This is a genomic window from Cytobacillus sp. Bac17 (assembly GCF_024519925.1).
In the GTDB taxonomy this organism is placed as follows: Bacteria; Bacillota; Bacilli; order Bacillales; family Cytobacillaceae; genus Cytobacillus; species Cytobacillus pseudoceanisediminis.
This window is the reverse complement of sequence record NZ_JALJRC010000001.1, coordinates 57,672-288,357: the sequence shown is the minus strand read 5'-3', so window position 1 is coordinate 288,357 and position 230,686 is coordinate 57,672. Positions and strand designations below refer to the sequence as shown.

Annotated in this window: 233 protein-coding genes, 2 pseudogenes and 1 riboswitch (2 of these 236 only partly in view); of the genes and pseudogenes, 177 read left to right on the top strand and 58 right to left on the bottom strand. The window is 40.1% G+C overall.

The genetic code is table 11. The features are described 5' to 3' along the window. Both NR125_RS01455 and NR125_RS01450 read right to left on the bottom strand, forming a co-directional pair. On the bottom strand, positions 1-23 hold the beginning of the coding sequence (locus NR125_RS01455; RefSeq protein WP_226280763.1) for a LuxR C-terminal-related transcriptional regulator. It extends 115 nt beyond the left edge of the window; 23 of the gene's 138 nt are visible here — the first part of the coding sequence; its start codon is at positions 21-23; its stop codon lies off the left edge, out of view. Between the two features lie 96 nt (positions 24-119). Then, entirely contained in the window at positions 120-581 is a 462-nt protein-coding gene (locus tag NR125_RS01450; protein ID WP_009330460.1) for a hypothetical protein, read from the bottom strand. Between the two features lie 17 nt (positions 582-598). Here NR125_RS01450 and NR125_RS01445 point away from each other — a divergent pair, with 17 nt between their 5' ends. Together NR125_RS01445 and NR125_RS01440 are read left to right on the top strand one after the other, a co-directional pair. Continuing rightward, the gene (locus NR125_RS01445; protein WP_082919373.1) at positions 599-790 is read left to right on the top strand and encodes an alpha/beta hydrolase; all 192 of its coding nucleotides are present in this window, start codon (positions 599-601) and stop codon (positions 788-790) included. A 789-nt stretch (positions 791-1,579) separates the two neighbouring features. Continuing rightward, positions 1,580-2,827, top strand: coding sequence for a helix-turn-helix domain-containing protein (locus NR125_RS01440; protein WP_192908530.1), 1,248 nt, complete (start codon positions 1,580-1,582; stop codon positions 2,825-2,827). Positions 2,828-2,862: 35 nt separating this feature from the next. Here the strand turns inward: NR125_RS01440 and NR125_RS01435 are convergent, their stop codons facing one another. Next, a complete protein-coding gene (locus tag NR125_RS01435; RefSeq protein WP_009330458.1) occupies positions 2,863-3,768 on the bottom strand; it encodes a DMT family transporter in 906 nt (301 codons plus the stop codon). A gap of 353 nt (positions 3,769-4,121) precedes the next feature. Here NR125_RS01435 and NR125_RS01430 point away from each other — a divergent pair, with 353 nt between their 5' ends. Next, complete coding sequence (locus NR125_RS01430) at positions 4,122-5,249, top strand: M14 family zinc carboxypeptidase (protein WP_256814657.1); 1,128 nt, start codon at positions 4,122-4,124, stop codon at positions 5,247-5,249. A 39-nt stretch (positions 5,250-5,288) separates the two neighbouring features. Here the strand turns inward: NR125_RS01430 and NR125_RS01425 are convergent, their stop codons facing one another. After that, complete coding sequence (locus NR125_RS01425) at positions 5,289-5,438, bottom strand: hypothetical protein (RefSeq protein WP_157380156.1); 150 nt, start codon at positions 5,436-5,438, stop codon at positions 5,289-5,291. A gap of 276 nt (positions 5,439-5,714) precedes the next feature. On the opposite strand from NR125_RS01425, the gene yyaC reads away from it, so the two are divergent. After that, positions 5,715-6,335 carry a spore protease YyaC gene (gene yyaC / locus NR125_RS01420; RefSeq protein WP_192908532.1) on the top strand — a complete coding sequence of 207 codons (621 nt, stop codon included), beginning with the start codon at positions 5,715-5,717 and terminating at the stop codon, positions 6,333-6,335. A gap of 92 nt (positions 6,336-6,427) precedes the next feature. Then, positions 6,428-7,102, top strand: coding sequence for a GntR family transcriptional regulator (locus NR125_RS01415; protein WP_009330455.1), 675 nt, complete (start codon positions 6,428-6,430; stop codon positions 7,100-7,102). A 29-nt stretch (positions 7,103-7,131) separates the two neighbouring features. On the opposite strand, the gene nadX is transcribed toward NR125_RS01415, so the two are convergent. Further along, on the bottom strand, positions 7,132-7,938 hold the full coding sequence (nadX, locus tag NR125_RS01410) for an aspartate dehydrogenase (RefSeq protein ID WP_256814656.1): 807 nt from the start codon (positions 7,936-7,938) through the stop codon (positions 7,132-7,134). 545 nt (positions 7,939-8,483) lie between these two features. On the opposite strand from nadX, the gene NR125_RS01405 reads away from it, so the two are divergent. Then, positions 8,484-9,929, top strand: a complete 1,446-nt coding sequence (locus NR125_RS01405; protein ID WP_256814655.1) for a hypothetical protein — start codon at positions 8,484-8,486, stop codon at positions 9,927-9,929. A 91-nt stretch (positions 9,930-10,020) separates the two neighbouring features. Next, positions 10,021-10,710 carry an NAD(P)-binding domain-containing protein gene (locus tag NR125_RS01400; protein WP_256814654.1) on the top strand — a complete coding sequence of 230 codons (690 nt, stop codon included), beginning with the start codon at positions 10,021-10,023 and terminating at the stop codon, positions 10,708-10,710. Between the two features lie 16 nt (positions 10,711-10,726). Here the strand turns inward: NR125_RS01400 and NR125_RS01395 are convergent, their stop codons facing one another. Together NR125_RS01395 and NR125_RS01390 are read right to left on the bottom strand one after the other, a co-directional pair. Then, positions 10,727-12,109, bottom strand: coding sequence for a hypothetical protein (locus NR125_RS01395; RefSeq protein ID WP_256814653.1), 1,383 nt, complete (start codon positions 12,107-12,109; stop codon positions 10,727-10,729). Positions 12,110-12,561: 452 nt separating this feature from the next. Further along, complete coding sequence (locus NR125_RS01390) at positions 12,562-12,897, bottom strand: hypothetical protein (protein ID WP_071158416.1); 336 nt, start codon at positions 12,895-12,897, stop codon at positions 12,562-12,564. A gap of 921 nt (positions 12,898-13,818) precedes the next feature. On the opposite strand from NR125_RS01390, the gene NR125_RS01385 reads away from it, so the two are divergent. The 22 genes from NR125_RS01385 (at position 13,819) to NR125_RS01280 (ending at position 33,597) form a co-directional block, all read left to right on the top strand. Further along, the gene (locus tag NR125_RS01385) at positions 13,819-14,151 is read left to right on the top strand and encodes a 2Fe-2S iron-sulfur cluster-binding protein (protein ID WP_009330449.1); all 333 of its coding nucleotides are present in this window, start codon (positions 13,819-13,821) and stop codon (positions 14,149-14,151) included. A gap of 60 nt (positions 14,152-14,211) precedes the next feature. Further along, positions 14,212-14,982: a creatininase family protein gene (locus NR125_RS01380; protein WP_009330448.1), complete on the top strand. Its 771-nt coding sequence runs from the start codon at positions 14,212-14,214 to the stop codon at positions 14,980-14,982. Between the two features lie 225 nt (positions 14,983-15,207). After that, positions 15,208-15,939, top strand: a complete 732-nt coding sequence (locus tag NR125_RS01375) for an iron-containing redox enzyme family protein (RefSeq protein WP_009330447.1) — start codon at positions 15,208-15,210, stop codon at positions 15,937-15,939. 112 nt (positions 15,940-16,051) lie between these two features. Next, on the top strand, positions 16,052-17,524 hold the full coding sequence (locus NR125_RS01370) for an aldehyde dehydrogenase family protein (protein WP_009330446.1): 1,473 nt from the start codon (positions 16,052-16,054) through the stop codon (positions 17,522-17,524). An 18-nt stretch (positions 17,525-17,542) separates the two neighbouring features. Beyond that, positions 17,543-18,022 carry a GlcG/HbpS family heme-binding protein gene (locus NR125_RS01365; RefSeq protein WP_009330445.1) on the top strand — a complete coding sequence of 160 codons (480 nt, stop codon included), beginning with the start codon at positions 17,543-17,545 and terminating at the stop codon, positions 18,020-18,022. An 84-nt stretch (positions 18,023-18,106) separates the two neighbouring features. Continuing rightward, entirely contained in the window at positions 18,107-18,703 is a 597-nt protein-coding gene (locus tag NR125_RS01360; RefSeq protein WP_009330444.1) for a chromate transporter, read from the top strand. Then, complete coding sequence (locus NR125_RS01355) at positions 18,700-19,230, top strand: chromate transporter (RefSeq protein WP_009330443.1); 531 nt, start codon at positions 18,700-18,702, stop codon at positions 19,228-19,230. The genes NR125_RS01360 and NR125_RS01355 overlap by 4 nt, the downstream gene beginning before the upstream one ends. Before the next feature lie 24 nt (positions 19,231-19,254). Continuing rightward, positions 19,255-19,962 carry a GntR family transcriptional regulator gene (locus NR125_RS01350; RefSeq protein ID WP_009330442.1) on the top strand — a complete coding sequence of 236 codons (708 nt, stop codon included), beginning with the start codon at positions 19,255-19,257 and terminating at the stop codon, positions 19,960-19,962. Between the two features lie 108 nt (positions 19,963-20,070). Then, entirely contained in the window at positions 20,071-20,241 is a 171-nt protein-coding gene (locus tag NR125_RS01345; protein ID WP_157380155.1) for a hypothetical protein, read from the top strand. 106 nt (positions 20,242-20,347) lie between these two features. Next, complete coding sequence (locus NR125_RS01340; RefSeq protein WP_009330441.1) at positions 20,348-20,698, top strand: 2Fe-2S iron-sulfur cluster-binding protein; 351 nt, start codon at positions 20,348-20,350, stop codon at positions 20,696-20,698. A gap of 302 nt (positions 20,699-21,000) precedes the next feature. Further along, positions 21,001-21,474 (top strand): RidA family protein, encoded by a 474-nt coding sequence (locus NR125_RS01335; RefSeq protein ID WP_009330440.1) that lies wholly within the window; start codon positions 21,001-21,003, stop codon positions 21,472-21,474. A 196-nt stretch (positions 21,475-21,670) separates the two neighbouring features. Next, the gene (locus NR125_RS01330; RefSeq protein ID WP_019382762.1) at positions 21,671-23,455 is read left to right on the top strand and encodes a sensor histidine kinase; all 1,785 of its coding nucleotides are present in this window, start codon (positions 21,671-21,673) and stop codon (positions 23,453-23,455) included. Beyond that, positions 23,424-24,215, top strand: a complete 792-nt coding sequence (locus NR125_RS01325) for a response regulator transcription factor (RefSeq protein WP_009330438.1) — start codon at positions 23,424-23,426, stop codon at positions 24,213-24,215. The genes NR125_RS01330 and NR125_RS01325 overlap by 32 nt, the downstream gene beginning before the upstream one ends. Positions 24,216-24,316: 101 nt before the next feature. Next, on the top strand, positions 24,317-25,630 hold the full coding sequence (locus NR125_RS01320; RefSeq protein WP_009330437.1) for an extracellular solute-binding protein: 1,314 nt from the start codon (positions 24,317-24,319) through the stop codon (positions 25,628-25,630). 77 nt (positions 25,631-25,707) lie between these two features. After that, a complete protein-coding gene (locus NR125_RS01315; RefSeq protein ID WP_009330436.1) occupies positions 25,708-26,583 on the top strand; it encodes a carbohydrate ABC transporter permease in 876 nt (291 codons plus the stop codon). Between the two features lie 18 nt (positions 26,584-26,601). Further along, positions 26,602-27,501 carry a carbohydrate ABC transporter permease gene (locus tag NR125_RS01310; protein WP_009330435.1) on the top strand — a complete coding sequence of 300 codons (900 nt, stop codon included), beginning with the start codon at positions 26,602-26,604 and terminating at the stop codon, positions 27,499-27,501. Positions 27,502-27,528: 27 nt separating this feature from the next. Then, positions 27,529-28,191: a YesL family protein gene (locus NR125_RS01305; protein ID WP_009330434.1), complete on the top strand. Its 663-nt coding sequence runs from the start codon at positions 27,529-27,531 to the stop codon at positions 28,189-28,191. A 28-nt stretch (positions 28,192-28,219) separates the two neighbouring features. Further along, a complete protein-coding gene (locus NR125_RS01300; protein WP_009330433.1) occupies positions 28,220-29,830 on the top strand; it encodes a glycoside hydrolase family 43 protein in 1,611 nt (536 codons plus the stop codon). A gap of 111 nt (positions 29,831-29,941) precedes the next feature. Then, positions 29,942-30,820, top strand: coding sequence for an MBL fold metallo-hydrolase (locus NR125_RS01295; protein WP_009330432.1), 879 nt, complete (start codon positions 29,942-29,944; stop codon positions 30,818-30,820). A gap of 201 nt (positions 30,821-31,021) precedes the next feature. Then, positions 31,022-31,783 carry a hydroxypyruvate isomerase family protein gene (locus tag NR125_RS01290; RefSeq protein ID WP_009330431.1) on the top strand — a complete coding sequence of 254 codons (762 nt, stop codon included), beginning with the start codon at positions 31,022-31,024 and terminating at the stop codon, positions 31,781-31,783. Continuing rightward, positions 31,780-32,673, top strand: a complete 894-nt coding sequence (locus NR125_RS01285; RefSeq protein WP_009330430.1) for an NAD(P)-dependent oxidoreductase — start codon at positions 31,780-31,782, stop codon at positions 32,671-32,673. The genes NR125_RS01290 and NR125_RS01285 overlap by 4 nt, the downstream gene beginning before the upstream one ends. A 249-nt stretch (positions 32,674-32,922) precedes the next feature. Then, positions 32,923-33,597 carry a lysozyme family protein gene (locus tag NR125_RS01280; protein ID WP_009330429.1) on the top strand — a complete coding sequence of 225 codons (675 nt, stop codon included), beginning with the start codon at positions 32,923-32,925 and terminating at the stop codon, positions 33,595-33,597. A 36-nt stretch (positions 33,598-33,633) separates the two neighbouring features. On the opposite strand, the gene NR125_RS01275 is transcribed toward NR125_RS01280, so the two are convergent. The 3 genes from NR125_RS01275 to NR125_RS01265 are packed head-to-tail and all read right to left on the bottom strand — an operon-like array spanning position 33,634 to position 34,968. Next, complete coding sequence (locus NR125_RS01275; RefSeq protein WP_251266757.1) at positions 33,634-33,825, bottom strand: hypothetical protein; 192 nt, start codon at positions 33,823-33,825, stop codon at positions 33,634-33,636. 13 nt (positions 33,826-33,838) lie between these two features. Then, positions 33,839-34,690, bottom strand: coding sequence for a serine hydrolase domain-containing protein (locus NR125_RS01270; protein ID WP_232292459.1), 852 nt, complete (start codon positions 34,688-34,690; stop codon positions 33,839-33,841). Positions 34,691-34,692: 2 nt separating this feature from the next. Then, positions 34,693-34,968 (bottom strand): hypothetical protein, encoded by a 276-nt coding sequence (locus NR125_RS01265; RefSeq protein ID WP_034295634.1) that lies wholly within the window; start codon positions 34,966-34,968, stop codon positions 34,693-34,695. Between the two features lie 375 nt (positions 34,969-35,343). Here NR125_RS01265 and ltaS (NR125_RS01260) point away from each other — a divergent pair, with 375 nt between their 5' ends. From ltaS (NR125_RS01260) to NR125_RS01195, 14 genes are all read left to right on the top strand, one after another. Next, positions 35,344-37,347 carry a lipoteichoic acid synthase gene (ltaS, locus tag NR125_RS01260; protein ID WP_009330426.1) on the top strand — a complete coding sequence of 668 codons (2,004 nt, stop codon included), beginning with the start codon at positions 35,344-35,346 and terminating at the stop codon, positions 37,345-37,347. A gap of 265 nt (positions 37,348-37,612) precedes the next feature. Further along, positions 37,613-38,413 (top strand): uroporphyrinogen-III synthase, encoded by an 801-nt coding sequence (locus NR125_RS01255; RefSeq protein WP_019382750.1) that lies wholly within the window; start codon positions 37,613-37,615, stop codon positions 38,411-38,413. A 220-nt stretch (positions 38,414-38,633) separates the two neighbouring features. Then, positions 38,634-39,644 (top strand): LacI family DNA-binding transcriptional regulator, encoded by a 1,011-nt coding sequence (locus NR125_RS01250; protein ID WP_009330424.1) that lies wholly within the window; start codon positions 38,634-38,636, stop codon positions 39,642-39,644. Between the two features lie 76 nt (positions 39,645-39,720). Further along, entirely contained in the window at positions 39,721-39,918 is a 198-nt protein-coding gene (locus tag NR125_RS01245) for a hypothetical protein (protein ID WP_050807779.1), read from the top strand. Between the two features lie 226 nt (positions 39,919-40,144). Next, on the top strand, positions 40,145-41,830 hold the full coding sequence (locus NR125_RS01240; RefSeq protein ID WP_009330423.1) for a glycoside hydrolase family 13 protein: 1,686 nt from the start codon (positions 40,145-40,147) through the stop codon (positions 41,828-41,830). Positions 41,831-42,043: 213 nt separating this feature from the next. Then, on the top strand, positions 42,044-42,844 hold the full coding sequence (locus tag NR125_RS01235; RefSeq protein ID WP_009330422.1) for a PP2C family serine/threonine-protein phosphatase: 801 nt from the start codon (positions 42,044-42,046) through the stop codon (positions 42,842-42,844). 499 nt (positions 42,845-43,343) lie between these two features. Further along, the gene (locus NR125_RS01230) at positions 43,344-44,228 is read left to right on the top strand and encodes a sensor domain-containing protein (protein WP_009330421.1); all 885 of its coding nucleotides are present in this window, start codon (positions 43,344-43,346) and stop codon (positions 44,226-44,228) included. 256 nt (positions 44,229-44,484) lie between these two features. Next, positions 44,485-45,030, top strand: a complete 546-nt coding sequence (locus tag NR125_RS01225; RefSeq protein WP_009330420.1) for a GNAT family N-acetyltransferase — start codon at positions 44,485-44,487, stop codon at positions 45,028-45,030. Positions 45,031-45,391: 361 nt separating this feature from the next. Then, a complete protein-coding gene (locus NR125_RS01220; RefSeq protein ID WP_009330419.1) occupies positions 45,392-46,012 on the top strand; it encodes a hypothetical protein in 621 nt (206 codons plus the stop codon). Between the two features lie 1,485 nt (positions 46,013-47,497). Continuing rightward, on the top strand, positions 47,498-48,772 hold the full coding sequence (locus tag NR125_RS01215; RefSeq protein ID WP_009336805.1) for an IS110 family RNA-guided transposase: 1,275 nt from the start codon (positions 47,498-47,500) through the stop codon (positions 48,770-48,772). 491 nt (positions 48,773-49,263) lie between these two features. Continuing rightward, entirely contained in the window at positions 49,264-49,491 is a 228-nt protein-coding gene (locus NR125_RS01210) for a hypothetical protein (protein WP_009334893.1), read from the top strand. A 438-nt stretch (positions 49,492-49,929) separates the two neighbouring features. Beyond that, positions 49,930-50,415, top strand: a complete 486-nt coding sequence (locus NR125_RS01205; protein ID WP_009334892.1) for a DinB family protein — start codon at positions 49,930-49,932, stop codon at positions 50,413-50,415. 251 nt (positions 50,416-50,666) lie between these two features. Beyond that, positions 50,667-50,954: a DUF3986 family protein gene (locus NR125_RS01200; RefSeq protein WP_009334891.1), complete on the top strand. Its 288-nt coding sequence runs from the start codon at positions 50,667-50,669 to the stop codon at positions 50,952-50,954. 388 nt (positions 50,955-51,342) lie between these two features. Next, positions 51,343-52,428, top strand: coding sequence for a nitric oxide synthase oxygenase (locus NR125_RS01195; protein WP_009334890.1), 1,086 nt, complete (start codon positions 51,343-51,345; stop codon positions 52,426-52,428). Positions 52,429-52,463: 35 nt separating this feature from the next. On the opposite strand, the gene NR125_RS01190 is transcribed toward NR125_RS01195, so the two are convergent. Beyond that, positions 52,464-52,619, bottom strand: coding sequence for a hypothetical protein (locus NR125_RS01190; protein WP_009334889.1), 156 nt, complete (start codon positions 52,617-52,619; stop codon positions 52,464-52,466). A 135-nt stretch (positions 52,620-52,754) separates the two neighbouring features. Here NR125_RS01190 and NR125_RS01185 point away from each other — a divergent pair, with 135 nt between their 5' ends. Then, the gene (locus NR125_RS01185; RefSeq protein WP_009334888.1) at positions 52,755-54,170 is read left to right on the top strand and encodes an FMN-binding glutamate synthase family protein; all 1,416 of its coding nucleotides are present in this window, start codon (positions 52,755-52,757) and stop codon (positions 54,168-54,170) included. A gap of 25 nt (positions 54,171-54,195) precedes the next feature. On the opposite strand, the gene NR125_RS01180 is transcribed toward NR125_RS01185, so the two are convergent. Both NR125_RS01180 and NR125_RS01175 read right to left on the bottom strand, forming a co-directional pair. Further along, on the bottom strand, positions 54,196-55,686 hold the full coding sequence (locus NR125_RS01180; protein WP_009334887.1) for a spore germination protein: 1,491 nt from the start codon (positions 55,684-55,686) through the stop codon (positions 54,196-54,198). Between the two features lie 121 nt (positions 55,687-55,807). Then, the gene (locus tag NR125_RS01175) at positions 55,808-56,698 is read right to left on the bottom strand and encodes a TetR/AcrR family transcriptional regulator (protein ID WP_009334886.1); all 891 of its coding nucleotides are present in this window, start codon (positions 56,696-56,698) and stop codon (positions 55,808-55,810) included. Between the two features lie 189 nt (positions 56,699-56,887). Here NR125_RS01175 and NR125_RS01170 point away from each other — a divergent pair, with 189 nt between their 5' ends. Continuing rightward, the gene (locus tag NR125_RS01170; RefSeq protein ID WP_034297134.1) at positions 56,888-58,429 is read left to right on the top strand and encodes a DHA2 family efflux MFS transporter permease subunit; all 1,542 of its coding nucleotides are present in this window, start codon (positions 56,888-56,890) and stop codon (positions 58,427-58,429) included. An 86-nt stretch (positions 58,430-58,515) separates the two neighbouring features. On the opposite strand, the gene NR125_RS01165 is transcribed toward NR125_RS01170, so the two are convergent. Further along, a complete protein-coding gene (locus NR125_RS01165; protein ID WP_009334884.1) occupies positions 58,516-58,698 on the bottom strand; it encodes a hypothetical protein in 183 nt (60 codons plus the stop codon). Between the two features lie 192 nt (positions 58,699-58,890). Between NR125_RS01165 and NR125_RS01160 the strand changes: the two genes are divergently transcribed. The 7 genes and pseudogenes from NR125_RS01160 to NR125_RS01135 all read left to right on the top strand — a co-directional run bounded on the left by NR125_RS01160 (position 58,891) and on the right by NR125_RS01135 (position 63,028). Continuing rightward, a complete protein-coding gene (locus tag NR125_RS01160) occupies positions 58,891-59,394 on the top strand; it encodes a PaaI family thioesterase (RefSeq protein ID WP_009334883.1) in 504 nt (167 codons plus the stop codon). Next, entirely contained in the window at positions 59,391-59,771 is a 381-nt protein-coding gene (gene pcaC / locus NR125_RS01155) for a 4-carboxymuconolactone decarboxylase (protein WP_009334882.1), read from the top strand. The genes NR125_RS01160 and pcaC overlap by 4 nt, the downstream gene beginning before the upstream one ends. Before the next feature lie 182 nt (positions 59,772-59,953). Next, a pseudogene (locus NR125_RS29860) lies at positions 59,954-60,097 on the top strand (winged helix-turn-helix domain-containing protein); the annotation flags it as partial. A 6-nt stretch (positions 60,098-60,103) separates the two neighbouring features. Then, the gene (locus tag NR125_RS01150) at positions 60,104-60,511 is read left to right on the top strand and encodes an FCD domain-containing protein (RefSeq protein ID WP_009334881.1); all 408 of its coding nucleotides are present in this window, start codon (positions 60,104-60,106) and stop codon (positions 60,509-60,511) included. Continuing rightward, the gene (locus NR125_RS01145; RefSeq protein ID WP_256814648.1) at positions 60,512-61,354 is read left to right on the top strand and encodes a fumarate hydratase; all 843 of its coding nucleotides are present in this window, start codon (positions 60,512-60,514) and stop codon (positions 61,352-61,354) included. A gap of 22 nt (positions 61,355-61,376) precedes the next feature. Beyond that, positions 61,377-61,958 carry a FumA C-terminus/TtdB family hydratase beta subunit gene (locus tag NR125_RS01140; protein ID WP_175502187.1) on the top strand — a complete coding sequence of 194 codons (582 nt, stop codon included), beginning with the start codon at positions 61,377-61,379 and terminating at the stop codon, positions 61,956-61,958. Positions 61,959-61,960: 2 nt separating this feature from the next. Next, complete coding sequence (locus NR125_RS01135) at positions 61,961-63,028, top strand: tartrate dehydrogenase (protein WP_034297205.1); 1,068 nt, start codon at positions 61,961-61,963, stop codon at positions 63,026-63,028. A gap of 442 nt (positions 63,029-63,470) precedes the next feature. On the opposite strand, the gene NR125_RS01130 is transcribed toward NR125_RS01135, so the two are convergent. The 3 genes from NR125_RS01130 to NR125_RS01120 are packed head-to-tail and all read right to left on the bottom strand — an operon-like array spanning position 63,471 to position 65,546. Beyond that, on the bottom strand, positions 63,471-64,508 hold the full coding sequence (locus NR125_RS01130) for a DctP family TRAP transporter solute-binding subunit (RefSeq protein WP_009334876.1): 1,038 nt from the start codon (positions 64,506-64,508) through the stop codon (positions 63,471-63,473). Next, positions 64,429-65,409 carry an NAD(P)-dependent oxidoreductase gene (locus NR125_RS01125; protein ID WP_009334874.1) on the bottom strand — a complete coding sequence of 327 codons (981 nt, stop codon included), beginning with the start codon at positions 65,407-65,409 and terminating at the stop codon, positions 64,429-64,431. The genes NR125_RS01130 and NR125_RS01125 overlap by 80 nt, the downstream gene beginning before the upstream one ends. After that, positions 65,406-65,546 (bottom strand): hypothetical protein, encoded by a 141-nt coding sequence (locus NR125_RS01120; RefSeq protein ID WP_157380247.1) that lies wholly within the window; start codon positions 65,544-65,546, stop codon positions 65,406-65,408. Before NR125_RS01120 ends, NR125_RS01125 begins: the two co-directional genes overlap by 4 nt. 215 nt (positions 65,547-65,761) lie before the next feature. On the opposite strand from NR125_RS01120, the gene NR125_RS01115 reads away from it, so the two are divergent. The 18 genes from NR125_RS01115 to NR125_RS01030 all read left to right on the top strand — a co-directional run bounded on the left by NR125_RS01115 (position 65,762) and on the right by NR125_RS01030 (position 83,103). Further along, on the top strand, positions 65,762-66,319 hold the full coding sequence (locus NR125_RS01115) for a TRAP transporter small permease (protein ID WP_009334872.1): 558 nt from the start codon (positions 65,762-65,764) through the stop codon (positions 66,317-66,319). Then, on the top strand, positions 66,316-67,584 hold the full coding sequence (locus NR125_RS01110) for a TRAP transporter large permease (RefSeq protein ID WP_009334871.1): 1,269 nt from the start codon (positions 66,316-66,318) through the stop codon (positions 67,582-67,584). Before NR125_RS01115 ends, NR125_RS01110 begins: the two co-directional genes overlap by 4 nt. Before the next feature lie 37 nt (positions 67,585-67,621). Continuing rightward, positions 67,622-68,266: a GntR family transcriptional regulator gene (locus NR125_RS01105; RefSeq protein WP_009334869.1), complete on the top strand. Its 645-nt coding sequence runs from the start codon at positions 67,622-67,624 to the stop codon at positions 68,264-68,266. Positions 68,267-68,316: 50 nt separating this feature from the next. After that, positions 68,317-69,177 carry an HpcH/HpaI aldolase/citrate lyase family protein gene (locus NR125_RS01100; RefSeq protein WP_009334867.1) on the top strand — a complete coding sequence of 287 codons (861 nt, stop codon included), beginning with the start codon at positions 68,317-68,319 and terminating at the stop codon, positions 69,175-69,177. 14 nt (positions 69,178-69,191) lie between these two features. Then, entirely contained in the window at positions 69,192-70,544 is a 1,353-nt protein-coding gene (locus tag NR125_RS01095; RefSeq protein ID WP_050807828.1) for an MmgE/PrpD family protein, read from the top strand. Between the two features lie 59 nt (positions 70,545-70,603). Then, the gene (locus NR125_RS01090; protein WP_139266853.1) at positions 70,604-72,031 is read left to right on the top strand and encodes an SLC13 family permease; all 1,428 of its coding nucleotides are present in this window, start codon (positions 70,604-70,606) and stop codon (positions 72,029-72,031) included. A 297-nt stretch (positions 72,032-72,328) separates the two neighbouring features. Further along, positions 72,329-72,991, top strand: coding sequence for a GntR family transcriptional regulator (locus NR125_RS01085; protein WP_009334862.1), 663 nt, complete (start codon positions 72,329-72,331; stop codon positions 72,989-72,991). A 51-nt stretch (positions 72,992-73,042) separates the two neighbouring features. Then, positions 73,043-74,242, top strand: coding sequence for an ATP-grasp domain-containing protein (locus NR125_RS01080; protein ID WP_009334860.1), 1,200 nt, complete (start codon positions 73,043-73,045; stop codon positions 74,240-74,242). A gap of 1 nt (position 74,243) precedes the next feature. Beyond that, the gene (locus tag NR125_RS01075) at positions 74,244-75,161 is read left to right on the top strand and encodes a succinate--CoA ligase subunit alpha (protein ID WP_009334859.1); all 918 of its coding nucleotides are present in this window, start codon (positions 74,244-74,246) and stop codon (positions 75,159-75,161) included. After that, complete coding sequence (locus NR125_RS01070; RefSeq protein WP_009334858.1) at positions 75,158-76,519, top strand: MmgE/PrpD family protein; 1,362 nt, start codon at positions 75,158-75,160, stop codon at positions 76,517-76,519. The genes NR125_RS01075 and NR125_RS01070 overlap by 4 nt, the downstream gene beginning before the upstream one ends. Continuing rightward, on the top strand, positions 76,501-77,142 hold the full coding sequence (locus tag NR125_RS01065; RefSeq protein WP_009334857.1) for a succinate dehydrogenase cytochrome b558 subunit: 642 nt from the start codon (positions 76,501-76,503) through the stop codon (positions 77,140-77,142). The genes NR125_RS01070 and NR125_RS01065 overlap by 19 nt, the downstream gene beginning before the upstream one ends. Before the next feature lie 42 nt (positions 77,143-77,184). Next, positions 77,185-78,960, top strand: a complete 1,776-nt coding sequence (gene sdhA, locus NR125_RS01060; protein ID WP_009334856.1) for a succinate dehydrogenase flavoprotein subunit — start codon at positions 77,185-77,187, stop codon at positions 78,958-78,960. A 16-nt stretch (positions 78,961-78,976) separates the two neighbouring features. Beyond that, complete coding sequence (gene sdhB / locus NR125_RS01055) at positions 78,977-79,726, top strand: succinate dehydrogenase iron-sulfur subunit (protein WP_009334855.1); 750 nt, start codon at positions 78,977-78,979, stop codon at positions 79,724-79,726. Between the two features lie 152 nt (positions 79,727-79,878). Continuing rightward, positions 79,879-80,514, top strand: coding sequence for an FAD-binding protein (locus NR125_RS01050; protein WP_198286713.1), 636 nt, complete (start codon positions 79,879-79,881; stop codon positions 80,512-80,514). Further along, positions 80,498-81,301, top strand: coding sequence for an FAD-binding protein (locus tag NR125_RS01045; protein ID WP_034297121.1), 804 nt, complete (start codon positions 80,498-80,500; stop codon positions 81,299-81,301). The genes NR125_RS01050 and NR125_RS01045 overlap by 17 nt, the downstream gene beginning before the upstream one ends. Next, the gene (locus NR125_RS01040) at positions 81,282-82,127 is read left to right on the top strand and encodes a fumarate hydratase (RefSeq protein WP_009334853.1); all 846 of its coding nucleotides are present in this window, start codon (positions 81,282-81,284) and stop codon (positions 82,125-82,127) included. The genes NR125_RS01045 and NR125_RS01040 overlap by 20 nt, the downstream gene beginning before the upstream one ends. Positions 82,128-82,138: 11 nt before the next feature. Further along, positions 82,139-82,708 (top strand): Fe-S-containing hydro-lyase, encoded by a 570-nt coding sequence (locus tag NR125_RS01035; protein ID WP_034297118.1) that lies wholly within the window; start codon positions 82,139-82,141, stop codon positions 82,706-82,708. A 74-nt stretch (positions 82,709-82,782) separates the two neighbouring features. Then, positions 82,783-83,103, top strand: coding sequence for a VOC family protein (locus NR125_RS01030; protein ID WP_009334851.1), 321 nt, complete (start codon positions 82,783-82,785; stop codon positions 83,101-83,103). A gap of 88 nt (positions 83,104-83,191) precedes the next feature. On the opposite strand, the gene NR125_RS01025 is transcribed toward NR125_RS01030, so the two are convergent. The 4 genes from NR125_RS01025 to NR125_RS01010 form a co-directional block, all read right to left on the bottom strand. Next, positions 83,192-84,634, bottom strand: coding sequence for an NAD-dependent succinate-semialdehyde dehydrogenase (locus tag NR125_RS01025; RefSeq protein ID WP_034297187.1), 1,443 nt, complete (start codon positions 84,632-84,634; stop codon positions 83,192-83,194). A gap of 24 nt (positions 84,635-84,658) precedes the next feature. Beyond that, a complete protein-coding gene (locus tag NR125_RS01020; RefSeq protein ID WP_009334849.1) occupies positions 84,659-85,765 on the bottom strand; it encodes a zinc-binding dehydrogenase in 1,107 nt (368 codons plus the stop codon). Between the two features lie 30 nt (positions 85,766-85,795). After that, positions 85,796-87,310, bottom strand: coding sequence for a sodium:solute symporter family protein (locus NR125_RS01015; protein ID WP_009334848.1), 1,515 nt, complete (start codon positions 87,308-87,310; stop codon positions 85,796-85,798). Positions 87,311-87,422: 112 nt separating this feature from the next. Next, positions 87,423-87,971, bottom strand: a complete 549-nt coding sequence (locus NR125_RS01010) for a hypothetical protein (protein WP_192908537.1) — start codon at positions 87,969-87,971, stop codon at positions 87,423-87,425. A gap of 213 nt (positions 87,972-88,184) precedes the next feature. Between NR125_RS01010 and NR125_RS01005 the strand changes: the two genes are divergently transcribed. From NR125_RS01005 to NR125_RS00980, 5 genes and pseudogenes are all read left to right on the top strand, one after another. Continuing rightward, positions 88,185-89,576 (top strand): sigma-54 interaction domain-containing protein, encoded by a 1,392-nt coding sequence (locus NR125_RS01005; protein ID WP_009334846.1) that lies wholly within the window; start codon positions 88,185-88,187, stop codon positions 89,574-89,576. Positions 89,577-89,804: 228 nt separating this feature from the next. After that, positions 89,805-90,727 (top strand): annotated as a pseudogene (locus tag NR125_RS00995) (hydroxymethylglutaryl-CoA lyase). A 33-nt stretch (positions 90,728-90,760) separates the two neighbouring features. Further along, positions 90,761-91,561 (top strand): enoyl-CoA hydratase/isomerase family protein, encoded by an 801-nt coding sequence (locus tag NR125_RS00990; RefSeq protein WP_009334845.1) that lies wholly within the window; start codon positions 90,761-90,763, stop codon positions 91,559-91,561. A 39-nt stretch (positions 91,562-91,600) separates the two neighbouring features. Next, positions 91,601-92,779 (top strand): acyl-CoA dehydrogenase family protein, encoded by a 1,179-nt coding sequence (locus tag NR125_RS00985; protein WP_009334844.1) that lies wholly within the window; start codon positions 91,601-91,603, stop codon positions 92,777-92,779. Between the two features lie 62 nt (positions 92,780-92,841). Then, positions 92,842-94,056 (top strand): CaiB/BaiF CoA transferase family protein, encoded by a 1,215-nt coding sequence (locus tag NR125_RS00980; RefSeq protein ID WP_009334843.1) that lies wholly within the window; start codon positions 92,842-92,844, stop codon positions 94,054-94,056. A 144-nt stretch (positions 94,057-94,200) separates the two neighbouring features. Here NR125_RS00980 and NR125_RS00975 read toward each other — a convergent pair whose 3' ends face one another. Beyond that, entirely contained in the window at positions 94,201-95,610 is a 1,410-nt protein-coding gene (locus NR125_RS00975) for a sigma-54 interaction domain-containing protein (protein WP_009334842.1), read from the bottom strand. 269 nt (positions 95,611-95,879) lie between these two features. On the opposite strand from NR125_RS00975, the gene NR125_RS00970 reads away from it, so the two are divergent. The 9 genes from NR125_RS00970 (at position 95,880) to NR125_RS00930 (ending at position 105,565) form a co-directional block, all read left to right on the top strand. Further along, entirely contained in the window at positions 95,880-97,268 is a 1,389-nt protein-coding gene (locus NR125_RS00970; RefSeq protein WP_034297113.1) for an aminotransferase family protein, read from the top strand. A 137-nt stretch (positions 97,269-97,405) separates the two neighbouring features. Then, entirely contained in the window at positions 97,406-98,851 is a 1,446-nt protein-coding gene (locus NR125_RS00965; protein WP_009334840.1) for an APC family permease, read from the top strand. Positions 98,852-98,966: 115 nt separating this feature from the next. Next, positions 98,967-99,113, top strand: coding sequence for a hypothetical protein (locus NR125_RS00960; RefSeq protein ID WP_157380246.1), 147 nt, complete (start codon positions 98,967-98,969; stop codon positions 99,111-99,113). A gap of 22 nt (positions 99,114-99,135) precedes the next feature. After that, the gene (locus NR125_RS00955; RefSeq protein ID WP_009334839.1) at positions 99,136-99,303 is read left to right on the top strand and encodes a hypothetical protein; all 168 of its coding nucleotides are present in this window, start codon (positions 99,136-99,138) and stop codon (positions 99,301-99,303) included. Between the two features lie 163 nt (positions 99,304-99,466). Continuing rightward, the gene (locus tag NR125_RS00950) at positions 99,467-100,465 is read left to right on the top strand and encodes a VanW family protein (protein ID WP_050807834.1); all 999 of its coding nucleotides are present in this window, start codon (positions 99,467-99,469) and stop codon (positions 100,463-100,465) included. A 309-nt stretch (positions 100,466-100,774) separates the two neighbouring features. After that, positions 100,775-101,962: a CaiB/BaiF CoA transferase family protein gene (locus tag NR125_RS00945; RefSeq protein WP_256814646.1), complete on the top strand. Its 1,188-nt coding sequence runs from the start codon at positions 100,775-100,777 to the stop codon at positions 101,960-101,962. A gap of 14 nt (positions 101,963-101,976) precedes the next feature. After that, positions 101,977-103,182 carry an acyl-CoA dehydrogenase family protein gene (locus NR125_RS00940; protein ID WP_256814760.1) on the top strand — a complete coding sequence of 402 codons (1,206 nt, stop codon included), beginning with the start codon at positions 101,977-101,979 and terminating at the stop codon, positions 103,180-103,182. A gap of 49 nt (positions 103,183-103,231) precedes the next feature. Continuing rightward, on the top strand, positions 103,232-103,543 hold the full coding sequence (locus NR125_RS00935) for a DUF3870 domain-containing protein (protein WP_009334835.1): 312 nt from the start codon (positions 103,232-103,234) through the stop codon (positions 103,541-103,543). A gap of 333 nt (positions 103,544-103,876) precedes the next feature. Next, positions 103,877-105,565 (top strand): methyl-accepting chemotaxis protein, encoded by a 1,689-nt coding sequence (locus NR125_RS00930; RefSeq protein ID WP_256814645.1) that lies wholly within the window; start codon positions 103,877-103,879, stop codon positions 105,563-105,565. A 32-nt stretch (positions 105,566-105,597) separates the two neighbouring features. Here the strand turns inward: NR125_RS00930 and NR125_RS00925 are convergent, their stop codons facing one another. Continuing rightward, a complete protein-coding gene (locus NR125_RS00925; protein ID WP_256814644.1) occupies positions 105,598-106,572 on the bottom strand; it encodes a TIGR03943 family putative permease subunit in 975 nt (324 codons plus the stop codon). 10 nt (positions 106,573-106,582) lie between these two features. Then, positions 106,583-107,575: a permease gene (locus NR125_RS00920; RefSeq protein ID WP_009334831.1), complete on the bottom strand. Its 993-nt coding sequence runs from the start codon at positions 107,573-107,575 to the stop codon at positions 106,583-106,585. Positions 107,576-107,872: 297 nt separating this feature from the next. Here NR125_RS00920 and NR125_RS00915 point away from each other — a divergent pair, with 297 nt between their 5' ends. The 4 genes from NR125_RS00915 (at position 107,873) to NR125_RS00900 (ending at position 110,783) form a co-directional block, all read left to right on the top strand. Continuing rightward, entirely contained in the window at positions 107,873-109,075 is a 1,203-nt protein-coding gene (locus NR125_RS00915) for a GTP-binding protein (RefSeq protein ID WP_071157842.1), read from the top strand. Beyond that, the gene (gene rpmG, locus NR125_RS00910) at positions 109,072-109,221 is read left to right on the top strand and encodes a 50S ribosomal protein L33 (protein ID WP_071157840.1); all 150 of its coding nucleotides are present in this window, start codon (positions 109,072-109,074) and stop codon (positions 109,219-109,221) included. Before NR125_RS00915 ends, rpmG begins: the two co-directional genes overlap by 4 nt. 351 nt (positions 109,222-109,572) lie before the next feature. After that, positions 109,573-110,328: an SDR family oxidoreductase gene (locus tag NR125_RS00905; RefSeq protein ID WP_372675450.1), complete on the top strand. Its 756-nt coding sequence runs from the start codon at positions 109,573-109,575 to the stop codon at positions 110,326-110,328. Between the two features lie 128 nt (positions 110,329-110,456). Next, on the top strand, positions 110,457-110,783 hold the full coding sequence (locus NR125_RS00900; protein WP_019382453.1) for a hypothetical protein: 327 nt from the start codon (positions 110,457-110,459) through the stop codon (positions 110,781-110,783). 52 nt (positions 110,784-110,835) lie between these two features. On the opposite strand, the gene NR125_RS00895 is transcribed toward NR125_RS00900, so the two are convergent. Next, positions 110,836-111,114 carry a phage holin family protein gene (locus NR125_RS00895; protein WP_372675447.1) on the bottom strand — a complete coding sequence of 93 codons (279 nt, stop codon included), beginning with the start codon at positions 111,112-111,114 and terminating at the stop codon, positions 110,836-110,838. A 335-nt stretch (positions 111,115-111,449) separates the two neighbouring features. Here NR125_RS00895 and NR125_RS00890 point away from each other — a divergent pair, with 335 nt between their 5' ends. The 12 genes from NR125_RS00890 to NR125_RS00835 all read left to right on the top strand — a co-directional run bounded on the left by NR125_RS00890 (position 111,450) and on the right by NR125_RS00835 (position 124,427). Further along, on the top strand, positions 111,450-111,650 hold the full coding sequence (locus NR125_RS00890) for a cold-shock protein (protein ID WP_009334826.1): 201 nt from the start codon (positions 111,450-111,452) through the stop codon (positions 111,648-111,650). 117 nt (positions 111,651-111,767) lie between these two features. Continuing rightward, entirely contained in the window at positions 111,768-112,352 is a 585-nt protein-coding gene (locus tag NR125_RS00885; RefSeq protein WP_019382452.1) for a DUF421 domain-containing protein, read from the top strand. A 161-nt stretch (positions 112,353-112,513) separates the two neighbouring features. After that, a riboswitch (SAM riboswitch) is annotated at positions 112,514-112,618 on the top strand. 86 nt (positions 112,619-112,704) lie between these two features. Continuing rightward, positions 112,705-113,988 (top strand): Na+/H+ antiporter NhaC family protein, encoded by a 1,284-nt coding sequence (locus NR125_RS00880; protein ID WP_071157838.1) that lies wholly within the window; start codon positions 112,705-112,707, stop codon positions 113,986-113,988. Between the two features lie 179 nt (positions 113,989-114,167). Then, a complete protein-coding gene (locus NR125_RS00875; RefSeq protein ID WP_019382450.1) occupies positions 114,168-115,313 on the top strand; it encodes an exonuclease SbcCD subunit D in 1,146 nt (381 codons plus the stop codon). Beyond that, the gene (locus tag NR125_RS00870) at positions 115,310-118,444 is read left to right on the top strand and encodes an AAA family ATPase (protein ID WP_256814642.1); all 3,135 of its coding nucleotides are present in this window, start codon (positions 115,310-115,312) and stop codon (positions 118,442-118,444) included. Before NR125_RS00875 ends, NR125_RS00870 begins: the two co-directional genes overlap by 4 nt. A 64-nt stretch (positions 118,445-118,508) precedes the next feature. Next, positions 118,509-119,186 carry a Dph6-related ATP pyrophosphatase gene (locus NR125_RS00865; RefSeq protein WP_019382448.1) on the top strand — a complete coding sequence of 226 codons (678 nt, stop codon included), beginning with the start codon at positions 118,509-118,511 and terminating at the stop codon, positions 119,184-119,186. Positions 119,187-119,221: 35 nt separating this feature from the next. Continuing rightward, the gene (locus tag NR125_RS00860) at positions 119,222-119,596 is read left to right on the top strand and encodes an SET domain-containing protein (RefSeq protein WP_009334820.1); all 375 of its coding nucleotides are present in this window, start codon (positions 119,222-119,224) and stop codon (positions 119,594-119,596) included. 66 nt (positions 119,597-119,662) lie between these two features. Next, a complete protein-coding gene (locus tag NR125_RS00855; protein WP_256814641.1) occupies positions 119,663-119,923 on the top strand; it encodes a hypothetical protein in 261 nt (86 codons plus the stop codon). Beyond that, positions 119,806-120,414 carry a YwaF family protein gene (locus NR125_RS00850; RefSeq protein WP_372675449.1) on the top strand — a complete coding sequence of 203 codons (609 nt, stop codon included), beginning with the start codon at positions 119,806-119,808 and terminating at the stop codon, positions 120,412-120,414. The genes NR125_RS00855 and NR125_RS00850 overlap by 118 nt, the downstream gene beginning before the upstream one ends. Next, positions 120,389-121,192 (top strand): type II pantothenate kinase, encoded by an 804-nt coding sequence (gene coaW / locus NR125_RS00845; RefSeq protein ID WP_019382446.1) that lies wholly within the window; start codon positions 120,389-120,391, stop codon positions 121,190-121,192. The genes NR125_RS00850 and coaW overlap by 26 nt, the downstream gene beginning before the upstream one ends. A 76-nt stretch (positions 121,193-121,268) precedes the next feature. Next, the gene (selB, locus tag NR125_RS00840) at positions 121,269-123,146 is read left to right on the top strand and encodes a selenocysteine-specific translation elongation factor (protein ID WP_175502183.1); all 1,878 of its coding nucleotides are present in this window, start codon (positions 121,269-121,271) and stop codon (positions 123,144-123,146) included. A gap of 294 nt (positions 123,147-123,440) precedes the next feature. After that, positions 123,441-124,427, top strand: coding sequence for a C40 family peptidase (locus tag NR125_RS00835; RefSeq protein WP_192908543.1), 987 nt, complete (start codon positions 123,441-123,443; stop codon positions 124,425-124,427). Positions 124,428-124,470: 43 nt separating this feature from the next. Here the strand turns inward: NR125_RS00835 and NR125_RS00830 are convergent, their stop codons facing one another. The 4 genes from NR125_RS00830 to NR125_RS00815 all read right to left on the bottom strand — a co-directional run bounded on the left by NR125_RS00830 (position 124,471) and on the right by NR125_RS00815 (position 127,769). After that, complete coding sequence (locus NR125_RS00830) at positions 124,471-124,662, bottom strand: CsbD family protein (RefSeq protein WP_071157831.1); 192 nt, start codon at positions 124,660-124,662, stop codon at positions 124,471-124,473. 132 nt (positions 124,663-124,794) lie between these two features. Beyond that, positions 124,795-125,472: a hypothetical protein gene (locus tag NR125_RS00825; protein ID WP_256814639.1), complete on the bottom strand. Its 678-nt coding sequence runs from the start codon at positions 125,470-125,472 to the stop codon at positions 124,795-124,797. A 115-nt stretch (positions 125,473-125,587) separates the two neighbouring features. Next, complete coding sequence (locus NR125_RS00820; protein ID WP_256814638.1) at positions 125,588-126,487, bottom strand: hypothetical protein; 900 nt, start codon at positions 126,485-126,487, stop codon at positions 125,588-125,590. A 97-nt stretch (positions 126,488-126,584) separates the two neighbouring features. Next, positions 126,585-127,769 (bottom strand): hypothetical protein, encoded by a 1,185-nt coding sequence (locus tag NR125_RS00815; protein WP_019382440.1) that lies wholly within the window; start codon positions 127,767-127,769, stop codon positions 126,585-126,587. A 163-nt stretch (positions 127,770-127,932) separates the two neighbouring features. On the opposite strand from NR125_RS00815, the gene NR125_RS00810 reads away from it, so the two are divergent. The 5 genes from NR125_RS00810 (at position 127,933) to NR125_RS00790 (ending at position 133,144) form a co-directional block, all read left to right on the top strand. Beyond that, positions 127,933-129,159 carry a BMQ_0737 family morphogenetic spore coat protein gene (locus NR125_RS00810; RefSeq protein WP_071157827.1) on the top strand — a complete coding sequence of 409 codons (1,227 nt, stop codon included), beginning with the start codon at positions 127,933-127,935 and terminating at the stop codon, positions 129,157-129,159. Positions 129,160-129,346: 187 nt separating this feature from the next. Next, positions 129,347-130,438, top strand: coding sequence for a non-hydrolyzing UDP-N-acetylglucosamine 2-epimerase (wecB, locus tag NR125_RS00805; RefSeq protein ID WP_009334810.1), 1,092 nt, complete (start codon positions 129,347-129,349; stop codon positions 130,436-130,438). Continuing rightward, positions 130,431-131,417, top strand: coding sequence for a polysaccharide biosynthesis protein (locus NR125_RS00800; RefSeq protein WP_009334809.1), 987 nt, complete (start codon positions 130,431-130,433; stop codon positions 131,415-131,417). Before wecB ends, NR125_RS00800 begins: the two co-directional genes overlap by 8 nt. Beyond that, entirely contained in the window at positions 131,418-132,245 is an 828-nt protein-coding gene (locus NR125_RS00795; protein WP_009334808.1) for a dTDP-4-dehydrorhamnose reductase family protein, read from the top strand. Then, a complete protein-coding gene (locus tag NR125_RS00790; RefSeq protein ID WP_251156604.1) occupies positions 132,242-133,144 on the top strand; it encodes an NAD-dependent epimerase/dehydratase family protein in 903 nt (300 codons plus the stop codon). The genes NR125_RS00795 and NR125_RS00790 overlap by 4 nt, the downstream gene beginning before the upstream one ends. 200 nt (positions 133,145-133,344) lie before the next feature. Here the strand turns inward: NR125_RS00790 and NR125_RS00785 are convergent, their stop codons facing one another. Then, complete coding sequence (locus NR125_RS00785) at positions 133,345-134,457, bottom strand: glycosyltransferase family 4 protein (protein WP_372675446.1); 1,113 nt, start codon at positions 134,455-134,457, stop codon at positions 133,345-133,347. Between the two features lie 160 nt (positions 134,458-134,617). Between NR125_RS00785 and NR125_RS00780 the strand changes: the two genes are divergently transcribed. The 8 genes from NR125_RS00780 (at position 134,618) to sat (ending at position 142,817) form a co-directional block, all read left to right on the top strand. Then, on the top strand, positions 134,618-135,436 hold the full coding sequence (locus NR125_RS00780; RefSeq protein ID WP_009334805.1) for a DUF4915 domain-containing protein: 819 nt from the start codon (positions 134,618-134,620) through the stop codon (positions 135,434-135,436). Between the two features lie 20 nt (positions 135,437-135,456). Then, positions 135,457-136,170, top strand: a complete 714-nt coding sequence (locus NR125_RS00775; RefSeq protein WP_071157819.1) for a glycosyltransferase — start codon at positions 135,457-135,459, stop codon at positions 136,168-136,170. Positions 136,171-136,611: 441 nt separating this feature from the next. After that, positions 136,612-137,385, top strand: a complete 774-nt coding sequence (locus NR125_RS00770) for a sulfotransferase domain-containing protein (protein ID WP_251264954.1) — start codon at positions 136,612-136,614, stop codon at positions 137,383-137,385. 152 nt (positions 137,386-137,537) lie between these two features. After that, positions 137,538-138,272: a glycosyltransferase gene (locus NR125_RS00765; protein ID WP_256814637.1), complete on the top strand. Its 735-nt coding sequence runs from the start codon at positions 137,538-137,540 to the stop codon at positions 138,270-138,272. Further along, complete coding sequence (locus NR125_RS00760; RefSeq protein ID WP_251157299.1) at positions 138,265-140,013, top strand: glycosyltransferase; 1,749 nt, start codon at positions 138,265-138,267, stop codon at positions 140,011-140,013. Before NR125_RS00765 ends, NR125_RS00760 begins: the two co-directional genes overlap by 8 nt. Positions 140,014-140,149: 136 nt before the next feature. Next, the gene (locus NR125_RS00755; protein ID WP_071157811.1) at positions 140,150-141,007 is read left to right on the top strand and encodes a sulfite exporter TauE/SafE family protein; all 858 of its coding nucleotides are present in this window, start codon (positions 140,150-140,152) and stop codon (positions 141,005-141,007) included. A 33-nt stretch (positions 141,008-141,040) separates the two neighbouring features. Then, the gene (gene cysC / locus NR125_RS00750) at positions 141,041-141,634 is read left to right on the top strand and encodes an adenylyl-sulfate kinase (RefSeq protein WP_256814636.1); all 594 of its coding nucleotides are present in this window, start codon (positions 141,041-141,043) and stop codon (positions 141,632-141,634) included. A 19-nt stretch (positions 141,635-141,653) separates the two neighbouring features. Next, a complete protein-coding gene (gene sat / locus NR125_RS00745; RefSeq protein ID WP_009334798.1) occupies positions 141,654-142,817 on the top strand; it encodes a sulfate adenylyltransferase in 1,164 nt (387 codons plus the stop codon). Positions 142,818-142,908: 91 nt separating this feature from the next. Here sat and NR125_RS00740 read toward each other — a convergent pair whose 3' ends face one another. Together NR125_RS00740 and NR125_RS00735 are read right to left on the bottom strand one after the other, a co-directional pair. Beyond that, the gene (locus tag NR125_RS00740; RefSeq protein ID WP_009334797.1) at positions 142,909-143,793 is read right to left on the bottom strand and encodes a glycosyltransferase; all 885 of its coding nucleotides are present in this window, start codon (positions 143,791-143,793) and stop codon (positions 142,909-142,911) included. Between the two features lie 21 nt (positions 143,794-143,814). Beyond that, positions 143,815-144,417 (bottom strand): hypothetical protein, encoded by a 603-nt coding sequence (locus NR125_RS00735; protein WP_009334796.1) that lies wholly within the window; start codon positions 144,415-144,417, stop codon positions 143,815-143,817. Positions 144,418-144,787: 370 nt separating this feature from the next. Here NR125_RS00735 and NR125_RS00730 point away from each other — a divergent pair, with 370 nt between their 5' ends. From NR125_RS00730 to NR125_RS00715, 4 genes are all read left to right on the top strand, one after another. Beyond that, positions 144,788-145,969, top strand: coding sequence for a hypothetical protein (locus tag NR125_RS00730; RefSeq protein WP_256814635.1), 1,182 nt, complete (start codon positions 144,788-144,790; stop codon positions 145,967-145,969). 28 nt (positions 145,970-145,997) lie between these two features. After that, a complete protein-coding gene (locus NR125_RS00725; RefSeq protein WP_009334794.1) occupies positions 145,998-146,201 on the top strand; it encodes a hypothetical protein in 204 nt (67 codons plus the stop codon). Between the two features lie 52 nt (positions 146,202-146,253). Continuing rightward, a complete protein-coding gene (locus tag NR125_RS00720; RefSeq protein ID WP_157380242.1) occupies positions 146,254-146,628 on the top strand; it encodes a M67 family metallopeptidase in 375 nt (124 codons plus the stop codon). Positions 146,629-146,756: 128 nt separating this feature from the next. After that, a complete protein-coding gene (locus NR125_RS00715; RefSeq protein WP_019382948.1) occupies positions 146,757-147,314 on the top strand; it encodes a M15 family metallopeptidase in 558 nt (185 codons plus the stop codon). Between the two features lie 44 nt (positions 147,315-147,358). Here the strand turns inward: NR125_RS00715 and NR125_RS00710 are convergent, their stop codons facing one another. Then, complete coding sequence (locus NR125_RS00710) at positions 147,359-148,408, bottom strand: M42 family metallopeptidase (RefSeq protein ID WP_071157809.1); 1,050 nt, start codon at positions 148,406-148,408, stop codon at positions 147,359-147,361. Between the two features lie 111 nt (positions 148,409-148,519). Beyond that, positions 148,520-149,605, bottom strand: coding sequence for an AI-2E family transporter (locus tag NR125_RS00705; RefSeq protein WP_071157808.1), 1,086 nt, complete (start codon positions 149,603-149,605; stop codon positions 148,520-148,522). Between the two features lie 138 nt (positions 149,606-149,743). Here NR125_RS00705 and NR125_RS00700 point away from each other — a divergent pair, with 138 nt between their 5' ends. Then, positions 149,744-150,778: a mechanosensitive ion channel family protein gene (locus NR125_RS00700; protein WP_192908548.1), complete on the top strand. Its 1,035-nt coding sequence runs from the start codon at positions 149,744-149,746 to the stop codon at positions 150,776-150,778. Between the two features lie 71 nt (positions 150,779-150,849). Here NR125_RS00700 and NR125_RS00695 read toward each other — a convergent pair whose 3' ends face one another. Both NR125_RS00695 and NR125_RS00690 read right to left on the bottom strand, forming a co-directional pair. Beyond that, complete coding sequence (locus NR125_RS00695) at positions 150,850-151,035, bottom strand: hypothetical protein (protein WP_009334788.1); 186 nt, start codon at positions 151,033-151,035, stop codon at positions 150,850-150,852. Positions 151,036-151,140: 105 nt separating this feature from the next. Then, positions 151,141-151,575 carry a hypothetical protein gene (locus NR125_RS00690; protein WP_009334787.1) on the bottom strand — a complete coding sequence of 145 codons (435 nt, stop codon included), beginning with the start codon at positions 151,573-151,575 and terminating at the stop codon, positions 151,141-151,143. A gap of 159 nt (positions 151,576-151,734) precedes the next feature. Here NR125_RS00690 and NR125_RS00685 point away from each other — a divergent pair, with 159 nt between their 5' ends. Further along, positions 151,735-154,026 (top strand): ATP-dependent DNA helicase, encoded by a 2,292-nt coding sequence (locus tag NR125_RS00685; RefSeq protein ID WP_019382951.1) that lies wholly within the window; start codon positions 151,735-151,737, stop codon positions 154,024-154,026. 34 nt (positions 154,027-154,060) lie between these two features. Here NR125_RS00685 and NR125_RS00680 read toward each other — a convergent pair whose 3' ends face one another. Continuing rightward, positions 154,061-154,687 carry a YczE/YyaS/YitT family protein gene (locus tag NR125_RS00680; RefSeq protein ID WP_009334785.1) on the bottom strand — a complete coding sequence of 209 codons (627 nt, stop codon included), beginning with the start codon at positions 154,685-154,687 and terminating at the stop codon, positions 154,061-154,063. 329 nt (positions 154,688-155,016) lie between these two features. Between NR125_RS00680 and ltaS (NR125_RS00675) the strand changes: the two genes are divergently transcribed. From ltaS (NR125_RS00675) to NR125_RS00665, 3 genes are all read left to right on the top strand, one after another. Further along, positions 155,017-156,984, top strand: coding sequence for a lipoteichoic acid synthase (gene ltaS, locus NR125_RS00675; RefSeq protein ID WP_256814631.1), 1,968 nt, complete (start codon positions 155,017-155,019; stop codon positions 156,982-156,984). A gap of 129 nt (positions 156,985-157,113) precedes the next feature. Next, positions 157,114-157,443, top strand: coding sequence for a four-helix bundle copper-binding protein (locus NR125_RS00670; protein WP_256814629.1), 330 nt, complete (start codon positions 157,114-157,116; stop codon positions 157,441-157,443). A 189-nt stretch (positions 157,444-157,632) separates the two neighbouring features. Further along, the gene (locus NR125_RS00665; RefSeq protein ID WP_071157802.1) at positions 157,633-158,232 is read left to right on the top strand and encodes a YdhK family protein; all 600 of its coding nucleotides are present in this window, start codon (positions 157,633-157,635) and stop codon (positions 158,230-158,232) included. Positions 158,233-158,272: 40 nt separating this feature from the next. On the opposite strand, the gene NR125_RS00660 is transcribed toward NR125_RS00665, so the two are convergent. From NR125_RS00660 to NR125_RS00650, 3 genes are read right to left on the bottom strand one after another with little or no spacing between them, the layout of a single operon-like run. After that, a complete protein-coding gene (locus NR125_RS00660) occupies positions 158,273-158,833 on the bottom strand; it encodes a TVP38/TMEM64 family protein (protein ID WP_256814628.1) in 561 nt (186 codons plus the stop codon). Between the two features lie 3 nt (positions 158,834-158,836). Then, entirely contained in the window at positions 158,837-159,514 is a 678-nt protein-coding gene (locus tag NR125_RS00655) for a response regulator transcription factor (RefSeq protein WP_251266525.1), read from the bottom strand. After that, entirely contained in the window at positions 159,492-160,886 is a 1,395-nt protein-coding gene (locus NR125_RS00650) for a sensor histidine kinase (protein ID WP_256814626.1), read from the bottom strand. The genes NR125_RS00655 and NR125_RS00650 overlap by 23 nt, the downstream gene beginning before the upstream one ends. A gap of 162 nt (positions 160,887-161,048) precedes the next feature. On the opposite strand from NR125_RS00650, the gene NR125_RS00645 reads away from it, so the two are divergent. From NR125_RS00645 to NR125_RS00625, 5 genes are all read left to right on the top strand, one after another. Then, a complete protein-coding gene (locus NR125_RS00645; RefSeq protein ID WP_009334778.1) occupies positions 161,049-161,282 on the top strand; it encodes a hypothetical protein in 234 nt (77 codons plus the stop codon). Between the two features lie 166 nt (positions 161,283-161,448). Then, positions 161,449-162,129: a helix-turn-helix transcriptional regulator gene (locus NR125_RS00640; protein ID WP_226280769.1), complete on the top strand. Its 681-nt coding sequence runs from the start codon at positions 161,449-161,451 to the stop codon at positions 162,127-162,129. An 85-nt stretch (positions 162,130-162,214) separates the two neighbouring features. After that, entirely contained in the window at positions 162,215-162,877 is a 663-nt protein-coding gene (gene sdaAB / locus NR125_RS00635) for an L-serine ammonia-lyase, iron-sulfur-dependent subunit beta (RefSeq protein ID WP_009334776.1), read from the top strand. A gap of 34 nt (positions 162,878-162,911) precedes the next feature. Then, positions 162,912-163,787 (top strand): L-serine ammonia-lyase, iron-sulfur-dependent, subunit alpha, encoded by an 876-nt coding sequence (gene sdaAA, locus NR125_RS00630; RefSeq protein ID WP_251175249.1) that lies wholly within the window; start codon positions 162,912-162,914, stop codon positions 163,785-163,787. A gap of 113 nt (positions 163,788-163,900) precedes the next feature. Further along, positions 163,901-165,016, top strand: coding sequence for a thermonuclease family protein (locus tag NR125_RS00625; RefSeq protein ID WP_256814625.1), 1,116 nt, complete (start codon positions 163,901-163,903; stop codon positions 165,014-165,016). A 115-nt stretch (positions 165,017-165,131) separates the two neighbouring features. Here NR125_RS00625 and cypC read toward each other — a convergent pair whose 3' ends face one another. After that, positions 165,132-166,385: a CYP152 family fatty-acid peroxygenase CypC gene (gene cypC / locus NR125_RS00620; protein WP_256814624.1), complete on the bottom strand. Its 1,254-nt coding sequence runs from the start codon at positions 166,383-166,385 to the stop codon at positions 165,132-165,134. A gap of 268 nt (positions 166,386-166,653) precedes the next feature. Then, on the bottom strand, positions 166,654-166,884 hold the full coding sequence (locus tag NR125_RS00615) for a hypothetical protein (protein ID WP_009334772.1): 231 nt from the start codon (positions 166,882-166,884) through the stop codon (positions 166,654-166,656). 168 nt (positions 166,885-167,052) lie between these two features. Here NR125_RS00615 and NR125_RS00610 point away from each other — a divergent pair, with 168 nt between their 5' ends. The 3 genes from NR125_RS00610 (at position 167,053) to NR125_RS00600 (ending at position 169,483) form a co-directional block, all read left to right on the top strand. Beyond that, positions 167,053-168,006 (top strand): Gfo/Idh/MocA family protein, encoded by a 954-nt coding sequence (locus NR125_RS00610; RefSeq protein ID WP_009334771.1) that lies wholly within the window; start codon positions 167,053-167,055, stop codon positions 168,004-168,006. A gap of 191 nt (positions 168,007-168,197) precedes the next feature. After that, positions 168,198-168,917 (top strand): YebC/PmpR family DNA-binding transcriptional regulator, encoded by a 720-nt coding sequence (locus tag NR125_RS00605; protein ID WP_256814623.1) that lies wholly within the window; start codon positions 168,198-168,200, stop codon positions 168,915-168,917. Positions 168,918-169,291: 374 nt separating this feature from the next. Further along, positions 169,292-169,483, top strand: a complete 192-nt coding sequence (locus NR125_RS00600) for a hypothetical protein (RefSeq protein WP_009334768.1) — start codon at positions 169,292-169,294, stop codon at positions 169,481-169,483. 53 nt (positions 169,484-169,536) lie between these two features. Here NR125_RS00600 and NR125_RS00595 read toward each other — a convergent pair whose 3' ends face one another. Together NR125_RS00595 and NR125_RS00590 are read right to left on the bottom strand one after the other, a co-directional pair. Then, complete coding sequence (locus NR125_RS00595; protein WP_009334767.1) at positions 169,537-170,133, bottom strand: class D sortase; 597 nt, start codon at positions 170,131-170,133, stop codon at positions 169,537-169,539. Next, entirely contained in the window at positions 170,130-171,314 is a 1,185-nt protein-coding gene (locus tag NR125_RS00590; RefSeq protein ID WP_256814622.1) for a processed acidic surface protein, read from the bottom strand. The genes NR125_RS00595 and NR125_RS00590 overlap by 4 nt, the downstream gene beginning before the upstream one ends. A gap of 360 nt (positions 171,315-171,674) precedes the next feature. Between NR125_RS00590 and NR125_RS00585 the strand changes: the two genes are divergently transcribed. The 29 genes from NR125_RS00585 (at position 171,675) to NR125_RS00445 (ending at position 201,930) form a co-directional block, all read left to right on the top strand. Beyond that, positions 171,675-175,061 carry a hypothetical protein gene (locus NR125_RS00585; RefSeq protein WP_256814621.1) on the top strand — a complete coding sequence of 1,129 codons (3,387 nt, stop codon included), beginning with the start codon at positions 171,675-171,677 and terminating at the stop codon, positions 175,059-175,061. 344 nt (positions 175,062-175,405) lie between these two features. Further along, positions 175,406-176,713 (top strand): phenylacetate--CoA ligase family protein, encoded by a 1,308-nt coding sequence (locus NR125_RS00580; protein WP_019382964.1) that lies wholly within the window; start codon positions 175,406-175,408, stop codon positions 176,711-176,713. A 34-nt stretch (positions 176,714-176,747) separates the two neighbouring features. After that, complete coding sequence (gene paaA, locus NR125_RS00575) at positions 176,748-177,707, top strand: 1,2-phenylacetyl-CoA epoxidase subunit PaaA (protein ID WP_009334763.1); 960 nt, start codon at positions 176,748-176,750, stop codon at positions 177,705-177,707. A gap of 25 nt (positions 177,708-177,732) precedes the next feature. Continuing rightward, on the top strand, positions 177,733-178,083 hold the full coding sequence (gene paaB / locus NR125_RS00570) for a 1,2-phenylacetyl-CoA epoxidase subunit PaaB (RefSeq protein ID WP_009334762.1): 351 nt from the start codon (positions 177,733-177,735) through the stop codon (positions 178,081-178,083). Continuing rightward, a complete protein-coding gene (gene paaC, locus NR125_RS00565) occupies positions 178,076-178,897 on the top strand; it encodes a 1,2-phenylacetyl-CoA epoxidase subunit PaaC (RefSeq protein ID WP_019382965.1) in 822 nt (273 codons plus the stop codon). Before paaB ends, paaC begins: the two co-directional genes overlap by 8 nt. A gap of 36 nt (positions 178,898-178,933) precedes the next feature. Beyond that, complete coding sequence (gene paaD / locus NR125_RS00560) at positions 178,934-179,416, top strand: 1,2-phenylacetyl-CoA epoxidase subunit PaaD (RefSeq protein WP_026041811.1); 483 nt, start codon at positions 178,934-178,936, stop codon at positions 179,414-179,416. A 184-nt stretch (positions 179,417-179,600) separates the two neighbouring features. Beyond that, positions 179,601-179,909, top strand: a complete 309-nt coding sequence (locus NR125_RS00555) for an EthD family reductase (RefSeq protein ID WP_009334759.1) — start codon at positions 179,601-179,603, stop codon at positions 179,907-179,909. Beyond that, positions 179,902-180,681 carry an enoyl-CoA hydratase-related protein gene (locus tag NR125_RS00550; protein ID WP_019382967.1) on the top strand — a complete coding sequence of 260 codons (780 nt, stop codon included), beginning with the start codon at positions 179,902-179,904 and terminating at the stop codon, positions 180,679-180,681. The genes NR125_RS00555 and NR125_RS00550 overlap by 8 nt, the downstream gene beginning before the upstream one ends. A gap of 18 nt (positions 180,682-180,699) precedes the next feature. Beyond that, positions 180,700-181,473: an enoyl-CoA hydratase-related protein gene (locus NR125_RS00545; protein WP_071157781.1), complete on the top strand. Its 774-nt coding sequence runs from the start codon at positions 180,700-180,702 to the stop codon at positions 181,471-181,473. 116 nt (positions 181,474-181,589) lie between these two features. Continuing rightward, the gene (locus tag NR125_RS00540; RefSeq protein WP_192908552.1) at positions 181,590-182,456 is read left to right on the top strand and encodes a 3-hydroxyacyl-CoA dehydrogenase; all 867 of its coding nucleotides are present in this window, start codon (positions 181,590-181,592) and stop codon (positions 182,454-182,456) included. Continuing rightward, a complete protein-coding gene (locus NR125_RS00535) occupies positions 182,453-183,649 on the top strand; it encodes a thiolase family protein (protein WP_071157777.1) in 1,197 nt (398 codons plus the stop codon). Before NR125_RS00540 ends, NR125_RS00535 begins: the two co-directional genes overlap by 4 nt. Before the next feature lie 189 nt (positions 183,650-183,838). Then, positions 183,839-184,714 (top strand): phenylacetic acid degradation operon negative regulatory protein PaaX, encoded by an 876-nt coding sequence (paaX, locus tag NR125_RS00530; protein WP_009334754.1) that lies wholly within the window; start codon positions 183,839-183,841, stop codon positions 184,712-184,714. A gap of 228 nt (positions 184,715-184,942) precedes the next feature. Continuing rightward, the gene (locus tag NR125_RS00525; RefSeq protein WP_256814620.1) at positions 184,943-185,326 is read left to right on the top strand and encodes a hypothetical protein; all 384 of its coding nucleotides are present in this window, start codon (positions 184,943-184,945) and stop codon (positions 185,324-185,326) included. Continuing rightward, positions 185,310-185,810, top strand: a complete 501-nt coding sequence (locus NR125_RS00520) for a hypothetical protein (protein WP_009334752.1) — start codon at positions 185,310-185,312, stop codon at positions 185,808-185,810. Before NR125_RS00525 ends, NR125_RS00520 begins: the two co-directional genes overlap by 17 nt. A gap of 144 nt (positions 185,811-185,954) precedes the next feature. Then, complete coding sequence (locus NR125_RS00515) at positions 185,955-186,905, top strand: NAD(P)H-dependent flavin oxidoreductase (RefSeq protein WP_009334751.1); 951 nt, start codon at positions 185,955-185,957, stop codon at positions 186,903-186,905. Positions 186,906-187,164: 259 nt separating this feature from the next. Next, positions 187,165-188,175, top strand: a complete 1,011-nt coding sequence (locus NR125_RS00510) for an ABC transporter substrate-binding protein (protein ID WP_009334750.1) — start codon at positions 187,165-187,167, stop codon at positions 188,173-188,175. Between the two features lie 193 nt (positions 188,176-188,368). After that, a complete protein-coding gene (locus NR125_RS00505) occupies positions 188,369-189,400 on the top strand; it encodes an ABC transporter permease (protein ID WP_009334749.1) in 1,032 nt (343 codons plus the stop codon). After that, the gene (locus NR125_RS00500; protein ID WP_009334748.1) at positions 189,375-190,169 is read left to right on the top strand and encodes an ABC transporter ATP-binding protein; all 795 of its coding nucleotides are present in this window, start codon (positions 189,375-189,377) and stop codon (positions 190,167-190,169) included. Before NR125_RS00505 ends, NR125_RS00500 begins: the two co-directional genes overlap by 26 nt. A 166-nt stretch (positions 190,170-190,335) precedes the next feature. Next, positions 190,336-190,725, top strand: coding sequence for a thioesterase family protein (locus NR125_RS00495; RefSeq protein ID WP_009334747.1), 390 nt, complete (start codon positions 190,336-190,338; stop codon positions 190,723-190,725). 87 nt (positions 190,726-190,812) lie between these two features. Further along, positions 190,813-191,922 carry a Leu/Phe/Val dehydrogenase gene (locus NR125_RS00490; RefSeq protein WP_192908554.1) on the top strand — a complete coding sequence of 370 codons (1,110 nt, stop codon included), beginning with the start codon at positions 190,813-190,815 and terminating at the stop codon, positions 191,920-191,922. A 74-nt stretch (positions 191,923-191,996) separates the two neighbouring features. Continuing rightward, on the top strand, positions 191,997-193,064 hold the full coding sequence (gene pdhA / locus NR125_RS00485; protein WP_019382973.1) for a pyruvate dehydrogenase (acetyl-transferring) E1 component subunit alpha: 1,068 nt from the start codon (positions 191,997-191,999) through the stop codon (positions 193,062-193,064). Further along, entirely contained in the window at positions 193,064-194,059 is a 996-nt protein-coding gene (locus NR125_RS00480) for an alpha-ketoacid dehydrogenase subunit beta (protein ID WP_009334744.1), read from the top strand. Before pdhA ends, NR125_RS00480 begins: the two co-directional genes overlap by 1 nt. A gap of 11 nt (positions 194,060-194,070) precedes the next feature. Next, positions 194,071-195,294 carry a dihydrolipoamide acetyltransferase family protein gene (locus NR125_RS00475; RefSeq protein ID WP_192908555.1) on the top strand — a complete coding sequence of 408 codons (1,224 nt, stop codon included), beginning with the start codon at positions 194,071-194,073 and terminating at the stop codon, positions 195,292-195,294. Beyond that, positions 195,295-196,737 carry a dihydrolipoyl dehydrogenase gene (lpdA, locus tag NR125_RS00470; RefSeq protein WP_019382975.1) on the top strand — a complete coding sequence of 481 codons (1,443 nt, stop codon included), beginning with the start codon at positions 195,295-195,297 and terminating at the stop codon, positions 196,735-196,737. A 114-nt stretch (positions 196,738-196,851) separates the two neighbouring features. Continuing rightward, positions 196,852-197,967: a 4-hydroxyphenylpyruvate dioxygenase gene (hppD, locus tag NR125_RS00465; protein WP_009334741.1), complete on the top strand. Its 1,116-nt coding sequence runs from the start codon at positions 196,852-196,854 to the stop codon at positions 197,965-197,967. Positions 197,968-198,116: 149 nt separating this feature from the next. Beyond that, positions 198,117-199,211: a histidinol-phosphate transaminase gene (gene hisC, locus NR125_RS00460; protein ID WP_019382976.1), complete on the top strand. Its 1,095-nt coding sequence runs from the start codon at positions 198,117-198,119 to the stop codon at positions 199,209-199,211. A 5-nt stretch (positions 199,212-199,216) separates the two neighbouring features. Continuing rightward, the gene (locus NR125_RS00455) at positions 199,217-199,837 is read left to right on the top strand and encodes a flavin reductase family protein (protein WP_019382977.1); all 621 of its coding nucleotides are present in this window, start codon (positions 199,217-199,219) and stop codon (positions 199,835-199,837) included. Positions 199,838-199,841: 4 nt separating this feature from the next. Then, the gene (locus NR125_RS00450) at positions 199,842-200,765 is read left to right on the top strand and encodes a fumarylacetoacetate hydrolase family protein (protein ID WP_019382978.1); all 924 of its coding nucleotides are present in this window, start codon (positions 199,842-199,844) and stop codon (positions 200,763-200,765) included. 10 nt (positions 200,766-200,775) lie between these two features. Then, entirely contained in the window at positions 200,776-201,930 is a 1,155-nt protein-coding gene (locus tag NR125_RS00445; RefSeq protein WP_251175239.1) for a homogentisate 1,2-dioxygenase, read from the top strand. Positions 201,931-201,972: 42 nt separating this feature from the next. Here NR125_RS00445 and NR125_RS00440 read toward each other — a convergent pair whose 3' ends face one another. The 5 genes from NR125_RS00440 to arcA form a co-directional block, all read right to left on the bottom strand. Further along, positions 201,973-202,827 carry a DegV family protein gene (locus tag NR125_RS00440; protein ID WP_019382980.1) on the bottom strand — a complete coding sequence of 285 codons (855 nt, stop codon included), beginning with the start codon at positions 202,825-202,827 and terminating at the stop codon, positions 201,973-201,975. 308 nt (positions 202,828-203,135) lie between these two features. After that, positions 203,136-204,689 carry an ABC-F family ATP-binding cassette domain-containing protein gene (locus tag NR125_RS00435; RefSeq protein WP_009334734.1) on the bottom strand — a complete coding sequence of 518 codons (1,554 nt, stop codon included), beginning with the start codon at positions 204,687-204,689 and terminating at the stop codon, positions 203,136-203,138. 225 nt (positions 204,690-204,914) lie between these two features. Then, the gene (locus NR125_RS00430) at positions 204,915-205,112 is read right to left on the bottom strand and encodes a hypothetical protein (protein WP_071157753.1); all 198 of its coding nucleotides are present in this window, start codon (positions 205,110-205,112) and stop codon (positions 204,915-204,917) included. Between the two features lie 204 nt (positions 205,113-205,316). Further along, positions 205,317-206,774 carry a catalase KatA gene (gene katA, locus NR125_RS00425; protein WP_071157751.1) on the bottom strand — a complete coding sequence of 486 codons (1,458 nt, stop codon included), beginning with the start codon at positions 206,772-206,774 and terminating at the stop codon, positions 205,317-205,319. Between the two features lie 295 nt (positions 206,775-207,069). Beyond that, positions 207,070-208,305, bottom strand: coding sequence for an arginine deiminase (gene arcA / locus NR125_RS00420; protein ID WP_256814617.1), 1,236 nt, complete (start codon positions 208,303-208,305; stop codon positions 207,070-207,072). A gap of 348 nt (positions 208,306-208,653) precedes the next feature. Here arcA and NR125_RS00415 point away from each other — a divergent pair, with 348 nt between their 5' ends. Together NR125_RS00415 and NR125_RS00410 are read left to right on the top strand one after the other, a co-directional pair. Then, positions 208,654-209,844 (top strand): glycine C-acetyltransferase, encoded by a 1,191-nt coding sequence (locus tag NR125_RS00415; RefSeq protein WP_071157747.1) that lies wholly within the window; start codon positions 208,654-208,656, stop codon positions 209,842-209,844. A 54-nt stretch (positions 209,845-209,898) separates the two neighbouring features. Next, complete coding sequence (locus NR125_RS00410) at positions 209,899-210,843, top strand: L-threonine 3-dehydrogenase (protein WP_009334730.1); 945 nt, start codon at positions 209,899-209,901, stop codon at positions 210,841-210,843. Between the two features lie 33 nt (positions 210,844-210,876). Here NR125_RS00410 and NR125_RS00405 read toward each other — a convergent pair whose 3' ends face one another. After that, positions 210,877-211,620, bottom strand: coding sequence for an arylamine N-acetyltransferase family protein (locus NR125_RS00405; RefSeq protein ID WP_009334729.1), 744 nt, complete (start codon positions 211,618-211,620; stop codon positions 210,877-210,879). 131 nt (positions 211,621-211,751) lie between these two features. Between NR125_RS00405 and NR125_RS00400 the strand changes: the two genes are divergently transcribed. After that, positions 211,752-211,985, top strand: coding sequence for an Rdx family protein (locus tag NR125_RS00400; protein ID WP_341002335.1), 234 nt, complete (start codon positions 211,752-211,754; stop codon positions 211,983-211,985). A 241-nt stretch (positions 211,986-212,226) separates the two neighbouring features. On the opposite strand, the gene NR125_RS00395 is transcribed toward NR125_RS00400, so the two are convergent. Continuing rightward, positions 212,227-212,628: an Hsp20/alpha crystallin family protein gene (locus NR125_RS00395; RefSeq protein ID WP_009334727.1), complete on the bottom strand. Its 402-nt coding sequence runs from the start codon at positions 212,626-212,628 to the stop codon at positions 212,227-212,229. 93 nt (positions 212,629-212,721) lie between these two features. Here NR125_RS00395 and selA point away from each other — a divergent pair, with 93 nt between their 5' ends. Next, positions 212,722-214,125 (top strand): L-seryl-tRNA(Sec) selenium transferase, encoded by a 1,404-nt coding sequence (gene selA / locus NR125_RS00390; RefSeq protein ID WP_256814612.1) that lies wholly within the window; start codon positions 212,722-212,724, stop codon positions 214,123-214,125. 46 nt (positions 214,126-214,171) lie between these two features. Here selA and NR125_RS00385 read toward each other — a convergent pair whose 3' ends face one another. Beyond that, positions 214,172-214,318, bottom strand: a complete 147-nt coding sequence (locus tag NR125_RS00385; protein WP_009334725.1) for a small acid-soluble spore protein P — start codon at positions 214,316-214,318, stop codon at positions 214,172-214,174. Between the two features lie 264 nt (positions 214,319-214,582). Between NR125_RS00385 and NR125_RS00380 the strand changes: the two genes are divergently transcribed. Further along, on the top strand, positions 214,583-214,840 hold the full coding sequence (locus NR125_RS00380) for a hypothetical protein (protein WP_009334724.1): 258 nt from the start codon (positions 214,583-214,585) through the stop codon (positions 214,838-214,840). A gap of 157 nt (positions 214,841-214,997) precedes the next feature. Here the strand turns inward: NR125_RS00380 and sspO are convergent, their stop codons facing one another. Next, positions 214,998-215,147, bottom strand: coding sequence for a small acid-soluble spore protein O (sspO, locus tag NR125_RS00375; RefSeq protein ID WP_009334723.1), 150 nt, complete (start codon positions 215,145-215,147; stop codon positions 214,998-215,000). Between the two features lie 353 nt (positions 215,148-215,500). Here sspO and acnA point away from each other — a divergent pair, with 353 nt between their 5' ends. From acnA to NR125_RS00330, 9 genes are all read left to right on the top strand, one after another. Next, on the top strand, positions 215,501-218,209 hold the full coding sequence (gene acnA / locus NR125_RS00370) for an aconitate hydratase AcnA (protein WP_009334722.1): 2,709 nt from the start codon (positions 215,501-215,503) through the stop codon (positions 218,207-218,209). Positions 218,210-218,309: 100 nt separating this feature from the next. Beyond that, positions 218,310-218,726, top strand: coding sequence for a hypothetical protein (locus NR125_RS00365; protein ID WP_252246382.1), 417 nt, complete (start codon positions 218,310-218,312; stop codon positions 218,724-218,726). A 55-nt stretch (positions 218,727-218,781) separates the two neighbouring features. Then, complete coding sequence (locus tag NR125_RS00360; protein WP_009334720.1) at positions 218,782-219,303, top strand: peroxiredoxin family protein; 522 nt, start codon at positions 218,782-218,784, stop codon at positions 219,301-219,303. Positions 219,304-219,536: 233 nt separating this feature from the next. Continuing rightward, positions 219,537-219,668 carry an FbpB family small basic protein gene (locus NR125_RS00355; RefSeq protein WP_026041570.1) on the top strand — a complete coding sequence of 44 codons (132 nt, stop codon included), beginning with the start codon at positions 219,537-219,539 and terminating at the stop codon, positions 219,666-219,668. Positions 219,669-219,730: 62 nt separating this feature from the next. Next, positions 219,731-219,874, top strand: a complete 144-nt coding sequence (locus NR125_RS00350; protein WP_009334718.1) for an acid-soluble spore protein N — start codon at positions 219,731-219,733, stop codon at positions 219,872-219,874. Positions 219,875-220,027: 153 nt separating this feature from the next. After that, entirely contained in the window at positions 220,028-220,270 is a 243-nt protein-coding gene (gene tlp, locus NR125_RS00345) for a small acid-soluble spore protein Tlp (RefSeq protein WP_256814605.1), read from the top strand. Between the two features lie 143 nt (positions 220,271-220,413). Then, positions 220,414-222,726 carry an AAA family ATPase gene (locus NR125_RS00340; RefSeq protein WP_009334716.1) on the top strand — a complete coding sequence of 771 codons (2,313 nt, stop codon included), beginning with the start codon at positions 220,414-220,416 and terminating at the stop codon, positions 222,724-222,726. Positions 222,727-222,728: 2 nt separating this feature from the next. Further along, positions 222,729-223,166 (top strand): acyl-CoA thioesterase, encoded by a 438-nt coding sequence (locus tag NR125_RS00335; protein ID WP_009334715.1) that lies wholly within the window; start codon positions 222,729-222,731, stop codon positions 223,164-223,166. Between the two features lie 33 nt (positions 223,167-223,199). Then, a complete protein-coding gene (locus tag NR125_RS00330) occupies positions 223,200-223,499 on the top strand; it encodes a hypothetical protein (RefSeq protein ID WP_256814603.1) in 300 nt (99 codons plus the stop codon). A gap of 28 nt (positions 223,500-223,527) precedes the next feature. On the opposite strand, the gene NR125_RS00325 is transcribed toward NR125_RS00330, so the two are convergent. After that, a complete protein-coding gene (locus tag NR125_RS00325; RefSeq protein ID WP_009334713.1) occupies positions 223,528-223,821 on the bottom strand; it encodes a HesB/YadR/YfhF family protein in 294 nt (97 codons plus the stop codon). A 98-nt stretch (positions 223,822-223,919) separates the two neighbouring features. On the opposite strand from NR125_RS00325, the gene NR125_RS00320 reads away from it, so the two are divergent. Beyond that, positions 223,920-224,180, top strand: coding sequence for a hypothetical protein (locus NR125_RS00320; RefSeq protein WP_071158999.1), 261 nt, complete (start codon positions 223,920-223,922; stop codon positions 224,178-224,180). Between the two features lie 95 nt (positions 224,181-224,275). Here the strand turns inward: NR125_RS00320 and NR125_RS00315 are convergent, their stop codons facing one another. From NR125_RS00315 to plsY, 4 genes are all read right to left on the bottom strand, one after another. Further along, entirely contained in the window at positions 224,276-225,088 is an 813-nt protein-coding gene (locus NR125_RS00315; protein WP_071159001.1) for a CPBP family intramembrane glutamic endopeptidase, read from the bottom strand. Between the two features lie 67 nt (positions 225,089-225,155). Beyond that, complete coding sequence (locus tag NR125_RS00310; RefSeq protein ID WP_256814601.1) at positions 225,156-226,313, bottom strand: CapA family protein; 1,158 nt, start codon at positions 226,311-226,313, stop codon at positions 225,156-225,158. 157 nt (positions 226,314-226,470) lie between these two features. After that, a complete protein-coding gene (locus NR125_RS00305) occupies positions 226,471-227,547 on the bottom strand; it encodes a sensor histidine kinase (protein WP_256814600.1) in 1,077 nt (358 codons plus the stop codon). A 273-nt stretch (positions 227,548-227,820) separates the two neighbouring features. Further along, on the bottom strand, positions 227,821-228,405 hold the full coding sequence (gene plsY / locus NR125_RS00300; RefSeq protein WP_009334708.1) for a glycerol-3-phosphate 1-O-acyltransferase PlsY: 585 nt from the start codon (positions 228,403-228,405) through the stop codon (positions 227,821-227,823). Positions 228,406-228,601: 196 nt separating this feature from the next. Between plsY and NR125_RS00295 the strand changes: the two genes are divergently transcribed. The 3 genes from NR125_RS00295 to NR125_RS00285 all read left to right on the top strand — a co-directional run. Further along, positions 228,602-228,925, top strand: a complete 324-nt coding sequence (locus NR125_RS00295; protein ID WP_009334707.1) for a DUF3243 domain-containing protein — start codon at positions 228,602-228,604, stop codon at positions 228,923-228,925. A 131-nt stretch (positions 228,926-229,056) separates the two neighbouring features. Then, the gene (locus NR125_RS00290; protein WP_009334706.1) at positions 229,057-230,499 is read left to right on the top strand and encodes a phospholipase D family protein; all 1,443 of its coding nucleotides are present in this window, start codon (positions 229,057-229,059) and stop codon (positions 230,497-230,499) included. Positions 230,500-230,628: 129 nt separating this feature from the next. Continuing rightward, positions 230,629-230,686: the start of a glycosyl hydrolase family 18 protein gene (locus tag NR125_RS00285; protein ID WP_256814598.1), read on the top strand. Its footprint extends 1,664 nt past the window's final position; the window shows 58 of its 1,722 coding nt (coding positions 1-58); the start codon lies at positions 230,629-230,631; the stop codon falls past the right edge of the window.

Here is a 230,686-nt window from a genome sequence, read left to right as displayed (position 1 = left end):
ATGGAGTCAGCCATTTCTTTGATGCTTTCCCCCCCAGGAAATCCTTTTCATGACCTCCATTTCTCTTCTGCTTAATAGCCGGGCATCTCCTTTTCCTTCCGTTTTTTCAAGGGTTTTTCCTACGGTTGACCAAATTGTGTATAAGAAGAAAGCTGCTGATCAGATATTTTTCCGTGCTCATCAAATTCGTTTGTGCAAATATAGCCGATAGGAACGGCACCAAAGCAGATGGGGATAGCCAGGAAGGAGTTGACATTGGAAGTTGTTATGTATTTGATGTTTATTTGCTTAAGGTACTCGATCCCAGAACAATATTTTGCTTTTCGTTCATAAAGGGCGGAGTAAATGAGCGGCAATGAACGAATATCATCCCTGATATCTCTGATATGAATTAATCCGTGGCACGTTATTGCGATGATTCCTTCACCAATAAAACCTAAAGGTGAATACCGGAATAAATGGGCATTCTTTACAGGGAAAACGTTCATATAAACCTCTAGAATTTTATACAGCTTTTCCTCATGACTCTCGACATCCTCTAAATTCTGGATATTATCCAAAATGGTAGATTCTAATGCCATATTAACAGTTTGACCCGCTGCGGGATGAAGGGGAAGCCTATGCTGAACGCTTAAAAGAAGCAGGCGTCCCGGTCGAAGCCAAACGGTATGACGGCATGATCCATGGCTTCTTCTGGATGCCAGGTGTACTGGAGCAGGGAAGAAAATCGATTGAGCAGGCGGCAAATGCTTTAAAGCGTGTGTTCCAGGGCAGTGTCGCTTCGAAATAATATATGCAGATTGGACACTTCTGATTGAAGGAGTGTCCTTTTTTGTGTTAGTTTTGTAAATTAATTACTTGCCAGATTTTCTGAAGAGCTCATGGCGACTAAAGGAATTAATACGGTCGCCATGGAGGGCTCATGACGACGAAAATGCAAGAGAGGGAAAGAAAACGGTCGCCAAGGAGCGTTCATGACGACGAAAGTGCAAGAGAGGAAAAGAAAATGGCCGTCATGGAGGGCTCATGACGACGAAAATACAATAGAGGAAAAGAAAATGGTCGTCATGGAGGGTTCATGACGACGAAAATGCAAGAGAGGAAAAGAAAATGGTCGTCATGGAGGGCTCATGACGACGAAAATGCAAGCGAGGGAAAGAAAACGGTCGCCAAGGAGCGTTCATGACGACGAAAGTGCAAGAGAGGAAAAGAAAATGGCCGTCATGGATGGCTCATGACGACGAAAATACAAGAGAGAAAAAGAAAACGGTCGCCATAGAGCGTTTATGAAGACGAAAATGTAAGCGAGGGAAAGAAAACTGTCGCCATAAAGCGTTTATGAAGACGAAAGCGAAATCGGGGAAAAGAAAACAGTCGTCATAAAGAACATGAGATCAAAAATATCCAGCAAACTGGCTGCCACTGCCATTGTGGGGTAATCTTTTTAAGCTTCCTCCTATCTATTAAGATACATTTCCACAGATGGCGGGAGACAGGTCTACTGCCTGTTTCTATTAACCTATAGAAAATCACTGGTGATTTCACTATAATAATAGAAACTTTAATATCGAGGTGCAGCATGATCATTGGGAAAATAATTAAGTTTTACAGGGAACGAGAAGGCCTAACTCAGGGTCAGCTGGGAGAAGGGATTTGTTCAGTAACCCATTTAAGTAAAATTGAAAGGGGGATAACCGAATACTCCGGGGAAATTACACACCTCCTGGCCAGGAGGCTCGGCATTAATCCCGAAGAAGAAATACTTCGATATCATCAGCTTGCAAAGAGGCTGGATGAATGGCATGAGAGCATGATCATGCAGCGAATACAGGAATCAAAACAGATAAAAAAGGAGCTGCAGGTTGAAAAACTGATTCATATGCCAGATTTTCAGACTCTATATGGGCTTCTGTCAGCAAGGTTCTATTTATCTGTGAGTGATTTGGAGTCAGCCTCAAAATTAATCTCGGATCTTAATAAAGCTTCCGCTGCCTTTTCGCCTCATGATGCGAATCTGTTGAAGCATATCCAGGGCATCTATTACTTTCTTACAGGTCAATACCGTGACTGTATCAGCTGTTTAGCTTCCATTGACAGAGATCAGTACAACTATGATGAATACTATTACCACTTAGCGATTGCTTACCATTCCATCCATTCAAATATAACAGCCTATTATTACGGGAAAAAGGCTCTTCAATATTTTCAAAGAACCTTAAATATTCTCCGCATTATAGACACAGAAATGCTGCTGATTGTTCAGCTAAATGCCAAAGAACTACATGATTTTAATGAAACAAAGGAAAAATATGAACAGTTAATTAAGTTATGTGATGCGTGTAATTCAGGTGACCGGAAATCCAAGCTTTATCATAATCTGGCATTCGAATATTTTCGCCGAAAGAAATACAGGGAATCAGCAGGCCTTTATGAAGAAGCACTTAAGCTTACTGCCGAAAATGCCCCTCACTATTTAACTGCTTTAGATGGTTACATTCATACCTGTTATAAAGGAAAACTTCAGGCCGGCAGTGCGCTAATAAAATTAGCTGAAGAGGGCATGGAGAGGGCAAAAGCAGCTGATTCATTTACCTGGATTTATTTTCAGCTTCATCTTCATCTATTGAAAAAAGAAGAACAGCAATACTATCAATTTATTGAGGAAACAGCTTTGCCGTACTTTAAGAATATTGGCTATGGCATTTTAATCGACCATTATGAGAAAAAGCTTTTCCATTTTTATTCAGAAATAGGTGAGGCACAAAAAGCAATTGAGCTCGCCCGTTCTTTTATACAGAAACAAAAAAGCTATTATGATCACGAGTAACCTTTTTTCGCAATGAAAAAAATGAGACTGCATTCTTATGCTGTCTCATTTTTCATTGACTGTTTATGCATTCTTCTTTTAAACATTTTCGCATTTGTTCCTATATAAACACCTGTCAGAACAAAGGCTGCCCCTATTCCATGAGCCATGGTGAATGTTTCACCCAAAAAGACCGTAGCCATGATAACGGCAGATACAGGCATCACATTAATAAAAATTGAGGCTTTGGCCGCACCGACCTCTTTAATTCCGTTATAATACATGACAAATGAAACCACGGTAACAAAAATGCTCATATGGGCTATAGCAGTCCATGTCGTCATGCTGGCTTGCTGGATATCCATCCACGATGTTTCAGCAGAAGCGAATGGCAATAGAAATAAGGTTCCATAGGCAACTGCATAAGTAGTGGACTCCACTGAGCTGAATTTTTTCAAAACCACTTTCCCCACAACACTATAGATGGCCCAGCTGACCACAGCTCCCAGCAATACGAAGTCAATGGGTTCAAAGCCATATTGGAAAAGCTTAAGCAAATGGCCATCTGTTATAATAAACACTACACCTGTCAAAGCAACGGCCATTCCAATGATATGATTTTTTGTTATCTTTTCTTTTAGAAATAACCCTGATAAAAGGACAATCAGCACCGGGTTTGAAGCAATAAATAATGAGCTTTTAATCACGGGCGCATGCTTTGTGGCCAGGAAAAAACAAATATTATATAAGGCAATTCCGGTCAGGCCCAAAAGAGCAAACAATCCATGATCTTTCAAATTCGGTCGTTTCCGGTCTTTTTCCATGATCCACATGAGCGGAAAAAGCAAAATGGCAGCTCCCAAAAACCGCAAAAAAGCAACTGTTGCAGGTTCAAAGCTTTGAACAGCAAACTTGCCGGCAATAAAAGCGCTGCCCCATGTAGCAGTAGCCAAAGTCAGCATTCCATAAATAAGCCATAATCTCTTTTTCAAACAACTCGCCTTCATTTCTGTAAAATTTTATAAATAGTATTATAACACCTTTTTCGGAAGGCGAAATAGTTAATTTTTATTAAAGACTTATCAATTTTAATTTTAGGAAAAAAGGAAGAGGGGAATATGTTGGTTTTTGTCACACTTTATCGATTTACAGCACAAAACAGTTCTTTATTCTTAGTCACCTTACCACAATTAACAAAATGATCTCCTGAATTAGCTGAAAATTCATTCTTTTTTCTCTGTCTAGGGACAAGCCCATCCCGTATCATTTCTTTAGAGTCCCGAATAAAGGGGCTAATAGAAAGGGTGAAATACATATGAAGAAACCGGCAGGGAAAATCGCATTGCTGACAGCATTTCTTGTTATGCTGTTCTCCACACTTTCCTTTGCGGCAACCGTACCAGGAGGGCCATCTACAAATGGAAACACAAGTATTAACAGCATGCTCTCCTACGAAGATGTCGTGAAAACGCTTAACGGCATTGAGCAGGCAAGCAAGGGGAAGGTGGAAGTTTTTACACTCGACCGCTTCGGCAAATCAGAGCAGGGCAGAAGCATTTATGTCGCCAAGGTTGGAACCGGGGAGAAGAAAATCTGGATTCAGGCTCAAATCCATGGAAATGAAAAGCTGGTTACAGAGGCAGCGCTTCAGCTGTTAAAAACTTATGCGGGCAACAATTCCAAAGAGGTACAGACCGTACTGGAAGAGTCCACACTATACTTCATTCCAATGTACAATCCGGATGGAGCAGAAATGAATACCCGTGGTACAAAGATTACGGAGACAGGACAATTACTGGATTTGAACCGGGATTGGTCTCCAGAAGGCGGCTTTAAAGCCAAAGAGTCTAAAGTCGTTTATTCTTATTGGGCCGAATTAAAACCTGACTTTGCAATCGATTTGCATCATCAAGGCTTAAAACAGGTTTATGGAACAAATGAAGCTACTTCATTTTCACTCGGTATTTCCCTTGCGCCGAATGGACCAACATTGCCTGCATACAAAAACTACAATGATGTGACAAGACAAATGTTGGCATATGTCTACGATGAAATGAACGGATACGGCTATACCCATATTGACCGCTACCAGATTGTTGATAGTGAAAAACAGGTAGGTTATGATATCGACATTAAAGGCGGAGTCGTTTCAGCTATGATGATGGGGTTGAATTATAGTGGTTTAAACCCGGAAAATCACAGCCATCCAGCAGTATTTTTTGAAACAAAAGGCAATTCAAGCGATGGCAGCCTGGGGCAGAAATCGAATGGATATTTAACAAAACAAAACTATTTAGCTTTAAAATCCTTGATATATGGCTATGTTACAGGTGAAGTAAATGATGTGGATCCTGAGAGTTGGAATAGTATCCCGGCCTATCCTTTAGCAGGCTACTGGACAGATTATAATGGGATTGTTCCTGCGGAATCATCAGGCTTTTAAGTTAATAAAGAAGAAGCTGGTCATGGAGCCAGCTTCTTTTTATCTGTTGCTCTTCTTCACTGTACTCTCTGCAACCATTCCTCTTACATCCTGCGCCACTTTATTAAAAGCCTGATTTACCCGATCCATCAAAATATCCTGGGAAGTGCTGTTTCGATTTTCAATTCCATCATTAATATCCTTTTTCATTCTGATCACCTCCATAAAAGATATTTTTTGTATAAGGTAATAAAATATTCTTCAAAGGAATCTAAAAAGGAGATGAACTAAAAGCTTTGGCTTCTAGTATGATTGTAGAAAGATATTAACGGGGATATATCGCCAAATGTCTGGGCAGGACATAATATATTGGTAAAAAAATTTACAATTACTGCATTCATTGTATACACTAAGAATGATTATCAATTAAAAAATAAAGACGATTTGGTATATAAATAACGATTACCGCGGAAAGGAGGGACCAAGATGTGGCCATTTTCATCCAGCAAACAGAACAAAAATGCCGTCGATGAAGCCAGTTATATTTCCATTAAAGAAACGACGGAAGAAGCAGAAATCGAAAAGATGGTATCTAAGCTGGAACAGATTTTTTTCAGCACATCCAGGGAAATCGTTATTTTGTGCATTGGTTCTGACCGCTCAACAGGAGATTCTCTTGGGCCATTGGCAGGGAAGATCCTCAAAGAAAAGAACATTCCCTATCCAGTGTATGGGACTTTGAAGGAGCCTGTTCACGCATTGAATATCAAAAAGGTTCTTAAAGAAATCAAAGAAACCCATGATGAACCGTTTATATTTGGCATAGATGCCTGCCTCGGAGACGAGCGGCAAATCGGCTATATTTTAATAAGGGAGGGGTCGTTTATTCCAGGAAATGCAGTGAATCGGGCTCTTCCGAGTGTGGGTGATTATCATTTGAAGGCCATTGTCAACACGCTTGATCCATTATCACCTGTAAATTCCTTAAATAGCACGAGATTATACCTGGTTTTAAAACTGGCTGAAATCATTGCGGAAATCATTTCACGTGTAGCGGTAAATGACCGTACTTCCAGAGGAGTGATTGAAAAAATGAATGTTCCGTAAACATAAATTGGGTAAATCAGCCAAAAAATTGCTGTACCCCGATACGTAAGATATAATGAGCGTAAGGATACCAAAGAGAAAGAGGGAAAGGGATGGGGAATAACTGGACGGAAGATAATCTGATCTCGATACGCGAGAGGGTTTATCTGCATATTAAGGATCTTATTTTGGACGGAGAATTTAAAGCGGGAGACCGTCTGGTGGAACGAGAACTTGCTGAGAGATTAAGTATCAGCAGGACACCAATTCGGGAAGCGCTGTTCCGCCTGGAATCCCAGGGGTTTGTTAAGACAGTCCCAAGAAAAGGCGTAATTGTTGCCGATATTTCCGAAAAGGAAATTATCGAAGTGTTTACCATTTTATCATCACTTGAAGTACTGGCTGCAAAATTGGCTGTTCAAAAGCTGGATAATGATATGGAAAGCAAGTTCACTGCCAGCATAAAAAAGGTCGAGGAATACTTGAACAATCCTGAAGAGGATGCTTCTGAATTACATAGGGAACTCAATCATCTCCTATACAGCTCTGCCAAGAATGTGAAGCTTTATGAGATGCTGAGCGGATTATCCGATTACATTCGCGCATTTGCCAAAATCGGGCATAAAAACCCGGGCAGGGCAAAGAAATCAATGGAGGAGCATTTGAAAATTATGGAAGCCATCGTCAATAGAGAAATGGAAATGGCTGAATATCTGACCAAAATACATATTGAAAACTCCAAAAAAGCATATATTGAAGCGGTGCAGCAGAGTGAAAAGAAAAATTAAGAAAGAGCTTCTGCTCTTTCTTAATTTTTTTACACTCCAATCACAAATGGCGAAGTTAAATTTTTTAAAACCTTTGCCACACTCATGGCGACAATCGGACTGGATTTTGGATTTTCCTCATAAGGAACATTCGATACGGATATCTCCACCTCGCCAAAATAACCCTTTGCCTTGATGGTATGTTTGTTCGATTGGATCGTTGGATCAGCATAGACTTTTACTTTAGTATCTTCGAAGCCGATTCCTGCAAGGCTAAGGGCCGCTGACACATTCACGCTCTGCGGAAACAGCTCGGATGACTCCCGTGCATTCCCTTCATAAATACAAAATGGTTCAGTCAGCGTATGTAAATCCACTTTTTCTTCCGCAATCGTACCTTTCCAGCTGCGGGGATGCTTTCTTGTAATTAAGGTAATATTTTCAATTTCCCCCAATGAACCTGCTGCAATCCGATCCAGACCGGCGATAGCAGCAGACGGGATAAAAATCTGCCGGTTATGCTGCTTGGCCGCGGTCTGCAGTTGTTCATAAAAACCGGAGTCTCCCAATGCTCCTACGGAAAGCACCACAAGATGGCTTCCATTTGCCAGCACTTTCTCCCCGAACATATGTAAAGCCTGATGACCCGCTGCTTCTATGATAATATCTAAATCCCCATTAAAAAATTCTGCTTCATCTGATGTTAGAGCAAATGTTTTTTTATCAGCAAGCTCTGCTCCCTTTTTTCTTCTAACCAGTACAGACTTTAATTCCACGTCGCCAGCATGGCCGGCTTCAATTAATTCCGAAATGGTTTTCCCCAGCGTTCCATAACCGATAATTCCAGCTTTAAGCATATTTATCACTCCTTCTTGAGAATCACCCCTAAAAATAGGAATTTATAAATCGGTATACGATATACTTTGTGCAATTTTATTCTAGATTTTAACTTAAATCCATAAAGAGAGCAATATATTTTATAGAAAATATTAAAACATCTAAATTTTCAAAATTATTTGCACAATATTTATTTTTAGTGTTATTATAGTATACAAGTTTAAAATAGTGAAAATGGGAGGTGGTCAACCAGAGGAAGAAAGGCTGATCTTTAGAACTGTATTTCTGAAGGAGCATAAGTCAATAGTATTGGATGATTCGGCTGGCGAACTCACATATCACAAACACATCGAAGATTGTCGATTTTTTGTTTTTTGCTTAGTTTGGTATACAATCCACCAAATGCAGTATGCTTTTTGGAAAATGTTTCAAAACCTCCTGAATAAGCCAAGTGTTGAGGTATTACATATTCAGCTGTAGATAAACAGATCATGCCTCCTGCAATCTGTCTTTTGCAATTTATTTATAGAGAGATATTTTTAATACGAAAAACGGAGGGGAATATATGGAGTTAACATTTGCTCATTGGGTCTATGCAATTGTTACTGTGTCTGTAATCGCAACAATGCTTTTTAGAAGAGGCGTTGTCTTGCCGGTTATCATCGGAACTTTCTTTGTGGCAGTCATCTATAAAGGAAGTCTGATCGCCGGCTTCCAGGCGGTATTTAACGCTAATCTCCTCGCAGCAAAAGAGTTGTTCAGTATATTCTTAATCATTTCCCTCATGATCGCGCTTCTTAATTCTTTGAAAGACCTGGGAGCTGATAAAAGGCTTATCGGCCCGATTGAGAAGGTAATGATCAATGGGCATGTTTCCTATTTAGTATTAATGGTTACTACCTATGTAATTTCACTCTTTTTCTGGCCGACTCCTGCTGTCCCGCTTATCTGTGCATTGCTTGTCCCGGCAGCGGTCAGGGCTGGATTGCCTGTGATGACGGCTGCCATGGTCATTGTCATTGCGGGCCAGGGAATGGCCCTTTCTTCTGATTATATCATGCAGGTAGCACCGATGCTAAGCGCCAAAGCAGCTGGAATTGATAAGGCACTGGTTGCTGATAAGACATTGGTTCTTTCCATCATTACAGGAGTATGCGCATTAGGCTATATTTATTTGGCACATAGAAAATCTATTGTTAAAAATGGCCACCATGACTTCTCGCTAAACCCTGAGGATTCAGCATTTTTTGGTGTAGCCAATGAGCTTGCGGCCACAGCTGAAGAAAGTGCTGAAACTATCCAGAGAAAAAATACATGGGGAAAGGTCTTTGCCGTAGTAGTGCCCTTATCCATGCTTGCTGTTATGCTCTATATGTTCTCAACAAAGCTGGCGGGTGGATCCGGATTTGAAGGAACAGATGGAGCTGCCTTTATCGGCGGGGTAGCGACACTTTTATTGGTGCTTGCCACCGTGGCATTTAATCGCATCCATGCCTTGGATAAAATTAGCGAGCATTTAACTGAAGGATTTGTTTTCGCCTTCAGAGCGATGGCCCCCGTTATTCCAATAGCAGGTTTCTTCTTTATGGGAAGCTCGGACTTCACCGGCACGATACTATCCCTGGATGAAAGCGCTGCCAAACCTGCGTTCTTGTTTGATATGATACAGGCAGGACAGGCTTATATTCCGGAAAATGCCTTTATTGCCGGTTTTGGTCTTTTAATCGTCGGTCTGATCACTGGTTTGGATGGTTCAGGCTTTTCGGGGCTGCCGTTAACAGGTGCCTTATCGGGTGCTTTGGCAAATGGAAGTCATATCGATCCTTCAACATTGGCAGCGATCGGGCAGATGGGTGCCATCTGGGGCGGAGGAACAATTGTTGCCTGGTCTTCCCTTGTGGCAGTAGCAGGATTCCTTCAGCTTTCACCGCTGGAACTGGCCAGGAAAAACTTTATCCCTGTTGTCGCCAGCCTTTTTATCGCCACATTAATAGCTATTTTAATCTGGTAAAACAGTAATCTTGAAAAATAAAAGGCTATCCTGCAAAGTTAGAATAAACTAACTTTGAGGATAGTCTTTTTTTCAGAATAGGAGGCATTTGATGAAAATAGGTTTAGCAGGGATTGGAAAATTGGGGACCGCCATGATGACTCACTGGCATAAATCAAATCTTCCAATCGGCATTTATCATCCCGACAGATCAAAGGCAGAAAAATTTGCTGAAAAGTTCCCTAACGGACGCCCTTTAAACGATGACGAACTGAAACAAATGGATATAATTCTGCTCGCTTTGCCGGCCGGAAAAGTGATTTCTTTCATGGAAAGCATGTTTCCTGTGGAGTCTTCAGTTGCTTTCATCAACATGGCGACTGCACTTCCAACGAAAAGCATTTCAGAAAGATTCCCTTCCTTCAAGGTATATGGATTGAAGTATATGGGGCATTCGAGAGATTTAATGGAGAATGGAAATGGACTGTTTATTTCAGAGGACCAACTGCCAGGTCCAATAGTAGACCTCATCAAGCCATTGGGGGAAATCGTAAAGGACAGTGAAGGAAGATTAGTAGAAGTTAACAAACTGGCAACATTCTTTGCCATAAAGACAGCCGTCGAAATCGAGAACGAATTTATCAGCAAAGACTATCCGCCAGCTTATATTAAAAGAGCTCTTGCCTCCCTGGCACCTGAAGTCATCCGCTCTTACAGTCAAGGCACCCTGGGGCATTTTGCACAGGAGATTGTGAAAGAAATAAAGGAATCCACTAAAAAAGCTGCTGATTATACTAGTTGATCAGCAGCTTTTTCTATTAGAGTAATCTTTCCAGTAAAAACAAATAGAACATCACACAAGCAACATAAACTGCCGCGAAGGGCATATTCCAGTTGGAGACTTTATAGGAATCGACTTTGATAATGTTTGACATGAGGCCAAGAGTGGCATTATAAGGACCCACTAAGAAGGCGGAAACAGCCCCAGACAGCATCGCAACTGTCAGAATGTGAGGTGAAATTCCGATGTCTGCCGGGTTGACGCCTTCAATCATCAATGCAAGTGAGACGGCTGGATGAAGGCCCAGAAATGCCAGCCCTAAAGGGATCAAAGGCAAGATGATCAGGAAAAATTCGACCCCGGCCACATTTATAAAGGCTGCAATCCAATCGTAAAGGACTTCATTTGCATTCGACAAGTTCATGGCTGAGATAAAAAAGCCTGTTGATAAAAAAATGAAAAATTGATCCTTCATGCTCAAGGCGAAGGTATTAAAATGCTCAGCAAGCTGTTCGCCAAATTTTTTCCCTTTTTTTAATAAAAGAGACCAGCTGAATGCGAATGGAATAACGATTAAAGAAACAAGAATTAAGAAAGGCAAAGATAGCTGCGTCTCAGCTAGAGATACAAGAACATTAAAAATTGCGATGGCTATCAGGATTTGAAAAACTTTGCCAGGCCGGCCGGCATAACCTGCTTCCAGGGCTGCAGCCGTTTCATGCACAGTTACTTCGCCGGGCTGGGGGAGTTTCATAGGCTGGGACTGACGGGAACCAATAAACCAATCCATTGCTAAACCCAATATGCTCAGCGGAATGACATAGGGGAGGATGGATACCCAGCTGACTCCTGTCATTGTAATCACAATTCCCACAATAGGCGTAACAGGCGCCCAGATTAATGGCATTGCAAACCCCCTGGAAATCGCTCTGCTCATGAATCGTTCCTTGTTACGCACCGGAAAGCTCCCGAGTGCCGGCCGGATTGAATAATACGTCATGGGAAGAGTGGCAAGATTCATGAAAATGCTAAAAAAGTAAGAGATCCCCGAAGTCATCATATATAAATGACCAGATGTTTTTACCCGATTTTGGATAATGGCCTGGATGCCTTCCCCGTATCGCCCAAGTTTAACCGGAATCCCCAGTATCGGTATTAACGTAAACATGGTAAGCAGATCAAGCATTGGTCCAAAGGCAAGAATATATTGCTGCCAGTCTGAGCCGCTTGTCCAAAGCAGCACAGCACCAAAAGCCAGGAATACGCCCCCAAGAATCTGTACAAATCTCTTCGCAAGCCTGAATGTTAAAACTACTATGATAAAACACAAGATAGACAGGAGGGGATCGATATTCCATTGCGGAAGTAAAGTGGACAGCAAATATAAACCAATCACGGTCAAAAATAAAACTCTCAGCATATCAACACCCTTTTAAATGAAATATATGGTAAAAAGTAAATTGTATACCAAATTTTCACTTTTTCTTTATTTATTCAAAAATCAGCCACATTTCTATTGTTATTTTGGTATTTGGTATACAATTTTGTTGTGAATCTCAAAAATTCATAATATAATAATGATAACAGGTTAGAGAAAAAAAGGAGGACGCCCCGATGTTCCATTTTCTATTTGGATCCAAATATGCAATTGAGAAAACAGAAAGAAAATTAGCCCGTTTGAGAAGAACTTTAAAATTCTAGTAAAGCCGCCTTATCTTTGGCGGTTTTTTCAATAGTATAAGAAAGTTAGAATTATGAACACAGAAAAATGTCAAGTGCAAGAAGCCTGCCCCCTGACAAGCCGCTTCCGCTTTTTTTTATGAACAGGAAACCCGGAAGAAGAGCGGCTTCCTCCGGGTTTAGTATTAACATTTATACTGCTACTTCATCAGATTTTACCAGTTTGGAATGTATGGAGTCTTCACTATTGCCGGATGCCTTTACTATTTCATCCAGTTCTTCTCTGGCTGCTTCCAGCGTTTCAAACCGCTCAAAAAATTTAACACCTATATGATTTACATACTCTTTTCCTTCATACTCTTCATAAAGCTGGATTTTCATATTCTCATCCAAAACTTCCGCTATTGTGTACTTAGCCTTCAGCTTATCGAAAAAATAAAAATGATATGTCTCAACCGGCTTTAGACCCTCATTTTCAAGAATGGTCTGGAAAGTATCTTTATTTGTTAATACAATATATTTACCCAATTAAAACACTCCTTTAGTTTTATTTGAACTTAGTTGCAAATGCAGAATTGCTCATATGTAGCTCGAGAGCATACCTCCTTCTATTTGGAATATTGTATACCATTTGTCTTGAGCTTATTTTATACTAAGATTTTGAAATATTCAATATTATATTCTAAATTTTTTAATAATTCAGCGAAAAGTTTATCTATTGTTTATTAAAGAGGAAAAGGGCGAGAGCCAATCTGGGAGATTAACGACCAAATTAATCACACACAAGGAAAAATGTTAGTTAATGCGGCCGAATCACGACGAAAATAATTAAACTCAAAGAAAATGGTAGTTAATCTCACAGAATAACGACCAAATCAATCGCACACAAGGAAAAACGGTAGTTAATGCGGCCGAATCACGACGAAAATAATTAAACTCAAAGAAAATGGTAGTTAATCTCACAGAATAACGACCAAATTAATCGCACACAAGGAAAAACGGTAGTTAATGCGGCCGAATCACGACGAAAATAATTAAACTCAAAGAAAATGGTAGTTAATCTCACAGAATAACGACCAAATTAATCGCACACAAGGAAAAACGGTAGTTAATGCGGCCGAATCACGACGAAAATAATTAAACTCAAAGAAAATGGTAGTTAATCTCGCTGAATAACACTAAATTAATCACACACAAGGAAAAACGGTAGTTAATGTGAGCGAATCACGACGAAATAACTAAACCCAATGAAAATGGTAGTTAATGTAGCCGAATCACGACGAAATTAATCGCACTCAAAGGAAAATCGTAGTTAATCCAGTAAGAGACACCTACCTATATCCGCCAAACACAAAAAAATAAAAAACGAGTTTGCTAATCTTCCCGAAAGATTGTATACTTTGAAAAAAAGTATCAAAATCTTTAGAATTAACTGAAAGGGGTAATATTATGCCGAAGGTAACGCTTCATGTGGATGGAGAGATTGTGGAAAAGCAGGTAAAGGATAATGCCAATTTGGTTGTCCTTGCAGGGATCCGCCAGTTTCCCGAATTAAAATATGGTTGCGGCATGGGAAGATGCACAAAATGTACGTGCATAGTATTAAATGGGGGAGATGATCTCGCTCCGCCAAATTGGAAGGAAGAAAAAATGCTTGGCGACAAAGTGAAAGAAGGGTATCGGTTAACCTGTCAAATGACGATCCAAAACGACATTGAAATATCCCAGGAAAACATCTCTGTAAAGCCCCCTAAGAAGACTACTGCAGTTATTACAAAATAGTTTTTTATTTTTATTTATTATTGGTATACAAAATACCTAAAATAAGCGGGGTATCAAGAAATGAATTGTTATGATCTTACTAAAATGACTTGGAAGGAAGTCGAGAAATCACTAGACACAGTAGAGTTTGCCATAATTCCTGTTGGAGCACATGAGCAGCATGGTCCACATATGGCAGAAAGCTGTGATGCGGTGCTTGCGGAGAGAATGGCTAATAAACTGGGGCAGAGAATGTTCCCATATGCTATTGTGACGCCGACTGTTAACATGGGGGTTTCCGAGCATCACATCCATTTTCCCGGTACAATAACACTTCAGCCTTCAACTTTGATTGCCATTCTTACAGACATGGTTTCCTCACTGAAACAGCATGGAATCAAGAAGTTTTTATTTTTGAATTCACATGGCGGAAACCAATCTACACTGAATTTGGCCGCCATGACTATCACAAAGGAATTGGAAGTAGAAGTCTACTATGCAAAGACCACGTCATCTGCAAAGGGATCTATCGGGAAATATGTAAAATCCCCTTTATTTGGCCACAGCTGCGAACGGGAAGTGTCTGAAGCCCTGTATCTTGCTCCTGAACTGGTAAGAGAGGACCTCTTGGAAAAAGGAGATATCAAGGAAGGCGGAAGATGGGAAAGGCTCCGGCCTGGGAAAGCTGTACAGGGATTTTACTTCTATGAAGAAATGACTGGAAACGGCTGTATAGGTGATGGCCGGCAAGGGAGCAGGGAAATCGGAGAGCAAATCGTTGAAGAAGCCCTGGATAATCTGTCTGCAGAACTTTCCGAGCTGCTTGATCTTAAAGAAGAGCTGCTTTATTAATTACTTATAATCTATCATTTGAGAAAAAATAATCTTTAAAAAATTCTAAAAATTATGTTTACAATTCAAAAAGAATAGGTTATGATTTCATTAAGGTATACCAAAGACCAAAAAAACAAGGGAAAATAAGGTTGTAAATTAGCAACCTATTATTTTTTAATAAGTTTTGGTATACAAAATATCAAGTGCCAATAGGCTACATAAATTTCGAGGAGGAGTTTACACATGCCAGAATTATTATCGAAAGATGAATTTCGCAAAGAACTAGAGGAAGCCATTAAAGGAAACCATAGCCAGAAAGCTCCATTCACTGTAGCTTGGGCTGAAGGAAACTTGGAAAGAAAGCATTTTGCCAGATGGGCAGAAAACCATTACCACTATGTTGGACCTTTTGCTGACTACTTAGCATACATCTATCACAACACTCCAACCGATCCAAAATTTGAAGCAGCAAAAGATTTCACACTTCAAAACATGTATGAAGAAGAAATTGCGGCTGACCGCCATACAGACTTGCTGATTCGCTTTGCGGAAGCATGTGGAACAACCCGCGAACGAGTAATCAATCCAGAAAACATGGCTCCAACAACATTAGGCCTGCAAAGCTGGTGCTACGCAGTAGCTGCCCGTGAAAACTTCGTTGTAGCAACAGCTGCTCTAGTTGTCGGCCTGGAATCCCAGGTTCCGGACATTTATCGAAAGCAGACTCCTGCTCTCCGTGCACAATACGGATTCACGGATGAAGAAATCGAATTCTTCGATCTTCATATCGTATCCGATGAAATCCATGGAGAACGCGGCTACAAAATCGTTTTGGACCATGCAGATACTCCTGAATTACAGCAGCGCTGCCTTGAAGTAGTCCGCACAGGTGCGAAAATGCGCCGTATGTACATGGATGGCTTATGGAGGGAATATCTTGAACAGGATCTTGGTTCTTTAGTAGAAGCAAAATAATATGTAATATCCAGGCCGTCACACTAAATCTTGTCCTTCGAGGTCTATGTGGCGGCTCTTTCTATAATAGGAGAAGTTGTCGCAGGAAAGAGAGAAATTAACAGAGAGTAAGGTGATAGGTTTGATTACAACAAAGGTAGAAACATTCAATAACTATATTAATGGTGAGTGGCAGGAATCCGCGAGCCAAAAGAAGTTTTATAGTGTGAACCCTGCAAATACAGAAGATGTTGTCGGCGTTTTTCAGGCATCCAATGAAACCGATGTGAAAGAGGCAATTGAAGCTGCCAGTGAAGCTTTCCCTGGCTGGGCAAAGACAGCTCCATCAAAGCGTGCTGCCATTTTAAACAAGGCCGCAGCACATCTCGAAGAAAATGCTGCCCAATATGCAGAAGAACTGACAAGGGAAGAAGGAAAGCATGTCAATGATGCGAAAAATGAAGTGCTGCGCTCCGCACAGACACTTCGCTATTATGCGGTCGAGGGACAAAGCTTCACAGGTGAAACCTTCCCGAATGATGATCCAAATATGAGAGTTTCGACGGAAAGAGAGCCGCTTGGAGTGGTAAGTGTGATCACGCCATGGAATTTTCCAATCTCCATTGCTGCGAGAAAAATTGCTCCGGCATTAATTACTGGAAACACAGTGGTGTTCAAACCTTCTTCAGATACCCCTCTGATTGCCGTGCGGCTTGTTGAAGCGCTGCACGAGGCCGGTATACCAAATGGCGTTTTGAACTTTGTTACTGGGAAGGCATCTGATGTTGGTGATTTACTGGTCACTCATCCTGCAGTCAAGGCTGTCACTTTCACTGGCTCAACAGCTGCAGGAGAGGACATCCATAGCAAATGCTCTTTCACCACCCGCACTCAAATGGAACTTGGAGGAAAGAACCCGCTTCTAGTTATGGAAGATGCTGACCTTGATCTTGCCGCTGCATTAACAGTGAATGGCGGGTTTTCTTTAACCGGGCAAGCCTGTACAGGAACAAGCAGAGTGATCGTGATGAAGGAAGTAAAAGAAGCATTTTTGGAGAAATTGATTGAAAAAACAAGCGCCCTTAAAATTGGCAGCGGGTTTGAAGAAGGAGTTAAGATCGGCCCGCTTGCAAATGAAAGACAGCTGAAAAATGTCCTGAAGTATATTGAGGTTGGCAAAGAAGACGGTGCGGAACTCGCTTATGGCGGTGAGCACCTCACATCAGGTGAATATGAAAAAGGATATTTTGTGCAGCCGGCCATTTTTACTAATGTTAAGCCAAATCACCGCATTGCCAAGGAAGAAATCTTTGGACCTGTCATTGCCGTGATCGAGGCAGATACATATGAAGAAGCCGTTGCGATTGCCAATGACGTTGACTATGGATTGTCTGCTTCCATTGTGACAAATAACTTAAAAACAGCCAGCCGGTTTACTAAAGACATTCAGGCAGGCACGGTAAAAGTGAATCGGACAACAACCGGCAACTTAATCAATGCACCTTTTGGCGGATTAAAGCAATCCAGCACCGCTACGTTCCGGGAATCGGGAAGAGTGGGCCTGGAATTTTTCACTCAAGTGAAAACCGTTTATATTGGCTATTAAATCAGAAGGAGAATGATGATGAAAACAGCTCTAAAACTTGAATTGGAAGAAGCAAAATTGATGATTGAAGCAGCAAAGGTAAAATCAGCGGAAATCAATGTCTTTGAAACTATTGCAATTGTCGATGACGGAGGAAGTGTGATTGCCCTGGAGCGCATGAATGGAGCAAGAATCACCGGGCCAGAAATTGCAATTGCCAAGGCTTACACAGCAGCCGGCCATAAACGCTCCACCCATCTATTCAATAAGGAACCGAACGGACCTGCCCTTCCAGGAAATGAGGCATTTGGGATCCAGCATATGCTTAATGGCAAATTTGCTGTGTTTGTCGGAGGGTTCCCAATTGTTGTTAATGGGGAAGTCGTTGGCGGAATCGGCATCAGCGGAGGAAATGGAGAGCAGGATACGGCTGTTGGTACCGCTGCATTAGAAGCCCTTCAATCCCACGTGGAAAAAGACGGCTATGAAGTTGTAACCGAAGCAGATATTAAAAAATAATAGAAAGGGACCTCATTCGTTATTAATAGGTAGCGGAATGAGGTCCTTCTTCAGTCAATAACACCTAAATAAGGGGAGGATCGCATGAAGCCTTATCTTGAATTGGCAATTGGATTTGCACGCACCGGCGTGACAGGGTATGGAGGAGGTCCTTCGACAATACCGCTGATTGAATTTGAAGCAGTTAAGAAATATAAATGGATGACGGAGGAGGAATTCGGGGAGATTCTGGCATTAGCCAATACGCTGCCAGGACCGATTGCAACGAAAATGGCTGCCTATATCGGCTACAAAGTCAAAGGCAGCATGGGTGCCGCAGTAGCTATCCTTACTCATATCCTTCCTTCTATTATTGCCATGCTAGCCTTGCTTGGCGTTTTATACTCTTTTCGCCAGTCCCCGATTGTCAGCGGAATGGTACAGGGAGTGACACCAGTCATTGGCTTTATGCTGGCAGAGATGGCCTATCGTTTTTACCAGAAAGGCAGCCAGGGCTTAGGGCTGCCAAAAAATCTTATGCTGGCTGCCGTATCACTGGTATTTGTTCAGTTTTTGGAATGGCATCCCGGTATTTTAATTGCGATAGTCTTAAGCACAGCATTTTATATTGCCCATCGGAAGGAGCAGGCGAATAAAAAGGCAACTGAAGAGTACATGCCAGTAAGGGAGAAAAGTTCATGATATATTGGGAGATCTTTTGGGCATTTTTTGTAGCAAATCTATTGGGTTACGGAGGGGGACCCGCAACGATCCCGCTCATTCAAATAGAAGTAGTGAACAACAATGGCTGGATGACACTCACTGAATTTGGGGATGTTCTCGCCATTGCCAATGCGCTGCCGGGTCCTATTGCAACAAAAATGGCTGGATTCATCGGCTATGAATTAGGCGGGGTTTTAGGGGCGGCAGTGGCTTTGGCAGCTACCATCCTGCCATCAGCGCTGGCAGTCATCGTCCTGTTTAAGTTTGTTAATCTATTCAAAGATTCCACTAAAGTAAAGCTAATGACCAAATCCGTGCAGCCGATCATTGCTGTCCTCCTGGCTGTCATGGCCTACCAGTTCTTTTTGACAGCCTTTGAAAACAGCGGAATGCTGCATCTTGTGCTTCTTGCAGCCGTTAGCTATTTAACATTAATTAAATTCAAGGTTCATCCTTCGCTTGTTATATTTGGAGCTTTATTTTATGGAGGAATCTTTTTATCTTAAGTTATAAAAATAGGAGGTGGAAAAATGGATAGAACATGGGAGGAAAACAACTTAATATCTATACGCGAACATGCGTATTTGTACCTGAAAAAACTCATTTTAGAAGGAGAATACCAGGCAGGAGACAGACTGGTAGAAAGAGAACTTGCAGCCAAGCTAAACATTAGCCGCACACCGATTCGGGAGGCTCTGTTCAGGCTGGAATCTCAAGGTTTCGTGAAAACAGTTCCCAGAAAAGGGGTTGTCATCTCCAATATCTCAGAGGATGAAGTATTGGAGGTATTTACGATTCTCTCTTCACTGGAAGTGCTGGCTGTAAAATTGGCAGCACAAAGAATGGATACAAGTACACAAAAAGAACTGGATCTCAAAATTAAGGAACTAATGGAGCTAAGTGAACAGGATGAAGAAAACTTCAATTCCGAACATATTCAAATGAATAGGCTGATTAATAAGGCATCTAAAAGTCCAAAACTATATGAAATCCTATCAGGCTTGATCGATTTTATTCATATGGCGGCCAATATGGGATATGAAACACCAGGAAGAAGGAAGGACTCATTAAAAGAACATATCGATATAATGAAGGCACTGCGCGATAAAGATGCCGAAATAGCTGAATACTTGATGAGGATTCATATTGAAAATTCGAAGAAAGCCTACATGGCGTATATAAACAGTGTTAAAAAGAGGGACCTGCTAAAATTTCAACAGCAAAACGTTTATGAATGAAAGTAAAAGAAAATAATGAAGCATCCTTCGGACAGGAGAGCAAGGAACCATAGGAATAATGTTCGAACTTGGGCGACCTTCGGACAGTAGAGGAAGAAACCGGAGGGCGTGAGTCCGAACTTGGGCCACCTTCGGGACAGAAGAGGAAGAAATCAGTCCGAACTGGCCATTTCTTTAGAGGGAGAAGAAACCAATGGGGATATGTTCAAAGAATGTCGACTATGGAAAATGCATAAGGGTCAAGGGCAAAGCAGTGCTGCAGTTACGGGATTAGAGTAATAACTTAAAATAAAATATTTAAAAGTTTAGTATTGTCTGAATATTATTTATATGGTATATTGTATACCAAGAACTAAGAAACGAAACCACAGGGAGGAATTCAATCATGCCAAACATCCATTTTGTCAATAGCAACAAAACTCTGGAAGTGCCTGAGGATTCTAATATATTAAGAATGTCGCTCCGCTATGATGGAGATCTGCCAAATCGCTGCGGCGGAGGAATTTGCGGTACTTGTGTTTTTAAAACTGAAGAAGGAGCAGAATACCTGGACAACGTAAAAATCCAGGAAAGAAGGAAGCTGGGAGAAGAGTGGCTGGGGAAAGGCTATCGTTTAGGCTGCCAGACATTCGTTACAGACGGGGATATCACCATTTCATGGGACGATGAAGTTACAGATCAGGTGAAAAAGAGAAAGCCGGATAAATTAAAGCAAACCGTTACAACAGGAAAATGAGATTGCGAATACTGCATTCTGTAATGGATGAAATAACGTCATTTGCCCATTACAGAATGTAATAGTATATAGAATCCCAAAAAAATAGAAGAAGGTGACATTATGTGGGTTTGCAGCACACATTTAAAAGAAGCCATGCAAATATTAAAAACTCCTCATATTCGAAAAGCTCCATATGAAATCAAATGCTCACTTTGTGAAAATCAAGCTTTCGCCAAAGTCTATTATACTCACCGCTCATTTAAATTCACTAAACAACTATATTCTTCATTAAAACAAAGTGTTTCCCAGGAGGCATAGTGATGGAAGGGGTAAAAAAGGGAATTGAAGAAAGACTGGAAGAGCTGAATATCCAGCTCCCTGTATTGGCTGATATCCGAATGCCTTTCGAACCGGGCGTTATCTCGGGCAATACAGTCTTTTTATCCGGACAAACACCCAGGGTAAATGGCGCGCAAAAATATGCAGGAATTGTCGGGGAAGATATCTCAATCGAGGAAGCAAAGGATGCAGCAAGAATTTGTACGCTGAATTTGCTGTCAGCCCTTAAAGGGATCATTGGAGATTTAAATAAAGTAAAAAGAATCATCAAAATGGATGGATACGTTGCCTCAACAAGCAGCTTTAAAAATCATCCTTTAGTCATTAATGCTGCATCAGATTTGCTTCATGACATTTTCGGCAAGGAAAATGGACATGCCCGCAAAGCTGTGGGGCTTGCCTCCCTTCCAGGCGGAGCCCCTGTAGAAATTGAAATGATCGTTGAAATAGAATAACTTCCGAACAAGGGCTGCTCAGGTATTGAGCAGTTTTTCTATTTATTCTCCATAAATAAAATGCTAGCATACTTTCAAAAAGGAGAATGGAGGATGTAAGCCCAAATAAATTAATGTAAGGGTTTTCATGTTATCCAGCTTTAAATCTGCTATATTTAAATAAATATATAAGATAACCTGAGAATAGGTGATTCATATGAAGAGTTTTCTTTCTTCTTTAAAAAAATTCAATACACTGCGAAACCAGATTTTAGCAGTGTTTTTAAGCGTCATGCTGTTTGTCCTGGCATTTGTTTCACTCGTTGTCTATGACCAATTAGGCGGCTTTTTCAGGCAAAATGCGGAACGCCAGGTTCAGCAAACCGCTGCAGAAGCCAACGGCAGAATGGAAACGCTTTATAAACAGATTGATACTCTGACTAATCAGCTCATGACCAATAGCACTGTTCAGCAAATGCTGCTAAAGATGCTTGAAGGGGAAAGCATGGATTATGGAAAATTGGAATCCCTGATAAAAATCATCAATAATACATATGCCTACTCAGATGGAATATCTTCAATTGAACTGTATAATGCAGAAGGCAAAAGGATTTATCCATTCGATGGGAAAAATATTTTTAAAGTAATCGATTCAAAGTGGGTGAAGGCCGCTGACAAGGAAAAGGGGAAGCTTGTTTGGACTGGGAAGGATAAGGGAAACACCAGCTATTCTGCAGCCATACGGAGAGTCAGTCTTATGGATCGCTGGTTCTCGAATGGCGGTTATCTTGTCGTCCGTATTTCCAACAGTTATTTTCAGGTTCAGGGCAATAGTGAAGAAAACGGACAAAACGATTATATGATGCTTCTCGATCGCGACTTAACACCCATTACTTATGATTATGGACTCGACATAAAAAGCATTATCCAGCAAGAGGAAAAATCGATTATGATCCGTGATCAGGAATATATGGCTGTTACTGAAAAGTCAGCTCTGACAGGCTGGACTTTTGTCATCCTGAAGCCGATGAGTTTTCTGCTGCAGGGCGTTACGAAAGTTCGAGCAGTAATCATTTTAGCAGTTTCCATTGGATTCTTTTTATTTGTCATTTCCTCCATAGTGCTTGCCACCATGATCACCAGACCGATTAAAAAACTGACTAATACAATGAAAAATGCCAAAATGGATGAATTAAAACTGAATCCTGAGAGTAATTCCTCACTTGAATTTATTGAATTAAATAACACCTACAATAAAATGGTTGAAAGGACCAACCACTTAATACAGGTTGTTTATGAAAAAGAATTGCTTCGGTCCCGAACGGAGCTGAAGGCACTGCAGGCCCAAATTGATCCGCATTTTCTTTACAACACTCTAAACGCACTTTACTGGTCCCTGGAGGAGAAAGAGGAAGAGGAATTGGCTGAGATTGTCATTTCAATGTCTGAACTTTTCCGATATACAATCGGGAATCGCAGATCTGCTGAATGGGTTACCATACATGATGAACTTGATCATATTGAACGGTATATGCGCCTAATGAAAATGCGGCTTGGCGAAAGACTGTTATGGAAAATTGCTGCACCGCCCAAGCTCCTTGGTGTGAAAATACCAAAACTGATTATACAGCCATTAGTTGAAAATGCTATACAGCATGGAATTGAAAATAAGAGAATACAAGGAACTGTCCTTATCAAATTAGAAGAATCAGCCGGTGGGGACTCGGTCAAAATCACGGTGCAGGATAACGGCCCGGGGATTGATCAGATAGAGCTTCATCAGTTAAACGAGGAGATAAAAAAAGAGAATGTTTCTTCATTTAAAGGGATTGGGATGGCGCTGACAAACGTAAACAAAAGGCTCAGCCTTTATTATGATGCCTATTCCCTTGGCGGTCTTCATCTGGAAAGTGAGTTGGGTTCAGGCACTAAAGTTGTGTTCGTAATACCTGCGGGGGAGGGAAATAAAGGTGAATACAAAGATAATCTTAATAGTGGATGATGAAGAGACAACAAGACAGGGGCTGAAAAAGACACTGGAAGGATGGTCAGCAGGGAGACTTGAGATTCTAAGCGCAGCTGATGGACAGGAAGCTTTAGAGTTATTCCAGAGGACCAGAGTGAACCTGCTTATTACAGATATATGCATGCCAGAAATGACTGGTTTGGCACTGCTGAAAAACATCAGAAACCAAGGATACAAGCCGGCTGTCATGATAATTTCAGGCTATCCTGATTTTGAATATGCCCAGGAAGCCATCCGGCTTGGTGTTCTCAACTATCTGGTCAAACCACTGCGGAAGGAAAGTCTTATAAAGGCAATTGAAGAAGCCCTTGAAACGGAAGAACATATGGTCAGGGCAGATTATTTGGAAAAAGTCGCAGATCAAGGCCTGCTTGAGCTGGAAGCAAAAAAAGAGTATGTAAATTCATCTGTCAAACAGGCCATTGCTTATGTGAACGAAAACCTTCCGGAACAAATTTCTCTCAAAGAAGTCGCTGATGCAGCGCATCTGAATGCCAGTTATTTTAGTGCGATGTTTAAAGAGCAGACAAGCATTACCTTTAGTGAATATTTGAAAAGAAAAAGACTGCAATTGGCGAAAAAGCTGCTCATAACCACGGATTTGCCAATAGATGAAGTGGCCCGGCAGGCCGGGTATCAAACAGCCAAGTACTTTATTAAACTTTTTAAAGACTCGGAAGGTGTGACCCCAAGCAAATACCGGAAGCTGACCGAACTTGATGAAACTCCCATCTAAAAATAGTGGAATTTTTCCCAATCGCGGTTACCTTACCGCGATTTTTTAGTGGTGTTATCATTAGAATTGTTAGAATAATTAAGAAATAGGGGGTTAGGAAAATGCTTAAGAAAGCGCATTCATTTATACTTATTGCAGTGCTGATCCTGGCAGCTGCGCTCGCAGGATGCAGCGGAAACACCGATACGGCCAGTGGTGAAAACGGTTCCAAAAAAACCATTAAATTCATGCACTTATGGCCGGCAGGAAGCTCCAAGCAGCAAAATCAGATTGTTACAGATATTATTGAACAATATGAAACCGAGCATGAAGATGTGAAAATTGAAGTCGAAGTTCTGGAAAATGAACAGTACAAAAATAAAATCAAAGTTCTTTCATCTTCTAATGAATTGCCGGATGTAGGGTTTACCTGGGCAGCCGGATATATGACCCCATTTGTGAAAGGCAATCTATTTGCAGAGCTGGATGATGTACTGAATGATGGTTTGAAGGAATCTTTTGTAAGCGGGACTACGGAAGCCTACGCTCTCGATGGAAAAACCTATGGTTTGCCTCTTGAGCTGAACATTGCACCTATTTACTACAATAAAGAAATTTTTGAGAAATATGATCTTGATGTACCCCACACTTACAGTGAGTTTGAAAATGCTGTTAAGACATTGACAGACAACGGGGTTGCCCCGATTGCACTTGGAAATAAAGACCGCTGGACAGGGTCCTTGTGGTACATGTACCTGGCAGACCGAATTGGCGGGGCTGAAGTTCTTAATAAAGCCATTGACCGCTCTGGTTCGTTCGAAGATCCGGCACTGGTATCAGCTGCTGAAGAAGTTCAAAACCTTGTCAAAGAGAACGCATTTAATAAAGGCTATAATGGACTTTCAAATGACGAAGGAAAGGCTGAGTTCCTGAACGGCAATGCTGCAATGTATCTAATGGGAACCTGGGAGCTCCCTAATTTTACGACGAATGAAGAAATTCCGCAGGATTTCAGGGAAAACGTTGGATTCTTTAAATTCCCGACCGTTGACGGAGGCAAAGGAAATATCGACAGCTGGGTGGGCGGCCCGGGAGTAGGGTTATTCGTAGCTGAGAATTCAAAGGTTAAAGATGAATCAAAAGAATTTGTAAAGTTCTTTGTTGAAAAATGGGGAGAGCAATCTGTTGAAAAAGCGGGTGTAATTCCTGCCACGAAGGTTGATACCGGTAAAGTGGATCTTCCGGAACTGTATATTGATGTTTTAAATGAGTTAAATAAAGCCAGCAGCTTAACCTTATTTGCTGATGTCCAAATGAGTGCTTCGGTTGCAGAAACACATTTAAACCTTATCCAATCACTGTTCGGCAATGAAGTAAAACCAGCTGATTATGCCAAACAGCATGAAGAGGCTCTTAAGGCTGAGGAAGGGAATTAACGGCCTTCCCGAAAAAAGGATATATCTGCTGTTAGGGTATATCCTTTCTAATTCTAACAGGAAGGAGCTGAAATGAAATGAATAAAGTGCTTTCCAATAAAAAAGTCATCGCACTGTACATCACACCTGCCCTTTTCCTGGTCCTTGCGCTGATCTATGTGCCGATTATACAGACAGGCTACTATGGTTTAATGAAATGGAATGGCATTGGAGAAATGGATTTCATCGGCCTAAAGAATTACAAGGTACTGATGAAAGATGCACTCTTTTGGAAAAGTGCATTGCATTCCTTTTCGCTGGCCCTGTTTTCTGCATTAAGTCTGATCGGTTACTTGTTCATTTCCATTATCCTCGCCAGTAAAATCAAAGGTGCAGATTTATTAAGGAAGATATACCTGATCCCCATGCTGCTGGCATCAGTCGCAATTGCACAGCTTTGGATGAAGATATACCACCCTTCAAATGGCATGCTGAACACAGTGTTAGTAGCTATCGGCATTGAAGATCCGCCTGCATGGCTAGCGGATGCCAATCTCGCACTCTATGCCATCATTATACCAATTATATGGCAATACGCCGGTTTTTACATTCTCATTTATTATGCAGCATTAAAAAATATTCCTGAATCACTTGTTGAAGCAGCAAGAATTGATGGGGCTTCTCCCTTGCAGATTGCCCTTAAAATAAAGCTCCCTTTGATTATGAATGTAATTAAAGTAACAATTGTTCTAGCAGTCGTAGGCTCGCTGAAATACTTTGACCTGATCTATGTCATGACCGGAGGCGGTCCGAATGGAGCAAGCGAAGTAATGGCGTCTTATATGTATCAGAAAGCATTTAAGGGTTTTGACTTTGGATATGCGAGTGCCATCGGATTTTTCCTGCTGGTCATTTGTCTTGTTGTTACTTACATCATCCGCAGATTTACAGCTGCTAATAAAGATATCTATTAATGGAAGGGAGGAAAATGTATGGAAACAGTAAAACCTGATGGCGCCCCGCGCATAGGAAATGGACTGGACACAAAGCTTGTCTCAAAACCGATTGTGAACCGTTTAGCATATGGCATCATGTATGTGTTCCTGGTTCTTGTCGCCATGTTTCAGATTTTCCCGATTATCTGGCTATTTCTTTTTTCCCTGAAAAGCAGCCAGGAAGTATTCAATATGTCTCCATTCTCATTGCCGGAAAACCCTAAATGGGAAAATTACGCAAAGGTTTGGACGGAAGGAAACATCAGCCTCTATTTTATAAATAGTGTAACGTACACCCTTGCAGCTGTCATTCTGACTGTTGTTTTAGCCAGCATGGTTACCTTTGCCATTACGAGAATGCATTGGAAAGGCAGCAGGCTGGTGCTGGGACTGTTTATGGTCGGTTTAATGATACCGGTCCATTCAACATTGATCCCTTTATTCAGCACTTTTACCAATATCAATCTGATTGATAATCCGCTTTCCATTATTCTAACTTACACAGCTTTCAACCTTCCAATCACCATTATGATTTTGCTGGGCTTCTATGAAGCTTTGCCAAGGGAGGTAGAAGAAGCAGCAGTCATGGATGGTGCATCCATCCATCATATTTTCTTTAAAATCACACTGCCTATGACGATGCCGGTAATGGCAACGGCTGCGATTATTAATATGATTTACAACTGGAATGAATTTGTATTTGTGAATACATTTATCAGTTCGGATAGCTTTAAGACACTTACAGTTGGAATCCAGAATTTCATTGGCCAGTATACTACGGATTGGGGTGCTATAGGTGCCACACTGGTCATCAGCATCCTGCCAATATTAATTGCCTTTCTGATATTAAGCAATCGCATCGTTGAGGGGATAGCATCTGGCTCCGTTAAAGGCTAATCATCCAAAGCAGAGGAGGTGATAAACATGCAAAGTACGCTGGGCAAGCTATTTACAATATGTGAATGGATCATGAAGCTTGCTTATGTTAACTTGCTCTGGCTGTTATTTACGATGGCGGGGCTAATCGTATTTGGCTTCATGCCTGCAACCGTATCCCTATTCACTATCGTCCGCAAGTGGCAGATGAAAGAGACAGAAGTGCCTGTTTGGGATACTTTCCTATCAATCTATAAAAAGGAATTTACTAAATCTAATTTGCTTGGTTTCATACTTGTCATCTGCGCGGGGTTCATTCTTTTGGATTTGCATTTTGTAAATGGCTTAGAAGGGGTTCTGCAGCTGATGTTTTTCGTACTGCTGCTTATTATATCAGCTCTTTATTTCATTACTCTGATGTATCTTTTTCCGGTTTATGTACATTACGATTTAAGAGTTAGCGAATATATAAAAAATTCATGTTTACTTGGGATCCTTAACCTGCATCTTACCCTGATCATAGCAGCCTCTGCCGGATCCATCATTTTTCTGCTTTTGTACAGTCCTGCATTTATTCCCTTCTTTAGCGCTGTTTCCATTACATGGATTTTGATGTATGGGGGAATGTACAGTTTTAGGAAAATTGAAGCGAGGCAAAAGCACCGGCAGCTTGAACAGTTCAGGCATTCGGGCTTAAGCAGACATATTTAAGGAATAATAAAATGAAAGGTATGGTCAAATGGCACTTATACGCAATCCGATTTTAACAGGATTTAATCCTGATCCGAGCATTTGCCGGGTGGGAGAAGATTATTATATTGCTGTTTCCACTTTTGAGTGGTTTCCCGGTGTTGGAATCTATCATTCTAAGGATCTGAAAAATTGGCGTCTGGCTGCAAGGCCATTAAACCGGATAAGCCAGCTGAATATGACAGGAAGTCCGGATTCAGGCGGGATTTGGGCACCTGCTTTATCCTATCACGATGGCCGGTTCTGGCTTATTTATACGGATGTAAAAGTGGTGGATGGCCAGTGGAAGGATTGCCATAATTACCTTTCAGTATGTGAAAGCGTAGAAGGGGAATGGTCTGATCCTGTGTATTTAAATAGTTCAGGCTTTGACCCTTCTATGTTCCATGATGAGGACGGAAAAAAATATTTGGTCAACATGGTGTGGGATCACCGTGCCGGCCATCACAACTTTTACGGAATCGCTTTGCAGGAATATGACGTACAGAAGCAAAAGCTGAAAGGGAAAGCGGAGGTCATCTTCAAGGGGACTGATATCAAACTGACAGAAGCTCCGCATTTGTATAAAATCAATGGTTATTATTATTTGCTGACTGCTGAAGGCGGAACTAAATATGATCATCAGGCCACCATTGCGAGATCAAAGAACATAAGGGGGCCATATGAAGTACACCCTGAAAATCCGCTCATTTCATCTTTCGGGTCACCGAGGAACCCTCTGCAAAAGGCAGGTCACGCTTCAATGGTAAAAACTCACACAGATGAGTGGTTTCTTGTCCATCTTACAGGACGCCCCTTAACAAGAGAGGGTCATCCTTTACTTGACCCGCGCGGTTATTGTCCTCTTGGAAGGGAGACTGCCATACAAAGGCTGGAATGGAAGAATGACTGGCCTTATGTAACTGGCGGGAACGAGCCTGCCCTTGAAATAGAAGGGCCAAAGATTAAGGAAGTAAAGTGGGGAAGAGATTTTCCGGAAAAAGACGATTTTGATAGTGAAACCCTAAACCTGCATTTCCAGAATTTAAGGATTCCGCTCGGTGAGAATATTGTTTCTTTGAAGGATAACCCTGGCCATCTTCGGTTATATGGGAAAGAAAGCTTAACATCCAAATTTACACAGGCCTTCATAGCGAGAAGATGGCAGCACTTTTCTTTTACTGCTGAAACAAAGGTGGCATTTGAGCCCGAAACCTTCCAGCAATCTGCCGGTCTCGTTAATTATTATAATACTGAAAACTGGACGTCATGCCAGGTCAGCTGGGATGAAGATAAAGGACGAATCCTGGAATTGGTGTCATGCGATAATTTTACTTTCTCCCAGCCGTTAAAAGGGAGTGAAATTGAAATCCCGGCAGAAGTGAAATATGTTTACCTTCGTGTAAATGTCCATATCCATGAATATAATTATTCTTATTCATTCGACGGTGAGAACTGGACAGAACTTGCAGTTCCTTTCCAATCCCATAAATTATCGGATGATTACATAAAGGGCGGCGGTTTTTTTACAGGTGCATTCGTCGGCATGCAATGTCAGGACACTTCCGGCCAAAATCAATTTGCCGATTTTGATTACTTTGTTTATAAAGGCGAATCTTAATCATAAAATGGGGCTGCTCAAGTATTGAGCAGTTTTTTCTATATAATAGAGAAAAAGGATTCTATTCACTTTTAACGAATTAATGTACAAAAGAATCGGAGGGAGGATTTTATGCAAACTTTAGAAAAACTTAAGCACAGGGTTTGGTATCAAACTCCTGTTTCAGAAACTGACCGTCCTATTTTAGGGGCTGTGGTCGGGGATCGAATGACTTTGATGATTGATGCAGGCAATTCTGAAGCACATGCTCAATTGTTTTTAAGCGAGCTGGAGAAACTACGAATACCTTCACCGAGGATGGTGGTCCTGACTCATTGGCACTGGGATCATATTTTCGGCCTGCCTGCACTGGATATTCCATCTATTGCTTCTAATCTCACCAAAGCTGAAATGGAAAAGCTAATCCCTTACCAATGGACAGATGAGGCATTGGATGAACGTGTGAAAAGCGGAATCGAAATAGAATTTTGCGCGAGCGCTATTAAGAACGAGTATGGTAATGATCGAAGCATTAAGGTTAAACTTCCAGATATCACTTTTGAGAATATTCTTGAAATCGATCTTGGCGGTGTGAGCTGCCAACTGCAAAGAGTCGGCGGGGACCATTCTCCAGACTCGGTGGTGGTATATATAAAAGAAGAAAAAATATTATTTCTCGGCGATGCGATTTACGCGAATCTTTACGCAAGTAAATGGAATTACACGGCAGACTGTGTCCTTCAGCTATTGGATGCACTGGAACAGTTTGATGCAGATACATATATTTTGTCCCACGGGACGGCCATCTCAAAGGCAGAGTACCAGGTGGAAACGGCCATGCTCAGGAAGGCAGCAAGACTAACAGAAGAATTCGAAGGACAAATGGAAGAAATGAAGAATGCCTATCAATCCAGTGTCAATCGTGAACTGAATGGCAATGAGCTAGAAACGATACAGTACTTTGCAAATGGCTATGAACTAAAAGGGCCTTCAACAGGATCAGATATTTAAAGTTCTGCATGTTTTAAAGGCTATTTTTGTGAAGTCTCCTTCTTTCTAAATACCTTCGTTTAATTTGCTGAGTTGATTGGAGCTGAGGTCACTTGACTCCAGCGGGAGGCTTACGTCCTCCCCGCTGATTTCAAAACCAAAAACAACAATCTATGAGAAAAGACCATTTTATTAACAATAACCCTATTCCAGGAGGCTATCATGAATAGATATTCTGTTAATCTTTCAACCGTTTTTACAGAAGTTCCTTTTTTGGAGCGGTTTAAAAAAGCCCGTGAAGCTGGTTTTGTTTATGTGGAGTGCCAGTTTCCATATACATTTACAATAGAAGAAATCAAAGCAGAGCTTAAGCAAAATCAGTTATCGATGGACTTAATTAACCTGCCGCCAGGTCAATGGGAAAAAGGGGACCGTGGCCTGGCAGCAGACCCCGTACGTATAGAGGAATTTAGAAAATCAGTTGAAAGGGGGATCCGTTATGCAAATGGCCTTGGAGTTAAAAAGATACATTGTATGGCGGGGATACACCCAGACAATAATCTGGAAGTATTTATAGAAAATCTCCTTTATGCGGGCACTGCAATGTCTAGGCATGAGATAACCCTATTAATTGAGCCTATCAACCCATTCGACATGCCTGGCTATTTCTTAAATGATATCCAGCAGGCATCAGACATAATCCATCGTGTCGCTTTGCCGAATGTGAAGCTTCAATTCGACTTTTACCATATTGAAAGAATTTATGGCCATTCTCTTTCCATGTATCAAAAATACGCTGAGCTGGTTTCGCATGTGCAAATTGCTGACCATCCGGGCAGACAGCAGCCAGGGACAGGTGAAATGAATTATACCGATATTCTTCAATATTTGAGTAAACACTATCGAGGCTTAATTGGTCTTGAATATAATCCGCAAGGCAGAAGTGAAGAGAGTTTTGCCTGGCAGAAAGGGGTGATATCATGAAGATTGGATTTATTGGAACAGGAGTAATGGGCTCGCGGATGGCCAAGCGCCTCCTGGGCAATGGCTTTCACGTCATCGTTCATAATCGGACAATTGAAAAAGCACAGCCCCTTATTGATCTGGGTGCCTTTTATTCGGAAACGATCAGCAATCTGGCCAGCCAATGTCAAGTCGTGTGTACCTGTCTTTCTATGCCAGACGATGTGCTGAACGTCTATACAGGTAAAGAGGGAATCATTCAAAGTGCCAAGCTTGGAACGATATGCGTTGACTTCACATCGGTAGGGGCAGACACGAGTAAAACTATCTTTGAGATGACAGATGCAAAAAAGATCAGTTATCTGGATTGTCCGGTTAGCGGAGGTCCTGAAGGAGCAGAAAGCGGGACATTAACGATCATGGCAGGCGGCGGAAAAGTGGCTTTTCAAAAAGTTAAGCCGGTACTGGAGATGCTCGGTGACACCATAGAATATCTGGGACCTTCGGGTTCAGGCAGCATTGCCAAGCTGATTAATCAGTATCTTGTTGCTGTTCACTCTCTGGCTGCATCAGAGGCAATGGTAGCCGGATCTGCTTATGGGCTGGATTCCGAACAGCTCTTAAAAGTGCTGGAGACAAGCTATGGCGACAGCAGAATCCTGCGCAGGCATATGGAACAATACGTATTCGATCGCCACTTCACACCAGGAGGGGCTGTGAAATATGTCCACAAGGATGTCCGGCTTGCCAACCAGCTTTTACAGGAAGCCGGCTTAAACCAATTTACCGGGCAACTGGCTGAAAAAGCATTCCAGACAGCCGCTGAGCAAGGCCATGGCGATCAGGATATGTCGGCAGTCATTAAGCCTCTTGAGGAAGAGGCCGGAATTATGGTGAAGAGGAAGAAATAATCAGCGGAGACAGGAAGGCTCAGTTACTTCATTTGGTATGTATAGCAGAAAGCCGGTGTAAGCAAACTGACCGATATAATTTAAATGCTGGGTTAAACCAAAATTCAGGCAGATAAAAACCAATGATAAAAACCGAACTTTCCGAAAAACCTTCTTCCGGTCTTCTCTAAAGGAGCTATTCCTATTAAAATATCAGTATTTTCTGCTATAATGATAATCTGAAATAATAGAGAAACCGGGAGAGCAGCAATGAAACGCAAAAAAAGCAAAAAGCGTACAAAACGCAGATCAAATGTAGCATTCCTGTTATTTTTTTTGGTTCTGATTTTTGTCTTATTTGATCAATTCAAGCAGCTTAATATTAAGGAAACAGCGGTATCCTTACTGCCTAATACGGTGTCAAGGGATGTTCAGAATTATACGCCGATCCTTCAGAAGGAATTGAAGGAAGTTAACCTTGAAGAATATACTCTCGTATTAGCCGCGATCATGCAGCAGGAAAGCAAAGGGAAGGGCGGGGACCCGATGCAGGCTTCGGAATCAGCTGGATTGCCCCCGAATTCCATTCAGGATCCGGAACAAAGCATTAAGCAGGGTGTTAAACACTTTCAGAAAGCACTAAATTATGGCAGTCAGAAAAATGTAGACTTCCCTGCCGTTATCCAGGCCTACAATATGGGAATCGGATATATTGACTTTGTTGCAGATCAGGGCGGAAAACACAGTGAAGAAATCGCGAAAGAATTCTCACTCAAACAGGCCGAAAAAAATCCGGAAATTTATAATTGCGGAGGCGACAAGAATAATTTCCGCTATCCATACTGTTATGGGGATTTTACTTATACAACAAAGGTAACCGAAAATATTGAGATACTTACAGCAAGTGACACAGGAAAATCCGGAGAATTTAAATCAGTATGGTAAAAAACATAATAATATTATGGTAAACTAAAACCGCACTTAGCTAATAAGTGCGGTTTGTTTTTTCAGTGTCTGCTTTTGCTCATATACATCCACAATCTCGAGGCATTGACCTTTCAAATCGAAAATAAAATCTTCATTTATAAAATTCGATTTGAAAAATACTTTGTCATCTGCAATGGTAATGGGTTTTACTTCATATTTATATAACGCCCCATATTTCTTTGGCATAGTCACAAATAGTTTATTTTCCCCCCCAATGGACCGCAGCATATAATTCATGCGCCCGGTATTCTCCTGTCAGCATTCTCCAGGGAACGGGATCGTTTGAGTATGCTAACCTTTGAGGCATTCGCACCTTTTCTTTTAAAGTGATGCGGTATAGATCCTCACAGATTTTGTCTGCTGGAGTGATATTCATATTACTCAAGATGACGATAGTCAGATCTTCTTTAAAGTTCATTAACAGTTCATTTGAAAAGCCATTAATATCCCCAGAGTGTCTTGCTGTCCCTTGGTCGCCGTTTATAAACCAGCCATATCCATAGCCTCCAGGGTTGGCCGTGAACATTTTTGATGTCATGCATTTGTTTAGCAGTAAACCATTCCGCAAAGCTTCTGTCCATTTAAATAAATCCTCTGCAGTGCTGTACATTCCATATGCTCCCTGAGGGATGCTCATATCGACATACTCTGGGTGAATGGCCTCTTCCCAGACAGAATGACCGGAAGCCAAGTCCGTTACAATCTTACGGCCATTATCAATTCCTGTATTTTTTAATTGCAGAGGTTTAAAAATATTCTCCAGGAGGAATTGTTCATAGGGTAAATCTGAAACTTTTTCAATTAAAGCAGTTAGCAGTAAATATCCTGCATTGCTGTATTGCATGTCCTTACCGGGCTGAAATTGCAGAGGCTTGCTCTTAATCCAATTGATGGATTTTTCCAGGCTGGAGGGCAGAAGCATGAATTTTTCCCAGTATTCAGGAGAAAAGGTAAAATCGGCTACGCCTGATGAATGGCTTAATAAGTGATGAATGGTCACACCTTTTTCAGCAGGAAAATCATTAATATAAGTATGAATCATATAGAACAGATTCAGCTTCTTTTGCTGGTGAAGCAGAAGAATAGCTGCTGCCGTAAATGACTTGTCAAAGTCCCAATGCGGAATTTGGTAATAGGAGTGTTTTCAATGGCATATTGATAGCTTGATAGTCCATATCCTTCATTCAGGATGACTTTGCCTTTATGGGAGGCAAGAACACATCCATTAAAATAATTGCCCTCAGCAAGAATGTCCATATACTCGTTAATTTGCTGTTTTTGGTCCATGGGAATTTCCGCCTTTATGTATAATTCATCTACATTCTTCATATATATTGGCTGTTGTCTGATTTTTCTCCTTCCTTGAAAAATTAAAGATTTATAAGTTTTTACATAAAAAGTGAAACCAAATTGCATTTCATTCGTCTATATAGACGTGCAGCATTTATTAATGGGCAACACCCAGCTTAGGCTGTGAAACTAGGCACTTACTCTGTTTAATAGTCATTAAAGAGCATTTTATCTGGACATGCTTGACATTTTATTAAATGCGAGTATAGTTATATTCTTGTGCAGTGCTTTTTTGCATGTTCATAGATTATTAATATTTATCAGGTAAACTAATAATTATTGGGCTGATTGCCAACATAAGATTTTTAAATTACTAGCGAAGTATGTTAGAATAATGTGCTAGAAGGCAGGTGTATGATTTTGAATACTTTACTTCATAAAAGTCAGGATATATTAAATAAATATATTGGCTTTTTCTTTTTAGCAGTAATTCTGCTCTGGATGAAAACGTATATTACTCAAATGACACAATTTAATTTAGGCATTGAAAGTGCCTTGCAGCATTTCCTTTTATTCATTAACCCGCTAGGGTCTTCATTGCTGTTTTTAGGAATTGCATTCTTTTTCAAAGGCAGAAAAAAATATATCGCCTTGATGGTAATGTATTTCTTGCTTTCGTTCCTGCTGTTTGCGAACGCAGTGTACTATCGTTTCTTTAATGATTTTATTACATTGCCGACTTTGACGCAGACACAGAACTTTGGTGACGTCAGCGGAAGCATCAGCTCATTATTACAGCCGACTGATATCTTTTTCTTCCTTGATTTCATCGTGCTTGCCGGCTTGCTTGTATTTAAAGTTGTAAAAGTGGAAACAAAGGATTTGACGCGCCGCAGATCAGCAGCATTAATTTATGCTTCTCTGGCCATTTCCTTTGCAAACCTGGGATTGGCTGAAACAGACCGCCCTGAACTTTTGACAAGAGGTTTTGACCGCAATTACATTGTTAAGTATTTAGGCATGTACAATTATACGATTTATGATGCAGTACAAAGCACGAAGGCATCCGCGCAAAGAGTTATGGCGGATAGCAGTGATACAACCGAAGTCATCAACTTTACAAAATCGAATTATGCTGAACCGAACCCGAAGTACTTCGGAAAAGCGGAAGGCATGAATGTGATCTACCTTCACCTTGAATCCATTCAGACATTCTTGATGAACTATGAACTGCACGGTGAAGAAGTAACACCATTTTTGAACTCACTGATTGAAGAAGAAAATACAACGTATTTTGATAACTTCTTCCATCAGACTGCACAAGGGAAAACAGCTGATGCTGAGTTTATCCTTGAAAACTCCCTATATGGATTGCCGCAGGGTTCTGCCTTTACAACAAAGGGCATGAATACCTACAATGCAGCACCAGCAATTCTGAAGGATAAAGGCTATACTTCTGCAGTTTTTCACGGTAACTCGGGAAGTTTCTGGAACCGTAACGAAATTTACAAATCATTTGGCTATGACAACTTTTTCGATGCAGGATATTATGATTTAAAACCAGAAAACATGGCTGACTATGGTCTAATGGATAAGCCGTTCTTTGAACAATCCATGCCGTATCTTAAGTCACTTAAACAGCCGTTCTATTCTAAATTCATTACTGTGTCCCATCACTATCCTTATCATATGGATCAGGAACTGGCGACAATTGAGCCTCATACTACTGGTGACAAATCAGTGGATAATTACTTCCAGACAGCCCGCTATGCTGATGAAGCACTTAAACAGTTCTTTGAGCAGCTTAAAGCTTCCGGCCTGTATGAGAACTCAGTGATTGTCATGTATGGTGACCATTATGGTATTTCCAAGAACCATAATAAAGCAATGGAACAAGTGCTAGGCAAGGAAATTTCAGCGTTCGATAGTGCCGGTCTGCAGCGTGTGCCTCTGTTCATCCGCGTACCTGGCATGGAAGGCGGGGTAAACCATGAATTTGGCGGTCAGATCGACTTGATGCCAACATTGATGCACTTGCTTGGCATTGATACTAAACAGTATCTGCAATTCGGTACAGACTTATTATCAGAACAGCATGATGATCTTGTTCCTTTCCGTAACGGAGATTTCATGAGTCCAACCATTTCATCTGTTGACGGAAAGTTCTATGACTCAACAACTGGTGAACTGCTGGATGAAAGCCGTTTTGAAGAAGCGAAAAAACTTCAGGAAAGTGCCGAGCAGAAATTGGCGCTATCTGATAAAGTCGTAAACGGAGATCTTCTCCGCTTCTACACACCGGAAAACTTCGAACCGGTTGATCGTTCAAAGTACGATTACAAAGCAGAAAGCAATGGGGTCAACAAGAAGAACGAAGTAACTGAAGAAATGGCTGAAGAAGAGCCAGCTGATAAATAATTCAAAAACTGTCTGCGGGAAATCCTGCGGGCAGTTTTTTTGCTGGATAACTCCTCTATTCGAAAATAAATAAGTCACATACCAAACTAAATACTTTTATAAAGCAGGTAAAATCAAATAAACAAAAGTAAGGGTGTTTACTTTGATTCAGTGTGGAATACCATTATGCATTAGCTAAATCTGGTTCAAGCCTAATATTATGTGATAAATAACCATTCAACCTTTATAATTAAAAATAAAAAGATACATTTCTAGGGGGATTAAGATGAGGAAGCTTGCTGGCAAAAGGATTGCACTTTTAGGTTCTCGGAAAATAGAAGAAATTGGCAAATTGGTGGAGAATCAGGGAGGGATTGCCTTCAGCAGGCCAGCCCAGGGGACAACACTGCTCAAAGACGATAAACTCCAGGATCATGTAAGACTGCTAATAAAGGAAAGCTTTGAATGGATTATTTTTACTACCGGAATCGGGGTCGAAACCATATATCAAACGGCTCTTGATATGAATGAGGGTGACGCCCTAATCAACAGCCTGCAAAAAGCAAATATTGCAGCAAGGGGTTATAAAACCGTTAATACTCTGAAAAAACTTGATATCACACCTTCAGTGCGGGATGATGACGGAAGTACTGCAGGCTTAATCCGAGAGTTCTCAGCTCATTCCCTAACAGGCCGGAAAGTAGCCCTGCAGCTTCACGGGGACCCGGCACCACGCCTTAAACAGTGGCTGGAAGATAACCATGCGGACTATGAAGAAATACTGCCATATACCCATATTCCTCCTGATGAAAATGTAATGAATCAGCTGCTGTCCGAGCTCCTTGACGGAAAGCTTGATTCAGTATTTTTCACCAGCACACCTCAAGTAAGGAATTTATTCACCTTCGCCCGGAAAAAGAAGGCAGATACGCAATTGAAAAGTTGTTTATCAGAACAGGTTGTGGCTTTATCAGTTGGAAAAGTAACTGCACAAGCTTTACATGAAGAAGGAATTGAAAGAGTCATTTTTCCGGAAGCCGAGAGGATCGGGAGTGCGGTTATTGAATTAGCCCGTTTTTATAATTAAGAAGTCATTTAAGGACTAATTTGTAAAAATAAATAAGCTTCTAGAGCGCAGAATATACTCTTGAAAGGGGCCCCTTTAGGCTCCTTTTTAATTAATTCATGGATATACTAATTTCAAAAAATCATAAAAAATATATTGAAAATGCATACAAGGGATGATAATGTTACAACGTAAACGTTTTCGCACCAAAAATAATACAGCAATTTTAAGCAGGTGGGATATGACTAATACCATCAAAGATGTTGCCAAAAAAGCAAATGTCTCCATTGCAACCGTTTCCAGGATTTTGAATGACCAGGGAGGCTATTCGGAAAAAACAAAATTCAAGGTTCTTAAAGTGATTGAAGAGCTGGGATACCAGCCAAACGCAGTGGCAAGAGGATTAATTAACAAAAGAACACATACGATTGGGGTGCTTTTCCCGAAGCTTTCCAGTTCTCTGGTTACCGATCTGCTGGATGGCATTGAAAAGGCTGCAAATGACAACGGTTCCAGTGTGATCGTCTGCCATACAGAATCAAATGGCGAAAAAACGATGAAATATCTCCAGCTGCTTATCGAAAAAAGGGTAGACGGGATAATTTTTGCAAGTGAAATATTAAAAGAAGAGTATTATCAATTTGTAGCTAAAACCAAGATGCCGATTATTTTGCTTTCAACCGAGTCCTATGCGTACCCCGTGCCTTTTGTAAAGGTCAACGATTTTCATGCAGCATATGCTGCAGCCAAGTATTTAATCGGCAAGGGGCATACCAAAATTGGAATGATAAGCGGAAAAAAGGATGATATCATCGCGGGGATTCCGAGGATTGAAGGCTTTAAGAAAGCTCTTTCAGATCATGGCATATCGCTGGGTTCCGAAAATGTTGTGTTCAGCAGGGGATTTGCATTTCCTGATGGGATCGAGGGCTTGAAAAAGCTAATCGGGCAGTTCCCGGATGTTACAGCGATATTTGCAGCAAGTGATGAAATGGCTATCGGGGCCTTATCAGCAGCTTATCAATTAGGAATTAAGGTCCCGGATGAGATATCTGTTATGGGGTACGATAATTTAAACCTTGCTGAGATGTCCATTCCGCCGCTGACAACAGTGGGACAGCCTCTCGCAAAAATGGGTGAGGCTGCCGCAGAAATGCTCTTTACCATAATGGAAACTGGCGAAATTCCGGAAAGCCGGATTATGCCGCATAGAATCATTGAAAGAATGAGTGTGAAAGAGAGGAAAAAATAACTCTCTTTTTCTCGGCTCAATTACGTAAACGTTTACGTAATTGAGAGCTAAATAACAAATAACAAATTTCAATTCCATGTCCATTCCTTTCCCGATCTTCATTCAGCAGCTTGTCATGCATACGAGTGCCTGGGGTATGGATGAGCTGCTTGGATTGATCATTTTGTATATCGCTTTCAATCTTTCCGATATTATTTTTATCTATATTGGCTATATTCGTGCTATTCCTGAATGCAACGGTGGCCATAATCACAAGTCTTGGTGCATGGAATGACTACATGCTGCACCTCGTTTTGATCAGCGACCGGAAAATGGCCAGACTGCCGCTACTCCTGTATATTTTCCAAGGCCCATTTCAGCACAGATCTTTCATCTGCGTCCTGCTTAATGGAACTTGCACTATGATTATTATGTATACCTTTGCCTAGAAATGGATTATAAGCGATGTAATGAAAGGTTTTATAAAATAAATATTATTCTTAGATCGGAGTTGTAATAAATTGAACAAAACATGGTGGAAAGAAAGTGTCATTTATCAAATTTATCCAAGAAGCTTTAATGACTCCAATGGGGATGGGATTGGAGATATCAACGGAATCACTGAAAAAATTCCTTATCTAAGCGAACTGGGGATCGATGTCATCTGGCTATCCCCCGTTTACCAATCGCCTAATGATGATAATGGCTATGACATCTCAGATTACCGCAATATCATGGACGAGTTCGGAAATATGAATGACTTCGACGGTATGCTGGACAAAGCCCATGAGCACGGCATCAAAATCATGATGGATCTCGTTGTCAACCACTCAAGCGATGAACACCAGTGGTTCCAGGAATCACGAAAATCCAAAGATAATCCCTACAGAGATTATTATATTTGGAAGAAAACAGACAACGGCGAACCTCCTACGAATTGGGGCGCTGCGTTTGGCGGAAGTGCATGGGAATATGATGAAGAAACACGTGAATATTACCTGCACCTTTTCAGTAAGAAACAGCCTGACTTGAATTGGGAAAATCCTGTATTAAGAAATGAAGTGTATGATATGATGCGCTTCTGGCTGGACAAAGGGATTGATGGTTTCCGCATGGATGTCGTCAATTTCATTTCAAAAGATACCAGCTATCCACAGGGGGAGATTCGTGAAGGACACAAATATGGGGACGGCAGCAAGTATTATATGAATGGACCAAGAATTCATCAATTCCTGCAGGAAATGAACAAAGAAGCCCTTAGCCCGTATGATACCATTACGGTTGGGGAGATGCCGGGTGTAACAGTAGAAGAAGGCAAGCTCTATACAGGCAAAGACAGAAATGAATTGAATATGGTTTTCCATTTTGAACATGTAGGGCTTGGCGACGGGCAATACGGCAAATGGGATCCGCGTCCTTGGAAACTGACTGAATTGAAAGAGATTTTCAGCAAGTGGCAAAAGGGTCTGGAGGAAGATGGATGGAACAGCTTGTACTGGAGCAACCATGACCAGCCTCGTGCCATCTCCAGATGGGGAAATGAATCAGAGGAATACCGCGTTATTTCTGGTAAGATGATTGCGGCATGTCTGCATATGATGCAGGGGACGCCTTATATTTACCAGGGCGAAGAAATCGGCATGACAAATGTAAAGTTCACTGATATCAATGATTACCGTGATATCGAAACGTTAAATGCATACCGTGATCTTACACCGGATTCCTTAACACATGATGAAATCTTTAAAGGCATTCATGAGAGAGGCCGGGATAATGCGAGAACGCCTGTTCAGTGGGATGCCAGCCCGAATGCAGGCTTTACCGACGGAACGCCTTGGATTAATGTGAATCCAAATTATGAGAGAATTAACGCTGAAGCAGTGTTTAAAGATGAAGATTCCATCTTCCATTTTTATAAAAAGCTCATTCAGCTTAGAAAGCAAAATGAAGTGATTGTTTATGGCACATTCGATTTAATAATGGAAGAAGATGAGCAGATCTTCGCCTTTACAAGAACTCTTGGAGATGACCAGCTGCTTGTGATCTGCAACTTCAGTGAAGAAACTCCTGACTTTAAACTTCCAGTCCATGTCCGGTACTCTTCTAAGGAACTGCTGATTTCCAACCTGAATGCAGATGAAAATGAAGAAATTGAAAATCTGCCACTCAAGCCTTATGAAGCTAGAGTGTATCGTTTGAAGAAATAAAGATAGGGCCTGTTTAGGGCCCTTATTGGTGTTAATAAACAGACATTTTCCTTTGATCGATTTACAAGCTGGAAGCTGATTCTTTCTAATTACAAGAGTGACAGGGGAAAAAATGAAGAAGTATTGCTTAGAGGACCATTGAGGTTCTCTTTTTTGTTGACATATTCTTATTAATAAATATTATTATGTTAAAACATGGAAGGGGCCATTTCAATGAATTTATTAGAATATTCCTGGGTTGGCAGTGAGGAGCCTTACCTGGATGAAATAAGCATTCAGCATATCGGTAGAATGGTATTAGGGCGTTTCGGCGGAAACAGGAATGCTGGGCAAAATAAAAATGAAGACGGCTGCCTGTTATGGACAGGTAATAACGAAGATTGGGAGTTTACTATTTTACTGGATGCCCATACTACTGCGGAAAGCGCTGAGTTAGTTATTCAAACGGTCAAATCAATGAAAACGCAAATCATTGCTTTATTAGTGCTGCCGCCCCGGGAAGTGTTTGAACAAGTTGGCGGATTACTGCTTAAACAATTTAAAAGTCAGGGTTTCAAGGAGGAATGCAGAAGGATTAAAGGTGAAACAGCTTTTTTATGTGTGATCAGAAAAGGCTCATTTCTTTGGTGGCTATCGATCGGGGATTGTATTCTGCATTTATTCCACCCTGAACTGGCTGCATTTGACGAATATCAGCAAAACCACCGAAGTTTTTATGAATGGGTGGGCAAAGTCAATACATTTGATTTGCCGGTTCCCTGTTATAGCTCGGGTACAAAGGAGCTCAGAAGAGGCATGAATCATATTTTTTTAACAACAGATGGGCTGACGGAATGTCCCAACACCAACTTTGCTGAACCAAGAGAAATATTTAATCTTTTTAGCTTATTCGGGAATGAGGATGGGGTCCGTGAGCTATTAAAGATAATAAAAGATAGGGATGTCCGGGACAGTACGACCATCATATCCTGGATAATTGATGCAGAGCATGAAGGATGCCAGCCCAGCGGCTGATTTTACTGAAACTTGGCAGTAAAAGGAGATAAAACTGGAGACAAGAGACTCAGAATGAATAACGTCGAAAAAGAAGCCTCCACTCTAAGGAAAAGGGTTCCGTTTCGGGGTGATTTATTGGATAAAGGGCATAAAAATGACGTGTGAATTGGCACAGGTCATTTTCCTATAAGGTTTTTAACTTATTTTATGTTTTCTAGACTTTATAATTTATAATGGAACGATAAATATTGTGCAAATAAAATGTAGTGCCAAGATGCTGTCAATTTCAATGTCACTTGGACTGCCGCAATTTCTTACTCATATTGAACAAACGGGGCAGGTTTATATATGATGGTGAGTAATACTCCGTACGGTTTTTGCAGCTCTTTTCTCCTTACTCCCTTTTCTGTCTGTTAAGCTAACCAGGAAAGTTGAAATTTATTGATTGCCAGTTTAGTTTGAGATAAAATAAAAAAATTGGGAATGCTTTTCAACTTTTTATAAAAAGGATATAAATATGTTTAAAAATATAGATTTATTTAATCAGGCCTTTTTTTTTGCTCCGATTGGGATGTCGATAGTCTCATTAGAGGGAAAATGGATTAGGGTAAATCATGCTTTAACTAAAATTACTGGATATACAGAGGACGAGCTCCTTACCACGAACTTTCAAACATTAACCTATCCAAAGGACTTAGATACTGATTTATCTTACACACAAGAATTAGTGGAAGGAAAAAGAGACTCTTTTGAGATGGAAAAAAGGTATGTCCATAAAAGCGGGAAGATTGTATGGGTGTTATTATCAGTATCCATAGTGCGGGAAGGGAACAAGCCATTATTCCTTATTTCTCAAATACAAGATATAACCGATCGTAAAAACTCAGAAAGAATATTGAAACAAATGGCTCATTATGACTTTCTAACCCAATTGCCTAATCGGAGATTATTTGAAGAACGACTTAATCATGCAATTGAATCAGCTAATTTCAATAAAGGGCTAGTCGCAGTACTGTATCTTGATTTAGATGGGTTTAAGCAAATAAATGATACCTTCGGTCATGACTTAGGAGATTTATTGTTAAAAGAAGTCGCGAGAAGGCTTACAGGTTGTATAGGAAATAAGGATACTGTGGCCAGGCTTGCAGGTGATGAATTCACGATTTTACTTCCGGAAACGACAATCGATAATGCAAAACATGTTGCCGAACGGATCATCGACATTCTATCTAATAAAGTGTCGGTGCAGAATGTTGTTATCTCAATAACTCCCAGTATCGGAATTGCTTTTTGCGATGATTTCAATATGGATGTCAGGAATTTGCTGAAATATGCTGATGAAGCTATGTATCAAGCAAAACAGAACGGAAAGAATAATTATCAAGTTTCACAGATCAGATAAAGCTAAATATGACTTTATTATTAGCGTTGATCCACGGAGGATTGATGCAATTTTTGTTGAATTCAACTTACGGATTCTTATGTTCAAAATCTGCTGCTAAACGCAGCTTTTTTCTTTTGAACTAAAGAGGCTGGTTAGTCAATAAGGATTTATATTATAACAATAAATGCTGAAATATGGTAAATACCTAGGTGTTAATATCATACTTTTGACTATTTAGAATAAAATGGCAGTAAAATGATATTGGAGGGGTTTTATGGAGCTAGTAGGACAACAAATTTACCTTAGACTTTACAAAACTTCTGACGCCTGCGAGTTAGCTAACTTACATACTAGAAATCGCGAATTTTTTCAACGAGTTAGTCCATTACTCCCGGAAGCCTTTTATACGGAAGAACATCAAAAATTACGCATTGAACAGGCTTTAAAAAAGACAGGCGAAGGGCAATTATATGCTTTTGGAATCTTTTTAAAAGCAACTGATAAACTTATCGGAGACATTTCATTAACTCAAATTACTATGGGAGACCAACAAAGCTGTTATACGGGATTTACTTTAGATAAGGAGTATAATGGAAAGGGTTATACAACAGAAGCTCTTCAACTTGTTGTAGATTTTGCTTTCAAAGAATTAAAACTACATAGAATTGAAGCAGGAGCTATGCCTGATAATATAGCATCTATTCGTGTATTAGAAAAAGCGGGGTTTAAAAAAGAAGGTATAGCTAAAGAAAATTTAAAGATTAATGGAAAGTGGACAGATCATCAAGTATTAGCTATCATCAACAGCTTGGATGCATAAGCTCGTTTCACTTCCGATAATTTTTCTGTAAACGAAACGTGTTCTGGAGTGAGACTGCCTGATACAAATTTTATAAATCTTACCAACTCTACTTCAAGAAAAATATTAACGTCAAAACTGTAAATCATAAGAGGGATTTGGTATTTACCTAAGGAGTTGCTTGGCAACTCACTTTTTTATAGTACTTTGTGAAGTGTTTCACTTAAACTACCGGGTGCTTCCCTTAAAGAACTGGCTGCTAAAAAATACAGCCTTTTTCTTATTTGACTAAGGGCATTATCTTTTATGATACAGCTGATAAATTATGGTATAAATAACTTTTACCAGGAGAAACTACAAAATAAAAGAAGGTGGGTTTATTTTGTTAAGTAAAGTTGTACTTTGGACAATTTTAATTGCTCCATGGTTCACATTATTCTTTTTAAAGAGAGAAGATATTAAGCGTTTTATACCTGTTGCAATATTAGCTGCATTTCTAATGGTTCTCTATAACTTGATAGCTCACAATCAAAAACACTGGATAATTAAAGAATCAATTTTACCATGGTTAAAACCTTCCTTTGCTTCAGGTATACTTGGTGCTTTTTTAATTGTAACTATATGGATTTTTTACTTCACATATGGTAAGTTTTGGATTTACTTTGTGACTAATATTGTACTGGATTTTATGTTTGCAATTTTCCCTGTCCATTTTATCCTTCAGGAAAAATTAAAAATTTATCAATTACTCCTTGGGGTCGTCTTTGTATTTTCATCACACTATCAATTGTTATTTATGGTTACCATTATTGGCTCGAGGAAGTGTTTAAGTCCACTTATAAGGATTCTGGCAGCTTATAAACTATTCAAAACAAGGGAAAAGATTCAGCTGTCATTTCTGGCGGCTTTTTTTGTTCAACTAAAGGACAGATTTGAGAAAACGGTATTAAACAAAGGGGGTTCAATAGGGTTTTGCCTTATGGTTATAGGTTTCAATTATTAAGTGATGTCCCTTAACCGCTGCAATAGTAAAGAACTAATTTTCTAAAAGTGTAACTTCTGATTGAGGAACTAATTTTGTTTGGTAATCTTTCTAGATTTCACAGAAACCACTTTCATATATCCATAATACGGTATATGTGTCAGTTTTATAAACAACTTTGGCTCCTATACTAATGGTTATACCTCCTAGAATGCATGGTTAAGGGACAATTCTAAATTAGCATATTGTAGGATTTTATTTAAAGGGGAAATTTCCTCAACAAAAGAAAAAGCCCATTAAAGGGAAAAAAGGATGTGCTGAAAAAAACGATTATCATTAAGGAGTTAATAAATCTATAAGCTTGACTAAATTTATAGTTGATTGCTTATGAGCCTAATTATAAACATTGAAAAATTCCCTTATAGAGGGACCAGGTTGGAGCAAGCTTATCAGAGGAGCCGTATACATTGTATTTACTTTAAAGGAGATAGTGCTTTTGAAACAAAGGAGTAAGGGAATTCCTAGTTAAGGCGTTACACAGAGAAAAGAGTATAAATGATTGTAAAACAATAAAAGTGACCATGGTTAGCTAATTCTTATTACGATTTGTATTTTTATTTATTCGACGTATAAGATATTCAGTTTGCAATTGTCCTACTACTGCAGCAATAATAATATTCGCTATATTAAATATCGTTAGCCATTTAATTAGCATTCGGGTATCCTTAAACACAAAAATCATGCCTTTCGCTAAAGAGGTTGTATTACTTTTTTGTTCCCAGACATTTAAAAATTATAATGTTCCTGCAAAGTTCGAAGAAGTTGTATTAATAAGCATCTTGTTTCATTAATCTTTTCTTCCCGCTATATATACCAGGGTAGTAGCTATAGCCCAAGTAAAAAAAATTATTGTTGAAATAGCTAGTAAAAACCAGGGAGTGTTTAAAATATGTTGATCTATCCAATGAAGCATGATATCACCTCATGTGCTAAGAGAAAGGGCTGAAACTTATTCAATATCAAGGAGAATATACAAAGCCCTTACTCCAGATATTATTATGCCCAGTGCTTGTGAAAATATCTAATTTAAAATACAAAAACACCCGCAGATTTGCGGCTACCCTGTGAATTGATCTGTAGTATAGGTTCATAATTGAATGAGGATGCGAGTAAGGAGCAGGGCTTAAGCGAGTAAACTGGAAAGCTTGCCTTATCTTTACTCTTCATTTTTATCTTACCCAAAGAAAAGGGATTTAAGTATATCAGATGGTCTTATTGATGTTTCATCAAGTAACCAAACTTTGCACTAAGAAAAAGGACGTTTATCAATTAATTGTGTGTATGTTAAAGATCAGCTGCCAAATTTGGTGGCTGTTTATTATTTAACTAAAAAGGCAGGTTAGCATTCCTGTAGATCGTTATTTTTGAGCTTTGAAAAAAATAGGGCTCCTCAGTAAGATATGAGTAAGACACGACTCTAACTCAAACTTAGGAGGAACCCTTACTATGAAGTTTAAAATGCAGGACAAACAAAATCAACTAATAGAAAGAATTACTGAAAAACATCTTGTGGTTGGTGTGGATATTGCTCAACAATTTCACGTAGCCAGAGCAGTGAATTTCCGTGGGATTGTAGTAGGAGATCCAATCACTTTTCCAAACAACGAAGAGGGATTTTCGTCCCTGTTAATCTGGATTAATAGCATTAAAAGTTTACATAAACTTGAGGCTGCCATAGTTGGTATGGAACCTACCGGTCATTATTGGATTAATCTTTCTAAATGGCTGATGAAACAAGATATTGAGGTAGTGACAGTTAACCCTCATTTGGTGAAAAGAAATAAAGAAAACCGTGATAATACCCAATCAAAGAGTGATAAAAAAGACGCTCTTGTAATAGCAGATATGGTGAAGAACGGTTACTATTCCTTTGTAAGAGATACTTCTGAGTCGTTTGAAAAGCTCAGGGTACTTATGTCGAATCGGGATGTCATTGTTAAGAGGCTTGTAAGCTCGATTAATCAATTGAATCGCTGGGTGGATATTGTCTTCCCCGAGCTTAGACAAGTATTTAAAGACATCACTGCTAAAGGGGCCATCGCAACACTTCGGCTTTTCCCATCTCCGATGGAACTGGGTTCCATGAAGCCTGAAGAGATCGTGGCCGGGTGGAAGTTATTGATGAAGCGACAGCCTGGATTAAAGAAAGCCTATTTACTCCTCAATGTAGCCAGGAAATCAGTTGGTACAAGGCAAGCATTAGAAGCTTATAAATTTCATCTTGAACAATTACTCGAAGAGTATGACCTTGCGATTCAACAACTTGAAAGAGTTGAGCTGGCAATCAAGGATGAACTACCTAAAATTCCTTTCGCGAATAAGTTACTTATGATTAAGGGAATTAGTGAAATTTCGTTAGCTGGTATTTTAGGGGAAGCAGGAGATTTAAGTGGTTTTTCACACGGCAACTCTTTACTTCGCCATGCAGGACTCCATCTAGCCGAAGCCAGTTCAGGGAAGTGGAAAGGGCAAATTATCATTTCAAAGCGTGGAAGATCAAGGTTAAGACGTTTCCTCTATTTAGCTACTATGAGTCTGGTAATGAACAACCCGGAATTTAAAGCCCTCCACTCGAATAATGTTAAGCTCAAGAAAATGAAAAAAATGAAATCTATAATGAAGCTGATCGGGAAGTTAGCTAGGATCTTTGTAGGGATAGCGCGAAAAAACGAAGCTTATTGTGCCAAGAAGGTCCAGCCGTTAACTGAGTTGGCAGCGTAGTCCAATTCACTTTTTCTCGAAGAGAATCATTACCCCTTATATTTTTAAAGATCGAGTGTTGGCTTATTCGCAGGATTTCAAATATGTACGGAGTACCAGGTTTGTTCAACAAAAGGGCACTGACCCATCAGGTTAGCATAACTGGCCTCCACCCCTTGGATAGGCATGACGAAGGAATGAGAGGGCAATTGACCCGTTGAGACATGGGAGGGAAAGCCTCCAAGGGCTGGCGTGGAGAAGTACATCATATGGTAGAATTTGGAGTATAATCCTACTCCTCTATTTAACTATGTCTTCATGTAGCCATTTGTCCAGAATCTACTCTTTTCAATTTAGAAATATATATCCATGGAGGATGAAATCCTGCGAATAAGCGAGCATTCGTGAGTAAACCGTATTAAACTGAGGGAGTGAAAAAAGGGATTATTTTAAAGAGAGGAGAATTATTTATTCTTGATGGATAGAAAAAATTCAATTTAAAGGGGAATAGAATGAATATTAGACCATATAAAGAGACAGATAAAGCTTTTCTTGTAAGTCTTTCAACACGGTTTGCGAAATTCGACCTTATGGCCTGGCGTGATCCTCAAAAAATGGAAGAGGCACAATTAAAAATAGCTGAAGAATCTCTTAACGATCCTTCACTTTATACAGAGATTCTTTGTGGCAGAGGAAGAGACAGGGGATTTATTAGGTTTCATAGAAGTAAAACCACATAAAGATTTTTTAAGCGGTATAGAACAAGGAACCTTGTAGCCATTGCAGTTTCATCTAAAGGTGAAGGGAAGGGTATCGGTAAGAGCCTAATGGAGAAGGCAGTAGTTGGGCTCAGCAAAAAGGATATCATCAACTCTTCCTGATGTCTTTGCCAAGAATGATCGTGCGGTAAATTTCTATAGGCATTTAAACTATGAAACTGAAGTACTAAAATGGTAAAAGAGATTTAATGCCTTGTACTAAAGAATTTTATTTCCAGAAATCGGTGCTAAATACAGGCTTCCATTCCGGTCAGCTTTTTTTATAAAAACTATAGGGCAGGTTTGTGGAACAAGGAATTCTAATAATAATTGTGAAATAGTAATAATTAACAATGTTTCGTTTTGCTTTTATACTGTTTTTTTCAAGGTCAATTATTTCCTAAATAAGGAGGGGCTTTTTTGCAAATTTTTTTTAAATATAACTGGATGGTAAGAGAAGACTGGTATCGCTGGTGTGAAGAGTTAAGTGAAGAAGAACTCCAGCAAAACCGAACGGGTGGAATGGGAAGTATTTTGTATACACTTTTCCATATAGTTGATGTCGAATGGAGCTGGATACGGCTCTTACAAGGAAAAACCGACTTTCAAGAGAGTTTCGATGGTTATAAAAGTTTGAATAAGGTTCGAAAATTGGACGCTGAATTTCATTTAGAAGTAGAAAACTTTGTGAAAAATTGGGATGCCAGTATGGAAAATCGTTTATTTTACGATACCTTACCAGATGGAAGAATAGTGACGGATACCTGGGGTGAGATTATGCGTCATACTATTGCTCATGAAATTCACCATATAGGACAATTATCAATTTGGGCAAGGGATATTGGAATAAACCCTGTTTCTGCAAACCTTATTGGTCGGGGTCTTTCCTCTCATTCCTATAAATAGTGCAAATAGAAAGCAATATAGCCGGTTTCTGTATATTCTGGGTGTGATAATTTAATTTACTTATTCTGCTGCTTATTCGGTTTTATGTAGATTATGAGTTTGTTAAGAAAGTAGCGAGTCGTTGAGTTAGGAAGCATTAACCGCTATTTTTGTTGAATACCATATTGAACAAACTTTTTTTATTGAGGAATATGAAGAAGAATTGTTGATTTTTATCTTCGAAATTTAAATGATAAAAAAAGAGGTGCTTAATGGATAATTTGTATGATGATAAATATCATCTGCATTTAGGTTATTACCAGGATGATTGTGATTATGAGTCGATAGCATTTAAAAGAAAATCAGAGGATATATGGGATATATTCTTTGACTTTAAAGCGTATGGGATTAAAAATAATACCCCAGAAAACGAATTAACACTAAACTCATACGGAACGAGAATTTTTTCAATACGCAATAAAGAAATTGATTATGATAGTGGGGTATACCAGTTTAAGCAATGGTTATCCATTAATAAGATAATCTTAATTGTTGGTTAATGAAGAAGATGACTGCTGCTGCGTTTTTTGTTGTTCTTACGGGGCAGTTTTATGAAAGGGCGAGTTTTGCTTTTTTATCCGACATAAACCTTGTCAAAAGGGCTGTCATTTCGGTGCAGATTTTTTAAAAAAGTTCTAAACGGAACCCTTTACTCTAAGGATGGCGAAAAAGAAACCTCTACTCAAAAAATGAGAGCTAATCGAAATGAATAACGACGAAAAAGAAACCCCTTTTTAATAACGGATGTTAATCAGAAAGATAATTTTGCCAAGTCCACTCTAAACCAACATCCTTAGACGATCCGGCAAACCCCAGAACATCATTTCTTTCTCCCCAACCTTCCCTATGCTATCATTAACCAATAGTCTATTCTGGGAGGATTTATTTTTGAAAAAGGACTTATTTGAAAAAGCAGCAGAATTTATAAAAATGTTTTATAGTGAACAGAATAGAAGTCCTGCTGAACTAAGCAACAGACTAAGGGAAATCGAATATTCAATTGCAGAGCACGGAGTTTATGAACATACTTATGAAGAATTGGAATTTGGTGCCAAAGCTGCCTGGCGAAATAGCAATCGCTGTATAGGGAGACTGTTCTGGGATCATCTAAAGGTTTTGGATAAGCGGGAGGCGAAAGAAGCGGATGAAGTATTTTCTGCTCTGTTTGAACATATACAATTTGCCACTAACAATGGCAGGCTTCGTCCGGCCATCACCATCTTCTCTCCTGACACTTCCGAACAGAAAATCAGAATTTGGAACCATCAGCTAATCCGGTATGCTGGCTATGAGACTGCGGATGGGATTATTGGCGATCCCCACTCCATCCCTTTTACTAAACAATGCGTGAAATTGGGCTGGGAACCGAAGTACGGCAAATTTGATGTGCTGCCATTAGTTGTTCAAATGTACAATCAGCAGCCCCGATTAAGGGAAATACCTGAAGAGCTGATTCTCGAAGTCGCGATTGTGCATCCAGAATATAATTGGTTCAGTGACCTCGGCTTGAAATGGTACGCAGTCCCGATGATATCGGATATGAAGCTGGAAATTGGGGGCATTTCCTACAAAGCAGCTCCTTTTAATGGCTGGTATATGGGTACTGAAATCGGTGCGCGAAACCTGGCAGACGATTTTCGTTATGACGTGCTCCCGCAGATTGCCTCATTATTGGGGCTGGATACCAGGTCGCATTCTTCGCTTTGGAAGGATCGGGCACTGGTGGAATTGAATGCAGCTGTATTGCATTCATTTAAAAAAGAAGGTGTCAGCATAGTAGACCATCATACTGCTGCACAGCAGTTCAAAAAATTTGAAGAAAACGAAAAGGGCCAGGGAAGGGATCTGACCGGTGACTGGACCTGGCTGATCCCGCCCGTATCCCCTGCAGCTACACACATTTTTCATAAACAGTATATTAATGAAGTAAAAACGCCTAATTACTTCTATCAGGATACTCCTTATCAAAAATGAAGGCCGGCATCGATCATGCTGGCTTTCTGCATTGGTTAATTCATCTCTTCATCACTGGTTCTCCGGTCTGTCTTCTCAGGAGGAATCTTGGAAAGCTGGTCCATAGGCTCCATCATAGATTCAAGAAGACTTCCTTTAACTTGATTCTGTTCATCCATATTATCCGGCTGAATAGTATCGCGGTTGTCCATCACTTCACCTCATTTTACTAATTTTTCATAGAATTTACTTCCCGCTTAATGATTATTCCAAAAACCGAGAAGTCATAGGTTAATTTCCCTGCCAATGGAAATAATGGAAGCTAAAAGATCTTTTGGAGAAAACGTATGACAAATATATTATTGATTGCAACTCTGGCTATGATTTTTATATTATTTATCTTTTTAATTTTAATGCTGATCGGCTGGCGCTGGATCATGAAGCGGCTCGTTAAGCAGGCAGGGAAAATAATTATGACAGACAGCTACCAGGAAAATCTCATTGAGCTGATCCCTGGTTTCAAGCATATGGGCATTCAAAATGCACTTGAAAATAACCTGCGAGCCGAAACGGGTGATGTCCTGCACCGCCCATTTGGCTCTTCGAAAAAATGGCCTCATTTCGATGAGATTACCTTTATTCCTGCACAGACTTCGCCCTTTCCTATTGACGGGGATGAAGATGTTGATGTGAAGGTGACAATCGGGCCAAAAGCGAAAAAACCAATGAAAATCAAAATCCCCCTGATGATTAGTGGAATGGCCTATGGAATAGCATTGAGTGAGCAAGTGAAAATTGCGCTGGCAACAGCTGCCAAGAATACAGGTACGGCTGTCAATTCCGGTGAAGGAGGAATCCTTCCCGAAGAGCTTGAAAGTGCAGGAAAGTATATCCTTCAGTTCTCGAAAACCGAATGGGGGAAGGAAGAAAAAACCATCAAACGTGCCGACATGATTGAAATTAAGCTGGGGCAGGGAGCTGTAATGGGGATGGGAGGAAACATATCTCCTGAAAATTTAACCGGCCGTGCAAGGGAAGTAATGGGATTAAAGGAAAATGAAACTGCGCATATAATGGAACACTTTTTTGATAAACAGACATTGAAGGATTTAAAGGAACTGGTGGATGAACTCCGCAGTATGACCGGAGGTGTTCCAATTGGTGCAAAAATAGGGGCAGGAGGAAAAATAGAAGAAGACATTGACCATTTAATCGAAATGGGCGTTGATTTTATAGCAGTGGATGGGGGCCAGGGAGCATCTGTCGGTGCGCCGCCTTTATTGTCAGATGATTTTGGGATTCCAACTTTACATGCTCTCATCCGTGCATCCAATCACCTTGAAAAACGAAAAAAGAAGGGGGAAATCAGCTTAATTGTATCAGGCGGCCTCTTCACACCAGGACACTTTTTAAAAGTCCTCGCTCTTGGCGCTGATGCTGTCTACCTTGGATCTGTTATGCTGTTTACTGTTTCCCATAAGCAGACTTTGAATTCGCTGCCTTTTGAACCGCCAACACAATCTGTCTGGAACGAAGGTAAATTCAAGGATACCTTTAAAATCGAAGATGGGACAAAATCTGCAGAAAAGTTTTTAACCGCGAGCACGGAGGAAATCAAAATGGCTTTGCGAGCCATGGGGAAAAAGACTTTAAAAGAACTGTCCAAGAAAGATCTTGTGTCCTATGATGAGATGACGGCAAAAATGATCGGGATTCCATTTTCCTTTGAACCTTGGGAAGACAAATCAAAGAAAACTGAATAACAGCCTGGCGCTTTTAGCCAGGCTGTTATTCATCAATATCTCTCTTAACTTTTGATTTCTGAGGGGGCTGAAACCGATGCGGATTCTGAGTTCTTAAATACACCGGCCTTAAAGGCTGAAACGGAAATCTGAGAAATGAATCTTTCAAGTCCCGGTATCTTGGCGGGTAAAACGGCTCCAAAAACGGTCTTCCGAGAGAGGTAAGCCTGATCATATGCGTCAGCAAGATGCAGGAACAGAACAACACACCTACAAAACCCCATAAATTGGCGAAAATTAAAAACGGAAATCTTAGAAATCGAATCGTATTATTCATCTTGTAAACAGGTGTTGTAAAAGAGGCAAGAGCTGCCAATGCGATAATGATTAACAAGACATTACTTGTCAGTCCTGCCTGTACAGATGCAGTTCCAATGACAATCCCTCCTACGATACCGATTGTCTGCCCGACTTTCGTGGGCAGTCTGGCTCCAGCTTCTCTTAAAAGCTCAATTACCAGTTCAAGCATTAAAGCTTCATAGAAAGGCGGCAGGGGAATATGCTGTCTTGAAGTCACCAGTGTACCTAACAAATCCGTGGGGATAAGCTCCATATGATATGTAAGCGTTGCAACATAAATGGACGTGATCTGTATGGAAAATATAACAGAAAAGGCCCGCAATATTCTTGCAAAAGAAGCGATAGTCCAATTTAAAAAATAATCTTCAAAGGAACTGAAGAATTCAGAAAACGTTGTAGGGGTAATCAGCACATGCGGTGACCCATCTATGGCGATCACGATTTTTCCTTCTGCAAGGACAGCGGCTGCCCTGTCCGGTCTTTCTGTATCCAGCAGCTGAGGGAAAGGAGAGTTCTTATTATCAGAAATGAGCTGTCCAATATAAGAACTGTCAGTGATTTCATCAAAATCGATATTTTCAATTCTTTCTTTAACCATGCTGACATAATCTGCATTCGTGATTCCCTCAATATAGAGAACGGCCACCACTGTTCTGGATATGCTTCCGATTATATATTCCTCAATGATCAGTTCAGAGACTGGCAGCCGTTTGCGGATTAAATTTAAATTATTGTTTAAAGACTCGACAAAAGCTTCCTTCGGTCCAATAACCGTTTGCTCGACTTCCGGATGCGTCAGCTCCCTTACATATGAACATTTAGCAGCCATAAAAGCCGCTTTTTGCTTTTCTGCTTCTACTGTAACCATCACATAGCCATTTAAAAGCAAATGTTCTACTTTTGAAAGATCCTCACAAATTTGTATGCTTGCCGATGGCAAAAGCTTTTTCAAATCATCGATCTTGTTGAACTCACCCTGAAGAAGCTGAGGAAGCAAACTCTTTGTGATCATTTTTTGGTCAGTCAGTGTTTTGAAATAAATAAAAGAAAAACAGAGACCTGTTTGCCTATTGCTATAATTTACCTTTTGGAAATCGTGAGATCGTGAAAAGGACTTTTCCAGCTCGACAAATTCATACTCGGATATATTCTTCTTCTTTTTTAACTCTTTTTTCATACACAAATCACCAGTTTGTTTCGGCATTATGTGTAGTGTTACCGTTTTTGGAAGGATTATGAATGAATAGACGGGGATAGCTAAAAAAAGCCTTCCTGAAGAAGGAGGAAGGCTTTTTTAATTACACGGGTTCTTCTTCCGGCTGTTTAAAACAGGCAGAAACAAGCATTTCAAGATTCTCAAATTCTTTAGCATCCAAAAAGGAAATGCAGCTGCGCAACGTATTCAGTGCGCTATCAATGAGAAATTTTCTTGGCTTTTTCGAATGAACCATTTCTTCCTGAATAAAGTCCAGAAGATCCATGCAATCGTTCTGAGATTCCTGCTGTATGGACTTTTTTAAAGTCAAAATGGATTTGCAAAGAATATGCACATTTCTATGATCTGTCTGCTTAAATCTGTTTTCAATCAGTTCAGGCTTCAGCAGGTATTCATCGGCAGAACTGACCTCTTCAACGACCTTCCTGATTCTTTCTACACTATAACGGACCACAGGATTAATGCTTGAAGAGAACTCAAAGAATTTTGTATAGTATTTTACGTTATGATGGAGGATTCCAAGGAACATCACAGCGCAGTCCAGCAAATAGGGTTTCTTGTCTTCACCAAAAATTTCAATAAACCGGTTGAAAATCCAATCCACCATTCTAAGCTGGCCTTCTTTAATGAACTGCTTGAGTTCAGGATCATTTGAAACAAGCACTTCTTCAAAAAGGGCAACCAATTTATTCGTCCGATTCATATTCATTTGTAATTCTATCTGCTGTGTGAATACTTCTAAGCTGCTTGGATCCTGGCCAATAAGGAGCTTATTGCGTTCATCTTCCATTTTTTTATGCAATGTTTTAAAAATGGACATAAGCAGCTCATTTTTAGAGGAAAAATAATTATAGAAGGTTCCTTTAGAAATCCCGCTGTATTCTAAAATATCCTGAATGGAGGTAGCTTGAAACCCTTTATCCAGGAATAATTGATGTGCTTTTTCTATTACATGCAGTTTCCTGTCATTCATTTATTATCACCTGTCATTTTATTTGAACTGTGTGTATAATTTAATAGTACATCATTCTAAGACTTTTCACAAACCCTCTATTTAACAAGGATTTTTTTGTTGCAAAAATTGTACTCATGGTATATTATATGGTTTGTGTGTAACGCAAGTATAAAAGAATGAACTGATAGTACAGGAGGAAAAATGCAAATGGAACAAGCAATAAATAAAAAAACAGATCGACCGCCCTATGGGATTCTGGCTGTTTTAATGATTGGGGCATTTATTGCCTTTTTGAATAATACATTGTTAAATATTGCCTTGCCATCTATTATGGCAGATTTAGAAATTGAAGCGGCAACAGTGCAGTGGCTGACTACCGGCTTTATGCTGGTAAATGGTATTTTGATCCCGGCTACTGCCTTTTTAATTGAAAAATATACAGTCCGCAGGTTATTTATTGTGGCAATGGGGCTATTTACAATTGGTACGCTTGTAGCGGGTGTTGCTCATGCATTCCCGGTATTGCTGGCAGGCAGAATGCTGCAGGCATCAGGATCGGCAATCATGATGCCTTTGTTAATGAATGTTATGCTGATCAGCTTTCCGGTGGAAAAACGCGGAGCAGCCATGGGTGTATTTGGCCTGATCTTAATGTTTGCCCCTGCTATTGGGCCTACTCTTTCCGGATGGATTATTGAACATTATGATTGGAGAATGCTATTCCACTTCCTTTCACCAATTGCCGGTGTCATACTAGTGCTTGGTGCCGTCATGCTAAAAGACAAAAAGGAAAAAGTGAATATTCGTCTGGACCTGTTTTCCCTAATTCTATCAAGTGTAGGGTTTGGCGGAATACTTTATGGATTCAGTTCTGCAGGGAACAAAGGCTGGGATAGCCCTCATGTATATTTGACAATTGCTGTAGGTGTCATCAGCTTAGTATGGTTTATCCTAAAACAATCAAAATCTGATCGTCCAATGCTCAACTTTGGGGTATATAAGTATCCGATGTTTGCCTTGTCATCAGCCATCAGCATGACCGTAAATATGGCGCTGTTCTCCGGGATGATTCTGATTCCGATTTATGTTCAGACACTAAGGGGAATTTCACCGCTGGATGCAGGATTGATGATGCTTCCAGGTGCCATTGTTATGGCCGTGATGTCGCCATTAACAGGAAAGCTGTTCGATAAAATCGGCGGCCGGATACTGGCGATCATTGGGTTAGCCATTACAGTGGGAACTACTTATGCATTCAGCAGGCTGACTCTGGAAACAACTTATACACAGCTGATAATTCTGAACTCAATCAGGATGTTTGGGATGTCCATGGTCATGATGCCAGTTTCTACGAATGGCTTGAACCAGCTGCCAAGAAGACTTTATCCTCATGGAACAGCAATGAACAACACGCTGAACCAGGTGGCAGGAGCCATTGGTACAGCCTTATTGGTAACAGTTATGTCAACAAGGACGGAAACGCATGCTGCTGAAATCGCGAAAGAAGCGATGAAAGGCGGGGCTATGGCTAATGGCGGCCAAATGACTGAAGCCGCTGTGGCGGAAATGCAGCAGCAAGTTTTAATGAAAGCCATGCTTGAGGGAATCAACGATGCTTTCTTCGTAGCAACCTTCATCGCAGCAGCTGCACTGGTTCTGGCCTTCTTCATTAAACGTGCAATACCAATGGAAGACTCGGTTGAAGAGCCAAAGCAGGAGAATATGGTGCCTAAATTAGCAAAAAATTAGTTAGAAGAGGGTATCTTGGATTCCCTCTTTTTTATGGTTATATGAAAAAGCCTGCTATGCATTCTGAGCATTAGCAGGCTTTCTTATTATCTATTTTTTCCAACTAATTTGATTGATTGATGTCCGCTGTGAGGGTGAGGTGAAAAAAGAATATGATCCAGATACAGAGCTTCCAGCTTTCGGTCACTTAAATTGAACAAGCTATGATTATGCTGGAATTTAGATAGAGATAATAATTTGCTGATTAACGTTTCTCTGTTTAATGGCATGTAATGAACCCTCCCTTTTGTTAGTTTTATTTTAATTCATATTTATCCGATTAGTCAAGTAGGGATTAAATTTGAGTTAAAAAAATATGATAATAAAACACCCTTACTATTTTTAAATTTAAAAAATTCAGAAAAGTGTAGACGTTTATTACTGGATCCAGTATCCTAATAATAGATAGTAAAATTATACATATGGGAGGAGGGGTAGGAATTAAAACCCTTACAGCTGCCAGTGATATTTTAAAAGAAATTGAGAATCTTTCAAGTGATGAAGTAGATCAAGTCTTTCATGTTATAAGGGCACTTAAAGGATCAAAAAAGGAACTGCATTATACAGGGAGACTTTTAGGGATCGGTTTTGAAGAAAATGAAGAAATGAGCATGGAATTGGGTATGCAAAATGCCAATACATATGATGTTGCCCAAGGAGGAGCTCTCTATACATTGGCAGATGTATCTATTGGTTTCCACATAATGACCCAGATACCACAAGATTCCGAAGTCTACAACTTGGAATTGAAAATGAATTATATAAAGCCTGGCAAAGGAGCAAAGTTGTATGCCAAACCTGCAATAGTACATCTTGGCAGAAGTACTGTTGTTTCAGAGTGCAAAATTCTGGATGAAAAAGGGCAGACAGTGGCAATTGCATTGGGGACATTTTTTTTAAAACATAAGGAGGAGGATTTAAAATGAGTGTAAAATTTGATGACGGATTACAAGTAAGGCGTGAAGTTTTAGGGGCTGAATATGTTGATAACTCAATTAAAAACGCTACCAGTTTTACCAAGCCTCTTCAGGAATTAGTTACGGAATATTGCTGGGGAGAAATTTGGACTAGAGAAGGGCTTCCTAAAAAGACGAGAAGCATGATTAATTTAGCTATGCTGACAGCTTTAAACCGTCCGCACGAATTAAAGCTTCACCTGCGCGGTGCAATCAATAATGGGGTTACAAAAGAAGAGATTCAGGAGATATTTTTACAGACTGCCATTTATTGCGGAGTACCGGCATCATTGGATAGCTTTAAAACTGCCCAAGAGATTTTTAGGGAAATGGGAATAGAAGAATAATAATCTGCTAGCCGTACTTACAGTTATGAAACACCATTCTGAAAGGTTAATTAGAAATGGTGTTTCATTATTTAATTAATTAGTTTTTAGATAATTAAGGTGTCGACAGCCGACAGGAAAATTTATTGGGGGTAAATATGAGCCAGAAACCTCTTGAGAAAGCACTTCCGTTTTACCTGTAAATTCAGCAAGAAATTAAAGAGCGAATTTGGCACGGAGAATATAAACCAGGAGACCGATTATTTGAAGCACAGCTTGCCAAGCAATTCTCTATCAGCCGCAGCCCTGTTAGAGAAGCGATTAGGACTTTAATTAATGAGGGCCTTCTGATTATGGATGAAAATTCTCAATTAACGGTATATAAGCCAACTTTAAAAGATGTCAGAGATATTTACGGCTGCAGGATTGCACTTGAATCTGCTGCTGTAGCTCTGGCAGCAGAGCGGGCAACAGAGGCGCAAATTGAAGAACTGAAAATAATCTTAGCTGGAACAGAAGCGGCAATCGAAAAAAATGATAAGGAAGAAATCGTAAAGTGGAACACACAATTTCATTTGAAAATCATTTTAATTAGTGATAATGAAAGGTTAAAAATACTAGTGGATGAACTTCATTCATTAATTTATTATTACAGGCTTTTAAATATTGAGGGAGATGAGCGAGGCACAATGTTTAAAGGAACATACCCAGGAGGATTTAAAACACCTGATATATCTTTTGGAGGGAAAAGAGGAGATTAAATGAGGATTGTGAATGCTGAGCTTTTAACTGAAAGCGTTGCCAAACTTTGCTGGGAAGCGTGCTACTATTTGCCCGATGATGTTCTGGCAGGGTTTAAACGAGCCGAAAAAACAGAGGCTTCACCTATTGGGAAGTCCATTCTTCAGCAGCTGATGGAGAATGCTGAAGAAGCTAAAACTAATCATATGCCTTATTGTCATGATACGGGAATGGCTGTTGTTTTTGTTGAGATCGGGCAAGATGTGCATATTATAGGCGGAAATTACTTAGATTGCATTCAAGAAGGAGTTCGGACTGGATACAGAGAAGGATATTTGCGCAAATCTGTTGTAGGAGATCCTTTGCTTCGGATAAACACAGGAGATAATACCCCAGCAGTCGTACATACCGAAATTGTACATGGGGATCAAATTAAGATTACTGTCCTGCCAAAGGGCGGAGGCAGTGAGAATATGAGCGCCATGAAATTTCTGCTTCCAGGAGAAGGTGTCGAAGGTGTTAAGAATTTTGTCCTTCAGACAATCAAAGATGCTGGAGGGAAGGCATGCCCGCCCGTTGTGGTCGGCGTGGGGATTGGAGGCAGTTTTGATAAAGTAACATCTCTTGCGAAACATGCTGTGCTAAGAGAGATTGGTGTTCACCACCCTGACCCTCATATTGCAGAGCTTGAAAAGGAATTACTGGAAGCCATTAATGATACAGGGATTGGACCGCAGGGACTTGGCGGGACGAGCACAGCATTATGGGTGCCTATTGAAACATTCGCATGCCATATTACAGCCTTGCCTGTGGCAGTTAATATTCAGTGCCATGCTGCAAGAAAGAAAACTATTGTTATTTAAATGAATGAAAGGAGGGATTCGATTGCCGGAATACAGGCTGCAAACACCTATAACCAAGGAAGATATAAAAAAATTAAAAATTGGCGATACTGTACTGCTTACAGGAACGATTTTCATGGCCAGAGACGCTGCGCATAAAAGAATGGTAGAGCTGCTTGAAAATAATAAGCCTTTGCCAGTGGAACTAAAAGGGGAAGTCATCTTTTATGCAGGTCCATGTCCTCCAAAGCCTGGTCAGGTAATAGGACCGGTGGCACCGACTACTGCATTTAGGATGGATCCATACGCACCCGCAATGTACGAATATGGGGTTGTCGGAACGATTGGCAAAGGGCCAAGGAGAGATATGGTGAAGGATGCCTGCAAGAAACATGGCGCAGTTTCTTTTGCAGCCATTGGTGGATTGTCAACCATTCTAAGCAGGAGAGTGAAAGCTGTCCAGGTGGTTGCATATGAAGACTTAGGACCAGAAGCGATAAGAAGATTAGAAGTTCAGGATTTCCCTTTGCTTGTAGCTTATGATTCAAACGGTGACGATTTATACCAGCAGGAGATTGCAAAGTATGAAAATTTCAAACAAAAAACAAATAAGGGAGCTGTGTGATGATGAAAAAATTTGAAGTTGCCGTAATACCGGGGGATGGAATTGGAAAAGAAGTAGTACCTGTATCTTTAAAGGTATTAGAAACAGTTGCAGAAGTTCACGGTGGAATAAAATTTGATTTTCAATCTTTCCCTTGGAGCAGTGATTATTATGTGGAACACGGAAAGATGATGCCAGATGATGGCTTAAAAATATTAAAAAACTTTGACTCTATTTTTCTTGGTGCCATCGGTAATCCAGCTTTAGTGCAAGACCACATTGCCTTATGGGGTCTGTTAATTAAGATTAGAAGGGAATTTGAACAATCTATTAATATTCGTCCTGCAAAGTATTTTAAAGGGTTAAAGTCGCCGCTAGTCAACCCTAATGATTTTGATTTAATTGTAGTCAGGGAAAACAGTGAGGGAGAGTATAGTGAGGTAGGCGGGAGAATTCATAAAGGTGATGATGAACTGGCCATCCAGAATGCTATTTTTACAAAAAAGGGAACAGAAAGAGCGATGCACTATGCCTTCGAACTAGCAAAGAAAAGAAGAGGCCATGTGACATCAGCTACCAAGTCTAATGGGATTTTTCATTCTATGCCATTCTGGGATGAAGTATTTAACGAAGTCAAGGAAGAGTATCAGGATGTACAGACTGCTTCTTATCATATTGATGCACTTGCTGCATTTTTTTTAACTCGTCCACAAATATTTGATGTCATTGTAGCCAGCAACCTATTTGGGGACATATTAACTGATATTGGAGGTGCAATTATGGGGAGTATTGGAATTGCTCCTGCAGCTAATATCAATCTTAACGGAAAGTATCCTTCCATGTTTGAGCCGGTACACGGCTCCGCACCTGATATAGTAGGAAAAGGAATTGCTAATCCAATTGGACAAATTTGGACCGCCAAAATGATGCTGGACCACTTTGGTGAAGAGGAATTAGGCAGTAAGCTTCTCGATATAATAGAGGACGTCACAAATGATGGTATAAAGACTCCTGATATTGGAGGGACTTCTTCAACAGAAGAGGTTGCAGACGAGATATGCAGACGGCTTAAAAAGGCGGTTTCAGTTTAACTCTTAATATCGTTGTAATAAAAGAATCCCAGTTTTTCAATCTGGGATTCTTTTTTATTGTAGGGTTTGTTATATTTACTGTTTATTTTCGCAACTGGCTTCAAGCTATAGTGGACGGTTCTTTGCGTTCCCCGTCGTCTTGATCTTGATTTGTCCACCTATAAGCCGTACTCATGATATTGAATAAGCTTCACGAGCGAAATCATTTTCAGGGATCGATTGCTTTCCGCTCCAAACAACAGGGTGAAAAAACAACAAGGGAATCCAGTCTTATTTTTAATAGTTTTGCAGGAAGGGATTTCTCCATGCTCTTTTTTTTCAAGGGAGACAGGGAGCCTGTTCTTGCAGTAATAATTAATAGACATGACTTTGAATTATTAAAAAACAACCGCTCCTTAACTGGTGCGGTTGCCCTTTGAATCTCACTATTAAAAAAGCAGTTTTATTTGCTTTCAGCATCCTCAATGATATCTTTGCCGATTTTTTCAGCCCACTCATTGTAAATTGGTTCAAGAGTCTTTTTGAATTCTTCAATTTCAGCATCAGAAAGCTCATTGATTTCAACTTGCCCATTGTCTTTTAATTTTGCCAAGGCATCGTCATTAAGCTTTTTAGCAGACTCTCTTGCCAGCTTTGTTCCTTCGTCAACACCTTTTTGTACAATTGCCTTTGTTTCATCATTTAAGCCTTCCCAGAATTTTGTATTAGTCAGCAAAGCATAGTCAACACGGGTATGCCCCATTATCGTCATATATTTTTGCACTTCATCAAACTTTTTGGATTCAATGTTACTGAAAGTGTTTTCCTGTCCATCAACTGTTCCCTGCTGAAGGGCAGTATATAATTCACCGAAAGGAATGGAAGCTGAACCAGCTCCTAATTCAGCATAGATCGCTTCAAGCAATTGTCCACCTTGAGTCCGAATCTTCATTCCATCTAAATCCCCTGGCTTCTTGATCGCCTTTTTATCATTAGTCATGTGCTTTGCGCCATTTGGCCACATGGCCATTCCAAGTACTCCATCTTTTTCAAGGCGCTTAAAAATTTCCTGCCCTTTTTCGCCATCCCAGAACGCATTTGCAGCTTCATCGCTTTCAAAAAGGAAAGGCATTGCAGGGATATTAAATCCAGGGTCATTCCCTACAAGCTTAGACATATCAGGCAAAATGAATTGAACATTGTTTGCAACAAGATTTTGATATTCATCCTTATCGCCAAATAAAGAGCTGTTAGGGTACACTTGTACTTTAATCTTGCCGTCTGACTCTTTTTCAATGACCTCTTTCATTTTTAGAGCACCTTGATGTTTTGGAGTATTTTCAGCTACAACGTGAGCAATTTTAATTGTTATCTCTTGAACTCCATCGCTTTCAGCACCGCTGCCTGAACCTTCAGTTTTCTCAGAATTGCCGCACGCCGCGAGGGTGAACATCATTACCAGAGCAAGAGCCCCCAGGAACAATTTCTTCATTTTCTTCATTTAGAATCCCCCTTTTTAATAAATAACTTGAGACAAATTTATTTATTTCTGTATGGTCAGCATCTTTGTCTAATGCATTGCTTGCTTCACTGAACTTTTGAAATACGATCTGTGGCAGTGATGTAGCAGCATCAGCATCTTTAAAAAGCTGATTTGCCATACCTATGTCTTTTTTTATCAATTCCAGAGAAAACCCTGAATTATAAGTTTCTGTCAAAATGAAACTTGGGAACTTGTATTCTGTTGAGCCGCTCCTGCCGGTACTTTGATTAATGACATTGACTGCCTTTTCAGGAACCACACCAAAATTCTCCAGCAATTGCACAGCCTCACAGGATGCTAAAAGATGGGTAGCTGATAAGTAATTATTAATTGATTTTATTAAGTGGCCGCTTCCGGATGGCCCAACTAATGTAATACTGGTGCCCATGGACTCAAGCAAGCGCTTACATTGTTCGAATTGTTCAGCTGATCCGCCGGCCATAATCGTCAATGTCCCATCAACTGCTTTTTTTACTCCGCCGCTTACAGGAGCATCAACAAAGCCTATATTATAGGGTTCCAGTTTACTGCTATTCTCTCTCGTATCAGCAGGATAAGAACTGCTCATATCAATAATTATGAGAGAATCCTGGTCTTTGGGCGTACTCGAAGATCGTGCGTCAATGATTTCTTCCACTACCTTATTAACGATAACAGAGGAAGGGAGCATTAAAACAACATACTTTACTTTATCAATCCAATCTTTTACACCCCCGGTTTTTCCACCCAATGCCTGGAGTTCAATTAATGCGTTTTCATTAACATCAGAGCCAAAAACATAGTATCCGTTCTTAAGGAGATTCATTGCCATTGGCAGACCCATTTTCCCTAGTCCGATAAAGCCAATATTTTCATTCAAATAAGAACATCTCCTTTAAGCCCCTTATGTAAAGAAGGAACCTTTTTTCTTCTTTGGTCAAGATCATTATTTTTCTGATTTTCATTGACTAAAGAGGATTTTTTTCTTAGTGCCAAAGTACTTTCTTTTAATACCACCTTTCGACCTCCTTTTTGGATTTTGGATACAAAACAAATATTACGAGGTGCTAATACAGGATGATAAAAATAGTATAACAAATCAGTAGAATATTGTGAATACACAAAAAATAATAAAAAAATAAAATTTTCTGTTTATTTTTATTTCTGTTTCTTGTATATTGAAAAAGAAACCAAGCAAGGATTGGATACAATCCGAAAAAGGAGTTGATTGTATGAAGCTCTTTAAATGGCTTGATCACATCGAAGAAGGCGCAGCTGGATTGCTATTTATTGGAGGAGTAGTTGTCAGTTTATATGGTGTTTTTACCAGATATGTGTTAAATGCGCCACAGGCATGGGTCACTGAGATTTTTGAATTTCTTCTCGTTTGGTCTATTTTTATTGGGTTTGGAATGGCTTTAAAAGACAATCGTCACATTCAGGTAGAGTTATTGTTTGATATGCTGCCAAAAGAATTAAAAAAGATCGTTGCCGGTATTAGTAATATTATAGGAGCGTGCTTCACCTTTTACCTAGCTTTTTCATCCCTTGAATTGATAACGCTTTCAAAAGAGCAGGGGATCACAACCATCGATGTCGGGATTCCAATTTGGATTACGTATTTGGTTCTGCCTGTTGGAATGAGTTTGCTTGGGGTTTACTTTATTGTGAAGGCTTATCGGGCATTTACAGGGGATAAACGTGAAATTACAGGAGAACTTGAAAACCTTTATGAAGAAATGCAGGAGTTAAATAAGAAAGAAACCGATCAGAAGGGAGTGGGAGCATGAGTCCGGTTCTAGTATTATTTTTGGTCTTTGCCATTCTTTGCCTCATTAGAGTTCCTATTGCGGTCAGCTTAGGGCTATCAAGTGTTGTAGCTCTGTCCATGATCGACTTTACCCTATATACTGTCATCCAAAAAATGTTTAACTCCTTAAATTCAGCAACACTAATGGCTATTCCAGGGTTTGTATTTGCTGGAATCATTATGTCAAAAGGCGGTATATCCTTTCATTTGATTGAAGCTCTAAAATCTTGGGTCGGCCATATTCGCGGAGGTCTTGCGGTTGTTACCATTCTTGCATGTATGATTTTTGCTGCAATTTCCGGTTCAAGTCCAGCTACAGCAGCAGCAATCGGGAGCATTATGATTCCTGGAATGGTAAAAGCAGGCTACAGCAAACGCTATGCTATGGGATTAGTTGCAGCAGCTGGGACACTTGGAATTCTGATTCCTCCTTCCATCCCATTAATCATCTACGCGTCTGTTGCAGAAGAATCTGTAGGTAAACTTTTTGCTGCAGGGATTATCCCGGGTTTATTGCTAGGCGGTATTTTACTTGTTTCTGCAATTGTTAACGCACGCATTAATAACTATGGTAAATTGCCGAAAGAGCCAATGCATGTACGCTTGAAAAAAACCTATAAGGCCATTTGGGGTTTTCTTCTTCCTGTTATTATTCTCGGAGGAATTTACTCTGGGATTGTTACCCCAACTGAAGCAGCATTTGTTTCATGTTTCTATGGAATCATTGTTTCAGTATTTATCTATAAAGAAATGTCATTCCCTAAATTCAGGGAAGTACTTAAGGAATCCATCAATATTACTTCGATGATCTTCCTTGTTATTGCGTCAGCCATGATCTTCGGAATGTTCTTGACGACGGAGCAAGTACCGCAAAGTTTCGCGGCATGGATTGAAGAAAGCACAACGAACAAATGGATCTTTATGATTGGTGTTAATTTAATGTTCTTCGTGCTGGGAATGTTCCTGGAAGCTGTTGCAATTATCTTAATCACCTTGCCAATCCTGCTTCCGGTTCTAGTGATGTTTGATATTAATATTATCCACTTTGCGATCATCATGACGATTAATATGGAGTTGGCAATGATTACGCCTCCAGTCGGTTTGAACCTTTTTGTTGTAAGCGGAATCACAAGGGAAAAAGTAGGGGAAGTAGTAAGGGGAGTCCTGCCTTTCTTCGCACTTATGGTGTTGGCCCTTATATTAATTGTTATTTTCCCGCAGATTTCACTGTTATTAGCTAAATAATTCTTGGCAGTTTTTATAGTGCTTAAGGAGTTTTTAAATGAATCAGGTAAAAGAGTTTCATACATTACAAGAAAAAGTTACAGATATGATTAGGGAATCTATTTTCAACCAGGTTTATAAACCGGGGGAAAGATTGATTCAAGATGAATTAGCTACAAGATTTGGGGTGAGCAGGATGCCTGTAAGAGAGGCTCTCCGCTGTCTCGAGAGGGAAGGACTAGTAGCCTTTCTCCCCCATAAAGGAGCCCAGGTAATTGGTTTTAGAAGAGAAGATATAGAAGAATTATATTATCTGAGGGCACTCCTGGAGGGCATCACTGTTCAAAAATCGATGAATTTTCTTACTAAAGAGGATAAGGCTGAGCTGCACACCTTGGTTGAAAAAATGGACCAGGATATTGGCAACAATGATATGGATTCCTTTATCACCCATAACCATCAATTTCACTTACTTCTGCAAAAAGGATGCAACTGGAAAAAAATCAAATTGCTGACAAAGGAATTTATTGAGGGATATCCGGCTCATGTTCCAAGCCTTATACCAAAAACAATGTTCGTCTCAAATGAAGAGCATAAACAGATGCTAAGAGCACTAGAAATAATGGATCCAATTATGCTAAGGCAGCTCGTTGAAAATCACATTATGAGAGCAGGGAACGAGCTTACTCAAGTAATTGAGTAAGCTGCCTCTTAATTAAGATCGGATCCAATATCCATTAAGGAGGAGCATTAATGTCAGCAAAGCGTTCCTATTTATTTGTACCTGCTATATCTGAAAAAATGATGGGTAAAGCATTATCAAGTGGAGCAGACAGCGTAATTTTTGACCTGGAAGATGCTGTTGCCATAAATGAAAAAGAGATTGCAAGGGAAAGAGCAAAAAATTACTTATTAAATCATCTTGTCAATAAAGATGTATACATTAGAATCAATGACTTTACTACAGTGTATTGGAGAAGTGATATCGAGTGTGCGGTGGAATCAGGTGCTAATGGAATCATTGTTCCAAAAGCCGAAAGTGGCAGCAATATGAAAGTGATCTGCCAATCAGTGCTTGAGCTCCTTGAGAGATCGGGCAGAAAAGAGGATCGGTTTGAAGTACTGCCCCTTATTGAAACAGCTTCGGGCGTCCACTTTGCCTATGAGATTGCAAATTCTCATTCTCTGGTTCCAAGGCTGGTGTTTGGTTCTATTGACTATTCCCTGGATATAGATTGTGAATTGACCGATGGCGGAGAAGAACTTTATTATGCCAGATCCCAAATTGTCAATGCATCGAGAGCAGCCGGGATCGGCAGTCCAGTAGATGCAGTATATCCTGATCTTTCTAATGAGGAAGGGTTAAGCAGAGAGGCTTTAAGAGCAAGAAATTCCGGATTTAAATCCAAACTGGCCATCCATCCAAAACAGCTAAATGTAATCCATAATGTCTTTACTCCGGACGAAAAAGTTCTGCAAGAAGCTAGAGAAATTGTAGAAGCGTTTGAAGAGGCTGAACTAAAGGGCCATGCATCCATTTCGGTAAGAAATAAATTAGTGGATTATCCTGTATATAAAAAAGCAAAAGGGCTTTTACAATATTCAGGTTTTTAAGAGGAGAGATGAAAATGGTAACCAGCCAAATTGCCAGAAATATCAACCATACAAATTTTGGACAAATCAGCAGAAGTGCTGTATATGAAGCAAAGAGAAGTCTATTAAACTGGCTCGGTGTTGCTATTGGAGCAGCCTATCATGATTCAATGGACAAAGTGCTAAATGTATCAAGATTGATGGAGAGCAGCCCGCAGGCATCTATTCTTGGAAGAAATGAAAAGACTGATATGCTTTTCGCAGCTTTGTTAAACGGTATGTCTTCCCATATTTATGACTTTGATGACACACTGCTTGAAACAGTTCTTCACCCTTCTTCCCCTGTTTTTCCTGCTGTATTAGCTTATAGCCAATATAAGAAAAAAACCGGGAAAGAGGTTTTAGAGGCATTTATTTTAGGCTGTGAGGTTCAGGCTAGACTTGCCCTGGCTGTATACCCTTCCCACTACTGGCGGGGCTGGCATATTACCGGCAGCGTTGGAGGAATTGGCGCTGCTGCAGCAATGAGCAAGCTCTTAGGGCTTGACGAGGAGAAGACTTCTTTTGCTATTGGGATAGCCGCAACCGATCCTACCGGGTTAAGGGAAATGTTTGGAACAATGACAAAGCCTTATCATCCAGGAAAAGCAGCGATGAATGGGATGCTTGCTGCATTCATTGCAGGCGAAGGGTTTACAAGTTCTAAACAAGCATTGGAAGCAGAGCGCGGATTTATCAATGTTTTATCAGAAGAAACTAAAATGGAACTGCTGACAGATAACTGGGGAGATAAATGGGAAATTGAGAAAAACAGCTATAAACCATTTGCCAGCGGCATTGTCACCCATCCAGCCATTGATGGAATCATTGCCATTCAGAAAGCACATAACCTAAAAGCAGAAGAAGTGGAAGAAATTCAGGTTACAGGACATCCGCTAGTTAAAGAACTGACCGGAAAAACTGATTTTAAGACAGGACTTGAAGGGAAATTTAGTGTTTACCATTGCGTTGCAGCAGGGTTCCTTCATTTAAAAGCAGGCGTGAATGAGTTTACAGACGATTTCGTTAATAATCCGAAAGTAAAGGCTTTAAGGTCAAAAATACACCTAACGATTGATGAGAGTATTAAAGAAGACCAGGTCAGATTAACGGTAAAATTGACAGATGGCAGGGAACTCAGCCATTACGTTGAGCATGCTACAGGCAGCATGGATCTGCCAATGACTGATCAGCAATTGATTGAAAAATTCAAGGATGTAACTGGAAATATCATCAGAGAAGAAGCCAAAGAATTACTTATTGATCAGGTATACCGCCTAGAAGAAATAGAAGATTTGGAAGGATTTTTTCAGCTGTGCACACCAGTTGAATCAGCCAGCCGTATTTAGGAAAAAGAAAGAAGGAGAGTAAATTGGGTTCTCCGAATACCAAGGCAAAAGTGAATTTTATGCCAAAGTCATCCTGGGTAAATTCCATTGGGTCTTCAAAAACATTTACCCTGATGCTGGGTGCTGCTCTGTCTGCATCTATTTACACTGTTCTGCCTGGAAGCAGTGATTCTGCCAAAATAATGCTCGCCCTTTTAGTCTTAAGTGTCTTTTACTGGACATTTGAACCTTTGCCGCTCGGCGTTACTGCTTTACTGCTGCTAGTGTTAATGCTGTTATTTAAAATTGTGACCATGGATATTATCTTCAGCGGTTTTTCCTCACCAGCCATTTTTTTGATAATAGGGGGAATGATGCTGGCAAGAGGTGTTAATGATACCCCACTTGCTAAGAGACTGGGATATTTAATTTTGGCGAAGTGGGCCGGCACAGCAAAAGGTTTATTGGCGAGCATTTTGCTCATCCCTCAGGTGCAGGCTTTTTTTATCCCTGCAGTAGCTGTAAGGACTACCCTGATTTTACCTGTTGCTTTAATGGCGCTCGACCATATAGGGGTAAAGAAGGATGGAAACCTGCGGAAAATGATTCTGCTTGGTGTTGCATTTGGCGGAACAATCAGCGGAACGATAGTCATGACGGCAGCAATCGGGAATATTTTGACTGTAGAATTATTGAAGCAGTTTTTAGGGATTCAAATAACTTATTTACAATGGTTTATGTACACGGTTCCCATTTGGCTGCTTTTAATTCCGTTATCCTGGCTGGTATTAATCAAGTCCTTTCCCTTGCCAAAAGAAAATGAAGAATTTCATCATTTGAAGGAGGAAATGAACAGGAAGCTGAAGGAGTTAGGAACTATCAATACAGATGAGAAAAAATGCATCGGAATTTTAATTCTGATTGTAGGTTTATGGTTCATTGAACCCCTGCATGGTCTCCACCCAAGCATACCTACCCTGATAGGTGTTATATTAATGGCATTTCCAGGTGTGGGCTGTTCAAAATGGGCTAACATGGTGAAAATCAATTTTGATACTATTCTCATAATGGGTGTAACATTATCGCTTGGCTATGCTTTTAATCATTCGGGCGCAGCTGAACTCGTTGGGGCTACTTTGAGTGTGGGCTGGATCATCGATCTGCTTCGCTCTCCAATTATTGCTGTTGCTTCCATATTAATTATTACGCAAATTCTGCATTTGGCAGTTGCCAATGTCTCAACAGCAGTTGTAACGCTTATTCCTATTTTTATCGGGCTGTCAGACAAGTCAGGTGCAGATCCGGTATTAATATGTCTAACGGCTTCACTCGCATGCCTGCATGGATATATTCTTGTAGTTGAAGCAACTCCCAATATAATTGTTCATAGTACAGGCCAGATTCAGCAGAAAGAGTTTATTGTTCCAGGAATCTATATGACCATTATTATGGTACTAGTTACAATGTTAACTGCTGTAACTTGGTGGAACTGGATCGGTTTTTTATAAAACTAGCTCTATTAAAGATTTTAGATTTGAGCATTAATCACCCGATTCTCGAAACTGCAATCGCATTTCCTCATGGAGTTCATGCCTAATGCTTGTTCCGCGGAAGTTCCGATCAGCCCGCCTGCGTTAAGCGACGAGTAGTATCGAACCGCTCGCTTCCTGCTTGAGTACCTGGAGCAAAAACCAGCAGGCGAATTTAAATCTATAAAATTGATTAAAATGTCAGAAAAGTATAGACAATAACTTTTGGATCCTGTATCCTAAAGCTAAATTAGGATAAGGAAAGGTATTTGAAATATGTCTATGAATCAGGATTTACGAATTGAGAATAGAGATACACTCCACTTAAAAGTATGCAATGTCATAAGAGAAGCAATTATCAGAGGGGATTTTAAGCCTGGCGAGAGGTTAAAGCAATCAGATTTGGCGGACAAAATGGGCGTTAGCCGAATGCCCGTCCGGGAAGCATTTAGAAAGCTGGAATCTGAGGGTCTTATTAAGCTTGAGCCACATAAAGGCGCTGTAGTGAAATCAATCAGCATAGAGGACATTGAAGAAATATATGCCCTTAGATCAGAGCTCGAGAAAATGGCTGTTTACCAAAGTGTTGATTTATTAACAGAAGAAGATATCGCACAGCTCTCTTCCCTTGTTGCTGAAATGGAGAATGCCAATGATGCAGACGCTTTCGTACAGTATAACATTGATTTTCACCGCTTGCTCGTAAAAAGGTGTAATTGGGAACGTCTTAATTCATTTATTGGGACCTTGTGGAACGGCCTTCCGCAGCAAACCCCACACCTTTTAAACGGGCAAATTGAAAACTCCAACACTGAACATAGAAAAATTCTTGAAGCCGTTATCAAGAAAGATAAAGATACTGCCGCTAATATTGTCTCTAAACACATATATCGAACAGGAAAGTCATTAATAGAAAGTATAAAAAAAGAAGGGAAGTAAATTCCCTTTTTTTATAAATTGGATCCAATTTCCAAGGGGAGGACTATGCAAATGGGCAGAATGTTGGAAGATGCGAGTAAAACCATTCTAAAAGAGAATGGAATACCCGTACCTGGCCATTCCGTTATTTCCAGCAGTGAACAAATTATTGATCAGCATTTAGTAAAGCCCTGTGTGATAAAAGCACTTGTACCAGTAGGAAAAAGAGGAAAAGCCGGGGCGATTAAGTTTGCCGATACAGTAGAAGAGGCAAAAGTCAAAGCTGATGAGATTTTTCAAATGACAGTTAGAAATTTCCCGGTAGAAAAAGTATTGATAGAAGAAAAGATTGATATAGATGAAGAATGGTATGTATCTATTACAATCGATCCGCAAAAACAGGTTCCTGCTATTATTGTTACTACAGAAGGCGGAGTAGAGGTAGAAGACTTGGTAAAAGATGCACCGGAAAAGGTAGTAATCTATCATGTAGAACCCTTTAATGAGCTTCATCCATTCCAGGCGAAAGAAATCTGGAGCGAATTAGGGATAACTGGAAAACCATTAACGAAGGCTGCGGCAATTCTTTGCAAGTTATATCAGGTGTTCTTGAAATATGACTGCTATATTCTTGAAATCAATCCATTGGTTCTCACCAAAGATGAAAAGGTTATGGCAGCTGCCTCTGTTATGGGTGTAGATGATTCAGCCCTATACCGCCATCCGGAACTTGAAGGCATGGTTGAATCAGGAAGCGAGCGTTCCTGGAGGCCTTTAACACAGCTGGAGAAGGAAATGGTAAAAGTCAATGACGCTGATTATCGCGGGACTGCACGTTATACCGAAATGGATGGCGGGGAAATCGGATTTATGTGCGGTGGTGGAGGAGGAAGTTTATTAAGCTTTGATGCTCTTGCCAATTTAGGAGTTGTGCCGGCAAATTACACGGAAACGGGAGGCAATCCGCCTGAAGAGAAAGTAAAAGGATTAACAAAGGGCATCCTCTCAAAACAAGGAGTCAAAGGATTATTTGTCGCTCATAACATCACCAATAATACACAAATAGACGTGATGGCCAAGGGGATTGTAACAGCCATTCAGGAATTAGGAATCGATCCTAAAGTCTTTCCAATCGTTGTGCGGGAAGCAGGAGTTAATGATGAGGAAGGAAAGAAAATTTTCCAGGAAGCAGGCATTACGTATTTTGGTGAAGATTTAACGATAGAAGAAGCAGCTGCAGAGATGGTTAAAAAGATGAGAGGAGTGTCCTAAAATGCCCATTTTAATCAATCAAAACACCAGACTGGCTGTACAGGGAATAACTGGCCGTGAAGCTTCTATGATTGTCAGCCATACACTTGCCTATGGTACGAGGATTTATGCAGGCATTACACCGGGAAAAGGCGGGCAGTATGTGCAAGGGGTTCCAGTATACGATACGGTGGCCGAAGCAGTAAAAAAGCATGGTATTAATGCAACTCTTATTGTTGTGCCTCCTGCGTTTGCATTGGATGCTGTTCTCGAAGCAATTTCCAATGGAATTAAGCTGATTGTTGTTACAACAGAAAATATACCTCAGCATGATGCAGTAAAGCTGCTTTATGCTGCACGGAAAGAAAATGTAACGATCATTGGGCCTAATACTGTCGGCATGATTAACCCTAAGGACCGGATCAAAATGGGGTCCATCGGTGGTGACCGCCCTGAAAGGTGTTTCATTCCTGGAAATGTCGGTGTTATTTCCAGAAGCGGCGGAATGACTGCCGAAACATCCTGGATGGTAAAAAGAGCAGGCTTTGGTGTTACAACCAGCATAGGGATTGGCGGAGATAGTCTGATCGGAACAACCATTAGGGACCTTCTTGTTTTGTTTGAAAAAGATGAGGAAACAGAAGCGGTTGTTACTTTTTCAGAGCCTGGTACATCCTTTGAAGAAGAGGCTGCTCAATTGCTTAAAGAAGGAGGTTTTACAAAGCCGCTAATTTCATTTGTTGCCGGGAAGTTTACAGAATCCATGCCTGAAGGAACAGTTTTTGGCCATGCGGGAGCAATGATTTCAGGCAATACGGGCCGACCTTCCTTAAAGATGAAAGCGCTTAAAGAATCAGGGGCGCATGTGGTTGAAAAGTACGACGATATCATCAGCGTTTTGCAAAAGGTATTAGGTTCAAAGGTAGGTGAGGCAAAATGATATCGAAAAGTTTGGCTGAATATGCAGTTGAAGTAAAATATGAGGATTTGCCAAAAGAAGTTGTGGAATTTACAAAACTATGTATTTTGGATTGGTATGGATCTGCACTGGCAGGCAAGGGTGAAAAACCGATTCAAACTATATTGGAATTGGTACAGGAGTGGGGAGGAAACGAGCAAGCAACCCTTATTACCGGAGGGAAATCTTCTGTTGGCAACGCCTGTTTAGTCAACGCAGCTGCCAGCCACATTGTAGAACTGGATGATATTCATAAATCGTCGATTATACATGCAGGAACAGTTGTCATTCCTGCAGCTGCTGCTGTAGCTGAAGCCTATAACTTAAACGGAAAAGAATTAATTACCGCTGTAGCTGTTGGATATGAAATTTGCTATAGAATAGGTGAGGCCGTCTCGCCTTCACATTATTATTACTGGCATAACACAGCAACATGCGGGACTTTCGGTTCCGCTGCGGCAGCGGCAAAGCTTTTGAACCTAACCGTTGAGCAAACGATGTATGCTCTTGGAAATGCTGGCTCCCAGGCAGCAGGATTATGGGAATTTATTGAGGATGGGGCAAATACAAAACAGCTTCATACGGCTAAAGCTGCATACAATGGAGTGCTGGCAGCCTTGCTGGCGAAAAAAGACTTTACCTCTGCCTCCAGGATCCTTGAAGGCAGAAGAGGATTTTTCAATGCGATGTCAGAAAAATATGATTCAGAGAAGATCACCAAGAACCTTGGCAAGGAGTATAAGATAATTGAAAATAGCTTTAAAATACATGCATCCTGCCGCCACACCCACCCTGCAATGGATTGTGTCCAAGCCATCATGAAGGAAAACTGCCTCAGCTATGAACACATACAAAATATTTCCATTCTCACCTACCAGACTGTGCTGAATATCACAGATAACCCAAATCCTGAGACCGTATATGCTTCTAAATTCAGCAGCCAATTTTGTTCAGCCTTAATCGCTCTTAAAGGGTCTGCATCTATAATCGATTATAATGAAGAAATTTTACAATCTCCTGAAGTACGTGAGCTCATGAAAAAAGTCACTGTTGCTGTGGATCCATATTATGAAAATGCGTATCCGGAAAAATGGGGTGCAAAGGTTGTCATTACGCTGAATGATGGCAGCATCTTCTGTAAAGCAACTGATTATCCTAAAGGGGATCCGGAGAAGCCTGCCTCTAGGGAAGAGCTGATTAAAAAGTTTAAAACAATGACCTTGGACAAGATATGGAACACGGATGAACATATCCAGGCTGTTTTGCGATTAGAGGAAATTGATACTGCAGAATGGATGTCTTTGGCTTTGGGGGAAGAGCAATGCAAACAAACACAGTAGTTTCTCTTTCATCTTCAAGGGGGAGATTTTTTTTTACCAGATTGCACTCACTAGCGGGACTTATCCCGCTAGGCCTTTTTTTAGTTCAGCACTTAATGGGAAACGCCTTGGCTATTTTGGGCAGTGAAAAATATGATGAACATGTCCAGTTTATGCTCAGTCTGCCATTTCTGCTTTTTCTTGAGATTGGATTTATCGCTCTTCCTTTACTGTTCCATGCTATTTATGGAATCTATCTATCATTTATTTCCAAGCCAAACGCTCACGTGTACAAATATAATCGAAATATTAACTTCTTTCTGCAAAGAGTAACAGGAATGATCACCTTTATTTTTGTTATCTATCATGTATGGGCACTAAGAATTAGCCCTGCAATCAGTGGAACCCAAGTGAATCACCAGCTGGTAGGCGAGCATTTGGCAAATCCTTTTATGATGATTTTCTATATTGCTGGTGTATTAAGCACAACCTACCATTTTGCAAATGGGGCATCAACTGCTCTAATTACTTGGGGAATCACAGTTGGCCCAGCTTCCCAAAAAATTGTCCGTAATTTATGTTTTGGATTATTTGTTGTACTTGCAGCTTTGGGAATCGGAAGCTTAATCTCGTTTATCAGTTAAGTTTGAACCATAATATTAGGATTTAAACGGAGAGGGGATCATATGAAGAACCAGGAAATTATAGTTATTGGCGGAGGCTTAGCCGGATTAATGGCCGCTATTAAAATAGCAGAAGCAAAAACGAAGGTGAAATTGTTTTCCCTTGTTCCGGTTCGCCGTTCCCACTCTGTGTGTGCCCAGGGGGGAATTAACGGCGCAGTCAATACAAAGGGAGAAGGGGATTCTGCATGGGAACACTTCGATGATACGATCTATGGAGGCGATTTCCTAGCAAATCAGCCGCCTGTAAAAGCTATGTGTGAAGCTGCCCCGGACATCATTTATTTACTGGCCAGAATGGGCGTTCAATTCAACCGGACAGAGGAGGGGCATATTGATTTCAGAAGGCTTGGCGGAGCTAAATACTCCCGCACAGCCTTTGCTGGATCGACTACCGGTCAGCAGATACTGTATGCGCTTGATGAGCAGGTCAGAAAATATGAAGCAGAAGGTTTGATAGAAAAGTATGAGTATTGGGAATTAGTATCCCTTATTAAAGATGATGAGGGAAGATGCCGCGGAATTGCTGCACAAAATTTAAAATCAATGGAAATTCAAACTTTTAAATCAGATGCTGTTATCTTAGCTTCCGGGGGAATCGGAAACATCTTTAGAAAAAGCACCAATTCCATTATAAATACCGGGAGCGCACATAGTATTGCATACCAGCAAGGGGCCAGGTATGCAAACGGAGAATTCATACAGATTCATCCAACAGCTATTCCGGGAGATGATAAGCTCCGGTTAATGTCAGAGTCAGCCCGGGGTGAAGGAGGAAGAGTTTGGGTCTACCGTGATGGTAAACCATGGTACTTCCTCGAAGAAAAGTATCCGGCTTACGGGAATCTTGTGCCTAGAGATATTGCAACACGGGAAATTTTTCATGTTTGTGTAGACCTCAAACTTGGAATCAATGGGGAAAATATGGTTTACCTGGATCTTTCCCATCTGCCTGCGGAATTATTGCAGCGCAAGTTGGGTGGAATTCTTGATATTTATGAAAAATTTGTTGGTGATGATCCAAGAAAGCTGCCAATGAAAATCTTTCCTGCCATGCATTATTCAATGGGAGGTCTTTGGGTGGACTATAATCAGATGACCAATATTCCCGGCCTTTTTGCATGCGGAGAATGTGATTACCAATATCATGGAGGAAATCGGCTTGGGGCCAATTCATTAGTTTCAGCAATCTATGGCGGATTGGTGGCAGGTCCCAATGCTGTCACCTATATTAATGGACTTGAAAAATCATATGAAGACCTTCCATCATCGTTATATGAATATGAACAGCGAAAGCAGGAGGAAGAGGTTGAAAAGATTTATAAGTTGAATGGACCCGAAAACCCATATCAGCTTCATGTCGAGATGAGTGATTGGATGGTTGACAATGTTACGGTGGTCAGATATAACGACCGGCTCCAGCGAACAGATGAGAAGCTTCAGGATCTTCAGGAACGCTTCCATAACATTGGTATAGATGATACCTCCAGATGGCATAACAGAACAGTTCCGTTTGTCCGCCAGCTAAAAAATATGCTTGAACTTGCAAGGGTTATTACCGTAGGAGCACTTAACAGGAATGAGAGCAGGGGAGCCCACTACAAGCCTGAATATCCGGAAAGAGATGACCAGAACTGGCTAAAAACAACAATTGCCACCTATACTCCCTTCGGACCTAGCCTATCCTATGAGGCGGTAGATCTTAAATATATAGCTCCAAGGCCAAGAAGATATGACATTGTCACATCAGGGAAAAAAGAAGAACCATCAAACGCATAGAGAGGAAGGTGATCATATGGCAGATGCCGATATTATGCTGAGGATCAAGCGTAAAGATGCTGAGAATACTGCGTTTTACTGGGAGGAATTTAATATCCCTTTCCGTAAAAATATGAATGTTATTTCAGCGTTAATGGAGATACAGAAAAACCCGGTTAACGTACAGGGAGAAAAAGTCAGCTCAGTAGTTTGGGAGTATAATTGCCTGGAAGAAGTCTGCGGTGCATGCAGCATGAAAATAAACGGAAAAGTCCGGCAAGCATGTTCTACATTGGTTGATCGCCTGGAACAGCCAATCGTTTTGGAGCCTATGGAAACATTTCCTGTTGAAAAGGACCTCGTTGTGAACAGAGAAAGGATGTTTAGCGCCCTCAAGAAAATTAAAGGCTGGATACCTATTGACGGAACTTATGCTATGGGAGCTGGACCGCTGATTACTTCAGAGGGTCAGCAGGAAGCATATAAATATTCCACCTGTATGACATGCGGCTGCTGCCTGGAGGCCTGTCCCAATGTTAATAGCGGTTCTCCCTTTATTGGGCCTCAGGCATTAGGCCAGACAAAGTATTTTAACATGCATCCAACTGGAGCTCAGCAAAAGAATCATAGATTGGAAGTTGTCATTAGCGAGGAAGGGATAGCAAACTGCGGGAACTCCCAGAATTGTGTTCAGGTTTGCCCGAAAGAGATTCCATTAACAACAGCTATCGCAGAATTAAATAAAGATGCAAATCGCTATGCACTAAGGAGCTGGCTGAATAGATGATTGGGTTACAATATTACCAATATGACGTATTGGTAATCGGCGGTGGCCAGGCGGCTTTGGCTGCAGCCATTCCGCTAAAGAAGAAGGAGCATCAGTGGCTTTGATCACAAAGGGAAAAGCAGGGCTTGGGGGATCTTCAGTTATTTCAGATAGTGTACACTCGGCCATTTTTTCTCCTGGAGATTCCCCCGATCAATTTTTGCCAGGATATATTGGAAGGCAACAGGCATTTATCTGATGAAAGGTTAGCAAGAGTTTTAGCAGAAGAATGTACAGACAGGGTGAACGAATTAGAAAGTAAATTTGGAATCAGCCTTGAAAGGGAAAAAGTGATCATTACTCCCGGCCATTCCTTTCCGAGAAGGGTTTATGCAGGAACAGGACTTGGAAGAAATATTACAAAATCAATGGGGAAATATGCAATGGAACTAGGAATTGATTTTTATGAACAGTCTGCAGTTGTTGACTTGATAAATGATCATAATCAAATAAAAGGTGCATTGATCCAAAGAGGCAAGGGGTTTCACATTATTCATTCGCCAGCCGTTATATTGGCAACCGGCGGTTTTGGAGGACTCTATCAATCTTCCGATAATCCAAGAGATGTTTCCGGGGAAGGAATCGGCATGTCATGGAGGTATGGGGCTATTCTTGTTGATATGGAGTTTGTGCAATTTTACCCCTATCGTTTGCAGCAGCCCGAATATCCATGTTATGACAAGGATTTTTGGGAAAGGCGCTTATCTTTTAAACGAAAAACACGAACGGTTTATGGAAAAATACCCTAAGAAAGAGCTTGAAACAAGAGATATACTCAGTTATGCGATGTTTAAAGAAAATAAAGTCCTGATTGATTTTTCTAAAGTGGCAGAAGAAGTCCTAAAACGTGATAGTCCCTATTTGTATCGTCTGCGTTTGAAAGGGCATCAGGGTGAGTGGATTATGAGCCCTGTACAGCATTATTGCATGGGCGGTGTGCAAACAGATGAATGGGGAAGGACCAATATCCCACGTCTCTATGCATGCGGAGAAGTGACTGGAGGACTTCATGGAGCAAATCGTCTAGGCGGCGGGGCCTTGACTGAATCACTTGTTTTTGGCCGCCGCACAGGAAGAGTGGCTGTACAGGAGAATTCAATGGGTAATATTTCCGATATTTTCGATTATGGTATAAATGAATTGATAAATAACTCTTCAACGATTGATGAAGCTGAAGCAATCAAAAAAGTAAAAGAAATTATGTGGAAAAAAGTGGGGATTGAAAGATCCTCCCAATCCTTGCAAGAAGCTGCAGATGATTTGAACCAAATCGCATTAAATTTGGAGAATGAAAGCAGCATTCAGGCTCTCCAGTCTCGTGATAAAGTTCGATCAGCATGGGCATCCGCTTTTGCTGCGGCCTCAAGAAAAGAGAGCCGGGGGCACACAAACTTCAGGATTTTAAGGAAGAAAAGAAGGAATGGGAAGGCAAAAACAGAATTCAAAAAACAAGCATTCAATATGCTCCTGGAGCTTCGAAAGCTGAAATGCCTTAAAGATGAAAGGGGGAGGCTACATGAAAAGCATTACTTATGATGAGATTGTTGAACAGGTAGCAAAAATATGCCAGGAAGCCAATTTTGATTTGGGCCAAGACGTCGTTGAGGCTTTTCAAAATGCCTTGAAAAATGAACAATCAGAAACGGGAAAAGATATATTGGAGCAGCTCATTCAAAACGCAGATATTGCAAAGAGTGAACGGGTTCCTATGTGCCAGGACACTGGTGTCTCGGTATTCATTGTGGAAATGGGCCAAGAGTGCCATATTTCCGGTGGAAGCATTTATGATGCAATCAATGAAGGAGTAAGAAAAGGATACGAAGATGGCTATCTAAGGCATTCAATCGTTGATCATCCTATTACCCGGGAAAAAAGCAAAGGATATAACACTCCATCCATCATTCATCTTGAAATGATTCCTGGAGATGAATTGATCATTCACATGTCCGCAAAGGGAGGCGGAAGTGAAAATATGAGCAGTTTGAAGATGCTGAAGCCATCTGATGGGCTCGAGGGCATTAAGAAGTACATCATTGATACAGTTGCACAAGCGGGACCTAATGCATGCCCTCCTTTGGTGGTTGGAGTTGGGATTGGGGGGAATTTCGAAAGATGCGCCTATTTAGCAAAGAAATCATTGTTCAGGCCAATTGGCCACCGAAGTGAACGCCCTGAGCTTGCCCAGCTGGAAAATGAATTAATGGAAGAAATCAATAAACTTGGCATAGGGCCGCAGGGTATGGGAGGCAATACAACTGCCCTTGATGTAAAAATTGAAATAGAGCCCTGCCATATTGCTGCGCTGCCAGTGGCAATTAATTTAAATTGCCATGCAAGCAGGCATAAAGAAGTCAGATTATAGGAGGAAGCAATTTGTCAGCAATAAAAGTGACCATTCCTATTGAAGAAAATTTGCTGCTCAGTTTAAAAGCAGGTGAGCGGGTGCTGCTTAGCGGAACGATCTATACAGCGAGAGATGCTGCCCATAAAAGAATGTCTGAAGCCCTTGAAAAGGGGGAAGATCTTCCGTTCAATATTGAAGGACAAACGATTTATTATGTTGGCCCCACTCCTGCAAAACCAGGTCAGGTTATAGGATCAGCCGGCCCAACCACAAGCGGCAGAATGGATAAGTATACCCCTTCACTGCTCGATCGGGGCCTAAAAGGAATGATTGGAAAAGGTTACCGCAGCAAGGAAGTTATTGATAGCATGAAAAAAAATAAAGCTGTATATTTCGCTGCAATAGGCGGTTCAGGAGCATTAATCGCCCGCTCGATCAAGACGATGGAGGTCATCGCGTATGAGGATCTTGGGCCTGAAGCGATATATAAACTTACTGTACGGGATTTTCCGGCCGTCGTGATTATCGATAGTAATGGAACTGACTGGTATCAATTGGGGAAGCAGAAGTTTAATGATCAAAATGCCGGACTGGATTAGCAGACGATATTAAACAAAACCTTTGAATTAGATAGGGGTTTTGTTTTTTTGGAATTCATAAAAGAGGCAATTCCTTGAAAATAGATTCATTGGATTACCTTGTTCTTACTGTTGATAATATGGAAAAGACATGTGAATTTTATCAGAAAGCTCTTGGGATGGAGATTCATAGATTTGATGAGGGCAGAAATGCCCTTAAGTTTGGCATCCAGAAGATAAACCTGCATCAAAAAGGGAATGAGTTTGACCCAAAGGCTCTTCATCCAATGGCTGGTTCCGAAGATTTATGCTTCATTACGAGTGAAAAAATTGCTGAAGCAATAACACACTTACAATTAGGCAATATTTCCATAGAGGAGGTACCGTCGTCAGAACAGATGCAATGGGGGCTATAACCTTCATTTATGTTAGAGATCATGTCTCATTGAAATATCAAACTTAAAAGCAAAGTCCCAAAGAAGAAAATACTTTGGGACTTTGCTTTTATAGTTTAATTGACACATATTTTACTTCTAAAAATTCATCAAGGCCATGATGTCCGCCTTCGCGCCCAAGACCGCTTTCCTTTACTCCGCCAAAAGGAGCCTGTGCAGTAGAAGGGATGCCGTCATTTATCCCGACAATGCCAAATTCCAATTTTTCATAGGCAGTAATAGCCGTTTTTAAATTTTCAGTAAAGGCATAGGCTGCAAGACCATACCGGGAACTGTTTGCTTTTTCAATTACTTCATCTATACTGTCAAATTCAATTATTGGTGCAACCGGACCGAAAGTTTCTTCCTGCATGATTACCATATCTTCATGAACACCGCTAATGATGGTAGGTTCAAAGAAATAGCCATTCGAATACTCCTGAATTCGTTTTCCGCCGAGTTCGACATAAGCACCTTTTTCAACAGCATCATCAATATGGCTCTTTACTTTGTTAAAGGCAGCCTCATTAATGAGTGGCCCAATCTCAGCTCCAGGTTCATACCCTAAACCAACCTTTATTTTAGCTGCTTCTTCTTTAAGTTTCGCAGTGAATTTAGGAACAATTGATTTTTCAACATATATCCGATTTGCGCAAACACAGGTTTGCCCGCAGTTTCTAAATTTTGAAGCAATAACACCACTGACAGCCTTATCAAGATCAGCATCTGCAAACACGATTACAGGTGCGTGGCCTCCAAGTTCAAGAGAGATCTTTTTAACCGTATCCGCTGCACCTCGCATTAGAAGCTTGCCTACTTCTGTTGATCCAGTAAAGGTTATCTTGGCAACACGTTCATCCTGAAGCCATGTCTGGCCAATTTGCTTTGCATCACCGGTTATAACATTGATTACACCTTTTGGTATTCCTGCTTTTTCTGCAAGCTCAGCTAGTTTGATTGCGGTTAATGGCGTTAATTCAGCCGGTTTAATGACTGCAGTACAGCCAGCTGCCAGGGCGGGAGCAACCTTTCTTGTAATCATTGCAGCCGGGAAATTCCATGGCGTGATTGCTGCTACAACACCAACCGGCTGTTTAATTAAGAGTATTCTTTTATCCTGAAAAGAAGCGGGGACAGTCTCACCATAAATTCTTTTCGCTTCTTCTGCATACCACGAAAGGAAACTGGCAGCATACCCAACTTCTCCTAAAGCTTCTGAAACAGGCTTTCCTTGCTCTGCAACTAATATACGTGCTACTTCCTCTTTATTTTCCAATATAAGATCATGCCACTTTTTAAGTAAGGCACTTCTTTCATATGAGGTTGTCTGGGACCAGGTTTTAAATGCTTCATGAGCAGCATCTACTGCGAGCGCTGCCTCACTTGCCCCTCCATTCGGAACCGGACTGATAATTTCTCCGGTTGCTGGATTAATAACATCGAAGCTTTCCCCAGATTCGGCCTGTATCCATTCACCATTTACATACAATTTGTTAAGATCCGCCACTTTAATGCTCAAAATAATCAATCCTTTCTATTAATCTATAATAATTGTTGCTCGTGTAACTTCCCGTGCAGCTGACTTATCTAAAGCTTCCTGTATTTCATCAAGTGTAAACTCGGCATCAAGCATTTGCTCAAAAGGATATTTATCAATTGATGCAGAGAGGAAATCAAGAGATTTCCGCAGGTACCATGGGTTATACCTTACGATCGGAAGGATTTTAATTGATTTTCTTGTTAGCAGTCCCGGGTCGAACTCTGTAAATTTGCCGATAGATACGTTTCCAATCGTGACATACTTACCGCCTGGACGGATTAAATGGATTCCTTCCGAAAAGGCGGCAGGCACACCTGCAAGCTCCATGCCGATATCAGCACCTCTTCCAGTCGTTAGTTCCAGAACCGCTCTTTCCCTTTGCTGAAGAGTTGAATAATCATTCATATCAATTACGTAGTCAGCACCAAATTTTTTGGCTTGTTCCAGCCTGCTTTTGATTCCATCAATGACAATAACTTTTGCCCCTTTTTCTTTTGCAATAGCAGAGGCATATAAACCTAAACCGCCAGCACCCTGAATAACAATGGACTGATTATAGCGGAGGTCCGCTTCTTCAATGCCGAAATACACCTGGGAAAGAGCACAATTGGCACTCGCAGCTGCTACATCAGGTACATTTTCAGGCACCTTATAGAAGTATTGATTTTCGTGAATGTAATAGTGAGTAGCAAATGAGCCATGAAAATGCGGTTCAACTTCCGGCTGTTTTGTCCAGAATTCATAGGCATTTTCACAAAGATGAAATGTGCCTTCCTGGCAAGGGCTGCATTTTTTGCAAGTCAGGAAATAAGTAGAAACAATCCGATCTCCGACTTTGACTGCATTTCCAGCGTAATCCTTTGTTACCCCTTCACCAAGCTCATGTATGGTTCCAATCATTTCATGTCCCAGAACTCCCCGTTTAATACTAGGATGATGGCCTCTCCAAATGTGCAATTCTGATCCGCACACATTTGTCCTGGTTACCTTAACTACAAGTGAGCCTGGCTGAGGAGAAGGGATGCTGTATTCCTGGTACTTGAGATTTAAAGGTTCGGTCATGACGGCCACTTTGCCTGTTTTAACGGCTGTTTTTTCTGTCATTTTTAATCACTCTCCTATTATTTTAGATATCTATGCTGAGATATCATTACTTCCAAATACTCTTTCAATTTCTTTCTCAGTTGGTTTTGCTGTCGCTAAGGTAACTATATACATAGCTGCCATTCCAATTAACACAGAGATACCTGCTGCACCAAACGGATTTGTAAAGCCAAAGCCGATTGGAAGGTAGATAACCCAGTAAGATATGGAGCCCGCTAGCATCGATGTAATGGCAGCTGTCTTTGTCGATCTTTTCCATAAAGTTCCCACACATAAAGGTCCTGCTGTTGCTGAAACAATTCCTCCAATACCTATCCAAAGGAAGACGGAAAGTGATTGAGGAGGGTTCCATGCCATCAAAATAGCAGCCCCTAATACAACAAATGTGCCATACCGGCTAATCATCATCTCTACTTTCTCTGCTTTTTCAGGGGCAATTCCTTGCCTCGGCACAATGGTTTTTCTGTAAATATCGTTTGCCAGAATCTGAGTTAGAGATACTATCAGGCCATCAGATGTAGACATAATGGCTGAAAGCACTGCTACTGCAAAAAGTCCTGCAATGATTGGCGGAAACAGTTCATTGAAGAGCACTGGGATTACCTGGTCAGCTGCAATATTGGCACTGGGGTCAATTAAGGCAATACCCAGCAAACCTCCTAGTGTCATAGCCGGCAAAGTAGTTGCAACAATTGTGCAGAACATAACTAGTCTTTTTAGTTCTTTGCCTGATTTAATGGCCATGAATTTATTGCCTATGTGCGGAAGGATGCTGAATGGAATATGTGCCACAAATAGCAGGAACACAAGCCATGCACTGCCATAAGTAATATCGCCCGGCTTAAATAATACATCCAAAGAGCCTTCAGGTCTTCTTTCTTTTATAAGGTCCATCATGCCTGAAAAACCGCCTTCAACTCCGCCTCCTGTAAGGAAAGTAACTATTACAACAAGAGCGATCACAAGCATTAAAAAGCCCTGCACAGCATCAGTCATGATATCTGAGTGTGATCCGCCCATAAACACATACGCCGCTAACACGATCCCTGTTAAAAAAAGCCCATATTTATAATCAAGCCCCATCATGGTTTGGAACATAGTTGCAGCGGCAACAAATTGGGAGACTACATAGAAGATTAACAAAATTGAAACAAGAGCTAATACAATTCTCAAAAAGTCACTATTGAAACGTTCTCCCATAAATTCAGGAATTGTCCTGGTCCCAAATTTATCTCCGAACTTTTTTACATAGGATGCGATCAGGAGCATCCCGAACACAGTTGCAATAGGATAAAGAATAGGGTACCAAAGGCTTGGAGCACCCATGCTATAGGCTAAGCCCGGCATACCCATGAAGGTTGAGCCGCTTGCAATTGTTGCAGTAATGGCCAAACCCAGTGTGATAAAGCCATATGAGGAGCGAGCGGTTGCAAAATCGTCGGAGTTTTTGGTTTTCATCATGCCTAGCCAGCCCATATAAATCATTGCAATTAGAAAAAGAACCATAAAAATCCAGGAATACATAATTGTTGCGTTATTGACCATTTCATTCACCCCGCATATCGAGATTAGTCTTCATTAATTACATCTGTTTTAAATAAAATAAAAGCCATAATAACCCAGGAAGCCAATACTAACCCAAGGTACCAAACCAGAATCACTGACTGTCACCTCCTTTCAAAATGTTTGAGCAGTTTTCCTTAATGTGAGGATAGTTAGATAGAAGATCCAGATTTTTAGATGAATGCTCTAATAAAAAGTATTTTTTTCTCTCGGAGCTCGCGTCAGGATCAAATAATATTGTGTAGGGCAGATAAACAACTTCTTCTTTAACTAATTCAATAACAGGAGGAGTCCAAATTCTCTTATAGTGAATATAGTATTTTCTTACGAATTCTCTGCTATCAGCTGCAAGCTTTACAGGTGATAGAGAGGGCTCTATAATTGTGTATTCTTCCGCATCATACTCAGCAAAATCCGGAAAAAAGTCAGCAAGTCCTGTACTGCCTCTCGTAAGATCTGCCCCGGTAATGGAGCGGCTTTTTACCTCCTTCTGAAAAAAACTTTTATATAAAACATCCCAAACTGAAAAAAGAGCTGGAAAAAAATATGTGTCTATTATTTTAAGCTGTCTTCGTTTTATATCTTGTGAAGCCTTTTGTATTTCCGACTTTTCCATAACTTTTAGGCTATATATTTTTTTCATATTATCCCTCCGAAAGCGCTGTCATTTTTATTAATGCAAAAACCATGCCAAAAAATAAGCGCTGACTCCTAGATTTCTCTTTGATATAATAAGGACGGAATATTTTTCTGAATATATATTTTATTTTAATAAATCTGAATAATAATGATCATCCTAAGTGTTGCGTAATCGCAACACATCTTGCTGTTTTGCAACAGAAAGGGGTTTTATTTAGTGATAATTGAAACGGAATGGATTAAACATCAAAATCACTATGAGGATTATCTGGAACTTGAAGCGGCTATCAATGCATGCCAGGAAGGGATCTACATTTGTGATGCAGACCTGAAGTGTGTCAGGATTAATTCTGCTTACACAAGAATTACCGGGCTTACAGAAAATGAATTAATCGGTAAGACAAGCACTGAACTTGAGAAAAACGGAACGATTTCAAAAGCTGTAGCTGTAATTGTTAAGAAAGATAGAAAGGTAGTCTCCTTAATTCAGAAGTTTAGAAGCGGAAAAAATGTGTTAGTTACCGGAACACCTGTCTTTAAGGATAGAAAGCTATTCAGAATCGTCATTACTGCAAGAGATTTATCAGAATTAAGTCAGCTGGAAAATCAGCTAAATGCTGCGGAGGAAAGATCAGAGCGTTATCTTAGGGAACTAAGTCTATATAAAGAACATGTAAAAAGCGAAAAGATTGTTGCAAATAGCCAGCAGATGAAAACAATTATAAATTTTATTCCAAAAATCTCAAAAGCAGATTCCCCTGTATTGTTGCTGGGAGAATCAGGAACGGGTAAAGAAGTTGTCGCCAGACTTATACACGAGACAAGCTATAGTGAAGAAAGCCCGTTTATTAAAGTGAACTGTGGTGCTATCCCAGGGGATTTATTGGAATCCGAACTTTTTGGCTATGTAAAAGGGGCCTTTACAGGCGCTAGTGAAAAAGGAAAGCCTGGCCTAATTGAAATTGCCGAAAATGGAAGCTTGTTTTTAGATGAAGTCGGCGAACTGCCATTAAAGCTGCAGGTAAAATTATTAAGAGTCCTTCAGGATTTTGAAGTCACAAGGCTTGGAAGCACGAAATCCAAAAAGGTAAGCTTCCGCCTTATTTGTGCCACTAACCGCCCTTTAAAAGAAATGATGGAAAAAGGAGAGTTCAGAGAGGATTTGTTTTACAGGATTAACGTTCTTCCCATTACCATTCCTGCATTACGGGAAAGAAAAGAGGATATTATTCCATTAATTTTAAAAACAACTGAAAAATTATCCTCCAGATATGGGACACTCAAAACGATTTCTCCAGACGTATTCAAAATACTTGAAGCTTACCATTGGCCAGGAAATATCCGCGAACTCGAGAACGTGATTGAACGAATTTTCATCATGACAGACGATCAATCGATTACCGTTAAGGATCTCCCTTCAAACATAGCTGCAGACAAAGTCAGCAAGGAAACATATACATTAAAAGAAAAGATGCAAATCATTGAGCGGGATATTATTGAAGACATGTTAAAGCAAAGTTCAAGTTTAAGAGAGGCAGCGAAGAAACTCGGGATAGATGCTTCTACGTTGACTAGAAAATGTCAAAGGTATGGGATAATCCAATCATAATACAGAAGAATTGTTCGAATAGTTATTATTCTGAAAAATAGAATGGATGTTTCTTTTATTAATAAAACATTCAAAAAGAGTCAGAGGACTCTTTTTTTTGTTTAAAAACGAATGGATATAAAAAATGTTTTGAATATTCATAATAATAATTGAAATTGAAGATTGGATACAGTATCCTATTTATATAAAGCTAAGACTTTTCCAACAAACCTATGGGGGAATTATTCTATGAAGTTAGTAAACGAAGTAACGATCTATGAAGTCGGTCTTCGGGATGGGCTTCAGCTTGAATCAAAGGTACTGACAGCAGAAGAGAAGCTTGAAGTCTTTAATTTATTGCATGAGGCAAAGGTATCTGAGGTTGAATTTGGTTCATTTGTCCATCCCAGGTTAGTGCCGCAAATGGCGAACACGTCAGATTTCTATTCTCAAATTCAGCAGCATGAAGCAAAAATGCAGCTTGTTGCCCTAGTCCCAATTTAAAAGGGCTTGAAATTGCCCAGGAAAATGGTGTCCGTTCTGTAAATTATGTAATTTCAGCGAGTAATACTCATAATCAGCAGAATGTACGCCAGACAACAGAAGAATCCCTGAAAAGCTTTAAGGTTTTATCTCAATTTGCATCTGAAAATAATATTGGATTGAATGTAACAGTTGCAACTTCATTTGGCTGTCCATTTGAAGGAATTGTTCCCCAGAATCGAATTATGAAAATATTAGATACACTCCTTTTACATAACATCAACAGAATTACAATTGCAGATACAACTGGCATGGCCAATCCCAAACAGGTGTATACCTTAACAAAATCAGTTGCAGATGAATGGAGAAATTTTGAATTTGGCTGCCATTTTCATAATACAAGAGGTATGGGAATGGCGAATATTCTTGCCGGTATGGAGGCGGGAATCAGGATTTATGATTCTTCTATAGGAGGAATTGGAGGCTGTCCATTTGCCCCTGGTGCAACAGGGAATGTATGTACAGAAGATGTTGTTCACATGCTTGAGGAAATGGGAGTAAAAACCTCCATTGACCTTGATACGCTAATTGCTGCTTCTCATAAATTAAAAGAAATACTTGGCCATGATTTGCCTGGGCAAGTAGCAAAAGCAGGAAAAAGCTCCCGAAAGTATCCGGTACCGAACTGAATTATACATTAATTATTTGAAGGGATGAGTTAGATGTTAGTGCAAACCTATGAAACGATTAAACTAGAATGTCCTCCAGATCAGGAAGGGGTTGTGCAAATAACTTTAAATCGGCCCAATTCAATGAATGCCATGAATACAAAAATGGCATTGGAATTAATTGAAGTATTGGATGAATTAAAATATGACGAAAATGTAAGGGTTCTCATTATAACGGGTTCTGGCACGAAAAGTTTCTGCGCAGGAGCCGATCTTAAAGAACGGAATGGCATGACACAAAAAGAATGGAAAAAACAGCATGACTATTTTGAACAAGTAACGGAGAAAATCCGTGAATTTCCTTATCCGGTAGTTGGAGCAGTAAATGGGTATGCATTAGGAGGAGGAATGGAAATCGCACTAAGCTGTGATATTAGAATTGCGGCTCCCCATGCAGGAATGGGCCTTCCTGAATCTAAATTAGGGCTTATTCCGGGAATTGGGGGAACACAGCTCCTTCCACGGATCATTCCTATAGGTTTGGCTAAGGAAATGCTTTTCACAGGCAAACGGATTGGTGCTGAAGAAGGAAAGCAGCTCGGAATTATCAATCATATTTTCTCGAGCGAAACACTCACAGAAGAAACGGTTAAACTGGCTGAAACTATTGCTGCTAATGCGCCGCTTTCTTTAAAAGCGTTAAAGAAAGCAATCAATAAAGGAACAGAAACAGATTTAGCAACAGGGCTGGCATTTGAACTGGAGGCTTATTATAGATGTGCAAATTCTGAAGATCGATTGGAAGGCATCTATGCATTTAATGAAAAGCGTCCGCCACAATGGAAAGGCAAGTAAAAATTTATAAATAAATTTAATTTTTTGGAGGGAACAGAGATGGCAAATAATACACATACACAAACAATGGAAAATACGGAACATGAAATGATAAGGAAAAGTGTTCGCACTTTATGTGAGCGCTTTCCTGAAGAATACTGGAGAGATACAGATGAGAGAGATGCCTATCCTACAGCATTTGTCAAAGCTTTGACTGACGAAGGCTGGCTGTCGGTGCTCATTCCTGAAGAATTTGGCGGCGCCGGTCTTGGGATGAAAGAAGCAGGCATAATCTTAGAGGAGATTAATCGCTCAGGCGGGAATGCAGGAGCTTGCCATGCTCAAATGTATACGATGGGCGCATTGCTTCGGCACGGAAACGAGGAGCAAAAGCAAAGGTTTCTTCCCAAGATTGCCAGTGGCGAATTAAGGCTTCAGGCTTTTGGCATTACTGAACCAACGGCAGGAAGTGATACAACAAGTATTCAAACTTTTGCTGAGAGAAAGGGAGACAAATATATCGTTCATGGCCAAAAAATTTGGACCTCCCGTGCTGAGCATTCAGATTTAATGATGCTCCTGGCTAGAACGACACCGAAAGACCAGGTGCAAAAGAAAACAGATGGACTTAGCCTTTTTATTCTGGATATGAAGGAACAGGCAGATAAAATTGATATCCGGCCAATTGATACGATGATCAATCATGCTACAACTGAAGTCTTTTTCGAAGGGGCCGAAATTCCTGCTGAAAACCTGATTGGCGAAGAAGGCAAAGGCTTCCGCTATGTGCTTGGAGGAATGAATGCAGAACGCATTTTAATAGCCTCTGAATCAATCGGAGATGGGATGTATTTCGTTGATAAATCGGTTCAATATGCAAATGAGCGTGTGGTATTTAACAGGCCAATCGGGCAAAATCAAGGAGTTCAATTCCCGATTTCAAGGTCGTATATGGATATTCAGGCAGCGAAATTAATGCGTGATAAGGCAGCCGAGATGTTTGATGCGGGTATGGATTGCGGTGCAGAAGCGAATATGGCTAAATACCTTGCATCAGAAGCCACCTGGCGTGCAGCAAATGCAGCCATGGACACATATGGCGGATATGGTTTTGCTAAGGAATACAATATTGAACGTAAATTTAGGGAAGCCCGGCTGTTTATCGTAGCTCCTATTACCAATAACCTCGTTGTAAGCTATGTTGGCCAGCATGTTCTAGGGCTGCCGCGTTCATTCTAAAAACAAAATCCGAGGACCATTATTATATTTGGTCCTCTCTTCAATTAGGAGGAGGAACCAGGATGGCAGGACCGTTATCGGGTATTACAATTGTGGATGTTACAACAAATATTTCCGGCCCCAGTTTAACTATGATTCTCGCGGATTTAGGTGCTGAAATCATCAAAATTGAAAGGCCAGTTACTGGGGACGACTCAAGGGGCATGGGACCCTTTTGGGAAGGAGAAGGCGTTTATTTCCTTCATATAAATCGCAATAAAAAATCAGTTGTCATTGACCTTAAGAAGGATGATGGACGAAAAATTGTTTACGATCTTGTTGAGAAAGCTGATGTGTTTGTGGAGAACTTCCGTTATAAAAAAGCAGAAAAAATGGGAATTGGTTACGAAAAATTAAAAGAAATAAATCCTTCACTTGTTTATTGTTCTTTATCTGCTTACGGCCAGGACGGACCTTTGCGAGAAAGATCCGGGTACGATGCGATCGCTCAGGCGGATTCCGGCATTATCGGGATTAACGGAGCAGAAGGATCAGAGATTGCAAGAGTTCCTGTTTCTGTGCTGGATCAGGGAAGTGCTATGTGGGGAGCCATTGGCATTATTTCTGCCCTTTTTCATAAAGAAAAAACGGGAGAAGGCCAGCTGGTAACAACCTCGCTATATGAAACAGGCGTTTTTTGGGTTGGCTACCATATGCTATCCTGGCTTGCTACAGGGAAGGAACCCAAGAAAAATGGTGCTGGCCACACAGCTTTTGCACCATATGGGGCGTTTTATGCAAGTGATGCACCCGTCATGATTGGAATATCCAATAATTCATTGTTTAGCCGTTTATGCAAAGTGCTGGGTAAAGAAGAATGGGTTACAGACACAAGATATGAGACTAATCCTAAAAGAATTGAAAATAGAGAGAATTTGAGAGTTGCCATTGAGAACATACTGCAATCAAAACCTGCTGATGAATGGGTAAAACTTTTGGCAGAAGCCGGGGTACCGAGCTCAAAGGTAAAAAAGATCTCAGAAGTTGTGGGCGATGAGCAGGCTGAAGCCATCAAAATGTGGGAGAGTGTGGCACATTCGAGCATTGAAGGATTTAAGCTTCCGCGGCTTCCTTTTGAACTAAGCATGTCACCAGCAGAGATTAAACAAGCTCCTCCAAAGCTGGGAGAAAATTCAAAGGATATCTTAAAAAAGCTTGGGTATGATGAAGCAAAGATTGAGGAATTATTAAGTGATAAAATCGTTCAAACAATTGAAGAAAAAGCACAAACCAGGTAGATGAGAAGTATTGCGGAATGAGAAAAGCAAAGGAGATTTCTGGTCCATGGTGAGAGGAAGGTTTCGGACTCTCTTAGAAAGTTTAGTGAACATAAGCCAGCAGACTAATAATAATGCAAAACTCCTGGCCAGCCAGGAGTTTTTTTATTGGTCTTTTATATATTTTTGAATTTTCCTATAGGCAGTTGATTGATTTATGCCAAGAACTTTGCCGATTTTATAGGAGCTGTGGTATTTTTTATATGCATTTATAATTAATTGTTCTTCCAATTCTTCCTGTGCTTGCTTTAAGGAGCAAATTTCATTAATCTGGACTGCATATTGCTGTTGGCCGATAGATGAGTTAACAATCTTATGCGGCAAATCGGTTAACTGAATTTCATCCTTGTCAGCTATAACCACCAAACGCTCCATTAAATTTTCCAATTCTCTAACGTTCCCTGGCCAACTGTAATTAATCAGCTTATTTTCTGCTTCTAGGGTGAGATATGCAGAAGTTCCATATTTTTTATTGGATATTTCTAAAAAGTAATCCATTAAATATGAAATATCCTCTTTTCTTGTTTTTAAAGGGGGAATATAAATGGGGATTACATTTAACCGGTAAAATAAATCTTCTCTGAATGTTCCTTCTTCCACCATTTTTTCTAAGTCTTTATTCGTTGCGGCAATAATTCTGGTATCTACTTGTATTGGTCTGGTTCCGCCAACCCTCTGGATTTCATGCTCCTGAATAGCTTTTAATAGTTTTACCTGAAGATTAAGCGGCATCTCACCAATTTCATCCAAAAATAATGTGCCTCCATCTGCCTCTTCGAACAATCCCTTTTTGCCTTCTTTATTAGCACCTGTAAAGGCGCCTGGTTCATACCCAAAAAGTTCTGATTCAATGAGAGGCTCCGGTATTGCCCCGCAATTAACATGAATGAACGACTGCTTCCTTCTTTTGCTTTTTTTATGTATAAGAGATACGATAACCCCTTTTCCAACACCGGATTTTCCTGTAACAAGTACAGTAGAATCCACCTTTGCAATTTTATCTACCATTTTCACAATTTTGCGCATATCTGGTGAAAAAGAAATAAATTCTTCTTCCTCTTTGTTCTGAAACCTCCTGAGTTCTTCAAGCTCTTCCTGGAAGCTTTCAAGTAAATGTTCGGTACGCTCAATCTTATTGCGAAGCTGCCTGATTTCTGTCAGGTCCCTTGAGGTAAAAATAATGAACTCTATATTTCCTTCTGGATCCAGGGAGGGATTTCCGATGCAGTGAATCGTTCGGCCGGTTCTGGTTCTCTGTATCATTGAAACCCGCTCTTTTCGTTCCTTTACAATAGGAAACAAAGAGGGGGAAAACAGCCCTTTTCTCGCTAGTTCTTCCGTATTTTTTCCTACTATTTCAGCTGCCTTCATCCCATAAAATGCCTCTCCGGCCGGATTCACTCTAAGGACTGTACCAATGCCGTCAGTAACAAAAATTTCATCAAAACAGGTATTAATAATAGTCTCCAATTCATGGTTCAAATTCTTATAATGTGTTAGCTCGCAAATTTTCATAAATTCACCCGCATTTTTTAATAAATTGAGGTAATAGAGGCTGGTAATGAAATAATAGCATATTAAGTAGGTATCAACAATTCGTAATATTTAGAATAGTAAAAACCAATAATGCGGAAATGCATTATTACTAATGCACAAAATCATTAAACTCGCAGCTGAAGCTCATGGATTCTTTATCTAGCAGTAATAGATTTTTGGCATAAAACTTGCACACTACTTTATTAAGTAACTTTTATATTATTCATCATATTAAGGAGGTAATCGCATTGGCTACGTATAATAAAGATCAAATCAAGAAACTTTTAGAATTGGATAAAAAGCATTATTTACATCCAACATCTTCATTAAGACAGCATCAGGAGAGCGGCCCGAAACGGATTTTTACAGATGGGAAAGGGATTTACTTAACCGATGTAAATGGCGTTCGCTATATTGATGCGCTGGCATCACTGTGGAATGTGAATGTTGGTCATGGCAGGAAGGAACTTGGGGAGGCAGCGAGGGAGCAAATGGGCAAGCTTGCTTATAGTTCATCTTTTAATAATCTTTCTCACGAATCGGTTATTCAGTTGTCTGAGAAGCTGGCAAGCCTTACACCTGGCGATTTGAATGTGTTTTTCTATACTTCAGGCGGATCTGAATCAAATGATACGGCCTTTAAGCTTGTACGGCATTATTGGAAATTGAAGGGACATCCGGAGAAAAAGAAGATTATTGGTTTAGAGCGTGCTTATCATGGAATTACAATAGGGGCGACAAGCGCAACGGGAATTCAGCAATTCCAAAATATGACAACCTCACAAGCGCCGGATTTTCTCCATGCTGCAGCCCACAAAACGAATTGTGAATTGGGTGACAAGAACGATCCGGACTTTACTAGAAGCATTCGGGGTATTATTGAAAATGAAGGCCCGGAAAAGATAGCTGCGGTTATTGTTGAACCGATTCAGGGGGCAGGCGGTGTGATTATCCCGCCGAATGGATATTTAGAAGCTGTCCGGGAGCTTTGTGATCAATACGGCATCTTAATGATAGCTGATGAAGTTATTTGCGGTTTCGGCAGAACTGGAAAAATGTTCGGAGTCGATCATTGGAATGTTATACCTGATGTCATGTGTATGGCGAAGGGAATAACGAGTGGTTATATTCCGCTGGGAGCGGTCGCGATTACTGAACGCTTAAGGGACAGCCTGGCTGAAGTGTCGGATGATGTCTTATTCCATGGATTTACTTATAGCGGTCATCCCGCTGCCTGTGCAGTTGCGTTAAAAAATATTGAAATTATTGAAAAAGAAAATCTGCCGGCTCATGCAAGCAAGATGGAAAAAGAATTGAAAAAAGGCTTTGAGTATTTGACTGAGAATCATACGCTGGTGACAAAATCACGGGCAAAGGGTTTGATTGGTGCATTTGAATTGTTTGAGGATAGGGAAAAGGGAATTCCCTTTAAACCTGAGAAAATGGCTGCCCAAAAACTGGTTGAAGAATGTCTATCCCGAGGATTAATTGTGAGGGCCGTTACCTTTGGAGGAACAAACATAATTGCCCTTTCACCACCGCTTATTATTAATAAAGAAGAAATTGAAAAAGTGATTTCGATCTTCTCGGATTCCATTCAGGTGGTTGAAAAGAGTTTGAAATTACAAAGTGTTTAATAGTTAATATTGATCGGGTGCCTATTCATTAGAGTAGGCACTAAAAACAGATGAAAAAACAGAAAATTAATTATATTTTGACTAACAATGGACTTACTTAGGCTTTCTTCATCCAAAATTTGAGTGGAGGTAAATGAATGAGTGAAACCAGGTTTATAAAAACACTAGGAAACCGTGATGTACTTACTCTTGCATTTGGGGCAATGATCGGCTGGGGCTGGGTTGTTACTGCCGGCCTATGGATTACAGAAGCTGGCTCATTGGGTGCTATTCTTGCCTTTGTTATTGGAGGCTTGCTTGTTACTTTTGTTGGTTTAACTTATGCAGAATTGGCATCGGCTCTTCCATTGGCAGGCGGGGAACATGTTTATAGTTTTAAAGCCATGGGGAGGGTTGCCAGTTTTATTACTACATGGGCAATAATTTTAGGATATGTTTCTGTAGTTGCTTTCGAAGCAGTTGCACTGCCAACTGTTTTTGAGTATTTGATCCCTAATTATAGTAAAGGCTACTTATACACAGTGGCAGATTGGGATGTCACGATAACATGGGCAGGGGTAGGTATCATAGGATCTATTTTTATCGCCTGGATAAATTATCGTGGCATTAAATTCTCTACTGCAGCTATGTTCATTTTGACATTATTAATTCTAATTGCGGGTGTTTTATTAATAACAGGCAGTTCTTATTCAGGAAACACACAAAATATGCAGCCATTATTTGAAAAAGGAATGGCAGGGATACTAACTGTTGTGATAATGACGCCATTCATGTTTGTTGGGTTTGATGTCATTCCGCAGGCAGCAGAAGAAATAAAGCTTCCACAGAAGCAAATTGGGAAATTATTAATTGTATCTGTTATTATGGCAATTGTTTGGTATATTGCGGTAATTTTCGGCGTTTCCCGTGTGCTCAGTCCCTCTGAAATTGCTCAATCCAATCTTGTTACAGCTGACGCGATGGCAAAAGCCTTTGGAGATAGTCAAATGATGGGCAATCTGCTAGTCCTTGGAGGAATAGGCGGAATTCTGACAAGCTGGATTGGATTCTATGTTGGGGGAAGCCGGGCAATCTATGCACTTGCAAGGGCAGGCATGCTTCCGAAGTCTTTAGGAGAACTCCACCCAAAATACAATACTCCTCATAAAGCCATTTTATTGATTGCAGTTTTATCAACAGCTGCACCTTTGTTAGGAAGGCCAGCCTTAGTCTGGCTGGTTGATGCAGGCGGATTAGGGTTAGTAGTAGCTTGGTTTATGGTAGCACTTTCTTTTGTTATTTTGCGTAAAAAGGCTCCAGATATGTACAGGCCATTTCGTCTTCATGGGGGAACCGCAACTGGCTGGATTGCGGTCTTTATGTCACTTGGCGTTAGTATTCTATATATGCCAGGAATGCCTTCAGCATTAATCTGGCCTTACGAATGGGTCATCGTATTTGCCTGGATTATCCTCGGCTTTGTTTTTTATAAAACCTCCATGTCAAAATATGGAACAGAATACTCCAATAAACATATGAATGACGAAATAGCCCGAGTTATAACATACGACAACCAAACCGACATAAAGGAAAAAAGCAGCTAATGGGTCAGGTATCTATACCACTAAGGCAAAGTGGTATAGGTACCTGGTACTTTTTTTGAGTATAAAAAAAGTGAAGCTGTTTCAAAATAAAAACACTTTCAACTATGGAGGGTCCATGATGGGTGAAAAGTGTTTTTATTGCACTGATGAGATTGAAGGAAAGCAAATACATTTGATTACGTTTGAGGTGGCTTATCAAGAAAAAGAAGAGGTTTTATGTAAAGGCTGTTATCATGAATGGCTGCATGGGATTAAAGGTTAGAAAAGAGTATTAGGAGGTTATTATGAAAAAAGTTAATGATAAGTTTCGCACTGAAAGCGGGAGTGAGGGTTTAAATAGAGAGACGTCAGAAGGGACACTTGAAATTAGTTCAACAGGTTATGGGCTGGAGTCTGTTTCGAAAGAAGAATCCAGCCATCTGGAAAATCCACCCAGCTGTGGGGGAGTATAATTAAGCGCCTGCTAACTGCAGGCGTTTTTAAATTTAGGAAAAAAGGTACAAACTGAGCTGATGTTGTGCAGGAATACCTCTTCCCCGACTTGAATACAATATGAAAATGGAAACGACTTCCTATAAAGAGAAAGGAAGAATACAAGAAAAAGCTGGGGGAAAAATGAGTAAGCTAAAATGGGGAATTTTATTAATGTTGATTGGCAGTTTAATAGGATTAGCCGGGTGTTCAGGGAAAGCAGCAGGAGATAATGAGCCGGAGAAAAAGGCAGCAGAAGAGAAGGTAAAGGAGGAAGAAAAGGTCAAAGAGGAGGAAAATAAGGAAGAAGTAAAACCGGTTGTGGTTAATGTTATCGATCCTAATACAAAAGCTGTGCTTAAGACCTTCAGCCCTGCTGAGATGGGATTTGGAGATGACGATGAAAAATATAAAGCAGATCTTGCCCAATGGGCCAAAGAAATAGCGCGTGGTACGGATACGAAGCAAGGCTATGACCAAAGGATGACACTTGATAAAATAGGACCGGATGGGAAGATAATTAAAGGGCAGCCCGAAGTTATCCTTGAAGAAAGTGAATTAGTGGATAAGATTTTTGCTGCGTCTGTAAGCGGAGGGGATGTGGAACTTCCTCTCTATGTATCCGAAAGTGGTTATGACCCTGCTGATGTACCGTATTTAGGCGAAGTTGTCGTCGCGTCCTATACTACCCATTTCAATAGCGGTGTGGCAGGCAGGACAAAAAATATTGAGCTATCAGCAGAAGCTATCAATAATATCATCCTCGGTGACGGAGATCATTTTTCTTTTAATACAACAGTGGGTCCCAGTGATGAAGCGCATGGATATCAGCCTGCAGAAGAAGCCATTAATGGCAAGCTCGTCATGGGCATTGGGGGCGGTATTTGCCAAACATCCTCCACCCTTTTCAATGCCGTAGATAAAGTCGGGGTCAGCTATGTGGAAAAACACCACCATTCTGTAACAGTGGGTTATGTCCCTAAGGGCAGGGATGCAACAGTATCCTATGGTGGCAAAGACTTCAGATTTGAAAACACAACCGGTATCCCTCTTCTAGTGAAAGCTAACTTTGGAAATGGTGTTTTAACCATTGAAATAAGAACTGCAAAAAAGTACGAGGGAATGCTAAAGAAAGCCGTTTAGCTAGTGCGGGCGCCTATACCATGTGAACTGGTATAGGTGCCTGGCACTTTTTTATTCATAATTATTGTAAAATTCAATCAAATAAATTATAATAATTTTAACAAACCGCTGACAGCAATAACCATGCTGCACGTACGGCTTGAAATTTTATGAATAAATCATAATACAAGACATTGACTTTTTTCACTTGATCTTCCTTGCCGGAAGACGAGCCATGAATAAGAGTCAGTAAAACGTTCAATGTGTAAGGGCATTGTATGTTTTGCTGACTCTTTTTGTTTTCTTAAATCGTTTGAAAGAGGTGAAAAAGTGAAGGGTGCTCTAGAAGGAATTAGAATTATCGATGTTTCCCGTGTTTTAGCCGGGCCATTTTGTTCTATGATTCTGGGTGATCTTGGAGCAGAAGTGATTAAAATCGAACATTACAAAACAGGTGATGAAACACGGTGGTGGGGGCCCCCCTTTGTAAACGGAGAAAGTGCCTATTATTTATGCGCCAACCGCAATAAGCAGAGTATCACCCTTAATTTGAAGTCTGAAGAAGGTAAAGAAATTTTCAGGAAACTTGTTTCAACAGGTGACGTAGTTGTACAAAATTTCAAATCAGGAACGCTGGAAAAAATGGGATTGGGCTACGAAAGTTTGAAAGAAATTAACCCTTCTTTAATTATGGCTTCTATTACTGGATTTGGTTCAACTGGACCATATAAGGACTTGCCAGGATATGACTATATTATTCAGGCGATGAGCGGACTAATGAGCATTACTGGTGAGGCAGATGGGAGCCCTATGAAGGTTGGTGTTGCAATTGCGGATGTACTAACTGGTCTGTATACATGTATTGGCATCTTATCTGCTCTTCAGCATCGGAACAAAACAGGAGAGGGTCAGGAAATAGACATTTCTTTAATGGATTGCCAGGTATCTTCACTAATTAATGTTGCCAGCAATTTCTTATGCAGTGGGGTTATCCCGCAACGTTTAGGGAATCAGCATCCAAATATAGTTCCATATCAGGTGTTTTCTGCAAAAGATGGTGAATTGGTTGTAGCAGTAGGGAATGATGAGCAATTTAAGCGATTTTCAGCTGCTTTAGGCAGACAGGATTTATCTGAAGTGAAAGAGTTTATCCATAATGAGAACCGATTGGAAAATAAATCTAAACTTATTTCCATACTTGAAGAACTGCTCTCAAAAAAAACAAAAAAGGAATGGAAAGACATTTTGGATAAAGCGGGGATTCCGAACGGTCCTATTAATAATGTTCAAGACATGTTTGATGATCCGCAAATAAGATCCAGAGAAATGGTAGTAGAAATGGATCATCCTTCTATTGGAACTCTTAGACTTACAGGTTCACCGATTAAGCTCTCTAAATCACCTGTAAAAATGAGGCATCATCCTCCCATGTTTGGTGAGCATACAGAAACTATTTTGGAGCAGCTCGGTTACCATCCCGACCAAATTGACAGGTTTAGAAAAAATCAAATTATATAGGAGGAATTGAAATGATGAACTTCGAATTATCTGATGAACAGCAAAGTGTGAAAAAATTAGTGAAAAGGTTTGTAGACAAGGAAATTATCCCGAATATTCAGGAGTGGGACCGACAAGTTCATTTTGAACCTTCAATACTAAAAAAATTAGCTGAATTGCAATTAATGGGTGTTTGCATTCCTGAGGAATATGGCGGTGCAGGGATGGATTACAACACTTTGGCAATTATTTGTGAAGAGCTGGAGCGCGGAGATACTGCCTACCGTACTGCGGTATCTGTCCATACAGGTTTAAATAGTATGACATTGCTGCAATGGGGAACAGAGGAGCAAAAACAGAAGTATTTAGTGCCGCAAGCGCAAGGCAAACAGGTAGGAGCATTTGGTTTAACCGAACCTAATGCAGGGTCGGATGTATCTGCAATGAATTCAACTGCCATTCGGAATGGAGACTCTTATATTCTAAATGGATCAAAATCGTGGATTTCACTCTGTGATGCAGCGGATAATTTCCTCATTTTTGCTAAAACAGAACATGATATTGGGCACAAGGGAATTTCTGCATTTATAGTTGAGCGAAAATTCCCAGGTGTGGAAACAAAGGCGATTAAAGGAAAGCTGGGAATAAGGGCAGGCAACACAGGCGAGGTATTTTTGTCTGATGTAAGAGTGCCTGTATCAAATAGGCTTGGTGAAGAAGGAGAAGGCTTTAAAATTGCCATGTCAGCATTAGATAATGGCCGATTTACTGTAGCAGCAGGGGCAGTCGGCTTAATTGAAGCCAGTCTAGAAGCAAGTCTAAAGTATTGCCATGAACGCAAAACTTTTGACAAGGAAATAGGCAGGCATCAGCTCGTTCAGCAGATGATTGCAAAAATGAGTGCTAATCTGGAGATTTCCAGATTGCTTGTGTTTAAATCAGGCTGGCTAAAAAATCAGGGTAAAAGGAATACAAAAGAAACGTCCCTTGCGAAATGGATAGCATGCAATGCAGCCTTTGAAGCTGCCAATGATGCTGTTCAAATCCACGGTGCATATGGTTATTCGGATGAATATCCGGTTGAGCGCTTTTTAAGAAACTCAAAAGCTCCGGTGATTTACGAAGGAACCAGAGAAATTCACACCATTATGCAAGGAGAATATGCTCTGGGATACAGGGAGGATAAGCCGCTTCGAAAGCAGCTGCCAGCTTGGCCTTTTGAAGAAGTATCAGTACATTAAGTAAGGGAATCGGCACACACCCCATAGTGACATAAGGGAGGATGAAAGTATGAACACATATTTTATTGCCGGGCATGCCAAACTTCCGCAGGGAATGGCTGCGAGAAACCTATATGATTCTATTACAATTACAGTGGAACTGGACTTTAAATATGGTGTGATAGTTGATTCATCATGTACACTCGCCACTGAGCATGGCCGTGAATATATCCGCCAGCTTCTTAGAGGCTATTGTTTGCGCGAAGGGGTTGAAGAACTCATAAATAGGGTACAGCGCCATTATCGCGGGAAAGCCGGACAGGCAATTCAGGCAGCGCTTAAGGATGTATATCTCCAATATGAGCTTGCTTTGTCTAAATAGTCAGGAGAACCTCAGATAATGGCTTTAGAAGGCTTTGGGCTCTGTTAGTTAAAAAAATAAGCAAAAAGCGGAGGGGTTTGTCCACACCTTTTTAGTCCCTCTTAATACAATAATATAGAAGATCTCCTCCCTAAGGATCTTTGGTCTGCATAGTCGCCGCTAGTCTGCCAGCCGGATTAGCGGCATTTTCTTTGTTTTTATGCAAATAACGAGAAAGGAAGAGAATTTTCTGTAAATATATGAACTGATAGGCAAAAAGGACCTGACTTACCAGGTGTGTTCATGTTAAATTATAAGTAGAATATCCTATTTTATCTGGAAAAGAGGAAAGTCATGAAATTATCTGTGGCAAAAAAACTGTTCCTCGGGTTTTTATCTGTCCTTTTATTATTTGGTCTTGTAGCCGGTTTATCGAATTATGAACTCGGTAACGTTAACCGAAATTATCAAAGCTTACTAGATGAAAGTGTCTCTGAAGTGATGCTTGTAAAAACCCTGAAGGCAGAGCTTATGAATGAAGCAGGGGGAATCCGAGGCTACCTCCTGACAGGCGACTCTACATATCTCAGTGACTATGAAAGTTCCCGCAAGAGGATGGAACATCATATTAATGAACTGAATAAATTAACCGCCAATAAAGAAGAAAAGGCGCTGGCGAAAGAGCTGAAAGTGCTCCATGATCGCTACCAGAGCATTATTGATAAGGAAATTAAGTTTAAGCTGGAAGATAATAATGCATACATGTCATTAGTTGAAACCTCTGATAAACAGGTCAGCCAGGATTTTAACAAAAAAGCGGATGAACTTGTAAAATTTTACGAATCCCAATTAGATGCCGGGATAAATGAAACAGTATCCAGCGTAAAATCCGCTCAGGTCATTACTTTAATCATTACGATTGCAGCCATTCTGGCTGCGATGGCGATCGCTTATTTTATAAGCAGAATGATTTCAAGGCCGATAAATCAGGCTGCAGCCACGATAGACAAGGTGGCTGGAGGAGATTTAAGCCAGAGCTCCATTAAAGTGAAAAACAGGGATGAAATAGGAGCGTTTATTTTATCTTTAAATAAGATGGTAAAAGACTTGAGATCTGTGGTCAGCCAGGTAAGAAGCACTTCAGAACAAGTTGCATCAAGCAGTGAGGAACTGGCTGCGAGTGCAGAGGAAAGTTCATTGGCTTCAGAACAGGTTGCTGCTATTTCACAAAAAAATGCCCTTGGCACTGAACAGCAGCTTTACCGTTTTAGAGAGGTATCCTCTTCAATGGAGGAGATTGCTTCCGGAATGCAGCAGATCTCATCAAGCAGCGAGCTGATGCTTGAAGCAGCAGAAAAAACTGATTTCTTAACTAAAAAAGGCACTAAATCAGTCGAAAATGTTGTAAGGCAGATGAATGAAATAAATATTTCGGTAGGCGATGCCACACAGTATATTTATACGCTCGAATCCCGATCAAGAGAAATAAGCAATATTGTGGAACTGATCACCACTATCGCCGAGCAGACCAATTTGCTTGCACTCAATGCTGCCATTGAAGCTGCAAGGGCTGGTGAGCATGGCAGGGGCTTTTCGGTTGTCGCCGATGAAGTCCGCAAACTGGCAGAGGGTTCCAAACAATCTGCTGTTCAGATTCAGCAAATGATCGGACTTGTTCAGGAAGAAACAAAGCAGGCCGTTCAGGCAATGGAGAAAGGGAATGAGCAGGTAAAAGAAGGCCTTGAAGACACGATGGAAGCAAGTGCTGCTTTTGCCGAAATCGCCGATTCAATGGGTAATGTAACATATAAAGTCGAGGAAGTTTCATCCTCAGTGGAGGAACTGACTGCCTTAACCAGCCAGATCATTGAAGTCATGACAAATGTGCAGGACATTTCAGAAAAAAATGCAGCAGCTTCACAGGAAACTTCTGCCGCAACAGAAGAACAGCTCGCGACAATGGAAGAAGTATCAACTTCAGCAGGATCACTTGCAAAGCTTGCGGAAGAACTGCAGGAGGTTGTATCGAGATTTAAATTATAAAAGGGACTCAGCTGAGTCCCTTTTGATTTGTACTATAAGACTTTAATGGTTAAGGGATACAGATATGGAATAAACGGCTCCTCAATTTCTTTCCATTCCTTAATTTTAATCAGAGGAAGCTCCGTCCCATTATAGGATGCCTTATCTATGACTCCGCTAACTTTAACCCACATATTATCATAGAGTTCCGGAGCTTCCTCCATTTCTGAAAGAAAGCCAATTATACTTGCATCTGCCACACAATGCGTAATCAAAAACCTCGAAATGACAAGCTGATTGGAAGCAAGTCCTTCTTCTTTATATATAAATCCCTGAAATTCAATTTCCCTGCCGATGAATTTATCAATATCCTTACTGATTTCCTCATAATACAAGCTAAAAACTTTATCATCCATCTTAATAGCAGAAGCCGAATAAAGGTCCTTTTTTAATTGCTCAAACTCTTCATTGGATATTTCCTCTACTTCTTCATTTACAGACAGGTCATGTTCCAGCTCCTCAACTTCTTCCAGCTCTTCTTCAAAAGAATAGTCTTCAAGGTCAAAGTCTGATTCTTCAGAGCCTGCCGATGTATTCACCTCTTGTTTTTGATTCCCAAGTATGGCCAGCCCGCCTTTCTTTTCAGCAATTGAAGCATCAAGCGTCCTCGCGGGTAAGAAGAATCCTGTTAAAAGTGGAAATAATATAATAGAGTATGAAAGCAGCTTTTTACCTGTAAACGGTGTATCACCATGATCATGGTGATGAGAACAGCTATGATGGTCATGGTGGCAGCAATCCTCGCCGTGATGGTGTTCGTGATCCTCTTTTTCTCTTTTGGAACTCCATATCCTGGTAATCTGAATAAAAAATAAAAATAAAAACAGTATGGAAGCGGATTGACTTAAGCGGACATACTTCGGATTAATATATTTGGTTATATCGCCTGTATAATGAAGCTGAAAAATCAGTCCGCAAAAAGCCAGTAGAATCAGCGCCCTCAATGCCTGCTGAAAATGGATTTTCATAGCAATCCTCCTAAATGAAATTCTGTACAAGAACCAGCGTGAAAAAGACAACGGAAGCAGTCAGCGCTAATACCCCAAGAACAAACTTCATCCGAAACACACTAAGCATCATGATTGTATTTTTAAAATCGATCATTGGACCAAAGATCAGGAACCCCAGTACGGAAGACTTAGGAAATATGCTGCTGAATGAGGCACCAATAAAAGCGTCTGCCTCTGAGCATAGTGACAACACATAAGCAAAGCCCATCATGATCAGCAAGGATACAACCGGATTATCAGCATTTTGAAGAAATGTTTTTGCGGGCATATAGACTTGTACAATGGAAGCTAATAAAGCACCAATTATTAAATATTTGGCCATGTCAAAAAATTCATCGATTGAATGAGTCAGCATCGACCAAATCCGGTCCAGGAAAGAACGATTGTATTCGCTGCTGTGGGGTAAATGAAGATTATTTTTCAATTGCCCGGACTTAAAGAAGATGCTCACACTAAAGGCGACTATTATAGCAATTAGGAATCCAAGTCCCATTCTTAAGCCCGCCATTTCAAAATCGTTTCCAAAAGCCATGTATGTAGAAGCAATGACGATGGGATTAATCAAGGGCCCAGTCAGCATAAAACCAATCGCTGCATATACTGGAACACCCTTGGACATAAGACGGCGGATAATGGGGACAATTCCGCATTCACACGCTGGAAAAAGGGCGCCCGCCACGCAGCTCATGACAACAGCAGCCGTTCTATTTTTCGGTATCCACCTTTTTATATGGTCTTCTGTAATGAAAATTTGGATAAACCCTGCAATCAGCACACCTATCAGGACAAAAGGCAACGCTTCTATTAAGATGCTGATAAAGATAACATTCAAATTTAACAGAGAAGGGGGAATATCAAAAGATAAACCTAAGCCAGAGCTGAAAGATATTAAATATACCAGAATGGCTATCAAAATTATGCCCGTTATATCAATGATATGGCTGCGAACAACTCGATTCATAGTATCCTCCTGTGTTTAAAAATCGTAATGATTTCGTTTTATACTCTATATTAATTTTATGATATTGTAAATGGGATTATGAGCATTTTGAAAGGATAGGAGAATTGGAGGATAAAAAAATATAAAGTCTATCCTTGCAATCGAAAGAAAATTTTAATATGATTTAAATCGTAACAATTACGATTTAATAAAAATCCACCAATATTCTCGAGTAAACACTATATCTAATCAGGGTGAGGGGGAGTAATCAAAAATAAATCGTAATAATTACTATTTATACCGAAAAGGAGAGAATCCATGATAAAGAAGTTACCCGTCACTGTACTGAGCGGCTATTTAGGTTCAGGAAAGACCACTCTGCTCAACCACATACTACATAATCGCAGCAATCAGAAAATTGCAGTGATTGTAAACGATATGAGTGAAGTCAACATAGACGCATCCATGGTAAAAAAAGGCGGTTTTACCAGAACCGATGAAAAGCTGGTTGAGCTTCAAAACGGCTGTATCTGCTGTACCCTGAGAGAAGACTTAATGATAGAAGTGGAAAGGCTGGTTAAAGAAGGGGATATCGATTATATCCTGATTGAATCCTCAGGCATCTCAGAACCTATTCCGATTGCCCAGACTTTTACTTATATGGATGAAAGTTTGGGTATTAACCTTTCAAAATGGTGCACTCTTGACACCATGGTTACAGTTGTAGATGCAAATCGTTTTTGGCATGACTTTGCATCCGGAGAAACTCTGCTGGACCGCAAACAGGGCACAGATGAAAGTGACGTTCGGGAAATTGTTGACTTATTAATTGATCAAATAGAATTCGCAAATGTTATAGTGCTGAACAAGATGGATTTGGTTGATCCGGAAAGCGCTGATGAGCTTAGGGCTATATTAGAAAAGTTAAATCCTGAAGCGAAAATTATTAATGCCGTAAATTCAGGGGTTGAACCGGAAGAGATCCTTCATACTCGTCTTTTTGATTTTGAAACGGCGAGCCAGGGAGCAGGCTGGATTAAGGAGCTTAATGAGGAACATACACCGGAAACTGAAGAATATGGAATTTCATCCTTTGTATATAGAAGGAAAAGGCCTTTCCATCCAGAAAGATTCATGCAATGGCTAGAAGAATTCCCTGCAGATATTGTGAGAGCCAAAGGCTTTTTCTGGCTGGCTTCCCGAAATGACATGGCTGGGCTCCTGTCTCAGGCAGGGCCATCCATAACACTGCAAGGTGCCGGGGAATGGATAGCAGCCCTTCCAGAAGTGGAAAGAAACGAAATTTTAAAAAATGACCCAGAACTTCTTATTAGATGGGATAAGGAATTTGGAGACAGAATGACAGAGCTTGTATTCATTGGCATGGATATGAAACAAGAAGAGGTTGCATCAAGCCTGGATGATTGTTTACTAACCGACAAAGAAATGAGTTCAGCCTGGAGCAGGCTGGCTGACAGGCTGCCACCTTTTAATTCTACTAGGATGGAGGAAATAGTATGAAAGTGAAAATTACTTTGGCATGCATTGAAACAGGGGATCGCAACTATATAACAACCAAAAATAATAGAAATAATCCACATAGGATTGAATTAATGAAATACTCTCCAAAGCTAAAAAAACACACCCTGCACAGGGAGACAAAATAACATAATCGTTTCCTTTTAATGTCCGGATGAGCTCTGACGGAAACTAACAGAGCAATCTGAAAAATTATGTTGATTTTTCCCGGCCCTGCAGATATTCTCAAACTAGGAGATATACGGAAGGGGAATTGAGATTCTATTATGTGGCAGAACATGTAATCATTTTTAGCTAAAATAGAGCAGTTTTCTCATAATGTCGGAAAGGTCTCTCTATTTTTAAAAATGATGAAAACAAGGTATGCCCTGCTGTGAATTCTTAAACCATAAGCTGGCTGATACCTTGTTGTGTATCTGCTTTTTTATTGGAATCTTTATCTCCTGGCTACCCCGCAGCAGGCCAAATTGGAGGGAAAGCTGATGAATCAACAGAATAAGACTGTTATTGTTACAGGTGTCAGCAGCCATAAAGGCATAGGTGCTGCTATATGCCGAAAGCTGGCTATTCAAAATTTTAACATATTCTTTACTTATTGGGATGCCGAGCCCCATTGGGAAAAAGTATTCAGCAATGAGATATCGGAAATCGGGGTTGAATGCAAAGGTCTTGAAGCAGACTTATCGGATGTTCAATCAGCAGAAAAGGTGCTTGAATCTGCTGCCTTGATAGTTGGAAAGCCGATGATACTTGTTAATAATGCAGCTCATTCAACAAGAGATGGATATCTGGAGCTTGATGCAAAAACACTGGACGCACACTATGCGGTTAATATGAGAGCCCTATTTCTTCTCTGCACTGAATTTGCCAAAAGATTTCCGGATTGGAATTTGCCTTACGGTCGAATCATTAATATGACTTCCGGACAAGAGCTGGGTCCAATGCCCGGTGAATTGGCTTATGCTTCTACTAAAGCAGCCATCACGGCGTTTACCAGATCTCTGTCAACAGAAATTGCTCATTTAGGAATAACCGTCAATGCGATTAACCCTGGTCCAACAGACTCTACATGGATGGATGAAGGCATAAGAAATCACCTATTGCCTAAATTTCCAGCCGGCAGAATCGGCCAGCCTGAAGACGCAGCCAATCTTGCAGCATTTCTGGCAAGTGAAGAGTCAAAGTGGATAACAGGGCAGGTGATCCATTCCGAGGGAGGGTTCATTCGCGGTTAACCTAAAAGCAAGTGACATTTATTTAACAAATCTCAGCTATTTATATCATTTTTGATACAAAATACCCAAAAGGGTTTATTGATCTCCTCCAAATGTGTATAAATAGAAGTTATAGAGGGGAGAGACCTATGTTAAATTTATTAAATGACCCTGATTTTATTCAAAAGTGTGAAACTTCCTCCCCGCTTGAGATGGTTGAATACTTAACAGGCGGTAATATTAGAGGATTGGAAAAAATCGCTTTGGGCACGCTTGCAAACAGAAAACAGCTGCCGGCAAATGTCGTGAATGTCCTGATCGTTTATTTCTTCAGCACATTCGCGAATAAAGTATATGACCGAAATGATCTTGCCAGGCTTTATGATTACTGGGCATCGAATCATGTATACAGTTTGGCAAAAGCACAGGAAATGACTGGTGAGTATATTGAAAAAGTTCTGGCCAGCTTAAAATAATAGAGTAAATAAAAAGTTCATCCTAATTGGGATGAACCTTTTTTGATATCATCTAATTCTTTTTATTGCTATATGCACCTTCTATAGTCTGTTTCATCATTTGATGTCCAAGCACCGCAACGCCTGCTGCAACGATTCCGTTAAGGAGCCCTTCAAAAGAAAAGCCAAATGCCAGGCTGCCTGCGGAAACAGAAATGATTACAAGAATCCATACGATGGACCAATCAGGAATTTTTGGTGTCTGTTTCAATGCATACCCAATTACCCACAAGGCCGGGACCAGCATGTAATAATTCTGGTTTAAAAAATCCAGTAAGTTCAATCCACTCACCTCCTGATCCTGTTTTCTATATTTTATGAATGCATCATATAATTTGTTTGTCTGATTGTCTCTAAAATGGTAGATATATCATGATAGATTTACACATTTTGGAATCTACGGAAGACGAAATAGTTTGAAAATTCCTTTTGCAAACGGGTGGTATAGTTGACATTCCTTCCTATAAGTGCTAAATTTGAATCAGCCGTTATGCATCGTGTTATATTTTGCTAGCTGCTTTTTCAACCGTTAGGCAATGGTCTGGATGAGTAATGAACGTAAAGTTATAAGCGTGTATATGGTGAATTTACACATGGCTTTTTCTAGCCAATAGGAGGATTTTTTTCATGAAAAACGGTAAAGTAAAATGGTTCAATGCTGAAAAAGGTTTCGGATTCATCGAAGGTGAAGACGGAAACGACGTATTCGTACATTACTCTGCTATCCAATCTGAAGGTTTCAAATCTTTAGAAGAAGGCCAAGAAGTTTCTTTCGAAGTTGTTGAAGGTGCACGCGGACCTCAAGCAGCTAACGTAACTAAACTATAATCGACAGACCCATACAAAAACAGCCTGGCCATTTGGTCAGGCTGTTTTATTTATCAACGATTGTATATAAGTACATGCTATGCCACAACCTATGGGAAAAAGGGAAGGTGGTATAAGATGGATTTTTTATGGGAATCAGTCCTTTTAATTTTTTCAGGGGTATTGCTTTTACGTGTGGCCGGAAGAAAATCCATTTCGCAAATGACATTAGCTCAAACAGTTGTGATGATTTCAATAGGTACCATTATCATTCAGCCGATCATTGAGACAAGTGTTTGGAAAACGATTGTGGCAGCAGCTATCTTAATCGGATCATTAATATTAATGGAATATCTGCAGGTAAAGTTTAATTTTATTGAAAAATTTATAACGGGCAAATCCAAAATTGTGATTGAGGACGGGAAGCTAAAAACAGCAAATATGAGGAAGCTGCGCTTTACAGCTGATCAGCTGGAAATGAGGCTTAGAACCAACGGAATCACAAAAATTTCAGATGTCAAAATGGCTACGCTTGAACCGAATGGACAGCTTGGGTATGAGTTAATGAATGATGCGAAGCCTTTGACTGTTGGAGAATTTAAAAGGCTGATAGGAGAAATGATTTTGCAGTCACCCGTTCAGCCTGCACCACAAGCATCAGGTGATATATTTCAGGAGCTGAAAAAGGGGCATTCCCCGCCAAATTCAAAAGATCTGCACTAATTTTAAGCCGCATTGCGGCTTTTTTAAATTCATAATCCCCATCTTTCCCCTTTTAAAGTATTATTCAGATTCTTAATCTATAACAAAAAAGTGCTTGAAGTTTCGCGAGTTTCCTGTATAATTTTCAAGCGTGAGTTATTTCAGAATAATTTCATATAAATCACTTATCAAGAGAGACTGAGGGACTGGCCCGAAGATGTCTCGGCAGCGGGCTCTATAGAGCGCTGTGCCAAATCCAGCAAGCATAGGTGCTTGGCAGATAAGAAGAGAACGATTGATTTGTTAAGATCTCTTCTTGCTTGAAGAGGTCTTTTTATTTTGCTGGAAAATCCATTCGGAGAGGAGATTTTTAATGAAAAACAAGGGCAATCCCTGGGCATTATTGCCGCTTTTGGCTTTCCTTCTAATTTTTATTGGAAGCGGCATAGCAACAGGAGATTTCAATAGCATTCCAATCATTGTCATTGTATCCGCTACAGCCGGAATAGCACTGGCAATGAACAGAAAAAAGCCATTCATGGAAAAAGTAGAGATATTCACTAAAGGGGCAGGTCATCCCGATATTATATTAATGTCCATCATTTTTATCCTGGCAGGGGCCTTTTCTGGTACAGCTAAAGGTATGGGTGCAGTTGATTCAACAGTGAACCTTGCACTCTCTTTTATCCCGCAGAATCTGCTTATGGTCGGAATTTTTATCATTGCATGCTTTATTTCATTATCAATGGGAACATCAATGGGGACAGTTGTAGCTCTCGCTCCAATTGGTGTAGCTCTTTCTGCGGAGACAGATATTTCCGTCGCATTGGCCATGGCAGCAATAATAGGCGGTGCCATGTTCGGGGATAATCTTTCCGTCATTTCTGATACGACCATTGCAGCGGTCAGGACACAAGGAACGAGAATGACCGATAAATTCCGTGTGAATTTCTTAATCGTCCTGCCTGCTGCATTGCTTACGGCTTTGATTCTTGGGATTTTAACAGCAGGTCAGGAAAGCGTGGTAACCAGCGGGGATTACAGCTTTTTGAAAGTAATCCCTTATCTTGGCGTATTGGCTGCAGCTTTGCTTGGCATGAATGTCATTCTTGTCCTTAGCGGGGGTATCCTTCTTGCAGGGCTGATCGGAATTGCAGACGGCAGCTATACCTTTGTTTCATTCCTGCAAATGATTGCTGAAGGAATGGCTGGTATGCAGACCCTTGCGATAATTGCCATCCTCATTGGCGGATTGGTTGAGATCATCCGATTTAATGGGGGAATCGATTACTTGCTTCACATGGCTACAAGCAAAATAAAATCTCGCAGGGGAGCTGAATTTGGTATTGCGTCACTTGTCACCCTGACAAATTTATCTACAGCCAATAACACAATTGCCATCATTATTGCAGGGCCGCTTGCCAAAAAAATTGCAGATCAATATGAGATTGACCCACGTAAATCAGCAAGTATTCTTGATATATTTGCCTGTTTTGTACAAGGGACTATCCCATATGGGGCACAGATGCTGGCTGCTTCCGGGCTCGCTGCCATTTCGCCGGTGAGCATCATGGCATATTCCATTTATCCAATATTAATTGGCATTTGCGGTGTTATTGCCATTTTGATTAACTTCCCTAAGCTAAAAAAGCAATAGATGAAAGAGCCTTTGTTGGGCTCTTTTTCTTTTCGAATAATGCTATGTTTTGGAAATAATCTCTGATATAATTAGAACGAATGTTCTGTCAAATTTTGCTGAGCCATTGCCGTTTTTTGATTTGGTATAATGGTAACATTGCAGAAAGAATCTCAGGCAAGGAAAAGAGGGTGTTAGATATGAAATTTATCCATACCGCTGATTGGCATTTGGGCAAGCTGGTCCATGGTGTATATATGACCGGAGATCAGCGTCATTTTTTGCATCAATTTATTGATGTGGTAGAGGAAGAAAAGCCGGATGCAGTCGTTATTGCAGGAGACTTATATGACCGTTCCGTACCTCCGACTGATGCTGTAGAATTGCTGAATGAAATCCTTTTTAAAATAAATGTAGAGCTCAATACACCTGTGGTTGCCATAGGAGGAAACCATGACAGCGCTGAAAGGCTGTCCTTTGGTAGCTCCTGGTACAAACAAAGCAAGTTCTACCTGTCTGGAAAACTGGTAAATGATTTTAGGCCCATACATATTAATGGTGTGAACTTTTATCTGGTTCCGTATGCTGAACCCGGAATGGTCAGGCATTTGCTTGATGACGACCGTGTGCATTCCCATGATGATGCAATGAAGGCAATTGTGAACAGAATTGAAGAGTACCTGAATCCAAATGAACCGAACGTTCTTGTCGGACATGCTTTTGTATTGGGCGGTGCTACCAGTGATTCGGAGAGGACCCTCTCTGTCGGAGGATCAGGCTGTGTCCATTCAAGCAGCTTTGATCCTTTCTCCTATACGGCACTTGGTCATTTGCATAGTCCTGATGCCATAAAGCATGACAAGATCCGCTATTCAGGCTCCCTATTAAAATATTCTTTTTCCGAAGCTAAACAGGAAAAATCCATTTCTATTATAGAAATGAAGGAGAATGGTGAATTTGACTTGCGTACTCGTTCATTAAAGCCTAAAAAAGACTTGAGAGAGATCGAAGGGCATCTGGATGAACTGATGGATCCAGCTTTCTATGAAAAACAGAACCTTGATGACTATCTGAAAATCACCCTTTTTGATGAAGGCGCATTGCTTGATCCGATTAATAAGCTGAGACAGGTCTACCCAAATGTTCTTCACCTTGAAAGAAGGATAGCCGTTACAGATATGAAGAAAAAAAGCTCCTTCCTTTCGATGAAGGAAGAGAAAAAGTCGGAGCTTGATCTGTTTAAACAATTCTATGAACAAATGACCACTTCCGAATTTACAGAAGATAAACAGCAGGTTATGACCGATGTGATCGAAAAAGTGCTAAGGGAGGAGGCGCTGAAATGAAGCCATTAAAATTAACGATGCAGGCGTTCGGCCCCTACGCAGACAGTGAGAGCATTGATTTTACGGAACTTGGAAATCGGACCATGTTTGTCATATCCGGAAAGACGGGTTCAGGTAAAACCACTATTTTTGACGGCATCAGCTATGCGATTTACGGAAAGGCGAGCGGGGAGGATCGAAATGGCCCCGAACTTCGAAGCCAGTTTGCGAAAAATAATACACTAACCGAGATTTCCCTCGAATTCATTTTAAGAAATAAAAGATATTATATTACTAGGTCTCCTCAGCAGGAAAAGAAAAAAGAGCGCGGCGATGGCACGACGACAGTAAGTGCCAAAGCAGAACTGTATATGTATGGTGAAAATGGAGAGCAAAAGCTCCTGGCTTCAAATGTCAGGGATGTTGATGAAAAGATAAAAGAAATTATGATCATTGACAGCAATCAGTTCAGGCAAATTCTGATGATTCCCCAGGGAGAGTTCCGAAAGCTCCTAACTTCTGAAAGCAAGGATAAGGAAGTCATTCTTCAGCGGTTATTCCATACTCAAATATACAAAAGCATAGAAGAAAAACTAAAAGAAGATGCAACTGAATTAAAAAGAACGGTAGAAGAACAGATAAAACTGAGAGATCAGTATTTTAATCAGGTTCAGGCTTTATATAGCGAGGAGCTGAAATCCTGCCTCGAAGCAGGAAGTGTTAATGACACCCTGCTCATGCCGCTTCTTGCAGAGGAAATTAAGGAAATGGAAGCAGGCCTTGCTGAGCTGACAGAAGCAGGCAGGAAAAAGAAGGAACAGAGAGATCATCTTCAGCAAAAGCTCTATGAAGCTGAAATGGTACTCAAACAGCTGAAGACGAAAGAAGAGCTAAAGCAAAGGAAAGAAGAGCTGGAGGGGCTTAGGGGCCAATATACTGCCAAAGAGAATGCCATTGCTCTTGCCCAGAAAGCAGCCCTGCTTAATCAGCAGGAGCAGCTCTGTCATGAACTGAAGAAAGATCTTGATGCAGCACATGCCGATCTTCATGAGCTTCAGAAAAATATAGGCACTCTTGAAACTCTCCTAAAAGAAAAGCAAGATAAATGGGAATCTGAAAAGAACCGCGAGGAAGAAAGAAAACAAGCTGCCGAACAGGTTAATCACCTGCAAAATATGAAAGAGGACATTCTCTCGTATGCAAAAGTGGAAAAGCTGGTCCGTTCTCTTGAAAAAAATCTTGAATACCTCCGGCTTCAAAAGAGACAGAAAGATGAAGCCCATCAAAAAGCTGATTTACAAATAAAAACACTTTCTGAAGAAAAGCAGGACATTGAAAAGAGTAAGCTTGCACAGATTGAGATTGAACGAAACCTGGAGAAACTGACAGACGAAATAGAACGGCTTCATAAATATGAAGAGCTGCATAAAGAGCATCAATTATCAATGAATGCCTTCAGCAATAAGAGAAATTATTTTGATCAGACTTCATCCAGGCTGACTGATGCCAAACTGCTTGTGGAAGAACTGGAGGGCAAGTGGCTTCATGGACAGGCATCGATCTTGGCAAACAGGCTGCAAAACGGGGAGGCATGTCCGGTCTGTGGCTCAGAACACCATCCAAATCCGGCTGTATCTCCGCATGATATTCCGGATGAAAAAGACCTAAAGGAAGCAAAAAAACAGGCAGCTCAAATTGAAGCCGAGAAAGCGAAAGCGGAGTCTGCTTTTTATGAAGCCCAGTCCCGCATGAATTCCAGCGAGAGTGGATTGGCTGAACTCACAGCCCAAATGCAAAAACACCGTCCTGACTTTAAACAAGAAAGTTTGCTTGTGCTGAAAAATACTCTTGCCGATCAAAAGAAGGATCTTCTGAAAATTCATGCTGAACTGAAGAAGAAATCTTTAAGGCTGGAAAACTGTACTGCTGAGTTAGAAAAAACACAGCAGAGGAAAGAAGCTCTAACTGCAGAAATTGACCGGCTGCAAGACCAAATAAATGACGCAGCCATTTTGCATGCGGAAAAGAGAAGCAACTTGGCGAGGATGACGGATACTATTCCTGAAAACCTGCGGTCTATTGATGCTTATGAGTCAAGTTTGAAAACTGCTGCTGAGAAACTTGAAATTATGCAAAGGCAGCTGGAATCATCCCAGCAGAATTATCAAGATGCAAAGTCGGCCCTCTTGGCAGAACAGGCAAAACTGGAGACACTTCAAAAGCAGGCTGATAAAATCGAGCAAAAGCTTGCAGCCGAAAGGCAGAATTTTGTGCAGCGCATGAAGGACCAGGGCTTTGAAGTCTACGGAGAATACCGTGATGCCAAAAAATCAGAGGATCAGATCAGGCAGCTTGAAGGTGAAGTAAGGGAATATCGGGAAGAAGTCCGTTCTGTTCATGATCGATACGCTGAGCTGGGGCAGCTCTTGGAAGGGATTGAAAAACCTGACCTGGATAGCTTGCAGCTATTATTGCAGGAAACAGATGATCAATTGAAACTGCTGCAGGATCAATATACAAATCTGTTTATGATGAAAAAGCAAAATAAAGAGACTATGCAAAAAATCGAAGAAATAAATGAAAATATGAAAGCCCTGGAGGAAAGGTACAAAGTAATCGGGCACTTGTATGAAATTTCAAAAGGGCAGAACACTTACCGAATTACTTTTGAACGATTTGTCCTGGCGGCCTTTTTAGATGATATACTGAGGGAAGCCAACGGACGTTTATCAAAGATGACTAGCGGAAGATATATGCTGCTTCGAAAAACAGACCGGTCAAAGGGCAACGCACAAAGCGGCCTGGAATTGCTAGTGTTCGATCAATACACTGGACAGGAAAGGCATGTTAAAACTTTATCTGGAGGAGAAAGCTTTAAAGCCGCGCTCGCACTTGCTCTTGGTCTGGCGGACGTGGTGCAGCAATACGCAGGAGGGGTATCCCTTGAGACGATGTTCATTGATGAAGGATTTGGAACACTTGATCCCGAATCATTAGATCAGGCAATAGAAGCATTGATCGAAATCCAAAGCAGCGGAAGGCTTGTAGGCATCATCTCTCATGTTCCTGAGCTGAAGGAAAGAATTGATGCACGTCTGGAAGTAACAGCAAGCCAGACAGGAAGCCGTACACAGTTTCAATTTTTAAATTAGGATTCAAGGAAAAAGGATAGACCTTCTATCCTTTTTCCAATACTATTAAAGTTGGTGAAGACTGTTGAGGAAGAAAGTCGTTTTATCATGGAGCGGCGGCAAAGACAGCTGTCTGGCTCTAGATGTTCTAATAAAACAGGGGTACGAGGTTGCATGCCTTCTGACAACGGTTCCAAAGGAAATTGGCAGAACGTTCGGGCATGGTGAAAAAAAGGAATTAATCCAGCTTCAGGCTAAAAGCTTGTCCATACCTGCAGAGTTTATTTATTGTACTTTTGAGGATTACTCGGAACGTTTCGTGAGTGATTTAAGAAAAATAAAAGATACATATGGGATTACAGGCATTGCATATGGGGATCTATACTTGGATGGTCACCGCGAATGGGGAGAAAAAACAGCTGCCGAAGCAGGATTGGATGCGGTATATCCTCTATGGATGGAGGAGAAAGATAGTCTTAAGGCATTAAAGGCCTTTGCGGAATCAGGCTATAAAGCCAAAGTCATACGTGTCCGGGAAGATGTATTGGACAGCTCCTGGCTGGGCAAGGAACTTAATCAAGACTTTGTAAGCAAAATTGAAGATGAGCCTGTCTGTCCAATGGGTGAATCAGGTGAGTATCATACATTTGTTTATGACGGTCCGCTATTTTATAAAAGCATCCAGCTGGACTCTCCTGTAGTGATTCAGCTTGAAACCACGAAGAAATTGGAATTTGGTGAGTTTAGGCTCGCTGAAAAATAAAAAAACGTCATTGACGAGAATGTGCAGGTAATGAAATGATCGAAATTAAGACATCAGCAGTAAGCGATGGCGAACATAATAGAGGAGTCTTTGCTACTCGTGATATTAAGAAGGGTGAACTGATTCATGAGGCTCCGGTCCTTCCTTATCCAAACAAAGAGCATCAGTATATTGAAAAAACGGCTCTGGCTGATTATGCATTTGAATACGGAAAAAATCACAGTGCCATTTTATTAGGCTATGGGATGCTTTTTAACCATTCCTACAAGCCAAATGCAGTATATGATATTAACTTTGACAATCATACCTTTGACTTTTTCGCTTATAGAGACATTAAAGCAGGTGAAGAGGTATTGATTAATTATAATGGGGAAGCTGATAATGATGATCCCCTTTGGTTTAATAAATAATTTAATTGGAGTCTAGTCCTTTCCAGACCTGGAGAGCAGTCTCCAGCCCGGAAGGGAGAGAATAGTTTGTCCGATGTATTTTCTCATGATTATAAAGCTTTCCCTTTTATGTCTTTTTCCGCGCCTCATATTGCCATGATTGTGTTATTTGCAGCAGCATCAGCGCTTTTATTCATATTCAGAAAAGGGTTATACCGGCTTGATCAAAAATTCAGGCTGTATATGTTTCTGCTGCTTTTACACTGGAGCTGCTTTACCATTTCTGGCTTTATCATGGCGGGAAATGGGATCTTTCCTTCACTCTGCCGCTCCAGCTTTGCTCCATAAGCTTAGTCCTTTGCTTGTTATTATTGGCATCAAAATCTAAGGCCGTCTTCCAGATTGTCTATTACATAGGCGTCACGGGGGCAATAATGGCCATTCTGACTCCCGAGCTGTTTTTAGGCTTTCCTCATTTTCGCTATTTTCAATTTTTTATTACTCATAATCTAATTGTTTGGACTTGCCTTTATTTCGTGTTTGTTCATCAATTCAGGCCAACAGGAAAGGGTCTGTTCCAATCTTTTATCTTCCTGAATCTCTGTGCAGCTGCGGCATTTTTCGCAAACAAGCTAACAGGAGGAAATTATATGTTCCTTTCCCGTAAGCCTGAGAATACTTCATTATTAGATTACTTCGGACCTTACCCTTATTACATAATAACACTGGAGATAGCGGCATTAATGCTGTTTTCATTATTGCTGCTGCCATTCAAAATGATTGGAAAAATAAAGCTGGAAAGGCGGAATCTGCATGAAACCTGCAAAAATAGGGATTGATGCTGGAGGTTCTCTGCTGAAAATGGCATTTGAAGAACAAGGTCAAATCCATTACAAAAGCTATCCGATTGATGAGCTGTACAGTTCAATGAATTGGCTGAAAATGACTGCTGCTGATGCGCCAATTGCCTTAACAGGCGGGAAGGCTGAATACCTTCAAAATGAGTTTTTTCAAAATGCCCGGATTGTTCCTGAATTTGAGTCTTGCGGTATGGGTGCATCCTATTTGATGAAGCAAGATGGATTATCCTATGAAAATTTTCTCTTCATAAGTATAGGCACAGGAACCTCGATTTCCCTAAACAACGGCGGGAGTATCTCAAGGGTGACCGGGAGCGGCATTGGCGGGGGCACGTTGATGGGACTGGGAAGATTGCTGACTGGTGAAGGTGACTTTTCCAAGCTCGTTTCGCTGGCTGCCAGCGGGAAAGCAGAGAATGCAGATTTATTGGTCAAAGATATTTATTCACCATTCGATTCACCGTTAGATGGAAGCCTGACTGCGAGCAATTTTGGGAAAATTAAGGATGATCAAGTAAGCAAGGAAGACAAAGCTGCCAGTTTAACCAGCATGATTGCTGAAACGATAGTACTCTTAAGCACTCAGGCCGCAGATCAGCACCAAATTGAATACATAATTTATATAGGAAGCACACTTCGGCATAATGCCCCGTTAAAGCACCTGTTAGAGAAATATACCGCCATGCTTGGCAAGAAACCTGTCTTTATTCAAAATGGGGCGTATTGTGGAGCATTAGGTGCGATGCTGTCCTTATAAAACCAGTTGATTGAAAGATTCTTTTTTTCAGGATACAGTTGAACAAGAATGCAAAAAGAAGCAGGTGGCAGATTTGATGAAAAGATACTTTACAATCGGTATGGCTGGCCATATCGATCATGGAAAAACTACATTGACTAAAGCATTAACAAACGTGGATACAGATAGGCTAAAAGAAGAAAAAGAAAGGCAAATATCCATAGAACTAGGATTTGCCCCTTTACATGAAGATGAGGAAATTCAAATTTCAGTAGTGGATGTACCGGGTCATGAACGTTTTATCAGGCAAATGATTGCAGGTGTTGCAGGTATTGATTTAGTCATCCTGGCTGTTGCAGCAGATGAAGGTGTTATGCCGCAAACAAGAGAACATCTGGAAATTCTTGATTTTCTGGGGATCCGAAATGGCATTGTCGCCATAACAAAAATTGATCGTGTGGACGAAGAGTTCACCGGCCTTGTAAAAGAAGAAATTCTTGAGGAACTGAAAGGAACTGTTTTTGAAGATGTTCCATTTATTTTAACAGATAGCTTGTCAGGCAAAGGGATTGAAGAGTTAAAGCAGTTAATTATCCTTACGCTGAAAGAAAGGGACACACGGGATGCAAAAGGCGCATTCCGCCTTCCAATCGATCAGGTATTTACGGTGAAAGGCCAGGGAACCGTAGTCAGAGGAACTGTTTATGAAGGAAAAGTAGAAGAAGGACAGCTTCTGAAAATCATGCCAAATGGTATTGAGACCAGGGCACGCCAGCTGCAGGTACATCATCAGCCTGCAAAAGCGGCATTTGCAGGGCAAAGGGCAGCCATTAACCTTTCGGGTGTTTCGAAGGAGGATATTGAGCGGGGAGAGGTCCTTGTATCGTCTGAGCATTTCAGCGTCACGAAAACCATTGATGTGGCAGTAAGAATGGTGGGAGATTTAGAGCATATCGTCAAACAGAGAATGCCGATCAAATGCCATATTGGTACAGCTGAGGTCATGGGCAAAATCGTCTTTTTTGACCGTAATGATTTATCCAATTCAGAGGGAGAAATTCTCTGCCAGCTCCGTTTAGAAGAAGAAGTCGTCGCCAAAAGGGGAGACAGGTTCATTTTAAGACGGCCTAGTCCCCAGGAGACTATCGGCGGGGGCTGGGTTATCGATCCCAACGGGGAAAAATACCGGTTCGGCCAAAAAACCATTGAAAACTTAAGCCGGAAAAAAGAAGGTACACCGAAAGATCGCATAAAAGCGGCGTTGTCAGATGATAAGGTACTTACGGTTTCAGAGATTACAGCAAAAACCTCACTGGATGAATTGACGGTTAAAGAAATACTTAAAGAAGAAGATTTTCTGAGTATTAACAGCAAGGAATTCACTTTAGTAGCCATCAAAGAGGCAGTAGAGGAAGAAATAGCTGACCGCCTGAATGAGTTCCACCTGGAAAATCCAATGAAGCAAGGGGCCAATAAAGCAGAATTGCTGCAGGCAATGCAGAATAAATATCCTAAAATGCTGGTTGAATTTGTTTTGAATGCAGCGATTGAAGAGAGCGCGTTCCAACGAAAAGGCCAGTTTTTACAGAATAAAGGTTTTTATCCGCATGTACCGAAAAGCTGGCAAAAACGCACTGACAATCTTCTTGCTGACTTAAAAAAAGATGGCTATAAAGTAAAGCCTTTCGATGAATATTATGCTTCTGCAGGAATCCCAGAGAATCTCAAAGGCGATTTAAAACGCTATTTAGAAGACCAGGAAATCGTCGTACCGCTAGATGCACAATACTATTGGCATGGTGATCATTTTAGAAAAGCAGTAGAAGAACTGAAAAAGAGCACAGCTGCTGAATTTGAAGTGGGCAATGCAAAGGATGTATTGGGTCTTTCCAGAAAGTATATGATTCCTTTTCTCGAAAAACTTGATACTTTGGGAATGACACGCAGAGCAGAAAATAAAAGAATATGGATTTAAAGTAAGGAGTTTTCTTTAAGTAGATCAGCTTTAAAATGCTGATCTATTTTTTGTTTGGGGAAAAGAAAGTTTAATCAGAATAGTCCGAAATATGACGAAGATTTACCCGGTTACCCCTGTTATTGTGGAAATAACTACTAATAAATACAGGACAAAGTTACTACAATTTAACCAGTGTAGGGAATTCCATGAAATTATAGATGATTTTACCTATTTGTCCATTATTTTCAGATAGGATTTTACTAGAATTATTACTAATATTAGGTTGTCAAAGAAATTTAAGGAGTGTACAACTTGAAGAAACAACTACTTACAATGGCTGCGACAGCTGGTTTTTTGATTACACCGTTCAATGGAGAAGCAAGTGCTCATGAAAATAAATATATAGTTCAGTCTGGCGACACCTTATGGGGAATCTCCCGCTCTAACAATCTTTCAATTGAAGAGTTAAAGAGATGGAATAATATATCAGGATCGATAATATATAAAGGACAAGCTCTGACTCTTCTGGCACCGCACAGCCATGACGCTTCAACAGGAGGGTCTTCTGGCGGTACAGTCAGCTACAAAGTGAAATCGGGCGATACTTTATGGGGAATTGCAAGAACACACGGCCTTTCCGTCAGTACACTAAAGAGTTTAAACGGAATCAGCAGTGACACGATATATCCAGGTCAAAAGCTAAAAGTGAAAGGTTCGGCTAACATTGCTGCACCTTCTGCTCCTGCAAGCACTGGATCCTATACCATCAAAAGAGGAGACACTCTTTCAGGTATTGCATCTCGCCATAACTTATCGGTTTCACAACTAAAGGCAATGAACAACCTTTCTTCTGACTTGATTTATGCTGGTCAGACTTTAAAAGTATCTGGTACGGCATCAAGCAAGCCGGCAGAATCACAGGTTGCAGGCCAAACGACATCAAAGGTGAATGAACTGATTTCTGAAGCTAAGAAATACATCGGTTCACCTTATGAATGGGCAGGAAGCACACCTGCCGGATTTGACTGCAGCGGCTACCTGAACTATGTATATGGTAAAGTGGGAATCTCTATTCCTCGTACTGTAGCATCCATTTGGAGCGCGACAAAACATGTTGCAGCACCAAGAGTGGGCGATTTGGTTTTTTTTGAAACATACAAGTCCGGTCCATCACATGCAGGTATCTACCTTGGCAATTACAAGTTCATTCATGCTGGTTCTTCACGCGGTGTAGAAATCAGCGATATGAATAATTCATATTGGAAGCCTCGTTATTTAGGGGCGAAAACGACTTTTTAATCATTAAAAAGTACTCAACGCTCTAAGGCGCTGAGTACTTTTTTTAATCTCTTCGGTCATTAAAAGTTTTTGACAGGGCTTCCTTTGCATCTCCCCATTTTTCCTGTGCCTGTCCCTTGAATTTATCCATATTCCCTTCAGCTTCTTTGGATTCATTATTGGTCAGTTTGCCATATTGCTTTTTAAATTCGCCTTTTAATTGGTCCACATTTCCATTTGTCTGGTCTTTGTTCATAAGTATCTCCTCCTTGTGTTTGCTTACTTCTTATTTACCCAAAATGAGCACTCTAAAACTAACTGAGAAATACAGCCTTCACACTTATTGGAGAATGATAGAAAATAAACACGACTTATTCAAAGACGTGTTTTATTCTTGATCATTCAATTTATTTTCTAATGATAAAATTTCCCCCTCCAAAAGTTTTATAGCCCTTTCAAGCTCTATATTGCGGGCAGTTCCAGGATTAATAATTTCTGCTTCATTATTAGACATTTTTTGAAGCTTTGGCTTGCTGAAGGCTGTTACTGTGTTCGTTTCTATACTTACTAATTGTTCAAGCCTCTTTTTTTCCTTTAATATAATGATCTCACTGCTGGTGTCACCAGAATCTGATTTATGGAATAAGTGAAGTGAATTTTCATTTTCAGGTATTTGAATCAGTCTTTCATTTTCCCTTTCCAAATTCTCAATTTTACAATGCATTTCCCAAAACGTTAATTCAAGCTCATAAATTCGTCTTTCTAATTTGTAAATCAGCTCTTTATCTTCTTTTATAAAAAGTTCATCTGTTAAATCTTTATTATGAAGCTCATAAACTGATTTCTGTAGGTTATGCAAATATGACCTTTGTTTTTTATTTTCTTCAGATAATAAAGCCAATTTCTTTCTCAAGGTATCATTTTTATTGATCAATTCATTAATTTGCATCATGTTATTTTCGAATTCTATTGAGTCATCTCTTTTAAAAGGGGAGCTAAGCATGGACTGACATTTGGCTAATTCTGATTTTAGGTTAGTGATTTTCTGCTGTATCTGGTTATCCATATTGGGAGTATGATTGCGGAGCATGTTCATTCTCCTTTCTGATATTCTACATTCTTTCAGCTGCAATACATTATTTCTTAACATTGCCCATAAGTTTACCGTAAGAGATAACATCCTAACTAAAAGGGGAGTTTGGATATTCCTTGATCTCATCTCTAATTAATAGTAACTGAGCAATTATTTCTTTTTGTACATGCTCCAACAACACCTTTTCTTCATACAAATCCCTGTTTAATGCTTCCAGCTGCTCATTTTGCTGTTGAAGCTGAAGGTTTTTATCATCTTTTATTTTTAATTCATTTATATTCATTTCATTTTTCTTTATTTTATCTTCATATTCACTAATTAAGGTACTGTATTCCAGTATTTCAAGAAGAAGCTTTTCATTTTCCTCTTTTTGTATGGATAGGTTATATTGCAGGTCGTCTATAATTAGCTGATCCTTTTTTTCGATTGTCTCTAATTGATTTGAGTATTTGTTCAATTCATCTTTCATACTTACAACTAAGTCTTTAAAGTCATTATTCTTTGATTGGAGATGTTTATTCTCACTTTTCAATCTGATAAGATCAGAATCTTTTTCTGAAAGTTGTTTATGCAGGTAGATTCTATTTTTATGAAACTCTTCAATTTTCTGACGTAAAGAGGTGTTATTTTCCTGCAGGTTTGAAATAAGCTTCTGACTGTTTTGGATTTGTTCATCTAATGATTCAATCTTAGAGAGGTAATCTGCTTCTTTAGAAGAAAGTTCTTTCAGCTTCATTTCATAACGGGCTATTGCAAAACTAAGTTGTTCTTTTATATTTAATTCATCCTGCTGGTTTTTTTGGATTTGTTCCTTTAAGTATTGGTTCTCATTTTTCAAAGTTTCCAATTGGCTGTAATGATAATTTTCTTGATAATCCTTAATTTTATTTTTATATTTTGAGATTTCAGCAGTAAGATAAATCACTTTTTGCTGAAGATTTCTATAGTCTTGTTTCCCATTATCTTTAATGAAAGGTGCATCCAACATGTATGTGCCCTCCTGACCTTACAATTAGGAGCATATACACTATCCTATGTGCTAATAGGCAGATTGTTGCAAAATAAAAAGCCTGTTTAACACAGGCTTAAAATGAAAGTGAAATGGTGTTGTTGGATGCGTATTGTTGTTTGCCTTCATTAAAGTATACAAATGCATGGATACCGACCGAGGAATTTTTAGGTTCTCTTATAAGGACCTTTAACCCGTTGAATACTTCAGAGCCTCCAGGGGGAATAGTTAATTCCTGAATGGAAGTAATCCAATATTCCCCTTTGGTTTTCACCCTATCTCTCCAATCATCATATACATATTTCCACCCTTTTTCTCCATCACTGCCCTTCATTGCCAGACCTGCAACCAGTTTAGGCGGCAGGATCTGGCCCTGTAAAGAGATTCCTTGTTCGACGGGGATTTTAATGCATATGACAGGATTCTTTAAATCAAGATCCCCAGTATTTTTCATTATGATTGAACCGTTCACCATATACTCTTTTTGTTCATCATCCGGTCTTGGAATGAGCATTGTGTAATTTAGGAATACTTCAGCATTGGCTTTCTTTAATCTTTGGTCTTGGCTGTTGACTGCTGAGCTATTTTTATTCTTTTCGGGTTTCATGGTTTTTTCAGGACCCTTTGTTACTGCTTTCTTTTCTTGTGTATTAGGCAGTGGTGCTTGATCTAAAAAGGAGCTTAACCAGGACTTTATAAGTGGCATTGGCACTATAGCCGAATTATTTGCAGCAGGTTTGACGCTGCAGTACCTGATCAAAGCACGGGATATGCTTAATATTAGTCGATCATCTTCGTTAAATTGAGATCTGAAGGCTAATTGCTGTTTCCCATCAGCAGCTAAATTTTTCTTTTCATTTAAAACAAAAGGTATTTTTGCTTTATTAAACTCTATAATGAGAAGATTTTTGAGCCTTTCATCAAGAAGAACATTATGTTCAATGATCAATTGCTGATCAGAATACTGCTGGTCAATGCTATCCAAATATATAATGATACTTGGCTCTTTCAAAAGATCCAGACCCTCAGCTTTAAGGATATCATTCAATTTTAGAACAGCGTCCTGGCTTGGCTGGTTCTTTGAACGAGCAGAAATTGAGATAGGGTGCTGTTTTCTTCCGGTTTCAATATTAATCGTTTCTTTGTGTTGATCAATAACTGCTTCAAATCCCTGCTGCTCACAAAATAATGCTAGGCTAACTGCTGACTGATAGAGAGCTTTGCCTAAAAGTTCGCCATCAATAAAAACAGAATAGGTCATGTGTACAGTCTCCTTTTATCAATTGCATTTGTAACACCTATATATATGAAGAAGAGACCGAATTCGTGAGAATCAACAAAAACAGGCTATTTGATTAGAACACAATTCTAAATATATCCATACTATGAAGTGAAAACACAACCTATTAGAAAGGATGATTTGCTTGAAACCTATTAGAGGATCCCAATTGACTCCTAATAACGTTCAAGAAGAATGTATTCGGGTATCCAAGGTTTATGACTGGGTTTTTGATGCTATTTCTACCGATACAGGTATAACCTTGCCGGATGATTGCGCAGCTGCAGTTGCTGCAGCGGTTGCAGCAGGAAGAACACCGCTGGATGTAACATGCGAAGTTCCAGATGTAGGAGGCTTCTTCCCGCTTGATCCTCCAGATACGGATGGAAACGCATTGTGTACAGTTTCTTCCAGAATTGAAAGACGTGAAATTCCGCTAGGCGGCAGACTAGTAGAAGTGGCCATTGTAAAAGTCATTTTCACTATTAGACCGCTAATTACAATCTTTGATAGCACAGGTGCTATCATTTGCCAATTCCGTCCTACTATCAGTGAATCCCGCCGTTTAGTTGTTTGTGCTCCAGAACCGTTTACAGCTGATAACGTGTTCTGCCGTTTAATTTCACTAGACTGTGACACTAACTTCATCGAAACTGGAGACCCAGACCTTGGCCTTCAGGTTATGCTGGATATCTGTTTCGAGATTCAAGTAGAAGCAGATGTAAAACTAGAAGTACTTGCTAAATTCTGCTTCCCGCGTCCAAATGACATTGAACTTCCTACTAACGGCGTATGTCCGGAATTCGAATGGCCTGCACAATGTGACTTCTTCCCTCGCGACAACTGTGATTGCCAGGCGTTTGTGGATACAGATCCATTGACTGGTCCAGTTGATATTACCTTCGCACCAATTCTTTTTGATGCACCGTTAGCTGCAGGAACTTATACTACGGAACTTAATGCTGAGATTTGCGATAACTGTCAATTAACTGGGAGCACTATTTCCTGGATTGTCGAAGATTTCGTTGTTCCAACAGGAACAGGAACAGGTACTGTAGATCAAAGCTTTACGTTTACTGCTTCAGAAATTGGAATGCCGGAATGTACAGAGGTTCTTGGGGTAACAACGATGACTGTTGAAGGGGCAGGTACAGTAAGCTTTGCAGACCCTGGAGTTGCTGACCGGACTGTATTGTTCACATTGACATTAGTAGAAAATATCGGATCAGCTGATGACACATATGCCATTACCCTTACTGATCTTGCTGGAACAGCTCTGATAACTTTTGCTGCTGCTGCAGTAGATTTTGTACCAGATGAAGATTTAGTTGTACAGGATTGTGTTACTTTTCCTAACTTACTAGATGACTAATCCCAAGTATAAATGTTAAATAGCTATGATTAGAAGGGGCAACCCTTCTTTTTTTTTCAAAGAATCCGTTTTGGCAGCAAAAAAATTAACTTAAATGAATGATACAAACCTATTCAAATTAAAGATATATGAATAGGTTAATAGGGACGAATTGAAATAATGATTTTAGCAGAAAGGAGTGCACAAAGTGAGAATTATGACAATTTTGGGGACAAGACCAGAAATAATCCGTCTTAGCCTTATTATTAAAAAGCTTGATTTATTAGCCTCAAAACACATACTTGTCCATACCGGCCAAAACTTTACTGAATCATTAAGCGACTTGTTTTTTCGGGAATTAAAGATCAGGGAACCGGATTATATCTTATCGAAAAAACAGGCCACTTTAGGTGGCCAGCTTGGAAATATGTTTAATCAATTAGAAAATATCCTTCTAAAAGAAAAGCCGGATAAGGTTTTGGTACTGGGAGATACAAATAGTGGATTAAGCGCAATATTGGCTGAAAGAATGGGAATCCCGGTTATTCATATGGAAGCCGGGAATCGTTGCTTCGATTTGAACGTTCCTGAAGAAAAGAACCGAAAAGTAATTGATGCTATTGCTAGCTTTAATCTGCCTTATACACCACAAAGTAAAGAAAATTTAATGAAAGAAGGATTTCCAAAAAACAGAATCATCCTTTCCGGGAACCCAATAAAAGAAGTATTAAGTGCTTACAAAACAAGTATTGATCAGAGTCAGATAATTAAGACGCTTGGTCTACAGCAGGAAGAATATTTCTTAGTAACTATTCACAGGGCTGAGAATGTAGATAATTTATGCCACCTAAGAGAAATTATGAATGGAATCAACAGGGTGGCAGAGATTTATCGAAAAAGAATCATCTGCAGTATTCACCCCCGCACAAGATCAAAGCTTCAAAAGCTTGATTCATTTACGCTTAATACCTTTGTTGAATTTCATGAACCCTTTGGTTTCTTTGATTTTGTTCAATTGGAGCAAAAGGCGTTATGTGTCTTAACGGATAGTGGAACTGTCCAGGAAGAGTGCTGTATTTTTCGGGTGCCAACGGTTACAGTACGGCGGACAACGGAAAGACCTGAAACAATTGATTGCGGAAGCAATGTTCTATCAGGTATAGACTCGGGAAAGATATTGAATTGTGTAAATGTAATGCTAAAAGGAGAAAGAGACTGGTCTTTGCCTGAGGGATATGGCGAGACAGGTGTTTCTGATAAAGTGGTGAAATTATTGATGGGAGGCATGGAAGTTGTTTAAGAACCAGACAATTCTAATTACTGGAGGAACGGGATCATGGGGCTATGAACTCGTTAGGCAGCTTTTAGATTATAAACCTAAGGAGATAAGAATTTTTTCCAGGAACGAATCTAACCAATTTTCGATGAAGCAAGAATTTGACAATAACCCGCTGCTTCATTTTGTGATCGGAGATATTAAAGAAAAAGAAATTATCATGGAAGCATCTGAGGGTGTTGATTATGTTTTTCACCTTGCTGCTCTGAAGCATGTTCCTGTATGTGAATATCAGCCCCTAGAAGCATTAAAGACAAATGTTCACGGTACCCAGAATGTAATTGAAGCTGCGATTCATAACAAGGTAAAAAGAGTCGTATACATTTCCACGGATAAAGCGGCAAATCCATCAAATTTTTATGGATTATCTAAAGCGATGGGAGAAAGGCTAATCATCCATGCAAATACACTTAACACTGACACAAAATTTGTTTGCATAAGAGGCGGGAATGTTCTTGGAACAAATGGAAGCGTGATTCATGTCTTTAAGAAACAGATAATAGAAAAAGGCAGGATTGGCATTACTGATCCAGAGATGACAAGATTTTTCTTAACAATTGAAGAAGCTATCAAACTGGTTTTTAAGGCCACTTTTGAAAGTTTGGGCGGGGAGATTTTTGTCATGAAGATGCCAGCATGTAAAATCCTGGATCTTGCACATGTTTTATCTGAGGATATGGGCAAAAAAGGAATCGATGTTGAGATTCTGGGTGTTCGACCAGGAGAGAAGATTCATGAACTTCTGCTTTCAGAGTATGAAAGTGAAACAACAATTGCTTATGATGAAGAGTATTTTGTTATATTGCCAAGTATTCATATTGATGGCTTGAAGGAAAAATATGCAAATTATAAACCGGTTAATCTAATAAATTATAATTCCAGCAAAGACCTAATGAGCACGGATGAAATCAGGAAAGTTTTAAAGAAAGGCAGGTTTATATAAATGAAGGTATTAGTCCTTGGAGGAAAAGGGATGGCAGGCCATATGATAGTAGATTATCTTCAGAGGCAGCCACAATATAATGTCATTTATACTTCAAGGAATAAAGAAGATGAAGATGGAATTTATCTTGATATCACAGATTCTTTAAAGCTTGAGGACGTAATTAATAAGCAAAAGCCCGATGTAATAATTAATTGTATTGGAATATTGAACGAATTTGCAGAAAAAAACCAAAAGCTAGCTTTTCAGGTTAATAGTTTGCTTCCCCATCAATTAGTCAAATTTGCAGAGAGATACAATGGGAAGGTAATTCACATTAGCACTGATTGTGTATTTTTAGGGACGAAAGGGAATTATTCTGAAAATGATATACCAGATGGGACTTCTGTTTATGCTGAATCAAAACAGCTTGGAGAAATCATCAGTGATACACATTTGACCATTCGGACTTCTATAATAGGCCCTGAATTAAAAGGAAGTGGGATCGGATTATTTTTGTGGTTCATGAAGCAAAAAGGGAACATAAAGGGATATAAGGAAGTTTATTGGAATGGTGTTACTACTCTTGAATTGGCAAAGGCAATCGATTGGATGATTAAGCAGAATATAACGGGACTTTATCATTTATCTTGTGATGAAAAAATTTCAAAATATAATTTGCTGATGTTAATTAAAGAGATATTTAATAAAAGAGATGTTGTCATTCAGCCTGATAGCGAAATTAAACAGGATAGAACCATTATAAATACAAGAAGTGATTGGAAGTATCAAGTCCCGCCTTATAAGGAAATGCTATTGGAACTTAGAGACTGGATGAAAAAAAAGTGAGCGGGAAGTCTAAAATATTAATTACTGGTGCAGCTGGATTTACTGGCCTCCATTCCTGCAGGTATTTTGCATCTGCCGGATATGAGGTAACTGCTGTTACAAGAAGTAAGGATATTGCTATTGATAATGTTATGGTAGAACAATGCGATCTTCATAACAAAGAATTGGTGCTAAATTTAATAAAGAAAGTAAAACCGCAATATCTGTTGCATTTGGCCGGTCAAAACCATGTTGGTCAATCATGGTCCGATCCAACAGGAACGTTGGAAACCAATCTGCTTTCAACTGTATATATACTGGATGCTATCCATAAAGAATGCCCTGAATCAAAGTCTGTCATAGTAGGATCCGCTCTTCAAATCGACCCTTCCAATATCTCTGCAATTACCCATCCATATAGTCTCAGTAAAACATTTCAAGTGCTAGCTGCCAGAGCTTGGGCAGAACTTTATGGCCTTTCGATTGTCATTGCCCAACCAACGAATTTAATAGGTCCAGGCAATTCAAACGGGGTATGTTCTATGTTTGCAAAAAAGATTGCTGAAATGGAAAGCCAAAAAGCAGAACATATTCTTAATGTGAACAATCTGTACGCTCAGCGTGACTTCATAGACGTTCGAGATGCCGTCAGAGCTTATGAAATTCTTTTAAAGAACGGGGTAAGTAAAGAAATTTATCCAATTTCATCTGGAAAAAGCCGCTCACTAGGGGAAGTTGTAAAAATATTTAAAACGATGACACCCATTAACTTTAAAGTTAAAATATCTGAAAGGAGCATTAGAGAAGATAAAGTTAAGATATCATCTGAAAGAATAAACCAATTGGGGTGGAAACCATTTATCTCTTTTAAAAAATCACTTGAGGATAATCTTAAATATTATAGAAGAAACCCTTATTAAAATGGGTTTCTTCTATTAGAAATTTACAGATTAACTTAGATGAGATATTAAAATGTTCTTGATTTACGATCTTTTGAATGGCTGCCATTTATAATAGTAAAATCATTAGTTTAAAATGTAAACACAGCTATGAAACTAACAAAATAATACAAATCCTATAAAAAGCTAGTGGTTGAAGAATGTAATGGTTGAAATTATTTTTATTCTTTTAATGTAATAAGCATATTCAGAAAATTAGCAGCATAAATTTCAGGCGAAAATATTTTTTCAATATGTGCTACTCCATTTCTTCTTATTTCATTTCTAATAGGAATGTTTGTTAGTAATATTTTAGCTTCCTGGATAGCATGATTGATATCTCCCTGTTTATAATATTTTCCTGTATGGTTATGAACAATAAAGCTTCGGACTCCATCTGAATCTGTTGTAAGGACAGGACATCTACAAATCATAGCTTCAAGAACTGCGTATCCAAAACCCTCAACTTTTGAGGTAGAGCATAACAGGCCACCAGAATCCCCGATCATTGAAAAGTAGTCTGCCATCTTACTATGAGGTTGATTAGGGTAGATTGTTAATCTGTTATTCAGTTTGAGGGAAGATACCATATTTTCAAATTCTTTTCTTGATTCAGGTTTTGAAAGAGTATTGTCTTCAAACATCCACATTTGGATATTGGGGATAGATTCACTTAACTTTGACCCTATTGTTAAAAAATCCCTCCAATTTTTATTTTCTTCTATCCTTCCAACCCAGCCAAGGATAGGGTTCTTAGGAGCAGGCAGTTTCTTATAATGAAAACTTTTTGAGTTAAAGCAATTGTGAAAGCAAAATTTCTTTTTATTGGGAAAATATTTTTCAAAAGCTTTTATTAAATGAGGCGTTCTAGGGTATAAAATTCCATCAGCAAAATTATTAATAATATCATAAGCTTGAGTTTTAATGAATTTTTCTGCATATTCTTTATAGAAGCCAAGTCCTTGAACTTCATAGATTAATGTACTTTTAATTCCCCATTTCTTTAAATTCTCAAGCATTTGAAGATCTGATGCCACTACTATAGCATCATACTTTTCACGAATAACTAACTCCCTGATAAGTTCTTCTTTATCAAGAACAAAAACTGGTTTTAACATATTCTGTAATCCGGTTCCATGTTGTTTATACAAAAAGTGACAGGTAACTCCTGCTTTACTTAGAGCATAAAAACGCTGTCTATTTAGTGTCTCGATACCTCCACTGGGAATATAATACGTAAATAAAACTTTAATTCCGCCTGCTCCGGTTTTTTTAGATAAGTCCAATAATTCCACCTCGATTTATTTGAATAAGTTTATTTCCAAATATTTTAATCCTATGATTAATATATTGCGCACTCATTATTATATATGCATAAAATACCTTGAAAGGTGTTTTGTTTACTAAGAAAATAAAAGTAACTAAAACATAGTTAAAATTGTTGGAGTGTTGTATATGTTACAAGTTAAAGATTTTAATGCACTGATAAGCTGCTGTAACCAAAATGGAGGACTATACCATCTGAAACGCCAAAAAGGAATGAATACACTTCAAATAATATTAGATATTGAATGCAGAGGAATAGCTAGATATGGTAAGGGATTTGTTGTTGCATCAAATGAGGAAGGAATTATTCTATTGGATGAAAGTTTAAATGTTGTAAATTTTAGCCATGCAGGAAAAGGATTAGATCTGCATGGTATAGCTATTAGTGGAGATTTTGCTTATTTAGCAGAAACTAAGCTTAATTGTATTGGCATATATGATTTATCAAATGGATTAAACAGAGTCGATGAGATTTGCTTTTCTTCCAACAGAGCAACAGATATTTGCCATATTAATGATATATTTATTGAAGAAAATAGTCTTTTTGTATCAATGTTTCATTTACCTGGCCAATTTAATATTGGAGGCGGGGTAGTTGAATATTCTTTAAAAAAGAAGAAAGTTAAGAATGTTCTATATGAAGGAATATCTCAGCCTCATAGTGTTATGTTATATAAGAATGATCTGTATTTTTGTAATTCGGAAGAATTCTCTGTACGTAAAGAAAATAATATATTATTTAAATGTCTTGGTTATACGAGAGGTCTAGCTGTTCAGAATGAAACGGTTCTAATTGGCCAAAGTATAACTAGACATATAAATAAATTATTAGAAAAGCATCCTAATATTTCTTCAGACTGTGGAGTCTATTTATTAAATATGAATAATAAACTATCAACTTTTGTGCCAATCCCCTCCTTGGAAATATATGGAATTATTTTTATCTGATTACAAAGAGGTGAAAGATTGTGGAATTAAATGAATATCCTTTAGTTTCTATTATTATTCCATTCTATAATTGTAAATATGTCCAGAGAGCAATTTCTAGTGCATTAAAACAAACTTATAGAAATATTGAAGTTATTGTGGTGGATGATGGATCAACTTCTCATATACCAATGATAAAACCACTTAAGGACAAGATCTTCTATATAAGAAAAAAAAATGGTGGAACTGCTTCAGCATTAAATGAGGGAATAAGGAATTCAAAGGGAGAATATATTGTATGGTTGAGTTCAGATGATTTATTTATTAATACAAAAGTCGAAACACAATTAGATTTTATGAAAAACAAAATGTATATGTTTTCTTATACCAATTACTTTTGCATTAATGAAAAGAATCGAATAATATCTGATTCTGTTGGTCCTTTAAACTCTGAAGAGCTCCTAAAAAGCCTAATAGTAGGCTGCCCGATAAACGGTTCCACTATTATGATGCGGAGAGAGGTTACTAAAAGTATTGGGCTTTTTGATGAATCACTGAGATATGCCAATGACTATGATTATTGGATTAGGGTGTTTCTAAAATTTAAAATAGGACATTTAAATATTCCACTCACATTGTATAGAGTTCATGGGAAAATGGGAAGTAAACAATATTTAAATGATGTGTTGAAGGAATCAAGGAAAGTAAAACTAAAATATAAAACAGAACTGGAGAAATATTTAAAAGAAAAATAATTAATTACTTTACAGCAGCTTCTATAGACAAGCTGCTGTTTTTTTAGCTAGATCTTTTGCCGGTATAACCTATATTAATAAACTTTCTAATTGAAAAAATATTTTGTGACATTAATTTATGCCTGCTTTAAATAAATTTTTTTGCTTTTCAAATCAATTCAGGATTGAAAATATTGATCATGGCTAGGCAAAAGAGGATTTTGTAAATATAAAGAATAATTCTATAAAACCAGCCTATAGCAAGAATAAGAATTAGACATAACCTATAAAAGACAGGTTGAAGGGTATTTAAATTTAATTTTCATTTCCGTATTAAGTAATTATCGAGGGAGATTTGTGTGGAAAGATTGTTTGAATGTAACATGGCGTTTTAACTATGAAAGAATTTGTATTAGAAGAGATTAAATTACTATCATAAAAACATTAAATAGGAGTGAAAAAGTGCAAAACAAATCTTTTAAACAACCTAAGATATTTATTAACTCTGTCCCAAAAAGCAGTACTAATTTAGTAATACAATTAGTAAAAGGCATAACTAAATTATATCAAGGTAAATCATATTGGGTAAACAATGAAAATGATGTACTAAGTATTAAGGAAGGTGAATTGGTCTATAGTCACCTGCCATATAATGAAAAATTTTCAAGCGGACTTCAAAGTAAGTCAATAAATCAGATATTCATTTACAGAGACTTAAGAGATGTTGCTGTTTCAATGGTTTACTTTATTAATGATGTATTTTTTGATCATCCTCTTCATCAAGTTTTTAAAAAGAGAATTACCTTATTTGAAGATCAATTAGATGCTGTCATTCTTGGAGTAGATCTGATTGGTGAAGAAAATGAAAATAAGTGGGGGGTTAAGAAACATTATCCAGGCATTTATGAGGAAACTTATAAAATTTATGAATGGCGTAAAGATCCCAGCGTGTGCAGCATACGTTACGAAGATCTAGTAAATAATTTAACTGCAGATACTGAAATATTAAAAATAATAAATTTTTTATGGGAAGATCTAAGAAACCTAAACATAAGTAAAAGTGAATTCTTAAAAATAATGAAAAACAACATTGATACTAAAAACTCATGGACATATAGACAAGGCAAATTTGGAGGGTGGCGTGAAGAATTTACATCTAGAAATAAAGCGAACTTTAAAAAAGTAGCTGGTGATTTGATCATTAAACTAGGTTATGAAAAGGACAATAATTGGTGATTTATAAACATGGCCGATTTTGCGATCGAGTCAAAGGAAGATTAGGCCAAATCTAAAAATCCACAAAAGGTCTATGATTTTATTAGCAGTTGTTGAAAATAGTATATGGAAACTGATTTATCTTTTATTTTTCGAACAAAGGAGTGAGAAGTTTGAGTAAAGAACTGCCATTAGTAAGTGTTTTAATACCATTTTATAATTGTAAATATGTTCCCCAGGCAATTGAAACCGTATTAAGACAAACTTACAAGAATATCGAAATTATATTAGTTAATGATGGGTCCTATATGTATAATGAATTATTAAAACCATACTTATCAAGAATTATATATATAGAACAAAAAAATAAAGGTGTTGCGTCTGCTTTAAATGAGGGAATCAAGATAGCAAATGGTGAATATCTAGCTTGGTTAAGCTCAGATGATTTATTTTCTGAGAAGAAAATCGAACTACAGCTTAATTTTATGAAAGAGAATAAATCATTTTTTAGTTTTACAAATTTTAATATTATCGATAGCCATAATCAGATAAAAAAATATAATGTTGGGATACATTTCAAGAGCGGAATAGAAGTTTTACAATCATTAAAAGATTTTAATCCTATAAATGGTTGTACGGTTTTGATGTCCAGGAAGGTTATTGAAAAAATTGGATATTTTGACGAAACTTTAAAATATGCACAAGACTATGATTACTGGATAAGAACTTCGGCCCATTTTCCTCTTCATTATTTCCATTGTACTTTAACTAACTACCGGGTCCATGATTTAATGGGATCAATTCGTCATAATAAAGATCAAATGAAAGAATTCTATGAACTTAGAGAGAATTATAGAGTCAAATATAATAAATTTTTTTCAGAACAGAGAGGAGAGAAACATGTTTAACTCTCCATTTACTTTTAGAGGGAATGAATATATTGCTGCACAATTTAACCCTCGGCAAATAATTGATAATTTTAAATATGAATGTGTGATTTTACCACAAAGAAGGTCAAATAATGAAAATGCATCATATCTTATTTCACCAGAGGTAAATAATATTGAAGGAAATTTTGCTGTAGCAGGTATATTATTCCAAAGTAATAGGTTATGTGTGGTTGAAAAATATCAAAATAATGTTGAAACAGTTATAAGTTTGCCTATAAATCAGAATGAGTGGATTAAAGTAGTCCTTATTTATATAGATAAGACACCAACAGTGTATATTAATGAAAAGGAAGTAGCTGTGGGGACAAAAAGCAGATATACTCACATTTGTCCATCTTTGGTTTTTGGCGGCAACATTAAAGATGGGTGTTTCTATGGAAAAATCCAATCAATAAAACTTTGGAAAGTACCCCCAAACCAATCAGAAATTCGGTTAATGAGGGAAGATATGAATGTAAATCAAAATATTGTGTGGGGTTATGACTTTTTAAGCGGGTCTGCCTATAAAAATGGGAAGAAATCTGACTACGAAGTCAGTATAATATTGCCGACCTTTAATAAATATCAAGAATTATTGTTAACACTTCATTCCTTAGAATGCCAGCATTTTGATAAGAAAAAGTATGAAGTAATTATTGTCGATGATGGATCAATTGACAAAACTGCTTCTATAATCAATGAACACAATTTTTCATTTGATTTAAAATATATAAGATCCAACCAAAATATTGGAAGGGCTAGTATGAGAAACCTTGGGATTCAGAATGCTGGAGGCCGAGTTATTGTATTTTTGGATGCAGAGATAATTGTTAAGCCTGACTTTGTTTCTCTGCATTACCAAGGACATAAGGAGAACAAAAAAATAGTCATTTGTGGAAGCTTGGTACTTAAAGGATTATATACAATATATCATCCAAGATACAACATGGAACAAAAGACTCAAATAATGAAGCTGTTGAAAAACTATCCGACTTTTACTCCTAGTACTTTGAATGAGATAAAAAGTGGTAAGACTGTTAAACTATTAACTGAAAAAGAGGTTAGTAATCAATCATATCAAAATTATTCATTTGATAAACCATTCGTAAAGGTTTACAAAGAAACGCTTTTTAATCGTTTTGGGAATAATCTGAATGGGTTTCACTTTCCATGGCTCTTATTTTGCACTGGGAATGTTTCTGTTGAGGCAAAGGCCATTAAGGAAGTAGGCCTATTTGAAGAGTACCCAGGATACGGCTGGGATGATCATGAACTTGGATATCGTTTATATAAAAAGGGGTATAGATTTTTTAATCATAATGGGTTAGCAGCCTATCATCAAGAACACCCTATTTCAAAGACAAATCCTCAAGATGCTATTAAAAATTTTGTCCGAGTGTTTAATAAATATCCTGAGGTACAATTAAGGATTTTTATATTGCATTTCTTGGGTATATCCGTTCCTAATGTACACTTAATTTATGATTCATACTTGAACTTTTTAAGTGGATATTCAAATATTTATAAAGGAATTCCGAAGTTATTAGAGCAAATACTCCAAAGAATATCTGTTAAACTATGGAAAGAAGAACCATTAACAAACTTACTAAATACTAGTTCAGTAAATAAAGAACAAATTATAAAAAATCTTGAAGAATTAGAAAGGTATCCTAAAGTTAAGCCGTTTGCAAGTAATTTTAAGAACATTATTAAGATGTAAAACAAATTCTGGGAAGATATAGCTTTCCAGTTTTTTTCTTTTACCTTGGTGCATTAGCCGTTTCATGATACAAGAGTTTTGAATCTAATAAAGGTATACCCTCGTGTATAAAAAAAAACAGATTGGAGCAGAAGAATTGAGAAAATTACTTACTGTTACAATTGTTGGATTCATTGCCCAATTAATTGACGGATCACTAGGGATGGCTTACGGAGTTACATCCTCCTCTTTGTTTTTAATGCTAGGTATGGCTCCTGCGGTTGCATCTGCCAGTATTCACATTTCGGAAGTGGTTACGACTGCTGCTTCAGGTTTTTTTCATTTTAAGTTTGGAAATGTAGATAGAGGGACAGTAATGAAATTAATTCTACCCGGTGGTGTAGGGGCATTTATTGGAGCATGCTTTTTAAGCAGCATGCCAGGAGAAGCTGTCAGGCCTTTTATATCTGTTTTTTTGTTGTTATTGGGAGTTTATATCTTATTCCGCTTTTTGTTTCTTAATAGTATTCCAAATGAGAATAAGGGAATCCAGTTATCTAACAGGAAAGCTGCAATCCTTGGTCTATTAGGCGGGTTCGCTGACGCTACCGGTGGAGGCGGATGGGGGCCCATTACAACACCTGTTCTTCTGGCCCAAAAAGACACTGCTCCCAGAAAAGTGATTGGAACTGTTGATACGAGTGAATTTGTAATAGCATTATCAGCAACGGCAGGGTTTCTTATCTCTTTAGGCTGGAAGGAATTTGATTGGTTTTGGGTTCTTGCGTTAATGCTAGGTGGATTGTTTGCTGCTCCTATTGCAGCATGGCTCGTAAGGATCCTTCCTTCCTACCTCCTTGGAGTCGCAGTAGGTGGAGTGATCATTATAACCAATTTGCATACCATTATTAATTTATCTGGCATAGGGATTACATTATCTTACTTTATATATCCCTGTCTTTTTATGCTTTGGATAATAGCCATTATTTATACAATTAAAAAGAATAAGAGCTGATACAGGTTCTGTCATACAAAAAGGAGGGAAGGCATGGAAAAAGACAAGAATTTATATTCTCCTATATTTAAAGTAACAAAAGAAAAAAGAAGAGCTCTTCATGGACATAATAGTAAGATTATTTGGTTTACTGGTTTATCAGGATCAGGTAAAACAACCATCGCAAATGAACTGGATGACATTCTTCATTCAAAAGGTATCTCCACCTTTATTTTAGATGGAGATAATATTCGGCAGGGACTGAATAACGATTTAGGATTCAGTCAGGAAGATCGAAAAGAAAATATTCGCAGAATCGGAGAGGTAGCAAAATTATTTGTAGATAGCGGAATTGTGGTTCTGGTTACCTTTATATCACCATTCGCTTCAGAGCGTAAACTGGTCAGAGATATGGTTGAAAAGGACGAGTTTATTGAAGTGTATGTCAATTGCTCTTTGGAAGAGTGCGAAAAAAGAGATCCAAAGGGCTTGTACCAAAGGGCAAAAAATGGTGAAATCAAAGAATTTACGGGGATTTCTTCGCCTTATGAAGTGCCTGAGAATCCAGAAATCATCTTAGAGACTTCTAACTATTCGATAAAAGAGTGTACAGAAATTCTTTATGATTATCTGAAAAGATTACTGTAAATGGCTAAGGAGGGAAAAAATGAATTCAATTATTGACCCCCACGGTGGAAATTTAGTAAATGGCAAGTTATCTGAAGGAGAGAGAAAAAAATATTTATCAAAACAAGATTCCATGCCTTATATTTCAATTTCGAAGTGGACAATATCTGATGTTGAACTGATTACGAATGGCGGTTACAGTCCGCTTCGCGGGTTTATGAATCAAAAGGAATACCTTAGTGTTTTGGAAAACATGCATCTCCCAAGCGGTCTTCCTTGGACAATCCCCATCACTCTTCCCGTTGATAAAGAGGAGGCTGAACAACTTGAAATAGGAGATGAAGTCCTCCTAAGAGGGAAAGATGATATTACCTACGGAGTAATTAAAATAGAGGAAATATATAGTTACAACAAAGAATATGAGGCATTGATGGTTTACGGCACAAACGATCATAATCATCCTGGTGTGAAGAAGTTAAATACCCAGGGGGATATTTATGTTGCAGGTCCGGTTTATGCAATTAATCAGCCTTCACATGCCCCTTTTGAAGACTATCTAAAAGAACCAGCTGAAACAAGAAAAATGTTCAATGACTTGAAGTGGAGTACTATCGTTGGCTTCCAGACACGTAATCCAGTACATCGGGCCCATGAATACCTGCAAAAATGTGCATTGGAGATGGTAGATGGTCTTTTACTTCATCCCCTTGTCGGAGAAACAAAAAAGGATGATATACCAGCAGATATCAGAATGGAAAGCTATAGTGTATTGCTTGATAAATATTATCCAATGGATCGAGTTAAGCTGGCAGTATTTCCAGGTGCTATGCGCTATGCAGGTCCGAGAGAAGCTGTGCATCACGCTATTATCCGTAAAAATTATGGGTGCACACACTTCATTGTCGGCAGAGATCATGCAGGTGTCGGAAATTATTATGGAACTTATGATGCTCAAAAAATATTTTCCAATTTTGACCCCGAAAAAATTGGAATTAAACTGTTATTTTTTGAACATAGTTTTTACTGTAAAAAATGCATGAATATGGCGTCCGCTAAGACGTGTCCCCACTTAGAAGAGGACCGCTTCTTTCTAAGCGGCACCAAAGTTAGGGAGATGCTAAGAAATGGAGAGCAGCTTCCACCTGAAATTACAAGGCCTGAAGTAGCGGATATATTAAGGAAGGGGTTTAGCAATAACGTTTAACATTTAGAGTTCATTTGAGGAATCATCCTCGGAGTCTGTTAATTGATGCTGAAGGCTGGTTCCTTGTTTGCTTTAATTTTTATAAATGCTATCAAAACTCAACCCCAAACCTCCGAAAATACCAATCATCATCAAATTTCCTTTTCTTCAAATAAACCTGTTTCTTCTCCATTGCCCCATTCTGAATCACTCTTTTTTCAACATCTTTTGATTTAGTATGCTTTATCATCATTTTACGGATCTTTTGAATGCGGCTGGGGTTAAAATGCAGATAGGCAAGTCTTAATAGGTTATAGTAGTAATCTTCCAGTTCAATTTTGTAGGGCTGTACTTTCCGGAATAAATGCAGTACTTTCGTCTTTGGCTGTACATAACAATTGTAGCCGAATAACCAGAGCTTAATAGAAAGTTCCACATCTTCATGTCCCCAAGTCGGAAACCCTGTTTCAAATCCTCCCACATCTTCAAATACATCCCGTCTGATCGCAAAGCATCCGCCTGGCAGAACGGCGGTTTCAAATAGATAATCTCTTTTTGTGTTCCAGTGGGTCCTGAACTTATTTGATCTTTCATTTACCCATAGTGTTTGGCCATACCCGATAAAATTGGGATTACCTATAGCGCCAATGGCAGGGGTAATGGAATCGCAGGTCCCCTCAAGAATTGGTTCAAGCAGTCTGTCTAGCCACGAATCTTCAAATTCCAGATGGGCATCACAAAACACAAGAATGCTCCCATTTGCTTTTTCTGCCCCTGCATTTCTTGCATTTGCTGCCCCGACACCGGATGTATTCACTACTGTGATATTTTTATTCAGAAACTGATCCCGAAGAAAATCACAGCAATGATCATCAGACTGATCATTTACAACAATGATTTCATATGGAGAGCCAATCTCTACGGAGAAAAAAGATTCAAGTGTGTTCTTTACGTTTATTCCTTCGTTTTTTACAGGAAAGATGATGGAAGCAAGCAAATTTATTTCACTCCTTTATTGTTATATTACTGGAAGAACCCTCGCTTCCACTTCCTTAAGGGTAAGCTGCCCGGCGATATAACTGCATATAAGGGAATAATTAAAATGGATAGCAAATAAATACCTATAAATAGAACGGGTCACTGCCTGGAGGTGTATTTGAGGCTGGATTAGATAGGCATCCCATATTTTTTGATCGGTGCTTATGTTTTCCTTATTTCCTTCGGCAAGGATATATTTGCTTGTGATTGGAGGGAAGGATAGCAGTGTCCAATTACCATCTTTATCACCTTCGCAATGAGCCGGGAGAGAAGAAGCAATGATCTTTTCTGTGACTTCCACTTTTTTTATTTGTGCTCGGTTTATAAGGTACTTCAGCTTCGTCATGTTCCATTCCATGCAATAGTACTCGTCTTGGTTTAGCGGGATTCTCACTTTAGCTTTTTGGTGATCATTCATGATAAATGGCTCGTCTAATGAGCTTCTTAGTCGCTGTTTATAATATCTCAGGGTCTCTTCAAGCTCTTGCGGCGGGGGATTTACCATTTTCAAACCATTGCTTTTCACGAGTTCCTTCAAATAGGGAACAGTTAAAAACTCATCAAGAAGATAAATCTTTTCCATGCTTAACACCTCGGAATTAACATTGTCATCAGTAGTAATAACTTAATGTTCTTTAAGCTTGTAACGTGACAAAAATAAATACATATAGATATATCAAGAATCTGTGCAGAGGGAGGAGAGTGAAATGTTGAAAAGGGCCAAAATGGTATTAGTGAGGAACGGCACTTGGCAACTATACTCGTGTGAGATGAAAAATCTTCAAGGCAGACTTTTTTCCTCCAAACATGATATACAGCCAAACAGAAAAAGTTTACAAAACGACCAGGATAATAAGATTTCCTTTAATAAGATAACAAATCAAAAGACTCTCAGCTTTTCAGTCCATAAGGAGAAATCTAATAACCCGCAGGATGCTCTCCTCCAAACAGAAATGATCATTGGTGAAATCAGGCATTATTTAAAGCATCTTCGCCTCGAGGAGGGAAAATGGAGAAAAGATAAAAAGAAAAAAGAATTAATGATCAAAGAATTTGTATTACAAAAAAAACAAATGAAAAAAGAAATATCCGATTATAAACATTTGGCTGCTATTCACGAAAAGAGAACACAGTTTTACAAGAACGCACTACAGCGAAAAAATGGAAACGGAAATAAAAAAGTGCGTCACCAGTTAAAGCATGAAGCAAGAAGCTTAGAACCAGGGGCTTCATACCCTGTAACTCAAAAAGGGGCAGATAAAAAGCAGAGCATTAAACTGATCGAAAGAAAGATTAACGAATTATCCGAGTTAAAGAAAAAGGATTATTTGATGATACAGAAGTTGGGCACCGATTACCAGATAATCCATGAAAATTGGGCAATAAAAGAGATTATTATGCCTATTCATCATGAAATGGACATGAATAACATAAAGAGAGGGAGTTGGTTAGAGTTGGCTTGGAATTGGCTTAATGGAGATAAACAAACTCAGTATTTGGAAAAAACAGCAGAATTACAAAGTACCATCAATGAGTTGAAAGCTACGGTTAGTTCATATGAAGAAGTTCTGGAGAAGCTTAGTAAGCAATTTGACCAGTATGAAAAAAATGAGGAACTTTATCTGCAGGAAATGGTTGACCTAAAGGAAAATCTGCAGGCCATAGCTGGCAGTGAAGATGAGTATCTATATGAAATCCAGCAGCTCAAAGAAGAGATTCAGGAATATAAGCAGAAAAATATTAGTCTTGAAAAAAAGATATCAGAATTGGATCGTTTGAAAGAAGAGCTGGATGCAAAATCCCAGCAGTTAAAAGAATATGAAAATATGAATAACCAACCTTCATTACCTCCGCAGAATATGCAGAAGAAGGAAAAATTATCGAAAAAGATGAAGCAGCAAAATGCAATTCCTCAACGCAGCCAAAGAACAGAAATGAGACAATTTGAACAAAAACAAAGCTCCGTTAGGAGGTCCAGGACCCCTAATGTAAATGGAATGCCAAGGAATATGAATAATCAGCCAAGACAATTGAATCCAAGTCAGCAGCGAGCTCAGAACAAACTGGATTTAATCCAGAAATTCTACCCTCAGGCTCGATCGCAGAGCAGCGTTTTTAATCCTTTTAAATATTAAAAATAAAAAACTAACGGGAGTGGTTGAAGTGGAAACACCGAAAAAATTTTATGAGAGTTTTAAAAAAGCAAGAAAATTCCCAGCTGGTAATAAAGCCAAGAAAGCATCAGGGCTTTTAAAAGGGAAAAATCAAGAATTAAAACAAACATCGAGCAATGGCAAGAAAAAAATCTATGTTTCGGGAACTGCGAGTGCCACTCAACCCAGACGCAGGAGCTGCTGCGGCCGTTAACCAAAAATTTGACTTTTACAACAAAAATGTTGTTTATATAAATCGTTCGGTTTTGAATGAAATAATTAATCATTGCAGAGAAGATCTTCCTTATGAAGCATGCGGGCTTCTTTCCGGTCAACATGGCCGAAACGAAATGATGTGGAAAATTAGGAGCACGGAAAAAAGTCCGACTTCTTTTGCAATGGATATGAAACAGGTCTCAGCTGCCCTATCTGGGATGAAAAAGCTCTCTCAAACAATGACAGGCATGTACCATTCACATCCCTCCGCAGCCCCATTGCCTTCAAGAGATGACATCAGGAACTTTCATGACCCTGCTGCAGCCTATTTTATTATTTCATTCGCAAATAGGAAGACAAGTGTAAAGTGTTTTAAGATAATTGACCATAAAGCTTTTCAAGTGAAATTTGAAGTTATAAGATAATATTATCCTTTCTAATTTAACAGGTGTGTTGTGTAGATCGTCATATAAGCCTCGGATACGGGAAATCCGAGGCTTTTTATGATTTAATATACATATAGGGAATACCGCTAAGAAAGGAACTTAAAATCTTGCCAGTAAAATCACTTTTGAAACTAGTTGTTTTTCTGCTCATACTATCTGCCATTGGCTTAATAGTTTATGAATATAGCAGATATTATATAGGCCCTCCTAATTTAGAGGACACTTCTCTCCCAACTGCTCTTCACCCTGCAGTTGCTGAAAAAAAGGATCAGCTGATCTCCCAGGCTGCCGACAAAGGCATTAACGTAGTCATCACCCAGGATTTCAGAAGCATAGAAGAACAGGATGCTTTATATGAAAAAGGCCGCACGGCTGAGGGGAGTATTGTTACTCATGCAAAAGGGGGAGAGTCCTACCATAATTTCGGACTGGCGATTGACTTTGCCCTTATGTCTGTAGACGGCCAGGTTATCTGGGATATGAATTATGACAGCAACGGCAACAGTAAAGCAGATTGGGATGAGGTCGTCGAAATCGCAAAAGAGCTTGGTTTTGAATGGGGCGGGGATTGGACGCAATTTAAGGACTATCCTCATCTCCAAATGGATTTTGGACTTACCATTTGGGAACTGCAAAGAGGGAAGAGACCGCCTGAAACGGAATGATAATAAAAGAAACTGCACTCAAGATGTGCAGTTTCTTATTTTTGTTATAGAACCATTTCCGACTGTACATAGTGATACAGCAGCTTAGCTGTATTTTCAATTGAATCCTCATGTGTACGCTCGAATGCATGGGAAGAATCAATCCCCGGTCCGATTAAGCCGTGGACAATGTCGTGTCCGGCACGTATGGCTGCCGAAGCATCAGATCCGTAAAAAGGATAGATATCAAGCTTGTACCCAATTCCATTATCCTTTGCAAGCTGAACCAGACGCTTTCTTAGTTCGTAGTGATAAGGGCCGCTTGCATCCTTCACACAGATGGAAACGGTATACTCATCAGTAGATTGCCCGTCTCCCATAGCACCCATATCCACAGCCAGATATTCTACTGTCTCCGGTGTGATATTGGAATTGCCGCCATAGCCGATTTCTTCATTATTTGAGATAAGAAAATGGGTTGTGTACGGCAGTTCAATGTTCTCGGACTTCAGCTGTTTAATCAGCTGAAGAAGGATGGCGACACTTGCCTTGTCGTCAAGATGGCGTGATTTAATGAATCCTGCCGGTGTCGTCTGCACACGCGGATCAAAGGAAACAAAGTCCCCAACTTCAATACCCAGTGCACGGACATCCTCAGCATTATGTACTTTTTCATCAATTCGGACTTCCATGTTCTCCTGGTTTCTTTCAGCTTTCCCGGCATCTTTGTATACATGAACTGAAGTCTGATGCATCAGAATGGTACCGGTGAATTTATTGCCTGATGATGTCTCGATTTCACAATATTCGCCTTCTATCGAGTTATATTTGAATCCGCCGATCAGGTCAATCTTCAGGCGTCCGCTTGGCTTAATTTCTTTCACAATCGCTCCCAGAGTATCAACATGGGCAGTCAGCATCCGGTGACGATTTTGGTCTTTACCGGGAAGGGAAGCAATTAGCCCTCCCTTGCGGTTGCGTTTTGTTTCAACAGTAAGCTCTTTCAAAAACTTTTCCACATATGTAATCACTTCATTGGTATTTCCGGATGGACTTGGAATAGAAACGATTTCTTTTAGCAAGTTAATGGTTTCTTTTGTATTTGGGTATGACATTTAGAAAATCTCCTCTCAAATTATTCACGCGCAATTCTTATTATACTGTTATTTCTTGGGATAAGCATGCCCTATAAATAAAAAAAACTGCCAGAACGGCAGTCTGTAACTTTATATTTCTTCTGAAAGCAAGCTTTTCCTCGTTCTTAAACGGTAAAACCTTCTAAAGTCTTTTACAAGTACCTTAACGACGGAATAGAACGGAATGGCAATGAGGATTCCGATAAAACCATAAATTGATCCTGCAGCCATTAGGATAATAATAACTGTAAGGGGATGGAGATTAAGCCTTTTGCCCATCACATGGGGGGAAACGAGATTACTTTCAAGCAGCTGAACAGCGATCAATACCAGTACTATTTTTAATACCATTCCGGTGCCTTGCAGTAATCCGATGAAAATGGCGGGTATGATGCCAAGTACCGGGCCAAGAAAGGGCACGACAGTAAGGAACATTGCAAAGAATGCTAAAATTAATGCATATTCCAAACCTATAATCTTATATCCGAAATACATTAACACACCATCTACGACTGCCACTATAAACTGGCCGGTAACATAGGAAAATAAGGTCTTATCAATATCTCCGAGAATTTTATTTCCTTCTTCCTCGTGTTTATCAGGAAGATATTTTAACAGAAAAGGCCGAAGCTTATGGTCATCCTTAAGGAAGTAGAAAAGGATAAACGGCACCACAACCATGACAGTCACAATGCTTGTAATGGTGGAGAAGACTTTCATCACGTTCTCGCCAGCGCCTGATAGGATGGTTTCTAAAAAGTTCAAGGCTTTGTTTTTGACTTGGTCATAAGAAAACATGCCCATATTGTTTTTTTCAACCACTTTCTCCGTTTCATCCGATAAATCCTCCATCTTTGCCGGCAGGTTTTCGCTTAGTTCAGTAACCTGGCTGCCAATCAAATTGCCGATTGCGTTAAATCCTAAATACCCTGCACCCAGCACAACGGCAAAAATGACGATAATACTGGCTGTTTTGGGTAAAGACCTGGAAACCAATCTTACCAGGGGCCTCAATATATAGTAAAGAATACCGGAGATCACTACCGGAAAGAAAATAGTGGCAACTAAAGCCCGAATTGGCCATAGGAAGTAATCAATCTTCCCAAGCAGGAAAATGATGATTAATACGAAAATAGTACCTGCTGCATATTTAAAAAATGGTTTATTGATCCACATTCATATACCCCAACCTTAATATATGTATTTACTATTCACCTTTCCTTTTTTCAAACATTGTTAAACACAGCCGTTTAAGAATCGATGTAAGAGGAATAGGTAAAACATTAAAAACGCAACAGGTGAGGGAGTCTAATTATGCTGTTTATAAAAAATGTAACCATTAAGGAAGCAATGCTGTTTTTATTGTTTGCAGGAGTAATATTGGCTGCCAAATGGACCGTTAACTTACTCGTGAAAAAGAGAAAGGGCAAGTCAGCACAAAACGACCGGATCATGCAGGGAATTTCTTCACTCGTGAACTGGGCAGCTTTTTATGGAATTATCATTCTATTCTTGTTTTATTTTTCGAGGGAGAAATGGCTTTTTTATACCTTGTTCACAGCTGGGGAGGTAGATGTGACGCTATATTTAATAATTGTAGCGTTTTTGACAGTCTCGCTTGCAAATCGGATCGTAAAAGTATTCACTAAATATGTATTAACATCTGTTTATGAATTCTATGGAGTTGATCGGGGGCTCGGCTATTCATTCAACAGAATGATCTATTATACCGTCATGATTGCAGCGCTCGCCATCAGCCTGACAACGGTTGGGCTTGATTTAACAGCGGCTGCTGCCATGCTGGGTGTTCTCGGCATTGGTATAGGATTCGGCATGCGCAATATTGCCGGTAACTTTATTTCAGGCATCATCATCCTCTTCGAACGGCCTATTGAAATTGGGGAAGTAATCGAGATCAATAATAAGATCGGTAAAATAGAAAGCATCCGTCTCAGATCCACTATCGTCCGCACTGCTAAAGAGGGAACCCTCATCGTCCCAAACCAATACTTCATCGAACAAATCATCAAGAACCGGACAGGCTCAGAAATGCTTGCCCAGGTCCTAATCAGCGTAGCGTACGGTACTGATACAGATAAAGTTGAAAAGCTTCTTAGAGAAGCAGTCGAGGTTGTAATGCCTAAAACAGAAGGGGTTTTAACGGCACCTGCACCTGATATCCGTTTTGTGGATTTCCGCAATAAGGCCATGGACTTTCTAATAGAAGTCCCTGTTGCAAACTTTGAAGCCAAACAGAAATTTGAAAGCCGGTTAAGACATGTAATTGCTGAGAAGTTTTATAAAAATGGGATCGAACTTGCCACAGCACAGCTGCTGTCAAACGAATGACGGGTTTTAGTTAAAAGGAGATAAAGCGAAAAACACCAGCCGCTCAGGGCTGGTGATTTCCAATGTGCACTCTATTTCCCTAACAAAGCTTTCACTCCAAGATAAAGAATGGCAAGACCAAAGATGATCATAGCCAGACTGCCGACAATGGTGAAAAAGCTGGCAATGCCTGAAGTAATAACTGCAGAAACAGGTACCATTGTCAATCCGTAGCCTGCAAGCATACAAGCAAGATATAATAATGCCAATTGATACATTATAGATCCCTCCCTTCCATACTAAGGTATGAAAAGGGCGGAATCTTGCTTGGTCTAATATCCCGAATCTTCCGAATAAGATAAAAAACAGTTCTTTAGAATTATCTATTGATTCTTATTTGTTTCCTGTACAGCAATGATTTTCAGGGCAGTTAATTCTTCCTCTGATAACCTTTCTGTTAAAAGGCTGTATAATTCATTCTGCTCTTCAGCGGTCAGTCCGCCTTTTACTTTTGAGACACTCTGCTGGATTTCCTTCAACGAAAAGCTTTCTGAAATCTTCTTCACAGCCTCTTCTTTTGTCTTGATCGGCAACGATGTCTTTTCAAGATTTACTGCTGTTAAATCCTCCGGGCTGCTTCCGAGCAGGGCCTCTACATTTGGATCAGCGGCAAGCATCTCCAGATCATCATTAGTGATGCTGCCGGCAACTTCTGTCATTACTTTATTTGATATCAGATCCATTGAAGCAAAATAGGTGAGGAATCCCAATAAAATAAAAGATCCTCCGGTAATTGTCCAAAAAATAATTTTTTTCAATTTTTATGGCCTGCCCAAACAACGAACAGATCCGCTCACTCTCCTCCCATTTTTTATCTCCTTAAATTGTAAAGGGTCATTTCCTTATTATGCAAATCTTTCTTATCAATAGAACGTATGTGCTATAATAGAGAAATAATAAACTAAGGAGCCGTTTCAATGGATAATAAGATAAAAATATCGGTTAGATCGTTAGTTGAATATGTTTATAAAAGCGGCAGCATTGAAACAGGCTTCCGTTCTGCAGTGCCGCTTTCAGAAGGAACAAGGATTCATCAAAGAATCCAAAAACTTTATGGGGAAGAAGACCAAAAAGAAGTGTATCTGCACACAGTCTTAACCTTCAATCACCTAGACTTTCAGCTTGAGGGCAGGTGTGACGGGCTTTTCATCAGAAATGAAGAACACATTATCGATGAAATTAAGTCTGTTTCCCTCCCGCTATCTGAAATAGATGAATTTGCATATCCAGTCCATTGGGCTCAGGCTAAATGCTATGCTTTCATGTATGCAAAAGATCATAATCTTCCAGACATGACAGTTCAATTAACCTATGTACAATCTAAAACAGATGAAGTGAAAAGATTTCAGCAAAGCTATTCTTTACGTGAACTTGAAGAATTTATACTTTACCTTCTGGAATCCTATTTTCCATACGCCGACTGGAAGATTCAGCATCAACAGGCATTAACAAAGAGCATACAAGAATTGGCTTTTCCTTTTCCTGCCTACCGAAATGGCCAGAGAAGATTTGCCGGGGCAGTATACAAAACCATTGCAGAGGGGAAAAACTTATTTGCCAACGCACCTACAGGCATCGGCAAAACAATTTCCACTCTTTTTCCAGCATTAAAAGCCATTGGGGAAGGCCATATTCAGAGGATCATTTATGCCACAGCCAAAACCATTACCCGTCAGGCTGCTGAAGGGGCCATAGCCATGATGGGGGATGATGGATTGAATCTTAAATCGGTCACAATCACAGCTAAAGACAAAATTTGCTTTAAGGAAGAAACCAATTGCCAAAAAGACAACTGTGAGTTTGCCAATGGATATTACGACCGGATCAACCAGGCCGTACTTGACCTCCTGAAGAATGAGAACATGATAAGCAGAACGGCAATTGAACAATATGCTAAGAAGCATAAAGTCTGCCCTTTTGAATTTTCATTGGATGCCGCATATGCCGCTGACGCCATTATTGGTGATTATAACTATATTTTCGATCCGAGGGTCTCACTTAAGCGATTACTGGAAGAGGAGAAAAAGAAAACGGCTCTATTGATCGATGAAGCTCATAACCTGGTGGACCGCGGAAGGGAAATGTATTCAAGTTCCCTGGAGAAATCAGCCTTTCTTCAGTTGAGCAGAAGCTTTAAGGGGAAGGATGAAGGGATTCAAAAAAGCGCAAAACAGGTTAATGGAATTTTTATTGCATTAAAAAAGAAATGTGGTGAAAATCAGGAAATCGCAGAAAAAAATCCCCCAGAAGAACTTTTTGAGATTCTTGAAGAATTTGTTCAATACTCCGAAAACTACCTGGGGCAAAACAGAAACAATACGGAAGAAGAATTGCTGGAAGTATTCTTTGCTGCCCAGAATTTCATCAGAATAGGAAAACTGTATGATGACAGGTTTGTAACGTATATTCAAAAGGAGAGGAATGACCTGATCATCAAGTTATTTTGCCTGGATCCTTCGAGTCTTCTGCACAAGGCCAGAAAAGGATATAAATCGGCTATCTTTTTTTCCGCTACCTTAATGCCTCTTAACTATTATCTGGACATGCTTGGCTTTCAAGAGGAAGATTTCATTGTATCCGTTCCTTCCCCTTTCTCCAAAGATCAGGCTAAGGTCTACATACAGCCGCTTTCCACCAGATATCGTGACCGGGAAGGATCTATCGAACCGATTGTCAGAACAATCAAGAGCATGCTAAAGGGACAGAAGGGGAATTACTTAATCTTCTTTCCATCCTATCAATATATGGAAATTGTTTATGGAAGGTTCCTCGATGAGGAAATGCCAGTACATGCAATTATTCAAAAGACAGGAATGGATGAAAGAGAAAGGGAGGAGTTTCTGGATGCATTTCAGCCAAATGCTTCTGGTACTCTGTTGGGGTTCGCCGTCATGGGCGGGATTTTTTCAGAAGGAATTGATTTGCAGGGAGATAGGCTGAATGGTGTATTTGTGGTTGGTGTGGGTCTTCCCCAGATCGGGTTTGAACGTGATATGATGAAAGCTTATTTCCAGCAGCAAGGGAAAAACGGCTATGATTATGCCTATACTTATCCTGGAATGAACAAAGTTCTTCAGGCAGGGGGCAGGCTTATTCGTTCTGAAAACGATACAGGGATGATTGTCTTAATGGATGACAGGTATTTACAGGCAAAGTATCAGACCCTGCTGCCTGATGAATGGAAGGATTCTATTTTGTTAAGAAGTTAAAACATCCTGCCCAGGAAGAGCAGGATGAGGGTAATCATTTGGTGATAAGCGGGCCTTTGGGCGCCTGCATTCTTTCAAGCGTTCTTTCGAAAACCGGGTAAAAGAATTGTACAACCAGACCAAGTGTTAATGTGACCACAATCGTGCCTACACCGATTGCACCTTTGAATAAGAATGCAAGGAGCAGGGCAAAGCTTTCGCTGATGATCCTTGAGTTTCTTAAATTCAATCCAAATCTAGTGTGAATGGCCACCATCAATGTATCCATCGGACTAGCGGGGAATTTGGCCTGCAGATAGATGGCCACTCCCATACCCATCGAAAGGATCCCAAAAAGCAAAATGAATGATTGACCTGCCAATGTTTGCGGGGTAAGGTCACCAAAAATAACGAGAAGCCAAAAGTCAATTAGTGCGCCAATAATCAAAATGGAAATGGCTGCAAGGACTTCAGGCTTTTTTTTCATTAAAAAAGCGTTTATAAAAATGAGAATGACTCCATTTATAAAAACAAAGGTGCCAACTGTTAAGTGAAACATTTGAGATTCACCAACAGCCAGGGCATCCCATGCAGAAGCTCCAAGGTTTGACCTGATAATTAGGGCTACACCCATTGTCAGGATAAGCATCCCAATAATAAAAAATAAGAAACGTTCTTTCATGAAGACTCTCCAATCATCTATGTTTAATTTTTAGCTTGCCCTTTTTAAGATCAATACTCCTGCAGCACAGAAATTATGAAGGGAAAATTCATTTTATCATCAGATTGCATGGGTTAACAGAAAATTATTATGAAAAGTTGTTGGATTTTGCAGGAAAAAGGCGAAAGATATTAAGATGATATCAGTTTTCTTTCATCTCAAACTGTGCTATATTATTTTACATTCCTTCATCATTTATTAATGCTGGCTTTACATATTTTTTACGTATAAAAACTTAGCCGCTGCTAAGTTTTTCGCATGTTTACAATTTAAGAGGTGAAACCACACTTATGGGAAAGTTATTAAAATCGCCAAGGAAATTGGCGAAAAACAGCCTTGCTGTGTTCTTTCTGACTGTTATCCTTTTTTGGCTAAAAACATATATAGCCTACCGCGTCGAATTTAATTTAGGGATCAATAATGACATACAGCGATTTCTGCTGTTTTTGAATCCATTAAGTTCTACATTGGTATTCCTTGGATTTGCTTTGTTTTTCAAAGGAAAATGGCAATCAGGCATGCTTATTGGCTTGAATTTATTTTTATCTTTCCTGCTTTATGCAAATGTCGTTTATTATAGATTCTTCAACGACTTTATTACTGTTCCCGTACTAATGCAGGCAAAAGTTAATGGGGGGCAGCTGGGAGATAGTGCTCTGTCTTTAATGTCTCCTTGGGATATTTTTTATTTTACAGATACGCTTCTGCTTCTTTTCCTGGCAGTCAGGAAATGGTACAAACCAGGAAAGAAAATGAGCCGAAAGCCCGCATTGGCTGTAATCGCTGCAGGCATCATTGTATTCTTCATCAATCTTGAGGTTGCAGAGAATGACCGGCCTGATTTGCTTACACGTTCCTTCGACCGCAATTATTTGGTGAAATACCTTGGAGCATACAATTTCACCGTATATGATATTGTGCAAAATGCGAAGTCTGCCAGTCAAAGGGCTCTTGCGGATAATAATGATGTGACTGAAGTGGAGAACTATGTGAAAGCCAAGTATGCACCTCCGAACCCTGAATACTTCGGAAAAGCTAAGGGCATGAACGTTATTTACGTATCTATGGAATCTCTTCAGACATTTATTATTGACTACAAGCTGAATGGAAAAGAAGTTACTCCATTCCTGAACTCACTTGCACACAGCGGCAAGACATTTTATTTTGATAATATTGTGAATCAAACCGGGCAGGGAAAGACTTCTGACGCAGAGTTTATCATGGATACATCGCTATATCCAATGTCACAGGGAGCGGTATATGTAACAAAAGCGCAAAATACCTTCCATGGCACACCTGCTATTTTAAAGTCTCAAGGCTATACTTCAGCAGCTTTCCATGGAAACTACAAGACATTCTGGAACCGTAACGAAATGTATAAAACCATGGGCTATGACAAGTTTTTTGATGCTGAGTATTACAATATGAGCGATGAAAATACTAAGAACTACGGGTTGAAGGATAAGCCGTTTTTCAAGGAATCCATGCCTATGCTGACCAGTCTTCCTCAGCCGTTTTATACAAAATTCATCACTCTTTCTAATCACTTCCCCTTTAAAATGGATGAGTGGGATACTGATTTCCCTTCTGGCAAAACGGATAATGATGTGGTGAACCACTATTTCCAGTCGGCGAATTATATGGACCAGGCACTCCAGCAGTTCTTTGATGATTTAAAGGAGTCCGGGCTGTATGATCATACAGTCGTTGTTCTGTATGGCGATCACTACGGAATTTCCGAAAACCACAATGAAGCTATGGCGGAAGTAATCGGAAAAGAGATTACACCATTTGAATATGCCAAGCTTCAAAGAGTGCCAGTATTCATCCATGTACCAGGAGTGGATGGCGGCATTGTCCATAATGTTGGCGGACAGGTGGATGTGCGCCCGACATTACTTCACCTGCTGGGCATTGATACAAAAAATCACCTGGAGATGGGATCAGATCTATTATCAGATAAGCACCGTGAAGTAGTCCCGTTCCGAAACGGCAACTTCATTTCCCCTGAATATACACAGATTGAAGAGACCTGTTATTTTACTGAAACCGGCGAAATAGCTGAAGCTAATGCCTGTAAGCCGTTTTCCGATCAGGCGAAAAAAGAGCTTGAAATGTCAGACAACATTGTTTACAAAGACCTGCTGCGCTTTTATAAACCGGAAGGATTTATTCCAGTCAACCGGAATGATTACTCATATGTAAAAAAAGAGGTGCCATTTAAAGAGGAAAGAAATGGGCCGGGTATACAGAAGTAAGATTTAGGAGCAGAGAGATAACTCTCTGCTCTTTTTTGCATCCCGCAAACTATGCAAGAAATATGCAGTTTACTAAAAGTAGGCACGGGTAGAGTATCTTTGTAAAGAGATAAAAGGAAGGATGATAGAATGTATAGCCAATCTTTTGAAGAATGCATTCAGGCTTGTTTAGAATGCATGAAAGCCTGTAATGTATGCTATGATGCATGCTTAGGAGAAGAGGATGTTAAAATGATGGCGGAATGTATCCGCCTGGATAGGGAGTGTGCTGATATCTGTGCCTATGCAGCTAAGGCGTTGCAGTCAAACAGCCCATTTGCCAAGCAAATTTGTATCCTATGCGCAGAAATTTGTGAAGCATGCGGAAATGAGTGCAAAAAACATGATCACGGCCATTGCAAGCGCTGTGCTGAAGCCTGCTTTAAGTGTGCGGAAGAATGCCGTAAAATGGCTTCTTAATTTAGTGACAAAACAGACATCCAGCAGGGTGTCTGTTTCAATCCTTTTTAGTTACAATCCCCGGTTATGAATAATTGTACATATTTTCCATTATTGAAGGGAAATTAAATTAGCCTTTTGTATGCCTGTTCCATAATTTCTGCACAATTTATTGCCATACTAACTTCATGAAGAAAAGGAGGAATAGATATGCTGACAAGTAAAAAATTTGCGATTTGGCTGGTTTCTCTAACTGCAGCGATAACATTAACTGCCTGCGGCGGAAATGATGGGAATGCCGGTCAGGAAGGCACCAGCACTGAAGAAAGCACAACGAATAATGAAAGCAGCGGCCACTCAGGAGACCATTCAAGCATGGACCATTCCGGCTCCGGGGAAGTTCCTGAAGGAATAAAGGAAGCTGAAAATCCAAAATATGAAGTTGGAAGCCAGGCCTTTATAACAGAAGGACATATGGAAGGGATGGAGGGAGCCGAAGCAACAATTACAGGCGCATATGATACTACTGTATATACGGTCTCTTATACACCAACCACTGGCGGTAAAAAAGTTGAAAATCATAAATGGGTAGTTCATGAAGAGATTGCTGATGCAGGAGAAGAGCCATTTAAAGAAGGCGCCGAGGTAAAAATAAATGCAAGTCACATGGAGGGGATGGACGGAGCAGCAGCTGTAATCGATTCTGTGCAGAAAACAACTGTCTATACAGTTGACTTTACTACAGCTGACGGTCAGGAAGTAAAAAACCACATGTGGGTAACAGAAAACGAGCTTTCTCCATCTGAATAATACTGTAAGTTAAGGAGCTTATCTGCCGAAGATAAGCTCCTTAACTTAATTTATATTTTTTTAATAAATAGTAAACCAAAAAGGAAAAAGCAGCAAAAAGGAAAATGGCCATCTGCAGCTCCATTTTTAATTTTAGTGCATGTGAAACCGCAAAGGCTTCAATAAACAAAGCAGGTATTTTTCCGATGGTGCTGGCAATGCCAAAGGGCAGAAGCCTCATCCTGCTGTATGCTGCTGCCAGTGTGACTGCACCTGATGGGACAAACGGCAATACCCTCAGCAAAACAACCATGAAATAGGCAGCCGGCCCTTCCGCATTTTGGAGCTTAGAAAATAATTTGTTATTCTTAAGCTGAGGAAAAGAGGAGGTAAGCGCAGTGATTCCTTTACGATAAAGAATAAAACTTATAATTGCTCCAGCTGCTTCTCCGATGATTAATAGGATTAGCCCCATTTTCAGATCAAAAGCAGCAACTGTGCCCGCAGTAATAAAGGCACTTGGGAGGAAACCCGTTATCGCGGCAGCAATGTTCATGGATATGCTAAAAAAAGCTGCCAATATCGGTTCATCTGAAAGCCATCCTATGATATCAGAAAACATCCATTAATCCTTTCCGGCCCATTTATAGCCTAAACCCCAGACAGTCGTCAGATACTGATCTGCAGGAAACCCGGCTTTTCTTAATTTTTCCCGTAAATTTCTGACATGCGAATCGATGGTGCGGTCTTCGATTGAGACGCCATAACCCCATACAGAGCCTATTAAATGCTCACGTGAAAAAACTCTGTTCAGGTTTGAGAGGAACAGGCTTAACATTGAAAACTCTTTGGGAGTCAAAAGGATTTCCTTATTTTTATACCAAAGTTCAAAAGAATCTTCTTTAAGTTCCAGCCCTTTAAAGGTTTTGGTTTTTCCATCTTTTTTGTTTCTTCTCAGAACTGCTTCAATCCTTGCAGATAACTCCTCTTCATCGAATGGCTTTAAAATATAATCATCTGCTCCGATGTTCAATCCTTTTACAATGTCCGGCTTTTCGCTTTTCGCAGTAAGCATAATGATGGGAATATCCCAATATTTTTTTATCTCCTCGCATACTTTCCATCCATCCATTTCAGGCATCATAACATCCAAAAGGACGAGATCTGCTGAATGGGTTTCTAAGTAAAGCAAGGCATCTGAGCCTGATGCCAATTTAATGCAATTGTAGCCGAGGGGTGTTAAGTATAAAGAAATTAGATCAAGCATTCTTGTTTCATCGTCAACCAAAAGTATTGTTTTCACTTTCCGTTTCTCCCTTAAAAACAATTTCGAATTCTGTGCCGTCACCTTCTCTGCTGCAGACCGATATAGTCCCTCCATGGGCATGGACAAGTTCCTTAACAATGGCAAGCCCGAGACCAGTCCCTCCAAGAGCTCTTGCACGTGATTTATCCACTCGGAAAAACCGGTTAAAGATAAAGGGCAGTTCCTCTTCAGAGATTCCTCTTCCGGTATCCTTTATGTTAATGATGACATGTTTTTTGGTCCTGTTTATATTAATTGTTGTTTTATCTCCAGCTGTGGAATACTTAATGGAGTTATCCAGAAGATTAAATATGATCTGTTCCAGCCTTGATGCATCCGCAGAAATAGTGATTGATTCACGGCAAATAACAGACAGCAGCATACCTTTTTCGGTGAATGCCGGTGAGAATTTTGTTTCAATTTTTTTCATAAAATCCTTCAGGTCAATAGGTCTTTTTTTTATATCAAAGGTATTTTTATCAATCTTAGCCAAATCGAAAAGATTCTTAACCATATCTGAAAGCCGGTTGGTTTCCTCCAGGATAATTGATAAATACTGATTTCTTTCTTCCGGGCTCAGGTTCCGCTTCTGAACTATATCCGCATACCCCTTTATATAAGTAAGAGGAGTGCGAAGTTCGTGCGATATACTGGATAAAAATTCATTGCGTTCTTCTCTGAGATAATTCAGGTCATCCGCCAATAACTGAATGGACCGAGCTAAATCCCCAAGTTCATCGTCACCGGTTTTAGGAAGGGAAACTGAAAAATCACCGCTGCTAATTTGTGAGGTGGCTTCCTTCATTTTAATCAGCGGTTTTGCCAGTGCCTTTGATAAAAAGATGATGATAGTAATGGTAAAAATGACGGCAATGAAACCGGCGATTAAAAATTGTTCATTTAAGCGTGAAATTAACGACTGAATCCAAGCTGTATCCTGAAACATATATACATGGCCAGTCAGCACTCCATTCTGATCGATCGGGCTGACTGTTGAGATATAATCTTCCTCTTTCCAATTGTCCTCGATGGTTTTGCCTTCCCTTATAGAAGATATTAGCGGCCTTTCTATGTACTTTTGGATCAAACTGCTATCAACAGAAGCACCAAGGATCTCATTATTCGTATTTGTAATAACTACATCTGTATTTGCTTCAGATTCCATCAGAGCCACATGAGAAATCGTATTTTCATCAAAATGCTTTTCGAGTATAGCACGGTGTGAATTGCCGCGTGTCTGCAGAGCTATAAGCTCTTCCTCCACACGTGATTCAACAAGGGTACTATGTAAAAAGAAGAACATAATTGTTTCAAGCCCAAAAAGGATCAGAAAGAACAACAGGCCCAGCTTCATGGAAAGTTTATTCAAAGAACTCACTCATTTCAAATCAATTACTTCTATTATAGTCGAAATGTTTGAAGAAACTATGCAGAAGAGGTATATGTTTTAATAGGACTGTAGAAGGTAAAATAGAATAATGATTTATCATAATGAAAAAAGCAAGTAACAGTCATACTGGAGGTTTTTTTTATGAGTGAATGTAAACTGGATCACACACCGGAAGATGTACAAAATAAGTTTGAACAGCAGAAAGAATTTCTGCCGGATGATATGAGTTCTTTGTTTCAATCTTTTTTTCAGGAGGAACATACACAGGATATTTTAAATGAGGTATTCCATTTGCTGAAAAAATTTGATCTTGCTTCCGAGGAGGAACGAACCGAGCGAGTCAACAGGCTTTATCTTGTATTAAAAAATGTATAATATAGAATTGCCGCATCTGATTTATTGTTGCGGCAATTTTTTATGTGTCTTACAATTTTTTTGTAGCTATTAAAATTTTATTTTAACAATGTATGTTTTTATGTTAATATGAAATTATAAAGAAATATAGAGTAGTATAATAATGAAAGCGATTTCACGAAAGGGAGTGACAAAGTTGAAGGAATGCCATAGACCTGTTTTTGACTTGGCGATCCGAACCGCAGATATGCTGGTTCGAATGTTTGGTTCCCGCTGTGAAGTGGCCGTGCACGATTTCAGCGACTTAAAAAAATCGCTTATTCATATAGCAGGAGATATAACGGACAGGAAAATCGGCTCACCCATTACAGATCTTGTATTGAATGAATTAGCCAAACATAAAAACGAAGTTAATGATATAGCCAATTATAAAACACAATCCAAAAAAGGGAATGTCATGAAATCATCCACGATTTTTCTGCGTGATGATGAAAATAAAGTAATTGGTGCATTGTGCCTTAACTATGATATTAGTCTGCTCATGCAATTTGGAGGAGAGATTGAAGAGTTTATCAGCTTTGATGAACATTCTTCTAAATCGGAGACCTTTTTTAATTCCGTCCAGGATGTTATTCACGAGATGGTGGATCAAGTACTTCAAGGCTTTAGGAAGGCACCTTCATTGATGACGCTCGAAGAAAAAGTTGAATGTGTCCGCCAGCTTGAAGATAAAGGGACATTCCTCATTAAAGGGGCAACTGATTATGTTGCATCTGTGCTTGGGGTTTCCAAATTCACCATCTATAATTACCTGCAGAAAATCAGAACGATTAATGAGCTGCAGCCGGAAGCTGTGGAGCATAAATAAAGAATTTTGAGGAAAAGCCTGCTTGCTGTAATTTTCATTGCAGCTATATGAATTAAAAGACCTTAAAAGTAAAGGGGCATAAAAAATGAAATACAGATCCGCGTTTGATATTATTGGACCGGTTATGATCGGACCTTCAAGTTCACATACAGCCGGAGCTGCACGCATTGGGCGTGTTGCCCGGACTCTTTTCGGAAAACAGCCGTCCAAAGCCGAGATTTCTTTATACGGTTCTTTTGCAAAAACCTATAAAGGACATGGTACGGATGTTGCCATTGTTGGCGGAATCCTCGACTTTGATACTTTTGACGAGCGAATTCCTTCTGCCCTTCAATTAGCTGAAGAAGCAGGGATTGAAGTCATTTTTACAGTTGAAGATACCGTTACAGACCATCCTAATACTGTACGGGTCAAACTTACCGAAGGAGATCGTGACCTTGAACTTGTGGGGATATCCATCGGCGGCGGGACAATAGAAATAACCGAACTGAATTCTTTTGAACTAAAGTTATCTGGCGAACATCCTGCCATTTTAGTTGTGCATAACGATCAGTTTGGAGTTATTTCCGCTGTTACGAATATTTTATCAAAGCACCAGATTAATATTGGACATATGGAAGTTTCACGCAAGGAAAAAGGGAAAATGGCAATTATGGTCATTGAAGTGGATCAGAAGATCGGCCATGATGTGATGACAGAGCTTGAAGGGCTTCCGAATATCACTCAAATTATCAGAATGGTTGACTAATAGTTAGCTGGTCATCAGGAGGGAAAGTCTAATGTTGTTTAGAAATGTTGCTGAGCTTGTTGAGCTCGCTGAAAATAAAGGTGTAAAAATTGCTGAAATCATGATTCAGCAGGAGATAGAAGTAACTGGTTTGACTCGTGATGAAATTATCGCCAAAATGGACCGCAATTTGACAGTCATGGAACAGGCTGTCGAGAGAGGACTGAAAGGTGTCACGTCTGTTACGGGTCTGACTGGCGGTGATGCAGTCCTTCTGCAAAAATACATTCAGAGCGGAAAGGCTTTATCAGGAAATATTTTATTGGATGCTGTCAGCAAAGCAGTTGCAACCAATGAAGTGAACGCTGCAATGGGTATAATCTGTGCCACCCCTACAGCAGGTTCGGCTGGCGTGGTGCCAGGCACACTGTTCGCTGTAAAAGAAGTTCTCAATCCAACACGAATGGAAATGATAGAATTTCTGTTTACTTCAGCAGCATTTGGCTTTGTGGTGGCAAACAATGCCTCCATTTCCGGTGCAGCAGGAGGATGTCAGGCTGAGGTAGGGTCTGCAAGCGGCATGGCGGCAGCATCTATTGTAGAAATGGCAGGCGGGACACCAAAACAGGCGGCTGAAGCGATGGCAATAACACTTAAAAACATGCTGGGCCTTGTTTGTGATCCAGTTGCGGGACTAGTAGAAGTTCCATGTGTAAAGCGAAATGCCATGGGTGCTTCCAACGCCATGACAGCAGCAGACATGGCCCTCGCCGGAATTACAAGCAGAATTCCATGTGATGAAGTCATCAACGCAATGTTCCTTATCGGGCAATCCATGCCTTCAGCACTCAGGGAAACAGCTGAGGGAGGGCTGGCTGCCACGCCAACCGGAAGAAGACTGCAGGAAGAGATTTTTGGGAAAAAACAGTAAATTAGTTTATTGGGTTATAACACCAATTCTTTAGTGAATTGGTGTTTATAATTATGTGGAAAAAAGTTTATGCTAATTTAGGTTAACTTTAAAAAGGGGAGAGAAAAAAGAGTTTGAAAGTTATAAGATGGACTATTATCACTATTGCTATTGTGTTTATGCTGTTACTGGGAATTGCAGCTCCTGCCGCATTTATTGGGTTAGCTGTCTTTCTTATTGGATTATATTTAAATAATCAGTACCGAAAATATAAGATAAATTTCAAAAGATCTGGCTGGATTATGGCTGCAGGTTTTGTGTTATCCATTTTTTTAGCAACTGCAGATTCAGATGCAACAGAAACTGTAAATGAGCCTGAGAAAAAACAAATAGTAACAGATCAGGGTGAAGCAGGTAAGGCTGAAGAAGAAAAGCTTGCTGAAGAGAAGGCTAAAGAAGAGAAAGCCAAAAAGCAGGCAGAGGAGCAAGCCCGGCTGGAAGCAGAACAGGTAGAAAAACAGAAAAAAGAAGAGGCTGAAAAGCAAAAACAGGAACAGGATCAAAATCAGGCTGCAGAGAGCTTGGGCCTGGAACTAGTTACCGTTGGCAGAGTAGTAGACGGTGATACAATTGAAACATCAGACGGGAGGAAAGTCCGCCTGATTGGAGTGAACACTCCCGAATCAACAACGAGAGTGGAAGAATACGGAAAAGAAGCAAGCCAATTTACCACATCTGAGCTGTCTGGCAAGAAAATCTGGATGCAAAAGGATGTCACTGACACAGACCGGTATGGCCGCCTGCTTAGAATTGTTTGGGTGGACATCCCCACTGACGATATGGACGAAAATGAAATACGTGAAAAAATGTTCAATGCACACTTGGTTCTGAATGGTTATGCCGAGCCATCCACCTATAATCCTGATGTAAAATACAGTGAATACTTCAGAGAATTTGGAAGGGAAGCAAGGGAAGCCAATAAAGGGTTATGGGCTCTTGGGGATGAGGGAACAACTAAAGGGGACCTGGATTCTGCAGCAGCCAGCAGTTCTTCGTCAAGTTCGGGGAATGCCAGCGGAAGCGGGTCGAATGACAGCAGTGGGACAGCCAGCAGTTCGGGCAGCAGCACTGAGTCCTACCAAAACTGTACCGAGTTAAGGAAGGTATATCCAAGTGGTGTGCCTTCTACACATCCTGCCTATGACTCAAAACATGATAGAGACAAGGACAATTATGCCTGTGAACGCTGATTAACTTTAAGCAATTATTAACCTGCATCCACTTATATTAAAGTTCAACTGCTTAATAGCGAAATAACCATATTAAGGGCATCCTGTCATTTTAATAAGCAGGATGCCCCTATTTTTACTTCTTTCTAATATTATCCATGACAAATCCGCTTTCTGGCAATGAAGGCATTCGGGACAGGCTGAAGTTTAAATTTTGAACTGGAACATTGTAGTCTAAAAAATTCACCAGAAAATTTATACTCGTTTTTATAATCTCAACCGTAATGCCCTCACCTGGACAGCGGTGTCCTTTGGCAGGATCGCCACCGCCCTGGGGAATAAAATCGAAAAGGCTTCCATCCCAATCTTTAAATCTTTCTGGCCTGAATTCATTCGGTGACGACCAAAGCCGCTCATCATGGTTTGTACCATACATATCAAGCAGCACAAGCATTCCTTCTGTGATCTCAGCTTCTTTCCATGTGAAATTCTTTCTGGCCCTTGCACCAAGGAAAGGACCAAACGGATAATAGCGTCTTACTTCCTGAGCAAACATCTCAAGATATTCCGGAGGCCCGGATTGCAGCTGCTGTTTCACTTCCGGATATTCATGTACAGCAACGGCAGCGAAGACGATAAAGGTTGCAATGGCCACAATTGGACGCAGCACATTAATTAATTCAACCGAAGCCATCTGAACATCAAGCTGTCTGCCGTTAAGTTCTTTGTGAAAAGCCATTTCATACAGGGCGGAACCTTTTTCTGCACTGTATGTACCATTGCGTACACCTTCCATAATCGATTTTACCCATTCTTCCGTACGGGATCGAGCTCTCCGGCCTTTCCAGTGACGAGGCCCTGCAGCACCAAAAGCATCAACCATCGCATAAAAATCTTCAGCACGCTCCTCTAATTCCGATTCCTTAAGGGGGACTCCTGCCCACTTGCATGCAATGCGGGTTAATAGCTTTTTCGCCTCATCAAAAAGAACGACATGCTTGGCTCCTTCCCATTTTGGGATTAATGCTTCCCACTCCTGTATGGCAAGCTTGGTGAGCCTTTTTTGATGTGGAGGTGTCATTAGTGACATGAACAGAAGCTTTCTGTGAATATGTGCTTCACCATCCATCGACTGAATAGCATTTTCCCCAAAAAGTGACTTCTGTATCCTTTTGGGCGCAGCACCTTTTCGCTGGAATAGACTGTCATCATAAAATACCTTTGCAGCTTCTTCTCCGCTTATACAAAGAACTTTTTCGCCCAGCAGGCGTGCTTCAAATAGATCAGATTGGTACTTTTCTGTTCTGTTTTTAATGAATAGATACCCTTCCTGTAATAATGTGAGGCTGTTATCAAGGTTTTTGTCATGCGGGATGTTACGTTTAGTCATCTATCAATACTCCTTGTCTCAATATTATTAATCCATTCTTTTAGGCTATTTACTTAATTTCATTTCTTTAAACCTGTTCAGGATCCAGCATTATAATATTAAATATGTATACAGGAGGGATAATGGATAGATTCGGCTGCAGGTAAATGATAACTGGTTATCCTGCAGGCAGCGATCTGCCTGATTGAAGCAGAAAGATAAGGGTAGTGTCATAAAGCTTTAATAGACGGATCCAAAAAATAAAGAACACTGGCTCCTGCCCAGTGTTCTATGAGGTTCTTTTATGATGGTCATTCAATTTAATAAGGGAACCTCTTTTAATCCAATAATGAAAATTATCTGCCGGGAAAACTCCGCGTCCATTTGACCTGTCCATCTGGATGACAACGCTGTTCTGAGTCACCTCTAAAATTCTAAGTGTTTGGGAACGGTTAAGATTCGGCGCGAAAGTACTTTTGATTTCAAATTGCATATCCTTATCAAGGTTCAATGATGACACCTCCTAATGCTTAATTATTTTTAATGTCCCCATTCATTGTTTTTCTATCCAATTATTGGCCAGTATATTTTTGTTTATTAACTTATTAGAGAATTTGCAACTTTAGAATTTTTATAATAAACTGTATAATTCAATTGAGAACTATGAAATTAAACAAGCAGGTGAAGTATGTTGAAGGAAAAGATTAAAGTTGGATTAATAGGAATGGGTGCCGTAGGGGAAAGGATACTGCGTCAATTTCGGCAGCATGAGGAGTTTGAGATTGCAGCGCTTTGTGATCGAAAAGCCGATCGATTAGATAAATTTAAAGCTGAGCTGCCAGATGCAGCGATACATACCAATCATTTCGATCTGCTCAAGGACGAAACGATAAAACTCATCTATTTAGGTGTTCCGCCAAAATGGCATCATTCAATTAGCATGGATATTATAAAGAGCGGCAAGCATCTTCTTTGTGAAAAGCCCCTGGCCAATTCCATTGAAGAGGCGAAGGAAATGTATGAAGCTGCTGAAAATGCAGGAATCATCCATACCATGAATTTTCCAATGGCATACAGCCCAGCCTTTAAAATGTTTAGGGAAAAGATACAGAATGGTGAACTGGGTGAGATTAAGAAGGTAGAACTGCACCTGCAATTTACACAATGGCCGCGTGAATGGCAGCAGAACGATTGGATTTCCAGCAGGGAACAGGGAGGCTTTATCCGGGAAGTAGCTCCTCACTTTGTTCATATGATTCTGGACACCTTCGGAGAGCTGCTCCATGTCCGTTCTTTTGTGGAATATCCGGATAATGAACATCTATGTGAAACCAGCTTTACCACATCATTGAAGCTTTCAGGCGGCATTCCTGTTCTATTAAACGGTATAGCGGGAATTGGACAAAAAGAACATCTGTCTTTTAAGGTTTTTGGTGAAAAGGGCACGTTGGATATGCAGAACTGGAGTGTTCTTGTACAGAGTACGTCCGAAAACAGCGGAGAAATTTTAAGGCTTGATGAGCCGGAAAACAGTCTGCCTGCAGAACTCTGCAAAGCAATAAGAGGAGAACACGCATTATTGGTTTCCTTTAAAGAAGGGTATCAGGTGCAGAAGGTACTGGAAAAAATCCTATTAAGCTAATTAGAGGCACATTTGTGTCTCTTTTTTATTTATCGTTACCCTGGAAGTCCCATGCTTCTTCTTATGAAACAATACTCGAAAAAATCAGGTGTTTTAATGTATAATAATCAGGTGAGAGTTCTTCCCAGTAAAGAAGACTCTATTACTAATCATAAATTTCATAGATCCAAAGTTGAAAGAGAGTGGGACATATGGGCCGTAAATGGAACAATATTAAAGAAAAGAAAGCATCAAAAGACGCAAATACGAGCCGTGTATATTCCAAGTTTGCACTTGAAATATATGTGGTTGCCAAGCAAGGGGAGCCTGATCCGGAAGCAAACCAGGCTTTAAAATTTGTGCTCGAACGTGCAAAAACATATAACGTGCCAAGAAATATCATTGATCGTGCAATTGAAAAAGCAAAAGGCGGAGCGGAAGAAAACTATGATGAGCTTCGCTATGAAGGATTCGGGCCTAGCGGATCCATGATAATAGTCGATGCATTGACTAATAACGTAAATCGCACAGCTTCTAACGTACGTGCTGCATTCGGAAAAAATGGCGGGAATATGGGCGTGAGCGGATCCGTTTCCTATATGTTCGACTCAACCGCAGTTATCGGCATTGAAGGCATATCGGAGGAAGAAGTCCTGGAAATCCTGATGGAAGCAGACGTAGATGCACGTGATATTCTGGAAGAAGATGATACGGTAATCGTTTATGCAGAACCCGATCAGTTTCATGCAGTTCAGGAAGCATTCAAGTCAGCAGGCATCAATGAGTTTGCTGTTGCTGAATTAACAATGCTCCCGCAAAATGAAGTCACCCTTGAGGCTGATGCACAGGCTCAATTTGAAAAGCTGATTGACGCCCTTGAAGATCTGGAAGATGTCCAGAGAGTTTATCATAATGCAGACCTAGGTGAATAATAGAGAAAGAGAAGTCCACTTAATTGCTGGACTTCTTTTTTGTAAAATAATTTTATTATGTAAACTAATAAATCCAGTATAAAGTATTATGCATATGGAAAAAAAGGAATACTGGATTATCAAATTGAATTCACTCTCTTTTGCAAAACTGCTGAAAAAAATATGGTTTTATGGTGATATCAGCCGATATCTGTCGAATAGCAATTTGCTATTAAGTGCTATCTCCTTGCCGAATGTAAGTATTGTCCCTAATTTCCCATCCAAAGATACATTGGAGTTAAGTCTGACTAATGGAAAATAACTGCAATAGAAATTTCTGTGTTTAAATACTGTGTACACGGGAACTTGAATGGGGAAAGGAGAGTTAAGCACACATGAATACGTTTAAGGTTATTTATACTTTTGAAAAAGGTGTTACCGTAACAGAAGAGGTTGAAGCAGAAAATAAATCCGAAGTAATTGGAAGCATTAAAGACCTGGAAGGATTTGTAGAACTAACATGTACTGAAGGCCACTACCATCGATTTGATTTTGCAGATGTAAAGTTAGTCACAATTACAGAATAAAAGGAAGGCCAAAAACGGCCTCCCTCTAAAAGCCCGCCTGGTTAGCGGGTTTTTCATTTTCTTACAAGATCTCCAATGAGGATATATCTCTGTGGTGCATCGCCAATAAAGTCAAAAGGATAACAGGTTGTGACAGTAAGAGTTGCTCTCGGCTTAGGTACAATTACGGTTCTGTCGTCTGCATCGACGATTCTTACTTTACGAACTTTATAGGTAAATTCACCAGCAGAAGTGTTCACGACAAGCAAATCGCCAATGTCTACTTCTCCAAGTTTGCGAAAGACTGTATCCCGGTGGCCGGAAAGGACTGAATTGTCTTCTTCTCCTGGAAGGACGCTGCCGGCATAATGGCCAACTCCCTTTTCTAACTCATCTTCGTCCGTACCATGGAAGATTGGAAGATGGGCCGATATTTTAGGTATTGATAGTACGCCCATTTCTTCTCCCATTTCAGGACGGACAGTGTATAGGCTATGCTGTTCCGTTTTTTGTTCAGTCTTCACATCTGTTTTTCCAGTGCTGGAGGGATCTATATGGGCTGAAGTTTTTTGGCTATTCAAATATGGCATAAAATTTGAAGCGGCAATCCAAATTCCACCCAAAATAAACGTTAGACCAATAGCTCCTTTTAATGTAAGTTTCCTTTTCACGCAGCTCTCACTTTCCGACTGTGTAAAATGGCCATTCCTATAAGGATCAGACCGATGCCTGCTAATACTCCTTCAATATAGTTGCCTGCTGTGTTTGGCAGTTTTCCGCCTTTTACAGTTTTTGGGGGTTTGGAAACTGGTTTGACTTTAGCAGGACCCTGCTTTTTGATAACAGTTTCCGCCTGATTCAAATCAGTCACTGTGTCTTCAATTAGCTCTGAACTGAACATCTCAGCTGTAATAATCATATCTGCCAGGAACTGGCCTTGAGTATTATAAAGTTCAATAAGCAGGTCATGGCCTTTTGTTTCTTCCAAAGCAACCATTTCAGCTGTTGTTAAATGGGTTTTTTCGCCATCTTTCACAAGATAAAACTCGGCATCAAGCTGGAATAGATCCATCATTTCCTGCATAATGCTGATAAGTTCAGCTATTTCTGCTTCTGTTAAATCCCCGGCACTATCAAACTCGCCAAATGCCATTAAACGGCTTTCAAGGTCCATCATTTTATCAAGCAAGTCTGGGTTCTCGAAATCCAAAGTCATAAAATGTGCAAATAATGCTTCAAGTTCTTCATCGGTAAGATCTATATCTGCGAGTATTTGGTTCATTTCGTCTTCACCAGGCAATTCATCTCCACCTAAATAAATGGAAACCATGATATCAAGGTCCTCAATATATTCGTAGTTTTCAAGGGAGTCATCGTTCTCCTCAAGCAGGGAAATGAGCTCTTCTTTTGTAAGCCCGTAATCATTTAATAGCTGCTTAAGAGTTTCTTCGTTAATTTCAGTGCCTGTATATGTTAAAAAAGATACAGTGGAATCTAGGGCATCAATATATCGGAAAACATCCCGAACATCATCAGTCGTTTCCATTTCTCCATTCTCCGCAAGCAGTGCCACTAACTCTTCCTCATTTTCAAAATCATATTCAGCTAAGAGCTGCTGGAGATTTTCTTCAGTAATAGGCTCACCCAGATATTCGATCATTTCCTCCAACGTATCGAAATCTTCGATATTCATATCCCAAAAATATTCCAGGTGGTCAATTAATCCTTCTTCAGACCAATTTGTTTCCTTCACGAATTCAGCCACTTCATCTTCACTTGGTGCTGCAAGGCTGACAGCCGGAAACAAGCTTAACAATAAGATGGACGCAATAATTATACTTAGTCTTTTCAATGATAGTTCCTCCATATAAGTAATAAATTCTAGAATAATATAATGGAAAAAATATTTTTCGGATAGAATTGTTATTTAACATTTTATTAGATATAATATTTGGATTTTTTTGCAGCAGAAAGGGACGGGGAAAACGCAGGTTAATCAAGGGGTTTAAAAATTGGAGTGGGATAATTTGGGCAAGAAGCGCGCGCGAATCTCCTTAAAATCCCATTTCTTCCTGTAATTAAATAATATTTATATAAACATCCTTGAGAAGTAACAAATGCCAAAACAGGGATTGATTAATTAGTTTAAAATGTGTAAAATTACACTAATAGAAACAATCGAATATTATTCGATTTAAAAGAGGTGGATCCCTTGAAGCCCGAAACAGAAAAATATCATCAGAACATATTTCAAGTTGAACTTACGAAATTGAAAGATAAAGATTATATAACATCTGAACATTATGAAATCACCTTGAAAGCCCACTATCAGTACTATCAGGACCTTGAAGAGCTGAAGCAGTTGCAGGTTAAGGCAGCAAAAGCTGCAGAAGAAATCAAGCAAAAGCCCATTCAGACAGCAAAAAAAACAGTGAAAAAGAAATTATCTCAGGAAGAAATCCGTGAAAGAAACATTTCCTGGCTGCTGAATGTTGGAGTCATCCTGCTCCTTATCGGCGGACTTTTTGTGGCAACAAGCAATTGGGATACAATGTCAAATTTCATGAAAAGTGCATCCATTGCTGTTGTTTCACTTATTTTCTATGGCTTTGCCTTTATTTCGGGTAAGTTATTAAAGATAGAAAGAACGTCGTTTGCTTTTATTGTTCTAGGGAGTTTATTCTTGCCAATATTTATTTTATCCATAGGCTGGTTTAAATTGCTTGGCCCTTATCTTTCTTTTTATGGGGAAGGACGCTTTATACTCGGAGCAGCTGGCAGTTTACTGGTCGTTCCAGTATACAGTATATTTGCACAGAAGCTGGGCTCACGTCTTTTTGTATGGTTTGCTTATATTGCCCTGTCTGCTGGGGCAGGTTATACCCTGGCAGCATTCAATCTTGAAAATGACAGTTTTTATCTTGGTTTGATAATTTTCAATGCGCTGCTATCTGCAGCCTATCATCGCCTGAAAAAACAGGCTTCCCTTAAACTGTTTTCGGGAGAATTGATTTACTTTGCTCAAATCAATTTAGTAATCTCTACATTATTGATGCTTGTATTTTTCAATAGCCATGTTTTATACAGTCTGAATATTCTGCTGACGGCAGCCGTTTACTTATCAATGGTGTATGTAACAGGCAGGAAGGAGTTTCATTTTGTCTTCAGCTTACTGATTGTCTATGGTGCCTATCAGCTGATTGAAAATACGATTCTACATTTGGCAGGACCAGTTTTATTTGCGCTTATAGGGATTGGTTTTCTGTTTGTTCCTAGAGTTATGGATAAGCACTATTCCTGGGATAAGATATTTAGACTGACCAGTGCAGCGGTTTCCATACTTGCTTTTCTCTATATTTCAGTTGAAGGTCTCCTGTTAATGGCCGGCGAACCCTCTGCAGCACTGCTGCTGGCTTACATTATTCTTGCGGTGCAGTTTCTATATTTGGCAAATGTTATGGAAAACGGGCTATTTGCTTACTTGGCACCCGTGTTTTTAGCCTCTGCTCTATTTGAACTAGTATTAATGCTGGATAAAGCCGCCCCGTTCAATAATCTATCTTTACCTGTTTTCTTCATTGGCTTTGTGCTTTTTATAAGTTTAGGGTATCTGCTGAAGTATCCGCTCTTAAAAGTGGTGGAATCAAGCTCACGAGATGTGGCTGTTAGTATTATGTTATTTTCAGTTGTGACTGCAGCAGGATTACTTGATTGGCTCGCTGCAGGCTCCATGCTATTAATCTTTAGCTTTGTCATGTACCTCATGAATAAGGCTGAAAATAGGGTATGTTATACAGAAGCAATTCCCTGGGCCATTCCTTTGTCAATCGGGTTTGCCTTTATGTTTTATGGTGAACATCTGCGAAGCTGCTCAAGCTTTTATCAGAATGAGTTAGGTATGGCCATGAATACCGTAATGGCAAGTATTGCCCTGCTTATCCTTTATGGCGCTCTTTCTAAGAAAGGGCACAAAACTCAAGCCGGAAACGTGTTTTTAATCTCATTGGGATTTTATACAATCTCACTATTTACAGCAGTTGCTTTGTCAATCAATGAAGTCTGGATGAGACCGGCAGTATTTATAGGCGGCATTATGATGTATCTTGCCCTGTATCGATTCCATAAACAAAGCTGGATTCCGTTTGTGTCAGCATCGATTTCACTTTTTGCTTATTTTATGATCTTGATTGGTTTGCCATTTAACTTTACATTTTTTAATTGGGTGCAATTTCCCCTAGGGGCATGGATTCTGCTTGGTGCGGCTTTCTATATTTCTAATAAAGACTTTGTCCTGTCAAGAGGGTTCAGCTGGATTGGCCATATTTTCATGCCGTTTGCCATGATCCTGACATTTTTTATCTATAGGGAAAATAGTTTCTGGTCCTTCCTGGTCACCCTGGCAGCCTATTGGATCAGTTTCAGGGTTTCTTTTAAAGAGTGGAAGGTAAAGATATTCCTCTACAGCTCATTCTTAACTTTGTTCATGGTAATCTTAACGGGAATGAATCATGTATGGGAAGAGAACTTCAGTGAGTATGCCGTTCTTTTAGTCAGCTGTGCCGTATTCTTATTCTGGCTAACCGGAAAAACTCAAGATAAAATGAGAAGTGTTTACTTTCTTATACCCTGGTCTGTGATTGGGATCCTGGCATTTTTAACTTCATATCCCTTTGGGGATGTGCCGTTTTTCGTTTCTATTATCTATTCTGCAGGATTGATCGTATATTTGCATAGAACTAAACTTGATATATTGACTGCAGTTCCATTGTTATTAATATGTACGGCAGTACTCAAATTCCTGTTCATTAACGGAATCGCTCCAGATATGAAAATTTTGGTTGTAGCTGGTTTCGGCCTGGCATCGGCAATCATCGGCAAAATGGTATATGCCAAAATTCTTATGAATAAAAAAGCTGATAGCTACACTATTTTCTCGCTGTTATTTTTCCTTACCGCCTATCTTTTTCCGGCAGTTTCCCTATGGGCGGAAGTTCTCCCTGGCCTCCTGATCAGCACACTTTTATTTTTACAGAGGGGCAGAATGGCATCAAAATACGTATGGCTGCCTGGATTGCTGTCGGGAGCGGTATTGCTGGAGCCTTATTATAGTTTACTAAATAATATTGAGCTGCCGGACCTTTTCATAAGGGAGGCATACGTGCTTCCATGGATTATCCTGATTATTTTTGTCAAGAAAGTGCTTAAAGGGCAATACGCAGCACCGACTAACAAAATTCAGTGGTCAGTTCTAATAACGGTTTCCCTGCTGCTCGTACAGGATGGCCTTGCCAGCAATACGGTTTATGATGCACTTATAGTTGGCACGCTCTCCCTGATTTCAATGCTAGCTGGCTCCTTCTGGAGAATAAAGTCCTATTTCTTTGTTGGATCTGGGGTACTGCTCCTGAATGTGCTGCTGCAAACAAGACCTTATTGGGGAAATCTTCCTTGGTGGGCGTATCTTTTAATTGCAGGATCTATCCTCATTTCTGCAGCAAGCTATAATGAATGGCAGAAGCAAAAGACAGCTAAAGGTGAGGAGCCTTTAATATCTAAATGGAAAAATAGCATAAAGAATAAATTAAAAGAATGGTCCTAAGAAAGTTAACCTAGCCCTCGGGCTAGGTCTTTTTATTACTTCAGAATGTATAAATTTGTACGTCGATAACTGTCTAGCTTCAGCGCCTACCCCCTCGAGGTCACAAGCCAATCCTCCCAAAAAGGCAAAAAACTCCTTTCCGGAAGGCTCGTCTTGTGCTTGTCGGTGGTGAGCAAGGCGCTTCCGCTTTTAAAAAAATGAGTAAATTTTCAGAAAATAAGTTGACTTTTACCTGTTTACACGGTATCTTTGTGTTAAACATATAACACTTATTTCATCTAACGATATTTTAACGTTATATAAAATTACTATCTTAATATGATGAAAATCTGGGAGGTCATGTCTTGATTCTGCATGATATTGAAACGGAAAGCCGCGATTTTATAGAACAATTGCAGTTGGACCGGCTCAAGCAGACAGTGGAAAGAGTATTTAATCATGTGCCTTTTTATCGGAAAAAGTTTTTGGAAAGTAATATTGCACCTGAAGACGTTAACAGCCTGAATGATATTCAAAAGCTGCCCTTTACTGTTAAAGCAGATTTGCGGGAACATTACCCATTCGGGCTTTTTGCTGTGGATAAAAAAGAAATTGTCCGTCTGCACGCTTCATCGGGAACGAGCGGAAAGCCGACTGTAGTGGGCTACACACGAAATGACATCAAAATGTGGAGCAATCTGATAGCCAGGGCAATCTCCATCGGAGGAGGCGAACCTGGTCAGACATTGCATAATGCTTACGGATACGGCCTCTTTACAGGTGGATTGGGACTGCATTATGGCAGCGAACAGCTTGGCATGGCTACCGTACCCGTTTCTGGAGGAAATACTGACAGACAAATTATGCTGATTCAAGACTTTAAGCCTGAAGTTATTTGCGGAACTCCTTCCTACATCCTTAATTTAGCAGAGAAGATGGAGGAGAGGGGAATGGACCCGGCTGATACATCATTAAAGTATGGGATTTTTGGTGCAGAGCCCTGGTCCGAAGAAATGAGGAAAACACTAGAAGCTAAGCTTGGGATTAAAGCATGCGATATTTATGGGCTAAGTGAGGTTCTTGGACCAGGTGTAGCCATGGAATGCCATGAATCCCAGGACGGCCTGCACATTGCAGAGGATCATTTTTATGCAGAAGTAATCGATCCGAAAAAAATGACACCGCTTCCAAACGGAGAGGAAGGGGAGCTTGTTTTTACAAGTTTAACGAAGGAAGCTTTTCCGGTGATTCGCTACCGAACGGGTGATATCGCCTCCCTTTCTAAAGAGAAGTGTGTTTGCGGGAGAACAACGCTTCGAATGAGCCGTGTGAAAGGACGCATAGACGATATGCTTAATGTAAATGGTGTAAACGTCTTTCCTTCCGAAATCGAACGGTGCATTCTTCAGATGCCTGAGCTTTCTCCCCACTACCATATCCAAGTGTATAACAAGGGAAGTTTAAAAGTTTTGGAGCTTCATGCTGAATGGAGCGAAGAGTTTTATAGAGATATGGGAGAAGCAGAACATGTAAAAAAGAAGATCAAGGAAGCAGTGAAGCAAAATTGCTTTATTACCATTGGACTTGTTCTCCATCCGCCTAAAACGCTGCCAAGATCGGATGGGAAAGCTGTCAGAATTGTAAATCCGGCAGTGGAAAATGCGGTAACCTGAATCAGTAATTTTTAACTCGACGGGGGTGAATCACATGTCAGAGGCTCTTTTCTTTCAAGAGATGACGGAAGAACAAAAATACGAGCAGTTCATGAAACGCATAAATGCAGGAGAGAAAATTGAAGCGGATGATTGGATGCCTGAAGATTACCGAATGACATTAATCAAATTGATTTCGATGCATGGTATCAGTGAAATTATGGGAGCACTTCCTGAAAAGGAATGGGTGCCGAAAGCCCCTTCATTAAAACGCAAGCTGGGTATCATGGCAAAGGTGCAGGATGAGATGGGGCATGGACAGCTGCTGCTTCGTGTTGCAGAGGATTTAATGAAGCCTCTTGGGAAAACCCGCGAAGATATTATGCAGGATTTATTCAGCGGAAGACTGAAATTCCACAATGTTTTTCATATGGAGGCTCCAACATGGGGGGATGCCGGGCTGATCGGCTGGCTGGTTGACGGTGCTGCTATCATTACCCAGACCAATATGCTTAATGCTTCATATGGGCCCTATGCAAGAGCACTTAAACGGATTTGCGCGGAAGAGGTTTTTCATGCCCAGCATGGTGAAGCAATCATCATGGCACTGGCTGAAGGAACGGCGGAGCAGAAAGCGATGGTTCAGGATGCGGTTAACCGCTGGTGGGAAGCGCTGTTAATGTTCTTTGGCCCTGGTGATGCCTCTACTACCGGCACTTCCAAACAGGATACAACGATAAAATATAGAATCCGGACAAAGACGAACGAAGACTTAAGGCAGGACTTTTTTACAAAGTATATTCCGCGCGTTCTCTCGCTTGGCCTTAAACTGCCGGATGAGACAATGCATTTTGACCAGAATCAGGAGCTTTGGGTCTATAGGCAGCCTGACTGGAATAAGTTCAAGGACATTATTAAAAATAATGGGCCAAAATCTCAGGAGCGACTCGGGCTTCGCCGCACAGCTTATGAGACTAACAGATGGGTGCGCGAAGCTCTCAATACTGCAAACTAAACCGTTCAGATGGGAGGGGTCTCCTTTGGGAAACGAAGGATTTTATCAGGAATTCGAAGTCTTTAGTCAAAGAACCGATACCTCGCCTCTGCAATATCAATTTTCCCTGCTGGCACCAAATCGCGAGCTTGCACTCGTCATGGCACAGGAAAATTTTATGCGGAGAGAACCGGTTGCTGATATCTGGGTCGTCAAACGCTCTGATATCCGGAAGCTGACACCGGAAGAAAAGCAATCACTTCAGCGTTTGGATAACAAAGAGTACCGCACGACAAAAGGATACGGATATTTGAAGAAAAAGTGGCGCCACTACGAGCAGGAAATGCTTGATGAGAAGGAAATTCTATCATGGGGAGGGATGAAGAAAGATGACTGAGCCAGTTAATAAAATGCCAATCGGCGCTGGGATAAAGCCGGCACTGACATCATTATTATATCAGCTTGCTGACGATGACTTCATCCTTGCTTACCGGGGTTCAGAGTGGCTTGGGCTGGCGCCTCATATAGAGGAGGATGTCGCCTTTTCATCCATCAGCCAGGATACCATGGGTCACGCCGCCATGTTTTATCAGCTGCTGGAGGATCTTGGAGAAGGCACTGTAGACAGTCTTGCCCATGCGAGAAAAGCGGCCGAAAGGAGAAATGCTGTCCTTTTGGAAGCGGTAAATGGTCCAGGTCATTACTTGTCTACAGCACAATATGACTGGGCATTCGCAGTAGCAAGAAATTATTTTTATATCCAATCAAAAAAAATCAGATTGGACTCTCTGAAAAATTCTTCTTATCAGCCTTTAGCCGAGGTGGCATTAAAGGTTAATATGGAGCTTTATTATCATCTCCTTCACTGGAAAACATGGTTTAACCAGCTGATGAAGGCTGGCGGGGAAGCCAGAACGAGAATGGAATCAGCCATTGGGAAGGTTTTAGCCGATTTTGAAGGAGTTATAACATTGGGACCGCTGGCAAAAGATATGGCGGAACATGGTCTTATTGAACCGGAAGAGGTGTTAAAGCAGCGATGGCTGCTTATCATGAAGCCTGTTTTTGAATCTATCAATCTGGCAGTCTCAGAGGCAGACCTTGCAATGAAAAATGGCAATGGCCGTATAGGAGAGCATACAGCCGACCTTGATGCTGCTTTAGCCACTTTGAGCGAGGTGTATAATATAAATCCAGCTGCAAGCTGGTAAGTTCTTTAAAGGGTGATGTAAATGGAGCAGGATCAAATGTTGATAAAAACCGCGTTGGAGGCGCTTCATAATGTTATGGACCCTGAAATAGATACCATTTCTATTGTTGATTTAGGAATGCTGGAGCATATTGAGGTGGAGGGCAATTCAGTAATGGTGAAACTCCTGCCTACTTTTATGGGATGCCCTGCACTGGATATCATTCGAAAAAACGTGGAAATCGAAATAGACAAGGCAGGGATATTTGAAAAAATAGAAGTCCGGTTTATCTATCATCCGCCCTGGACGTCTGACCGGGTAACAGAAACAGGAAGGTTAAAGCTAAAGGAATTCGGGATTGCGCCGCCTCCAAAATTAATAAGTGAAACAGGTGAATGGCATGTGGATTGCCCTTTTTGCGGATCCACATATACGACAATGGAAAACCTGTTTGGTCCTACAGCCTGCCGCAGTATTTTATACTGCAAATCCTGCAGGAACCCCTTTGAAGCTATGAAGCCTGTATCAACGATGATGTAGATAAGGACTTTCGAATCTGTTATAAAAACCGGTCAAATTGTGTCTAATGCTATTTTAAGATGCTGGATAAACTGTTAATTCTTTATTGATAAATTCCTGGAGATAACACAAATAACATATGAATCCGGCTCCAGGAATACTATTAAATGAATCAAATCCACTAAACCTGAAAGGAAGTTGACAAATGGTAAAATTAATCGCTCTTTATAAGCACCCTGAAAATAAGGAGGCATTTGATGACCATTATTTTAATACGCACGCGCCGCTTACAGCCAAAATTCCGGGTCTCCGCAAGATGGAGGTTACAAAAATTGTTGGCAGTCCTATGGGGGGCGAAGGGAAGTACTATTTGATGTGCGAAATGTACTATGACAGCCATGAAGCTTTACAGGAGGCTATGAGAACAGATGAAGGCAAGGCATCAGGAAAAGACGCCATGAAATTTGCAGGTGATATTATCACTCTTATGATTGGTGAGGAAGCAGATGAGTAAAAGCTATGAAGCTATAGAAGTTTCACAGCATGGAAAGCTTGGCTTAATTGCTTTAAACCGCCCAAAAGTCTTAAATGCAATCAACCGCTCAATGATTTCAGAGATTCTGGATGCGATGGAAGGGTTTGAGGCTGACAGCAACATTAAGGCTATCGTATTATGCGGCAATGGCAGAGCATTTGCTGCCGGAGCAGATATTGATGAGATGGCAAACGACCAGACAATAGATTTTGAGCTTCGCAATCAATTTAAAGATTGGGATCGCCTTGCCATGATCAAGAAACCGATTATAGGGGCGGTTCATGGTTTTGCCCTTGGCGGGGGCTTTGAGCTTGCTTTATGCTGTGATTTGCTTTTTGCCGCTGATAATGCGGAATTTGGCTTTCCTGAGGTAAACCTGGGAGTAATGCCTGGCGCAGGCGGCACACAGAGGCTTACTAAGCTTGTTGGGAAAACGAAAGCAATGGAATGGCTTTTTACCGGCAAAAGAATCACGGCCAAAGAAGCGCTTCAACATGGCATCGTCAACCAGCTTATATCAGAAGAGCTTCTTTTGGAAGAAACGATAAAAGCGGCTGAACAAATTTCCAATCAGGCGCCAATTGCGATACGCCTCATAAAGGAAGCAGTCCTTAAGGCAGTTGATACATCATTAAATGAGGGAATGGAATTCGAACGGAAGAATTTTTATTTATTATTCTCGACAGAAGATCAAAAAGAAGGAATGAATGCCTTTATTGAAAAACGCAAGCCGCAATTTAAAGGGAAGTAGAGGAGGTGTACATAGCAAATGTTTGAAACGGTGAAATATGAGGTCGCAAACGGTGTTGCTTGGATTTCATTAAACCGCCCGGATAAACTGAATGCATTCACAGAACAGCTTAATAAAGAGGTTCAGCAGTCCATAAAACAGGCAAGCCGGGATAAAGAAGTCAGATGTCTTGTTATCACAGGCGAAGGACGTGCATTTTGCTCTGGCCAGGACCTTCAGGGAGTAAATGAGGATATGGATCACGGCGAGGTACTCCGCCGATTCTATAATCCAATGGTATTGGAGCTTCATAAATGTAAGAAGCCGGTTATCGCAGCGGTCAATGGGGTGGCAGCAGGTGCAGGCATGAGTCTCGCATTAGCATGCGATTTCAGGCTTCTTTCTGATAAAGCCAGTTTTTTAGAAGCTTTTATCCATGTCGGGCTGGTGCCTGATGCCGGGAATCTCTACTTTCTTCCAAAGCTGATCGGTCATGCGAAAGCCATGGAGCTTGCAGTGCTCGGTGAAAAGGTTAATGCTCAGGAAGCCAAAGAGCTTGGCCTGGCTACTAAGGTAATTCCTATGGAGAGATGGCAGGATGAAATAACTGCTTTTGCAGAAAGGCTTGCCGGCATGCCGACAGCGGCGATTGCGATAATAAAGAAAAACCTGAAAGCGAGCTGGGAATCCACTTTAGAAGAATGTTTGGAGAGAGACGCACAGGGACAGAGGCTGGCTGGCCTTACTATTGACCATAAAGAGGGTGTTGCCGCATTTATGCAAAAGCGAAAGCCTGTGTTTCAAGGGAAATAGACTTTGCTGGATTAAAGGAATTAGAATCCTATTAAAGTATTTGCCCGTTTTATGTTCTTCTTGCGAGCATCTCTTCGGGTGCTCGCATTTTTATAAACTGAAAGGGGGATTACACCATGAAAAATATAGTCGTAATCGGTTCAGGCGTGATGGGGCGGGGGATTGCGTATGTCAGTGCAATCGGAGGATTTTACACCACTCTTGTAGATATCAGCCGGGAACAATTAACCCGTGCGGAAAGAGAGATTGATAGCATCTTTGAAAAAGGACTCGCCAGGAATAAAATAACAGCCGCTGATATGGAAGCAGGCAAAAATCGTCTTACCTATTCTGTAAGTCTTGCTCAGCATGTAAGTGCAGCTGATCTTGTTATTGAGGCAGTCCCTGAAGTGATGGATATTAAGAAAAATATTTTTGAGGTGATTGACCAGCACGCACCTGAGCACTGCTGTTTTGCAACAAACACCTCTACCATGAGTCCAACCGAGATTGGATCATTTACAAAACGTCCGGACAAAGTGATTGCCATGCATTTCTTTAATCCTGTCCAAAAAATGCCGCTTGTTGAAATTATTAAAGGGCTTGAAACCAGCGAAGAAACAGCACAGTCAATTAAACGTGCTGCTGAGCAAATGGGGAAAGAAACAGTAGTCATTAATGAGTTTCCAGGATTTGTAACAAGCAGAATCAGTGCGCTCGTTGGTAATGAGGCATTTTATATGCTGCAGGAAGGTCTCGGCTCACCTGAAGAAATTGATAAGGCAATTAAGCTTGGACTGAATTATCCAATGGGGCCATTCGAGCTTGGCGATCTTGTCGGCCTCGATACACGCCTGAATAATTTAAAATACCTTCACAGTAAGCTGGGAGAAAAATACCGGCCGGCACCGCTCCTTGAACAATATGTAAAAGCTGGAAGGCTTGGACGCAAGTCGGGCAGGGGTGTTTTTGATTACACTGCCAGAGAGGGAGTTAAGCAATGAGAAAAGCAGTAATTGTGGATGCTGTCAGGACTCCGATCGGAAGATATAAAGGCGGGTTAAAGGATATTCGTCCGGATGATTTGGGAGCTATCGTCATTAGGGCTCTGCTGGATAGAAATCCGATGGTGAATCCTGCAGAAATTGAAGAGGTCATACTGGGAAATGCCAATCAGGCAGGTGAAGATAATCGCAATGTAGCCAGGATGGCAGCTTTGCTTGCCGGTTTGCCTGTCGAAGTGGCTGCTTCAACTGTTAACCGGCTTTGCGGGTCTGGTTTAGATGCTGTTAATTATGCTGCACGGGCCATTTTAGCCGGAGAAGGAGATATTTTTATTGCAGGCGGTACGGAAAGCATGACACGTGCCCCATTTGTCATGGCAAAACCAAGCAGCGAGTTTCCAAGAGGGAATATGGAGATGTATGACACAACCATCGGGTGGCGATTTACAAATAGCAGGCTTGAGAAAATGTACGGTGCTGAAAGCATGCCCAAAACAGCAGAAAATGTGGCCGAAAAGTATGGCATATCGCGTGAAGAGCAGGATCTGTTTGCTTTTGAAAGCCAGAAGAGAGCAAAATCAGCTATTGAAAAAGGCAAATTCGACGATGAAATCATTCCTGTTACATACATGGATAAAAAAGGGGATGAAATAACGATTTCATGTGATGAGCATCCCCGTCCGGAAACTACTTTTGATAAGCTCTCAAGCTTAAAACCCATTTTTCAGGGGGGAACTGTAACAGCAGGTAATGCTTCAGGTGTTAACGACGGTGCATCTGTATTGCTGCTAATGTCAGAGGAAAAAGCGAGTGAACTTGGATTACAGCCCCTTGGAACTTATATTGTATCCGCAACAGCAGGGCTTGAGCCTTCGATTATGGGGGCAGGTCCTGTTTATTCCACTCAGAAAGCATTGAAGAGGGCTGGTCTTACGATGAATGATATAGACTTAACCGAATTAAATGAAGCTTTTGCTTCACAATCCCTTGCCTGCATTAAAGAACTTGGCGCCGATTCGGAGCGGGTAAATGTAAATGGCGGAGCGATTGCATTTGGCCATCCGCTTGGGGCGAGCGGTGCCCGTATTCTGACAACTTTATTGCATGAAATGAAGCGCAGGAATTCAAAATACGGCCTGGCAACGATGTGTGTGGGAGTTGGCCAGGGGATTTCTACAATCGTCGAGCGATGACCATAGAGACTTTTTACTCTATGGTTTTTAGGGTTTATAAAGACTTGGGCGGTATAGAATGAAGGCAGAGGCAGTCAAATTATTTAGTATGCCGAAAAAGTGTTGTTCAAAACTATCTAATTTTAGTACAATTGTATATAACGAATTTTTTCCGTTCAACCCACATGATGAAATGAGGATGAATGCAAGTTGAATACAAGGTCAATGATTTTCACACTTTATGGCGATTATATTTCACATTATGGAAGCAACATTTGGATTGGCAGCCTTATCAAGCTTTTAAGCGAATTTGGGCATAATGATCAGTCTGTCAGAGCTGCTATTTCAAGAATGAATAAGCAGGGATGGGTAAGTGCAGAAAAGATCGGCAATAAAAGCTATTATTCCTTAACGCCAAGAGGGCAGAAAAGGATTGAGGAAGCGGCTAAGCGTATCTTTAAATTAAAGCCTGAAGAGTGGGATGGCAAGTGGCGAATGCTTATGTATACCATCCCGGAAGAAATCCGCAATGTGCGTGATGAATTGCGGAAGGAACTAGTTTGGAGCGGTTTTGGCTCCATGTCCAGCAGCTGCTGGATCTCAGCTAATAATCTTGAGAAACAAGTATTTGATTTGATTGAGAAATATGAAATTGCCGACTATGTTGATTTCTTTATTGCCAGGTATGCAGGTCCGCATAAGAATATCGAAATTGTTGAAAAAAGCTGGAACCTGACAGAAATCAATGAAAGATACCAGGAGTTTATTTCGGAATACAGCCAGAAATATATCATTGATAAAAATAAAATCCAAAAGGGGAATATGACTGATGCAGAATGTTTTGTGGAAAGAACAAAGCTTGTGCATGAATACCGGAAATTCCTCTTTGTGGATCCGGGGCTTCCCGAAGAACTTCTTCCTGATAAATGGCTGGGCGGTCATGCTGCTGCTTTATTCAGTGAATATTATAAAGAACTGGCAGAACCGGCATCAAGGTTTTTTGAAAGTGTTTTTAAGGAAGGAAATGAACTTAAAAACAGGGATGCTGATTATGACGCATTAAATCATCCCTATATGGTTGAGTGAGAAAGAGCCATCTTGCAGGCAGGATGGCTCTTTCATTTATACAATCATAGGATTAATGAATAAATGCATCTTACCAAAACAATATTAAATGTATGATGGTATTTAAAAATAAGCCTCATAAGGTGATTTAATGATTCTGCCTGCAGCAATTGTAATTGCATTTTATACACTAAGTTTCTTTTTCTTTATAGAAAAAAGCTTTCCTTTTTGCAAAACTCTCTGGTTCTTATGCTAATTTCAATTGCAGCCCGAAATTACACAACCATACTTGCTCTTCAATTAAAGTGGATTCATATTACAGAAGATTCTATTTTATTTATTGTATTCTTGATTCATCGTGAAATTATTGGCCCCATTCTAGTTCTTATGTTTATAAATATTTATTGGAAAACTCCATCTGGTGTAAAAAGGATAACTGTCTTCGCCTTATTCTTAATCTGTCTTCTTGGTATGGATCTTTTCAGCAGCACTTCTGGAGTAATTACATATTTAAACTGGAATTTACTCAAAGCTGGCATAGGTAATACGGCTTTCTTGATTGCCGGCCTCGGATTATCCAAGGTGTTAATGTATCTAATGCAGGAGTCTACTAATTATGGTAAAGGTTTATGAAAGAGCTTTTGACGCAAATGAATGGTTTGTATTGGCCAATTTACTGGTATCGCTAATTCTTATATGGAAACTGCCTAAAAAATTTTCTGGCTTGGAAACGGCAGTACATATCACCATAGGCATATTTATCGGGATGTTCTTCGATCACACCATAAGTGTCGGGGCGTGGGATTATTATGATGTCAATGATACATCAAAATATCAATTCATTGATTTTTTAAGCTATATTATGTACGGGCCATACAGTTACTTTTTCATTTATTTATATGTGAAATTAAATCTAAAGGGATATATGAATATCCTGTATGTCACACTCTGGTCTATTTTGGCTGTAGTGATTGAATGGTTCTCTGTTAAGCTCGGCATATTTCATTATGAAAAGGGCTATCAGATGGCCTGGTCTTTCCCTATATATGCATTTGTTCAGACCCTGCAAATAATGTTTTATAAAATTTCGCTGAAAATGGAAAAGGGGAATGAATAGAGGCCTGTCTGCAAAACGGCGATGTGAATGAAAGGGTATTTTACCTGAGGCATTGACTGCATCCTTCATTGTTAAGTATATGTGCTCCTAATTGTCAAACTATTAAAATTAGTATAACATTATTTTAACGAAGGAGGAATTTAATTGAATATATTAACGGACATTTTAAATATTAAATATCCAATTATTCAGGGCGGCATGGGGAATATCAGCAATGCCATTTTAACAGCGGCAGTCTCGGAAGCTGGAGGGCTGGGCACCATCGGAGCAGGAACAATGCCTCCTGAGGATGTTGAGAAGATAATTGAGGAAACAAGAAGTTTAACAAATAAGCCATTTGCAGTTAATGTAGCATTAAGTGTCTCCCCTTATGTAAAGGAAATCCTTTCCCTTGTAATTAAACATAAGATTCCAGCCGTATCCCTTTCGGCGGGAAACCCGACTCCTTTTATCCCTAAGCTGCATGAAAAAGGTGTGAAAGTTATAACTGTAGCTGCTTCAGTAAGACAGGCGCTGAAAGCAGAGACAGCCGGTGCGGATATTATTGCTGCTGAAGGGTATGAGGCAGCAGGAATCAATAGTTCTCTTGAAACCACTACACTCGTATTAATCCCTCAGATTACAGGAGTGGTGTCAGTCCCTGTCGTGGCTGCCGGGGGTATCGGTGATGGCAAAGGGCTTGCTGCCATGCTTGCCCTGGGGGCAAGCGGTGTGCAAATGGGCACTAGATTCATAGCAACCAAGGAAGCACCATTCCACCCGCAATATAAACAGAAAATTATTGAAGCATCCGATCATGAAACCCTTATAGTGGGGCGTTCAGTTGGAAGAATAAGAAGAGTGCTTTCCACCGGGTATGCCAATAAATTGCTGGATTACGAAAAACAGGGCATCAGTCTTGATGAGTTTAATAAACTTACTTCAGAAGACTATCATAAAATTGGAGCAATAAATGGAAACGGTGATGAAGGGTTTATGAACAGCGGGCAGATAGCTGGCCTGATTGCTGATCTTCCAAGCGTAAAGGAGCTTTTGGATAATATGATAGAGGATGCTAAACTTCAGCTTCATAAGGCTAAAAAGCTATTAAACTAGCAAGCAGGCAGTTATATTCCTGCTTGTTTTTTTATGCCATCATAACTTATTAAATATATTAAATTTTTAGAATATTATTGACACTCAAATGCTTAGGGTGATAATATAACGTTGTATTTACGATATTGAAAGTAAATATCATATAAATGGTGAAAACCATTTTGCGTACTGTTTTCCACTTCGAGATGTAAGCGCATACATAGCAGGATTAAACTATCAGCAAGCTGATAGTTAATAAATTTGAATAGGGGGTCATATAATGAAAAAATCGTTAAAAGCTCTTTCCTTATTAATGGCTGCAGGAATGCTTGTTTTAAGCGGCTGCGGAGAGGAAAAATCCAGTGGTTCTTCTTCAGAAGGAGATGAGAAGAAGCAATACACAATTGGCATCACACAATTTGTTGAACATCCATCTTTAGATGCTGCGACAGAGGGATTTAAAAAAGCATTGGAAGATGAAGGGTTTAAAGAAGGCGATAATGTAAAATTCGATTTCCAAAATGCTCAGGCTGACATGAATAACACGCAGTCGATCGCTAATAATTTTGTCGGCGATAAAGTGGATATGATTTTTGCAAATGCTACTCCGAGTGCCGTGAGTGCTCTAAATGCGACGAAGGACATTCCGATCCTTTTCACATCTGTTACAGACCCTGTTGGAGCCGGCCTTGTTGAATCCTTTGATCAGCCTGGAGACAATATTACAGGTACTACAGATAACCACCCGGAAGGAACTTCAAAAACAATTGATTTTATGATTGATGAAGCGGGTGTTAAGAATATTGGCATCATTTACAATTCTGGAGAGCAAAATTCCGAGGTACAGGTTAAGCAGGTAAAAGAACTTGCAGAACCAAAAGGAGCAAAAATTGTTGAAGCATCTGTTTCAACCTCTGCTGAAGTTAAGCAGGCGGCCGACTCTCTTGTTGGAAGGGTAGATGCCATATATATCCCTACAGATAACACGGTTGTGTCTGCGCTTGAATCGGTTATTTCTGTCGCTGACAGCAAAAAGATCCCTTTATTTGTGGGTGAACTGGATTCCATGAAACGCGGGGCTATTGCAGCCAGCGGATTCAACTATTTCGATCTAGGTTATCAGACAGGCAAAATGGCCGCTGAGATCTTAAAAGGAAATAAAAAGCCATCTGAAATTCCGGTTGAGCTTCCTGGAAGCCTCAAACTGGTGATCAATAAAAAAGCAGCTGAAGCACAAGGACTGGAAGTAAAAGAAGAATGGGCTGATTTCGCTGAGTTCCATGAAGAGTAAATGTAAATCTGCCGGCTGACAATGCAATATCCGGCCGGCTGCTTTCTAAGCTATTAGCCAAGAAGAAAAGCGGAAGCGCCTTGCCGATCCTCAACACCTTGAGGGGGGCGGCGCTCCTACTAAAAGCTAACGTTTTTGTCGAGTGACGGCATGTTTTAATTTCTTATTCAATTTATAAAGGGTGTGATTCTTAGTGTTTACAGCCATATTCGGTGCGTTTGAGTCAGGTATTATTTACGCAATTATGGCACTTGGAGTTTATTTATCGTTCAGGGTCCTTGACTTTCCTGATTTAACAGTCGATGGAAGTTTTGTGACTGGAGCGGCGGTAGCCGCAACCATGATTGTCAGCGGTGCTAATCCTTTTTTGGCTACGATTACTGCCTTATTTGCAGGTTTTATTGCCGGCTGCCTTACTGGTATTATTCATACTTTCGGAAAAATCAATGCGCTTTTATCAGGAATCCTTATGATGATTGCTCTGTATTCAATAAACCTTCGTATCATGGGTAAATCAAATGTTCCGCTCTTGAACACAGAAACTGCTATTACACATGTCAGGGATTTTTGGGATAAAACAGGAATTGATTCTTTTTTCAACAGTCTATTGACCATGGCGGGACTTGGCGGCAGCCTCCCGAGAACATGGGGCATTATCATATTTATGTTAGTTGTAACATTGGCAATAAAATTTTTGACAGATCGGTTTCTTCAGACGGAGATTGGTTTAGCTTTAAGGGCTACAGGCGACAACAAGAGAATGATCCGCAGTCTTTCTGCCAACACCAACATGATGGTGATTTTGGGGCTCGGCCTTTCCAATGCAATGGTCGCTTTCTCCGGAGCATTGATTGCCCAGCAGGGAGGATTCGCCGATGTTGGTATGGGTATCGGAATGATTATCATTGGGCTTGCTTCAGTCATCATCGGTGAAGCGTTATTTGGCACAAAAACCATTGCCAGAACTACTCTAGCGGTTATTGGCGGAGCAATTATCTACCGCATTGTAGTGACCATGGCACTGAGGGTAGAGTTCCTGGAACCGGGTGATATGAAGCTGATTACAGCAACAATTGTAATCCTTGCTTTAATAATGCCGAAAATTATTGACCGCACTAAGGAGAAGAAACGGAAAGCCAAAAGACTGGCAGGAAGCATGAACATAAGTGAATTGCCATCAGGCGGAAAGGGTGAGACTGGTGCTGCAATTAAATCAGATTCATAAAGTCTTCAATGAAGGGACTCCAGATGAAAAGATTGCACTTGATACGATCAATCTCACATTAAATGAGGGGGACTTTGTCACCGTAATTGGAAGTAATGGCGCAGGGAAGTCCACTTTAATGAATATTATCTCCGGTGTCATGATTCCTGATGTCGGCTCCGTTTATATCGATGGCCAAAATGTCACGGGCATGTCTGAATATAATCGGGCAAAGCTCATAGGCCGGGTTTTTCAGGATCCGATGGCTGGTACCGCTCCGTCCATGACAATTGAAGAAAATCTTGCCATGGCATATTCAAGAAATAAAACAAGATCATTAAAAAAAGGAGTTACGAAAAAGCGCAAAGACTATTTTCGAGAAGTTCTGGAAACCCTCCATCTCGGCCTTGAAAACCGTCTAAATGCAAAGGTTGGTTTATTATCAGGAGGAGAGCGGCAGGCACTTTCATTACTAATGGCTACCTTCACAGAGCCATCCATTCTATTGCTCGATGAACATACCGCTGCTCTTGATCCGGCTCGTGCAGAGCTTATAACGAATCTGACAAAAGAAATTGTTAAAAAGTACAATTTAACCACTTTAATGGTCACTCATAATATGCAGCAGGCGCTGGATTTAGGTAATAGGCTGATTATGATGGATAAAGGCCAGATTATTCTTGAAGTAGATGATGAACAGAAACAGCATCTGACAATTGAACAGCTGCTAAACGAATTTCAGCGGATTCGCGGAACAAAAATGGCAAGTGATCGTGCTTTGCTTTCTTAGAAAAATAAAAAGGATTAGCCAATTTTGCTGGTTAATCCTTTTTGCATGGAAGGGAATCAAAAGAATTTTTAAAGTTTTTACAATTTATTGACTATTTATTTAACGTAATGGTATCATATCGTTAAATAAACGTCATACATATTTTATGTATTACAGGAGGGATGGTATGAAACCTGGGCTGCAAATTGGGAACCAGGCAGTTGTCCATGCAGTGGTTTCCCCTGAGATGTTCGCACAGTTTGAAGGGGAGGTCATTCATCCTGCCTATTCAACCGTAACGATGATCTATCACATGGAATGGGCATCACGCCTGCTGATCATCCCCTACTTGGATGAGGAAGAAGAAGGGATCGGGGGAGCTGTTTCTGCCAGGCATTTATCCCCTTCACCTGAAGGCTCATCCATTATCATAACGGCTACCGTATCCAAGCTGGATGGAAATTCAGTTTACTCAACTGTTACAGTCCATAATGGAAAAATACTGGCTGGCGAAGGTGAAGTCAAACAGGTAATTCTGAAGAAAAGCAGGATTGCAGAAATGTTAAAGAGAGATTAAAAGATTAGATGCAGCTGAGCCTAAACAAAAAAGGCATTTTTATTTAATTTTATTGTAAGCGCTATCATGAATAAAGGGGAGAATGAAATGACAGATATGTTTCAAAAAATTAAAGATCATGAACAAGTTGTTTTCTGCAACGATGAATCAACCGGTTTAAAGGCTATCATTGCAATCCACAGCACTAGATTGGGGCCGGCTTTGGGAGGATGCCGTATGTTTCCATACAACAGTGTGGATGAGGCCCTTGAAGATGTCCTCCGATTATCAAAAGGCATGACCTATAAATGTGCAGCTGCCGATTGTGACTTTGGAGGCGGGAAGGCTGTAATTATCGGGGATCCATTAAAAGATAAAACACCCGAACTATTCCGTGCTTTTGGCCAATTTGTAGAATCCTTGAACGGGCGCTTCTATACAGGAACAGACATGGGTACTTCTACAGAAGATTTTGTTCATGCCCTAAAGGAAACGAATTGCATTGTAGGTGTTGATGAGGTTTATGGAGGAAGCGGCGATTCTTCGGTCCCAACTGCGCATGGAGTTATTTATGGTCTGCAGGCAACCAATAAAGCACTGACTGGTACAGACGACCTTTCAGGCAAAAGTTATGCCATTCAGGGACTGGGGAAAGTTGGATATAAAGTGGCAGAAAGACTGCTGGAGGAAGGGGCAGATTTATTTGTGACAGATATCAGCCGGCAGGCAATCGACCAGCTTCTCAGTAAAGCGAAAGAAATTGGTGCCGGGGTGAAGGTACTTTCCGGCAATGAAATATATGAGGCCCAGGCAGACTTTTTTGTTCCATGTGCAATGGGCGGGATCATTAATGATGACACAATCGGTTTGCTTAAAGTAAAAGCAATCGTAGGCTCTGCCAATAACCAGCTTAAGGATATGCGCCATGGTCAAATCCTTAAAGATAAGAGCATATTATACGCACCCGATTATATTGTGAATGCAGGGGGATTAATCCAGGTCGCAGACGAATTATACACACCTAATAAAGAAAGGGTACTCCGCAAAACAAAAGCTATTTATAACTCTCTTCTGAACATCTACGAACATGCTGAAGCAAATGGTATAACAACCGTGGAAGCATCCAACCAATTCTGCGAGAGCCGTATTGAAGCGCGCACACGCAGAAATAGCTTTTTCTCCCATATGAAACGCCCGAAGTGGTCAGTAAGAACCTAATTTTTTTACTTGGATAACAATATATGTACCTTATAAAAGTGATAAAAATAATTAAATAGCCAAAGGGTGAGAAGATGGAAAATCACTTTCCGATCAGGCGGATAATGGACGAAAATGGAAACATCATCAATTCCGATTATGAAGAAAAAATAACTGAAAAACTTGTAAAAGAGTTTTATAGAAATATGGTAAGAATCCGTATTTTTGACCGCAAGGCTATTTCACTCCAGCGCCAAGGCAGGATAGGCACATATGCACCTTATGAAGGACAGGAGGCTTCCCAGGTCGGAACTGCTGCTGCCCTAAGGGAGAACGATTGGATGTTTCCTACCTATCGCGACCACGGAGCAGCTATGACCTTTGGCCACTCACTGCGAAATATCCTGTTGTTCTGGAACGGAAGAAATGAAGGGTGTGTTCCGCCTGACGGAAAGAAAATTTTTCCTCCGGCCATCCCGATTGCGACACAAATCCCTCATGCAGCAGGAGCTGCATTCGCAGAAAGGAAAAAAGGCACAGCAAATGCTGCTATTGCTTATTTTGGAGATGGTGCTACTTCCGAAGGGGATTTTCATGAGGGGTTGAATTTCGCCAGCGTTTTTAAAGCGCCGGTTGTCTTTTTTAATCAAAACAATCAATACGCCATCTCTGTTCCTTTTAACAAGCAAATGAATTCAAAAACAATCGCCCAAAAAGCCCTGGCATATGATATTCCGGGAGTCAGAATCGATGGCAATGATGTTTTCATGGTTTATTTTGAAACCTTAAATGCATTAGAAAGGGCCCGTAAAGGTGAAGGGCCGACACTAATCGAAGCAGTTACGTGGCGGTATGGGGCACACACCACTGCAGATGATCCATCTAAGTACCGTGATCAATCCGAAAGCAGCAATAGAAGACAGGAGACTGACCCCATTTTAAGACTAGAGCGCTGGATGAAGAATATGGGGAGATTTGATGAGAAATGGGTGCAGACCATTGAAAAGAAAGCAGCAGATGAAATAGATAAGGCTATTGCCGAAATGGAAGATTTCCCTCCTGCCGATCCAGCAGTTATCTTTGATCATGTCTTTGCAGAGCCGACATGGCAAATCAAGCAGCAGAAAGAAGAGTACCTGAAGCTGATAGGAGGTGGCCAATAATGAAAACGGCAGTTGAAGCAAAAACCATGACATTGGTTCAAGCCATTACCGATGCCCTGGATATTATGCTGAATGAAAAGGAAGAGGTTTTGCTGCTGGGCGAAGATATCGGAAAGAACGGTGGTGTTTTTCGTGCAACTGATGGTCTTCAGGCTAAGTATGGCGAAGGCCGTGTTATTGATACTCCTTTAAGTGAAGCGGGTTTTGTCGGAGCGGGGATTGGCATGGCTGTAAATGGGTTTTTACCTGTGATTGAAATTCAGTTTCTGGGCTTTATTTATCCTGCATATGAACAAATCATGACTCATGCTTCGAGGATCCGAATGAGGACGATGGGACATTTTACTGTTCCGATGGTTATAAGGGCTCCGTATGGTGCAGGTGTAAGGGCTCCTGAAATTCACTGTGATTCAACGGAAGCCATTTTTACACATATGCCTGGCATTAAGGTAGTCTGCCCATCCAGTCCTTATGATGCGAAAGGACTGCTGATTGCTGCCATTGAAGACCCGGATCCAGTTCTGTTTCTTGAGCCCATGCGCTGCTATCGTTCGGCCAAGGAGGAAGTTCCTGAAGGGAAGTATAGCATTGAAATTGGAAAAGGCAATAAGCTCATGGAGGGTGATGATGTGACGGTCATTACGTGGGGAGCCATGGTGCCTGAGGCTATGAAAGCGGCAGAGCTGATGAAAGAAAAGAACACTCATTGTGATGTGATTGATTTAAGGACCCTTTTCCCTCTGGATAAAGATATGATCGCAGAATCTGTCCAAAAGACAGGGAGAACAGTCATTGTCCATGAAGCTCATGCTACCGGTGGAGTAGGAAATGATGTGCTTGCCATCATTAATGATACATCGTTTTTATATCAGAAAGCACCGGTTGAAAGGGTTACTGGATTTGATGCACCAGTGCCATATTTCGGTTTTGAGGACCATTACCTGCCAACTCCGGCAAGGATCCAGCAAGCAATAGAAAAAGTTATGAAGTTTTAGGAGGAGAAGCCATGGAAGTGAAACTTCACGATATTGGAGAAGGCATGACAGAAGCAGAAATCAATTGCTTTTTAGTCAAACCAGGGGATGCAGTGAAAGCCGATGATCCGCTAGTTGAAGTACAGACTGATAAAATGACTGCTGAAATACCTGCTCCCAGAGCGGGAATTATTAAGGAATTTAAAGTGGAGCCCGGCGAGACGATTACAGTGGGGACGACCATTTTAATTTTAGAGGCGTCGGGACATGATGGCATGGAGAAAGTGAAGGTCACTTCTCATCCTGCAAACTCTCATAAGCTGAAGGAGCCATTGCAATCTTTTGCCTCATTCAAAGGAAAACGGGTGCTTGCATCTCCATTTACGAGAAAAATAGCACGGGAAAATTCGATAGACATTGAGAATATTACAGGGACAGGTCCTGCCGGACGTATTTTGGATGAAGACATCTATCAATACTTAGCATCCGGACAGAGTAAGCCTGACCCAGCTGAACAGGAGCCAGCGGTTTCGATGGATACAATATTAAGCCCTCCTGCTGAAAAAGGAATCATTCCGTTTAGGGGCAGAAGGAAACAGATTGCCAGAAAAATGGCACAATCCCTCTATACCATTCCACATTGCACCCATTTTGAAGAAATCGATGTAACCGAGCTGATCACTTTCAGAAAAGAACTAAAAAACCAAAACCAAAATATATCTGCAACAGCCTTTTTCCTGAAGGCATTGTCAATATGCCTGAAAGAATTTCCTGTGTTCAATGCAGTCCTGCATGAAGAAAAGGAAGAAATACATTTAGCAAGTGTACACCATATCGGTATTGCGGTTGATACGGATGAGGGGCTCATCGTTCCGGTCATTAAGCATGTTGAGAACAAAACAATCAGAGAAATTCATGCGGAAATGAAACAGCTCACAGAAAAGGCGGTGGAAAATAAGCTTTCTGTAAAAGAAATATCTGGCGGGACATTCACGATCAGCAATGTGGGACCCCTGGGCGGAAGCTTTGGAGCGACACCGATTATTCAGCATCCGCAAACCGCACTGGTATCATTTCATAAAACAAAAAAGTTGCCTGTTGTCACAGACGATGACCAGATTGTGATCCGGTCAATGATGAATATTTCTATGTCTTTTGATCATAGAGTTGCAGACGGGGCGACAGCTGTTCGCTTTACTAACCGGTTTGCTGAACTGATTAAAAATCCAAAAATGCTTGTTCTGGAGATGGTATAAATGGTAGTTGGAGAACTGGCACATGAGCGCGATGTCATCATTATCGGAGGCGGCCCCGGAGGGTATCATGCTGCGATCCGTGCCGCTCAGCTTGGACGCAGTGTTACCTTGGTTGAACAGGACCAGCTTGGCGGGATTTGTTTAAATAAAGGCTGCATACCTTCAAAGATCCTTACACAGTCTGCAGAAAAATTCACTTCATTTCTAGAGGGGAAAAATTGGGGGCTTGAAGGAGGAGATATATCGTTTAATTTCAATAAGCTTCAGCAATACAAACAGAAGAAAATTGAACAGCTCCGCACAGGAGTTGAAGCGCTCTGTAAAGCCAATAAAATTGAAATACTTATTGGGTCAGCTTTTTTTCTGTCTGAGGATAAGGTTGGCATCGAAAAAGGAGACAAATTTGATGTTTTCAGATTCAGGAATGCAATCATTGCGACCGGCGGAACACCAGAAAAACCACCTTGGACCAGAGAGTTAAGTGAACTGGTATTTGATCAGCATTCCATTTCGGATTTGAGTGAAATACCCGATAAACTATTAATCTATGGCAGTGACTATATTGCGCTTGAAATTGGTATGGCTTTTCAGGCCCTGGGATCCAAAGTAACTATGATCCTTGATGATGGGAAAGAGGATTTTGATTTCGATCAATCCATTTGCCGGGAACTGAAGAGGATTTTAAAAAAGAAAAAGATAGACGTTGTAAGAAATTCGGAAGTATTGGAATTACAGTTTAAGGAGGACATGTTTACAGTAACTTTTGAATTGAAGGGAAAAATAGAAACAATTTCAGGCACACATTTATTTGTTTCAACTACAATCAGACCAAACACCAATCAGCTGGGTCTTTCCCGAATAGGGGTTGAACAATGTGCAGCGGGGTTTATTAAGGTGGATGCTCAAAGCCGGACAACACAGAAACATATCTTTGCTGTCGGCGATGTTACAGAAGGCCCTGCACTTGCTGTTAAAGCAATTAAACAAGGAAAAACAGCTGCAGAAGCGATTGCAGGGATTCAATCTCAATCAGATTTCCATTTCATCCCGATAGTAGCTCATACACAGCCTGCTATTGCGAGTGCCGGGTTAACGGAAAAGGAAGCAATTAACTTGGGCAACGATATTGAAATTGGCCAATTTTCATTGTCTGCCAACGGATTCAGCACTTTGTCCGGAAAAAAAGAAGGATTTATAAAAGTGATCAGCTGCAAGGAAAAGCAAGTTCTTCTGGGAATCCACATGGTAGGCACCGGGGCAATAGAGCTAATTTCAGCCGGCATTACGGCATTGGAAATGGCTGCCAGGGATGAAGATCTAATTTTCCCGAACTATCCCCATCCCAGTGTAAATGAAGGCTTGCTTGAAGCTGTAGAAGCTTTAAGGAATCAGGCTATTCACATCCCGCCCAAAAGCATAAATGAGCAAAAATTAAAAGTGTAACTTACTTTAATGCAGAAGTGCATTATAGCTTTAACTTGAACTCTTGAGAACGTTTGCAGGTTTCATATATGATAAATTCAAAATATTACTAATATTTGAAATGGAGGCGTTAGTATGCAAGATGAAAAAATGTTAAGGGAGCAAAAGAAAGCCGATTTCTTTCCAGTGAAGGAGGTAGATTATTTAGAAATCTACTCTGGGAATGCGAAACAGTCCTGCCATTATTTCTGCACGGCTTTCGGCTTTAAGCCAGTTGCATATTCTGGTTTGGAAACAGGCAATAGGGAAACGGTGTCTTATGTTCTTCAGCAAAGAAAGATCCGCCTCGTTATAACCGGAACTTTAAATGACAGTTCCAGAGTATCGAATTTCATTAAAAAGCATGGGGATGGCGTAAAAGATATTGCTTTAGCAGTCGATGATGTTGAAACAGCCTACAATGCTGCAGTCGAAAGAGGCGCAATTGAAATACAGCCGCCTTTTGAGATAAAGGATGAGCATGGCACAGTAAAAAAAGCAGTTATTGGTACATATGGGGATACAATTCACACACTTGTCGAACGAAATGACTATAAAGGGGTATTTATGCCTGGCTTTGAGCCTTATCAAACTGAAGTTCCATTTGAAGATGCCGGTTTTATCGGAATCGACCATGTGGTTGGAAACGTAGAAAGAATGGAGGAATGGGTTAATTATTATGCAAATGTAATGGGCTTTAAGGAAATGAAACACTTTACAGATAAAGACATTACAACAGAATATTCCGCACTGATGTCCAAGGTTATGCATAATGGCGGCAGGATAAAGTTTCCGATTAATGAACCTGCAGAAGGGAAGCGCAAATCCCAGATTGAGGAATATCTGGAATACTACAACGGGCCTGGTGTGCAGCATCTGGCGATCCTGACAGAGGATATCGTCAGCACTGTCAGCATCCTTCGCAAGAATGGGGTGGAGTTTTTAAGTACACCTGATTCTTACTATGAAATGCTTTCTGAACGTGTAGGAAAGATTGATGAAGAGATTGATAAATTGAAAGAATTAAACATTCTCGTCGACCGTGACGACGAAGGGTATTTGCTTCAAATTTTCACTAAGCCAATTGTAGACCGTCCGACCCTATTCATTGAAGTCATTCAGCGTAAAGGTGCACGGGGATTTGGTGAAGGCAACTTTAAAGCACTCTTCGAATCAATTGAACGCGAGCAGGAAAGACGGGGAAACTTATAAATAGAAAAGAGGAATGCCCCGCCCCCTTCACCATGAGGGGGGTAGGCGCAGCAGTTAAACAGTAATGGAATTCCAAGATTATGTATTTTTTATTTTTGAGGGGGAGATACTTTCTCCCTTTTTTAATAATTAAGAAGGAGGCAACACAGATGGCCAGAATCCAGACAAAAAGCGCCGTGGAGAAGATTGTTTCTTATCCGCTTGGCAGCTCGCCGGAAGAGATCAAAGAAAAGTTCAATTTAATGGCTGTCCGGAAAATGTCTGATAATGAAAATGTGTATGGCTGTTCACCAGAAGTAAAGAACAGCATCAGCAAGGCGATGAATAGCCTTTATTTTTATCCGGACGGAACTGTTTCCCTGCTCAAGCGCAAACTGGCCGGATTCTACAATATAAATCAAGATAAATTTCTTGTAAGCAATGGATCAGAAGAAATCATCCGTTTATTGACTAGAGCATACATAAGCACTGGAGACGAGGCTATTATGGCACAGATGACCTTTCCTCGCTATGAAACAAACGTCCTGATTGAAGGAGGCAGTGCTATTACTGTCCCGCTGCAAAATGGCACACATAATCTAAATGCCATGTATGCACAGGTCAGCAAAAAAACAAAAATGATATTTATCTGCAATCCCAACAACCCTACAGGAACCATAGTCGGTAAAACAGAACTTCTGCAATTCATCGAAAAAGTTCCTTCGAATATCTTGATTATTCTAGATGAAGCTTACTATGAATATGTGCAATCTTCAGATTATCTTGACTCTATTTCACTTTTGGAAAAGAAGCCGAATTTAATCATTCTGAGGACTTTTTCCAAAATTTACGGTCTTGCCGGTCTCCGTGTCGGCTATGGAATCATGGATTTCGAGATAGTGAATGAGCTTCATAAGGTGAAAGATGTTTTTAATGTCAATCATCTAGCACAGGCAGCCGCTGCAGCGGCATTACATGACCAAGGCTTTATAAGGGAATGTGCTGAAAAAAATGCCAAAGAGATGAAATTTGTGAGTCAGAAGTTAAATGATTTACAGGTTCGCTTTTTTCCTTCCCAAACCAACTTTATTTATATTTTTAGTCAGTATCCAATAGCGGAGAACTTGATTGCCAATGGCTTAGTTGTCCGGCAAATGAAGCTTGAGGGATATCTTGATGCTTTTCGGATGACTTTAGGCACAAGGGAAGATAATGAAGCAGCCATGGATGTGATAAACAAACTTCTAAATGAAAAGGCGGTGTAAGGTGTATGGAATTAAATCCTGCCAGTCTGGAATGGAATGACGCTTATAAGCTGCTGGTTGGTTCTATCCTGCCGCGTCCCATTGCGTTTGTTACCACTATGGATGCGGATGGAAATGTAAATGCAGCTCCATTTAGCTTTTTTACTGCCATATGTGCAGATCCGATGCTGATTTGTTTTTCTCCGATGCGAAAAGGGACAGATGGCTCAAAGAAAGACACGCTTGCCAATATCGAAGAAACAAAGGAATTCGTTATTAACATAGTCAGTGAAGACTTTACCGAAAAGATGAATATTTGTGCAGCGGATTACCCGGCTGGTACAGACGAACTGGTCGCCGCTGGGCTCACTAAAGAAAAAAGTGCCGCTGTGAATCCTCCTCGTGTGAAAGAATCAAAAGTTCACTTGGAATGCAGTCTCCATCAGGTACTTCATTTTGGAGAACGACCTGGCTCAGGAAGCCTGGTGATTGGTAAAGTGGAGCATGTGCATGTTGCTGAAGAGCTATATGAAAATGGAAGGATTAATTCTGAGAAACTAAAGCCAGTTGGCCGAATGGCAGGACATATTTATACCAGGCCGATGACGGATGTATTTGAATTAATCCGAAAAACAGAGCCAAGGTGATGCTATGAAATTCATAACTTTTCAAAAATCAGATGGATCCATTAGAGCTGGCTGGCTGAAGAATAAGGAGTATGCCGTTGATATGCATGAAGCGACCAATGGTGTTCTTCCCAAAACCATGCTGGCATTCCTGGAGAACCATGAATTTTTTATGGAATACTTATCAACCAGCAAAAAACTGAAGGACACTGATAGAGGGGTATATTCTTTATCGGAAGTCACCTTAAAAGCACCACTTCCAAATCCAAAAAGCTTCCGGGATTTCTATGCTTTCGAGGAACATGTAAAAACGGCAAGAGCTAACCGCGGACTTGATATGATACCCGAATGGTATGACATACCAGTTTTTTATTTCTCAAATCATTTAAGCATCAAGGGGCCGAATGAAGAAATTTCACGCCCCAGTCAATGCAAATGGCTTGATTATGAGCTGGAAATTGCCTGTATCATTGGAAAAGAAGGAAGGGATATCAAAGCTTCTGAAGCGGATGATTATATTTTTGGTTATTGCATCTTGAATGATTGGAGCGCAAGAGACATTCAGCGCAAAGAAATGAAGGTAGGTCTTGGCCCTGCAAAAGGGAAGGATTTTGCCACTAGTACAGGGCCATATATCGTTACAAAAGATGAGCTGGAGCATTTCCGTGTTGAAAACGGCTATGATTTGCCGATGACAGCAAAAGTAAATGGAACTCTTCTCTCAGAGGGGAATATGCAGGATCTCTACTATTCTTTTTACGAAATGATTGAGCGGGCTTCTGACGGTGTAACCCTTTGCCCTGGTGAAATGATAGGCTCTGGGACTGTTGGCAGCGGCTGCATCCTTGAGCTTGGCACAGATGTGCACCGCTGGCTTGAACAAGGGGATGAAGTTGAGCTTGAGATTGGAAATCTGGGAGTCTTAAAAAATCGAATTGCAAACAAGTGAGGTGGAAAACATGTTTTATCGCCAAATGGGAAGAATCCCGCACAAACGGCATACGACTTTCAAAAAATCGGATGGAACCCTTTTCAGGGAACAGGTTATGGGGACAAAAGGTTTTTCCGGCACCCAATCCATTCTTTATCATCACTACATGCCGACAGAAGTAGCACGTACTGAGCTGATAGGAAAATATGTTCCCGAGTATGAGGAGCAGGAAAGCTTGAAGCACCGCCATTTGTTCACAGATCAAATCGAAAAGAAAGGAAATGCACTTTCAGCCCGGGAATATCTGCTTGGGAATGATGATCTTTTAATAGGCACTATAAATATTACAGAGCCGATGAAGAGCTTTTACCGGAATGGGGATGGCGATGAGATGCTTTACATTCACTATGGAACAGGAAAAATTGAGACTATGTTCGGAACCTTAACCTATCGTCCAGGGGACTATGTCATAATTCCGATAGGCACTATTTACAGGGTGATTCCGGACCATGAGCAATTGACAAAAGTACTCCTGGTGGAGTCCTTCAGCCAAATTACAACACCAAGAAGATATCGAAATGAATATGGGCAGCTGCTCGAACATAGTCCTTTCTGTGAAAGAGATATTCGGGGACCAGAGACCTTGGAAACATATGATCAAAAAGGGGAACATGAAGTCATTACGAAAACAAGGGGATATTTGCATTCTCATATCCTGAATCATCATCCGCTTGATGTGGAAGGCTGGGACGGCTATCTCTATCCGTGGGTATTTAATATTGAAGACTTTGAACCGATTACTGGGAGGGTCCATCAGCCCCCGCCAGTTCATCAGACATTTGAAGGACATAATTTTGTTGTATGTTCTTTTGTTCCCAGATTATATGACTACCATCCAGAGGCCATCCCTGCCCCTTACTATCACAGCAATGTCAATAGTGATGAACTGCTTTATTATGTGGAAGGCAACTTTATGAGCAGAAAGGGTATCAGGGAAGGCTCCATCACTCTTCATCCGAGCGGGATTCCTCATGGCCCTCATCCCGGGAAGACTGAAGCAAGCATTGGCAAAAAGGAAACTCTTGAGCTTGCTGTTATGATTGATACATTCAGGCCATTAAAATTGGTGAAAAAAGCTAAGTTAATAGAAGATGAAAAGTACATGTATACATGGATTGAATAGAAAAAAGCACTTTCCCTTTTTCCGTAGGGAGAGTGCTTTTTTCTACTTTTCATTCTGCCAAATGATGGCGATTGTACCTTCGCCTGCATGGGCAGCAATGGTTGAGCTTATTTCACCAATGATAATATCGAGGCGGGGAAAGTGTGATTTGATTTCCTCTGCCAGTTCCTCCGCTTTGCCCCGCACATTCCCATGCATGATTTGAACCTGAGGAATGGTGTGGCTTTCGTAAGCATCCCCGAGCAATTCTATCATTCTTTTAATTGCTTTTTTATCCGAACGGACTTTATCAAACAATTCAAACGCACCGTCCCGGTTAATGCGGATTATTGGCTTTATTTTTAATATGCTTCCCAGCAGATATTGTGTTCCTGACATTCTGCCGCCTTTATAAAATTGCTCAAGGCTGCCAAGCAAGATATAATTCTCAGATTTGTCTGCCTCACTTTGAAGGATTTCAGCAATCTTATGTACTGGCATTTCATTTTCAGCAAGCTTTAATCCTTTGTAGATTAAAGACGTAATAGCATAAGACATGCATTTTGAATCAACTGCCGAAACAGGGAACCCTGCCAGCTCAGATCCGGCCAGGCAGCTGTTCATCGTACCGCTTAATTTGCTGGAAACATGTACAGCGACCGCAGCATCATATTCAATCTTCAATGTTTCAAATAGTTCAGCAAATCTCCCGGCAGAAGGCTGTGAAGTTTTAGGAACTTCTTTTTCAGTCCGGATCCGGCTGTACAGCTGATCTGTGTTTAAATCAATACCATCTTCAAATGACTCCTCACCGAATGTTATTAATAGAGGCACAATATAAACATCAGGGTGTTCGAGCAGATCCTCAGAAATATAAGCAGTGCTGTCTGTTATCCAGGCAATCTTCTTTTTTGTCATGGATGTTATAAGTCCTTTGCCAATTATTTTTCACCAAAATCAACCGCTTCCATTATTGAAAACTTCCCTTATTATACACGAAGAAATCATTGCCTGTATTGCTTTTGAGTGGTCCATATATAGGAAATGGCCAGAGTATCTTAATAGAATGTTTATTTGTAGCACTTGAAGGTAAATACGAATTTTTTGTGAACAATGTTTGAACCTGATAAAATGGCGACCTGAAATGAAAAAATCCCCTGCGCCGCAGGGGATTGTGATTATGTCTACTTTATTGACCTAATACCATTTAAACTTGTTTATTGAAATTAAAAAACTTTCGTAGTCCAATCCTCACAATTCCAAATATCGGTCGCAATTTCACGATAGAAATCAGGTTCGTGGGATACCATCAAGATACTTCCGCGATATGCCTTTAAAGCTCGCTTTAACTCTTCTTTTGCTTCCACATCCAAGTGGTTGGTAGGTTCGTCTAGAATTAATAAATTCGTTTCTGTGTTTAAAATTTTACACAATCGAACTTTGGCTTTTTCGCCGCCAGAAAGGACTTCGATTTTACTTTCAATATGTTTCGTGGTTAATCCGCATTTTGCAAGAGCAGCACGAACTTCAGCCTGATTCATACTAGGGAACTCGCTCCAAATCTCTTCAATACAAGTGTTGTAGTTGGCCTGCTTAACTTCCTGCTCGAAGTAACCGATGTATTGATACTCACCGCGTTCCACTTTACCCGAAATGGGACTAATCAATCCAAGAATACTTTTTAAAAGAGTAGACTTACCAATACCGTTAGCTCCCACGAATGCAATTTTTTGTCCGCGTTCCATTTTTAAATTCAGAGGGCGTGAAAGTGGTTCATTGTAACCAATAACAAGATCTTCAGTCGTGAAAATCCAGCGACTAGCTGCACGAGCTTCTTTGAAAATAAACTCTGGTTTCGGCTTCTCTCTCCCCAATTCAATAATTTCCATTTTGTCGAGCTTCTTTTGACGAGACATCGCCATATTACGAGTCGCAACACTTGCCTTGTTGCGAGCAACAAAATCCTTTAAATCAGCAATTTCTTGTTGTTGACGCTTGTATGCAGCCTCTAGCTGCTGCTTTTTCATTTCATATACTTTTAAGAAGTTATCATAGTCACCAACATAGCGATTCAACTCTTGGTTTTCCATGTGATAGATCAAGTTAACAACATTGTTCAAGAATGGAATATCATGTGAAATCAAGATAAATGCATTCTCATATTCCTGTAAATAGCGCTTCAACCATTCGATATGCTGTTCATCCAAATAGTTTGTAGGCTCGTCTAGTAATAGGATTTCAGGTTTTTCCAGCAAAAGCTTAGCTAGCAAAACTTTCGTACGCTGCCCACCGCTGAGATCATCTATATCACGATCAAGTCCAACATCGTCTAATCCTAGGCCACGAGCAACTTCCTCAACTTTTGAGTTAATTTGATAGAAATCATTACTATCTAAAGTTTCTTGCAGCTCGCCAACTTCTGCAAGTAATGCATCGATATCAGCACCTTCATCACCCATTTTTGCATAAAGTTCATTGATCTCTGATTCAGCATCAAAAAGATATTGAAAAGCAGTACTCAAAGCGTCACGCATCGTAGTGCCTTTTTTAAGTACAGCATGCTGATCTAAGTAACCAACACGAACTTTTCGTGACCACTCAACTTTCCCCTCGTCGGGTTGTAACTTCCCGGTAACAATATTCATGAAAGTAGACTTACCCTCACCATTTGCCCCAACTAGTCCAACGTGTTCACCTTTTAAAAGTCGAAAAGACACATCATTGAAAATCGCACGATCACCGAAACCGTGACTTAAATTTTGTACATTTAATACGCTCATTTTTTTACCCCTTCTCTAATATTCCATGTGGATATCTTACTAGATTTATACTGTTTTTTCTATCTAAAGTTATTTCTTGTGAAACATGTAATTCGATTATTGGGATAAGTTGGAGTCTGCCCTTTCTTAATTAAAGGCTCTATTATAGCTGGATGTTGATTTTAAGGCATTGAAATATAGGTGGAAAGAATCTGCTAAATCACGGAATCCATATAATTCCCTGATTTAGCTATTATTTCTATTTCCCAAGATAACCTTGAAGGACCATTTCCAAAGGGAGACCACCCGCGCTGCTTTCTCAATTTTAATATCCAGAGAATAAAAAGCCGCCATCATTAAGATGGTCCTGGACTTCGCCCATTTTTTCAAGATGCTCCTCATGCTCTTAAGGGGTGGCATCTGCCATTTTGGCTGTTCCTTCATTTAGTTCCTCCTCTTGCTTGTAATGGGCAGGGGGGACAGGAAGCTTCTTTAGATGGACATGAAGCCAATCTTACACAAGGAAGACAAAGGATAACCAGGAAGGAAGTTATGTTGGGGATCAGCAAATAGGGGGGGCACACTAACACTTCACCCGGAAAAAAGGTGCCAATTAGGTTATTGGCACCTTTCGCTAATTTTAATGGTTCACTTAACTCCCTGCGGAACTGCCAGGCCAAGACCTTTAGCAATACGTGTACCATAATCAGGATCCGCTTTAAAGAAATGCTGTATCTGGCGATGCTTAATTTCTTCTTTTTCTACAGGCTTCATGGCAGCAACAATGTTTGCCACAAGACGGGAGCGTTCCTCTTCACTCATTAAGCGGTATAGATCACCGGCTTGTGTGTAGTGATCGTTATGATCATATGCAACACTTTCGGCTAAACCGGAAACAGGGTATGCAGCCTGCTTGTGCTCCGGTGACTCAGTAGGTCCTCCAAAGCTGTTCGGCTCGTAATAAACAGAGCCTCCGCCATTGTTGTCAAAGCGCATCTGACCGTCACGCTGATAGTTTTGCACTTCGTTCTTAGGTCGGTTGATTGGCAGCATCTGATGGTTCGCACCTACGCGGTAGCGGTGTGCATCATGGTAGGCGAACAGACGGCCCTGGAGCATCTTGTCAGGTGAAACATCAATCCCCGGCACGAGCGTTCCAGGAGAGAAAGTAGCCTGCTCAACTTCAGCAAAGTAGTTTTCAGGGTTTTTATTCAGTACCATGCGTCCTACTTCGATTAATGGATAGTCTTTCTGTGACCATACCTTTGTTACATCGAATGGATCGAACCGGTAAGTATTCGCATCTTCAAGCGGCATGATTTGCACGCATAGCTTCCATGATGGGAAATCGCCATTCTCAATTGCATTAAATAAATCCTCTGTATGGTAATCAGGGTTTTCTCCAGCCATTTTCGCTGCAGCGTCCACGCTAAGGTTTTTAACGCCCTGTTCCGTTTTAAAATGATACTTTACCCAGACACCTTCACCTTGTTCATTTACCCATTTAAATGTATGGCTGCCGAATCCGTGCATATGTCTAAGGGTTGCAGGTATGCCGCGGTCTGACATTAAGATGGTTACCTGGTGCAGCGATTCAGGTGATAAGGACCAGAAGTCCCAAACGGCTGTCGGATTTTTTAAATGTGTCTTAGGATCACGCTTTTGTGTATGAATGAAGTCAGGGAATTTAATTGCATCCCGAATAAAGAATACAGGCGTATTGTTCCCTACAAGGTCGTAGTTGCCTTCTTCTGTATAAAACTTAACCGCAAAACCGCGTGGGTCGCGTACAGTATCAGCTGAGCCCAATTCACCCGCAACAGTTGAGAAACGGACGAATAAAGGAGTTTTTTTGCCTACTTCTGATAGGAATGCGGCTTTTGTATATTTAGTGAGGTCATTAGTAACTTCAAAATAGCCATGTGCGCCAGCACCTTTGGCGTGAACTACCCGCTCAGGTACGCGTTCCCTGTTGAAATGGGCCAGTTTTTCCAGCAAGTGTACATCCTGAATTAAAGTAGGCCCTCTAGAGCCAGCTGTCATTGAATTTTGGTTGTCGCCAACAGGGGCGCCCCAGCTTGTAGTTAGATTATTCTTATTTGCCATTCTATAATCACCTCATAAAAGTTTAATAGCTTGCTACATTCATAATGATAACATTTCTCAATGTAAAATCAATACTTTTTTATAATTATTATAAATAAAGATAAGTTCTTAAGAAGAAGCTCTTATAAAAAGAGGAGGAGAATGCTTGTTTTTAACGGCATTAGTATATTTATATTTGCGTTTTTTCTTAAAAGAACTGGTTTTTTCGGAAGGATGGGAGCAGAAGGGGGATGTTCATGTGAATTTAGAGGATCCATATGAAAAAATCGGGCGGTATAAGGAACCGCCCGATTTACTAGCTAATATTTTCTCTTATTATCGGCATGCTCATGCATCTTGGGCCACCCCGTCCTCTTGAGAGTTCTGAGCTGAGAATTTCAATGACCTCAACCCCATTTTGACGGAGGATGTCGTTTGAGACATAATTCCGGTCATAAGTTACAACTACACCGGGAGCGATGGCGAGTGTATTGGATCCATCATTCCATTGTTCGCGTGCCGATGCAATCGGGCAGCCTCCTCCACAAGGGATTAACACTATTTCATCAAGATTAAGAACTTCTTTTAATGTTATCTTCAAAGAGTTTTTCTCTGTAATTTTAAGAAGATCTGAATTCTCCTCCTGTTCCAGTATGTAAATCTTCATACTGCCATCTCTATCTTCAATAGCAGGATGGTAGGTGAATTTATCGTGGTCAATCATTGTAAATACAGTATCCAGGTGCATGAATGCACGGATTTTGGGGATTTCAACTGCCACAACTTTTTTAATGGATTTCTGGCGGGTGAATAGTTCCCTTGCAAGTTTTTCTATCCCTTGTGCAGAAGTTCTTGCGCTGACGCCAATGGCGACTACTTCATCGCTCAATATCAGTTCATCTCCACCTTCTAGTGAGTAAAGATCATCACGATTAAAGTAAGCAGGAATTTCATGTTTATTAAAACGGGGATGATGATTCATGATGTAGTCCATAAAAATGGACTCCCGTCTCCTTGCGGGTTCATGCATTCGATTAATGGTAATGCCTTCACCTATTACCGCTGCAGGATCCCGGGTAAAATAAAGGTTGGGCATTGGGTCCAGATAAAAAGGATAATGATCAGGCATCAGTTCATGAAGATGAATTTTCTTATCCTGATCAATATCCGATTTTACGACACCTGACATCACTTTCTTTACCAGCTCATCAGGCGGAAGAGATAAGAGATAATCTTTTACAGTTTCGTAGGAACCATTTATATTCGATTGACTTTCCCATAAGACCTTTTCAATAAAAGACATTCTTGTCTCGTCCAGCTGTATGGCTTCTGTCATCAATTTATCGAGATATAAGACCTCAATTCCCCGATTGCTTAGTATATTGGCGAAATAATCATGTTCTTTTTGAATGGCAGGCAAAAAGGGGATGTCATCGAATAAAAGTCTTTTCAAATATTGAGGTGTGAGATTTTCAATTTCCTTACCCGGCCTATGCAGAAGGACCGTCTTTAATTCTCCAATTTCCGAAGTTACATTTAACGGATGTTTCATTATTAATACCTCCAAAGGCTAAATGCCTGACCTATTGTTCTATGTTTGATTGGTTCCCTGTGTATTCATAGAGTAAACAGATCAATTTTGCGCATATTTATTCAATACAGCAAAAATGTGCCGGGTAAATTTTTTCAAATTAAAAGGGCAAACTACATATCAGGCATTCTTAATGAAACTCAAAGAAAATCTGTCCTTCATAAGTGTACAAATTGAAAAAATGTGTTAAAGTATAAATTGAAAAACCTTTACATAGCTTTATTTGCTTAACGAAATAATGTCCGTGCTGAAAATACAGTTGTGTATGAGTTGGCGACATTCAATAAAAATGAACTGGGGGATACTGAGATGACCAGCAAAATTTTAGATTCTTTTTTACAGGAAAACCTGGAGGATTTAAAGGATAGAGGACTTTACAACGTAATCGACCCTCTTGAAAGCCCAAATGGCCCTATAATCAAAATCAATGGAAGAGAACTAATCAATCTTTCATCCAATAACTATTTAGGTTTGGCAACTGATGAAAGACTTAAAAAATCTGCCATCGAAGCAATTGAGAAATATGGGGTTGGAGCAGGTGCTGTCCGTACTATAAATGGAACGCTTGAACTTCACACAAAACTTGAAGAAAAGCTTGCTGAGTTCAAACAAACAGAAGCAGCCATCGCATACCAATCTGGTTTTAATTGTAACATGGCGGCTATTTCAGCTGTTATGGATAAAAATGATGCTATTCTGTCTGATGAATTAAACCATGCGTCCATTATTGATGGATGCCGTCTATCGAAAGCTAAGATTATTCGAGTAAATCATTCTGATATGGAAGATTTACGGGCAAAAGCGAAGGAAGCAAAAGAATCTGGACAGTACAACAAAATCATGATCATTACTGACGGCGTTTTCTCAATGGATGGGGACATCGCAAAGCTTCCTGAGATCGTGGAGATCGCCGAAGAATTTGATCTGATCACTTATGTGGATGATGCGCACGGTTCAGGAGTACTTGGAAAAGGAGCAGGGACTGTAAAGCACTTCGGCCTTTCCGATAAAATCGATTTCCAGATCGGAACACTTTCTAAGGCAATAGGTGTTGTTGGTGGATATGTGGCCGGCAAAAAGGATTTGATTGATTGGCTGAAAGTCCGCAGCAGACCATTCCTATTCTCAACATCTTTAACACCTGCTGATGTAGCAGCAAGCACGAAAGCCATTGAGCTGCTGATGGAAAGCACAGAGCTGAATGAAAAGTTATGGGAAAATGCCAATTACCTTAAGGATGGTCTGGAAAAATTAGGATTTAATATTGGCGACAGTGAAACACCAATCACTCCTTGTATTGTTGGAGATGAAGTAAAAACACAGGAATTCAGCAAAAAACTCAATGAAGAAGGCGTTTATGCGAAATCAATCGTCTTCCCGACTGTCCCAAGGGGAACGGGACGTGTCAGAAATATGCCTTCTGCAGCACATACGAAAGAAATGCTGGATCAGGCTATTGCAATTTATGAAAAAGTCGGCAAAGAAATGGGAATTATTTAAGTTTGACTATAAAGCAAAATCTATAAGGCAAAGAGGAAATGTTGGAGGAATAAAATGAAACGAATTATGATTACTGGAGCTTTAGGTCAGATTGGCTCTGAACTAACCTTGAAATTAAGAGAAATCTATGGAACAGACAATGTTATTGCAACAGACATCAGAAAAAATGAGTCTGAAGCTGCCCAATCAGGACCGTTTGAAATGGTTGATGTTACTGATGCAAAATCAATGCTGGATACGGCTAAAAAATATAATGTGGATACAGTTATCCATATGGCAGCCCTGTTATCAGCAACAGCTGAAGCCAACCCAGTATTTGCATGGAATTTAAATATGGGGGGGCTTATGAATGCACTTGAAACGGCTAGAGAGTGCAGCGCACAATTCTTTACGCCGAGCTCCATTGGCGCATTTGGTCCTTCTACGCCAAAAGACAACACACCGCAGGATACTATTCACCGCCCAACTACTATGTATGGCGTGAACAAGGTTGCGGGCGAATTACTGTCTGATTACTACTATTACAAGTTTGGTGTTGATACTAGAGGCCTGCGATTCCCTGGTTTAATCTCTTATGTTACTCCTCCAGGGGGCGGAACGACTGATTACGCTGTTGAGATCTACTATGAAGCGATTAAAAATGGCCGCTATACTTCTTATATCGACCAGGGCACATATATGGATATGATGTATATGCCGGATGCATTAAATGCTATCGTTGATTTAATGGAAGCCGATGCAGATAAACTCAGTCACCGCAACTCCTTCAATGTAACTGCAATGAGTTTTGAACCTGAACAGATTGCTGCAGAGATCAGAAAGCATATTCCTGGGTTTGAAATTTCCTATGAAGTTGATCCTGTGCGCCAGGCGATTGCCGACAGCTGGCCAAATTCGATTGATGCAAGTGCAGCAAAAGAAGAGTGGGGATTTAAAGCAGACTTCGATTTAGCCAAGATGACTGCTGATATGCTTGATAAACTAAGAACAAAATTATGATAAAGCAAAAGGGACGCCGTATGGCTGTCCCTTTTATAGTTTTATATTGAATTGCTTGCGGAGGAATTCCCTTTTTTCCTCCTCGGTTATTTCATATTTTTCTTTTGTGCCCGCTTCAGACTTAGTGACAGTCAATCCTGAGAGTGTAACACGGCCATTCTTTGTCGCAATAGTGGCCAGGTCGCCATGTGTAAAATGGGATTCAGGAGAAGTCTGATTGAAAAAACATGCATCATGAAAGTCATTCAGCTGCCTTGGCTTATCAGAAAAACGGTAAAGAATTCTCCATTTACCATCCTCAAGTCTTTGAAGATCATAAATTCCTTCACCGGACTCTCTTATCCGGTAAGTTCCGCTTACATCTGTTTTTTCCTCACCCGTTAAAGGTAAAGGCTGCCTGACGGAATCACCAAATCCTACGTCCACCAAATAAGGAATTTGGTTTAATAAAACCAGTATGGCTGCATGGGAATCTTCTCTGACCCATCCATCCGGCTTTTTGACGGTGCAGGAAATCAAGTGGGATTGAAATCCCAGTTCTGACAGCAGATGTTGAAATAGACCGTTTAATTCATAACAAAAGCCTCCCCGGCTTCTTTCAAGAATTTTTTCAAAAAACGCATCTGTGTCAAGCATAATAGGAATTTTTCTTGTTACATCCAAGTTTTCAAAAGGAATTTTGTGCATATGGCTGCTCTGAAGTTCTTTCAGATATTCAAGATCAAGATTACGTTCAGCCGATACTGCAATGCGTTTTAAGTATTTCTCTGCATCCATAAGATCACTCCATAAATTTTTTCTTTTTTAGCGATTAAGAAGGAAAAACAAATCAATTTGCAGTAATGAAATAGTTATACTAAAATGTCATTATATTTACATTTTAGCAAATTACACACGGGGGTTTAAATATGGCATATGAAGTAACTGTTGAATTTTGCATGATGTGAAACTACGCACCAAAAGCCGCGAGTTTCGCGGAAGAACTTTTTACACATTTTCGCTCTGATATTTCAAAAATGGAACTGGTTCCAAGTAAAGGCGGAGCTTTTGAAGTGACAGTAAATGGAGAAAAGCTTTATTCTAAGCTCGATACTGGCATTTTTCCTAAAACCAAAGAAATTATTGATAAGATGCAGGGATAACCTGCCAAACCTTCTCCCCAGGGAGGAGGTTTTTTACTGATCCATAACATTTTATCGCAGTCTAACGGGCAGTAAGACTCCCACTTCAAGACTCAGAGGAATCAATGGAGAATAAGTGGGGGTCAAACTGCCCGTAAAGGCCCGATTGGTTCAACTAACAATCAGTGGGGGATAAAACCCCACTGATTGAAGTTTCACTATATGTAAACAAAGGGCAGAAAGGCTACCTCTATCTCAGTTTTCAATTGATGCTGATATCTCTATCGCATCCTGGCCCAGCTTCCTTTTTATTTATAAAAATCTCTAATATCTCATTGGAAAAATTTGCACTTACCCTGTTTTTAATAACTGAAAAAGGCAGCTTAACTTTCCGCATACATGGCTGGCCGCAGCGAATCGGGTCAGTTTCATCTATTTTAACCGCTTTAATGATCACCGTGTTTTCCTTTAAGGAAACGGTTACATCTTTTGAAACGCATCCTGTTAAGAGCGCCTCAACAATAATTTCCGCTTCCGTATCATATAAGTCGATGCGAAAAGTAATTTGATCCAAATACGATGACAGCGGGTCCAGATAATAATCCTCCATCCATTTTTCCAATTCATCCAAATTAAACGGATGGAAATCTTCCTTTTTGTTCAATTTCAAAACCCCCTTGTTTCAATCTATAGTATTCATTTCATGCAAAATAGTGAAAAATGATATAATAATCAGGCAAGTGCTGGAGGGATCTTAATGAAAAGTACAGTCAGAAATATTTTACCGGTTCATGAACTGCAAAAAGACCGGCGTTTTACCCATTTAATGAAACAGTATGGACTTGACTTTATACATACAACAAATATTTTAAAAGAGGTAATTTCTGAAATCAGGAATAACATTCTTGACGGGAATTGGACGGGCGAGGAGCCTGGTACGGAAAAATTTACGGAAGATATATTTAAAAAAGCAGAAGAGGTAATCAATGTTCGGTATGGATACACTCTTAAAAGGGTTATCAATGCCACTGGCACTATTCTTCACACTAATCTTGGCCGAGCGCGTTTAAGCAAATCAGCAGCTGAACATATGCTTGAAATTGCCATGAACTATTCCAATTTGGAATATAACCTGGGCGAAGGAGCCCGGGGATCCAGGCATAGTCACCTGGAAAGCCTGGTCAAAGAGCTGACAGGAGCAGAAGCAGCGATGGCAGTTAACAATAATGCTGCTGCCGTTTATATCATCCTAAAAGCTCTTGCAGAAGAAAAAGAAGTAATAGTTTCCCGCGGTCAGCTTGTTGAAATCGGAGGCTCCTTCAGGGTATCAAGCATAATGGAAGAGAGCGGTGCAAAGCTTGTTGAAGTGGGAACAACGAATAAAACCCACTTAGAAGATTATAAACAAGTGATCAATGAAGATACAGCCATGATTATGAAGGTACATACGAGCAATTTTAAAATAATAGGTTTTACCAAAGAAGTTGGAACTGACGAACTAGCCCAGCTATCTAAAGAAAAAAATATCATATTCTATGAAGATTTGGGCAGCGGTGCACTATTTGATTTTAAAAGCAAAGGAATCGGTAATGAGCCAACCGTAAGTGATGTGATAAAAATGGGGGCAGATATCGTTTCTTTTAGCGGGGACAAGCTTTTAGGCGGCCCGCAGGCAGGCATTATTGCCGGGAGAAAGGACTTAATCGAAAAACTGAAGAAACACCAGCTTGCCCGGGTACTTCGAGTTGATAAAATGACAATTGCAGCGCTCGAAGGCACGCTTATTGATTACTTAAAAGGGGAAGAGGGGCTGAAAAATATTCCGGTAGTCCATGATGTAATGACGACAAGTGAGGAACTCGAAACGAGAACTGCACAATTTCTTCACAGATTACAAGCAGCTGCGAAGGATTATGAATGCTCTATGAGAAAAAGCACAGGGCAAGTTGGGGGAGGAACAATGCCTGATGTTGAACTGCCTTCCTGGGTTGCCGTTTTAAAGCACTGGCGTTACTCACCGGAACATATTGGCCGACAGTTAAGAATTAATTGTACTCCTTCCATAATAGTGAGGATACATAAAGAAGAAGTACTGATTGACCTGCGGGCAGTAACTGTAAATGAAGAGGACATCATTATAAAAGCATTAACTGCTATTTAATTCTTGCAGCTGCCTGATTTTAAGGCAGCTGCTTTTTGATTAAACTTTACATATCATGGTGGGAATTATGTTTTTGTCTGGTATGGTTCCGGTTTTTCACTTTTTTTGAGCCGCTTAAAGGTTCAGGCTGTCCATCGTTATTATGCCCTTTGGGTGCATTTTTTCGCATGTCTTTGCCGTTGTTTTTATTCATTTTTTGATGCCCTCCTCATAATATAGGATGCTGACTTCCGCTCCAGGCAGCGTCCATACTGTGCTGCCGTCTTAAGGCTCTGGGTAACCAAGATAGAAGGTGAAACTCATCTTCCTCTCATGTGTTAGTGTGGCTCTTTTCCATGGAAAATTGCCTTGCAAATTGTGGCTGAAATTCAAGATTTCCACCTGAGTGATTTGGCGGAATATTTTATGGTTCTATTGCGCAATTTAATGGTACAAATTTTATTAGGAGTGAAAAAGCATGCCATATCATAAAGATAAACAGCAGGCATTTCAGGCAGCGCAGCAGGGAATGGAAGATGCACAGGAGCTTTATGCTGAAATTGTAAAAGATTCTGCCAGTTACGGCCATCAGCTTAAACATCTTAAGCAGGAGGTAAATGAAGCGTACGCTCAAATTGAAAATGCACTTGAGGTTGCATCCGATCATCAGCGGGCACAATTGGAGAGATTCCAGCAGGACTTGCGATCCATGGTTGATGATGTGAACCAATACTAGAATGTTATGAATTGAAGGGAATAAAATTTTTTCCTAAAAACCCGGCTGCGACCAGCCGGGTAATTTAATTTAATATCAGATACAACATTTTGGTCTCGCAAAGAGCCTGCCTTCTCGAGGTGTCCTGAGTTGGGCAAGGCGTTTCCGCTTTCCTTATTTACTGATTCTTCTTCCTCTTTTTATTATTTTGCTTTTGCGCTTCTGTTAGGGGTTCATTGGCAAATTCCTCATTGTATCCGGTGCCCATGCCCTGCCCTTTTGCATCATTCATACCCTCTATAATATGATTAGCCTTTCTTTTAGCCATAGCGAATCACCTCCGTATTATTATTTTTCCGTGAATGATGTCAATTTATGTTGATTTTTAGACAAGAGATTTCTCTTTTTCGTTTTATCAGTATAATAACCAAGCTAGAACGGGTTTTATCCTCTAATTGAAAAACGCTATCAATTAGGGCGTTTAAAAGGCTAATTGTAGTAAATAAGAATTTGTGATAAGAAAAACTTATCAAAAACAATAACTTTCTTGTTATTTACTTATATAACAGGTTGTATTAATATAGGAATTGTGAGAAAAGTAAGGATGGATGAAAATTCAAACTTTTCGACAATTACCTAACACTTGGTATATGATGTTTATTGAAAGAGGGGGTAATACATTTGGCAAAGAATGATGTGTTCAATTCCCGCAAATCCTTTGATCTGGACGGGAAGCGCTATCATTACTATCATTTAGGCGCTCTGGAAGAAGCTGGAGTAGGTAATGTTTCCAAATTGCCTTATTCTATTAAGGTATTATTGGAATCAGTACTTCGTCAATATGACGGCCGTGTAATTACAAAAGAGCATGTTGAAAACCTTGCAAAATGGGGAACTTCTGAAGTAAAAGAAGTAGATGTTCCTTTCAAACCATCACGTGTAATTCTGCAGGACTTCACTGGAGTTCCGGCAGTAGTTGACCTGGCTTCATTGCGTAAGGCAATGGCTGACATGGGTGGGGACCCTGACAAAATCAATCCTGAGAAGCCGGTTGATCTAGTTATCGACCACTCTGTACAGGTAGATAAGTATGGTACACCTGATTCTCTTGAAGCCAACATGGAGCTTGAATTCGAGCGCAATGCTGAGCGCTACCAGTTCTTAAGCTGGGCACAAAAGGCATTTGACAACTATCGTGCAGTTCCGCCTGCAACAGGTATTGTTCACCAGGTAAACCTTGAGTTCCTTGCGAATGTTGTTCATGCTCTTGAAACAACGGAAGGTGATTTTGAAACTTTCCCTGACACTCTTGTAGGTACTGACTCCCATACAACCATGATCAACGGTATCGGCGTTCTTGGATGGGGTGTAGGAGGTATTGAAGCTGAAGCAGGTATGCTGGGACAGCCTTCATATTTCCCTGTTCCTGAAGTTGTAGGGGTTAAGCTTACTGGCGAGCTTCCTAACGGAACAACTGCTACTGACCTTGCATTAAAGGTAACCCAGGTACTGCGCAGCCAGGGAGTGGTTGGCAAGTTTGTAGAATTCTTCGGTCCTGGTGTTACACAGCTTCCATTGGCTGACCGTGCTACAATTGCTAACATGGCACCAGAATACGGAGCTACTTGCGGATTCTTCCCTGTTGATGCGGAAGCTCTGGATTACATGCGCCTGACTGGACGTCCAGAAGAGCAAATCAAAATTGTGGAAAAATACTGCAAAGAAAATGGAATGTTCTTTGATCCAGCTCTAGAGCCAGTATATACGAATGTAGTTGAAATCAATCTTGCCGAAATCGAAGCGAACCTTTCAGGTCCTAAGCGTCCACAGGACTTAATTCCGCTTTCAGCTATGAAAAAGGAATTCAATGACGCTATCACAGCTCCTCAAGGCAACCAGGGATTCGGTTTGGATAAGAAAGAAATCGACAAAGAAATCACTGTTGAGTTTGCAAATGGCGATTCAACCAAGATGAAAACGGGTGCTGTTGCCATTGCGGCAATCACTAGCTGTACAAATACTTCAAACCCTTATGTTTTAGTTGGTGCAGGTTTAGTGGCGAAAAAGGCAGTTGAACTTGGAATGGAAGTTCCTAAGTTCGTAAAAACTTCCTTGGCTCCTGGATCTAAGGTTGTTACTGGATACCTGCGTGATTCAGGACTTCTTCCATACATGGAACAGCTTGGATTCAACCTTGTAGGGTATGGCTGTACAACATGTATCGGTAACTCAGGCCCATTAAGAGAAGAAATCGAAAAGGCTGTAGCTGAAAGCGATCTTCTTGTAACATCTGTTCTTTCCGGTAACCGTAACTTTGAAGGGCGTATCCATCCGCTTGTAAAAGCTAACTACCTGGCTTCTCCGCCATTAGTAGTCGCTTATGCACTAGCTGGAACAGTCGATATCGATCTTCAAAACGAGCCAATCGGAAAAGACAAGAATGGCAACGATGTCTTCTTTAACGACATTTGGCCATCTACTGCTGAAGTTAATGAAGTGGTTAAACAGACTGTTACACCTGAATTGTTCCGTAAAGAATATGCGCATGTATTTGATGACAATGCCCGCTGGAACCAAATCCAGACAAGCAATGAGCCGTTATATTCATTTGATGATAATTCAACATATATCCAGAATCCTCCGTTCTTTGAAGGCTTAACTCCTAATGCTGATGAAGTTAAACCTTTATCAGGATTGCGTGTTGTCGGCAAGTTCGGTGATTCTGTCACAACTGACCATATTTCTCCGGCAGGTGCGATCGGCAAGGATACACCAGCAGGAAAATACCTTCGCGAGAACGGTGTTGAACCACGCGACTTTAACTCTTATGGATCCCGCCGCGGTAACCATGAAGTTATGATGCGCGGTACATTTGCAAACATCCGTATCCGCAACCAGATCGCACCAGGTACAGAAGGCGGCTTCACAACATACTGGCCAACTGGCGAAGTAACTTCCATCTATGATGCTTGCATGAAATACAAGGAAGATGGAACTGGCTTAGTAGTTCTTGCCGGCAAAGACTATGGAATGGGATCTTCCCGTGACTGGGCTGCAAAAGGTACGAACTTGCTTGGAATTAAAACAGTTATTGCTGAAAGCTATGAGCGTATCCACCGCTCCAACCTTGTTCTAATGGGTGTTCTGCCGCTTCAGTTCAAGGCAGGCGAAAGTGCAGAAACTCTTGGCTTGTCAGGTAAAGAAACGATCGATGTTCAAATCGACGAAAATGTTAGACCGCGTGACTTTGTTAAGGTTACAGCTACAGATGAAAACGGCAATCAGACTACTTTTGAAGCTCTTGTTCGTTTCGACTCTGAAGTTGAAATTGATTACTACCGCCACGGCGGAATCCTGCAAATGGTTCTTCGTGATAAATTGGCAAATTAATTTAAAAAACCGCTATGTGCTCGTTCACATAGCGGTTTTTTATTTACAAAATATACGGGCTTAGGTATCTTAAATGTATATTAACTTTGGGGGGTTGACATTGGATGCTTTTTTGATTGGACCTTTAATAGTAAAGTATGAATGGGTTTTAGTCCTGCTATCAGGTATCGTTGCTTATTTTACTATTGCAAATGTATTAAGAGACCAAAAGGAATATAAAAAAATCTTTCTGAATGTCATGCTCAATTCAATGCTCTTTGGCTTTTTCACTTATAAGTTTAGTTCAATTCTCTTTCAAACCGAAAATATTCTAAGCAGCCCTATAGGGATTTTATATTTCTCAGGTGGAAGGAAAGGAGCCATTTTAGGGACTTTATTGGCACTTATCTATATAGTAATGGAAATTAAGAAATACAAATATCCGCTCAAAAAATGGATGTATGGAATTGTTTACGGATCTGTCACATTTATGCTGTCTTATTGGCTGTTCAGAACCTTATTAATTTTGCTTTTCTAGGTTAAAATACAATCAAGGAAGCAAAAAGGTTTTAATAGCCGGGAGGGAAAACAGCATGTTCAAAAAATTATTTGCAGCAGCTGTGTTATTAATAATTACTACTGCAATATTTGTAGTGCAGGCAGTTGAAAAAGATGAAGTCGAGAGTCATCCCGTTAATCAGACTGGTTTAGGAATTGGCTTGAAAGCCCCAGATTTTGAATTGAAAAACCTTCAGGGGGAAACAGTAAAGCTCTCAGATTATAAAGGAAAGAAAGTTATGCTTAACTTTTGGGCAACATGGTGTCCTCCATGTAAAGCTGAAATGCCTGACATCCAAAAATTCTATACTCAAAAGGGAAATCAAGTTGCTATCTTAGCAGTGAACATTGATCCACAATCTGATGTTGCCGGTTTTGCGGAAGAAATGCACGTGAATTTTCCCATACTGCTTGATGTAGATGAAAAAGTATCTAATGCCTATCAGATAATGACGATTCCTACCACTTTTTTTATTGATGAAGAAGGAATTATCCGGAATAAATACTTAAGTGCAATGTCCCTGGAGATTATGAATCAGTATATAGATGAAATGTAAAAACATCTGCAAAGAGCAGATGTTTTTTATGTATAGGTTTACACCGCTATAAAAAAGGAAATGAAATTAGAAGAGTGATTTTTATGAATATTTTACCAATAAAAGCGAACCTTATGTACTTTTTTCACGTATTGTGGATATATGCGGATTAAATTTTCGAAAAGTTGTAATAATTTAAAGAGTTTCTGGAGATAATGACTGTTACAATGGTATTAAAGGAAGGTGAAAGATTTATGAGAAAGCCTAGAAAACGCTCCTTTGCTGAATTAGTTTCAGAAAATAAACGCCAGCTTCTTAAAGACCAAGATGCAATGGAAAAAATCGAAGAACGCCTCGAGCTTAAACGTCTTAATAAGGCCGAATAGAATTACTTGCCATTCATGAAACTCTCTGCATTTGACCATACTTAAAATGAGGAGGGATATCAATGAGTAATCAAAAAAGACACCCTAATCATTTTGCTCCGAACCATATTGGTACACAATCACGCGGATTTGGCGGCAACAAAGGCAAAAAAATGCAGGACAAATCCGGACAGCATGCACAAGTAATTCAAACTAAAGGCGAATAATTGTAATTAACCTGCCGTTTCATTTTCGGCAGGTTTTTTGTTTCAAAATTCAGGCATACCACAGGCAAGCTGCCCACACATTACCGCCAATATTTTTCTTGTTCTTTCACAAACTAATTTTGTACCATCACCTAATAAAGGGAGGAACAAACCATGGCACATAACAGACCAAATCCAGATGACCGCAGCGATAACGTTGAAAAGCTTCAATCCATGATCGTTCATACTATCGAGAATATGGACGAAGCTGAAGAAGCAATGAAGTATGCAAATGCAGAAGATCTTGCAAGGATTGAAGCAAAAAATGAACGCCGCAGGGAAAGCCTTGCTTCATTCCGTTCAGAAATAAAGGACGAATATCAGGCACAGCAGAACGGCAATAACGTTGAACAATAATTATTAGCATCCTATAAAGACCTGATCCAGTGTGATTAGGTCTTTTTCTGCTGGAAGGTCATGATAAGAAGCTCATCCTTATAGATAATTACAGAAATATGGTAAGATAAGTTGTGGAAACTAAGAAGAAGAAGTGATAATCGATGACACAGCAGAAAAGACAGGCAAAACCGGCAGAGGGTCAGGCATATCATTGGAAAAATGAGCTTGATCAATACGGATACATACAAAATGAAGCAGAATTGCTTAATGTTATTAAAAACATCAATGAAAAGGCAGATCCCGGACTGCTTTCGGAATTACTGACCATTGCCGCTATTTCACGGTTAAGCAGGTATACAGATGATACTCTTGCCAGTGCATGGCTGCAAAAAGCTGTTGAACTGGACAATGGCAATAGTATGGCGGCTGCCCAATTGGGAAAATCGGAATGGAAAAATAAAAGCAATCTTCTTGAAACCCTGACTTTCCCGCCGATTCGGGAGACCGATAACAGGGCAGCAAAAAAGAAGACAGCTGAGCAATTTATAGAAATTTGCAGAAGCTTTATCAACAAATCAGATGATGAGTTAGAAGATCTGCAGAAAAAGCAGCATGCCTATGAGGATGTGGAATACCGGAAGCTGACTGAAATACTTGAAAAAGCTATTGAAGAAACAGCTTTTCTTTTAAAAGCATCTGAAGAATATGAGCAATCTATATCCGGTGTTTTTCATACTTCAACCTACTACACCGATATGAAAAAGCACTTGAATGCCATTAACAGACTTAAAGGTGAATGGAAAGAGATATTTGATGCGGAGGAAGAAGAATCTGATTTATCAAAAGATCCCTTGGATGAACTTAATGAAATGGTTGGCCTGCACTCGGTCAAAAGCAGAGTTCATGACTTTTACCGTTTTTTAAAATATCAAAACGAACGTAAGTCACTTGGTTTTCAAACGAAAGATGAACTTAGCCTCAATATGATACTAACTGGCAATCCAGGTACAGGCAAAACAACTATTGCCCGGCTTTTAGCAAAGATTTATCATAGCCTGGGTGTATTGCCGCGGGAAGAAGTGATTGAAGCAGATCGGTCACAGCTGGTTGGCGGATTTGTCGGGCAAACAGAGGAAAATGTCAGGGCGGCAGTTGAAAAGGCAATCGGTGGGGTGCTGTTCATTGATGAGGCGTACAGCTTAAAGCGTGAGGGACAGACAGGCAGCGATTATGGACAAACAGCCATTGATACTCTTGTATCGCTGATGACCGGGACTGAATATGGGGGGAAGTTTGCGGTTATCATGGCCGGTTATCCAGAAGAGATGAGACAATTTCTGGACAGCAATCCTGGCCTTCGGAGCCGTTTTCCAGAGTCAAATTTTATTGCACTGCCTGATTATTCTAATGTGGAGCTTCTCCAGATTGCTGAAAAGCTGTCTGCGGATAATGATTATGTCCTTACGGAAGGAGCAAAGCAGGAACTGGGCAAACGAATTGAAAAAGAGCGGGTTGATGATACGTTCGGAAATGCCAGGACCGTCAGAAACATTGTTCTTGATGCCATTTTTAGAAAAGGCTCCCAAGCTAAAATGAACGAAAACATCATGTCATATACACTCCTGGAAAAAGAAGATTTTGAAAGTGAAGAAGAAGAAAAGGTAATGAATCCTCAAGAGCAGCTTGCCCAGTTAATCGGACTTGAAACAGTCAAAACAGAAGTTCAAAACTTAGTGTCATTTGTTAAGATGCAGCAGCTGCGCCGTGAAAGAGGGCTACCTGTAGTCCCTATCCAGCTGCATTCAGTATTTACCGGTAATCCGGGGACAGGGAAAACGACTGTAGCCAAGATTTATGCAGAATTGCTGGAGGAATGCGGATTTCTTAAACGAGGACATTTGATGGTTGCGAGCCGTGCGGATTTTGTAGCTGGCTATGTAGGCCAAACCGCCATCAAAACAAAGAAAAAGATAAGAGAGGCATTAGGTGGCGTCCTATTCATCGATGAGGCCTATTCACTTCTTTCCCAGACATCAGGAGATTTCGGAAAAGAAGTCATCGATACATTAGTGGATGAAATGACAAAACATAACGAAAATCTTGTCGTTGTTTTAGCAGGCTATCCAAATGAAATGGAGAAGCTATTGTCAAGCAATCCCGGGTTAAAGTCCCGATTTAAAAAGTTCTTTCATTTTAAGGATTATTCAACGGCAGAGCTCTTGGAAATAATCATTTCGTATGCTGGACAATATGAATATACGCCTACGGAAGAAGCGAGGGACTACCTTAACCGCACTTTATCAAAGATCGAAATAAATGGGAACGGACGTTTTGCCGCCAACCTTGCGGATGAGGCGATTCAGGCACAGGCAATGAGAATTGTATCAGCAATTGATGAGGATATTGAGCAGGTTAGCATTTTGGAAAAAGAAGATTTCGAAATCGCTTTAAATAAGATAAGCAAAGGGGAATAGGTATGCTCATTTCAACAAAAGAAATAGAAGTAAGGTATGCAGAAACAGATCAAATGGGAGTCGTGTATCACGCCAATTATCTGGTTTGGATGGAGCTTGGCCGGACACAGATCATAAAAGACCTTGGATTCAGTTATGCTGAAATGGAGAAGGATGGCATCATTTCGCCTGTTCTGGATATCCTGGCTTCCTACAAGAAACCATTGCGCTACGGTCAAACCGCGACGATAAAAACGTGGATTGAAGAGTATGACGGGTTCCGCGTCAGCTATGGATATGAAATATACAATGATGAAGGAGACCTTGCAGTAACAGGCTTGTCCAAGCATGTTTGCGTCAAAAAGGATAATTTCCGGCCGATATCAATTAAAAAGAAATATCCTGATTGGCATGAAGCATATGAAGAAGCTAAAAAGCAGCCTGAGAGTGCTGTCAAATAATTTTGCCTGCTGCTTAAAGGATGGAGAAAATATATGGCATTCGGTCTTCGCAGAAAAGATCTTCAGGAATGGAAGATGAAAATTGATCGTGGAGAAATTGCTTTTTTAACCCATTATTGGATAGATGATCGTTTCCCAGGCTGTAAAACGGTCACAAAGGTCGGATGTTCGGATCTGAAGAAATTGATAGAATGGGGAGAAACACATGGCCTAAAGCCTGAGTGGATTGATTATCGGAATGATAGGTACTCGCACTATGATTTGATTGGTGCCAGGCAGAAAGAAATCCTTGAAAAGGAAAAGCTTTGGGAGCAGCTGGAAAGGCTGAAATGAAAAAAGAAGCAGGCCGGATCTGCTTCTTTTACCCATTGTTATATTTGAATTCAGGTTCCTGTGCTTTCTCATTAAATGTCACCAATAAATCATGATTATCAAAGTACCATAAGTCCTTTTCTTCAATAAAATAAGTAATTCCGTTTTTTTCAGTCTGGACTCCTGCGTTATGTGGGTGTTCATTAGAGACTCCTAATGAAAATCCCTGCTGGACAGTACTGCACCCGCCATATCTTGCAAAAAAGCGGACGAAGTCACCCTTATTCAAGAGCATTTCCTCCTGATACCATTGGGCAGCCTGATCTTCAATATGTATGTTCATTTGAAATTCCTCCTCCTGGGTGATAGTCATATTATAGGCTAGTTTTTCTTTATGCGCGAATATAATGTTTTCATAAAATGAATTGATGGGGTGATTAGATGAATTCATTTCGTTTTTTTAATATCTTAGGTGCCGCTCTGTTTACAGGCATAGCCCTCCAGGTGTTCATTCAAACGGATGGTACTAAAAAATTAACTGAATCAGGGATTTTTTTAACTGTATCAGCTCTATTGTATTTTGCCCTTACATTTATCTTTCATAAAAGCAAAAATCTTTTCGTCCCCCTGATGGCAGTTTTGGGTCTGCTTTCTGTTGGCATGGTTTTTCTTCAGGAGCTGGTATTTGGAGGAGGACATTAATAATTTGGCAAAGTAGGATGTGTATCCAGCTATGCTTATTAAGCTACTTTAATCCTATACATAAAAAGGACTTGCTGCTGTCAGAAGTCCTGCTTTTAACCTGGAAAAGGGATGAATCCGCTTAGAATCATAAATACATTCATGGCAATATGCCATATGACAGCCGGAAAAATGCTTCGGGATTTTACTGTAATGGCGGCATAAAAAACTCCGCCAAAAGCAAACAGCAGACATGAGATAAAAGAGTAGCCTAGCATTATATGGGAAAAACCGAACGCCAGCCCAGAAAAAAGGACAGCTGTCTTTTCTCCTGAAAGCTCCGACATTCTGGATAAGATGATTCCTCTCCATAAGAGCTCTTCCATCATTCCATTAATGATGGAGAAACCAATCAGGAAAATGATAAAGTCCCTGGTTAAGGAGTTTTCAGCTAAAAAAATTGAATACGCAAATGAAGCAAAATTAATCATGATAGCAACCACAAGAAAATGTTTTATTTTTAATGAATGGAAGCCGCTCCATATGAATGGAAAAAATATTTGGGAATTCCAATCCGGCTTCCGCCAAAAAGGAATGGCAGTTTTGTTAAATTTTTTTGAGATATAAACAAGAAGAAGGATAGGGATCAACAGTAGAATCCGATTGAAAATCATTAAAATGGAGTGTTGAAAAGACAGTGCATCTAGCATTTTATCGCCGTAAAGAAACAGTAGACTGCCTGTTAAATACCCTGCAATGATCCAGGGAAAAACACGTTCCTGCTCTGAAGTGAATAGTAAAAAAATGATAAGCCCAAAACAAAGTATGAAAGCGAAAGCAAAAAGTTTGTATTGAAAAAGCAATATTGCAGCTGTGAATATACATAATTGCAAATAAGGAAAAGACTTATTAACATAAGCGGTTTTCATGATCAGACCTCCTTTGCCTACAAAATATTTTACCATTTTTTACACAAAAAAAGCGCCAAAAAGCGCTTTATTGAACATGATCGAGCATATGTGCCATAATTTCGCTGTATTTCGACTCTGCATTGGGAAGGCCATAGCCGCCAGCATCCTTCAATGGTACTACCCGATATTTTGGCTGTTTATTACTTACGTATGTCGGGATGAACGCCGGATTGGAAAGTTCAATATCGACCCCGTTTTGATCAATATATTTCGTAATCTCCACAGTTGCAATACCGCCTATGTCCTTGTAATCATTAATCTGGCCGGATAAAAAATTGCCTAGAGAGTATACAACAAGAGATTTCCGTCCGTCTTTCCTGTCAATCCATTCCATTGGCTGCAGTACATGTGGATGGTGTCCGAAAATAATATCCACACCATCATTTGCGAGGACCTCTGCCAGTTCCTTTTGTTCCTCTGTGGGCTGAAGCTGGTATTCATTTCCCCAATGCATACTCATAACAACTACGTCAGCTTCATCTTTTGCCCGGTTAATTTCCTCTTTCATTGCTGTTCTATCAATGAGGTTAACGAGATAATCTTTTCCTGCCGGAACGGGAATTCCGTTTGTACCATATGTGTAAGAAAGATAAGCAACTTTAATTCCGTTTTTGTTTATTACCTTCAAGGTTTGCTGTTCGCTGGGTGTTCTGTTTGTTCCCACATGCGGCAATCCTATCTGATCCAAATAATCCAGGGATGTTTTCAATCCTTTTTCTCCCTTATCGAGTGAATGGTTATTGGCAGTTGAAACTATGTCAACACCAGCCTCAATGAGGGCGTCTCCCACTTCCTGAGGGCTGTTGAACATGGGGTAACTGGAAATTCCTATTTCCGGACCTCCCAAAATAGTTTCTTGATTGGCAAGCAGGATGTCGGGCGTTTTTAATAGCGTTTTTGCATGTTCAAACATTGGTTTGAAATCATAGCCTGTTTTTGTTTGTGCAACATTATATACCCTGTCATGAATAAGGATGTCGCCAATTGCTCCCAATGTCGCCTTCTCTATAAGCATTTTATTAACCGCGGTGGTTTCTCTGTTTTCCATATGCAATTGAGCAGGTTTTGCTTCAGCTGCCTCCGCTTTATTCTCTGTGTGCAATTGATAGATGAATAAAGCCGAACAAATAATTAACATTGTACAGATGACTGTGGATAGTAAGAAGGCATTACTGAATTTCATAAAAATTATCCCCTTAATATAGAGTATAAAGATATATTAATAGTCTAATTTTAATATGAATTTTTTCAATTTTCATCATTTTTCTGCTATTTTTTTATTTTAAATGTCATAATCTGATTTCCATTGATAACTGTTTACAAAATAATAATTAATAACTTCAGTTGATAATCATCGGAAATTCAATTTCAAAGACAGTGCCCTGTGACATTTTCGAATGGACATTTATCTTGCCATCATGCTCTTCAATTATTTTTTGGCATATGGATAGACCGATGCCGGTTCCTTTTTCTTTTGTTGTATAGAATGGGACGAACAATTTGCTTATTGTTTTTTCTGACATTCCCAATCCATTATCTTGGATGGTGATGGATACTTTTTGGTTAAGGGCTTTTGCTTTAAGATCTATTTTTCCTTCTGGAGCAGGAATGCTTTCACATGCTTCCATTGCATTTCTAATAATATTGATGAGGACCTGCTTTATCTGCTTCACATCACCATAGAAAATGGGATTATTAGGGCAAAGGCATACAGAAAGGTTAATATTTCTAATATGCGCCTCGCTTTCGAAGAATATTTTCATTTCCTTAACTAATCTGTTGACTTCTATTTCCGTTCTTTTGTTTTGAGGAGGTTTTGATGCATTTAAGAATTCATATATTATATCATTTGCCCGATTAATTTCTTCAATTGCAATCTCAGCGTACTGTTCTTTTCCGATTTCTAATAAATAAGGCTTCAAAAGCTGTAAAAATCCTTTTACAGTTGTTAGCGGATTCCGGATCTCATGTGCAATCCCCGCTAACTGTCCAGCATCAGCTGAATAGTCAGATATCAAAACAGTTTCTTTATTCTCTTTCACTGCTTTATTTAAGTGTTTCTTTTTTTCTCTTAATTGGTAATTAACGCGGTGCAGCCTTTTTTGCATGTGCTCCGCCATCTTTCTTAATTCCTCATCTTCTGAAGAGAGGGGAAAACAAAAAAGATGATAGTGCGCAGCATCACTTTTTTCTAGATGAATTCTATATGGAAGAATGCTATTACCTATTTTAAGTTTAAAAATGCCAGATTCATTTTTCTTTAATAGATTGTTGAATCTGCTAATATCTTCTGTTGCCAATAATTCAGTAAACACTCCTTCAGCACTTATTAATGATGAAGTGAGTATTCTTAGGTTATGATCAATGAAAAAGTATGGGAAGGAAACATTTTCCAGCAGACCTTGAGTTTTATCCATTTATTTCTTCATCCTAACTTTAACGTTTTTGGCTGAAATTTTAGCCTAAACTAATGTATGGCGAAAGATATCAATTTATGTTTCTTTATGTATAAAAATTGTTATATAGGCTTTATAGTATTATGTTTCTAGGCCTATGTAATCAGTATAATATTCCTTTAACACTTTATTCAAATAAACTAGACTGAAATATCAGAAAATAATTTAAGAATTAGAAAATTAGACAAAAAAATACAGCAGATCTAGTCTGCTGCATTGCAGGCTGGCTGGTTTTCAGCCAAGCCATTTTATTTTGGGCTCGGTTTTGTCCCTGATTCGTTTAATATTTTCCCTATGTCTGTAAATAACAAAGATGCCAAGTATAGATACTACTATAATTAGTGGAATGTCCCATATAATTAGTGCGTAAATGATGGATGCCAGTGCTGCCAGAATAGAGGACAAGGACACGTACTTGGTTATGTAAAGGCTTAGAAAGAAAACACCCAATATGATAAGAAACATTAAGGGAACATAGGCTAACAGCACTCCCCCCGATGTAGCGACTGCTTTACCACCGCGAAAGCCGGCAAACAGCGGATACATGTGCCCAATAACTGCAAAAACTCCTGCAGCAAGATGATGCATGTCCGATCCAAAGAAAAAGGGCAGGGATGCAGCAAGGGTGCCTTTTAAGATATCAGCTATGGTCACAATCATGCCGGCCTTAACACCAAGGGTCCGGAAAGTATTAGTTCCGCCTAAATTTCCGCTGCCATGCTCACGGATATCCACTCCATAAAAAAGTTTTCCTACTATTAAACCAGAAGGAATGGAGCCCAGTAAGTAAGCTAAAATAATGATAATTCCATAAATCATAAAAACTCTCCTTCATACTTTCTATGTTAGTATATTGTACCATGTGAGCAAACCTGCATACCATGTGCAAATAAAAAGTTGTCCAATTTATTTCAGGGAGGTTTTTCAAACTCTCTGGCTTGTGTTTGACATGATTAACAGCGGGTATTAGTAGACTGTCACAGCAATCAAATCCATATAAAGGAGAGATTCAAGCATGGAACAGAATATGAATAACGTAAATGGACAAGCAGGCAATGTAGAGGAAAAACTCAGTAATATGGGAAGCGAAAAGAAAGATGAAATTCTATCAAGCTTTGACGGTTTTAAAGAATATTTAAGCGGAAAGGTCTCCCTGGGCCAGAAAATGGGCATGGATGAGGAACAGCTCGCGAACACAGCTCAAAAGGTAGGCGATTATCTGGCTTCCAAAGAAGATCCAAGAAACAGGGAAGAAAAGCTTCTGCAGGAATTGTGGAAGGTAGGAACTGAAGAAGAAAAGCATAAACTATCTCATATGCTTGTAAAGCTTGTAGGTTAAAATATATATCTTTAAAGGCGAAGGCGCAGGCCTTCGTCTTTTATATTGAGTGAAGGCGTATAGATGAGTTTACAATAGTCAAAAATGGTCTATATATAGTTATCGCAGTCTAGCGGGTAGGGGGAGTCCTGGTGAAAAAGGTTCTGGGAAAGTTAAATAGAAAAACGGTATGGATACCCATTTTGAGCCTTGTGCTGGTATTGGCAGCAACTATTATCTATCAGTCCAATAAACCATTGCCAAAAGGCCTTTCTTTCGAAGGCGAAGTTTACACTGTAGAAGATATTAAGTTTTTATACGATTTGAATTTTGAAAAAGGTAACGGCAGAAGAGAAAGCGATCATCAGATCTTTAAGCGGATATTAGAAGCCATTGGTGAGGCGGAGGATTTTATCGTGATGGATATGTTTTTATTCAATGGTTTTACTGATGGGGATAAAGATTATCCGGATATTAGCGGTAAAATAACTGATAAGCTCATCGAACAAAAACAGAGCCACCCCAATATGGATATTACAGTGATCACAGATCGGATTAACAGCACATATGGATCACATGATGTACCCGAATTCAAGAAGCTGAAGGAGAATGGAATAAATGTAGTTTATACTTCATTAGTCCCTTTGAGAGATTCTAATCCAATTTATTCGGCATTTTGGCGTGTATTTATACAGTGGTTTGGACAGGGAGGCAATGGCTGGCTTCCCAATCCGCTCGCAGAAAATGCTCCTGAAGTGACATTTCGGTCATATCTCGATCTCATGAATATTAAAGCAAATCACCGGAAGGTTTTTGTAACGGAGAAAACAGGGATTGTAACATCCGGAAATCCCCACAATGCCAGTGGGTATCATTCTAATATCGCGTTTGAAGTAAAAGGGCCAATCCTGGCTGATCTCGTTAAAACCGAGCAGGCGGTGGTCGATTATTCAGCATCAGGCAAACTGACAGATTTTAAGCCTGAAGACAGCAAAAAAACTGGGACTGTAAAGGCCCAGGTGCTGACTGAAGGGAAAATCTATAAACACATTATTAAAGAAATCAATAAATCCGGCAAAGGTGAAACCATCTGGCTCGGCATGTTCTATCTTGCTGACCGGAAAGTGGTTGATTCTCTAAAAAAGGCAGCTGATCGGGGAGTGAAAGTAAAAATGATCCTGGATCCAAATCAGAATGCTTTCGGCTCTGAGAAAATTGGGCTTCCGAATATACCTGTCGCTGCTGAATTAGACAAATTAGGCCACGAAAACATAAAAATCAGATGGTACAATACGGGATTTGAGCAATACCATTCGAAAATCATGTATGTAACCGGCAAAGAAAATAGTATGATCATTGCTGGCTCAGCCAATTTTACAAAGAGAAATCTGGATGATTTAAACCTGGAGACAAATTTAAAAATCAGCGCTCCTGACCAATCCCAGGTTATGAAGGATGTCGACAGCTACTTTAATAAGCTTTGGAATAATAACGGTGCAATTTATACGAAAAACTATCCTTCCAATGAAAAAATGCCTTTGGTAAAATATATTACTTACAGATTGCAGAATCTTACTCACTTTACAACATATTGATAAAAACCTGAAACCTTTCCTGTTTTCATTCCGTTAATATAGGAGGGGTGGAAATAAGTTGTAGGTATTCTAAATTTTCTTCCCATTTTCTGTTTATTTCGATACGATGGAATTAAGGGAGGAAAAGGAATGTATAAAATTGAAACAAGTCCACAAAAGCCTGCCGTTAAAAAACTTATCTTTGCGG

Bases quoted from the DNA above. Each gene is read 5' to 3' on its own strand.
- NR125_RS01450 (WP_009330460.1), bottom strand. From the start codon at position 581: ATGGCATTAGAATCTACCATTTTGGATAATATCCAGAATTTAGAGGAT.
- NR125_RS01440 (WP_192908530.1), top strand. From the start codon at position 1,580: ATGATCATTGGGAAAATAATTAAGTTTTACAGGGAACGAGAAGGCCTA.
- NR125_RS01435 (WP_009330458.1), bottom strand. From the start codon at position 3,768: ATGCTGACTTTGGCTACTGCTACATGGGGCAGCGCTTTTATTGCCGGC.
- NR125_RS01430 (WP_256814657.1), top strand. From the start codon at position 4,122: ATGAAGAAACCGGCAGGGAAAATCGCATTGCTGACAGCATTTCTTGTT.
- NR125_RS01425 (WP_157380156.1), bottom strand. From the start codon at position 5,438: ATGAAAAAGGATATTAATGATGGAATTGAAAATCGAAACAGCACTTCC.
- yyaC (WP_192908532.1), top strand. From the start codon at position 5,715: ATGTGGCCATTTTCATCCAGCAAACAGAACAAAAATGCCGTCGATGAA.
- NR125_RS01415 (WP_009330455.1), top strand. From the start codon at position 6,428: ATGGGGAATAACTGGACGGAAGATAATCTGATCTCGATACGCGAGAGG.
- nadX (WP_256814656.1), bottom strand. From the start codon at position 7,938: ATGCTTAAAGCTGGAATTATCGGTTATGGAACGCTGGGGAAAACCATT.
- NR125_RS01405 (WP_256814655.1), top strand. From the start codon at position 8,484: ATGGAGTTAACATTTGCTCATTGGGTCTATGCAATTGTTACTGTGTCT.
- NR125_RS01400 (WP_256814654.1), top strand. From the start codon at position 10,021: ATGAAAATAGGTTTAGCAGGGATTGGAAAATTGGGGACCGCCATGATG.
- NR125_RS01395 (WP_256814653.1), bottom strand. From the start codon at position 12,109: ATGCTGAGAGTTTTATTTTTGACCGTGATTGGTTTATATTTGCTGTCC.
- NR125_RS01385 (WP_009330449.1), top strand. From the start codon at position 13,819: ATGCCGAAGGTAACGCTTCATGTGGATGGAGAGATTGTGGAAAAGCAG.
- NR125_RS01380 (WP_009330448.1), top strand. From the start codon at position 14,212: ATGAATTGTTATGATCTTACTAAAATGACTTGGAAGGAAGTCGAGAAA.
- NR125_RS01375 (WP_009330447.1), top strand. From the start codon at position 15,208: ATGCCAGAATTATTATCGAAAGATGAATTTCGCAAAGAACTAGAGGAA.
- NR125_RS01365 (WP_009330445.1), top strand. From the start codon at position 17,543: ATGAAAACAGCTCTAAAACTTGAATTGGAAGAAGCAAAATTGATGATT.
- NR125_RS01360 (WP_009330444.1), top strand. From the start codon at position 18,107: ATGAAGCCTTATCTTGAATTGGCAATTGGATTTGCACGCACCGGCGTG.
- NR125_RS01355 (WP_009330443.1), top strand. From the start codon at position 18,700: ATGATATATTGGGAGATCTTTTGGGCATTTTTTGTAGCAAATCTATTG.
- NR125_RS01350 (WP_009330442.1), top strand. From the start codon at position 19,255: ATGGATAGAACATGGGAGGAAAACAACTTAATATCTATACGCGAACAT.
- NR125_RS01340 (WP_009330441.1), top strand. From the start codon at position 20,348: ATGCCAAACATCCATTTTGTCAATAGCAACAAAACTCTGGAAGTGCCT.
- NR125_RS01335 (WP_009330440.1), top strand. From the start codon at position 21,001: ATGGAAGGGGTAAAAAAGGGAATTGAAGAAAGACTGGAAGAGCTGAAT.
- NR125_RS01330 (WP_019382762.1), top strand. From the start codon at position 21,671: ATGAAGAGTTTTCTTTCTTCTTTAAAAAAATTCAATACACTGCGAAAC.
- NR125_RS01320 (WP_009330437.1), top strand. From the start codon at position 24,317: ATGCTTAAGAAAGCGCATTCATTTATACTTATTGCAGTGCTGATCCTG.
- NR125_RS01315 (WP_009330436.1), top strand. From the start codon at position 25,708: ATGAATAAAGTGCTTTCCAATAAAAAAGTCATCGCACTGTACATCACA.
- NR125_RS01310 (WP_009330435.1), top strand. From the start codon at position 26,602: ATGGAAACAGTAAAACCTGATGGCGCCCCGCGCATAGGAAATGGACTG.
- NR125_RS01305 (WP_009330434.1), top strand. From the start codon at position 27,529: ATGCAAAGTACGCTGGGCAAGCTATTTACAATATGTGAATGGATCATG.
- NR125_RS01300 (WP_009330433.1), top strand. From the start codon at position 28,220: ATGGCACTTATACGCAATCCGATTTTAACAGGATTTAATCCTGATCCG.
- NR125_RS01295 (WP_009330432.1), top strand. From the start codon at position 29,942: ATGCAAACTTTAGAAAAACTTAAGCACAGGGTTTGGTATCAAACTCCT.
- NR125_RS01290 (WP_009330431.1), top strand. From the start codon at position 31,022: ATGAATAGATATTCTGTTAATCTTTCAACCGTTTTTACAGAAGTTCCT.
- NR125_RS01285 (WP_009330430.1), top strand. From the start codon at position 31,780: ATGAAGATTGGATTTATTGGAACAGGAGTAATGGGCTCGCGGATGGCC.
- NR125_RS01280 (WP_009330429.1), top strand. From the start codon at position 32,923: ATGAAACGCAAAAAAAGCAAAAAGCGTACAAAACGCAGATCAAATGTA.
- NR125_RS01275 (WP_251266757.1), bottom strand. From the start codon at position 33,825: ATGCCAAAGAAATATGGGGCGTTATATAAATATGAAGTAAAACCCATT.
- NR125_RS01265 (WP_034295634.1), bottom strand. From the start codon at position 34,968: ATGAAGAATGTAGATGAATTATACATAAAGGCGGAAATTCCCATGGAC.
- ltaS (WP_009330426.1), top strand. From the start codon at position 35,344: ATGATTTTGAATACTTTACTTCATAAAAGTCAGGATATATTAAATAAA.
- NR125_RS01255 (WP_019382750.1), top strand. From the start codon at position 37,613: ATGAGGAAGCTTGCTGGCAAAAGGATTGCACTTTTAGGTTCTCGGAAA.
- NR125_RS01250 (WP_009330424.1), top strand. From the start codon at position 38,634: ATGACTAATACCATCAAAGATGTTGCCAAAAAAGCAAATGTCTCCATT.
- NR125_RS01245 (WP_050807779.1), top strand. From the start codon at position 39,721: ATGTCCATTCCTTTCCCGATCTTCATTCAGCAGCTTGTCATGCATACG.
- NR125_RS01235 (WP_009330422.1), top strand. From the start codon at position 42,044: ATGAATTTATTAGAATATTCCTGGGTTGGCAGTGAGGAGCCTTACCTG.
- NR125_RS01230 (WP_009330421.1), top strand. From the start codon at position 43,344: ATGTTTAAAAATATAGATTTATTTAATCAGGCCTTTTTTTTTGCTCCG.
- NR125_RS01225 (WP_009330420.1), top strand. From the start codon at position 44,485: ATGGAGCTAGTAGGACAACAAATTTACCTTAGACTTTACAAAACTTCT.
- NR125_RS01215 (WP_009336805.1), top strand. From the start codon at position 47,498: ATGAAGTTTAAAATGCAGGACAAACAAAATCAACTAATAGAAAGAATT.
- NR125_RS01210 (WP_009334893.1), top strand. From the start codon at position 49,264: ATGAATATTAGACCATATAAAGAGACAGATAAAGCTTTTCTTGTAAGT.
- NR125_RS01200 (WP_009334891.1), top strand. From the start codon at position 50,667: ATGGATAATTTGTATGATGATAAATATCATCTGCATTTAGGTTATTAC.
- NR125_RS01190 (WP_009334889.1), bottom strand. From the start codon at position 52,619: ATGGACAACCGCGATACTATTCAGCCGGATAATATGGATGAACAGAAT.
- NR125_RS01185 (WP_009334888.1), top strand. From the start codon at position 52,755: ATGACAAATATATTATTGATTGCAACTCTGGCTATGATTTTTATATTA.
- NR125_RS01180 (WP_009334887.1), bottom strand. From the start codon at position 55,686: ATGAAAAAAGAGTTAAAAAAGAAGAAGAATATATCCGAGTATGAATTT.
- NR125_RS01175 (WP_009334886.1), bottom strand. From the start codon at position 56,698: ATGAATGACAGGAAACTGCATGTAATAGAAAAAGCACATCAATTATTC.
- NR125_RS01170 (WP_034297134.1), top strand. From the start codon at position 56,888: ATGGAACAAGCAATAAATAAAAAAACAGATCGACCGCCCTATGGGATT.
- NR125_RS01165 (WP_009334884.1), bottom strand. From the start codon at position 58,698: ATGCCATTAAACAGAGAAACGTTAATCAGCAAATTATTATCTCTATCT.
- NR125_RS01160 (WP_009334883.1), top strand. From the start codon at position 58,891: ATGGGAGGAGGGGTAGGAATTAAAACCCTTACAGCTGCCAGTGATATT.
- pcaC (WP_009334882.1), top strand. From the start codon at position 59,391: ATGAGTGTAAAATTTGATGACGGATTACAAGTAAGGCGTGAAGTTTTA.
- NR125_RS01150 (WP_009334881.1), top strand. From the start codon at position 60,104: ATGGATGAAAATTCTCAATTAACGGTATATAAGCCAACTTTAAAAGAT.
- NR125_RS01145 (WP_256814648.1), top strand. From the start codon at position 60,512: ATGAGGATTGTGAATGCTGAGCTTTTAACTGAAAGCGTTGCCAAACTT.
- NR125_RS01135 (WP_034297205.1), top strand. From the start codon at position 61,961: ATGAAAAAATTTGAAGTTGCCGTAATACCGGGGGATGGAATTGGAAAA.
- NR125_RS01130 (WP_009334876.1), bottom strand. From the start codon at position 64,508: ATGAAGAAAATGAAGAAATTGTTCCTGGGGGCTCTTGCTCTGGTAATG.
- NR125_RS01115 (WP_009334872.1), top strand. From the start codon at position 65,762: ATGAAGCTCTTTAAATGGCTTGATCACATCGAAGAAGGCGCAGCTGGA.
- NR125_RS01110 (WP_009334871.1), top strand. From the start codon at position 66,316: ATGAGTCCGGTTCTAGTATTATTTTTGGTCTTTGCCATTCTTTGCCTC.
- NR125_RS01105 (WP_009334869.1), top strand. From the start codon at position 67,622: ATGAATCAGGTAAAAGAGTTTCATACATTACAAGAAAAAGTTACAGAT.
- NR125_RS01100 (WP_009334867.1), top strand. From the start codon at position 68,317: ATGTCAGCAAAGCGTTCCTATTTATTTGTACCTGCTATATCTGAAAAA.
- NR125_RS01095 (WP_050807828.1), top strand. From the start codon at position 69,192: ATGGTAACCAGCCAAATTGCCAGAAATATCAACCATACAAATTTTGGA.
- NR125_RS01090 (WP_139266853.1), top strand. From the start codon at position 70,604: ATGCCAAAGTCATCCTGGGTAAATTCCATTGGGTCTTCAAAAACATTT.
- NR125_RS01085 (WP_009334862.1), top strand. From the start codon at position 72,329: ATGTCTATGAATCAGGATTTACGAATTGAGAATAGAGATACACTCCAC.
- NR125_RS01080 (WP_009334860.1), top strand. From the start codon at position 73,043: ATGGGCAGAATGTTGGAAGATGCGAGTAAAACCATTCTAAAAGAGAAT.
- NR125_RS01075 (WP_009334859.1), top strand. From the start codon at position 74,244: ATGCCCATTTTAATCAATCAAAACACCAGACTGGCTGTACAGGGAATA.
- NR125_RS01070 (WP_009334858.1), top strand. From the start codon at position 75,158: ATGATATCGAAAAGTTTGGCTGAATATGCAGTTGAAGTAAAATATGAG.
- NR125_RS01065 (WP_009334857.1), top strand. From the start codon at position 76,501: ATGCAAACAAACACAGTAGTTTCTCTTTCATCTTCAAGGGGGAGATTT.
- sdhA (WP_009334856.1), top strand. From the start codon at position 77,185: ATGAAGAACCAGGAAATTATAGTTATTGGCGGAGGCTTAGCCGGATTA.
- sdhB (WP_009334855.1), top strand. From the start codon at position 78,977: ATGGCAGATGCCGATATTATGCTGAGGATCAAGCGTAAAGATGCTGAG.
- NR125_RS01045 (WP_034297121.1), top strand. From the start codon at position 80,498: ATGGAAAAATACCCTAAGAAAGAGCTTGAAACAAGAGATATACTCAGT.
- NR125_RS01040 (WP_009334853.1), top strand. From the start codon at position 81,282: ATGAAAAGCATTACTTATGATGAGATTGTTGAACAGGTAGCAAAAATA.
- NR125_RS01020 (WP_009334849.1), bottom strand. From the start codon at position 85,765: ATGACAGAAAAAACAGCCGTTAAAACAGGCAAAGTGGCCGTCATGACC.
- NR125_RS01015 (WP_009334848.1), bottom strand. From the start codon at position 87,310: ATGGTCAATAACGCAACAATTATGTATTCCTGGATTTTTATGGTTCTT.
- NR125_RS01010 (WP_192908537.1), bottom strand. From the start codon at position 87,971: ATGAAAAAAATATATAGCCTAAAAGTTATGGAAAAGTCGGAAATACAA.
- NR125_RS00990 (WP_009334845.1), top strand. From the start codon at position 90,761: ATGTTAGTGCAAACCTATGAAACGATTAAACTAGAATGTCCTCCAGAT.
- NR125_RS00985 (WP_009334844.1), top strand. From the start codon at position 91,601: ATGGCAAATAATACACATACACAAACAATGGAAAATACGGAACATGAA.
- NR125_RS00980 (WP_009334843.1), top strand. From the start codon at position 92,842: ATGGCAGGACCGTTATCGGGTATTACAATTGTGGATGTTACAACAAAT.
- NR125_RS00975 (WP_009334842.1), bottom strand. From the start codon at position 95,610: ATGAAAATTTGCGAGCTAACACATTATAAGAATTTGAACCATGAATTG.
- NR125_RS00965 (WP_009334840.1), top strand. From the start codon at position 97,406: ATGAGTGAAACCAGGTTTATAAAAACACTAGGAAACCGTGATGTACTT.
- NR125_RS00960 (WP_157380246.1), top strand. From the start codon at position 98,967: ATGATGGGTGAAAAGTGTTTTTATTGCACTGATGAGATTGAAGGAAAG.
- NR125_RS00955 (WP_009334839.1), top strand. From the start codon at position 99,136: ATGAAAAAAGTTAATGATAAGTTTCGCACTGAAAGCGGGAGTGAGGGT.
- NR125_RS00950 (WP_050807834.1), top strand. From the start codon at position 99,467: ATGAGTAAGCTAAAATGGGGAATTTTATTAATGTTGATTGGCAGTTTA.
- NR125_RS00940 (WP_256814760.1), top strand. From the start codon at position 101,977: ATGAACTTCGAATTATCTGATGAACAGCAAAGTGTGAAAAAATTAGTG.
- NR125_RS00935 (WP_009334835.1), top strand. From the start codon at position 103,232: ATGAACACATATTTTATTGCCGGGCATGCCAAACTTCCGCAGGGAATG.
- NR125_RS00930 (WP_256814645.1), top strand. From the start codon at position 103,877: ATGAAATTATCTGTGGCAAAAAAACTGTTCCTCGGGTTTTTATCTGTC.
- NR125_RS00925 (WP_256814644.1), bottom strand. From the start codon at position 106,572: ATGAAAATCCATTTTCAGCAGGCATTGAGGGCGCTGATTCTACTGGCT.
- NR125_RS00920 (WP_009334831.1), bottom strand. From the start codon at position 107,575: ATGAATCGAGTTGTTCGCAGCCATATCATTGATATAACGGGCATAATT.
- NR125_RS00915 (WP_071157842.1), top strand. From the start codon at position 107,873: ATGATAAAGAAGTTACCCGTCACTGTACTGAGCGGCTATTTAGGTTCA.
- rpmG (WP_071157840.1), top strand. From the start codon at position 109,072: ATGAAAGTGAAAATTACTTTGGCATGCATTGAAACAGGGGATCGCAAC.
- NR125_RS00900 (WP_019382453.1), top strand. From the start codon at position 110,457: ATGTTAAATTTATTAAATGACCCTGATTTTATTCAAAAGTGTGAAACT.
- NR125_RS00890 (WP_009334826.1), top strand. From the start codon at position 111,450: ATGAAAAACGGTAAAGTAAAATGGTTCAATGCTGAAAAAGGTTTCGGA.
- NR125_RS00885 (WP_019382452.1), top strand. From the start codon at position 111,768: ATGGATTTTTTATGGGAATCAGTCCTTTTAATTTTTTCAGGGGTATTG.
- NR125_RS00880 (WP_071157838.1), top strand. From the start codon at position 112,705: ATGAAAAACAAGGGCAATCCCTGGGCATTATTGCCGCTTTTGGCTTTC.
- NR125_RS00875 (WP_019382450.1), top strand. From the start codon at position 114,168: ATGAAATTTATCCATACCGCTGATTGGCATTTGGGCAAGCTGGTCCAT.
- NR125_RS00870 (WP_256814642.1), top strand. From the start codon at position 115,310: ATGAAGCCATTAAAATTAACGATGCAGGCGTTCGGCCCCTACGCAGAC.
- NR125_RS00860 (WP_009334820.1), top strand. From the start codon at position 119,222: ATGATCGAAATTAAGACATCAGCAGTAAGCGATGGCGAACATAATAGA.
- coaW (WP_019382446.1), top strand. From the start codon at position 120,389: ATGAAACCTGCAAAAATAGGGATTGATGCTGGAGGTTCTCTGCTGAAA.
- selB (WP_175502183.1), top strand. From the start codon at position 121,269: ATGAAAAGATACTTTACAATCGGTATGGCTGGCCATATCGATCATGGA.
- NR125_RS00830 (WP_071157831.1), bottom strand. From the start codon at position 124,662: ATGAACAAAGACCAGACAAATGGAAATGTGGACCAATTAAAAGGCGAA.
- NR125_RS00825 (WP_256814639.1), bottom strand. From the start codon at position 125,472: ATGGATAACCAGATACAGCAGAAAATCACTAACCTAAAATCAGAATTA.
- NR125_RS00820 (WP_256814638.1), bottom strand. From the start codon at position 126,487: ATGTTGGATGCACCTTTCATTAAAGATAATGGGAAACAAGACTATAGA.
- NR125_RS00815 (WP_019382440.1), bottom strand. From the start codon at position 127,769: ATGACCTATTCTGTTTTTATTGATGGCGAACTTTTAGGCAAAGCTCTC.
- NR125_RS00795 (WP_009334808.1), top strand. From the start codon at position 131,418: ATGAAGGTATTAGTCCTTGGAGGAAAAGGGATGGCAGGCCATATGATA.
- NR125_RS00780 (WP_009334805.1), top strand. From the start codon at position 134,618: ATGTTACAAGTTAAAGATTTTAATGCACTGATAAGCTGCTGTAACCAA.
- NR125_RS00760 (WP_251157299.1), top strand. From the start codon at position 138,265: ATGTTTAACTCTCCATTTACTTTTAGAGGGAATGAATATATTGCTGCA.
- cysC (WP_256814636.1), top strand. From the start codon at position 141,041: ATGGAAAAAGACAAGAATTTATATTCTCCTATATTTAAAGTAACAAAA.
- sat (WP_009334798.1), top strand. From the start codon at position 141,654: ATGAATTCAATTATTGACCCCCACGGTGGAAATTTAGTAAATGGCAAG.
- NR125_RS00735 (WP_009334796.1), bottom strand. From the start codon at position 144,417: ATGGAAAAGATTTATCTTCTTGATGAGTTTTTAACTGTTCCCTATTTG.
- NR125_RS00730 (WP_256814635.1), top strand. From the start codon at position 144,788: ATGATCATTGGTGAAATCAGGCATTATTTAAAGCATCTTCGCCTCGAG.
- NR125_RS00710 (WP_071157809.1), bottom strand. From the start codon at position 148,408: ATGTCATACCCAAATACAAAAGAAACCATTAACTTGCTAAAAGAAATC.
- NR125_RS00705 (WP_071157808.1), bottom strand. From the start codon at position 149,605: ATGTGGATCAATAAACCATTTTTTAAATATGCAGCAGGTACTATTTTC.
- NR125_RS00700 (WP_192908548.1), top strand. From the start codon at position 149,744: ATGCTGTTTATAAAAAATGTAACCATTAAGGAAGCAATGCTGTTTTTA.
- NR125_RS00695 (WP_009334788.1), bottom strand. From the start codon at position 151,035: ATGTATCAATTGGCATTATTATATCTTGCTTGTATGCTTGCAGGCTAC.
- NR125_RS00685 (WP_019382951.1), top strand. From the start codon at position 151,735: ATGGATAATAAGATAAAAATATCGGTTAGATCGTTAGTTGAATATGTT.
- NR125_RS00680 (WP_009334785.1), bottom strand. From the start codon at position 154,687: ATGAAAGAACGTTTCTTATTTTTTATTATTGGGATGCTTATCCTGACA.
- ltaS (WP_256814631.1), top strand. From the start codon at position 155,017: ATGGGAAAGTTATTAAAATCGCCAAGGAAATTGGCGAAAAACAGCCTT.
- NR125_RS00670 (WP_256814629.1), top strand. From the start codon at position 157,114: ATGTATAGCCAATCTTTTGAAGAATGCATTCAGGCTTGTTTAGAATGC.
- NR125_RS00665 (WP_071157802.1), top strand. From the start codon at position 157,633: ATGCTGACAAGTAAAAAATTTGCGATTTGGCTGGTTTCTCTAACTGCA.
- NR125_RS00660 (WP_256814628.1), bottom strand. From the start codon at position 158,833: ATGTTTTCTGATATCATAGGATGGCTTTCAGATGAACCGATATTGGCA.
- NR125_RS00645 (WP_009334778.1), top strand. From the start codon at position 161,049: ATGAGTGAATGTAAACTGGATCACACACCGGAAGATGTACAAAATAAG.
- sdaAB (WP_009334776.1), top strand. From the start codon at position 162,215: ATGAAATACAGATCCGCGTTTGATATTATTGGACCGGTTATGATCGGA.
- cypC (WP_256814624.1), bottom strand. From the start codon at position 166,385: ATGACTAAACGTAACATCCCGCATGACAAAAACCTTGATAACAGCCTC.
- NR125_RS00610 (WP_009334771.1), top strand. From the start codon at position 167,053: ATGTTGAAGGAAAAGATTAAAGTTGGATTAATAGGAATGGGTGCCGTA.
- NR125_RS00605 (WP_256814623.1), top strand. From the start codon at position 168,198: ATGGGCCGTAAATGGAACAATATTAAAGAAAAGAAAGCATCAAAAGAC.
- NR125_RS00600 (WP_009334768.1), top strand. From the start codon at position 169,292: ATGAATACGTTTAAGGTTATTTATACTTTTGAAAAAGGTGTTACCGTA.
- paaA (WP_009334763.1), top strand. From the start codon at position 176,748: ATGTCAGAGGCTCTTTTCTTTCAAGAGATGACGGAAGAACAAAAATAC.
- paaC (WP_019382965.1), top strand. From the start codon at position 178,076: ATGACTGAGCCAGTTAATAAAATGCCAATCGGCGCTGGGATAAAGCCG.
- paaD (WP_026041811.1), top strand. From the start codon at position 178,934: ATGTTGATAAAAACCGCGTTGGAGGCGCTTCATAATGTTATGGACCCT.
- NR125_RS00555 (WP_009334759.1), top strand. From the start codon at position 179,601: ATGGTAAAATTAATCGCTCTTTATAAGCACCCTGAAAATAAGGAGGCA.
- NR125_RS00550 (WP_019382967.1), top strand. From the start codon at position 179,902: ATGAGTAAAAGCTATGAAGCTATAGAAGTTTCACAGCATGGAAAGCTT.
- NR125_RS00545 (WP_071157781.1), top strand. From the start codon at position 180,700: ATGTTTGAAACGGTGAAATATGAGGTCGCAAACGGTGTTGCTTGGATT.
- NR125_RS00540 (WP_192908552.1), top strand. From the start codon at position 181,590: ATGAAAAATATAGTCGTAATCGGTTCAGGCGTGATGGGGCGGGGGATT.
- NR125_RS00535 (WP_071157777.1), top strand. From the start codon at position 182,453: ATGAGAAAAGCAGTAATTGTGGATGCTGTCAGGACTCCGATCGGAAGA.
- NR125_RS00525 (WP_256814620.1), top strand. From the start codon at position 184,943: ATGCTAATTTCAATTGCAGCCCGAAATTACACAACCATACTTGCTCTT.
- NR125_RS00520 (WP_009334752.1), top strand. From the start codon at position 185,310: ATGGTAAAGGTTTATGAAAGAGCTTTTGACGCAAATGAATGGTTTGTA.
- NR125_RS00510 (WP_009334750.1), top strand. From the start codon at position 187,165: ATGAAAAAATCGTTAAAAGCTCTTTCCTTATTAATGGCTGCAGGAATG.
- NR125_RS00495 (WP_009334747.1), top strand. From the start codon at position 190,336: ATGAAACCTGGGCTGCAAATTGGGAACCAGGCAGTTGTCCATGCAGTG.
- NR125_RS00490 (WP_192908554.1), top strand. From the start codon at position 190,813: ATGACAGATATGTTTCAAAAAATTAAAGATCATGAACAAGTTGTTTTC.
- pdhA (WP_019382973.1), top strand. From the start codon at position 191,997: ATGGAAAATCACTTTCCGATCAGGCGGATAATGGACGAAAATGGAAAC.
- NR125_RS00480 (WP_009334744.1), top strand. From the start codon at position 193,064: ATGAAAACGGCAGTTGAAGCAAAAACCATGACATTGGTTCAAGCCATT.
- NR125_RS00475 (WP_192908555.1), top strand. From the start codon at position 194,071: ATGGAAGTGAAACTTCACGATATTGGAGAAGGCATGACAGAAGCAGAA.
- lpdA (WP_019382975.1), top strand. From the start codon at position 195,295: ATGGTAGTTGGAGAACTGGCACATGAGCGCGATGTCATCATTATCGGA.
- hppD (WP_009334741.1), top strand. From the start codon at position 196,852: ATGCAAGATGAAAAAATGTTAAGGGAGCAAAAGAAAGCCGATTTCTTT.
- hisC (WP_019382976.1), top strand. From the start codon at position 198,117: ATGGCCAGAATCCAGACAAAAAGCGCCGTGGAGAAGATTGTTTCTTAT.
- NR125_RS00455 (WP_019382977.1), top strand. From the start codon at position 199,217: ATGGAATTAAATCCTGCCAGTCTGGAATGGAATGACGCTTATAAGCTG.
- NR125_RS00450 (WP_019382978.1), top strand. From the start codon at position 199,842: ATGAAATTCATAACTTTTCAAAAATCAGATGGATCCATTAGAGCTGGC.
- NR125_RS00445 (WP_251175239.1), top strand. From the start codon at position 200,776: ATGTTTTATCGCCAAATGGGAAGAATCCCGCACAAACGGCATACGACT.
- NR125_RS00440 (WP_019382980.1), bottom strand. From the start codon at position 202,827: ATGACAAAAAAGAAGATTGCCTGGATAACAGACAGCACTGCTTATATT.
- NR125_RS00435 (WP_009334734.1), bottom strand. From the start codon at position 204,689: ATGAGCGTATTAAATGTACAAAATTTAAGTCACGGTTTCGGTGATCGT.
- NR125_RS00430 (WP_071157753.1), bottom strand. From the start codon at position 205,112: ATGAAGGAACAGCCAAAATGGCAGATGCCACCCCTTAAGAGCATGAGG.
- katA (WP_071157751.1), bottom strand. From the start codon at position 206,774: ATGGCAAATAAGAATAATCTAACTACAAGCTGGGGCGCCCCTGTTGGC.
- arcA (WP_256814617.1), bottom strand. From the start codon at position 208,305: ATGAAACATCCGTTAAATGTAACTTCGGAAATTGGAGAATTAAAGACG.
- NR125_RS00415 (WP_071157747.1), top strand. From the start codon at position 208,654: ATGACCAGCAAAATTTTAGATTCTTTTTTACAGGAAAACCTGGAGGAT.
- NR125_RS00410 (WP_009334730.1), top strand. From the start codon at position 209,899: ATGAAACGAATTATGATTACTGGAGCTTTAGGTCAGATTGGCTCTGAA.
- NR125_RS00405 (WP_009334729.1), bottom strand. From the start codon at position 211,620: ATGGATGCAGAGAAATACTTAAAACGCATTGCAGTATCGGCTGAACGT.
- selA (WP_256814612.1), top strand. From the start codon at position 212,722: ATGAAAAGTACAGTCAGAAATATTTTACCGGTTCATGAACTGCAAAAA.
- NR125_RS00385 (WP_009334725.1), bottom strand. From the start codon at position 214,318: ATGAATAAAAACAACGGCAAAGACATGCGAAAAAATGCACCCAAAGGG.
- NR125_RS00380 (WP_009334724.1), top strand. From the start codon at position 214,583: ATGCCATATCATAAAGATAAACAGCAGGCATTTCAGGCAGCGCAGCAG.
- sspO (WP_009334723.1), bottom strand. From the start codon at position 215,147: ATGGCTAAAAGAAAGGCTAATCATATTATAGAGGGTATGAATGATGCA.
- NR125_RS00360 (WP_009334720.1), top strand. From the start codon at position 218,782: ATGTTCAAAAAATTATTTGCAGCAGCTGTGTTATTAATAATTACTACT.
- NR125_RS00355 (WP_026041570.1), top strand. From the start codon at position 219,537: ATGAGAAAGCCTAGAAAACGCTCCTTTGCTGAATTAGTTTCAGAAAAT.
- NR125_RS00350 (WP_009334718.1), top strand. From the start codon at position 219,731: ATGAGTAATCAAAAAAGACACCCTAATCATTTTGCTCCGAACCATATT.
- tlp (WP_256814605.1), top strand. From the start codon at position 220,028: ATGGCACATAACAGACCAAATCCAGATGACCGCAGCGATAACGTTGAA.
- NR125_RS00340 (WP_009334716.1), top strand. From the start codon at position 220,414: ATGACACAGCAGAAAAGACAGGCAAAACCGGCAGAGGGTCAGGCATAT.
- NR125_RS00335 (WP_009334715.1), top strand. From the start codon at position 222,729: ATGCTCATTTCAACAAAAGAAATAGAAGTAAGGTATGCAGAAACAGAT.
- NR125_RS00330 (WP_256814603.1), top strand. From the start codon at position 223,200: ATGGCATTCGGTCTTCGCAGAAAAGATCTTCAGGAATGGAAGATGAAA.
- NR125_RS00325 (WP_009334713.1), bottom strand. From the start codon at position 223,821: ATGAACATACATATTGAAGATCAGGCTGCCCAATGGTATCAGGAGGAA.
- NR125_RS00320 (WP_071158999.1), top strand. From the start codon at position 223,920: ATGAATTCATTTCGTTTTTTTAATATCTTAGGTGCCGCTCTGTTTACA.
- NR125_RS00315 (WP_071159001.1), bottom strand. From the start codon at position 225,088: ATGAAAACCGCTTATGTTAATAAGTCTTTTCCTTATTTGCAATTATGT.
- NR125_RS00310 (WP_256814601.1), bottom strand. From the start codon at position 226,313: ATGAAATTCAGTAATGCCTTCTTACTATCCACAGTCATCTGTACAATG.
- NR125_RS00305 (WP_256814600.1), bottom strand. From the start codon at position 227,547: ATGGATAAAACTCAAGGTCTGCTGGAAAATGTTTCCTTCCCATACTTT.
- plsY (WP_009334708.1), bottom strand. From the start codon at position 228,405: ATGATTTATGGAATTATCATTATTTTAGCTTACTTACTGGGCTCCATT.
- NR125_RS00295 (WP_009334707.1), top strand. From the start codon at position 228,602: ATGGAACAGAATATGAATAACGTAAATGGACAAGCAGGCAATGTAGAG.